General features: G+C 51.2%; 212 protein-coding genes, 2 tRNA genes, 1 other RNA gene and 21 pseudogenes (1 of these 236 running past the window's edge). 106 read left to right on the forward strand and 130 right to left on the reverse strand.

Translation table 11 applies throughout. From position 1 onward, the window contains the following. The first annotated feature begins 504 nt into the window (after window positions 1-504). The 4 genes from mutH to GPJ68_RS20045 all read left to right on the forward strand — a co-directional run bounded on the left by mutH (window position 505) and on the right by GPJ68_RS20045 (window position 3,499). Window positions 505-1,200, forward strand: coding sequence for a DNA mismatch repair endonuclease MutH (mutH, locus tag GPJ68_RS20030; RefSeq protein WP_016157380.1), 696 nt, complete (start codon window positions 505-507; stop codon window positions 1,198-1,200). Between the two features lie 75 nt (window positions 1,201-1,275). Beyond that, a complete protein-coding gene (locus GPJ68_RS20035) occupies window positions 1,276-1,989 on the forward strand; it encodes a TerC family protein (protein ID WP_016154277.1) in 714 nt (237 codons plus the stop codon). A gap of 144 nt (window positions 1,990-2,133) precedes the next feature. Then, the gene (ygdR, locus tag GPJ68_RS20040) at window positions 2,134-2,352 is read left to right on the forward strand and encodes a lipoprotein YgdR (protein ID WP_000758660.1); all 219 of its coding nucleotides are present in this window, start codon (window positions 2,134-2,136) and stop codon (window positions 2,350-2,352) included. 106 nt (window positions 2,353-2,458) lie between these two features. After that, window positions 2,459-3,499 (forward strand): NADP(H)-dependent aldo-keto reductase, encoded by a 1,041-nt coding sequence (locus GPJ68_RS20045; protein WP_046276130.1) that lies wholly within the window; start codon window positions 2,459-2,461, stop codon window positions 3,497-3,499. Window positions 3,500-3,599: 100 nt separating this feature from the next. Here GPJ68_RS20045 and lplT read toward each other — a convergent pair whose 3' ends face one another. Both lplT and aas read right to left on the reverse strand, forming a co-directional pair. Then, window positions 3,600-4,805 (reverse strand): lysophospholipid transporter LplT, encoded by a 1,206-nt coding sequence (gene lplT / locus GPJ68_RS20050; RefSeq protein ID WP_016154279.1) that lies wholly within the window; start codon window positions 4,803-4,805, stop codon window positions 3,600-3,602. Beyond that, window positions 4,798-6,957: a bifunctional acyl-ACP--phospholipid O-acyltransferase/long-chain-fatty-acid--ACP ligase gene (aas, locus tag GPJ68_RS20055; RefSeq protein ID WP_016154280.1), complete on the reverse strand. Its 2,160-nt coding sequence runs from the start codon at window positions 6,955-6,957 to the stop codon at window positions 4,798-4,800. The genes lplT and aas overlap by 8 nt, the downstream gene beginning before the upstream one ends. 598 nt (window positions 6,958-7,555) lie before the next feature. Between aas and galR the strand changes: the two genes are divergently transcribed. Together galR and GPJ68_RS20065 are read left to right on the forward strand one after the other, a co-directional pair. Further along, window positions 7,556-8,584 carry an HTH-type transcriptional regulator GalR gene (gene galR / locus GPJ68_RS20060; protein ID WP_016157382.1) on the forward strand — a complete coding sequence of 343 codons (1,029 nt, stop codon included), beginning with the start codon at window positions 7,556-7,558 and terminating at the stop codon, window positions 8,582-8,584. Between the two features lie 13 nt (window positions 8,585-8,597). After that, window positions 8,598-9,608 carry a LacI family DNA-binding transcriptional regulator gene (locus tag GPJ68_RS20065; RefSeq protein WP_008785715.1) on the forward strand — a complete coding sequence of 337 codons (1,011 nt, stop codon included), beginning with the start codon at window positions 8,598-8,600 and terminating at the stop codon, window positions 9,606-9,608. A 51-nt stretch (window positions 9,609-9,659) separates the two neighbouring features. On the opposite strand, the gene lysA is transcribed toward GPJ68_RS20065, so the two are convergent. Further along, complete coding sequence (lysA, locus tag GPJ68_RS20070) at window positions 9,660-10,916, reverse strand: diaminopimelate decarboxylase (protein ID WP_016157384.1); 1,257 nt, start codon at window positions 10,914-10,916, stop codon at window positions 9,660-9,662. Between the two features lie 118 nt (window positions 10,917-11,034). On the opposite strand from lysA, the gene GPJ68_RS20075 reads away from it, so the two are divergent. Then, window positions 11,035-11,970 carry a LysR family transcriptional regulator gene (locus GPJ68_RS20075; RefSeq protein WP_016154283.1) on the forward strand — a complete coding sequence of 312 codons (936 nt, stop codon included), beginning with the start codon at window positions 11,035-11,037 and terminating at the stop codon, window positions 11,968-11,970. Here GPJ68_RS20075 and GPJ68_RS20080 read toward each other — a convergent pair. Then, on the reverse strand, window positions 11,942-12,649 hold the full coding sequence (locus tag GPJ68_RS20080) for an aspartate/glutamate racemase (protein WP_016154284.1): 708 nt from the start codon (window positions 12,647-12,649) through the stop codon (window positions 11,942-11,944). The genes GPJ68_RS20075 and GPJ68_RS20080 overlap by 29 nt on opposite strands. 137 nt (window positions 12,650-12,786) lie before the next feature. Between GPJ68_RS20080 and GPJ68_RS20085 the strand changes: the two genes are divergently transcribed. Continuing rightward, the gene (locus GPJ68_RS20085) at window positions 12,787-13,113 is read left to right on the forward strand and encodes a cupin domain-containing protein (RefSeq protein WP_019077609.1); all 327 of its coding nucleotides are present in this window, start codon (window positions 12,787-12,789) and stop codon (window positions 13,111-13,113) included. 143 nt (window positions 13,114-13,256) lie between these two features. Here GPJ68_RS20085 and kduD read toward each other — a convergent pair whose 3' ends face one another. From kduD to GPJ68_RS20105, 4 genes are all read right to left on the reverse strand, one after another. Continuing rightward, window positions 13,257-14,018 carry a 2-dehydro-3-deoxy-D-gluconate 5-dehydrogenase KduD gene (gene kduD / locus GPJ68_RS20090; protein ID WP_016154286.1) on the reverse strand — a complete coding sequence of 254 codons (762 nt, stop codon included), beginning with the start codon at window positions 14,016-14,018 and terminating at the stop codon, window positions 13,257-13,259. A gap of 57 nt (window positions 14,019-14,075) precedes the next feature. Next, window positions 14,076-14,912 (reverse strand): 5-dehydro-4-deoxy-D-glucuronate isomerase, encoded by an 837-nt coding sequence (gene kduI, locus GPJ68_RS20095; protein ID WP_172860675.1) that lies wholly within the window; start codon window positions 14,910-14,912, stop codon window positions 14,076-14,078. A 484-nt stretch (window positions 14,913-15,396) separates the two neighbouring features. Further along, a complete protein-coding gene (locus GPJ68_RS20100) occupies window positions 15,397-16,575 on the reverse strand; it encodes an acetyl-CoA C-acetyltransferase (RefSeq protein WP_104651236.1) in 1,179 nt (392 codons plus the stop codon). A 102-nt stretch (window positions 16,576-16,677) separates the two neighbouring features. After that, a complete protein-coding gene (locus GPJ68_RS20105) occupies window positions 16,678-17,562 on the reverse strand; it encodes a LysR family transcriptional regulator (RefSeq protein WP_016154289.1) in 885 nt (294 codons plus the stop codon). A 101-nt stretch (window positions 17,563-17,663) separates the two neighbouring features. On the opposite strand from GPJ68_RS20105, the gene GPJ68_RS20110 reads away from it, so the two are divergent. Next, window positions 17,664-18,119 carry a multidrug/biocide efflux PACE transporter gene (locus GPJ68_RS20110; RefSeq protein WP_104651235.1) on the forward strand — a complete coding sequence of 152 codons (456 nt, stop codon included), beginning with the start codon at window positions 17,664-17,666 and terminating at the stop codon, window positions 18,117-18,119. A 142-nt stretch (window positions 18,120-18,261) separates the two neighbouring features. Continuing rightward, the gene (locus tag GPJ68_RS20115; protein ID WP_029139645.1) at window positions 18,262-19,491 is read left to right on the forward strand and encodes an amino acid permease; all 1,230 of its coding nucleotides are present in this window, start codon (window positions 18,262-18,264) and stop codon (window positions 19,489-19,491) included. A gap of 53 nt (window positions 19,492-19,544) precedes the next feature. Here the strand turns inward: GPJ68_RS20115 and rcnR are convergent, their stop codons facing one another. Next, a complete protein-coding gene (gene rcnR, locus GPJ68_RS20120; RefSeq protein ID WP_003825567.1) occupies window positions 19,545-19,817 on the reverse strand; it encodes a Ni(II)/Co(II)-binding transcriptional repressor RcnR in 273 nt (90 codons plus the stop codon). Window positions 19,818-19,937: 120 nt separating this feature from the next. Here rcnR and GPJ68_RS20125 point away from each other — a divergent pair, with 120 nt between their 5' ends. Then, window positions 19,938-20,825 (forward strand): nickel/cobalt efflux protein RcnA, encoded by an 888-nt coding sequence (locus tag GPJ68_RS20125; RefSeq protein WP_104651234.1) that lies wholly within the window; start codon window positions 19,938-19,940, stop codon window positions 20,823-20,825. Between the two features lie 45 nt (window positions 20,826-20,870). Here the strand turns inward: GPJ68_RS20125 and GPJ68_RS20130 are convergent, their stop codons facing one another. The 8 genes and pseudogenes from GPJ68_RS20130 to GPJ68_RS20165 all read right to left on the reverse strand — a co-directional run bounded on the left by GPJ68_RS20130 (window position 20,871) and on the right by GPJ68_RS20165 (window position 30,223). After that, window positions 20,871-22,253: an amidohydrolase family protein gene (locus GPJ68_RS20130; RefSeq protein ID WP_080859174.1), complete on the reverse strand. Its 1,383-nt coding sequence runs from the start codon at window positions 22,251-22,253 to the stop codon at window positions 20,871-20,873. A 12-nt stretch (window positions 22,254-22,265) separates the two neighbouring features. After that, on the reverse strand, window positions 22,266-23,216 hold the full coding sequence (locus GPJ68_RS20135) for a carbamate kinase family protein (protein ID WP_016154295.1): 951 nt from the start codon (window positions 23,214-23,216) through the stop codon (window positions 22,266-22,268). Window positions 23,217-23,242: 26 nt separating this feature from the next. Continuing rightward, the gene (locus tag GPJ68_RS20140) at window positions 23,243-24,793 is read right to left on the reverse strand and encodes a xanthine permease (RefSeq protein ID WP_104651232.1); all 1,551 of its coding nucleotides are present in this window, start codon (window positions 24,791-24,793) and stop codon (window positions 23,243-23,245) included. Window positions 24,794-24,910: 117 nt separating this feature from the next. Continuing rightward, on the reverse strand, window positions 24,911-26,329 hold the full coding sequence (locus GPJ68_RS20145; RefSeq protein WP_016154297.1) for a DUF1116 domain-containing protein: 1,419 nt from the start codon (window positions 26,327-26,329) through the stop codon (window positions 24,911-24,913). Then, entirely contained in the window at window positions 26,329-27,876 is a 1,548-nt protein-coding gene (gene fdrA / locus GPJ68_RS20150; protein ID WP_016157393.1) for an acyl-CoA synthetase FdrA, read from the reverse strand. Before fdrA ends, GPJ68_RS20145 begins: the two co-directional genes overlap by 1 nt. Continuing rightward, window positions 27,854-28,642 (reverse strand): DUF2877 domain-containing protein, encoded by a 789-nt coding sequence (locus GPJ68_RS20155; RefSeq protein ID WP_104651231.1) that lies wholly within the window; start codon window positions 28,640-28,642, stop codon window positions 27,854-27,856. Before GPJ68_RS20155 ends, fdrA begins: the two co-directional genes overlap by 23 nt. Before the next feature lie 126 nt (window positions 28,643-28,768). Then, window positions 28,769-28,996: pseudogene (locus GPJ68_RS20160) on the reverse strand (ankyrin repeat domain-containing protein); the annotation flags it as partial. Between the two features lie 18 nt (window positions 28,997-29,014). After that, window positions 29,015-30,223 carry an IS4-like element ISVsa5 family transposase gene (locus GPJ68_RS20165; protein WP_001339197.1) on the reverse strand — a complete coding sequence of 403 codons (1,209 nt, stop codon included), beginning with the start codon at window positions 30,221-30,223 and terminating at the stop codon, window positions 29,015-29,017. A gap of 483 nt (window positions 30,224-30,706) precedes the next feature. Here GPJ68_RS20165 and GPJ68_RS20170 point away from each other — a divergent pair, with 483 nt between their 5' ends. Together GPJ68_RS20170 and GPJ68_RS20175 are read left to right on the forward strand one after the other, a co-directional pair. After that, window positions 30,707-30,859, forward strand: coding sequence for a hypothetical protein (locus GPJ68_RS20170; RefSeq protein WP_156123960.1), 153 nt, complete (start codon window positions 30,707-30,709; stop codon window positions 30,857-30,859). Next, window positions 30,831-31,073, forward strand: a pseudogene (locus GPJ68_RS20175) (cytochrome b/b6 domain-containing protein); the annotation flags it as partial. The gene GPJ68_RS20170 and the pseudogene GPJ68_RS20175, both read left to right, overlap by 29 nt. Window positions 31,074-31,305: 232 nt before the next feature. Here GPJ68_RS20175 and GPJ68_RS20180 read toward each other — a convergent pair. Then, a complete protein-coding gene (locus GPJ68_RS20180) occupies window positions 31,306-32,103 on the reverse strand; it encodes a hypothetical protein (RefSeq protein WP_000003883.1) in 798 nt (265 codons plus the stop codon). Window positions 32,104-32,481: 378 nt separating this feature from the next. Between GPJ68_RS20180 and GPJ68_RS20185 the strand changes: the two genes are divergently transcribed. The 8 genes and pseudogenes from GPJ68_RS20185 to arsA (GPJ68_RS20220) form a co-directional block, all read left to right on the forward strand. Next, window positions 32,482-33,063, forward strand: a complete 582-nt coding sequence (locus GPJ68_RS20185; RefSeq protein ID WP_000347296.1) for an inovirus-type Gp2 protein — start codon at window positions 32,482-32,484, stop codon at window positions 33,061-33,063. Between the two features lie 103 nt (window positions 33,064-33,166). After that, entirely contained in the window at window positions 33,167-33,373 is a 207-nt protein-coding gene (locus GPJ68_RS20190; RefSeq protein ID WP_000985661.1) for an AlpA family transcriptional regulator, read from the forward strand. A 102-nt stretch (window positions 33,374-33,475) separates the two neighbouring features. After that, on the forward strand, window positions 33,476-34,051 hold the full coding sequence (locus GPJ68_RS20195; RefSeq protein ID WP_000665320.1) for a hypothetical protein: 576 nt from the start codon (window positions 33,476-33,478) through the stop codon (window positions 34,049-34,051). 185 nt (window positions 34,052-34,236) lie between these two features. After that, complete coding sequence (locus GPJ68_RS20200; RefSeq protein ID WP_000423544.1) at window positions 34,237-34,560, forward strand: helix-turn-helix transcriptional regulator; 324 nt, start codon at window positions 34,237-34,239, stop codon at window positions 34,558-34,560. A gap of 1 nt (window position 34,561) precedes the next feature. After that, window positions 34,562-35,275, forward strand: coding sequence for an arsenical resistance protein ArsH (gene arsH, locus GPJ68_RS20205; protein ID WP_000145398.1), 714 nt, complete (start codon window positions 34,562-34,564; stop codon window positions 35,273-35,275). An 8-nt stretch (window positions 35,276-35,283) separates the two neighbouring features. Next, on the forward strand, window positions 35,284-35,829 hold the full coding sequence (locus tag GPJ68_RS20210) for a sigma-70 family RNA polymerase sigma factor (RefSeq protein WP_001286343.1): 546 nt from the start codon (window positions 35,284-35,286) through the stop codon (window positions 35,827-35,829). Between the two features lie 75 nt (window positions 35,830-35,904). Then, on the forward strand, window positions 35,905-36,267 hold the full coding sequence (locus GPJ68_RS20215) for an arsenic metallochaperone ArsD family protein (RefSeq protein ID WP_000034287.1): 363 nt from the start codon (window positions 35,905-35,907) through the stop codon (window positions 36,265-36,267). Window positions 36,268-36,287: 20 nt separating this feature from the next. Beyond that, window positions 36,288-37,628 (forward strand): annotated as a pseudogene (gene arsA / locus GPJ68_RS20220) (arsenical pump-driving ATPase); the annotation flags it as partial. Between the two features lie 36 nt (window positions 37,629-37,664). On the opposite strand, the pseudogene GPJ68_RS20225 reads toward arsA (GPJ68_RS20220), so the two are convergent. From GPJ68_RS20225 to GPJ68_RS20235, 3 genes and pseudogenes are all read right to left on the reverse strand, one after another. Continuing rightward, window positions 37,665-39,202, reverse strand: a pseudogene (locus GPJ68_RS20225) (IS66-like element ISKpn24 family transposase). Between the two features lie 48 nt (window positions 39,203-39,250). Further along, window positions 39,251-39,598, reverse strand: a complete 348-nt coding sequence (tnpB, locus tag GPJ68_RS20230) for an IS66 family insertion sequence element accessory protein TnpB (RefSeq protein ID WP_021563201.1) — start codon at window positions 39,596-39,598, stop codon at window positions 39,251-39,253. Beyond that, window positions 39,595-39,999: a transposase gene (locus tag GPJ68_RS20235; RefSeq protein ID WP_003031976.1), complete on the reverse strand. Its 405-nt coding sequence runs from the start codon at window positions 39,997-39,999 to the stop codon at window positions 39,595-39,597. Before GPJ68_RS20235 ends, tnpB (GPJ68_RS20230) begins: the two co-directional genes overlap by 4 nt. A gap of 69 nt (window positions 40,000-40,068) precedes the next feature. Between GPJ68_RS20235 and GPJ68_RS20240 the strand changes: the two are divergent. Continuing rightward, window positions 40,069-40,506 (forward strand): annotated as a pseudogene (locus GPJ68_RS20240) (ArsA-related P-loop ATPase); the annotation flags it as partial. Between the two features lie 30 nt (window positions 40,507-40,536). On the opposite strand, the gene arsC reads toward GPJ68_RS20240, so the two are convergent. From arsC to actS, 10 genes are all read right to left on the reverse strand, one after another. After that, entirely contained in the window at window positions 40,537-40,962 is a 426-nt protein-coding gene (gene arsC, locus GPJ68_RS20245) for a glutaredoxin-dependent arsenate reductase (protein WP_000065761.1), read from the reverse strand. Between the two features lie 12 nt (window positions 40,963-40,974). Next, window positions 40,975-42,264 carry an arsenite efflux transporter membrane subunit ArsB gene (arsB, locus tag GPJ68_RS20250; protein ID WP_016538086.1) on the reverse strand — a complete coding sequence of 430 codons (1,290 nt, stop codon included), beginning with the start codon at window positions 42,262-42,264 and terminating at the stop codon, window positions 40,975-40,977. 46 nt (window positions 42,265-42,310) lie between these two features. Next, on the reverse strand, window positions 42,311-44,062 hold the full coding sequence (arsA, locus tag GPJ68_RS20255) for an arsenite efflux transporter ATPase subunit ArsA (RefSeq protein ID WP_016538087.1): 1,752 nt from the start codon (window positions 44,060-44,062) through the stop codon (window positions 42,311-42,313). 17 nt (window positions 44,063-44,079) lie between these two features. Then, window positions 44,080-44,442 carry an arsenite efflux transporter metallochaperone ArsD gene (arsD, locus tag GPJ68_RS20260; protein WP_000855179.1) on the reverse strand — a complete coding sequence of 121 codons (363 nt, stop codon included), beginning with the start codon at window positions 44,440-44,442 and terminating at the stop codon, window positions 44,080-44,082. 47 nt (window positions 44,443-44,489) lie between these two features. Further along, window positions 44,490-44,843 (reverse strand): As(III)-sensing metalloregulatory transcriptional repressor ArsR, encoded by a 354-nt coding sequence (gene arsR / locus GPJ68_RS20265; RefSeq protein WP_001135895.1) that lies wholly within the window; start codon window positions 44,841-44,843, stop codon window positions 44,490-44,492. Between the two features lie 192 nt (window positions 44,844-45,035). Next, window positions 45,036-46,811 (reverse strand): ATP-binding protein, encoded by a 1,776-nt coding sequence (locus GPJ68_RS20270; RefSeq protein ID WP_000022894.1) that lies wholly within the window; start codon window positions 46,809-46,811, stop codon window positions 45,036-45,038. After that, the gene (locus GPJ68_RS20275) at window positions 46,808-47,956 is read right to left on the reverse strand and encodes an SIR2 family protein (RefSeq protein WP_000460992.1); all 1,149 of its coding nucleotides are present in this window, start codon (window positions 47,954-47,956) and stop codon (window positions 46,808-46,810) included. Before GPJ68_RS20275 ends, GPJ68_RS20270 begins: the two co-directional genes overlap by 4 nt. Before the next feature lie 206 nt (window positions 47,957-48,162). Further along, window positions 48,163-49,356 (reverse strand): tyrosine-type recombinase/integrase, encoded by a 1,194-nt coding sequence (locus tag GPJ68_RS20280; protein ID WP_000778549.1) that lies wholly within the window; start codon window positions 49,354-49,356, stop codon window positions 48,163-48,165. A gap of 164 nt (window positions 49,357-49,520) precedes the next feature. Continuing rightward, window positions 49,521-49,594 (reverse strand) — tRNA-Gly (locus GPJ68_RS20285). 79 nt (window positions 49,595-49,673) lie between these two features. Next, complete coding sequence (actS, locus tag GPJ68_RS20290) at window positions 49,674-50,432, reverse strand: amidase activator ActS (protein ID WP_046274955.1); 759 nt, start codon at window positions 50,430-50,432, stop codon at window positions 49,674-49,676. Window positions 50,433-50,598: 166 nt separating this feature from the next. Here actS and idi point away from each other — a divergent pair, with 166 nt between their 5' ends. Continuing rightward, window positions 50,599-51,147 (forward strand): isopentenyl-diphosphate Delta-isomerase, encoded by a 549-nt coding sequence (gene idi / locus GPJ68_RS20295; RefSeq protein ID WP_047357819.1) that lies wholly within the window; start codon window positions 50,599-50,601, stop codon window positions 51,145-51,147. A gap of 85 nt (window positions 51,148-51,232) precedes the next feature. Here idi and lysS read toward each other — a convergent pair whose 3' ends face one another. The 5 genes from lysS to xerD form a co-directional block, all read right to left on the reverse strand. Next, on the reverse strand, window positions 51,233-52,750 hold the full coding sequence (gene lysS / locus GPJ68_RS20300; protein ID WP_005123357.1) for a lysine--tRNA ligase: 1,518 nt from the start codon (window positions 52,748-52,750) through the stop codon (window positions 51,233-51,235). Window positions 52,751-52,759: 9 nt separating this feature from the next. Next, a protein-coding gene (gene prfB / locus GPJ68_RS20305) for a peptide chain release factor 2 (RefSeq protein ID WP_100250065.1) occupies window positions 52,760-53,858 on the reverse strand; the annotation gives its coding sequence in 2 pieces (ribosomal slippage) (window positions 52,760-53,782 and window positions 53,784-53,858; 1,098 coding nt in all). 217 nt (window positions 53,859-54,075) lie between these two features. Then, complete coding sequence (gene recJ / locus GPJ68_RS20310; RefSeq protein WP_016157413.1) at window positions 54,076-55,809, reverse strand: single-stranded-DNA-specific exonuclease RecJ; 1,734 nt, start codon at window positions 55,807-55,809, stop codon at window positions 54,076-54,078. A gap of 5 nt (window positions 55,810-55,814) precedes the next feature. Continuing rightward, the gene (gene dsbC, locus GPJ68_RS20315) at window positions 55,815-56,528 is read right to left on the reverse strand and encodes a bifunctional protein-disulfide isomerase/oxidoreductase DsbC (RefSeq protein WP_047414418.1); all 714 of its coding nucleotides are present in this window, start codon (window positions 56,526-56,528) and stop codon (window positions 55,815-55,817) included. A 23-nt stretch (window positions 56,529-56,551) separates the two neighbouring features. Beyond that, the gene (gene xerD / locus GPJ68_RS20320) at window positions 56,552-57,448 is read right to left on the reverse strand and encodes a site-specific tyrosine recombinase XerD (protein ID WP_016154346.1); all 897 of its coding nucleotides are present in this window, start codon (window positions 57,446-57,448) and stop codon (window positions 56,552-56,554) included. Between the two features lie 113 nt (window positions 57,449-57,561). Between xerD and fldB the strand changes: the two genes are divergently transcribed. Continuing rightward, window positions 57,562-58,083 carry a flavodoxin FldB gene (gene fldB / locus GPJ68_RS20325; RefSeq protein ID WP_016154347.1) on the forward strand — a complete coding sequence of 174 codons (522 nt, stop codon included), beginning with the start codon at window positions 57,562-57,564 and terminating at the stop codon, window positions 58,081-58,083. Window positions 58,084-58,183: 100 nt separating this feature from the next. On the opposite strand, the gene GPJ68_RS20330 is transcribed toward fldB, so the two are convergent. Continuing rightward, window positions 58,184-58,591, reverse strand: a complete 408-nt coding sequence (locus GPJ68_RS20330) for a protein YgfX (protein ID WP_104651977.1) — start codon at window positions 58,589-58,591, stop codon at window positions 58,184-58,186. Continuing rightward, window positions 58,572-58,838 carry an FAD assembly factor SdhE gene (gene sdhE, locus GPJ68_RS20335; RefSeq protein WP_016154349.1) on the reverse strand — a complete coding sequence of 89 codons (267 nt, stop codon included), beginning with the start codon at window positions 58,836-58,838 and terminating at the stop codon, window positions 58,572-58,574. The genes GPJ68_RS20330 and sdhE overlap by 20 nt, the downstream gene beginning before the upstream one ends. Before the next feature lie 257 nt (window positions 58,839-59,095). Here sdhE and ygfZ point away from each other — a divergent pair, with 257 nt between their 5' ends. Further along, window positions 59,096-60,076, forward strand: a complete 981-nt coding sequence (ygfZ, locus tag GPJ68_RS20340; protein WP_094168631.1) for a tRNA-modifying protein YgfZ — start codon at window positions 59,096-59,098, stop codon at window positions 60,074-60,076. A 79-nt stretch (window positions 60,077-60,155) separates the two neighbouring features. Here ygfZ and GPJ68_RS20345 read toward each other — a convergent pair whose 3' ends face one another. Beyond that, entirely contained in the window at window positions 60,156-60,815 is a 660-nt protein-coding gene (locus tag GPJ68_RS20345) for a hemolysin III family protein (RefSeq protein ID WP_016154351.1), read from the reverse strand. Window positions 60,816-60,978: 163 nt separating this feature from the next. Continuing rightward, window positions 60,979-61,290, reverse strand: coding sequence for a N(4)-acetylcytidine aminohydrolase (gene yqfB / locus GPJ68_RS20350; RefSeq protein WP_016154352.1), 312 nt, complete (start codon window positions 61,288-61,290; stop codon window positions 60,979-60,981). A gap of 52 nt (window positions 61,291-61,342) precedes the next feature. Between yqfB and GPJ68_RS20355 the strand changes: the two genes are divergently transcribed. Beyond that, window positions 61,343-62,071, forward strand: coding sequence for a MurR/RpiR family transcriptional regulator (locus GPJ68_RS20355; RefSeq protein WP_003838265.1), 729 nt, complete (start codon window positions 61,343-61,345; stop codon window positions 62,069-62,071). Between the two features lie 121 nt (window positions 62,072-62,192). After that, on the forward strand, window positions 62,193-63,626 hold the full coding sequence (gene bglA, locus GPJ68_RS20360; RefSeq protein ID WP_016154353.1) for a 6-phospho-beta-glucosidase BglA: 1,434 nt from the start codon (window positions 62,193-62,195) through the stop codon (window positions 63,624-63,626). A gap of 94 nt (window positions 63,627-63,720) precedes the next feature. Here bglA and GPJ68_RS20365 read toward each other — a convergent pair whose 3' ends face one another. The 8 genes from GPJ68_RS20365 to GPJ68_RS20400 form a co-directional block, all read right to left on the reverse strand. Next, complete coding sequence (locus GPJ68_RS20365) at window positions 63,721-64,464, reverse strand: SDR family oxidoreductase (protein ID WP_016154354.1); 744 nt, start codon at window positions 64,462-64,464, stop codon at window positions 63,721-63,723. A 61-nt stretch (window positions 64,465-64,525) separates the two neighbouring features. After that, on the reverse strand, window positions 64,526-67,399 hold the full coding sequence (gcvP, locus tag GPJ68_RS20370; protein WP_019077632.1) for an aminomethyl-transferring glycine dehydrogenase: 2,874 nt from the start codon (window positions 67,397-67,399) through the stop codon (window positions 64,526-64,528). A gap of 176 nt (window positions 67,400-67,575) precedes the next feature. Continuing rightward, on the reverse strand, window positions 67,576-67,965 hold the full coding sequence (gene gcvH / locus GPJ68_RS20375; protein ID WP_003026965.1) for a glycine cleavage system protein GcvH: 390 nt from the start codon (window positions 67,963-67,965) through the stop codon (window positions 67,576-67,578). A 25-nt stretch (window positions 67,966-67,990) separates the two neighbouring features. Beyond that, on the reverse strand, window positions 67,991-69,085 hold the full coding sequence (gcvT, locus tag GPJ68_RS20380) for a glycine cleavage system aminomethyltransferase GcvT (RefSeq protein ID WP_016157417.1): 1,095 nt from the start codon (window positions 69,083-69,085) through the stop codon (window positions 67,991-67,993). A 452-nt stretch (window positions 69,086-69,537) separates the two neighbouring features. Further along, on the reverse strand, window positions 69,538-70,740 hold the full coding sequence (gene ubiI / locus GPJ68_RS20385; RefSeq protein WP_016154357.1) for an FAD-dependent 2-octaprenylphenol hydroxylase: 1,203 nt from the start codon (window positions 70,738-70,740) through the stop codon (window positions 69,538-69,540). Between the two features lie 139 nt (window positions 70,741-70,879). Next, window positions 70,880-72,058 (reverse strand): 2-octaprenyl-6-methoxyphenyl hydroxylase, encoded by a 1,179-nt coding sequence (gene ubiH, locus GPJ68_RS20390; RefSeq protein WP_016154358.1) that lies wholly within the window; start codon window positions 72,056-72,058, stop codon window positions 70,880-70,882. Further along, on the reverse strand, window positions 72,055-73,380 hold the full coding sequence (gene pepP / locus GPJ68_RS20395; protein ID WP_047414428.1) for a Xaa-Pro aminopeptidase: 1,326 nt from the start codon (window positions 73,378-73,380) through the stop codon (window positions 72,055-72,057). The genes ubiH and pepP overlap by 4 nt, the downstream gene beginning before the upstream one ends. A gap of 24 nt (window positions 73,381-73,404) precedes the next feature. Further along, window positions 73,405-73,983 (reverse strand): YecA family protein, encoded by a 579-nt coding sequence (locus GPJ68_RS20400; protein ID WP_016157420.1) that lies wholly within the window; start codon window positions 73,981-73,983, stop codon window positions 73,405-73,407. 167 nt (window positions 73,984-74,150) lie between these two features. Between GPJ68_RS20400 and zapA the strand changes: the two genes are divergently transcribed. The 3 genes from zapA to GPJ68_RS20415 all read left to right on the forward strand — a co-directional run bounded on the left by zapA (window position 74,151) and on the right by GPJ68_RS20415 (window position 75,321). Next, complete coding sequence (gene zapA / locus GPJ68_RS20405; RefSeq protein WP_003026980.1) at window positions 74,151-74,480, forward strand: cell division protein ZapA; 330 nt, start codon at window positions 74,151-74,153, stop codon at window positions 74,478-74,480. A 41-nt stretch (window positions 74,481-74,521) separates the two neighbouring features. Beyond that, window positions 74,522-74,705: non-coding RNA, 6S RNA (ssrS, locus tag GPJ68_RS20410), on the forward strand. Between the two features lie 19 nt (window positions 74,706-74,724). After that, window positions 74,725-75,321, forward strand: a complete 597-nt coding sequence (locus GPJ68_RS20415; RefSeq protein WP_104651976.1) for a 5-formyltetrahydrofolate cyclo-ligase — start codon at window positions 74,725-74,727, stop codon at window positions 75,319-75,321. A gap of 382 nt (window positions 75,322-75,703) precedes the next feature. Here GPJ68_RS20415 and serA read toward each other — a convergent pair whose 3' ends face one another. Further along, window positions 75,704-76,936, reverse strand: a complete 1,233-nt coding sequence (gene serA / locus GPJ68_RS20420; RefSeq protein ID WP_016154363.1) for a phosphoglycerate dehydrogenase — start codon at window positions 76,934-76,936, stop codon at window positions 75,704-75,706. A 271-nt stretch (window positions 76,937-77,207) separates the two neighbouring features. Beyond that, a complete protein-coding gene (gene rpiA / locus GPJ68_RS20425) occupies window positions 77,208-77,867 on the reverse strand; it encodes a ribose-5-phosphate isomerase RpiA (protein ID WP_016154364.1) in 660 nt (219 codons plus the stop codon). A 170-nt stretch (window positions 77,868-78,037) separates the two neighbouring features. Here rpiA and argP point away from each other — a divergent pair, with 170 nt between their 5' ends. The 5 genes from argP (at window position 78,038) to GPJ68_RS20450 (ending at window position 84,577) form a co-directional block, all read left to right on the forward strand. Then, on the forward strand, window positions 78,038-78,931 hold the full coding sequence (gene argP, locus GPJ68_RS20430) for a DNA-binding transcriptional regulator ArgP (RefSeq protein ID WP_003825477.1): 894 nt from the start codon (window positions 78,038-78,040) through the stop codon (window positions 78,929-78,931). Window positions 78,932-79,157: 226 nt separating this feature from the next. Beyond that, window positions 79,158-81,302, forward strand: coding sequence for a methylmalonyl-CoA mutase (gene scpA / locus GPJ68_RS20435; RefSeq protein ID WP_104651975.1), 2,145 nt, complete (start codon window positions 79,158-79,160; stop codon window positions 81,300-81,302). Continuing rightward, window positions 81,295-82,290 carry a methylmalonyl Co-A mutase-associated GTPase MeaB gene (gene meaB, locus GPJ68_RS20440; RefSeq protein WP_104651974.1) on the forward strand — a complete coding sequence of 332 codons (996 nt, stop codon included), beginning with the start codon at window positions 81,295-81,297 and terminating at the stop codon, window positions 82,288-82,290. Before scpA ends, meaB begins: the two co-directional genes overlap by 8 nt. A 10-nt stretch (window positions 82,291-82,300) precedes the next feature. Then, on the forward strand, window positions 82,301-83,086 hold the full coding sequence (gene scpB / locus GPJ68_RS20445; RefSeq protein WP_049041966.1) for a methylmalonyl-CoA decarboxylase: 786 nt from the start codon (window positions 82,301-82,303) through the stop codon (window positions 83,084-83,086). A 24-nt stretch (window positions 83,087-83,110) separates the two neighbouring features. After that, window positions 83,111-84,577, forward strand: a complete 1,467-nt coding sequence (locus tag GPJ68_RS20450; RefSeq protein WP_016154368.1) for an acetyl-CoA hydrolase/transferase family protein — start codon at window positions 83,111-83,113, stop codon at window positions 84,575-84,577. On the opposite strand, the gene GPJ68_RS20455 is transcribed toward GPJ68_RS20450, so the two are convergent. The 3 genes and pseudogenes from GPJ68_RS20455 to argO form a co-directional block, all read right to left on the reverse strand. Then, entirely contained in the window at window positions 84,574-85,470 is an 897-nt protein-coding gene (locus tag GPJ68_RS20455; RefSeq protein ID WP_016154369.1) for a LysR family transcriptional regulator, read from the reverse strand. The two genes, GPJ68_RS20450 and GPJ68_RS20455, sit on opposite strands and share 4 nt — an antisense overlap. Before the next feature lie 186 nt (window positions 85,471-85,656). Further along, window positions 85,657-86,379: an oxidative stress defense protein gene (locus GPJ68_RS20460; RefSeq protein WP_029139653.1), complete on the reverse strand. Its 723-nt coding sequence runs from the start codon at window positions 86,377-86,379 to the stop codon at window positions 85,657-85,659. A gap of 93 nt (window positions 86,380-86,472) precedes the next feature. Next, window positions 86,473-87,109, reverse strand: a pseudogene (gene argO / locus GPJ68_RS20465) (arginine exporter ArgO). A 200-nt stretch (window positions 87,110-87,309) separates the two neighbouring features. Here argO and dctP point away from each other — a divergent pair. Further along, window positions 87,310-88,356 (forward strand): TRAP transporter substrate-binding protein DctP, encoded by a 1,047-nt coding sequence (gene dctP / locus GPJ68_RS20470; protein ID WP_049268792.1) that lies wholly within the window; start codon window positions 87,310-87,312, stop codon window positions 88,354-88,356. Between the two features lie 41 nt (window positions 88,357-88,397). Here dctP and GPJ68_RS20475 read toward each other — a convergent pair whose 3' ends face one another. The 11 genes from GPJ68_RS20475 to tkt all read right to left on the reverse strand — a co-directional run bounded on the left by GPJ68_RS20475 (window position 88,398) and on the right by tkt (window position 100,797). Then, a complete protein-coding gene (locus GPJ68_RS20475; protein WP_019077645.1) occupies window positions 88,398-89,258 on the reverse strand; it encodes a small-conductance mechanosensitive channel MscS in 861 nt (286 codons plus the stop codon). Window positions 89,259-89,449: 191 nt separating this feature from the next. Beyond that, entirely contained in the window at window positions 89,450-90,529 is a 1,080-nt protein-coding gene (gene fbaA / locus GPJ68_RS20480; RefSeq protein ID WP_003027029.1) for a class II fructose-bisphosphate aldolase, read from the reverse strand. An 88-nt stretch (window positions 90,530-90,617) separates the two neighbouring features. Continuing rightward, a complete protein-coding gene (gene pgk / locus GPJ68_RS20485; protein ID WP_003027032.1) occupies window positions 90,618-91,781 on the reverse strand; it encodes a phosphoglycerate kinase in 1,164 nt (387 codons plus the stop codon). A 39-nt stretch (window positions 91,782-91,820) separates the two neighbouring features. Further along, entirely contained in the window at window positions 91,821-92,849 is a 1,029-nt protein-coding gene (gene epd, locus GPJ68_RS20490) for an erythrose-4-phosphate dehydrogenase (RefSeq protein WP_016154379.1), read from the reverse strand. Between the two features lie 287 nt (window positions 92,850-93,136). Then, on the reverse strand, window positions 93,137-93,847 hold the full coding sequence (locus GPJ68_RS20495; RefSeq protein WP_104651971.1) for a nucleoside/nucleotide kinase family protein: 711 nt from the start codon (window positions 93,845-93,847) through the stop codon (window positions 93,137-93,139). Further along, window positions 93,844-94,353, reverse strand: a complete 510-nt coding sequence (locus GPJ68_RS20500) for an MltR family transcriptional regulator (RefSeq protein ID WP_016154381.1) — start codon at window positions 94,351-94,353, stop codon at window positions 93,844-93,846. The genes GPJ68_RS20495 and GPJ68_RS20500 overlap by 4 nt, the downstream gene beginning before the upstream one ends. A 15-nt stretch (window positions 94,354-94,368) precedes the next feature. Next, entirely contained in the window at window positions 94,369-95,340 is a 972-nt protein-coding gene (glpX, locus tag GPJ68_RS20505; RefSeq protein WP_104651970.1) for a class II fructose-bisphosphatase, read from the reverse strand. After that, window positions 95,337-96,614 carry a zinc-binding dehydrogenase gene (locus GPJ68_RS20510; protein ID WP_104651969.1) on the reverse strand — a complete coding sequence of 426 codons (1,278 nt, stop codon included), beginning with the start codon at window positions 96,612-96,614 and terminating at the stop codon, window positions 95,337-95,339. Before GPJ68_RS20510 ends, glpX begins: the two co-directional genes overlap by 4 nt. Before the next feature lie 24 nt (window positions 96,615-96,638). Further along, the gene (locus tag GPJ68_RS20515; protein WP_016157435.1) at window positions 96,639-98,018 is read right to left on the reverse strand and encodes a PTS mannitol transporter subunit IICB; all 1,380 of its coding nucleotides are present in this window, start codon (window positions 98,016-98,018) and stop codon (window positions 96,639-96,641) included. A 27-nt stretch (window positions 98,019-98,045) separates the two neighbouring features. Beyond that, a complete protein-coding gene (cmtB, locus tag GPJ68_RS20520) occupies window positions 98,046-98,489 on the reverse strand; it encodes a PTS mannitol transporter subunit IIA (RefSeq protein ID WP_016157436.1) in 444 nt (147 codons plus the stop codon). Window positions 98,490-98,805: 316 nt separating this feature from the next. After that, a complete protein-coding gene (gene tkt / locus GPJ68_RS20525; protein WP_104651968.1) occupies window positions 98,806-100,797 on the reverse strand; it encodes a transketolase in 1,992 nt (663 codons plus the stop codon). A 279-nt stretch (window positions 100,798-101,076) separates the two neighbouring features. Between tkt and GPJ68_RS20530 the strand changes: the two genes are divergently transcribed. Beyond that, complete coding sequence (locus GPJ68_RS20530) at window positions 101,077-101,835, forward strand: M48 family metallopeptidase (protein WP_016154387.1); 759 nt, start codon at window positions 101,077-101,079, stop codon at window positions 101,833-101,835. Between the two features lie 111 nt (window positions 101,836-101,946). Here the strand turns inward: GPJ68_RS20530 and speB are convergent, their stop codons facing one another. From speB to GPJ68_RS25310, 4 genes are all read right to left on the reverse strand, one after another. Beyond that, the gene (gene speB, locus GPJ68_RS20535; RefSeq protein ID WP_016154388.1) at window positions 101,947-102,867 is read right to left on the reverse strand and encodes an agmatinase; all 921 of its coding nucleotides are present in this window, start codon (window positions 102,865-102,867) and stop codon (window positions 101,947-101,949) included. A 142-nt stretch (window positions 102,868-103,009) separates the two neighbouring features. Next, window positions 103,010-104,986, reverse strand: coding sequence for a biosynthetic arginine decarboxylase (gene speA / locus GPJ68_RS20540; protein ID WP_016154389.1), 1,977 nt, complete (start codon window positions 104,984-104,986; stop codon window positions 103,010-103,012). Window positions 104,987-104,994: 8 nt separating this feature from the next. Further along, entirely contained in the window at window positions 104,995-105,126 is a 132-nt protein-coding gene (gene yqgB, locus GPJ68_RS20545; protein WP_049041971.1) for an acid stress response protein YqgB, read from the reverse strand. A 91-nt stretch (window positions 105,127-105,217) separates the two neighbouring features. Then, a complete protein-coding gene (locus GPJ68_RS25310; RefSeq protein WP_269149342.1) occupies window positions 105,218-105,355 on the reverse strand; it encodes a hypothetical protein in 138 nt (45 codons plus the stop codon). A 538-nt stretch (window positions 105,356-105,893) separates the two neighbouring features. On the opposite strand from GPJ68_RS25310, the gene metK reads away from it, so the two are divergent. From metK to ruvX, 8 genes are all read left to right on the forward strand, one after another. Beyond that, the gene (gene metK / locus GPJ68_RS20555) at window positions 105,894-107,048 is read left to right on the forward strand and encodes a methionine adenosyltransferase (RefSeq protein WP_003027071.1); all 1,155 of its coding nucleotides are present in this window, start codon (window positions 105,894-105,896) and stop codon (window positions 107,046-107,048) included. Window positions 107,049-107,445: 397 nt separating this feature from the next. Beyond that, entirely contained in the window at window positions 107,446-108,840 is a 1,395-nt protein-coding gene (galP, locus tag GPJ68_RS20560; RefSeq protein WP_016154390.1) for a galactose/proton symporter, read from the forward strand. Between the two features lie 77 nt (window positions 108,841-108,917). Next, on the forward strand, window positions 108,918-109,415 hold the full coding sequence (locus GPJ68_RS20565; RefSeq protein WP_016157438.1) for a SprT family zinc-dependent metalloprotease: 498 nt from the start codon (window positions 108,918-108,920) through the stop codon (window positions 109,413-109,415). Window positions 109,416-109,509: 94 nt separating this feature from the next. Further along, entirely contained in the window at window positions 109,510-110,217 is a 708-nt protein-coding gene (gene endA, locus GPJ68_RS20570) for a deoxyribonuclease I (RefSeq protein ID WP_019077649.1), read from the forward strand. Between the two features lie 75 nt (window positions 110,218-110,292). Further along, entirely contained in the window at window positions 110,293-111,024 is a 732-nt protein-coding gene (gene rsmE, locus GPJ68_RS20575) for a 16S rRNA (uracil(1498)-N(3))-methyltransferase (RefSeq protein ID WP_016154393.1), read from the forward strand. Between the two features lie 12 nt (window positions 111,025-111,036). Beyond that, entirely contained in the window at window positions 111,037-111,984 is a 948-nt protein-coding gene (gene gshB / locus GPJ68_RS20580; protein WP_016154394.1) for a glutathione synthase, read from the forward strand. A gap of 176 nt (window positions 111,985-112,160) precedes the next feature. Further along, entirely contained in the window at window positions 112,161-112,724 is a 564-nt protein-coding gene (locus tag GPJ68_RS20585) for a YqgE/AlgH family protein (protein ID WP_016154395.1), read from the forward strand. Continuing rightward, the gene (ruvX, locus tag GPJ68_RS20590) at window positions 112,724-113,140 is read left to right on the forward strand and encodes a Holliday junction resolvase RuvX (protein WP_003825428.1); all 417 of its coding nucleotides are present in this window, start codon (window positions 112,724-112,726) and stop codon (window positions 113,138-113,140) included. Before GPJ68_RS20585 ends, ruvX begins: the two co-directional genes overlap by 1 nt. Here ruvX and GPJ68_RS20595 read toward each other — a convergent pair. Next, the gene (locus GPJ68_RS20595) at window positions 113,137-114,117 is read right to left on the reverse strand and encodes a type IV pilus twitching motility protein PilT (protein ID WP_047357838.1); all 981 of its coding nucleotides are present in this window, start codon (window positions 114,115-114,117) and stop codon (window positions 113,137-113,139) included. The genes ruvX and GPJ68_RS20595 overlap by 4 nt on opposite strands. A 17-nt stretch (window positions 114,118-114,134) precedes the next feature. Between GPJ68_RS20595 and GPJ68_RS20600 the strand changes: the two are divergent. Next, window positions 114,135-114,305 (forward strand): annotated as a pseudogene (locus GPJ68_RS20600) (YggS family pyridoxal phosphate enzyme); the annotation flags it as partial. Window positions 114,306-114,310: 5 nt separating this feature from the next. Here the strand turns inward: GPJ68_RS20600 and GPJ68_RS20605 are convergent. The 3 genes and pseudogenes from GPJ68_RS20605 to GPJ68_RS20615 form a co-directional block, all read right to left on the reverse strand. Then, window positions 114,311-114,730 carry a DUF3828 domain-containing protein gene (locus tag GPJ68_RS20605; RefSeq protein ID WP_075847428.1) on the reverse strand — a complete coding sequence of 140 codons (420 nt, stop codon included), beginning with the start codon at window positions 114,728-114,730 and terminating at the stop codon, window positions 114,311-114,313. After that, entirely contained in the window at window positions 114,730-115,167 is a 438-nt protein-coding gene (locus GPJ68_RS20610; protein WP_370461154.1) for a hypothetical protein, read from the reverse strand. The genes GPJ68_RS20605 and GPJ68_RS20610 overlap by 1 nt, the downstream gene beginning before the upstream one ends. 272 nt (window positions 115,168-115,439) lie before the next feature. Continuing rightward, window positions 115,440-115,565 (reverse strand): annotated as a pseudogene (locus tag GPJ68_RS20615) (type IV pili twitching motility protein PilT); the annotation flags it as partial. Between the two features lie 17 nt (window positions 115,566-115,582). Here GPJ68_RS20615 and GPJ68_RS20620 point away from each other — a divergent pair. From GPJ68_RS20620 to hemW, 5 genes are read left to right on the forward strand one after another with little or no spacing between them, the layout of a single operon-like run. Then, window positions 115,583-116,287, forward strand: coding sequence for a YggS family pyridoxal phosphate-dependent enzyme (locus GPJ68_RS20620; protein ID WP_101700213.1), 705 nt, complete (start codon window positions 115,583-115,585; stop codon window positions 116,285-116,287). A gap of 18 nt (window positions 116,288-116,305) precedes the next feature. After that, the gene (locus GPJ68_RS20625; protein ID WP_016154401.1) at window positions 116,306-116,872 is read left to right on the forward strand and encodes a YggT family protein; all 567 of its coding nucleotides are present in this window, start codon (window positions 116,306-116,308) and stop codon (window positions 116,870-116,872) included. After that, window positions 116,869-117,159 carry a DUF167 family protein YggU gene (gene yggU, locus GPJ68_RS20630; protein ID WP_005123286.1) on the forward strand — a complete coding sequence of 97 codons (291 nt, stop codon included), beginning with the start codon at window positions 116,869-116,871 and terminating at the stop codon, window positions 117,157-117,159. Before GPJ68_RS20625 ends, yggU begins: the two co-directional genes overlap by 4 nt. 7 nt (window positions 117,160-117,166) lie before the next feature. Beyond that, window positions 117,167-117,760, forward strand: a complete 594-nt coding sequence (locus tag GPJ68_RS20635; protein ID WP_016154402.1) for an XTP/dITP diphosphatase — start codon at window positions 117,167-117,169, stop codon at window positions 117,758-117,760. Continuing rightward, the gene (gene hemW / locus GPJ68_RS20640; protein WP_104651967.1) at window positions 117,753-118,889 is read left to right on the forward strand and encodes a radical SAM family heme chaperone HemW; all 1,137 of its coding nucleotides are present in this window, start codon (window positions 117,753-117,755) and stop codon (window positions 118,887-118,889) included. Before GPJ68_RS20635 ends, hemW begins: the two co-directional genes overlap by 8 nt. Before the next feature lie 257 nt (window positions 118,890-119,146). Here the strand turns inward: hemW and ansB are convergent, their stop codons facing one another. The 4 genes from ansB to trmB form a co-directional block, all read right to left on the reverse strand. Then, on the reverse strand, window positions 119,147-120,193 hold the full coding sequence (ansB, locus tag GPJ68_RS20650) for an L-asparaginase 2 (RefSeq protein ID WP_016154404.1): 1,047 nt from the start codon (window positions 120,191-120,193) through the stop codon (window positions 119,147-119,149). Window positions 120,194-120,381: 188 nt separating this feature from the next. After that, window positions 120,382-121,101, reverse strand: a complete 720-nt coding sequence (locus GPJ68_RS20655; protein ID WP_016154405.1) for a DUF2884 domain-containing protein — start codon at window positions 121,099-121,101, stop codon at window positions 120,382-120,384. A gap of 49 nt (window positions 121,102-121,150) precedes the next feature. Next, window positions 121,151-121,477 carry a YggL family protein gene (locus GPJ68_RS20660; RefSeq protein WP_016154406.1) on the reverse strand — a complete coding sequence of 109 codons (327 nt, stop codon included), beginning with the start codon at window positions 121,475-121,477 and terminating at the stop codon, window positions 121,151-121,153. After that, window positions 121,477-122,196: a tRNA (guanosine(46)-N7)-methyltransferase TrmB gene (gene trmB, locus GPJ68_RS20665; protein WP_016154407.1), complete on the reverse strand. Its 720-nt coding sequence runs from the start codon at window positions 122,194-122,196 to the stop codon at window positions 121,477-121,479. The genes GPJ68_RS20660 and trmB overlap by 1 nt, the downstream gene beginning before the upstream one ends. 160 nt (window positions 122,197-122,356) lie before the next feature. On the opposite strand from trmB, the gene mutY reads away from it, so the two are divergent. The 4 genes from mutY (at window position 122,357) to GPJ68_RS20685 (ending at window position 126,359) form a co-directional block, all read left to right on the forward strand. Beyond that, complete coding sequence (gene mutY, locus GPJ68_RS20670) at window positions 122,357-123,409, forward strand: A/G-specific adenine glycosylase (protein ID WP_104651979.1); 1,053 nt, start codon at window positions 122,357-122,359, stop codon at window positions 123,407-123,409. Between the two features lie 27 nt (window positions 123,410-123,436). After that, the gene (locus GPJ68_RS20675) at window positions 123,437-123,712 is read left to right on the forward strand and encodes an oxidative damage protection protein (protein WP_016154409.1); all 276 of its coding nucleotides are present in this window, start codon (window positions 123,437-123,439) and stop codon (window positions 123,710-123,712) included. Between the two features lie 94 nt (window positions 123,713-123,806). After that, window positions 123,807-124,892: a membrane-bound lytic murein transglycosylase MltC gene (gene mltC / locus GPJ68_RS20680; RefSeq protein WP_131346839.1), complete on the forward strand. Its 1,086-nt coding sequence runs from the start codon at window positions 123,807-123,809 to the stop codon at window positions 124,890-124,892. A gap of 210 nt (window positions 124,893-125,102) precedes the next feature. Next, window positions 125,103-126,359: a nucleoside permease gene (locus GPJ68_RS20685; RefSeq protein WP_016157449.1), complete on the forward strand. Its 1,257-nt coding sequence runs from the start codon at window positions 125,103-125,105 to the stop codon at window positions 126,357-126,359. 55 nt (window positions 126,360-126,414) lie between these two features. On the opposite strand, the gene GPJ68_RS20690 is transcribed toward GPJ68_RS20685, so the two are convergent. Then, entirely contained in the window at window positions 126,415-128,550 is a 2,136-nt protein-coding gene (locus GPJ68_RS20690) for an ornithine decarboxylase (RefSeq protein ID WP_104651978.1), read from the reverse strand. A gap of 468 nt (window positions 128,551-129,018) precedes the next feature. Here GPJ68_RS20690 and GPJ68_RS20695 point away from each other — a divergent pair, with 468 nt between their 5' ends. The 4 genes from GPJ68_RS20695 (at window position 129,019) to GPJ68_RS20710 (ending at window position 131,692) form a co-directional block, all read left to right on the forward strand. Then, window positions 129,019-129,726, forward strand: a complete 708-nt coding sequence (locus GPJ68_RS20695) for a DUF554 domain-containing protein (RefSeq protein WP_047357842.1) — start codon at window positions 129,019-129,021, stop codon at window positions 129,724-129,726. A gap of 105 nt (window positions 129,727-129,831) precedes the next feature. Beyond that, window positions 129,832-129,907 (forward strand) — tRNA-Phe (locus tag GPJ68_RS20700). 182 nt (window positions 129,908-130,089) lie between these two features. Next, on the forward strand, window positions 130,090-131,391 hold the full coding sequence (locus GPJ68_RS20705) for an integrase arm-type DNA-binding domain-containing protein (protein WP_180836961.1): 1,302 nt from the start codon (window positions 130,090-130,092) through the stop codon (window positions 131,389-131,391). After that, window positions 131,369-131,692 (forward strand): hypothetical protein, encoded by a 324-nt coding sequence (locus GPJ68_RS20710; protein ID WP_016240325.1) that lies wholly within the window; start codon window positions 131,369-131,371, stop codon window positions 131,690-131,692. Before GPJ68_RS20705 ends, GPJ68_RS20710 begins: the two co-directional genes overlap by 23 nt. Before the next feature lie 40 nt (window positions 131,693-131,732). Here GPJ68_RS20710 and GPJ68_RS20715 read toward each other — a convergent pair whose 3' ends face one another. The 3 genes from GPJ68_RS20715 to GPJ68_RS20725 are packed head-to-tail and all read right to left on the reverse strand — an operon-like array spanning window position 131,733 to window position 133,826. Beyond that, a complete protein-coding gene (locus GPJ68_RS20715; RefSeq protein ID WP_049109143.1) occupies window positions 131,733-133,211 on the reverse strand; it encodes a relaxase/mobilization nuclease domain-containing protein in 1,479 nt (492 codons plus the stop codon). Further along, complete coding sequence (gene mobC / locus GPJ68_RS20720; protein WP_064168947.1) at window positions 133,208-133,579, reverse strand: plasmid mobilization relaxosome protein MobC; 372 nt, start codon at window positions 133,577-133,579, stop codon at window positions 133,208-133,210. Before mobC ends, GPJ68_RS20715 begins: the two co-directional genes overlap by 4 nt. Continuing rightward, complete coding sequence (locus GPJ68_RS20725) at window positions 133,566-133,826, reverse strand: hypothetical protein (protein WP_132467411.1); 261 nt, start codon at window positions 133,824-133,826, stop codon at window positions 133,566-133,568. Before GPJ68_RS20725 ends, mobC begins: the two co-directional genes overlap by 14 nt. Window positions 133,827-134,371: 545 nt before the next feature. Between GPJ68_RS20725 and GPJ68_RS20730 the strand changes: the two genes are divergently transcribed. After that, on the forward strand, window positions 134,372-135,076 hold the full coding sequence (locus tag GPJ68_RS20730; protein WP_049109144.1) for a hypothetical protein: 705 nt from the start codon (window positions 134,372-134,374) through the stop codon (window positions 135,074-135,076). Between the two features lie 949 nt (window positions 135,077-136,025). On the opposite strand, the gene GPJ68_RS20735 is transcribed toward GPJ68_RS20730, so the two are convergent. Continuing rightward, on the reverse strand, window positions 136,026-136,229 hold the full coding sequence (locus GPJ68_RS20735; protein WP_016240318.1) for an AlpA family transcriptional regulator: 204 nt from the start codon (window positions 136,227-136,229) through the stop codon (window positions 136,026-136,028). Between the two features lie 562 nt (window positions 136,230-136,791). Between GPJ68_RS20735 and GPJ68_RS20740 the strand changes: the two genes are divergently transcribed. From GPJ68_RS20740 to GPJ68_RS20765, 7 genes and pseudogenes are all read left to right on the forward strand, one after another. Beyond that, window positions 136,792-138,039: an integrase arm-type DNA-binding domain-containing protein gene (locus GPJ68_RS20740; protein WP_047357843.1), complete on the forward strand. Its 1,248-nt coding sequence runs from the start codon at window positions 136,792-136,794 to the stop codon at window positions 138,037-138,039. Window positions 138,040-138,257: 218 nt separating this feature from the next. After that, window positions 138,258-139,319, forward strand: coding sequence for a nucleoid-associated protein (locus tag GPJ68_RS20745; RefSeq protein WP_047357844.1), 1,062 nt, complete (start codon window positions 138,258-138,260; stop codon window positions 139,317-139,319). After that, window positions 139,291-140,784, forward strand: a complete 1,494-nt coding sequence (locus tag GPJ68_RS20750; RefSeq protein WP_048999018.1) for a hypothetical protein — start codon at window positions 139,291-139,293, stop codon at window positions 140,782-140,784. Before GPJ68_RS20745 ends, GPJ68_RS20750 begins: the two co-directional genes overlap by 29 nt. Before the next feature lie 28 nt (window positions 140,785-140,812). Continuing rightward, window positions 140,813-141,478: pseudogene (locus GPJ68_RS20755) on the forward strand (IS3 family transposase); the annotation flags it as partial. Window positions 141,479-141,675: 197 nt separating this feature from the next. After that, on the forward strand, window positions 141,676-141,912 hold the full coding sequence (locus GPJ68_RS25415; RefSeq protein ID WP_080978605.1) for a hypothetical protein: 237 nt from the start codon (window positions 141,676-141,678) through the stop codon (window positions 141,910-141,912). Further along, window positions 141,909-142,256 (forward strand): IS66 family insertion sequence element accessory protein TnpB, encoded by a 348-nt coding sequence (gene tnpB, locus GPJ68_RS20760; RefSeq protein ID WP_047357846.1) that lies wholly within the window; start codon window positions 141,909-141,911, stop codon window positions 142,254-142,256. Before GPJ68_RS25415 ends, tnpB (GPJ68_RS20760) begins: the two co-directional genes overlap by 4 nt. Window positions 142,257-142,305: 49 nt before the next feature. Then, a pseudogene (locus GPJ68_RS20765) lies at window positions 142,306-142,479 on the forward strand (IS66 family transposase); the annotation flags it as partial. 20 nt (window positions 142,480-142,499) lie between these two features. On the opposite strand, the gene GPJ68_RS20770 reads toward GPJ68_RS20765, so the two are convergent. Genes GPJ68_RS20770 through GPJ68_RS20780 form a run of 3 tightly spaced genes read right to left on the reverse strand, consistent with a single transcriptional unit; the run spans window position 142,500 to window position 144,835 of the window. Next, the gene (locus tag GPJ68_RS20770) at window positions 142,500-144,038 is read right to left on the reverse strand and encodes an IS66-like element ISKpn24 family transposase (protein WP_004201219.1); all 1,539 of its coding nucleotides are present in this window, start codon (window positions 144,036-144,038) and stop codon (window positions 142,500-142,502) included. A gap of 48 nt (window positions 144,039-144,086) precedes the next feature. Next, window positions 144,087-144,434, reverse strand: coding sequence for an IS66 family insertion sequence element accessory protein TnpB (tnpB, locus tag GPJ68_RS20775; RefSeq protein ID WP_021563201.1), 348 nt, complete (start codon window positions 144,432-144,434; stop codon window positions 144,087-144,089). Beyond that, on the reverse strand, window positions 144,431-144,835 hold the full coding sequence (locus tag GPJ68_RS20780) for a transposase (protein WP_003031976.1): 405 nt from the start codon (window positions 144,833-144,835) through the stop codon (window positions 144,431-144,433). The genes tnpB (GPJ68_RS20775) and GPJ68_RS20780 overlap by 4 nt, the downstream gene beginning before the upstream one ends. Before the next feature lie 82 nt (window positions 144,836-144,917). Here GPJ68_RS20780 and GPJ68_RS25420 point away from each other — a divergent pair. Beyond that, window positions 144,918-144,986: pseudogene (locus GPJ68_RS25420) on the forward strand (hypothetical protein); the annotation flags it as partial. Here GPJ68_RS25420 and istA read toward each other — a convergent pair. Continuing rightward, a pseudogene (gene istA, locus GPJ68_RS20785) lies at window positions 144,978-145,820 on the reverse strand (IS21 family transposase); the annotation flags it as partial. The pseudogenes GPJ68_RS25420 and istA sit on opposite strands and share 9 nt — an antisense overlap. Window positions 145,821-145,832: 12 nt before the next feature. Here istA and GPJ68_RS20790 point away from each other — a divergent pair. After that, window positions 145,833-145,970: pseudogene (locus GPJ68_RS20790) on the forward strand (IS110 family transposase); the annotation flags it as partial. Between the two features lie 416 nt (window positions 145,971-146,386). Here GPJ68_RS20790 and GPJ68_RS20795 read toward each other — a convergent pair. Beyond that, on the reverse strand, window positions 146,387-152,278 hold the full coding sequence (locus GPJ68_RS20795; RefSeq protein ID WP_047357848.1) for a DUF3320 domain-containing protein: 5,892 nt from the start codon (window positions 152,276-152,278) through the stop codon (window positions 146,387-146,389). An 840-nt stretch (window positions 152,279-153,118) separates the two neighbouring features. Next, window positions 153,119-153,301: pseudogene (locus tag GPJ68_RS20800) on the reverse strand (DUF2534 family protein); the annotation flags it as partial. On the opposite strand from GPJ68_RS20800, the pseudogene GPJ68_RS20805 reads away from it, so the two are divergent. The 4 genes and pseudogenes from GPJ68_RS20805 to GPJ68_RS20820 all read left to right on the forward strand — a co-directional run. After that, window positions 153,272-154,418, forward strand: a pseudogene (locus tag GPJ68_RS20805) (IS66 family transposase); the annotation flags it as partial. The pseudogenes GPJ68_RS20800 and GPJ68_RS20805 overlap by 30 nt on opposite strands. Before the next feature lie 218 nt (window positions 154,419-154,636). Then, entirely contained in the window at window positions 154,637-155,347 is a 711-nt protein-coding gene (locus tag GPJ68_RS20810; RefSeq protein WP_129622261.1) for a flagellar brake protein, read from the forward strand. Between the two features lie 119 nt (window positions 155,348-155,466). Further along, entirely contained in the window at window positions 155,467-156,051 is a 585-nt protein-coding gene (locus GPJ68_RS20815; protein ID WP_048998666.1) for a LuxR C-terminal-related transcriptional regulator, read from the forward strand. A gap of 141 nt (window positions 156,052-156,192) precedes the next feature. Continuing rightward, window positions 156,193-156,909, forward strand: a complete 717-nt coding sequence (locus GPJ68_RS20820; protein WP_048998665.1) for an EAL domain-containing protein — start codon at window positions 156,193-156,195, stop codon at window positions 156,907-156,909. Window positions 156,910-156,970: 61 nt separating this feature from the next. On the opposite strand, the gene GPJ68_RS20825 is transcribed toward GPJ68_RS20820, so the two are convergent. From GPJ68_RS20825 to GPJ68_RS20845, 5 genes are all read right to left on the reverse strand, one after another. Next, complete coding sequence (locus GPJ68_RS20825; protein ID WP_048998670.1) at window positions 156,971-157,621, reverse strand: fimbrial protein; 651 nt, start codon at window positions 157,619-157,621, stop codon at window positions 156,971-156,973. A gap of 14 nt (window positions 157,622-157,635) precedes the next feature. Then, window positions 157,636-158,619, reverse strand: coding sequence for a fimbrial protein (locus GPJ68_RS20830; RefSeq protein WP_180836963.1), 984 nt, complete (start codon window positions 158,617-158,619; stop codon window positions 157,636-157,638). After that, window positions 158,610-161,096, reverse strand: a complete 2,487-nt coding sequence (locus GPJ68_RS20835) for a fimbria/pilus outer membrane usher protein (RefSeq protein ID WP_180836965.1) — start codon at window positions 161,094-161,096, stop codon at window positions 158,610-158,612. The genes GPJ68_RS20830 and GPJ68_RS20835 overlap by 10 nt, the downstream gene beginning before the upstream one ends. Before the next feature lie 11 nt (window positions 161,097-161,107). Next, window positions 161,108-161,809, reverse strand: coding sequence for a molecular chaperone (locus tag GPJ68_RS20840; protein ID WP_047358719.1), 702 nt, complete (start codon window positions 161,807-161,809; stop codon window positions 161,108-161,110). A 95-nt stretch (window positions 161,810-161,904) separates the two neighbouring features. Next, on the reverse strand, window positions 161,905-162,516 hold the full coding sequence (locus tag GPJ68_RS20845) for a fimbrial protein (RefSeq protein ID WP_047358718.1): 612 nt from the start codon (window positions 162,514-162,516) through the stop codon (window positions 161,905-161,907). Between the two features lie 406 nt (window positions 162,517-162,922). Here GPJ68_RS20845 and GPJ68_RS20850 point away from each other — a divergent pair. Continuing rightward, window positions 162,923-163,879, forward strand: a pseudogene (locus GPJ68_RS20850) (IS110 family transposase); the annotation flags it as partial. Window positions 163,880-164,104: 225 nt separating this feature from the next. On the opposite strand, the pseudogene GPJ68_RS20855 reads toward GPJ68_RS20850, so the two are convergent. Next, window positions 164,105-164,221: pseudogene (locus GPJ68_RS20855) on the reverse strand (transposase); the annotation flags it as partial. 256 nt (window positions 164,222-164,477) lie between these two features. Between GPJ68_RS20855 and grpR the strand changes: the two are divergent. Beyond that, a pseudogene (gene grpR / locus GPJ68_RS20860) lies at window positions 164,478-164,783 on the forward strand (propanediol utilization system methionine adenosyltransferase GrpR); the annotation flags it as partial. Here the strand turns inward: grpR and GPJ68_RS25275 are convergent. From GPJ68_RS25275 to GPJ68_RS20870, 3 genes and pseudogenes are all read right to left on the reverse strand, one after another. Beyond that, a pseudogene (locus tag GPJ68_RS25275) lies at window positions 164,747-164,956 on the reverse strand (hypothetical protein); the annotation flags it as partial. The pseudogenes grpR and GPJ68_RS25275 overlap by 37 nt on opposite strands. A gap of 108 nt (window positions 164,957-165,064) precedes the next feature. Next, window positions 165,065-165,271 (reverse strand): AlpA family transcriptional regulator, encoded by a 207-nt coding sequence (locus GPJ68_RS20865; protein WP_047358716.1) that lies wholly within the window; start codon window positions 165,269-165,271, stop codon window positions 165,065-165,067. An 86-nt stretch (window positions 165,272-165,357) separates the two neighbouring features. Next, the gene (locus tag GPJ68_RS20870; protein WP_052951283.1) at window positions 165,358-165,945 is read right to left on the reverse strand and encodes an inovirus-type Gp2 protein; all 588 of its coding nucleotides are present in this window, start codon (window positions 165,943-165,945) and stop codon (window positions 165,358-165,360) included. Window positions 165,946-167,136: 1,191 nt separating this feature from the next. On the opposite strand from GPJ68_RS20870, the gene GPJ68_RS20875 reads away from it, so the two are divergent. From GPJ68_RS20875 to GPJ68_RS20935, 13 genes are all read left to right on the forward strand, one after another. Further along, a complete protein-coding gene (locus tag GPJ68_RS20875) occupies window positions 167,137-168,135 on the forward strand; it encodes a hypothetical protein (protein ID WP_048998125.1) in 999 nt (332 codons plus the stop codon). A gap of 175 nt (window positions 168,136-168,310) precedes the next feature. Further along, window positions 168,311-169,198 (forward strand): GTPase family protein, encoded by an 888-nt coding sequence (locus tag GPJ68_RS20880; RefSeq protein ID WP_047358715.1) that lies wholly within the window; start codon window positions 168,311-168,313, stop codon window positions 169,196-169,198. 205 nt (window positions 169,199-169,403) lie between these two features. Further along, on the forward strand, window positions 169,404-169,805 hold the full coding sequence (locus GPJ68_RS20885; RefSeq protein WP_047358714.1) for a hypothetical protein: 402 nt from the start codon (window positions 169,404-169,406) through the stop codon (window positions 169,803-169,805). A gap of 96 nt (window positions 169,806-169,901) precedes the next feature. Continuing rightward, complete coding sequence (locus tag GPJ68_RS20890; protein WP_047358713.1) at window positions 169,902-170,369, forward strand: hypothetical protein; 468 nt, start codon at window positions 169,902-169,904, stop codon at window positions 170,367-170,369. Window positions 170,370-170,559: 190 nt separating this feature from the next. Next, on the forward strand, window positions 170,560-170,811 hold the full coding sequence (locus GPJ68_RS20895; protein ID WP_047358712.1) for a DUF905 family protein: 252 nt from the start codon (window positions 170,560-170,562) through the stop codon (window positions 170,809-170,811). A 117-nt stretch (window positions 170,812-170,928) separates the two neighbouring features. Further along, window positions 170,929-171,747 carry a DUF932 domain-containing protein gene (locus GPJ68_RS20900; protein WP_047358711.1) on the forward strand — a complete coding sequence of 273 codons (819 nt, stop codon included), beginning with the start codon at window positions 170,929-170,931 and terminating at the stop codon, window positions 171,745-171,747. Between the two features lie 268 nt (window positions 171,748-172,015). Continuing rightward, window positions 172,016-172,489: an antirestriction protein gene (locus tag GPJ68_RS20905; protein WP_047358733.1), complete on the forward strand. Its 474-nt coding sequence runs from the start codon at window positions 172,016-172,018 to the stop codon at window positions 172,487-172,489. Between the two features lie 12 nt (window positions 172,490-172,501). Then, a complete protein-coding gene (gene radC, locus GPJ68_RS20910) occupies window positions 172,502-172,981 on the forward strand; it encodes a DNA repair protein RadC (protein ID WP_047358710.1) in 480 nt (159 codons plus the stop codon). Window positions 172,982-172,994: 13 nt separating this feature from the next. Next, window positions 172,995-173,216, forward strand: coding sequence for a DUF987 domain-containing protein (locus tag GPJ68_RS20915; RefSeq protein ID WP_047358709.1), 222 nt, complete (start codon window positions 172,995-172,997; stop codon window positions 173,214-173,216). A 21-nt stretch (window positions 173,217-173,237) separates the two neighbouring features. After that, entirely contained in the window at window positions 173,238-173,603 is a 366-nt protein-coding gene (locus GPJ68_RS20920) for a type IV toxin-antitoxin system YeeU family antitoxin (protein ID WP_047358708.1), read from the forward strand. 57 nt (window positions 173,604-173,660) lie between these two features. Beyond that, the gene (locus GPJ68_RS20925) at window positions 173,661-174,041 is read left to right on the forward strand and encodes a TA system toxin CbtA family protein (protein WP_047358707.1); all 381 of its coding nucleotides are present in this window, start codon (window positions 173,661-173,663) and stop codon (window positions 174,039-174,041) included. Next, window positions 174,038-174,529: a DUF5983 family protein gene (locus GPJ68_RS20930; protein WP_047358706.1), complete on the forward strand. Its 492-nt coding sequence runs from the start codon at window positions 174,038-174,040 to the stop codon at window positions 174,527-174,529. Before GPJ68_RS20925 ends, GPJ68_RS20930 begins: the two co-directional genes overlap by 4 nt. 321 nt (window positions 174,530-174,850) lie before the next feature. Beyond that, window positions 174,851-175,699, forward strand: a complete 849-nt coding sequence (locus tag GPJ68_RS20935; RefSeq protein WP_047358705.1) for a DUF4942 domain-containing protein — start codon at window positions 174,851-174,853, stop codon at window positions 175,697-175,699. Between the two features lie 709 nt (window positions 175,700-176,408). Here the strand turns inward: GPJ68_RS20935 and GPJ68_RS20940 are convergent. The 3 genes from GPJ68_RS20940 to GPJ68_RS20950 all read right to left on the reverse strand — a co-directional run bounded on the left by GPJ68_RS20940 (window position 176,409) and on the right by GPJ68_RS20950 (window position 179,563). Continuing rightward, complete coding sequence (locus tag GPJ68_RS20940; RefSeq protein WP_016247599.1) at window positions 176,409-177,254, reverse strand: hypothetical protein; 846 nt, start codon at window positions 177,252-177,254, stop codon at window positions 176,409-176,411. Between the two features lie 447 nt (window positions 177,255-177,701). Further along, the gene (locus GPJ68_RS20945; RefSeq protein WP_180836967.1) at window positions 177,702-178,238 is read right to left on the reverse strand and encodes a hypothetical protein; all 537 of its coding nucleotides are present in this window, start codon (window positions 178,236-178,238) and stop codon (window positions 177,702-177,704) included. 101 nt (window positions 178,239-178,339) lie between these two features. After that, window positions 178,340-179,563, reverse strand: coding sequence for a PD-(D/E)XK nuclease family protein (locus GPJ68_RS20950; RefSeq protein ID WP_180836969.1), 1,224 nt, complete (start codon window positions 179,561-179,563; stop codon window positions 178,340-178,342). 963 nt (window positions 179,564-180,526) lie between these two features. Between GPJ68_RS20950 and GPJ68_RS20955 the strand changes: the two genes are divergently transcribed. Then, window positions 180,527-181,723, forward strand: coding sequence for a site-specific integrase (locus tag GPJ68_RS20955; protein WP_180836971.1), 1,197 nt, complete (start codon window positions 180,527-180,529; stop codon window positions 181,721-181,723). A gap of 59 nt (window positions 181,724-181,782) precedes the next feature. On the opposite strand, the gene GPJ68_RS20960 is transcribed toward GPJ68_RS20955, so the two are convergent. The 6 genes and pseudogenes from GPJ68_RS20960 to GPJ68_RS20985 all read right to left on the reverse strand — a co-directional run bounded on the left by GPJ68_RS20960 (window position 181,783) and on the right by GPJ68_RS20985 (window position 189,811). Further along, window positions 181,783-182,502 (reverse strand): hypothetical protein, encoded by a 720-nt coding sequence (locus GPJ68_RS20960; protein WP_180836973.1) that lies wholly within the window; start codon window positions 182,500-182,502, stop codon window positions 181,783-181,785. A gap of 60 nt (window positions 182,503-182,562) precedes the next feature. Then, a protein-coding gene (locus GPJ68_RS20965) for an IS1-like element IS1B family transposase (protein ID WP_235611130.1) occupies window positions 182,563-183,260 on the reverse strand; the annotation gives its coding sequence in 2 pieces (ribosomal slippage) (window positions 182,563-183,011 and window positions 183,011-183,260; 699 coding nt in all). A 39-nt stretch (window positions 183,261-183,299) separates the two neighbouring features. Further along, window positions 183,300-184,472 (reverse strand): annotated as a pseudogene (gene tssC, locus GPJ68_RS20970) (type VI secretion system contractile sheath large subunit); the annotation flags it as partial. Window positions 184,473-184,537: 65 nt separating this feature from the next. Beyond that, complete coding sequence (gene tssB, locus GPJ68_RS20975; RefSeq protein WP_104651872.1) at window positions 184,538-185,035, reverse strand: type VI secretion system contractile sheath small subunit; 498 nt, start codon at window positions 185,033-185,035, stop codon at window positions 184,538-184,540. 471 nt (window positions 185,036-185,506) lie between these two features. Then, the gene (gene gss / locus GPJ68_RS20980; RefSeq protein WP_016154486.1) at window positions 185,507-187,369 is read right to left on the reverse strand and encodes a bifunctional glutathionylspermidine amidase/synthase; all 1,863 of its coding nucleotides are present in this window, start codon (window positions 187,367-187,369) and stop codon (window positions 185,507-185,509) included. A gap of 153 nt (window positions 187,370-187,522) precedes the next feature. After that, window positions 187,523-189,811: an FdhF/YdeP family oxidoreductase gene (locus GPJ68_RS20985; protein ID WP_104651871.1), complete on the reverse strand. Its 2,289-nt coding sequence runs from the start codon at window positions 189,809-189,811 to the stop codon at window positions 187,523-187,525. Between the two features lie 218 nt (window positions 189,812-190,029). On the opposite strand from GPJ68_RS20985, the gene yghU reads away from it, so the two are divergent. After that, complete coding sequence (gene yghU, locus GPJ68_RS20990) at window positions 190,030-190,896, forward strand: glutathione-dependent disulfide-bond oxidoreductase (RefSeq protein WP_016154488.1); 867 nt, start codon at window positions 190,030-190,032, stop codon at window positions 190,894-190,896. Window positions 190,897-190,946: 50 nt separating this feature from the next. Here yghU and hybG read toward each other — a convergent pair whose 3' ends face one another. The 11 genes from hybG to yghX form a co-directional block, all read right to left on the reverse strand. Next, complete coding sequence (gene hybG, locus GPJ68_RS20995; protein ID WP_003024459.1) at window positions 190,947-191,195, reverse strand: hydrogenase maturation factor HybG; 249 nt, start codon at window positions 191,193-191,195, stop codon at window positions 190,947-190,949. Between the two features lie 30 nt (window positions 191,196-191,225). Beyond that, on the reverse strand, window positions 191,226-191,567 hold the full coding sequence (hypA, locus tag GPJ68_RS21000; protein ID WP_016157467.1) for a hydrogenase maturation nickel metallochaperone HypA: 342 nt from the start codon (window positions 191,565-191,567) through the stop codon (window positions 191,226-191,228). Next, window positions 191,560-192,048: a hydrogenase-2 assembly chaperone gene (hybE, locus tag GPJ68_RS21005; RefSeq protein ID WP_049283267.1), complete on the reverse strand. Its 489-nt coding sequence runs from the start codon at window positions 192,046-192,048 to the stop codon at window positions 191,560-191,562. The genes hypA and hybE overlap by 8 nt, the downstream gene beginning before the upstream one ends. Next, complete coding sequence (locus tag GPJ68_RS21010; RefSeq protein ID WP_016157468.1) at window positions 192,041-192,535, reverse strand: HyaD/HybD family hydrogenase maturation endopeptidase; 495 nt, start codon at window positions 192,533-192,535, stop codon at window positions 192,041-192,043. Before GPJ68_RS21010 ends, hybE begins: the two co-directional genes overlap by 8 nt. After that, window positions 192,535-194,238 (reverse strand): hydrogenase 2 large subunit, encoded by a 1,704-nt coding sequence (gene hybC / locus GPJ68_RS21015; protein ID WP_003024476.1) that lies wholly within the window; start codon window positions 194,236-194,238, stop codon window positions 192,535-192,537. The genes GPJ68_RS21010 and hybC overlap by 1 nt, the downstream gene beginning before the upstream one ends. Continuing rightward, the gene (gene hybB / locus GPJ68_RS21020; RefSeq protein ID WP_016154492.1) at window positions 194,235-195,413 is read right to left on the reverse strand and encodes a Ni/Fe-hydrogenase cytochrome b subunit; all 1,179 of its coding nucleotides are present in this window, start codon (window positions 195,411-195,413) and stop codon (window positions 194,235-194,237) included. Before hybB ends, hybC begins: the two co-directional genes overlap by 4 nt. Then, the gene (hybA, locus tag GPJ68_RS21025; protein WP_003828357.1) at window positions 195,403-196,389 is read right to left on the reverse strand and encodes a hydrogenase 2 operon protein HybA; all 987 of its coding nucleotides are present in this window, start codon (window positions 196,387-196,389) and stop codon (window positions 195,403-195,405) included. Before hybA ends, hybB begins: the two co-directional genes overlap by 11 nt. 2 nt (window positions 196,390-196,391) lie before the next feature. Beyond that, window positions 196,392-197,510 carry a hydrogenase 2 small subunit gene (gene hybO, locus GPJ68_RS21030; protein ID WP_016154493.1) on the reverse strand — a complete coding sequence of 373 codons (1,119 nt, stop codon included), beginning with the start codon at window positions 197,508-197,510 and terminating at the stop codon, window positions 196,392-196,394. Window positions 197,511-197,699: 189 nt separating this feature from the next. Further along, on the reverse strand, window positions 197,700-197,987 hold the full coding sequence (locus GPJ68_RS21035; RefSeq protein ID WP_016154494.1) for a DUF2623 family protein: 288 nt from the start codon (window positions 197,985-197,987) through the stop codon (window positions 197,700-197,702). Between the two features lie 85 nt (window positions 197,988-198,072). Then, a complete protein-coding gene (locus tag GPJ68_RS21040) occupies window positions 198,073-199,713 on the reverse strand; it encodes a methyl-accepting chemotaxis protein (protein ID WP_047414033.1) in 1,641 nt (546 codons plus the stop codon). A gap of 214 nt (window positions 199,714-199,927) precedes the next feature. Then, window positions 199,928-200,815 (reverse strand): YghX family hydrolase, encoded by an 888-nt coding sequence (gene yghX, locus GPJ68_RS21045; RefSeq protein ID WP_049268743.1) that lies wholly within the window; start codon window positions 200,813-200,815, stop codon window positions 199,928-199,930. 155 nt (window positions 200,816-200,970) lie between these two features. On the opposite strand from yghX, the gene GPJ68_RS21050 reads away from it, so the two are divergent. Next, complete coding sequence (locus GPJ68_RS21050; protein ID WP_180836975.1) at window positions 200,971-202,011, forward strand: aldo/keto reductase; 1,041 nt, start codon at window positions 200,971-200,973, stop codon at window positions 202,009-202,011. A gap of 68 nt (window positions 202,012-202,079) precedes the next feature. Here the strand turns inward: GPJ68_RS21050 and GPJ68_RS21055 are convergent, their stop codons facing one another. Next, window positions 202,080-202,583, reverse strand: coding sequence for an ESA_00282 family adhesion-associated protein (locus tag GPJ68_RS21055; protein ID WP_016154498.1), 504 nt, complete (start codon window positions 202,581-202,583; stop codon window positions 202,080-202,082). Window positions 202,584-202,687: 104 nt separating this feature from the next. On the opposite strand from GPJ68_RS21055, the gene GPJ68_RS21060 reads away from it, so the two are divergent. Both GPJ68_RS21060 and GPJ68_RS21065 read left to right on the forward strand, forming a co-directional pair. After that, on the forward strand, window positions 202,688-203,092 hold the full coding sequence (locus GPJ68_RS21060; RefSeq protein WP_016154499.1) for a hypothetical protein: 405 nt from the start codon (window positions 202,688-202,690) through the stop codon (window positions 203,090-203,092). Between the two features lies 1 nt (window position 203,093). After that, window positions 203,094-203,501: a hypothetical protein gene (locus tag GPJ68_RS21065; protein WP_016154500.1), complete on the forward strand. Its 408-nt coding sequence runs from the start codon at window positions 203,094-203,096 to the stop codon at window positions 203,499-203,501. Window positions 203,502-203,572: 71 nt separating this feature from the next. Here the strand turns inward: GPJ68_RS21065 and exbD are convergent, their stop codons facing one another. Both exbD and exbB read right to left on the reverse strand, forming a co-directional pair. Further along, the gene (gene exbD / locus GPJ68_RS21070; RefSeq protein ID WP_016154501.1) at window positions 203,573-203,998 is read right to left on the reverse strand and encodes a TonB system transport protein ExbD; all 426 of its coding nucleotides are present in this window, start codon (window positions 203,996-203,998) and stop codon (window positions 203,573-203,575) included. 6 nt (window positions 203,999-204,004) lie between these two features. Then, a complete protein-coding gene (exbB, locus tag GPJ68_RS21075) occupies window positions 204,005-204,739 on the reverse strand; it encodes a tol-pal system-associated acyl-CoA thioesterase (RefSeq protein WP_016154502.1) in 735 nt (244 codons plus the stop codon). Between the two features lie 250 nt (window positions 204,740-204,989). Here exbB and metC point away from each other — a divergent pair, with 250 nt between their 5' ends. Both metC and yghB read left to right on the forward strand, forming a co-directional pair. Further along, the gene (gene metC / locus GPJ68_RS21080) at window positions 204,990-206,177 is read left to right on the forward strand and encodes a cystathionine beta-lyase (protein WP_016157474.1); all 1,188 of its coding nucleotides are present in this window, start codon (window positions 204,990-204,992) and stop codon (window positions 206,175-206,177) included. Between the two features lie 131 nt (window positions 206,178-206,308). Continuing rightward, window positions 206,309-206,968, forward strand: coding sequence for a DedA family general envelope maintenance protein YghB (yghB, locus tag GPJ68_RS21085; RefSeq protein ID WP_016154504.1), 660 nt, complete (start codon window positions 206,309-206,311; stop codon window positions 206,966-206,968). A 77-nt stretch (window positions 206,969-207,045) separates the two neighbouring features. Here the strand turns inward: yghB and GPJ68_RS21090 are convergent, their stop codons facing one another. Further along, entirely contained in the window at window positions 207,046-207,945 is a 900-nt protein-coding gene (locus GPJ68_RS21090; RefSeq protein WP_029139662.1) for an AraC family transcriptional regulator, read from the reverse strand. A gap of 193 nt (window positions 207,946-208,138) precedes the next feature. On the opposite strand from GPJ68_RS21090, the gene yqhD reads away from it, so the two are divergent. From yqhD to GPJ68_RS21105, 3 genes and pseudogenes are all read left to right on the forward strand, one after another. Further along, window positions 208,139-209,302 carry an alcohol dehydrogenase gene (gene yqhD, locus GPJ68_RS21095; protein WP_104651870.1) on the forward strand — a complete coding sequence of 388 codons (1,164 nt, stop codon included), beginning with the start codon at window positions 208,139-208,141 and terminating at the stop codon, window positions 209,300-209,302. Between the two features lie 306 nt (window positions 209,303-209,608). Next, entirely contained in the window at window positions 209,609-210,436 is an 828-nt protein-coding gene (gene dkgA / locus GPJ68_RS21100; RefSeq protein ID WP_016154506.1) for a 2,5-didehydrogluconate reductase DkgA, read from the forward strand. A gap of 48 nt (window positions 210,437-210,484) precedes the next feature. After that, window positions 210,485-210,665: pseudogene (locus GPJ68_RS21105) on the forward strand (hypothetical protein); the annotation flags it as partial. A gap of 85 nt (window positions 210,666-210,750) precedes the next feature. Here GPJ68_RS21105 and GPJ68_RS21110 read toward each other — a convergent pair. Next, on the reverse strand, window positions 210,751-212,922 hold the full coding sequence (locus GPJ68_RS21110; protein ID WP_003024532.1) for a YgiQ family radical SAM protein: 2,172 nt from the start codon (window positions 212,920-212,922) through the stop codon (window positions 210,751-210,753). 199 nt (window positions 212,923-213,121) lie between these two features. Here GPJ68_RS21110 and GPJ68_RS21115 point away from each other — a divergent pair, with 199 nt between their 5' ends. Continuing rightward, window positions 213,122-214,597 (forward strand): TrkH family potassium uptake protein, encoded by a 1,476-nt coding sequence (locus tag GPJ68_RS21115; protein WP_080859500.1) that lies wholly within the window; start codon window positions 213,122-213,124, stop codon window positions 214,595-214,597. A gap of 16 nt (window positions 214,598-214,613) precedes the next feature. Here the strand turns inward: GPJ68_RS21115 and ftsP are convergent, their stop codons facing one another. The 4 genes from ftsP to GPJ68_RS21135 all read right to left on the reverse strand — a co-directional run bounded on the left by ftsP (window position 214,614) and on the right by GPJ68_RS21135 (window position 219,803). Beyond that, a complete protein-coding gene (gene ftsP, locus GPJ68_RS21120; protein WP_016154508.1) occupies window positions 214,614-216,026 on the reverse strand; it encodes a cell division protein FtsP in 1,413 nt (470 codons plus the stop codon). Window positions 216,027-216,097: 71 nt separating this feature from the next. Next, window positions 216,098-216,835 carry a 1-acylglycerol-3-phosphate O-acyltransferase gene (plsC, locus tag GPJ68_RS21125; RefSeq protein ID WP_016154509.1) on the reverse strand — a complete coding sequence of 246 codons (738 nt, stop codon included), beginning with the start codon at window positions 216,833-216,835 and terminating at the stop codon, window positions 216,098-216,100. Between the two features lie 195 nt (window positions 216,836-217,030). Further along, on the reverse strand, window positions 217,031-219,289 hold the full coding sequence (gene parC, locus GPJ68_RS21130; protein ID WP_180836977.1) for a DNA topoisomerase IV subunit A: 2,259 nt from the start codon (window positions 219,287-219,289) through the stop codon (window positions 217,031-217,033). 118 nt (window positions 219,290-219,407) lie between these two features. Continuing rightward, complete coding sequence (locus GPJ68_RS21135; RefSeq protein ID WP_016154511.1) at window positions 219,408-219,803, reverse strand: YgiW/YdeI family stress tolerance OB fold protein; 396 nt, start codon at window positions 219,801-219,803, stop codon at window positions 219,408-219,410. Between the two features lie 152 nt (window positions 219,804-219,955). On the opposite strand from GPJ68_RS21135, the gene qseB reads away from it, so the two are divergent. The 4 genes from qseB (at window position 219,956) to GPJ68_RS21155 (ending at window position 222,997) form a co-directional block, all read left to right on the forward strand. Beyond that, complete coding sequence (gene qseB / locus GPJ68_RS21140) at window positions 219,956-220,615, forward strand: quorum sensing response regulator transcription factor QseB (protein WP_016157480.1); 660 nt, start codon at window positions 219,956-219,958, stop codon at window positions 220,613-220,615. Beyond that, window positions 220,612-221,961 (forward strand): quorum sensing histidine kinase QseC, encoded by a 1,350-nt coding sequence (gene qseC, locus GPJ68_RS21145; protein ID WP_104651868.1) that lies wholly within the window; start codon window positions 220,612-220,614, stop codon window positions 221,959-221,961. The genes qseB and qseC overlap by 4 nt, the downstream gene beginning before the upstream one ends. A gap of 109 nt (window positions 221,962-222,070) precedes the next feature. Next, entirely contained in the window at window positions 222,071-222,652 is a 582-nt protein-coding gene (locus GPJ68_RS21150) for an NAD(P)H-dependent oxidoreductase (protein WP_016157482.1), read from the forward strand. 30 nt (window positions 222,653-222,682) lie between these two features. Further along, window positions 222,683-222,997: a putative quinol monooxygenase gene (locus GPJ68_RS21155; protein WP_016154515.1), complete on the forward strand. Its 315-nt coding sequence runs from the start codon at window positions 222,683-222,685 to the stop codon at window positions 222,995-222,997. A gap of 100 nt (window positions 222,998-223,097) precedes the next feature. On the opposite strand, the gene parE is transcribed toward GPJ68_RS21155, so the two are convergent. Genes parE through nudF form a run of 5 tightly spaced genes read right to left on the reverse strand, consistent with a single transcriptional unit; the run spans window position 223,098 to window position 227,503 of the window. Continuing rightward, complete coding sequence (gene parE, locus GPJ68_RS21160) at window positions 223,098-224,990, reverse strand: DNA topoisomerase IV subunit B (protein WP_003024571.1); 1,893 nt, start codon at window positions 224,988-224,990, stop codon at window positions 223,098-223,100. Window positions 224,991-225,018: 28 nt separating this feature from the next. Then, complete coding sequence (gene yqiA / locus GPJ68_RS21165) at window positions 225,019-225,600, reverse strand: esterase YqiA (protein ID WP_180836978.1); 582 nt, start codon at window positions 225,598-225,600, stop codon at window positions 225,019-225,021. After that, on the reverse strand, window positions 225,600-226,427 hold the full coding sequence (gene cpdA, locus GPJ68_RS21170; RefSeq protein ID WP_016154517.1) for a 3',5'-cyclic-AMP phosphodiesterase: 828 nt from the start codon (window positions 226,425-226,427) through the stop codon (window positions 225,600-225,602). The genes yqiA and cpdA overlap by 1 nt, the downstream gene beginning before the upstream one ends. A gap of 24 nt (window positions 226,428-226,451) precedes the next feature. Beyond that, window positions 226,452-226,874: a DUF1249 family protein gene (locus tag GPJ68_RS21175; RefSeq protein ID WP_016154518.1), complete on the reverse strand. Its 423-nt coding sequence runs from the start codon at window positions 226,872-226,874 to the stop codon at window positions 226,452-226,454. Continuing rightward, on the reverse strand, window positions 226,871-227,503 hold the full coding sequence (gene nudF, locus GPJ68_RS21180; protein ID WP_016154519.1) for an ADP-ribose diphosphatase: 633 nt from the start codon (window positions 227,501-227,503) through the stop codon (window positions 226,871-226,873). Before nudF ends, GPJ68_RS21175 begins: the two co-directional genes overlap by 4 nt. A 199-nt stretch (window positions 227,504-227,702) precedes the next feature. Between nudF and tolC the strand changes: the two genes are divergently transcribed. The 3 genes from tolC to GPJ68_RS21195 all read left to right on the forward strand — a co-directional run. Next, entirely contained in the window at window positions 227,703-229,181 is a 1,479-nt protein-coding gene (gene tolC / locus GPJ68_RS21185) for an outer membrane channel protein TolC (protein ID WP_104651867.1), read from the forward strand. Window positions 229,182-229,328: 147 nt separating this feature from the next. Further along, window positions 229,329-230,006, forward strand: coding sequence for a DUF1190 family protein (locus GPJ68_RS21190; protein ID WP_016154521.1), 678 nt, complete (start codon window positions 229,329-229,331; stop codon window positions 230,004-230,006). Window positions 230,007-230,011: 5 nt separating this feature from the next. Further along, on the forward strand, window positions 230,012-230,686 hold the 5' portion of the coding sequence (locus GPJ68_RS21195) for a glutathionylspermidine synthase family protein (protein WP_104651866.1). 486 nt of this gene lie beyond the right edge of the window; 675 of the gene's 1,161 nt are visible here — the first part of the coding sequence; the start codon lies at window positions 230,012-230,014; the stop codon falls past the right edge of the window.

The following is a 230,686-nucleotide window of genomic DNA, read 5'->3' on the forward strand; positions in this document are numbered from 1 at the left end:
GTTGTGAAGAAGTACGGAATTACTATGGGAAAACCCAGAACAGTCCGAATAAGACATTCGTCACATATCAAAAATAGTCTTCTATATTCATAAAGTTAAAACCGTTCAGCGCAAATAAACCCATAGAAATGTGACGTATATCACGCACACGATCTTCAGGCTGATGAAAGATCGACCAGCGTTGGTTTTATCCACAGATTATGCCAATAAGTTAGGCACAATTTGTGTGAAAATTCGATTTTCGTCGCACGTCAAGGCTGTAAATTGAAACAGTAGTGGGGGTTTTTCACAGTTATCCCATCTTTCTGTGGATAACATGGTGTAAGATCCTGTTCATTGTCAGTGACCAGAATTGGAAAACCCGCTTCGCTGTTGCGCAACTCTGCGTATGTGAATCTAAAAACCAATATAAATCATAGAATTGAATAAAGCATGTGGAAAAAGATAAACTCTGTCCACACGGTATAAAATCTTTGCTCATTTTTTCACCTAAGGGTTAACCCGATGTCAGAACTCCATCCGCTGCTTTCTCCCCCTGAATCTGAAGCCCAGTTGTTGAGCCAGGCACAGCTGCTTTCGGGCTACGCGCTGGGAGAGTTGGCGGCAATGGCGGGACTCGTCGCCCCCAAGGATCTCAAGCGCGATAAAGGCTGGATTGGCGTGCTACTGGAAATCTGGCTCGGCGCCAGTGCGGGCAGCAAACCGGAGCAGGATTTTGCGGCGCTGGGCGTGGAGCTGAAAACAATCCCAGTGGATAGCCTTGGCAGACCGCTGGAAACCACCTTTGTGTGCGTGGCACCGTTAACCGGCAATACCGGCGTTACCTGGGAAACCAGCCATGTGCGACACAAACTTAAACGCGTTCTGTGGATCCCGGTAGAAGGCGAACGCAGCATCCCGCTGGCAGAGCGCCGCGTCGGCTCTCCCCTGCTGTGGAGCCCGAATGAAGAAGAAGACCGGCAATTGCGTCTGGACTGGGAAGAGTTGATGGACATGATAGTGTTAGGCCACGTCGAACGCATCACTGCCCGCCATGGGGAAGTGCTACAGCTGCGTCCTAAAGCCGCCAACGCCCGAGCGCTTACCGAGGCCATTGGCGCCCATGGCGAACCCATCCTGACCCTACCACGCGGTTTTTACTTGAAAAAGAACTTCACGCGCGCATTGCTTGAGCGACATTTCTTGTTCCAGGCGCAATAGGCACCGTCCGGTCTTTCACCCGCCGCGTTACGGGCCTATAATTACCGCTTCTTTTTTTTGGCAGGACTTTGTTCGATGTTATTTGCATGGATAACCGATCCTAACGCCTGGCTTGCGCTCGGTACGCTGACGCTGCTGGAGATCGTTCTTGGGATCGACAATATTATTTTCCTCTCTCTGGTTGTAGCCAAACTCCCGACAGCGCAACGCAATCATGCCCGACGTATTGGGCTTGCGGCGGCGATGATCATGCGTCTGGCACTGCTCGCCTCTATTGCCTGGGTAACGCGTCTGACAAACCCGCTATTCGAAGTGTTTGGCGAGGCAATATCAGCGCGCGACCTGATCCTTCTACTCGGGGGATTGTTCCTGATCTGGAAAGCCAGTAAGGAGATCCACGAATCCATTGAAGGTGAGGAAGAGGGGCTGAAAACCCGCGTTTCCTCTTTTCTGGGCGCGATTGTGCAGATCATGTTGTTAGACATTATCTTCAGCCTGGATTCCGTGATTACTGCGGTAGGCTTGTCCGATCATCTGTTTATCATGATGGCGGCAGTGGTGATTGCCGTGGGTGTGATGATGTTTGCTGCACGCCCGATTGGCGATTTTGTCGATCGCCATCCTTCGGTAAAAATGCTGGCGCTCTCGTTCCTGATTCTGGTCGGTTTCACGCTAATTCTGGAAAGTTTCGACGTCCACGTTCCGAAAGGATATATCTATTTCGCCATGTTCTTCTCTATTGCGGTAGAGACCCTGAACCTGTGGCGTAATAAAAAAAATCCGCTCTGATGAAATCCATCGCTCCCCGCACGGGGAGCGAATGCACGCCACACCTACCTCTTCTCACAGTTTAAGATTTTACTGCTTTCGCCATGCACAACTTCGCGTTATTACTAAACTATTGTCAGATGCAGGCCATGTGAGGATAAGCAGATGAAAAAATGGGCAGTTTTGATTTCCGCCGTAGGACTGGCTTTTGCCGTTTCCGGATGCAGCAGTGATTATGTAATGGCGACAAAAGATGGTCGAATGATCCTGACCGATGGAAAACCAGAAATTGACGATGATACCGGTCTGGTGAGCTATCACGACCAGCAAGGCAATGCGATGCAGATTAATCGCGATGATGTGTCTCAAATCATTGAACGCTGATGGTTGAGGTCAGCAGTGCGCTGGCCTTAACAATTTTACTTCCCTTTTTCTCTTCCCTCAGCCATTTTTATAATCCTTATGTCGTGATTATAAAAAGGAAACGGCTATGCAATATCACCGTATACCCCACAGCTCGCTTGAAGTCAGTACACTGGGGCTGGGCACAATGACGTTTGGTGAACAAAACAGCGAAGCCGACGCACATGCACAGCTCGATTATGCCGTAGAACAAGGCATAAATTTGATCGACGTTGCCGAGATGTATCCGGTACCGCCGCGTCCTGAAACCCAGGGTCTCACCGAAACCTACGTAGGTAACTGGCTCGCCAAACACGGCAGCCGTGAAAAGCTAATCGTTGCTTCTAAGGTCAGTGGACCTTCACGTAACAACGACAGCGGTATTCGACCGAATCAGGCGCTGGACCGTAAAAATATTCGTGAAGCGCTGCACGACAGCCTGAAAAGACTGCAAACCGATTACCTGGATCTGTATCAGGTTCACTGGCCGCAGCGCCCGACCAACTGCTTTGGTAAGTTAGGCTACAGCTGGACGGACTCTGCGCCAGTCGTTTCGCTGCTGGATACGCTGGACGCGCTGGCAGAGTTTCAGCGCGCGGGGAAAATTCGCTACATCGGCGTGTCCAATGAAACCGCGTTTGGCGTGATGCGCTACCTGCACCTGGCGGACAAACACGATCTGCCGCGCATCGCCACCATCCAGAACCCCTACAGCCTGCTGAATCGCAGCTATGAGGTTGGGCTGGCGGAAGTGAGCCAGTATGAAGGCGTTGAACTGCTGGCCTACTCTTGCCTTGGCTTCGGTACATTAACCGGTAAATACCTGAACGGCGCGAAGCCAGCCGGTGCACGCAATACGCTGTTTAGCCGTTTCACGCGTTACAGCGGTGAGCAAACGCAAAAAGCCGTTGCGGCCTATGTGGATATCGCGAAACGCCATAATCTGGATCCTGCGCAAATGGCGCTGGCATTCGTGCGTCGTCAGCCGTTTGTCGCCAGCACCCTGCTGGGAGCCACGACGATGGAGCAGCTAAAAACCAACGTTGAAAGCCTGCATCTGGAGTTGAGCGAAGAAGTACTGGCAGAGATTGAAGCGGTGCATCAGGTGTATACCTATCCTGCACCGTGACGGTTAGTGCCTGATGGCGCTACGCTTATCAGACCTACAAATTGCTGCTCTCTGTAGGCCTGATAAGGCGACGCTGCCATCCGGTACATTCATTGTTCACTCATCTCGTACCAGGCTGGCGGCGCTGCCAAATCCACAGCGCCGCAATCGCCAGCGCAAACAGCGCGCCGAATCCAATACCAATCGCTACCGCCGGGATCCCCACCAGCACTGCCAGTGAGTAAATCCCAAGCATCAGCAGCATCGCGCTGTTTTCGCCCAGGTTTTGCACCGCGATCGCATTACCCGCACCGACGCTTTTCTTGCCCCGCTCCTGCAGCAACGCATTCAGCGGTACCACAAAGAAGCCACCTGACACGCCGATAAGCATCAGCAACGCGTAAGCCGGAAGCAGCGCATGCTGAAGTGAGAAAATCAGCACCACGACGCCAATCAGGATCCCCGCTGGCATACAGCGCGACACGGTTTCCAGCGTCACCAGCTTCGCTGCCGCCCCCGCGCCTACGACAATCCCAATCGCTACCATGGCATTGAGGTAGGTCGGTGTAGCGTTATCGGTGATGCCGAGCGCCACCGGAACCCACAGCACCAGCAGAAAACGCAGCGTGACGCCCGCGCCCCAAAAAAGGCTGGTTCCGACCAACGAAAAACGAGTTTCACCGTTGCGCCACAGCGAAGAGGCGGCGCAGAAGAAACTGCGCGTCATTTTCCCCAGATGCCAGGATTGGCCAGGACGAGCCGCGGCCAGTTTCGGGATGTACAGGTTAGCCACCACGGCGCCAGCATAGGCCAGCGCACAGGCAGAAAGCGCGGCAATCACATGCCAGTCGGCCAGAACGCCACCAGCGACAGAACCGAGCAAAATCGCGGCGATAGTGGAGGCTTCCATCAGGCCGTTGGCTTTCACCAGTTTGTCACCGGTGGTCAATTCACCGAGAATGCCATACTTGGCCGGTGAATACGCGGCCGCGCCAATCCCCACCAGCGTATACCCGAGAAACGGATTAATACCGAAGCAAATACTCGCCGCGCCCAGCAGTTTCAGGGCGTTCGCGAACATCATCACTCTGCCTTTGGCAAAGCTATCCGCCACCTGTCCAACAAATGGCGCAAACAGGATGTAAGCGCCCACAAACACCATTTGCAGGATTGGCTGGCTCCAGTCCGGATAAAATTGTTCCTTCAGCAGCGCCAGCGTGGCGAACAGCAGTGCGTTATCGCCAAACGCCGACAGAAACTGCGCGGCGATGACGGACATCATCCCTTTGGACCAGATTGAAGTGTTAGTGTGCGCTGACTCAATCATGTTGTTTTTCCGGCTCATCGACCCAGCTTTTCAGCGTAACAAAATCCGGCTTACCGCTGCCGAGTAATGGGAGTTGCTTCAGGTGGCGAATATCACGCGGTACGGCAAGTTCAGGCACGCCATGCGCTCGCGCATACTGCTGTAGTTTTTCACGTGTGAGTTCGCTGTCGGTAGTGAACAGCACCAGCGCCTCACCTTTGCTGGCATCGCTCTTGATCGCCGTGGCGTGCATTTTGTCTGCAGATACCGCCAATGCCAGTTGCTCAACCATTTCCAGCGAGACCATCTCTCCGGCAATTTTAGCAAAACGCTTGGCGCGCCCCTGGATCTGTACAAAGCCGTTTTCATCAAAGCGGACGATGTCTCCGGTGTCATACCAGCCGCGCTCAATCTCACCCTGCGCATTTTCTGCCGTCGGCACTTCCAGCACGCCAGGTTTTTCGACGCGCAAATAGCCGCTCATAATATTCGGGCCTTTCAGTTGTAAACGCCCACCGTCCTCAATACCCGGAACAGCCAGCAGTCGGGCATCCATGCCAGGCAAGATGCGCCCTACCGTTCCTGATTTTGCCGCCATCGGCACATTGATCGACACAACCGGCGCACATTCCGTCACGCCATAGCCTTCAAGGACGCGCAGGCCAAATTTCTCCTGCCATAGCTGCTTTGTGCTGTCTTGCAGTTTTTCTGCGCCTGCCACCACATAGCGCAGGCGGTGGAAATCGTACGGATGCGCGAAACGCGCATAGTTACCGAGGAACGTTGAAGTACCAAACAACACGGTGCAGTTCCGGTCGTATACCAGCTCCGGCACAATGCGGTAATGAAGCGGGCTGGGATAAAGAAACACTTCCGCACCGGTCAGTAGCGGCGTGAATAATCCCACCGTCAGGCCAAAGGAGTGGAACAGCGGCAGTGCCGACATAAAGCGGTCATCGGCGGTGAAATCGGCAATTGTTTTAATCTGCTCAACGTTCGCCAGAATACTCTTGTGGCTGTGGACCACGCCTTTCGGATGGCCTTCCGAACCAGACGTAAAGAGGATCACCGCAGCCTCTTCCGGTTGCTGTTTCACCTGCGCCAGATGCGGTGCCAGCAGATGTGAGAAAATCCACAGCTTATCGCTCAACGTCACATCGGCTTTTAAATCTTCCAGATAAACCCAGCGTACCTGGGTGAGCTGTTCCGGTAGATGCCAGAGTTTGCCTTTATCGAGAAACTGTCGGGAAGTGAAGATCGTTTTGATTTCAGACGCAGTAATGGCGCTGGTTAACCCTTTCACGCCCGCCGTGTAGTTCATCATGGCCGGAATGCGTCGACGCGCAATGGCTCCAAAAATGACCGCCGCGCTGATCCCCGCATTTGGCAGCATCAGGCCGATTTTTTCACCTTCGGCGCTGTATTTTTCCAGAATACGGGCCACAAAGAGCGTCTTAGTCAGCAGTTTGCGGTAGCTGTCTGGCGTAAAGTTAACATCTTCAATGCAGTTTTTGCCCGCGCCAAAACGGTATTTTGCCGCCAGCAGCGACTCGTATAGCGTTTCACGCGGGCGTACCGCCATGCGTGCTTCCATCATAATTTGATGCAGCATTTCACCGGCGATTTTGCGGCGATCGCGAGCTCGCGGGGCTTCCGGCATTGGCATTTGGGTCGGCGGTAAAATGTGCAGTTGGATACGCGGGAAGAATCGCTGTTTAACCAGACCTTTCAGGCGGCTGAAGTGGGAAAGCTCTGCCCCCTCAATGCGGACAGGAACGACCGTCGCTCCCGACTTCGCGGCGACAAACCCGGCACCGTCATATATTTTCATCAACGAACCGGTGGTCGAAATGCGTCCTTCGGGAAAAATCACCACCGGACGGCCCTGCTCGACCAGACGGACCAGATGCTTAATCGACATCGGTTTGGTTGGGTCTAACGGCACAAAGTCAATCAGCGGGGTTAGCCAGCGCATATACCATTGCTGGCTGATCGAGGTGTAAACGGCGAAGACGGGACGAATCGGTAAAAATAGCGCCAGCAGGATGCCGTCTATAAATGAGACATGGTTGGGAGTGATTAGAACGCGTTCTCCCTGTAGCGCGCTGACATTGCCCGTGACGCGAACGCGGAAAAGCACGCGAAACAGATTACGAAAAAAGCCAAATAGCATCTCAACTCCCTGTGCCATTAATTATAGAAACATTAATGGTGGGAGAGTATACGAGTTGGGGAATGGGCGCGACAGGTAAACAGGTAAATACAGTCCGAAAAAAAACCTGCGCATCCGCGCAGGTCGGTGCAAGAGACAGGTACGAAGTGCGTACCGAATAATCTCACCAATCAATACCTCTGGGATCTTGATTGTGGTCGTCAGCAGCCAGATACGCCAGTACGAAAACGCAAAGGAATGAACCCAAATGCAACGAGTTGTGTAAATTATCGGTTACTGTTACAGATAGGCTGAAGGCAAAAAAAAACCTGCGCATCTGCGCAGGCTGGTGTAATTCTAGTGATCAACCCGAAAGTTGATTTCACCTATCAATACCTCTGGGATCCCAACTTTAGCAATCCGCTCAGTTCTCCCACCAGCGAACAATCGCAACAGCACATCGCAAAGTGTAAGCAAAAATTAGCATTTTCTATTTTCTGTCTTACTTCGCTCGCGCGCGCTCACATTTGCGAGGTCCTGACGGGCAATCTGCTTGAACAGCCAGCCATTTTCCGTAACACTGACGGAATGTAAGCGTTTACCCACAACAGGTACTATCATGGCGACCATAAAGGATGTAGCCCGACTAGCTGGTGTATCAGTCGCCACCGTTTCTCGAGTGATCAATGATTCCCCCAAAGCCAGCGAAGCATCGCGTCTGGCCGTAACGAGTGCAATGGAATCACTCAGCTACCACCCCAATGCGAATGCGCGTGCACTGGCGCAACAATCCACAGAAACCATCGGCCTGGTCGTTGGTGATGTGTCCGATCCATTCTTTGGGGCAATGGTTAAAGCTGTCGAGCAGGTGGCCTATAACACCGGGAATTTTTTGCTGATTGGCAACGGCTACCATAATGAACAGAAGGAACGTCAGGCGATTGAACAGCTCATTCGCCACCGCTGCGCGGCCCTTGTTGTCCATGCCAAAATCATCCCGGATGCGGATTTGGCTTCATTAATGAAGCAAATCCCCGGCATGGTATTGATTAACCGAATTCTGCCGGGATTCGAACAACGCTGCGTTGCCCTCGATGACCGTTTCGGCGCATGGCTCGCTACCCGACACCTTATTCAACAGGGCCATACGCGCATTGGCTACCTGTGTTCCAATCACAGTATTTCTGATGCGGAAGATCGTCTGCAAGGCTATTACGACGCGCTGGCGGAGAGCAATATACCGGTAAGCGATCGACTGGTGACGTTCGGCGAACCAGATGAAAGCGGCGGTGAACAGGCCATGACCGAGTTACTTGGTCGTGGCAAAAACTTCACTGCGGTAGCCTGCTACAACGACTCAATGGCGGCTGGCGCCATGGGCGTATTGAATGATAACGGCATTGATGTGCCGGGAGAAATCTCGCTGATTGGCTTTGATGATGTGCTGATTTCCCGCTATGTGCGCCCACGTCTGACCACGGTACGCTATCCCATCGTGACGATGGCAACCCAGGCCGCCGAACTGGCGCTCGCGTTGGCGGAGAAGCGACCCGCACCTGAAATTACCCACGTCTTTAACCCAACTCTGGTGCGTCGCCATTCCGTTTCGGCGCTGACAGAGCCGGGGAACTCATCGTCAAACGATTAACCAGGATTGCGTCATGACTACGATGTTGGACGTTTCACGACACGCAGGCGTCTCAAAAGCGACCGTTTCGCGCGTACTAAATGGAACGGGTCAGGTAAAAGAGAGCACGCGCCAGAAAGTGTTCAAGGCCATGCAGGCACTCGATTATCGGCCCAACTTTTTAGCGCGCTCTTTAGCGAATCGCACCAGCAACAGCATTGGCCTGGTAGTTTCCACATTTGATGGATTCTACTTTGGCCGCCTGCTGCAACAGGCCTCGCGCCAGACGGAGTCTCACGGCAAGCAGTTGATCGTCACCGATGGTCACGACACGCCGGAGCGTGAGCAGGAAGCCGTGCAAATGCTGGCCGACAGGCAGTGCGACGCCATTATTCTCTATACCCGCTATATGAGTGAAAAGGCGATTATGTCGCTGATGAACAGCATTGCGATGCCCTTGCTGGTCATCAACCGTGATGTCAGTCAGGCCCGCGATCGCGCGATTTTCTTTGAGCAGGAAGACGCGGCGTATCAGGCGGTCAATTATCTGATCTCGCAGGGGCACAGCGATATTGCTTGTATCACCGTGCCAGGCCATACGCCTACCGGTAAATCCCGCCTGATGGGGTATCGTAAGGCTCTGGAAAAAAACGGTATTCCCTGGGATCCTGATAAGGTTAAATACGGCGACTCCACGATGACGCGAGGCTATGAAGCCTGTCGAGAACTGCTGGAGGAAGGGGTGAAATTCAGCGCCCTGTTCGCCTGTAACGATGACATGGCATTAGGTGCATCAAAAGCGTTACATCAGGCCGGACTGAGGATCCCGACGGACGTCTCGCTGTTTGGTTTTGATGATGCGCCCAGCGCCAAATGGCTGGAACCGGGGTTATCTACCGTTTATCTGCCGATTGATACCATGATAACCACGGCAATTGACCAGGCTATACGTCTGGCCAACGGTGAGAGCGTGGAGCCGATCCCTCCGTTTACCGGCAAACTGGTATTACGTGACTCAGTAACGCTCGGACCGTACTTTAAGTAATATGAAAAAGAGCCAGATGGCGACGCAAGCACCTTATCCGGCCAGCTTTACTCAGATTAATTCCAGCGCTAACAGCTCATCAATGGTCTGGCGACGACGAATCAGTCGCGCCACGCCGTTATCAAACAAGACCTCCGGCAGCAGCGGGCGGCTATTGTAGTTTGACGACATTGACGCTCCGTACGCCCCGGTATCATGCAAAACCAGATAATCACCCGGCGCCACCGCAGGCAACAGACGGGTTTCCACATTTCCGCCTTCCTGCTGGGTAAACACGTCGCCTGATTCGCACAGCGGTCCGGCCACCACGGTCTCTCGTTGAGGAGTTTGTTGCAGAGAACGACCATCCCCCGCCAGCGCGGAGATATGGTGATAGCTACCGTACATGGCCGGGCGCATCAGATCGTTGAAGCCCGCATCGATCAGCACAAAGTGACGGCTGCCCATCTCTTTTACGCTGCGCACCTGCGCCACTAACACGCCGGCTTCCGCGACCAGGAAACGCCCTGGTTCGATCTCCAGTTTGACGGCATGACCCAGATGACGCGCAATACTATCGCGCGCGGCGTTCCACAATCCAAAATAGTGATCGGTGTCGATCGCCTCTTCACCTTCGCGATACGGGATTGATAAACCGCCGCCTGCGGAGATCGCTTCCAGATCCTGACCAAATTCCACCACCTGACGCACCATCGCGCCGCACACCTGCTCCAGATGCGCGTAGTCCACGCCAGAGCCGATATGCATATGAATACCCACCAACTTCAGCTTATAGCGCTGAATTACCTCCAGCGCCGCCGGAAGATCGCTGTACCAGATGCCGTGCTTGCTGTTCTCTCCCCCGGTATTGGTTTTCTGACTGTGTCCATGCCCAAAGCCAGGGTTTACGCGGAGCCAGACGCGATGGCCCGGCGAGAGCTGGCCCAGTTGTTCCAGCATATCGACCGACCCGGCATTTACCGGAATGCTCAATTCATGCACCCGGGCGAGCGTCGCTTCATCAATCATATCGGCGGTAAAGACAATCTCATCTTTGCCCGGTACAAAACCTGCCGCCAGCGCGCGTTCAATTTCGCCAAGCGAGACGGAATCGACCTTCACGCCCTGCTCGCGCATCAGGCGCAAAATATGAATATTCGAACATGCCTTCTGGGCAAAACGCACCACGTCAAACTGACTCAGTTTGGCAATCTGCGCGCGAATAATCTGCGCATCATAGACCCACACCGGGCAGCCGAATTCGGCAGGCAGGCGCAACAGGTTGTCGGCGGTCAGGTCAGTGTCTGTGTTGTTGAGTGGGCGTGGCATGGCGTGCTCCGGTATTGGCTTTTTTATGATTACGCCACAGCTCAAAAAGAATAAAAAATATCGTTTTATCGTGAGTCTATGCAAAAATGATATGGATTAGCTCATTCGAGGATTGCTTATGCCTGCGGTTAACCTGCGTCACATTGAAATTTTTCACGCCATCATGACCGCAGGCAATCTGACGGAGGCCGCGCGCATGCTACATACCTCGCAGCCCACCGTCAGCCGGGAACTGGCCCGATTCGAAAAAGTCCTGGGATTAACGCTGTTTGAACGCACGCGTGGCCGACTGCATCCAACCGTGCAAGGCTTACGTCTGTTTGAAGAGGTACAACGTTCGTGGTACGGCCTGGACAGAATTGTGAGCGCCGCCGAAAGCCTGCGCGAATTTCGTCAAGGTGAATTGTCGATTGTTTGCCTGCCGGTATTTTCGCAGTCCTTTTTACCGCCGCTGCTGCAGCCATTTCTTGCGCGCTATCCGCAGGTCAACATTCAGATAGTGCCGCAGGAGTCACCACTGTTGGAAGAGTGGCTGTCGGCGCAGCGTCACGATCTGGGGTTAACGGAAACGCTGCATACGCCTGCCGGAACGAAACGCACCGAATTGCTGGCGCTGGATGAAGTGTGTGTACTGCCGCAGGGGCATCCGCTGACCGAGAAAGCGGTATTAACGCCGCAGGATTTTCAGGGAGAGAACTATATCAGCCTGTCGCGGACCGACAGTTACCGTCAGCTACTGGACACCCTGTTTAACGAACATCAGGTGAAGCGCCGCATGGTGATTGAAACCCACAGCGCCGCTTCAATTTGTGCAATGGTGCGGGCGGGCGTGGGGATCTCGGTGGTAAACCCACTGACCGCGCTGGATTATGCCAGCAGCGGAGTGGTTATCCGCCGCTTCAGCATTTCGGTACCCTTTACGGTCAGCCTGATCCACCCACTTCATCGCCCTGCCTCGGCGCTAGTCGATGCTTTTACGGCGCATCTGCAAGCTCAACTCCCGAGACTTATCGATCCGCTGGAGGCTATTTTGTATCCACAGACGAAAGCATAAACGCCACCGCATCTTGCGCATGGATTGCCGCGGTGTCGAAAACCGGTAATGGACTTAGCTCGGCTGGAACCAGCAGACCAATCTCGGTACAGCCAAAGATAACCCCTTGAGCGCCCTGTTTAGCCAACTGATCAATTACGCTCAGGTAGTAGTCGCGGGAAGCGTTGCTGAACTCACCGAGGCACAGCTCGTCGAAAATAATCTGGTTTATTTTCTGACGATCATCAGCCTCAGGAATAAGCGTGCTAATACCAAATTCAGTCTGTAGGCGCCCGCGGTAAAAATCCTGCTCCATGGTGTAGCGCGTACCCAGTAGCGCCACGTTGCTCATCTGCTGTTTTTGTATGGCCCGCCCCGTCGCATCGGCAATATGCAGGAACGGCACGTCACAGGCGGTTTCAATCGCCTCAGCAACTTTGTGCATGGTGTTGGTACACAACACAATCCCCTCCGCTCCGGCTTGCTGAAGCCCTGCGGCGGCCTGCGCGAGGATCTCCCCAGCTCGCTGCCAGTCACCGCCAGACTGACAGGCTTCGATCTCGTGAAAATCTACGCTGTGCAACAGAATCTGCGCCGAGTGCAGGCCACCCAGACGCTGTTTTACCCCTTCATTAATGAGTCGATAATAAGGAATGGTGGATTCCCAGCTCATACCGCCTAACAGACCGATCGTTTTCATCATTTCCCCTGATTTGTTGTTATCTCTCCAGTGAACCAAAGATGTGATCAACTTTCCACATCTGTTGGCGTGCATTTCTTTTTTTAATTTTCTGATATAGGTTTAATGAAACATTGTTTTAATTACTGGAAGGCCAGATGTTTATTTTTCATAAAGAGACCACCCTTGAAAATCTGGGCAATGGCGTTACCCGACGCATTCTTGCTCACGACGGTAAAATGATGGCGGTTGAGGTGAACTTCGAGCAAGGCGCGATTGGTCCGATGCACAATCATCCGCATGAGCAGCTGACTTACGTTTTGTCTGGGGAGTTTGAATTTACCATCGGCGAAGAAAAGCATGTCGTTAGGGCAGGCGATACCCTATATAAACAGCCCAACATTATGCATGGCTGCGTCTGTTTAAAACCGGGAACGCTACTCGATACCTTTACGCCCATGCGCGAAGATTTTCTGCCTGCGTAATTTTATCTGTTCGTAATCTGCCTGGCGGCATAATGTTGTTCCAGAGGGAATGAATATGTCGCCTCCGGTGTATTGCTACATTCACCTTATGTTTAACCGACAAAACCTGCCAAAGGGCAGGGTTTGTCAGTTCTGGAAGCGGATTAACGCGCCAGCCAGCCGCCGTCTACCGCAACGGTATAGCCGTTGATATAGTCAGATGCGCTGGATGCCAGGAACACAATCGGCCCCATCAGGTCACTCGGCAGACCCCAACGACCCGCCGGGATACGATCGAGAATTTCTGCGCTACGCTGCTCATCAGCGCGCAGCTGTTGAGTGTTGTTCGTCGCCATGTAACCCGGCGCAATTGCGTTGACGTTGATGTTATGTTTGGCCCACTCGTTCGCCATCAGGCGGGTAACGCCCATTACGCCGCTTTTAGACGCGGTGTAAGACGGCACGCGGATCCCGCCCTGGAAAGAAAGCATAGAAGCGATGTTGATAATTTTGCCGCCGTTACCCTGAGCGATAAAGTGCTTCGCCGCGGCCTGAGACATAAAGAACACGCTCTTAATGTTCAGGTTCATCACGTCGTCCCAGTCTTTTTCACTGAAGTCGATCGCATCGTCACGACGGATAAGACCTGCGTTGTTGACCAGAATATCGATATGACCGAATTCTGCCACTGCGCGCTCCAGCAGCGCCGGAATGCCGTCAATTTGACGCAGGTCGGCGGTCAGACTTAAAAAACGGCGCCCCAGCGCGGTCACGCGTTCGATAGTTTCCGTCGGTTCAACGATGTTGATCCCCACGATATCGCAGCCCGCTTCAGCCAAACCCAACGCCATACCCTGACCCAGGCCAGTGTCACAACCGGTCACAACGGCGACCTTACCTTCAAGAGAGAATGCATTCAAAATCATTGTAAATCCTTAATTTTTTATAATGCCCGCCGCAGCAGGCACGGCTATCGCCCGCAACTAGCGCAGATCTTTGACCGCTACATGGTCCATATCATCAAAGACCTGGTTTTCGCCGACCATGCCCCAAATGAACGTATAAGCTTTTGTGCCAACGCCGGAGTGAATTGACCAGCTCGGCGAAATCACCGCCTGCTCGTTGTGCATCACAATATGACGCGTTTCCTGAGGCTGCCCCATCATGTGGAAGACGCAGGTATCTTCTTCCATATTGAAATAGAAATAGACTTCCATACGACGTTCATGGGTATGACACGGCATGGTGTTCCACAGGTTACCCGGCGCCAGTTCGGTCAGACCCATGCTCAACTGGCAGGTTTCCAGCACATCCGGCACAAAATATTTGTTGATGGTACGACGGTTACTGGTGAGGTCATCGCCCAGCGTCACTGGCGCAACGTCTGCTGGCGTGACTTTTTTGGTGGGATAAGTCGTGTGGGCCGGCGCGCAGTTGTAGTAAAACTTCGCTGGTTTCGCCGTATCAATGCTGGCGAATACCACTTCTTTGGCCCCTTTCCCGACGTACAGCGCGTCACGATGACCAATTTCATAGCACTGGCCGTCAACGGTAATCGTGCCCGGGCCACCGATGTTAATCACACCCAGCTCACGACGCTCGAGGAAGTAGGTTACGCCCAGCTGTTTGCCGACTTCGCCACCCACAGAAACGGTTTTGGCCACTGGCATAATGCCGCCAACAATGATGCGGTCAATGTGGCTGTAGACCATGGTGTATTCATCTGTGACAAACACTTCTTCGACCAAAAACTCATTACGCAGCTCCTGAGTATCCAGGGTTTTCGCATGCGCACTATGGATGCTTTGTCTTACGTCCACATTTACCTCCAGTGATAAATTGACCGTGAATGCTTAAACGAATAGCAAAACGCTGTTCCGTTTTATCTTATGCGCTCATGATATCCCTCCCGGAATGGGTTTTCAATTACAAATAAAACAACGTTTCACTTTTTCTGCATCTTATTATCAAAAGTGTAATTGCGATCACGCTAGCGCATATAAATCGCGGGAATGGTTTCAATAAAATTATTTAAAACAATTAGATAGATAAAAACAAACAAGAGTAGTTCATGAGGGGTAGGGATAAGACATTGAAAATACAGCCAGCCTCACACGCCGTTCACACACCTTTTCTAACAAAGTGCGCTGTTAATCACATGAAATGAAACGCCGTTTTGATACGTTAACAGAGTTTAGAGTGTATGTTTCTGTAACTGGCCTTGCCCTCCTGTTGGAGGGCTTTTTTATAGATGCAGGGGATATACAGCGGGAAAGGCGTTTAAGCAGAGAAAACTTCGGGTGGTTAATCTCGCTCGATAGCGAGCGCCACGCCCTGACCACCGCCGATACATAACGTTGCCAGGCCCTTGTGCGCCCGACGCTTCACCATTTCATGCACCAGTGAAACCAGAATACGGCAACCAGATGCGCCAATCGGATGACCGAGCGCAATGGCTCCGCCGTTCACATTCACCCGCCGTTCATCCCACTCCAGCATTTTTCCAACGGACAATGCCTGTGCGGCAAAGGCTTCGTTGGCCTCGATAAGATCAACATCAGCCAGTTGCCAGCCCACACGCTCAAGGCAACGGCGCGTCGCGTACACCGGCGCAATTCCCATGAGCGCGGGATCGACCCCGACGCTGGCAAAGGCGCGGATGCGGGCCAGCACCGGCAAATTCAGCTCCTGGGCCTTGGCCTCGCTCATCATCATCACCGCAGCGGCGCCATCATTGATGGATGACGCGTTGCCCGCGGTTACTGAACCGAGCCTGTCGAAGGTCGGATCCAGACGCGCCAGCCCTTCTGCGCTGGCATCGGTGCGCGGCTGTTCGTCGGTATCCACCACGAACGATTGCCCATTACGCTGCGTTACCACCGGCACGATTTCATCTTTAAAGCGCCCGGCGTCAATTGCCATCCGCGCCTTGCGCTGCGAATGTAGTGCGTAGGCATCCTGCAGTTCACGGCTGATGCCATATTCCCGCGCCAGATTTTCCGCGGTAACGCCCATATGGTAATCGTTGAAAGCGTCCCACAGGCCGTCATGCACCAGGCTGTCGACCAGTTGACTGTTGCCCAACTGTGCGCCGGTACGGCTATCAGTAAGGACATGCGGCGCACGGCTCATATTCTCTTGTCCGCCCGCAATCACAATGTCGGCTTCGCCGCACTGGATAGCCTGGGTCGCCAGATGCAGCGCTTTCAGACCCGAGCCGCAGACATCGTTAATGGTGATGGCGGAGACGGTATTGGGTAGCCCACCATTGATGGCGGACTGACGCGCCGGATTTTGCCCGGCACCTGCGGTAAGCACCTGTCCGAGGATCACTTCATCCACAGCGTGAACGTCCACGCCCGTGCGCTCCAGTAACGCCCTGACTACCATGCTACCTAATTCAACGGCAGAGTGGCGCGCCAGCGTCCCCTGGAAGCAGCCGATCGGTGTTCGTAACGCCCCGACTATCACAACCTCTTTCATCACCACCTCAGCGCAAAATAACACCGCAATAGTAGATGATTGTTAAAAAGAGTTATCAAGGTTGTTTAAAAACGGTGATTTTTATCACAAAGGAAATTCGTATCATTTATTGGTCATCTGAACGCCACTCTGCTGTAAATGGTCGCGCAGCCAACTTCCCGCCACGCCAGGCGGTGATTTCTTATTCCACAGCAGATCGATAGAGATAGCCTTTGGCCAGCCGGGCAGCATCAATTGGACCAGCGGTTTTTCTGCCGCAAACTCCTCCACCAGCGCACAAGGGAGCGCGCACCAGCCGAATCCCTGCACCGCCATACTCAGCAGCAACAAATAGTTAGGCGCCGACCAGACGGGGCCGCGCGCCACGTTAGTGCCGCTCTCCAGATAGGTATTCAGCCGCAGCTCTCGCCAGGTATGTAGCTGTTCCCACTGCAGTTTTTCTTGAGTCGCCAGTGGATGTGATGCCGCAACGTATAATCCCATCCAGGTTTGCATCGGCAGACGCGTGACGCCCATGTCGGTCGGGTAATCCTCCCGCGCTTCGATCAACCCAACCTGAGCACGTCCTTTTTGCAGCAGATCGATCACGTCTTCATCTTCGCCAATCAGACATTCAAACTCGGTATGGGGAAACTTGTGGTCGAACTGCACCATCAATTCTTCCAGCACATCCGGGTGCAGCGTGTCAGACAAAACGAAGGTCAGACGCGCTTCCGTTTCACCCGACAGCGAAATTGCTGCCTCATCAAGACGTTCGCTGGCCGTCAAAATTGCCTGCACATAGCCCAGCACCCGCTTACCTTCTTCGGTTAGCGTCGGCTGACGTGATGAGCGGTCAAACAGCGCAAAACCGAGATCGGCTTCCAGATGCGCAATGGCCGTGCTGATGGTGGACTGACTTTTACGCAGCCGCCGGGCCGCAGCAGAAAATGAGCCGCAGGAAACGGTCTCCACAAATGCCGTTAACGCTTCAGGAGAGTAACGCATGAACTATCTACTTTATCGATGGATACTATCTTTTAGATATCACATAAAACGATAAAATTGCCACCATTCCGTTATCCGGGCATCAAAGAAGGTTTTAGATTATGCAACACGATACAGTCCAACGCCGCTCGTTACTGGAGCGAATTTTTCATGCCGTCTGCTTTGAAGGCATTGCCACCGCGATCCTCGCACCAACCACCGCATGGTTGATGCAGCGCTCGGTGCTGGAAATGGGCGGACTGACCATTCTTCTCGCCACGACGGCGATGATCTGGAATATCATTTATAACGCCCTGTTTGACCGACTGTGGCCGTCGCACCTGGTAAAACGTACGGCTAAAGTGCGGGCATTCCACGCCTTAGGCTTCGAGAGCGGTTTTATTGTCATCGGGGTGAGCGTCGTGGCGTATGTGCTGAACGTCAGCCTGCTCCAGGCATTCACGCTGGAAATAGGTTTCTTCCTGTTCTTCCTGCCATACACCATGTTCTATAACTGGGCTTATGACACTTTACGCGAGCGCGTTATGAAGCGTCGCCAGCAGCGCGTTACTGCCTGATAATTCAAACAATAGCCGGAATCTTCTCGGTTCCGGCTTTTGATCCATTCACTCGCCCGCTTGTTGACACCTCCCCCAGCCCCTGCCATTTGTGGTAAATTGCGCTTCTTTTTGTTTATTTTATAGTTGATACGTTCAAATAATGTCGAAATTTTGGTCAAAAGAAGAGACTCTCTGGAGCTTCGCACTATATGGGACTGCCGTCGGCGCAGGAACCCTCTTCCTCCCCATACAGCTGGGTTCTGCAGGCGCGGTGGTACTGTTTATCACCGCACTCGTCGCCTGGCCTTTAACCTACTGGCCGCACAAGGCGCTGTGCCAGTTTATCCTGTCCTCAAAAACCTCGGCAGGTGAAGGGATCACTGGTGCAGTTACGCACTACTACGGCAAAAAGATAGGCAGCCTGATCACGACCCTCTATTTTATTGCCTTCTTTGTGGTAGTGCTGATCTACGCCGTGGCGATAACCAATTCACTCACTGAACAACTGGCAAAACATATCGCCATCGATCTGCGTGTTCGTATGCTGGTCAGTCTTGGCGTGGTGCTGGTGCTGAACCTGATTTTTCTGATGGGCCGACAAGCAACCATTCGGGTAATGGGCTTTCTGGTGTTCCCGCTCATCGCGTACTTTTTGTTCCTTTCGCTCTACCTGACCGGAAGCTGGCAGCCAACGCTACTCACCGGCCAGATGTCTTTCGATCAGCACACGCTTCATCAGGTTTGGATATCTATTCCCGTGATGGTTTTCGCTTTTAGCCATACGCCAATTATCTCGACGTTCGCCATCGACCGACGTGAGAAATACGGCGAGCAGGCCATGGGTAAATGCAAAAAAATCATGAAGGTAGCCTACGTCATCATCTGCCTGAGCGTGCTGTTTTTCGTCTTCAGCTGTTTGCTTTCGATTCCGACAAACTATATCGAGGACGCGAAAAATGAAGGGGTGACCATTCTGTCAGCGCTATCGATGATGCCAAACGCACCAGCATGGCTGTCGATTTCTGGGATCATTGTCGCCGTCGTGGCGATGTCAAAATCGTTCCTCGGCACCTACTTTGGCGTGATTGAAGGGGCAACCGAGGTGGTAAAAACATCGTTGCATCAGGTGGGAGTGAAGAAAAGCCGGGCCTTTAACCGCGCCCTGTCCATTATGCTGGTTTCGACCATTACGTTTATCATTTGCTGCATTAACCCTAATGCAATTTCAATGATTTACGCGATTAGCGGGCCGCTGATTGCCATGATTCTGTTTATCATGCCGACATTATCTACCTATCTGATCCCGGCGCTAAAGCCGTACCGTTCAGTGGGAAATCTGATCACCCTGATTGTCGGTCTGCTGTGTGTATCTGTGATGTTTTTTGGCTAGAACGTGTTTTTAACGGCTCATTCATCAGTATGTGGATGAGCCGTTAAACTGACTTATTTGATGTACGAATCGAGTACTTTCAAAACCACATCCAAATCTTCTTCGCGCTTAATTTCATCGCCCTGATGCACAATGTGCTCGGTCAGATGACCTTTAATCACCTCGCGCATTAACCCGTTTACCGCACCGCGGATCGCCGCTATTTGCTGCAATACCGCCGCGCATTCATGCGGTTCATCCAACATGGTTTTCAACGCCGCTACCTGCCCCTGAATCTTACTGGTTCGGGCTTTCAGCTTTTGTTTGTCGCGGATCGTGTGTGACATAGCAATACCTTTTCAACGTCTGGCTGTAGCGACAATACCATCGTCATTCTACTGGGGGGTAGTATTTAATACTGGGGGGGAGTAGAATCTGGCAAAATTAAACAACTAAGAATCATTCTCATGGGTGAGTTTTCTACGCTTCTTCAGCAAGGCAACGCCTGGTTTTTCATTCCCAGCGCGATTCTATTAGGAGTGTTACACGGTCTGGAACCAGGGCATTCCAAGACGATGATGGCGGCCTTTATTATTGCCATTAAGGGAACCATCAAACAGGCGGTGATGCTGGGGCTGGCGGCAACGCTGTCGCATACCGCAGTGGTATGGCTGATTGCGCTCGGCGGGATGTATATCAGCAAAGCGTTTACTGCCCAGGCCGTTGAGCCCTGGCTGCAGTTTGTCTCGGCGATTATTATTCTCGGGACCGCATTCTGGATGTTCTGGCGAACCTGGCAGGGAGAACAGAACTGGCTGACCCAGACACATCATGGCCACGATCATGAGCATCACCATGATCATGATGACCATCACCACCATCATAACCACGGTGAAGCTCACCATCATCATCACGAACATGACCACGATCATAACCATGCTGCGTTAGCAGGGCTGAGCGAGGGTTCGAAAGCGTATCAGGACGCGCACGAGCGGGCACATGCTACCGATATTCAGCGCCGCTTTGCAGGCAAAGAGGTCACCAACGGCCAAATATTATTGTTTGGTCTGACCGGCGGGTTGATCCCCTGCCCTGCCGCCATTACGGTACTGCTGATTTGCATCCAGCTCAAAGCCTTCACGCTGGGTGCCACTATGGTGCTGTGCTTCAGCCTCGGGCTGGCGCTAACGCTGGTAACGGTGGGCGTGGGAGCGGCAATCAGCGTGCAGCAGGCGGCCAAACGCTGGAGCGGATTTAACACACTGGCACGCAAAGCGCCCTATTTTTCCAGCGCGCTTATCGCGATGGTCGGCTTATATATGGGGATTCACGGCTATATGGGGATCGTCGGTTAACGAGCAGAGAGCGCAGCAGCGATTGCCGCTGCGCTTAAAACCAAGCTAGCTTGCGACGTTCCCCCACACCAGTTGGCCTTTATGGAAGGTCGCGGTGCGTGGGGAGATTCGCGCGACCGCTTCCGCTGAGCAGGAGGCATCCACCAGTACAAAGCTGGCTTCATCCTGCGCCTTCGGCCAGACGCGCTCACCTTTATCGTTAAGCGGCAGCACATCGCCGGTGGCGAGGAACAGCGCTCGCGACAGGTTGAGTTCATTGGGACGAATATACAGCTGCGCGTACAGATTCGCCTTCTCCAGCATGTCTCCAAGCCCGTACGGCGACCAGTGGTCAATCACACTGTCGGTCCCGGTAATCACTTCCACGCCTTTGTCACGCAGCTGCTTGAGCGGCATATGCAAGGTTCCGATCGGCACCGTCGAGGCAATGGTAATCTGCTGCGCCGCCATGCGGCTCGCCAGCGCATCCACCTGCTGTTCGTTCAGCGTCGCCAGCGCAAATGCGTGGCTGATGGTCAGTTTGCCCTTCAACTGCGGCGTTTTCTCCACCGTTTCCACCATGTAATTCACCGCCGCAACGCCCGCCGGGCTGGTTTCATGCAGATGGATATCCACGCCTTTATCGTAATCCAGCGCAATCTGGAACATGGTGTCGAGGGATTTTTCCATCGCCCCATCCACGCTGGTTGGGTCCAGACCGCCGACGTAATGCGCCCCCGCCTGCATTGCTTCACGCATCAACGGTTCAGACTTCGATAACAGCAGGCCATGCTGCGGAAACGCCACGATTTCACAGGCAAAACCCGGCTGGCGACGCGCCAGCACCGCCTGCAGATTTTCCAGGTTTTTCAGCCCGGAAACCGGTTCGATATTGCAGTGGCTGCGGGCGATCGAGGTGCCTTTTGATTGCAGCAGATCGATGAGCTTTTCCGCGCGCTCCTGCGTGTAAGGCTGGAGTTCAGGCAGCAGCTTTTGCTCAAGGCGGATCATATCCTGAATGGTGGTGCCAGCCGGGCGATTCAGCGAACGCCAGGGACCGCCGTAAAAGGTTTTATCCAGATGGATGTGCATGTCGCGCATGGCGGGCAGCATCAGCTTTCCACCCGCATCGTAGTGCGGCAGCGTCGCATCCGGATGCTGCTTATTCTCACGCAGTGCAACAATTTTCCCGTCCTGAATTTCAACGGTTTGCAGCGCGGTATGGGTATGCACCACCACCGAGTTTTCGTAATCAAACCCCGCTTCCAGCAGGACGTTATCCAGGTAATAGTGCTTATCGTTAATCGTCATTGTGCTCTTCGCCCCGCAGGTGTTCCCGACAGGATTAGCAGCATACGCGACCGGAGCCACTGCGCCAAACAGCGCGGCAGCGGTCACCATTTTTCCGCTCTGACTTAAAAATTCACGGCGGCTGTTACTTTCCTTCATTCACATTTCCTCTCAGGAATGGACAATATGGGTGCCCGTTTCGCCGCGCAGTGCGGCCGGCAGGCATTCCGGCGTGGTGATGATCACTCGCTTACCGCCACGCGCCAGGAACGCCAGACTGGCAACGATTTTGGGTAACATGCTCCCCGGCGGGAAATGTCCCTCCTGCATGTAACGGGTCATCGTTGCGACATCCACCTTATCCAGCGCCTGCTGGTTGGGTTTGCCAAAATGAATACAGACCTGTTCGACGCCGGTGGTGATCACCAGAATGTCAGCGCGGATCTCCTGCGCCAGCAGAGCCGTGGAGAGATCTTTATCAATCACCGCATCCACGCTCTGATAATCCCCCTGATCGCTACGCACCACCGGGATCCCACCGCCACCCGCGCCAATCACCACAAAGCCTTGCTGGGTCAGCGTTTTGATCGCCTCCGCCTCGACAATACGCTTCGGTTCCGGAGAGGCGACGACCCGGCGGTAGCCGCGTCCCGAATCTTCAACAAAGCGCCAGCCCGGATTGACCCGCTGCAGTTCATCGCGCTGCGCTTCGCTAAAGAACGCGCCGATAGGCTTGGTCGGGTTAGCGAAGCCCGGATCGTTTTTGTCGACCTCCACCTGCGTGACCACCGTAACCGCCTTCTGCTCACCACGCCGCGCCAGGCGGTTGTTCAGCGCCTGTTGGATCAGATAGCCGATCCCGCCCTGCGTATCGGCGACGCAGTTTGCCAGCGGGGTGAGCGGCAACCCTTCACGCTCATGCGCGATTTCCGCACGCCGTAGATCCAGCCCCACCTGCGGCCCGTTTCCGTGCGTCAGCACAATGTTGTAGTCCGATGCCAACATCTCCAGTACCGTGTCCGCCACCGCTTTCACCGCTTCAGCCTGGTGCTCAATCGACTGGCTGGCGTTATCTTTGATAATGCTGTTGCCGCCAATGGCAACGACCACAAGTTCTTTCATAGTGTTATCTTCCGCTTACAGGCGATTCAGGTCGTTTTCGTCGGTTCCTGCTCAGGCGCAGTCACCGCTTCACGGCTATCAAGAACATGCTTGAGGACAAACATGCCGCTCATCATCAGGTAGGCCACAACAAACATCATCGAACTGCCTTCTGCAAAGCCAACCGTCGGAGAGTGGATCACACCAAACAGCGATAACAGCGCGCCAAAAGCTGCGGCAATCGCCCCACGCAGCGGCTTATTCATAATGGCGAAGATAGCGACGCAGCCCCACAGCATACTGGCCAGCGGCGCGCCGCTTCCCAGATGCACCAGCCCATCGTAATAGACACCTTTGCTGTGCAGCAGGTCGCTGCCCAGTTTCCCCGCGGATGTTCCGGCGGCGCCCATCACGCTGTTGACGATGGTCAACGCCCAGTTAGCGATCCACGGGAACAAGCAGATAAAGATAACGGGAACCTCAACTTTGGGCGTCTCTCGCACCACCTGGTTGGCGGTCACCACGCCGATAAACACCAGAATCGGCACTATCGCAGTCATCGGAATAATCGCGAGCATAAACGCCCCCAGTCCAAACAGCGGTACCAGGAACATAGTGATGCCTGAAGCGAGGGTATAACCGATGCTGGCCCCCATCGCTTTCCAGCCCGCATGCCCAACATATACGGTCACCGGGAATGGGTTGCCCAGCATGCAGCCGAGCATGGAGGCAAAACCGTTCGCCATCATGACTTTACGGGTGTTGTACTCATCACCCGCCGCATGCGCACTTTCAATGTTCTCAAGGTCAAAAATGTAGTTCGCCAGACCCAGAGGAACCGCAGAAGCCAGGTACGGCAGCGCGTGCGGCAAACCCTGCAGGAAGCTGTCGACATGGATTTCCGGCGGGTTGAAGCCAAAGGAAGACATAGAAGATTTTATGGCTTCCGGGCTTTGCAAACCGGAGATCCACGCCAACGCTGTACCGGCAATCAGCAGCAGCAAACCGGTGGGGATGCGGACAAAAATCGGCTTCTTACCGAACCAGTTAATGAAGATCAACAACAAGACGATGAAAGAGACGGTCGGCGCTTCAAATGCCTGCAGCATCGGGTTCATCGCCAGCAGCAACAGTCCCAGACCGGACAGACAAGAAAGTAATACCGTACGCGGGATCATCTTGCGGATGGTCTCGCCCAGGAAGGAGCCGCCGACCAGGATCAACGCTTCCACAAAGCACCACACCAGGGCTATCTGGATAGCAAAGTTGGCATCTTTGGTTTGCTGATATACCGGCATTAGCACCAGGAAGGTCACGGTAAAAATTGACGGTGCGCTCGGCCCGGACGGCAGCGCCGTCACGTCTTTACGCCCGGTGTGCTTTGCCATCTGCAGGCCAAACCAGGCGTAGCAGACGCTGGCCACCAGCACCGCCAGACCAAAGGCAGGCGCAATGCGACCATAGACAATTTCGGTAGGGATCCCGACGACAAAAATGAGCAGCCCCATCATTGTCAGCAGGTTAGTCAGGTTGTTGGTCATCAGCCCAAAGTAAGCAGCCCAGTCACCACGTTTCCATTCTAGTTTTATGCTGTTCATGGAATATCCTTAACAGGTTAAGCATCGTTTGCGATCCCGGGGATCGCCCAGCCCTGCAGGTAAGCAACGTTTTTTGCTTCGCTACTGTGGGGCTAACACCGTTAGCCCCGATTGTTGTTATTGGCAGTAGCGGTCGCGCCAGTTGAGGATCGCCTTTTCAAAACAGGCGAACGGCGGATGGACTATTCCGGCGCCGATCATGCCGATCCCCGCATCTTTGTGCGCAATTGCGGTGTTAATCACCGGCAGAATGCCGGTGCTACCCACGCGCGTAATGTCGATAGCGGTCGGTACGCCCATAAAACCAAGTAACGGAATAGTAACGTTGGGATTTTCGCCGAGAGTGATTTCACGCATCTGGCGAGAGAAATCGACCGCCTCTTCAACCGTACCGCCCACCAGCGCCACGATGGCCGGTGCCGTGGCCATGGCAAAACCGCCGATGCCGTAGGTTTCGGTAATTGCGCTATCACCGATATCACGTCCGGAATCTTCGGGCTTATAGCCCGCAAACATTGGGCCAATCACCTGCTGCGCCGGACCGGTAAACCACTGACCCGGTAAGCCGCTGATGCGCAGACCGAATTCAACGCCGTTACGCGCCATCGTCGTAACTACGGTGCTGTATTCGATCCCGTGTGCGGCGTCCATTGCGGCTTTACACATCGCCATCCAGGTCGGTCCGGAGAAGTAATCGCTGCTGAGGACGAACTCGAATACCTCACGCTGCTGCTCAACCGGATAGCCGGTCTGAATAATCCACGGCGTCAGTGCCTGTATCAGTAGCGCCGTCCCGGCGTTGTTGCGGTTATGGCACTCATCGCCCATGTGCAGCGCCTGCGCCAGCATCAGGCGCAGATCGATTTCGCCCGCCAGCTTCATGGCGTCGCGCAGCATCGGTCCCATCACATCGCGCATCCAGTTCAGGCGATCGATAACGCTCTGATCGTTCGCGCCCATGCGCAGGATCTTCGCCATCTGCTCGCTCATATTGGTATATGCGCGGTTGCCGTAGGTTTTGTTCTCGACGATGTGCATAAACATCGACGCCGACGTCACACCCGCCATCGAACCGACACAGTCATGCTCGTGGCACGGTGAGAAAATGATTTCACCCGAGGCGGCCAGGTCGGCGGCTTCATCCAGATCTTTCGCCAGCCCTTCAAACACCAAAGCCCCGGTGACCGCGCCCTTCATTGCGCCGCACATTTTTTCCCAGCAGATGGGCGGTCCGGCGTGCAGGATGGTGTTGCGGGTCATGCCCGGCACGACGTTGATCGCCTGGTCATAGCCAATCAGCACCGGATGCGACTGGATAATGCGTTCCAGCGCCTGCTGGTTAGCGGCAGCGATTTTGTCAGCCAGCGGCGAATCGGCAATTTCGTCCAGTGCGGCCACGACCTGCATGTTGCCCTGGCCCGGCGGCGTCCAGTCGAGCTGGGTCACGGGAACATTCTGCTTTTTCAGGTCATCGCTGAACATCGCGATGCCGACGTTAATCACGTTCAGCGGCTGGTTAAACAGTGTCTGGCTCATCAGGCTTCCTCCCCTTTACAGATAAATTCACGCGCCAGCAATCCGGTATTGGTGCTACTGCTCGCCCAGATCACGCCTGCATCGGTCAGCATCTGGCACTGTTTTTCCAGCGACGGCGTATCGAGATCGGTTCCCAGCACGTAGCCGAGGATCTCAAGCGGACGCCCCTCTGCGGCGGCGATCGCTTTGGCTTCGACGATCGCCTCGATCATCACGCCAACCGGATCTTCATGTGATCCATATCCAAGAACGAAGTCCATAACAATCACGCCGACTTCAGGATCGCGTGCTTCCTGCAACAGACGACTAATGCGGTTGGTTGGATCGATCATCGGGTGCGGTTTACCGTTGGTAAAATCGTCATCTCCGAAATCAAGGAAGGTATGTCCCACGCTGCGGTTGAGATCTGTCAGGCGAAAAGCCGGATCCGGATGAATGTTGCTGTAAACCTCCGCATGTTTTTCCATGGCAGCAAACATCGCCTCATCGCACAGCGTGCCGCCACAGAACAAGCCGCGAATGTACTTTTGCTGCGGGGTCAGGCGGGCGCGGACCTCTTCAATCAGCGGCCAGTTGAGCGGATGCAGATCCAGACTCTCTTTTTTCACGCCAGTCAGCAGTACCGCTTTCAGCGCCGCCTCTTTAGTGCCGCGTGCAAACAGCAGACCGTTTTCATCCGCAGGCGCGGCTTCACGTCCGAGGAAACACACCACGACGGGCTTATGGCAGGCGCGCGCACGTTCCAGCACTTTGCGCGCCACTGTTGGCGCAGGAGGTTTGGAGATAAGCGCGATGATCTCGGTTTGCGGATCGGCCTCCAGCATACCAATCGCGTCAAGCATCATCAGGCCGCCAATCTTTTCGCTCAGATCGCGTCCACCGGTGCCAATCAGTTGGGAAATCCCGCCGCCAAACTCGTGAATGCGTACGCTCAGCTCCTGGCTACCGGTACCGGAGGCGCCAACAATTCCGATGTTGCCGCGACGCACCGCATTGCCAAAACACAGCGCCGCGCCGTTAATAATGGCGGTTCCGCAATCGGGCCCCATCATCAGCAGCCCTTTTTCATGCGCCAGCTGCTTGAGCGCCAGTTCGTCTTCAAGAGAGACGTTGTCAGAGAACAGCATCACGTTGAGGTTATTTTGCAGCGCCTGACGCGCTTCACGCGCGGCAAACAGACCATTGACCGAGATCACCGCCAGGTTGCTGTCAGGAACATGCTTCTTCGCACTGGCAAGCGTGGCATAGCGCGCTTCATGCTGCCCCCCTTGCTCTTTATGCGTAAACAAGTCTTCAATCGCCACCAGCGTCTGATCGTTCGCCGCCTCGCTGGCACCTTTAATGACAATCATCAGGTCGCCACTTTTCGCCTCTTCAAGTTCAGGCGTGAGCAGACCGAGATTCTTCAGTACGCCCTTATTCATTTCTGTCGCCATAGCCACGAACGCCTGCTCAACGCCATCGAGCTTATTTGCGCGTGTAGAGATAGACATCAGTGAGACAGAATCAAAATACGTGTTCTTTTTAACAACTATCCTGATCGACATAATTCCCTCCGGACCTGTGGCTCAGGGCGCAGGCATCCGCCATGCCATACAGCATGTCGCAGCCAGAACTTGAGCCGATATTTTTAATGTCAGTAATATATTGCGTAGAAACGGGTTGTTGCTCAGTAATAATATGGTTCAGCAGCCGTCCGACGCTTTCCCGATAACGTTGATGAAAGGCTTCCTCTAGCGTTATTTTGCTGAGTAGCGTGGTATTATTTCCGGCACGTTGTAAGGCTGCTAAAAAATCATCACGATATTTCCCCAGCGGATGTCCAGGAATAAATAAAATAGTGCTTAAACCCACTAAATAATCATCAGATGAAGGCGTCAAACCAATCCCCAGACCAATTAAATGGCTGACCGCTGTAGAGATATTTTCTCCTGTCTGCAACGCCGCCAGTAATGTTTGCCGGCGACTCAGTAATTGGCGGGTGATTTCCAGATAAAACGGGTTATCACCCTGGTACAGAAATAATGTGTCAGCGCTTCTTAGCTGTTGGCGGATAACCTCTTCCCAGCGCAGCCAGCGGATTGCAGCAAAGCTTATTGCATCAGGCCTCCACTGTGGTATGCGCCACGGCAGACAACCGGAAGTTTCTATCCATTTATCGTTGCCAACGGCTATCCCCGATTCGGTAAAACTGACTCTCTCACCGGGGTGAAACAGCTCTTCACAATGCGTCAGCGCCAGCCGACAGCTGTTAGGCGCGTTATCACAACCTTCACTCAGTAACGTCAGCAACCGCTGCTGTTCAGGTATCAACAGGTTTACCGCGCGGGAAAAAACCTGTTCAACCCGTCCCGTTCCCCGGAAAGCGAGAAACGCGCCGTCTGCGGTTAGCGCCCGTACGCATCGCCGTGATGGCGTAACGATAGTAGCGCTCCTCTGTCAGGCTCCGGCCGCAATCAGCAGCTCGGCAATTTCGTGGTATCCTTTCTCCCGCGCCAGCTCCAGCGGGGTTTTACCGTATTTATCCGTCATGTGCGGGTTTGCGCCATGGTCGAGCAGCAGCTTGACGATTTCCTGCTGTTTCGCGCCGCCGTCATTAAGCACGATGGCTTCCAGTAACGGCGTCCAGCCGACAAAGTTGGTATGATTAACATTGATATCGGTACGCAGCACTGAGAGATCCCCTCATAATTTCCCCAAAGCGTAACCATGTGTGAATAAATTTTGAGCTAGTAGGGTTGCAGCCACGAGTAAGTCTTCCCTTGTTATTGTGTAGCCAGAATGCCGCAAAACTTCCATGCCTAAGCGAACTGTTGAGAGTACGTTTCGATTTCTGACTGTGTTAGCCTGGAAGTGCTTGTCCCAACCTTGTTTCTGAGCATGAACGCCCGCAAGCCAACATGTTAGTTGAAGCATCAGGGCGATTAGCAGCATGATATCAAAACGCTCTGAGCTGCTCGTTCGGCTATGGCGTAGGCCTAGTCCGTAGGCAGGACTTTTCAAGTCTCGGAAGGTTTCTTCAATCTGCATTCGCTTCGAATAGATATTAACAAGTTGTTTGGGTGTTCGAATTTCAACAGGTAAGTTAGTTGCTAGAACCCATGGCTCCTTTGCCGACGCTGAGTAGATTTTAGGTGACGGGTGGTGACAATGAGTCCGTGTCGAGCGCTGATTTTTTCGGCCTTTAGAGCGAGATTTATACAATAGAATTTGGCATGAGATTGGATTGCTTTTAGTCAGCCTCTTATAGCCTAAAGTCTTTGAGTGACTAGATGACATATCATGTAAGTTGCTGATAGGTTTCCAGTTTTCCGCTCCTAGGTCTGCATATTGTACTTTTCCTCTTACTCGACTTAACCAGTACCAACCCAGCTTCTCAACGGATTTATACCATGGCACTTTAAAGCCAGCATCACTGACAATGAGCGGTGTGGTGTTACTCGGTAGAATGCTCGCAAGGTCGGCTAGAAATTGGTCATGAGCTTTCTTTGAACATTGCTCTGAAAGCGGGAACGCTTTCTCATAAAGAGTAACAGAACGACCGTGTAGTGCGACTGAAGCTCGCAATACCATAAGTCGTTTTTGCTCACGAATATCAGACCAGTCAACAAGTACAATGGGCATCGTATTGCCCGAACAGATAAAGCTAGCATGCCAACGGTATACAGCGAGTCGCTCTTTGTGGAGGTGACGATTACCTAACAATCGGTCGATTCGTTTGATGTTATGTTTTGTTCTCGCTTTGGTTGGCAGGTTACGGCCAAGTTCGGTAAGAGTGAGAGTTTTACAGTCAAGTAATGCGTGGCAAGCCAACGTTAAGCTGTTGAGTCGTTTTAAGTGTAATTCGGGGCAGAATTGGTAAAGAGAGTCGTGTAAAATATCGAGTTCGCACATCTTGTTGTCTGATTATTGATTTTTCGCGAAACCATTTGATCATATGACAAGATGTGTATCCACCTTAACTTAATGATTTTTACCAAAATCATTAGGGGATTCATCAGTACTATGTGTTTACTTGCTGTTCTTGTTACGCAGCCCCTTAAACACATTACTTTCAAATATGATTTCCTGCTGGGTTTAAATATGTGTCTTTCTATAGTGCGGCAACCTATTTTTACACCAACTCATGAATTAAATAAGAATCATAAATTAAATGAGAGGTTTAATTCTCTTGCTTAACGCGATGATATTAAATGGAAATTTTAATTTTTGTAATTTATTAAACAGTTAGAATGAGACATGGTAAATACGATCTTCCTTTAGATAATTCTGATAGCACTTTTTCTACTGGGCAGTCTGCAATGTCCGCTTCTCGCTCACAACGGACCTTCAGCTCAGTTAGTTCTAACCGCTTCGTGCTGTGAGTTCAACGGGTCTATGCAACCTGAATACGGGGCACTTGATGGTTATATCGCCCGGCAGGATGACGATATCGACTGGCCGCTGAAGCGCGATAATCCGACAGAAGATCATGGCTATGCAGCATTCATTTCGGAGAAAATTACTGGAGGTCGCTCTGATGGCTATTAACGGTAAGAGCTGGATTTTTCTGGGGCTCACTATTTCTCCTTTTGCTACGCCCGACCCTTTGGTGAAGTCAGTACTGAAAAATATTCACGAAACACTGGGTAATGCCGGATATTTCTTCATTGCTTTCCATGCGGCAGCGGCGTTGCTTCATCACTATGTCCAGAAGGACAACACACTATGTAGAATGCTTCCTGATCACAACAAGCCGATTTAATTTGTGTTTCTGCCGGGGGAGCGTCTTCCCGGCAGCAATATTGCTGCCCTCAACGCTTCGTTATATCCCCTGTAGCCCTGGTTCATGTCAGACAGAATGCCTGCAGCTCAGTACTGTATATTCTTTATCACATTGCTGACTTTCACCTGCACAAGGTAATTCAACCTAGATGAGTCTGAGGTTGCCACGGGATAGATGAAAACGCATGGCATGGCAGGAACAAGAATCAACGTTACTTTTTGTCCTGGTAAACCACTGTGATGTTGTCTGGTTTTCTTAACGTCGGGGCCGTAGCAGGGTCAATCAGGTACACAGGTACTATCACGGCATTTTTCCCACTAAACAGAATTGGCACCCAGCAATGAACACGTGGGTCTCCTGTCGTCTCCGGGATACCACTTGTACCGTATGACATAAGATCAACCACATTAATAAAAAGCGCCTTACCTATATCAAAGAAAAACTCGTTAAAAACCACATCTTTTGCCAGCAAAATTACAGCATCACCTGCTGCCAGTTTTATTGGGGATGAAGAGTGTCCAGAGGTTTCAACATCAGCAAAAATAATCCTTTCGGTATAGATAAAACAGGCATAGCGGGCATCCTGTTCTGATCTTTCCAGGAGCGACTGACAGAACTCTTTGATATGTCGATTTTCGACCCTGCCAACTGCATTATCCCGACGGAGGTGTCGCTTATGTTCGCGAACATGCACCTTGCCATTGACGCTGTCAAAGTCGTACCCTTTTCCAACCTGAAGCTTACTCTCCCAGATCTCCATACAATACTTTTCAGCAGCTACAACATTTCTTCGGCGAGGCAAATCCTGCTGGTAGACACCAGACAGTAGCCGGGCCTTAAGTTCGTCCGCAAGCTGATAATAGCGATTAATATCTTTCAGTACCGGAACGGTGGCATCCAGCAATGTGGAAATAACCTGCGATCGTGAGATCTTCTGTTTTTTGCTGTATTCATCCACAACACGCAGAGTCTCAGAATTGGTTACATTGAAAGTGATTCGTTCTGACATGCCAATCACCTATTAAGCATTTTAGAAAAAGTGCATAACAATTAACCTTAAACACCTTTATTATCAACAAGTTTATTCTATTGCTCTTTCTCTTTAGTTATCAATTCATAGTAACATGCTCTCACGTAAAAATACTGAATATGATGCTGTCAGGACAGCCTGGATACCAGGAGCGAACATTTGGGTTTTTAGTATAATTAAGGTCTTCATGTTTTAAGAACTTCCTCTTCATATCCCCTTCCCCAGTGATCCGCTTACCCCGTCTGTATATCTTCTGTCCCCACAGTACTGCTCAGTAAACAGAAATACTGTGACTTTCCTGCATAAAAATTACATATCACCACCTTCCTTTGTACACACACTACAGAGGATTAAATCATGGACTTTCCCTGGCCCTGGAATCGCAAATACACAATGAACTGGTTCCTGTTGTCGTTACTGAACCACCATCTTGATCAGCTACTGGAACGTTACTCCCGCCTTCAGCCCCTCAGACTCGATGTGTTCTATCAGAATGACACATGGCGTTATAACCATCACGGATGGTACGAGACAGAAAGGGAGGTACGCCAGTTAACAGAACATCTGATGTTAGAGAGCAACATCGTGGGCCACTTCTGGGTACTGGAGTGTACTTCCCGACACAAATGCCATGCCCATATCGTGATGTATCTTGATGGTCACCATAACCAGGCCACCTTTCCGGTGGCTGAACAGGCGGGGGCTGCCTGGCAGAAGATTACACAGGGTGAGGGGTACCACAATCGCTGTGATCCCAAGAAGTGCTACGAAGCCGATATCACCCGCCCCGTCAATTACGATGATGCTGCAGCCATCGACAACCTGCGCTACATCATCAGCTATCTCGCCAAGGAGAAATCAAAATACGGGCAGACTTACTACGGGGCCAACGAGGTACCACCCGCGAGTGGACTGGGCAGACCGCGAGGGCTTCGATAAAACGACGCACTTTTTTACGTCAGTTCCGGTTGTTATGCCGGAGAAGGGTACAGTGATTCATCACACGACTCCGGTACTTACTTAGCTACCGGAGAATCTCACCATGGCAATTAAACCTTCCCTGCTTGAAGATCAGTTCGTTGATATGACTTTCATCACCCGCCTGCTGGGGGTCAGTGATAAGTGGATTTACCGACTCATCAAAGATGGCATATTTCCAAAACCCATCAAACTGGGGCGAAGTTCACGATGGCTACAGAGTGAAGTGGAAGCCTGGCTACAGGCGAGAATCCACGAATCACGCAGCTAAATACCTCTCCTTACATATCACTTTCCTGACAGGCAAACTCTTTATCCTCTCATAGCGGAGGTTTGCGGCTGCCTGTCATTCAGTATCCAGGGATAATCCACCATGAAAGAGACAAAGACGCGATATAACAGTTTGCTGGTCAGCTATCAACGTTGGCTAAACGGGTTCACAAAACTGGCCATCATAAATGGCATGTGTCATCCCAATATTCAGGCCAGCCACCATCTGATGGTGGGCAGTCTGTACTTTCCCGGCGCAGGGCAGATGACTGCAGTGGTACCACAGTGCCTTTACCGACTGATTTACGGAAGTCAGCATCCAGAGCCAGTGTCGGTATTGACTGATATGCAAATCAGCCTTGAGACAAGGCAAAAAACTTTACTGCACCACCCAATGTTGGAAGGGATATTACTGAGTGAATGTATCCGCCTCAAACAACGCCCACTGGCAAATAGGCTGATTAGCCTGTTACACCAATTCAGTTCACCGGAGCATCGCCACAAACTGGTCTGGCTATGTTGGTACGATTTGATGATGGGTGCGACGCTGGAAGACTGGTTGGATAACCTGAAACGTAAGGCACCTGAAGATCTAGGCTTGTGGCTGGTTGGACGGCAGGAGGAAAACATATCCCTCACGCAAATGATGGATGAATATCTGCTATTTACCGGCCACTAATATCAGTTCCGATCTGTGCCTAACCGTTTTACTCCTGGGAAAAAGAGCAGAGCTACTCCCCACTTTTTCTCAATGATGCTCCCCCTTTATCCAAAATGTTCAGGGGCAAGGCCCATTCACTATTGGTATTTATTGGAAGATACGATATTATTCTATAATTCCGGAAATATAGAAATGAGATATAAATGGAGCTTTCGAAAGCAGCAGAAACCCTGAAAGAGCTGGGTCATCCTACGCGCCTAAGCGTATACAGAGAGCTGGTTAAAGCCGGGCATGAAGGGCTACCGGTTGGCGAACTGCAGAAGCGGCTCGAAATCCCAGCGTCTACGTTGAGCCATCATCTTTCCTCGTTGATATCAGTTTCTTTGGTACGCCAGGAACGTCAGGGCAGAACGCTTTTTTGCCACGCTCGATATGAAAACCTTGAGGCTCTGATTGCCTTCCTGACAGAAGAATGCTGCTCAGGGACTAACGACTGCCTCCCCCTGCCCCAGAAGACGGAGAAGTAAAATGACAGGTGATCTTAAGAATGTTGATTCGGGTTTGTTCGACACCTCAATCACAGAGGCAAGATTCGGTGTTCCTGCCGTTCCCCATCCTCCACGTATCCTCATGTTGTACGGCTCTGTGCGCGAACGTTCCTACAGCCGACTGGCAACGGAAGAAGCGGCAAGGTTACTGACCGCCATGGGCGCAGAAGTGCGGATCTTCAATCCTTCTGGCTTGCCTCTTCCTGATGATGCGCCTGACTCGCATCCTAAAGTCATGGAACTGCGCGAGCTGGTTCGTTGGTCCGAAGGGATGGTGTGGTGTTCCCCTGAACGCCATGGTGCGATGACCGGCATCATGAAAGCCCAGATTGATTGGATACCGTTATCAGAAGGCGCTGTTCGCCCTTCGCAGGGTAAGACTCTGGCCGTTATGCAGGTCTGCGGTGGCTCTCAGTCTTTCAATGCCGTAAACCAGATGCGCATTCTTGGCCGCTGGATGCGGATGATCACCATCCCGAATCAGTCCTCTGTGGCAAAAGCCTGGCAGGAATTTGATGAAGATGGACGAATGAAACCGTCGTCTTATTACGACCGGATCGTGGATGTGATGGAAGAACTGGTGAAATTTACTCTGCTGACCCGAGGTAACTCAGCCTATCTCGTTGATCGCTACAGCGAACGAAAAGAGTCTGCAGAAGAACTTTCACGGCGGGTTAATCAGAGCAAAATTTGAGGGCTGGTATGAGTGATGTAACGGCATTCAACAACTGCATGAGCGTGTTCTGGCGGCAACATGAAGCCGAACTCTCTCGCTTTCTGACATCTAAGACAGGTGATAGCGAAAAAGCAGCAGACCTTCTGCAAGAGCTATTCCTGCGTGCCCGCGCTCATTCAGACAGTTTCTGCGAAATGGAGAATCCGCGAGCCTGGCTGTATCGGGCGGCGAGGAATCTGCTGATTGATGAGTACCGCACCACCAGGGAATTCGTTGAGCTGGAAGATGATGCCCCATTCACTGATGCATCCCCTGATGCAATCTCAACGCTGGATATTTGCCTGCCTGAAACATTGCAGGCATTACCTGAAGATGAGCGGTGGTTGATTGAAGAATCCGACCTTAACCGGCGTCCCCAGCAGTCCCTGGCCGATGAACTGGGAATCACGCTTACGGCGTTTAAATCCCGACTACTTCGGGCCAGAAAACACCTGAAAGAGACGATGACAGAACTTTGTCAGATTGAGGCGGATGACACGTCTTCCGTCTGCTGCCACAAAAAAATGAATTAATCGCGCATCTTTTCCCCACCACCTTCGTTTACCTCAGTGTAAAGCCAAATGACTAAACACTGAGGTAAACAGTCCATGTCAAAAATTGAGATCTTTGAAGCAGCAGGCTGCTGTGCAACCAGCAGCGTTGTAGTCAGTGACGAAGCCGTCAAATGGAACGCCAGCGCCGAATGGGCGAAAAAGAATGACGTTGATATACAGCGCTACAGCCTTGCGAAGAACCCGCAGCAGTTCCTGAATTCGCCGGTCATTAAAGAGTTTCTGAACACATCAGGGATGGAGTCTCTCCCTGTCACCTTGCTCGACGGCAAACTCGTGATGGCAGGCAAACTCCCGACTCGTGAAGATATCGCCCGTTGGGCAGGTATTCCGCTTAGTCAGGACTGGAGTGAAGACAGCACGCAACCACGCTGCTGCAGCATTCCACGTATGCCTTAATTCCAGAGGAGCAATCACTGATGAATATGCCATTTTTAAAAGACATTCCCCCGTTCATCTTCTTCACTGGCAAAGGTGGCGTGGGTAAAACATCCCTGGCCTGTGCTACTGCGGTATGGCTGGCCGATCAGGGTAAGAGAACGCTTCTGGTGAGTACCGATCCGGCTTCCAATGTCGGCCAAGTCTTTAGCCAGACTATCGGCCACCGAATCACAGATATCAGTACCGTAGAAAATCTTGCCGCGATGGAAGTTGATCCGATGGCTGCAGCACAGGCATATCGTGACCGAGTACTCGACCCGGTTCGCGGGCTGATGCCAGCCGATGTGGTCAGCAGCATTGAAGAACAGCTCTCCGGTTCATGCACTACGGAAATCGCGGCATTTGATGAGTTTACTGGTCTTCTTACCAACCATGAGTTGCGGGAAAAGTATGACCATATCGTATTTGATACTGCGCCAACCGGTCATACCATCCGTATGCTTGAGTTGCCGGGGGCCTGGAGCGGTTATCTCGAAGCGAACCCTGATGCCGCCGCTAACCTCGGGCCGCTGGTGGGGCTGGAGAAACAACAGCACCAGTACTCAGACGCGGTTAAGGCGCTGTCTGATGCAGCTCTCACGCGCTTGGTTCTGGTTGCCCGAGCCCAAGCTTCAACACTGAAAGAAGTCTCTCATACGCACGATGAGCTTTCTGCTATCGGTTTGCAGCATCAACACCTTGCCATTAATGGCGTGCTGCCGCCGTTTGCGGGTGAAAATGATCCACTGGCGCAAAGTATTCTGGCTCGAGAAGAAAAAGCATTACAGGCAATGCCAGAGAACCTGGCGAACCTTCCCCGCTCGCAGCTGTATCTGAAGCCATTTAATCTGGTCGGTCTGGAAGCGCTGCGTCAGTTATTTACGGAGAACAAAGCCTCGCTGCCGCTCCCTGCTACCACGCTGAATACTTTGGATTTACCGAAACTTGCCTCACTGGTAGATGAACTCAGCCTGACAGGTAAAGGTCTGGTAATGGCAATGGGTAAAGGTGGCGTGGGCAAAACGACTGTTGCAGCTTCGATCGCGGTATCGCTGGCAAAACGCGGTCATAAAGTCCATCTGACGACGTCCGATCCGGCAGCACATCTGTCTTATACGCTGGATGGCTCGCTGCCAAACCTTCAGGTCAGCCGTATCGATCCGAAGGTGGAGACAGAGCGCTATCGCCGCTTTGTGCTGGAAAATCAGGGCAAAGGATTAGACGCTGAGGGACTAGCAGTGCTGGAGGAAGATCTCCGCTCGCCATGTACTGAAGAGATCGCCGTGTTTCAGGCATTCTCGCGGATCATCAAAGAGGCAGACGATCATTTTGTTATTATGTAAGCGTGCAGCGAGAACCGTATTGACGGGGATGTGTTATTCAGTTGGCAGTGCTACGCGCCAGGGGAGTAGTTCGCTGACCCGGTTTATCGGCCAGTCAGCTATAACATCAAGCACATGGCGAAGGTAGCTTTCTGGCTCCACTCCGTTCAGTTTGCATGTCCCGATCAGGCTGTACAGCAGCGCTCCCCGCTCTCCTCCATGATCCGAACCGAAGAACAGGTAGTTTTTGCGGCCCAGGCTGACCATCCGTAGCGCATTCTCAGCTATGTTGTTATCTGCCTCGGCCCAGCCGTCGTCAGTATAGTAAGCCAGCGCCGGCCACTGGTTCAGTACGTACGTGAACGCTTTCGCCAGTTCTGAGTGTCGCGACAGCGTTTTCACCTTTTCACGCAGCCAGCTTTCCAGGGATTTCAGCCGCGGTTTAGCTTTTTGCTGACGTTCTGCAAGGCGTCGCTTCGCCGGCATCCCCCTTATTTCCGCCTCGATGGCATATAACTCACCGATCCGTTTCAGGGCTTCCTCCGTCAGCGCTGACGGGGTGCGAACGTGCACATCGTGGATCTTGCGGCGGGCATGAGCCCAGCAGGCAGCTTCCGTTATCTGTCCATTGCGGTACAGTTCGTTGAACCCGGCGTACGCATCCGCCTGCAGAACACCGCTGAAGCCAGCGAGATGGCTCTGCGGGTGGATACCTTTTCTGTCCGGGCTGTAAGCGAACCACACTGCCGGCGCCAGCTCTGACCCGGCGTTACGGTCGTCACGAACGTACGTCCACAACCGCCCGGTCTTCGTTTTCTTATTACCTGGCAACAGCACCGGGACAGGCGTGTCATCAGCATGGAGCTTACCGTCAGTCAGCACATAGTCCTGAAGCGCCCCTTCCAGCGGTGACAGTAGCCGGAACACGCATCCACCCAGCCCGACAGCAGTGAGCGGCTCAGCTCCACACCCTGGCGGCCGTATATTTCAGACTGGCGGTACAGCGGGGTGTGCTCTGCATACTTTGAACTCAGCACGCGGGCCAGCAGCCCCGGTCCTGCGATACCCCGCTCGATGGGCCGTGAAGGCGCGGGGGCCTGCACGATGGCATCGCACTGAGTACAGGCATGCTTTTCACGTACTGTCCGGATAACCCGGAAGGCGCTGCGCATCAGCTCCAGCTGTTCGGCGGCATCTTCACCCAGGTAACTCAGCGCACCACCACATTCCGGGCAGCATGACGCTGCCGGCAGCAGCCGTTTTTCGTCACGGGGAAGTGATTCAGGGAACGGTTTGCGGGTACGGGTCTGCCGCAGCGGGCGCTGCACGGCCGGGTCATCCACCCGGCCGGTAAGGGTATCGCTTTCTTTCTGCAACTGCTTAAGGTCGGCTTCCATCTTCGCGATACGGCGGGAGACTTTTTCGGAGCGGCTGCCGAAGTTCATCCGGCGCAGCTTATCCAGTTGCGCCTGCAGGTGATCTATTTCGCGTTCACGCTCGTTCAGCTTTTCCAGAAGGGCACGGTTCAGCGCCTCCTGTTCGGCAAGGAGACGTTTCAGTTCATCGATATCGTCAGGAAGTAAGCTGTTCATACCGGGTATATTACCAGGCTCATTCAGCGTCGACCAGGATAAAGAGGCCTACAACATAGTCAGTGACGTAAGCAGTCTTTTAGGCTGCCGCCAGTCGATACCTTCAAGGAGCATCGCCAGCTGTGCCGGTGTGAGGAACACTTTGCCATCCCGGGCTGACGGCCAGGCGAAGCGGCCGCGCTCCAGCCGTTTGGTCAGCAGACACAGTCCATCGCCGGTAGACCAGAGGAGCTTTACCTGACTGCCATTACGCCCACGGAAGATAAAAACGTGACCTGACATCGGATCGTCTTTCAGCATCGTCTGCACCTTTGCCGCCAGGCCGTTGAAGCCGTTTCTCATATCGGTGATGCCAGCGACCAGCCAGATCTTTGTCCCTGATGGTAATGGGATCAACGTTTGAGCTCCCGTATCAGCAGGTTCAGGATATTTTCGCTGATGGCACCATTCAGACGGAGTGATCCGTGCCGGAACGTCACTTCACAGCTGATATTGAGTGATTCAGGTGCCGCAGCAGCTACAGGTTGTGACCGGGGGGAGGTTGCAGGGACAACATCTTCGGCATCAAGTGTTATCGGGAGCAGCTCAGGCACGTTGTTTTCTGTTGTTGAAGGAGGACGTAGTTTTCCTTCGCGCCAGTACTGGCGCCACTTGAACAGCAAATTATCGTTGATCCCATGCTCACGAGCGAGTTGCGCTACGGAGATCTCTGGTCGATGCGAGAGTTCAACCATTTTGATTTTGAACTCAACGGGATAATTAGGGCTTTTTTTACGCACTGCGGTTAATGATTTCATGGATAGCGTCCACCATATTTGGTGTCCATTATCCTCTCAGGAATTTCAGGATCTGCCAGACGGTGCTGAGACGACGCTTACGTTATTATGGACACCGCGCCAACAGGTCACACACTTCTGCTACTGGATGCAACAGGAGCCTATCACCGGGAAATGGTGCGTCAGATGGGGCAAACACATGACCATGTGATGACGCCAATGATGCAATTGCAGGACCCGGAGAAGACAAAGGTTATTATCGTGACGCTTGCCGAAACGACACCGGTACTTGAAGCGGCGAACCTACAGCAGGATTTACGTCGCGCTGGCATCGAGCCATGGGCATGGGTTGTGAATAACAGCCTGGCGGCAGCTGAACCGTCTTCACCTTTCCTGAAGACCAGGGCGAACCGCGAGTTGCCTCTCATCTCTGATGTGGAAGAGCAGTATGCAAAGCGTATTGCATTAACTGCGTTACAGAGCGAAGAGCCGGTAGGTATTGACCTACTGAAAGAAATGGCTAAGTAACCATGAAGGGGGCAAATGCCCCCTTCATTTTTATTTCAGTCTTTTACCTGCATCATTAACGACTTTTTCACCATCTTCTTTGGTGAAAGCCCCTTTCTGAGATTCTGGCAGGATATCCAGAACGACTTCAGAAGGACGGCAAAGTTTAGTTCCCAGTGGCGTCACTACAATCGGACGGTTAATCAGGATCGGATGTTGCAACATAAAATCGATTAGCTGGTCGTCAGTAAATTTATCATCTGCAAGACCCAGTTCCTCATACGGTTCGACGTTCTTACGCAGCAAAGCCCGGACGGAAATGCCCATATCTGCAATGAGTTTGACCAGCTCATCGCGTGAAGGTGGGGTCTCAAGGTAAAGAATAACAGTCGGCTCATTACCGCTGTTGCGGATCATCTCCAGCGTGTTACGCGACGTGCCGCAGGCCGGGTTGTGATAAATAGTGATGTTGCTCATATCAGTATCTCATTACAAAGTGAAAGAGAGACGTAGCGCCAGCGCTGCCAGCGTTACAAACAGCACAGGCAGAGTCATGACGATCCCGGTGCGGAAATAGTATCCCCAGGTGATGGTCATATTCTTCTGTGAAAGGACATGCAGCCAGAGCAGCGTTGCCAGGCTACCAATAGGTGTAATTTTCGGGCCCAGATCGCAGCCAATCACGTTGGCGTAGATCATCGCTTCTTTGATAACGCCTGTTGCAGTGCTGCCATCAATAGAGAGAGCGCCAACCAGCACGGTAGGCATGTTGTTCATGATGGAAGACAGGAAAGCCGTCAGGAAGCCAGTACCAAGCGTCGCAACCCAGAGTCCTTTATCCGCCAGTACGTTCAGCACACCTGAAAGGTATTCGGTTAGCCCAGCGTTGCGCAGACCGTAGACCACCAGGTACATCCCCAATGAGAAGATGACAATCTGCCATGGCGCACCGCGAAGCACTTTGCCAGTGTTAATGGCATGGCCTCGTTTCGCCACCGCAAACAGAATGACAGCTCCTACAGCAGCAATCGCGCTGACCGGGATACCCACCGGCTCAAGGACAAAAAAGCCAACCAGAAGAAGGATCAACACTATCCATCCGGTTCTGAAGGTTGCCAGATCTTTAATAGCTTTTGCAGGTGCTTTCAGGAGAGCCAGGTCGTAAGTCGGCGGAATATCTTTGCGGAAGAACAGATGCAGCATCACCAGCGTGGCGATAATAGCGGCAATATCCACCGGCACCATTACCGACGCATACTCAGTGAAGCCCAGCCCAAAGAAGTCTGCAGAAACGATGTTAACCAGGTTGGACACGATAAGCGGCAGACTGGCCGTATCGGCAATAAACCCGGCGGCCATGACAAATGCCAGCGTAGTACCTTTACTGAAACCTAATGCAAGCAGCATGGCGATGACAATTGGAGTAAGAATCAATGCCGCACCATCGTTGGCAAACAATGCCGCCACCGCTGCACCTAGCAGGACGATATACGTAAAGAGCAAACGGCCACGACCGTTACCCCAGCGTGAAACATGCAATGCCGCCCATTCGAAAAAGCCGGATTCATCGAGCAGCAGGCTGATGATAATCACCGCAATAAAGGTCGCTGTCGCGTTCCAGACGATATTCCACACCACCGGAATATCGCTTACATGCACAACGCCAGATATCAAAGCCAGTCCTGCGCCTAGCATTGCACTCCAGCCGATCCCTAATCCCTTCGGTTGCCAGATAACCAAAACAATGGTCAGGACAAAAATAGCGCCTGCCAGTAACATACATCCTCCTGACAGGGCGGTTCTACCGCCCTGTAAAAACAAAAAATTAACTCGCCAACTCTCTGAGTTTTTCAATACCGGCTGGCTCAGAAGCCAGTACCGGAACGAGCGCTATACGGTTAGCGTGCTGATTCTTAACAGCCTCAATCTGAGGCTGTTCCTGCTGGGCGCGCTGGCAAAGCAACGGAGAACTCGTATCCGCAATGGAAAGGCTGTTATTGATAATCCAGCCCCACGGATGAATCCCCGCACGCTCAAGATCGGACTGCAGGTTTGCCGCTTCCAGTACCGGTGTGGTTTCAGGCAGAGTGACCAGCAGGACTTTGGTGCGTTCCGGGTCCTGAAGCTGCATCATTGGGGTAGTAAAATGACCTTTACTCCCCATTTTTTTGGCAATCTCTCGGTGGTAAGCCCCGGTCGCATCAAGCAGTAATAGCGTATGCCCGGTAGGTGCCGTATCCATGACCACAAACCGTTTGCCTGCTTCACGGATTACGCGTGAGAACGCCTGGAACACCGCAATCTCTTCCGTGCAAGGAGAACGTAAATCCTCTTCGAGCAGCCGTTTCCCTGCCTCATCCAGATCCCTGCCTTTCGTCTCAAGAACATGCTGACGATAGCGTTCAGTTTCATCGTGAGGGTTGATTCGGCTGACCTGCAGATTTTTGTGGCTGCCATTCAACGTTGTACTCAGGTGTGCAGCAGGATCTGAGGTAGTGAGATGCACATCAAAACCCTTATCTGCCAAACTGACGGCGATAGCCGCAGCCATTGTGGTTTTACCCACACCGCCTTTACCCATCAGCATAATCAGACCGTGTTCACTGCGAGCGATATCATCAACCAGGCCAGAGAGCGATAAGTTTTCAGGCGTGTACTGGATGTTCGTTACCGGGAGCGGTAATGCCTCAGAACCGGTATCCAGAAGTCCCTTCAATGCTGAAACACCAACCATATTGACTGGCTGTAGTAATAGGGTATCTGTCGGTAGCCCAGATAAACCGGCAGGAAGATTTGCCAGTGCCTCCTGCTCACGTTGCCATATCGCAGCGGCCAGGGCGTCATGTTCAGCTTCGGCTTTAGGCAGCACACCATTAATCACCAGGTATTGGTTTTTCAGGCCAATTGCGGCGAGTTCTTCATGGGTGCGGGCGACTTCCTGCAGCGTAGATTTTTGCAGTCGCGCAACCAGAACCAGGCGGGTACGTTCAGGATCGGATAACGCCTCTACCGCATGAGCATACTGCTCACGCTGCTTTTCCAGCCCGGCCATTGGGCCAAGACAGGAAGCACCATCCGGGTTACTTTCAATGAAGCTACTCCAGGCACCGGGAAGCTGGAGAAGGCGAATCGTGTGGCCCGTCGGCGCTGTATCAAAAATGATGTGATCGAAGCGGGTCAGCAGGGAAGCGTCTGTCAATAAGCCGGTGAACTCATCAAACGCCGCAATCTCAGTGGTACAGGCTCCTGAAAGCTGCTCGCTGATACTGTTAACAACGTCATCAGGCAAAAGACCTTTGATAGGATCAACGATTCTGGAGCGGTATTGTTTGGCGGCTTCCTGCGGGTCGATTTCCAGAGCGGAAAGTCCAGGAACTGCTGCCACAGGGCGAATGGTATTACCGATAGCCTGATCGAACACCTGACCGACATTGGAGGCTGGGTCAGTACTGACCAGCAAAACCCGCTTACCCTGTTCAGCAAGGCGGATAGCCGTCGCGCAGGAAATAGAAGTTTTTCCTACACCACCCTTGCCGGTAAAAAACAGGTAAGGCGGGATATTCTGTAAGAATTTCATATGTCCTCCTGACATATTCAGCAACAGGAAGTATTACCACCACAGCAGCTGGTGGGAGCTAACCCTACCTTCTCCAGCGGAATACCGAACCAGCGAGCCAGCTCAGCGCGTTTTGGGTATCGCCCTGCCATCACCGTTTCACCGTCCAATAGCAGTAACGGAAGACCTTCTGCTCCAGATGCTTCGAGGAATGCTTTCGCTTTCTCATTCTGAACAAAGCTCATGGGCTGCTGCGCCAGGTTGTAACGTTCAACCTGTACACCACGTCCTTTCAGCCACTGCACATCAGCAGAAAAATCAACCAGAACCTGATCGACATCTGAGCCACATACGCCGGTACTGCAGCACATTGCCGGGTCAAACACCGTTAACGTCTTCATTCTGAATACCTCACATTTGGAAAAACATATATGTTCAGGCAAATTTTTTAGATGCAAACAGCCTTACCGCTACCAGAGCAGTTTGCCGATGCCAGCTTACGGGCGATGGCCTGTACATCGTCCTGTTGGCTTAACCAGGCCTGCTCAATCACCTGAGCAGCCCAGAATGGAATATGCGGGGATAAGCGATAATGAACCCATTTCCCCTGCTTGCGATCCAGCAATAGACCGCTTTCCCGGAGCATTGCCAGATGGCGGGAGATCTTGGGCTGCGACTGATCCAGCGCTGTACAGAGATCGCACACGCACAGCTCTCCCATCTCTCTGAGCAGCAACACGATGCCCAAACGGGTTTCATCGGAGAGGTTTTTGAAGAGTTGTAATGCTGATAATTGTGGCATAAGCCCTCCTGCTATTATCTCGCAGTTTCTCTCTATAACAGTGCAATGTCAAAAAATATATTTGAATTTCCATATATGAAAGAAGCAAAGCTTCTCTCTACGTCTAGTATGGACAGCGAGATAATCTAGAGTAACCTCTTATACTAGGAAGCCCTGAAGACATCCACAGGGCACATTCTGTTAGAGTTAATATTAAGCTGGAGGTAGCGCCCAAAGTTCTTCAAGGTTCACATCGTCGCTGCTGGGTCGATGCTGTTTCAGCAGCGGGTCAATTTTCAATATCATTGGAAGATCAAAAGCGGTTCCAGTGACTACGCAGCAGCCCTTGGCTAGAGTCGGTATGAGAGCCTTAGAACTGGAATCTAACGTGCTAATTGTATTGTCTAATAGCATAAGGTCGCGATCGTTAACCAATCGGTGTATGAAGAAATTGTGAATCTGGGAAACAATAGTAGGTGAAATATCTGCAGGCCGCTGACTAGATAGTGTGAGGTATACGCCATACTTGCGTCCCTCCTTAATTATTTCTTCAAAGAGTTCAAGCCGGTAGTCTTTCCAGATTTCATGCTCACGGGTGGACTGCTCTGACAAAATATTGTGTGCCTCATCAATGATAAGGTGCAGAGTCCGGCTTGGAGGGCTTTTAAGATTCTCTGCATCTTTATGATTTGTGTAGAAATTTTTGGCTACAAGCAGTGGCAAGATCTTTTTTATCTCATTCTTGCATTTCTTTAAAGAGATGACATGTAAGAGATGCGGAGGTTGTGGCACATCAACGATTTCAAGAACATTACGCAGAGCCGATATAGATGATTTGGCCCTAGCTAGCACCGGTTGAATGTGTTCGTATTGGGCATAGCCAAATACAACATCTGAACAGAGTTGGAGGTAGCACCGCAATATTAGTTCGTCGAATTGATCAATTCCATCTAAATTAACACTCTCATCAATAATGGGTTTGATATTCGCGTCAAATCCATTGCCATTTGAATTATAGTACGTGCCGCTGGCATGCTTAAAATACTTATCTTTATTGTAATAAATAATTCCTTTTAAATGTTCTTGAAGCAATTCGCAGTCAATCATGCGTGCAATTTCACGGCTCAAATCCAAAGCATCTGATTTCGCTTCACCTGTACTAAAAACTTTTTCAAAAACCTTTTCTACATACCTTTTGAGTGGCGTAGTTTTAAATTTTTCCTTACCAGATAGAACGCGACGCAGAAATGGCTGTTGTGTGTTCGTAGTTGCCTGAAACAAGAGGCTTAGGGTTTCGACATCCCAAAAATGAGCGCCTTCAATCTTGAATTTGTGCTTTGCTTTTTTAGAGTCCAGCACTGTGATTTGCTTATTCTTAGCTGGTAGTAGCTGATCTTCCGTGTATTCACCATTAAAATCTATGATAACGAACTGGCTCTTGTGCTGTAATGCTTGGAGCCGCTCATTAAAAAGTGTAGTATAAAGTTTAGCTAGCGTATTAGATTTACCACTCCCGGTGTTACCAAATATGCCCAAATGGCTGTTGAATAATCGCATCCATGGGAGGTTGATGGGTACATTCTCCTTGAGCATAGAGCCAATAGAAAAACCTGTTTTACCGTCCGCCCCATAAATTTTCCCTACCATAAGTTCGCTGAGTAGAGATGCCTTGTCTCGGATCATCGGCATGTACTTCACACCTTCAAAAAACTTATCATCTACTATATAACCAATGGGGCGAACATCCACTTTTCGTACATATTGGACCTTCTCGGCATCAGTCTCTAGCCTTTTCTCATCCAAAAATTCACCTTCAACAAGACAGACAATATCTATAAAGCCTCGCTGAATAGATACGTGCTCCCGAAGTGAAATACCTCTGTACTTAACTCCTCCGTAGAAAATAGTCTCATGATTGGAGTCTTCAAAAATTCGAAGGGAGATACGCACTCCACTCACTGCAATAACCTCACCTACGATGATACTCATATCAGATCCTCCTCTTCAGCTTTTAATGGAGGTTCATAAGTGTCTGGCGTGAGTGAGAAAACATATTTATTGAAATTGGTGAAGTCCATATTCATATCTTCAGCGGGCCCAATTACTTGGACGTTTTTCCAAGATTTGAATTCTTCCCGCATGCTATTTGCACTATTGTTGCTATAACAACAAATAAAAGTATGAAGTTGTGGGTTGGAGAGGGAGCGTTGGATAAGTCTGAGAATGTGTTCATCAGCAAACGAAAAGCCAAATGTTATGAGTATAGAATTTGGTTTTTCAAGCTCATAGCTTAATAGCCTGAGCATCTGGTAGTAGTGTTCTTCGAAGACAGTTTCGTAAAACTTCCACTTAGTGGGGTTGACAATAGGTAGCTTATTGTACTCCCCCCAGAAAATATCTATCTGGTCTTGACTGAATGCCAAGGATGGAATGCCTTCAGTTCTGTTGCCATCGACACCAAGAAATTCGGAATATCCATTTAAATTTCCGAGTGTCTCTTCTGTCAAAAGGTTACTAAAATCATTGCGGTAATTGACTTCAATCTTATCACCGCTTTTTGACCAGTAAACCGAACCGTGAAGATGGATAATGTTTAGCTGCGGGATGCCATAGTTGCTTCGTTCAAATACTCCAGTTTGACATTGAAACGTACTGAAGTTTTTGGAATGAAGATGCTTTGTGTGAAATCCGGAGGTACCATCATTCACCACAAAATCATGTGATCCCTTCATGAGAAGGCTGTCAGCTGTATGGGACAGGCATCCATCATAGTTTGTGGTAAAAATATTGATTTTGCGGTTGAGGTCTTTCCTTCTATCCAACAACCCCAAAAGGGTTGTTAAAAAAATCTCATAATTCTTGAGATTTTCTTTTCCTTTATTCGTTGTAACGAAACTTGGATTGAATGTCTGCACTGGAAAAATACATGTGTTGTAGTAGTGCATGAATAACGCGGTTCGCTTCTCTGGCGAGTTTTCAAACTGTGTGGCGAGCGTTTCGATCGTTTCTCGCCGTCCCTCTGCATTCTTGATGGCTAGGGACAGCGTCGGGAACAAGTCTGCTGAAGCGCCTGAGCCAATCAGTATGTTGATGTTCTTATTGTATATATCCAATGGCTGGATCGCCTCAAACATACTTACCTCCCTTATTTAGTTTTGTCTAAAATAGCATCAGTGTATAGGCAGACCAAGTTTTGACTTAGGCAAAAAATTTGTAGCAATAGCCACTATTTCTCTGGTTTTCAACTATTGCAGTTAGCAGCATATATTGAATTACATCCATCCAGACGTCTAGGTACCCAGACGAATGCAATTGCTTTTCGAGACTGCCTTTCAACATTTCAGCTTGTAATAATCCCTTCCTTGCCTAAATTACTAGTAAAATCACCATACCACTGCATCATCGCCCTCCTCCCCTCCAGATATTGAGCATGGTTATACGTTCCACGAATTGAGTTCTTATCGACGTGAGCCAGCTGTAGCTCGATCCAGGCCGAGTTAAATCCCTGCTCATGCAAAATGGTACTCATCGTGTGGCGGAATCCATGCCCTGTAACGCGTCCTGCATAGCCGATGCGCCTTACCAACACAGTCAATGCCATATCACTCATCGGTTTCTTAGGATTATTACGTCCTGGGAACAGCAACTCTCCTGCTCCCGTCATGGGTTTAAGCTGATTAAGCAGGTCAATTGCCTGGCTTGATAACGGAACCAGATGAGGTCGGCGCATTTTCATTCGCTCTGCTGGTACGTTCCAAACCTTCCGCTCAAAATCAAACTCCTGCCACTCCGCTTGCCTCAATTCCCCAGGCCTTACTCCAGTCAAAATAAGTAATTGCATCGCAATCTTAACAATCACACTACCGGCATAGGTGTTCAGAGTCCGAAGAAACTCAGGCAGTTCATCCTGGGTCAAAAAAGCATAGTGCTCTTTCTCATGGGGAGCTACGGCGCTGGCTAGATCGGGAGCTGGATTGTACTCAGCCCTGCCAGTCACAACCGCATACTTCCAGACCTCTCCACAACGCTGGCGAACCTTACGGACCTTCTCAGTTGCTCCTCGAGTTTCTATCTTTGAAAGAACAGCAAGCAACTCCATCGGTTTGATATCTTTGATTGGTCGGTGGCCGATATAAGGAAATACATCCTTCTCAAAGGTTCTCATCATCTCTTCACGATAGGAGACAGACCAGCGATCATAGCGACGCTGATACCACTCCCGAGTGATAGCCTCAAACGAGTTTTCAGCGTCCTGCTTGCGACTGAGCTTCTCCATTTTTCTTTCGAGAGAAGGATCGTTACCAGCTGCTAATGTTCTTTTAGCATCCTCACGCTTGCTTCGTGCTTCAGCTAAAGAAACAGCAGGATAAACACCAAGCGCAAGTACATTTTCCCCTCCAGGCGTACGATACTTCAGACGCCAGTATTTCTTACCGTTGGGGTTAACCAATAAGTAAAGACTCCCACCATCAGCCAATTTGTAGGGCTTCTCTTTCGGCTTTGCAGTTTCAACCTGACGAGCAGTTAACTTCATTGGGGGTACCTCTCAGCATGGGGTACAATTATACCCCCATCCATACCCCCACATTGAGCTTGACCCTGGGGGAGTATTATTGAGTTCAATAGACTAATAGAATGCTATAACTGCTGATTTATCAAGGAAAAATTGAGTTGGGTAGACTTCAGAAGACTTGAGTTTGGAGCGGGCGAAGGGAATCGAACCCTCGTATAGAGCTTGGGAAGCTCTCGTTCTACCATTGAACTACGCCCGCATTGGAGTGCGTAAGGGATTATAAACCTTACGCTCTTCTTGGCAAGGGACTAACTGACTGACTGGCGATTAATTCACCGTCAGCATTTTGGCTTACTGCCCTTTGGTGGCAAATAACGCAGCGGATCGATAGCCGTCGCCCGATAGCGGATCTGGAAATGCAGCCGCACCGTGGTCGCATCCGAGCTGCCCATCGTCGCGATTTTCTGCCCGGCTTTCACGTTTTGACCGTTGTTCACCAACATGGTGTCATTATGCGCATACGCAGTGATGTAGTCCTCACTGTGCTTAATCATAATGAGATTACCGTAGCCCCGTAGCTGATTACCGACATAAACCACCTTCCCGGCTCCGGCGGCATAAATCGGCGTACCGCGCGCAGCTGAGATATCAATGCCTTTATTGCCGCCGTCCGCGGTTGAATAAGGCAGAATCACTTTACCGCTGGCAGGCCACTGCCAGCAGCGCTGTCCTACCGGTGGCCAGGAGGACTGCGGTACGGACGAAGATGGTCTGACCGCCGCCGTTTTGGTTGAGGATTTCGTAGTTGTTTTGCCAGAGCCTGAACTGGTTTTCGCGCCGCCGCTGACCTTCAGCTTTTGCCCCACTTCAATGGTATAGGGCGGTGAAATATTATTCAGGCGTGCAAGCTCTTTTACGCTGGTCCCGGTGGCGCGCGAAATACGGTATAGCGTATCTCCCCGCTTCACGGTATACACGGAGCCGGAATAACTTCCTGTATCAGACGACTTGCTCCCGGAACAGCCTGCTAACAGCAGACCGACACACAGCAGCATCGCGATACTCAGGCCATTTTTCTTCAGGCGTCCTGCACTCAAAACAATACCTCGCAACATTTTCAGACGCTTTATCATAGCAGCCAGAAACCGGATGCCAAATCATATCGCGCAACTAAGCGTCGACTCTGGCATTTCACACCCTCTGTTAATCATTCTGACTTAATAAAGCATATAATGTGAATGCTTAAGATTGATGGTGGACGCTATGCGACAGGAACATGTCATTTTATTGAATGAGCAGGGCCAGCCCTGTGGAACACTGGAAAAGTATGCGGCGCATACCGCCACAACCCCCCTGCACTCTGCTTTCTCATGCTGGATATTTAACGAGCAGGGTCAACTGCTGGTCACCCGCCGTTCGCTGCACAAAAAAGCCTGGCCAGGCGTCTGGACCAACTCTGTCTGCGGTCACCCGCAGTTGGGTGAAAGCACCGAAGCCGCTATTATCCGCCGGGCTTGCTTCGAGCTGGGTGCAGATATCGACTCGCTCAGCCCCGTGTATGCTGATTTTCGTTATTGCGCCACGGACCCGAGTGGAATAGTGGAAAACGAAGTATGCCCGGTTTATGCCGCACATATCGTCAGTGAGCTACAGCTAAACCCAGATGAAGTGATGGATTCCCAGTGGAGCAATCTTGAGGATGTATTGAGCGGGATTGACGCGACGCCGTGGGCTTTTAGCCCGTGGATGGTAATGCAGGTTTCAGATGTTAAGGCGCGGGAGTTACTGCGCAAGTTTGCCAACGGGAATTGATTGCCTGACGGGGCTACGCCCATCAAGCCTACATAACGCATCGTAGGCCTGATAAGGCATCAGCCGCCATCCGGCATTTCACATCTTACTTAACCGGGCGCATTGCCGGGAACAGGATTACGTCGCGGATAGTATGGCTGTTTGTGAACAGCATAACCATACGGTCGATACCAATGCCCAGGCCCGCAGTCGGCGGCAGACCGTGTTCCAGAGCGGTAACATAGTCTTCGTCGTAGAACATCGCTTCGTCGTCACCTGCATCTTTGGCGTTAACCTGATCCTGGAAACGCTGCGCCTGATCTTCTGCATCGTTCAGCTCGCTGAAGCCGTTACCGATTTCACGTCCGCCAATGAAGAATTCGAAGCGATCGGTGATTTCCGGATTTTCATCATTACGACGCGCCAGCGGAGAAACTTCTGCCGGGTACTCGGTAATGAAGGTCGGTTGAATCAGGTGCGCCTCTGCAACTTCTTCAAAGATCTCGGTCACGATACGGCCCAGACCCCAGCTCTTCTCAACTTTGATGCCGATAGATTCCGCAATCGCTTTTGCAGAATCGAAGTTATCCAGATCGGCCATGTTGGTTTCCGGACGGTATTTCTGAATCGCTTCGCGCATCGTCAGTTTTTCGAACGGCTTACCAAAGTCAAAGACTTCTTCGCCGTAAGGCACTTCAGTCGTTCCCAGAACGTTCTGCGCCAGCGTACGGAACAGCGATTCGGTCAGTTCGATCAGATCTTTGTAGTCCGCATAAGCCATGTAGAGTTCCATCATAGTGAACTCTGGATTATGGCGAACAGAGATGCCTTCGTTACGGAAGTTACGGTTAATTTCGAATACGCGTTCGAAGCCGCCAACCACCAGGCGCTTGAGGTACAGTTCCGGTGCGATACGCAGGTACATGTCCAGATCCAGCGCGTTATGATGGGTGATAAACGGACGCGCTGCCGCCCCGCCAGGGATCACCTGCATCATCGGGGTTTCTACTTCCATAAAGCCACGACCAACCATGAACTGACGGATACCAGCCATAATCTGTGAACGCACTTTAAAGGTATTACGGGATTCATCGTTAGAGATGAGGTCCAGGTAGCGTTGACGATAGCGCGCTTCCTGATCCTGCAGACCGTGGAATTTATCCGGCAATGGACGCAACGCTTTCGTCAGCAGACGCAGCTCGGTGCAGTGGATAGACAGCTCACCGGTCTTGGTCTTGAACAACTTACCTTTCGCGCCGAGGATATCGCCCAGATCCCATTTTTTGAACTGCTCGTTGTAGACGCCTTCCGGCAGATCGTCGCGAGCAACGTACAACTGAATGCGGCCGCCAACATCCTGCAGCGTAACGAATGATGCTTTACCCATAATACGGCGGGTCATCATACGGCCAGCAACGGAAACCTCAATGTTCAGCGCTTCCAGCTCTTCGTTTTCTTTCGCGTCGAAGTCAGCATGCAGTTGGTCTGAGGTATGATCGCGACGGAAATCGTTCGGGAAGGGGATCCCCTGCTCGCGCAGGCTCGCCAGCTTCTCACGGCGCGTTTTCAGTTCATTGTTAAGGTCGGCTACCGCGTCAGCGCCCTGTACGTGTTGTTCAGACATGTTGGTTCCTCATAACCCTGCTTTCAAACTTGCTTCGATAAATTGATCCAGGCTGCCATCCAGCACCGCCTGCGTGTTGCGGGTTTCAACCCCGGTACGCAGATCTTTGATGCGGGAGTCATCAAGGACATAAGAACGAATCTGGCTACCCCAGCCGATATCTGATTTAGTATCTTCCATCGCCTGTTTCTCGGCATTCTTCTTCTGCATTTCCAGTTCATAAAGCTTCGCTTTCATCTGCTTCATGGCCTGGTCTTTGTTCTTGTGCTGGGAACGGTCGTTCTGACACTGCGTCACAATCCCGGTCGGGATGTGGGTGATACGCACTGCAGATTCGGTACGGTTAACGTGCTGACCGCCCGCACCAGAAGCGCGGTAAACGTCAATACGCAGGTCCGCCGGGTTGATATCGATATCAATATCATCGTCAACTTCCGGGTAGACAAACGCAGAGCTGAACGACGTATGGCGACGACCGCCGGAGTCGAACGGGCTTTTACGCACCAGGCGATGTACACCGGTTTCGGTACGCAACCAACCGTAAGCATATTCGCCAGCAATTCTGATGGTCACGGATTTAATACCCGCCACTTCACCTTCAGATTCTTCAATAATTTCAGTCTTAAAGCCGCGCGCTTCAGCCCAACGCAGGTACATACGCATCAGCATGCTTGCCCAGTCCTGTGCTTCCGTACCGCCTGAGCCAGCCTGAATATCGAGATAGCAATCTGCGCTATCATATTCACCGGAGAACATACGACGGAATTCCAGTTGGGCCAGCTTATCTTCCAGCGTATCAAGTTCTGCTACGGCTTCGTTAAAGGTTTCTTCGTCGTCGGCTTCTACAGCCAGTTCCAGCAGGCCGGAGACATCTTCCAGGCCCTGGCTCATCTGATCAAGCGTATCAACGATGGCCTCAAGGGAGGAACGCTCTTTACCCAGCGCCTGCGCGCGTTCGGGTTCGTTCCATACGTCCGGCTGTTCCAGCTCGGCGTTTACTTCTTCCAGACGCTCTTTCTTGGCATCATAGTCAAAGATACCCCCTAAGAACGTTAGAGCGCTCCGTGAGGTCCTGAATGCGGTTATTTACCGGATTAATTTCAAACATTGTCTGATTTCTTTTATTGGACTAGTCAAAATGCGGTTATAAGAGCGGGATTGTAACTAATCCACACCCTTTTTTATAGCGAATATACACATCATCCTTCAAGCTGCCTCTTTGTTGGCTGCGCGATTTCTCCCCAGTCACGTACTACTCGTACGCTCATGGAGACTCATCCACTTGCCGCCTCGATGCAGCTTGAATGATTTTGTGTAAAGTGACGCTAAAGTGGCCAGATATTATCGATTATAATCTGCAGGCTGCGGTTGCCGCGAAACTCATTAATATCCAGTTTGTAGGCAAGCTGAACTTCGCGAACACCGTTATCCGGCCAGCAGGTGGTATCAACGTTGAACGCAATACCGTCCAGCAACGGTCCACCACCGACGGGCTCCACCATCACCTTCAGATGACGCTCACCGACCAGACGCTGCTGGAGCAGACGGAAATGCCCGTCAAACAGCGGTTCCGGGAACATTTGTCCCCACGGTCCGGCATCACGCAGCATTTGCGCGACCTCCATGGTCATCTCCGCCGCGCTCAGAGCACCGTCTGACACCACTTCACCCTGCAGTAAGGCGGGGTCCAGCCACTCGGTTACCAGTTCGCCGAAACGCTGCTGGAAACGCTCAAACTGCGCCTCTTCCAGCGACAAACCCGCCGCCATAGCGTGACCGCCAAACTTGAGGATCATACCTGGATGAAGAGTGTCCAGGCGCTCCAGCGCATCGCGCATGTGCAGCCCCTGAATCGAGCGCCCGGAGCCTTTCAGCGTACCGTCACCGGCCGGGGCAAACGCAATTACCGGACGGTGAAAGCGCTCTTTAATACGCGATGCCAGAATCCCCACCACTCCTTGATGCCACTCGGGATGATACATCGCCAGACCGCCCGGTAGCGTATCGCTACTGCGCTCCAGCTTTTCACACAGAGTCAGCGCTTCCGCCTGCATACCCTGCTCGATCTCTTTACGCGTCTGGTTGAGTGCGTCCAGCTCATTGGCCAGCACACGTGCTTCACCAATGTTGTCGCACAGCAACAGCGCCACGCCAACGGACATATCGTCCAGACGCCCCGCTGCATTCAGCCGTGGCCCGAGGGCAAAACCTAAATCACTGGCAGCCAATTTGAGTGGGTCGCGATTGGAAATCTCCAGCAGCGCTTTTATACCAGGGCGGCACTTTCCGGCACGAATACGGCTTAAGCCTTGCCACGTCAGAATACGGTTATTGGCATCCAGCGGGACCACGTCGGCCACCGTGCCAAGCGCAACCAGATCGAGCAAATCCGCCAGGTTCGGCGGCGCAATTCCTCGTTCATCAAACCAGCCTTTGTCACGCAGGAAGGTGCGCAGCGCCAGCATCAGATAGAAGGCCACGCCAACGCCAGCCAGCGATTTAGACGGGAATTCACAATCGTGCAGGTTAGGATTGATGATCGCTTCAGCACCCGGCAGCGTGTCCCCAGGCAGATGGTGATCGGTCACAACGACCGGGATCCCCAGCGTTCTGGCATGTTCAACACCCGCGTGTGACGAGATGCCGTTGTCGACGGTGACAATCAACTGAGCGCCCCGGGCATGGGCCTGATCAACGACTTCCGGGCTTAAGCCATAACCGTCTTCAAAACGATTAGGCACCAGGTAGTCCACGTTACTGCAGCCCAACGCGCGCATCGCCAGAATGCTGAGCGCGGTGCTGGTCGCGCCATCGGCGTCAAAATCGCCGACCACGATGATTCGGGTTCCTTCGCGAAAAGCGTTATAGAGGATTTCAACCGCTTTTTCGACACCGTTCAAATGCTGCCACGGCAGCATGCCTTTCACACTACGCTCAAGCTCCTGCGCGCTGCGCACGCCGCGGCTGGCGTATAAACGGCGCAGCAATGGCGGCAAGTCGGCAGGTAGCTCGGCGGTCTCGTCGGCTTCACGCCGACGAAGTTGTATCTGTTGTTTCACGCGAATTATTTACCGCTGGTTTGTTTTGCATGTGCGTCGAGGAATTCTTTCATCTCTTTCGGGCCCTGATAGCCAGGCACTACATAGCCATTGCTCAGCACAATCGCCGGCGTACCGCTGACGCCAAACTGTACGCCCAGCGCGTAGTGGTTAGCGATGTCCACATTACAGGCCGCAGGCTTCACATCTTTGCCAGCCATGGCGTCGTCAAAGGCTTTGTTTTTGTCCTTCGCACACCAGATAGATTTCATATCCTGCTCGGCCTGACTTTCCAGTCCCTGACGAGGGAAGGCCAGATAGCGTACGGTAATCCCTAACGCATTGTAGTCTTTCATCTCTTCATGCAGCTTGTGGCAGTAGCCACAGGTGATGTCGGTGAAAACGGTGATGACGTGTTTTTCCTGCGGCGCTTTGTAGACGATCATCTCGTTTTCCAGCGCGTTCAAATGCTTCATCAGCAGTTGGTTGGTGACGTTTACCGGGCTTGCACCGCTCACGTCATACATCGGTCCCTGAATAATATGTTTACCGTCTTCGGTAACGTACAACACGCCGCTATTGGTCAGTACAGTTTTCATGCCCGCAACCGGAGCAGACTGAATCTCGGTACTCTGAACCCCCAGCTTCGCTAATGACTGGCGAATCGCCGCATCGTCTGCATGTACCATGCCGGAAAACGCCGTCGCCAGCAGGGTGAACATCATAAAACGTTTTTTCATAACCTATCCTTTCCTGTCAGCACTCACGCTCGCGGGTGATGCTGTTGATGTAGTTGCCGCAAGCGCTCCGTTGCGACATGAGTATAAATCTGCGTTGTCGAGAGGTCGCTATGCCCCAGTAGCATCTGCACCACGCGCAGATCAGCGCCATGGTTGAGCAGATGCGTGGCAAACGCATGCCGCAGGACGTGCGGGGACAGCTTTTCGCTGTCGATTCCAGCCAACACAGCATAGTGTTTGATACGATGCCAGAAGGTTTGACGAGTCATCTGTTGCGCCCGCTGGCTGGGAAACAGCACATCTATTGATACACCGTTGAGCAACCACGGACGCCCATGCTCCAGGTACGTTTCCAGCCAGTACACCGCCTCCTCACCTAACGGGACAAGGCGCTCTTTATTACCTTTACCGATCACCCGAACCACGCCCTGACGCAGGCTGACGTCACTCATCGTCAGCCCCACCAGTTCAGACACGCGCAGGCCTGTGGCATACAATACTTCCAGCATGGCTTTGTCGCGAAGTTCCAGCGGTTGTTCTATCAGCGGCGCCTGCAGAAGTCGTTCGACCTGTGCTTCGCTGAGATCTTTGGGCAGACGCTGCGGAAGTTTAGGTGATGCAAGCGAGGCGCTGGGGTCATCTTCGCGATATTTTTCACGGTACAGATGTTGAAAAAAACGCCGCATTGCACTGAGCAAGCGTGCGGAACTGGTGGCTTTATATCCCCCATCCATCCGCTCAGCCAGCAATGCTTGCAGGTCATCACTCTGCGCGGTCGCAAGCGAGGCGCCGCGGTGATGTAGCCATTCAACAAGCATGGTCAGATCGCGACGATACGCACTTAGCGTGTTTTCCGCCAGATTTCGTTCCAGCCACAGGGCATCAAGAAACTGCTCGATGCGCGCCAGATCCTGTTCCACTCGCGCCCCTTATTTCACTCTCATTTTTGATGCATTATGCCTCATTGTGCCGAGAATGCGGCGATTCTGTTACACTACCCGCAACGCTACAGCAGAATTGAGATGTTTACGTCATGAACATGGGTCTTTTTTACGGTTCCAGCACCTGCTATACCGAAATGGCAGCAGAAAAAATCCGCGATATCCTGGGTCCCGAACTGGTGACACTGCACAACCTCAAAGATGATTCCCCGACCTTAATGGAGCAGTATGACGTGCTCATTTTAGGCATCCCAACCTGGGATTTCGGTGAAATCCAAGAGGACTGGGAAGCGGTCTGGGAGCAACTGGACGACCTCAACCTGGAAGGCAAAATTGTTGCGCTTTACGGTATGGGCGATCAGTTGGGATACGGTGAATGGTTCCTGGATGCGCTGGGTATGCTGCACGATAAACTGGTCACCAAAGGCGTAAAATTTGTTGGTTACTGGCCAACCGAAGGGTATGAATTTACCAGCGATAAGCCCGTCATTGCCGATGGACAGCTGTTTGTTGGCCTGGCGCTGGATGAAACAAACCAGTACGATCTCAGCGATGAACGCATTCAGGCCTGGTGCGAGCAAATCCTTGGTGAAATGGCCGAACACTGGTCCTGATAACCATTTTGCCGGATGTAGGCGTAAACGCCATATCCGGCCTACATGTCGCACCGAACCGTAGACCTTAACGCTGCACGCCATCAGGCATTCATCAGCATTATCCCTGCCTCGCCTGTTGCAGTATTAACCGCCGCAAATCCCGCCACTCCGCGTCATCCATACTGTCTGCCGCCAGCCACAAATGCTGACGTTTTCCGGCATGGGAACGTAAACGCAGCATCATGCCTGTTTTGACCATCCAGGGTGCGCTAGCAATAGTCCACTCTTGCCCTTGCCAGCGCAGACGACCGTCCATCAACAGCCGAATCTCGCCCTGACAGGCATTGATTCGGCGCTGGCTACGGACGCTATCGAACACCACCAGAGAGAGCAGAACCAGCCATAATGGGGTGTAGCTCAATGGCCAGGGCATCAATAAAATAAATACCGCGACCAGCCCATGAATGAGCAGCGAAAGCCATTGCGCGCGCCATGAAACGCGTAAATCAGATTGCCACTGGACCACGTTCCCGATTCCGTGTCTGGATAAGTCGCACCATCTGCTCTAGCTGAGCATCAGCCGGTTTCCCATGATTCATCAACCAGTTAAATAAGTCTGGATCATCACATTCTAGCAGACGGATAAAGATACGTTTTTCTTCGTCACTTAAGCTGTCATATTCATGTTCGAAAAACGGCATGATCGAGATGTCCAGCTCACGCATACCGCGACGGCATGCCCAATGAATACGTGCTTTGTTGTTAATATCCATGTTCTTCTTCCTGTCTCGCGAAAACGAAGTATCCCGCTATTGTAACGTGTTTTTCCCTCATATTTACGGGAATATCAGCAAACGGAAGCGTGCTCGCTAAATAAAACCACATTAAGTCAAAGGATTCAGCATTTTTGGATGTCTCCTCGCAAAGCTTAATATATGGCACAAATAGCCTGTTTAAACCGCTTGCAATGGGCCATAGCTCTTTTACCATTAGTCATTATCACTGCGTTAAGCAAATCAGGACATTAATTATGGCTTTTATATCTTTTCCTCCTCGCCAGCCTTTCGCGTCAACGCGCTTGCCTCTGACGCTAATGACGCTCGATGAATGGGCGCTCGCCACCATCACCGGTGTCGACAGTGAGAAGTATATTCAGGGTCAGGTCACAGCGGATGTCAGCCAGATGACTGAGCATCAGCACGTGTTGGCAGCACATTGTGACGCCAAAGGTAAAATGTGGAGCAACCTGCGTCTGTTCCGCCAGGGTGACGGTTTTGCATGGCTTGAGCGCCGTAGTCTGCGCGATGCGCAGCTCACCGAACTGAAAAAATATGCGGTCTTCTCGAAGGTGGCGATTGCCCCGGACGACGAGCGCGTACTGCTGGGCGTCGCGGGATTCCAGGCGCGTGCTGCGCTGGCCAATCTCTTTAGCGAATTACCAAACAGCGATAAGCAGGCCATTACTGAGGGTTCTTCCACCATATTGTGGTTCGAACATCCCGCTGAGCGTTTCCTGCTGATCGTTGATGTTGCAACGGCGGAAACCCTGGTAGAGAAGCTGCGCGGTGAAGCGGAGTTAAATAACAGCCAACAGTGGCTGGCGCTGGATATCGAAGCAGGTATTCCGGTGATTGATACTGCCAACAGCGCACAGTTTATTCCGCAAGCCACCAATCTGCAGGCTCTGGGCGGGATCAGCTTTAAAAAAGGCTGCTATACCGGTCAGGAAATGGTTGCTCGCGCAAAATTCCGCGGAGCCAACAAACGTGCCATGTGGACGCTGGCAGGTGCGGCCAGTCGGGTACCGGAAGCAGGTGAAGACCTGGAGCTGAAAATGGGTGAGAACTGGCGTCGTACCGGCACCGTACTCGCCGCGGTGCAACTGGCGGATGGACAGGTACTGGTGCAGGTTGTGATGAATAACGACATGGAAGCCGACAGCGTGTTCCGCGTTCGTGACGACGCGAAAACGCTGCATATCGTACCGCTGCCGTATTCGCTGGAAGAGTAAATCGCCGGGTGGTGTCTTTATCTTACCGGGTCACGAGTTTTAAAGACCCGGTAAGCACAGCACCGCTGGGTAATAATAATTACGCCTGCCCCACGTACAGGTAGATCGCCAGGAAATGGCAAACGCTGCCACCCAGCACAAAGCCGTGCCAGATCGCATGGTTGTATGGAATGCGCTTACAGACGTAGAAAATAACGCCCAGCGAATACACCACACCACCAACTGCCAGCAACGTCACACCACCCACCGCCAGCTTAACCGCCAGTTGATACACCACAATCAGCGATAGCCAGCCCATCGCCAGGTAGGTTACCAGCGACAGAACCTTAAACCGGTGCGCAATGGTCAGTTTGAATAAAATACCGAGCAGCGCCAGGCTCCAGATAACAATCATCAGTCCACGTGCCAGCGGCGAATCCAGCCCCACCAGCAGAAATGGCGTGTAGGTCCCGGCAATCAGCAGATAAATCGCGCAGTGGTCGAACTTTTTCAGCCAGACTTTCGCTCTTTGATGGGGGATCGCGTGATATAAAGTTGAGGCGAGGAACAGCAGGATCATGCTGCCGCCATACAGGCTATAGCTGGTTATCGCCATGGCGCTGGCGTTGGTATCCACTGCCTGAACCAGCAACAATACCAGTCCGACAATCCCAAACACCAGCCCGATACCGTGACTGATGCTATTGGCTATTTCCTCTGCCAGCGAATATCCCTGCGCAATTAATGGCTTCTGAACCATATTTTACTCCCGAGAAACGAACACTATCGTGATTGCTCCTCTAGCGTAACTGAGAATGGTTCCAGTGAACACCTGTTAGCTAAAATATTTGCCAACTAAATAACAATCCATAAAAATCATGACATTATATTTTAATATTCAGCTAACAGGCGTACTGTTAAAATCAAAGACATTTAAAATCAATCACATAAAATTGTGTTTGATCCGGGTAAATCTCGGCAATCACGTGTTTAAGTTCTTCTAGCGTCATGTTTTCCTGGCGAGCATGTTTCTCCGTCAGCGTATCCAGCGTGACGGTTGAGGTGCCAACAACCTCAATCGTGCAGAAGTACCCCTCATCTTCGAAGCGCCCAACCCGTAGAATGTCACCGGCTTTGAAGTGTGATTCGGACTCGTCACGAATCGTAATGGTTTTGCGTCCGGCCAGAATGTCATCCTGGAAACGCTGAAAAAAAGTGATGTCATTTGGCTGCATGTTATTATTCCCTGTAGATGAAGTCTGATGAGTGAGTTTTGCCATTGTGAGTATGTTCTCCCACGCTGCCATCGCCAGTCTCAACAATCTTGAGATGCTGGTCTACAACTATGTCATCAAAAACCGTGACAAAGTCATGTACATGACCATTCGCGAACTGGCGGATGCCGTGGGCGTTTCCACTACCACCGTACTGCGCTTTTGCCGCAAGCTTAAGTGTGAAGGTTACTCAGAATTTCGCGTACGCTTCAAATTATATTTAGAGCAGAATGAACCGCAACAGGCTAATTTCGGTGCCAGCGAAATTATCAGCTTCTTTAAAGGCGTCAATAACGACGAGTTCGACAAATTACTCGATCAGGCTGTTGATATTATATTATCTTCCGAGCGTATTATATTCGTCGGGGCGGGAACATCCGGAGCTCTGGCAAAATATGGCGCTCGTTTTTTCTCAAACGTCGGAAAATTCAGTAACCACATCGATGACCCTTATTTCCCGGTAACTAATGATATGGCCAGAAACGCGCTGGCGATCGTACTTTCCGTTTCTGGAGAAACCGAAGAGATCCTACGCTTTGCCAGCCAGTTCAGTCTGCATAACTGTAAGGTTCTGTCGGTCACCAGCCATGAACATTCGCGCCTCGCGAAACTTGCCGACTTTAATCTCTCCTGGCACGTTCCACAGACACGCATTGCCGGGGTATACGATATAACCACGCAGATCCCCGTTATTTATATTCTGGAATCACTCGGTCGCAAGCTGGCGAAAAGAATAGCGTAAAAAAAACAATATGTTTTTTTGATGTAACAAATCACATTAACGCTATTTTGTTATATCGTGACATTTATCTTTCCTTTGTTAGACTCAAAATCAGATTGTATTAATTTGAGACTGAGCGCAGATGAAAAAACTTACCTTACCAAACGATTTTTTATGGGGCGGCGCGGTTGCGGCGCATCAGGTTGAAGGCGGCTGGAATAAAGGTGGCAAAGGGCCCAGCATTTGCGACGTACTGACCGGGGGGGCACACGGCGTTCCGCGAGAAATCACTCAGGACGTCGTGCCAGGTAAGTACTACCCCAACCACGAAGCCGTCGATTTTTACGGTCATTACAAAGAAGACATTAAGCTGTTTGCCGAGATGGGCTTCAAATGCTTCCGTACGTCAATTGCCTGGACCCGTATCTTCCCCAAAGGGGACGAAACCCAGCCAAACGAAGAAGGGCTAAAATTCTACGACGACATGTTTGATGAACTGCTGAAGTACAATATCGAACCGGTCATCACCCTTTCCCACTTCGAAATGCCGCTACACCTGGTTCAACAGTACGGTAGCTGGACCAATCGCAAAGTCGTTGATTTCTTTGTCCGTTTTGCTGAAGTGGTCTTTGAGCGCTACAAGCACAAGGTCAAATACTGGATGACCTTCAACGAAATCAACAACCAGCGTAACTGGCGTGCACCGCTGTTTGGCTATTGCTGCTCCGGCGTGGTGTATACCGAGCATGAAAACCCGGAAGAGACTATGTACCAGGTGCTGCACCACCAGTTCGTGGCCAGCGCTCTGGCGGTGAAAGCCGCACGTCGCATCAACCCTGAAATGAAAGTCGGCTGCATGCTGGCAATGGTCCCGCTATACCCGTACTCCTGTAAGCCTGAAGATGTGATGTTCGCGCAGGAATCGATGCGTGAACGCTATGTATTCACCGACGTTCAACTGCGCGGCTACTATCCATCTTATGTCCTGAACGAGTGGGAGCGCCGCGAATTCAATATTCGAATGGAAGCTGGCGATGAACAAATCCTGCGTGAAGGTACCTGCGACTATCTCGGGTTTAGTTACTACATGACCAACGCGGTAAAAGCGGAAGGCGGTAGCGGCGATGCCATTTCCGGTTTTGAGGGCAGCGTGCCGAACCCGCACGTCAAAGCATCCGACTGGGGCTGGCAGATTGATCCGGTCGGCCTGCGTTACGCCTTATGCGAACTGTACGAGCGTTATCAGAAGCCATTGTTTATCGTTGAAAACGGATTTGGCGCTTACGACAAAGTGGAAGAAGACGGCAGCATCCACGATGACTACCGCATCGACTATCTGCGCGCCCACGTCGAAGAGATGATGAAAGCGGTAACGTATGACGGCGTAGATCTGATGGGCTACACGCCGTGGGGCTGCATCGACTGCGTCTCGTTCACCACCGGCCAGTACAGCAAACGCTACGGTTTTATCTACGTGAACAAACACGACGACGGCACCGGCGATATGTCGCGTTCGCGTAAGAAAAGTTTTGAGTGGTATAAAGCGGTGATTGCCAGCAACGGCGAGAATCTGTAATTTTTTGCCGGATGGCGCTGCGCTTATCCGGTTTACGGGAACTGAACCTGTAGACCAGAGCAGACATTTACGCCGCCATCCGGCAAGCAACGCATTACTTCCCGCCGGCCAGCTCCAAAAAACTGCCCGTGACGTAAGACGCCTTCTCACTCAGCAGCCAGGTTATCGCCTGCGCGACCTCTTCCGGCTGTCCGCCGCGCTGCATAGGCAACATGGATTTCACGCGATCCACCCTTCCCGGCTCGCCGCCTGACGCATGCATTTCCGTGTAGATAAGACCGGGTCTCACGCAGTTCACGCGTATCCCCTGCGCCGCAACCTCCAACGCGAGGCCGGTGGTAAGCGTGTCCACCGCACCTTTTGAGGCTGCATAATCAACGTATTCGAACGGGGCGCCAAGCCGTGACGCCGCCGAAGAGACATTCACAATCGCCCCGCCCTGACCGCCGTGCTTAAACGACATGCGCTTTACCGCTTCCCGACAACACAGAAAATAGCCGGTAACATTAGTCGCCAGGACGCGATTAATACGCTCAGCGGTTAGGCTTTCCACCGTGCTCTGTTCAAACAAAATCCCGGCATTGTTCACCAGCGCAGTCAGCGGCTCGCCCTCGCGGTCAATGGACTCAAACATCGCCCCGACCTGGCTTTCATCGCTGATATCTGCCCGCAGAGCAAACGCCTTTCCTCCCGCAGCGGCGATATTGTTCACCACCTCCGTTGCCGCACGAATATTGTGATGAAAGTTAACGGCGACCGTGTAACCCTCTAGCGCTAACTGCAGCGCGGTTGCCCGACCAATACCACGACTGCCTCCCGTAACCAGTGCTATAGCCATCACTATTCTCCCCAAAAATAAAGGCGCCGAAGCGCCTTTAAAAGATAGCTGAATCAGTCGATTACTGATAATCGCTCAGCGGCACGCAGGAGCAGAACAGGTTACGGTCACCGTAAACGTCATCAAGGCGTTTCACGGTCGGCCAGTATTTGTTCGCTACGCCCGCCGGGAAGACGGCGATTTCGCGGCTGTAACCGTGATTCCACTCCGCGACCAGCTCATTTTGCGTGTGCGGGGAGTTAACCAGCGGGTTATCTGTAAGCGACCATTCACCGGCTTTCACGCGATCGATCTCAGCGCGAATTGCCAGCATCGCATTGATAAAGCGATCCAGTTCCACTTTGCTTTCCGATTCAGTCGGTTCCACCATCAGCGTACCCGCTACCGGGAACGACATGGTCGGCGCATGGAAACCGTAATCGATCAGACGCTTGGCAATATCCAGTTCGCTGATGCCGGTCTCTTCTTTCAGTGGGCGAATGTCGAGAATACATTCATGTGCCACGCGACCATCGCGACCGGTATACAGCACCGGATAGGCATCTTTCAGACGGCTGGCAATGTAGTTAGCGTTAAGGATCGCCACCTGGCTTGCCTGCTTCAGACCTTCTGCGCCCATCATACGGATGTACATCCAGCTGATCGGCAGAATGGATGCGCTACCGAACGGTGCCGCAGAAACCGCGCCCTGACGGGTGAGCATCCCTTCAATCTGTACTACGCTATGACCCGGCACGAACGGCGCCAGATGCGATTTAACACCGATTGGTCCCATACCTGGGCCACCGCCGCCGTGCGGAATGCAGAATGTTTTATGCAGGTTAAGGTGTGAGACATCGGCACCGATAAAGCCCGGTGTGGTGATCCCAACCTGAGCATTCATGTTCGCGCCATCAAGATAAACCTGGCCGCCAAACTGGTGCACAACGTCGCACACTTCACGGATCGTTTCTTCATACACGCCATGAGTAGAGGGATAGGTCACCATGATACAGGAGAGGTTTTCACCCGCCTGCGCCGCTTTTTCACGCAGATCGCCAAGATCGATGTTGCCGTTCTTATCACAGGCGACAACCACTACCTGCATACCCGCCATCTGTGCGGAGGCCGGGTTGGTACCGTGGGCAGAGGCCGGGATCAGACAGATATCGCGATGGCCTTCGTTACGGCTTTCATGATAATGGCGAATCGCCAGCAGACCCGCATACTCGCCCTGCGCGCCGGAGTTCGGCTGCATGCAGACTGCGTCATAACCGGTCAGTTTTACCAGCCATTCGGAAAGCTGGCCGATCATCTGGTGATAACCTTCTGCCTGCTCTGGCGGGCAGAACGGATGCAGTTCAGCGAATTCCGGCCAAGTGATAGGGATCATCTCGGCGGCAGCGTTCAGCTTCATGGTGCAAGACCCCAGCGGGATCATTGCCTGGTTCAGGGCCAGATCTTTGCGCTCCAGCGAGTGCATGTAACGCATCATCTCGGTTTCGCTGTGATAGCGATTAAACACCGGATGGCTAAGGATCGCATCATCACGCAGCATGCTGTCCTGAATGGAACGGCTGTCGAGCGCCACGTCTTTGTCCAGCGTTTCGATGTTCAGACCGTGGCTGTCTCCCAGCAGAACATTGAACAACTGCACCACGTTTTCACGGGTGGTGGTTTCATCAAGCGTAATACCTACCGCGTTATGGATATCGCTACGCAGGTTGATTTCTGCCGCTTCAGCACGCGCCAGTACCGCAGCCTTATCGGCCACTTCAACACACAAAGTGTCAAAGTAGTGCGCATGACGCAGCTTCAATCCTTTCTGTTGCAGACCGGCTGCCAGAATATCGGTCAAACGATGGATGCGATTAGCGATGCGTTTCAGGCCAACCGGGCCATGATAAACGGCATACAGGCTGGCGATGTTGGCCAGCAGAACCTGCGAGGTACAAATGTTGGAGTTCGCTTTCTCGCGGCGGATATGCTGTTCGCGAGTCTGCATCGCCATGCGCAGGGCGGTATTACCCGCTGCATCTTTGGAGACGCCGATAATACGGCCTGGCATGGAGCGTTTGAATTCGTCTTTAGCGGCAAAGAATGCCGCGTGCGGGCCGCCGTAGCCCATCGGTACGCCGAAGCGTTGCGCAGAGCCGAAAACGATATCCGCGCCCTGTTTGCCCGGTGCAGTCAGCAGTACCAGCGCCATAAAGTCGGCAGCGACGCTGACCACTATTTTACGGGATTTCAGCTCAGCCATCAGGGCGCTGTAGTCGTGCACTTCACCGGTGGTGCCAACCTGCTGCAACAGCACGCCGAACACATCCTGATGATCCAATGCTTTTGCCGCGTCATCAACAATGACGTCAAAACCAAAAGTTTGCGCACGAGTACGCACTACGTCCAGTGTTTGCGGATGAACATCAGCCGCCACAAAGAAACGGTTGGCGTTTTTCAGTTTGCTGACGCGTTTGGCCATCGCCATGGCTTCAGCTGCAGCAGTAGCTTCATCCAGCAGAGAAGCGGAAGCCATGTCCAGGCCGGTCAGGTCCAGCGTCACCTGCTGGAAGTTCAGCAGTGCTTCCAGACGGCCCTGGGAGACTTCCGGTTGATACGGGGTGTAGGCGGTGTACCAACCCGGGTTTTCCAGCATGTTACGCAGGATAACCGGTGGCAGCTGCACGGCGGTGTAGCCCATGCCAATGTAGGACGTGAAGCGCTTGTTACGCCCGGCGATGGCTTTTAATTCAGCCAGCGCAGCGTATTCGGTCGCCGCCTCGCCCACCTGTGGCGGGGTTGCGAGCTGAATGTCTTTCGGCACAATCTGGCCGATCAGCGCGTTTAACGACTCGGCGCCAACCGCATTCAGCATCTCTTGCTGCTGCGCGGCGTCCGGTCCGATGTGGCGTTCAATGAAAGCGCCGCTATTTTCAAGCTGGCTTAACGTCTGTGTCATGGGCGATGGTTCCTGAAACGTGCAGTGAATCGTAGGTGTCTCTACTTACCTGAATACGCAAAAAATTCGCGTTGCAGAAAGGCGGCGACGCAGCACATCCCCAGGAGCTTACATCAGTAAGTAACTGAGGTGTGCAAGAAAGCCAACACACCTGCAACGTGAAGAATGAAGCGTATTTATTCGTCTTCTAACAAAGCTTCATATGCAGTCGCATCCAGCAACGATTCAATTTCGCTTTCATCGCTGGCTTTGATTTTGAAGATCCAGCCCCCTGCATACGGCTCGCTGTTGACCAGTTCCGGGGAGTCGCTGAGCGCGTCGTTAACCGCAACAATCTCACCGCCTACTGGCGCATAAATATCGGATGCCGCTTTTACGGATTCCGCAACGGCGCAGTCATCGCCCGCGCTGACGGTTGCGCCAACTTCGGGCAGGTCAACGAAAACCATGTCACCTAACAGCTCCTGAGCATGTTCGGTGATCCCAACGGTGTAAGAGCCGTCAGCTTCTTTGCGCAGCCATTCGTGTTCTTTGCTGTATTTCAGTTCTGCAGGTACGTTGCTCATCAATCAATCTCCAAAAAAGGATGAATTACGCGACGGCTTTGCCGTTACGCACAAAAACAGGTTTAGTCACTTTTACCGGCATTTCGCGGTTACGGATCTGTACGATCGCGTTCTCACCAATACCCGCAGGGACACGCGCCAGCGCGATGCTGTAACCCAGGGTTGGGGAGAATGTCCCGCTGGTGATAATGCCTTCCTGCTGATTGCCGGAAGCATCGGTGAAACGCACCGGCAGTTCATTACGCAGTACGCCTTTCTCGGTCATCACCAGTCCAACCAACTGTTCGTGGCCTTTTTCACGCTGCATTTCCAGCGCTTCCCGACCGATAAAGTCGCGGTCAGTCGGTTCCCACGCGATGGTCCAACCCATGTTGGCCGCCAGCGGAGAAATGCCTTCGTCCATCTCCTGACCGTACAGGTTCATGCCGGCCTCCAGACGCAGCGTGTCGCGCGCGCCAAGACCGCAAGGTTTGACACCTGCTTGTACCAGCGCACGCCAGAAGTCTGCCGCCTTTTCACTCGGCATAGCAATTTCATAGCCTGCTTCGCCGGTATAACCAGTGGTTGCGATAAACAAATCACCCGCCTGAACGCCGAAGAACGGCTTCATGCCTTCTACCGCCTGACGCTGCTCGTCAGTAAACAATGTGGCTGCTTTTTCCTGCGCGTTTGGGCCCTGCACCGCAATCAGCGACAGATCATCTCGAACGGTGATGTCGATGGCGTAAGGTTCAGCGTGTTGGGTAATCCAGGAGAGGTCTTTTTCGCGGGTGGCGGAGTTTACAACGAGGCGGAAGAAATCTTCAGTGAAGTAGTAGACAATCAGGTCATCTATCACGCCGCCCGAAGCGTTGAGCATACCGGAGTAGAGGGCTTTACCCGTCTTCGTTAGCTTCGCGACGTCGTTTGCCAGCAGATAACGCAAGAACTCCCGGGTGCGGCTACCGCGCAGGTCGACGATGGTCATATGTGACACATCAAACATTCCGGCATCGGTGCGAACAGCATGGTGTTCATCAAGCTGAGAACCGTAATGCAGTGGCATCATCCAGCCATGGAAATCTACCATGCGCGCGCCACATAGCGTGTGTTGTTCGTACAAAGGAGTCTGTTGAGCCATCTTTTCCTCGTTGAATAAGCGGGGCTACCAACTCTTTCGCGGTGAAATTTTCGCCACGAAACCCAGCACCGCAGCCGCTCCAGGGGCCACGACGCAAACGTTCTCTTTGTCCTGAACTTACCACCGAAACAGACGCTAAACCATAAGGCAAAATTAACCATCACATTAGCTTATGGCCAAAAACAGCAAAATCACCGACAGAACAAAACCCCATAAATACGGCAAATAATCAGAATAAAAAATAAATAAAAGCTGAAATTAACAGCACCAACCAACATTAAATGTGGAAAAATTGTCAAAAATGGCGTTATGAAAAAAACGTAATATTAAAAAAACTAATGCGAAAAAAGGCGTGGAATTAGATTATTTCAAATGAGAGAAGCACCCCGGCGCGCAGGCCGGGAGTGGAAAGTGTGACAGGTCTCAAACTCTTAAGATTGTCCTTACGGACGCTAGCGTAACCACTCAGGAAGATCGTTCAGTCCCATCGCCTGGCGGATGAGCTGTGGTTTTACGCCTGGCAGGGTATCGGCCAGTTTCAGACCAATATCACGCAGCAGTTTTTTCGCCGGATTCTCGCCTGCAAACAGTTCACGAAAGCCCTGCATACCGGCCAGCATCATCGCTGCGCTGTGCTTACGGCTGCGCTCGTAGCGGCGCAAATAGAGATACTGACCAATATCTTTGCCCTGACGCTGTAGCCGCTTCAGCTCATCGATCAGCTCCGCCGCATCCATAAAGCCAAGGTTAACCCCCTGACCCGCCAGCGGGTGGATGGTATGCGCCGCATCCCCCACCAGCGCCAGACGATGAGCAGCGAATTGACGGGCATAGCGTCCCGTCAGCGGAAACGCCTGACGCTCGCTTTCAAGGCTGCATAGCCCCAGGCGATTATCAAAAGCGATATTCAGCGCCTGATTAAACTCGTCAACGCTTGCCTGCTGCATGCGTTCTGCTTCCTGCGGCGAAAGCGACCAGACGATAGAGCACAGGTGCGGGTCACTGAGCGGCAGGAACGCCAGGATCCCCTCACCGTGAAACGCCTGCCGCGCAACCGCGCCGTGAGCTTCCTGCGTACGGATAGTCGCCACCAGCGCATGATGACGGTAATCCCAGAAAGTGAGCGGAATATCCGCTTTGTTGCGCAGCCAGGAGTTAGCGCCATCGGCGCCGACCACGAGGCGAGCTGTCAGCATTGCGCCATCTTTCAGGGACAGAAATGCCTCATTCTCACCCCAGGCTACCTGCTGTAACTCAGCGGGCGCCATCAGCGTAATGTCCGCTGAACGCTGCGCTTTTTGCCAGAGTGCGTAATGGATCTCTGAGTTTTCAACGATGTGGCCTAAATGGCTGTAGCCCATGCTCTGGTCATCAAACGCAATACGCCCAAAGCTGTCTTTGTCCCAGACTTCCATGCCGTGGTAGCAACAAGCGCGACGGGCAACAATGTCGGACCAGACGCCCAGTCGGCTAAGCAGTTTTTCACTGGCGGCATTAATGGCCGATACGCGAAGCTGGGGAGGTGCATCCGCCGCCAAAGGCTGCGGAACATGTTGTTCTAACACTGCAACGCGCAACCCGCTGCCCTGCAAGCCGCAGGCAACCGCTAGTCCCACCATGCCGCCACCAACAATTGCTACATCAACACTTTGCACTGTTTGCTCCTGAAAATAGGACAATCAAAAACCGTAGGCCGGATAAGGCAAAGCCGCCATCCGGCATTACTTCCGCGACATTGCCTGATGGCGCTGCGCTAATCAGGCCTGCTTTTTTAATTCGGCCTACAGGTTATATCTATCGCGCAACCCAACCGAGGGTCCGCTCCGCCAGCGCATCGCGCGCAGGCGTGAATAATTCCATCGCCATCAGCCCGACATTACGCCCAACGACCAGCGGGGCCCAGCGATTGGCAAACAAATACACCAAATTGTTGGTCACACCAATCGTCGTTTCGCGATCGCGTTCGCGGCGCTGCTGATAGCGTGCCAGCACCGCATAATCACCGATATCTTCCGCGCAGTTTTGCGCCTGCGTCAACGTCTCAGCCAGGCTCATCACGTCGCGCAGACCAAGGTTGAAACCTTGTCCGGCAATGGGATGCAGCGTCTGTGCTGCGTTCCCCACCAGCACAGTACGATGGGTAATGGCTTTTTGCGCCGAGGTTAATGAAAGCGGATAGGCGTTGCGTTTACCGGCCTGGGTAATACGCCCCAACCGCCAGCCAAACGCAGTTTGCAGTTCGCGGCAAAATTGTTCGTCGGACCAGGCCATAATCTCATCACGCCGCTCCAGCGGATGGCACCATACCAGCGAGCAGCGACCATCAGACATCGGTAGCATTGCCAGCGGACCATATTGCGTGAAACGTTCGAACGCTCGCCCGTCATGCGCAACGGAGGTCGTGACGTTGGCAATCACCGCCAGTTGTTCATAGGGTTGTTGCTGCCAGTCAACGCCGCAGGCGGTAGCCAGCGCGGAGCGCGTGCCATCGGCGGCCACCAACAGGCGACCATTAATCATCTCACCATTTTCCAGCGTAACCTCAACGCGTTCCTGCGTGCGTGACACGCTGGCTACACGGTCGGGGCAGTGCAGCGTGATGCCCGGCGCTTTACGCAGCAGCGCAAACAAACGCAGCCCGACATCGTGCAGTTCTACCACCTGGCCCAGCGCCGGAATACGGTATTCCTGCGCATCCAGCGTCACAAATCCGGCATGGCCGCGATCGCTGACGTGAACCGTTTTGATCGCCGTTGCGCAATCGGCAATCGCCTGCCATACGCCAATTCGCGCCAGCTGTTGGCAGGTCCCTGCCGCCAGCGCGATCGCCCGGGCGTCAAACCCTGGATGGCGGTCAGTTTCAGGTTCGCTCGCTTCTATCAGGTGAACAGGCAGAGTCCCGTGGCTGAGCTGAGAAATGGCCAGCGCCAGCGTCGCACCGACCATACCACCGCCAACGATAATCACGCTCATTGCAGTCGCGCCGCAGCCATTAAGGCTTCAATGTCATCCGCTTTCTTCACCACGCTGGCGGTCAGGTTCTCATTGCCGTCCTCGGTGATGAGGATGTCATCTTCAATACGAATGCCGATACCACGATAAGCAGGCGGCACATCGGCGTCCGGTGCGATATACAGCCCCGGTTCGACAGTGAGTACCATTCCTGGCTCGAGAGTACGTGAGCGGTCCTGACCATAAACGCCAACGTCGTGCACATCCAGTCCCAGCCAATGGCTAAGACCATGCATAAAGAATGGGCGATGCGCATTTTCGGTAATCAGTTGGTCGATCTCGCCGTGCAAAATGCCAAGCTTCACCAGACCCGTAATCATGATGCGCACCACTTCGCCGGTGACTTCCTGGATGGACGTCCCCGGGCGATACAGGCGCAGGCTGGTCTCTAATGACTCCAGTACGATGTCGTAGATTTCACGCTGAGCAGGGGAAAATTTGCCGTTTACCGGGAAGGTACGCGTAATGTCGCCCGCATAACCTTTGTATTCACACCCGGCGTCAATTAACACCAGATCGCCATCGCGCATTTCACTTTCATTTTCGGTGTAATGGAGAATACAGCCGTTTTCGCCGCTGCCGACAATCGTGTTATAGGATGGGTAACGCGCGCCATGGCGAGTAAACTCGTGGTGAATCTCCCCTTCCAACTGGTATTCAAACATTCCCGGACGGCATTTTTCCATCGCGCGGGTATGCGCCAGCGCACTGATCTCTCCGGCACGGCGCATGACCGCAATTTCTTCTGGTGATTTGAACAGGCGCATTTCATGCACCATTGGACGCCAGTCGATGATCGCGGCGGGTGCGTGCAGATTTTGTCTGGAGCCTTTACGCAGTTTATCCAACGCCGTGCACACAATCTCGTCTGCCCAGGCATATTCGCCCTGCGCGTGGTACACCGCGTCCAGGCCATTGAGCAACAGGTGCAGCTGTTGGTTGATTTCACTGAAGGCCAGCGCCCGGTCAACGCCGAGTTTTGCCGGTGCGGCATCCTGGCCCAGACGGCGGCCAAACCAGATCTCCGCCGTCAGATCGCGAACCCGATTAAACAAAACGCTGTGGTTATGAGTGTCATCACTTTTAATCAGCACCAGCACGGCTTCCGGTTCGTTAAAACCGGTGAAGTACCAGAAATCACTGCTTTGGCGGTACGGGTATTCACTGTCCGCGCTGCGCGTCGCTTCAGGCGCGGCAAAAATCAGCGCGGCGCTGCCAGGCTGCATTTGTGCCAGTAAAGCCTGGCGACGACGCTGGAATTCTTGCTGAGATATCTCGCTCATCACACTCTCCTTTGCGTTTCGTTCTTAGTGCAGAGTCGGTTTACGGACTTCCGGCGCGGTCGGCTGCTGACGCGTAAACGTGTCATGACACAGCAAGGCGGCTACGCGCACGTATTCGATAATCTCTTCGAGCGACATTTCCAGCTCTTCCTGATCTTCGTCTTCGTCATATCCCAACTGAGCGATATTGCGCAGGTCGTCAATCGCTTCACCGGTTTCACCGGTCACCTTGTCGAGCTTTGGCTGCGTAACGCCAAGGCCCAGCAAAAAGTGGTTTACCCACCCCGCCAGCGCATCGGCACGATCAAACACGCTAACGTCGTCGCCTTCAGGCAGATAAAGCTGAAAAAGGAAACCGTCGTCCTCGAGGGCATCGCTGGTGGCAGAGTGCATTTTCATCAGTGCCTGAGCCAGCTCGTGACCGAAGGCCAAACCTTCGTTCGTCAGGTCGTGCAGCAGCGGCTGCCATGAGCTGTCGTTGTTGCCGCCGCAAATCATCCCGCTGATCAAGCCGTGCATTTCGGCCGGGGTTAATCCAGCCCCTTGTTGGTTCAAAAACTGGCTAACGTCGTTGTAGCCAGGCATTTCGTTCTGTATAGACATAAGCATTCGTCATCAAAGGGAGGAATATTCATGGTATGCTACCACTTTGGACCCTGGTGGACCAGAAAAGGGCTTGTATCTTGATACCAGGGTAGCTATAGTGTCGCCCCTTCGCGGACCCAAGGTCTGGAGACGAAGGCAGCGCAGTCAATCAGCAGGAAGGTGGCATGTCTGCACAACCCGTCGATATCCAAATATTTGGCCGTTCACTGCGAGTGAATTGCCCGCCTGAACAAAGGGATGCGTTGAATCAGGCTGCGGACGATCTTAATCAGCGATTGCAAGATCTGAAAGTTCGCACTAGAGTCACAAATACTGAGCAGTTGGTTTTCATCGCCGCGTTGAACATCAGCTATGAATTAACTCAGGAAAAAGCGAAGACGCGTGAGTACGCGGCGAGCATGGAACAACGTATTCGGATGCTACAACAGACCATCGAACAGGCGTTGCTTGATCAGGGTCGCATAACCGAAAAAACGGGCCAAAACTTTGAATAACACTTTTCGGTTTACTGTGGTAGAGTGACCGTGAAGACAAAATTTCTCTGAGATGTTTGCAAGCGGGCCAGTCCCCTGAGCCGATATTTCATACCACAAGAATGTGGCGCTCCATGGTTGGTGAGCATGCTCGGCCCGTCCGAGAAGCCTTAAAACTGTGACGACGCATTCACCTTGAACCAAGGGTTCAAGGGTTACAGCCTGCGGCGGCATCTCGGAGATTCCCTTCTACCTGGCAACAGCCATGACACTACTTTCTGAACTCCCTTTATCCCGGCAAGAAATTCGTCAACTGATTCGACAGCGTCGTCGCGCGTTGACCTCTGAACAGCAACGACAATACGGTCAGCAAGCCGCGACCCGAATGCTCAGTTTTCCCCCTGTTGTACTCGCGCATACTGTGGCGGTATTTCTCTCGTTCGATGGCGAACTCGATACCCAGCCGCTGATAGATCAACTGTGGCGAGCGGGCAAGCGCGTTTACCTTCCGGTTCTTCATCCCTTCAGTCCCGGTAATTTACTGTTCCTGCACTATCATCCGCGCAGCGACCTGGTGACCAATCGCTTAAAGATCCAGGAACCACGGCTTGATGTACGCGACGTATTGCCACTGTCAAAGCTGGACGTACTGATTACGCCGTTAGTGGCATTTGATGAGGACGGGCAACGCCTGGGCATGGGCGGTGGATTTTACGACCGCACGCTACAAAACTGGCAGCAGCATAAGATCCAACCCGTGGGCTACGCGCATGACTGCCAGGTAGTAGAAAAATTGCCGGTTGAAGAGTGGGATATCCCGCTGCCAGCGGTGGTGACGCCGTCCAAAATCTGGGAGTGGTAGCCGTTTTTTGCCGATTGACAGCGCCGTTTTTTTGACCTAAATTCCTCGGTGAAGGGTGAGGGAGGCGAACCTCCCTCCTGCGTACTCTCTGTTAATATGCTGGCCAAGCGATGATTAACAGGATCAGCAGCATGATGACGTATCTCATCATCGTCCCTTTCCTTTTTAGAGCCCCTGCTTCGGTAGGGGCTTTCCCGTTTCAGCGCTATGCTGCGCCCCTATCGTAAATTCCTTTTATTGCTGTACAACACGCAACGCTGCCTTTAGTTGCCAACTGCGGCAAAGCTCGAAAAACAGAATGTATGCGTTACAGAAAGAGATTTTGAGGCAGGGAAATCAGAGGAAAGATGGGCAGGTCAACCGCCTGCCCATGTAGAGGAAATCAGTACAGCAGACGAGCGCGAATGGTTCCCGGAAGGGCTTTCATCGCCAGCAGCGCTTTCTCCGCCACATCTTCATCCGCTTCAATATCGATAACCACATAGCCTACCTGCGCTGAAGTCTGCAGATACTGCGCGGCAATGTTGACGCCCTGCTCGGCAAAAATCTGGTTAAGTGCCGTCAGTACGCCCGGACGGTTTTCGTGAATGTGCATCAGACGACGACCACCGTGCAGCGGCAGCGAAACTTCCGGGAAGTTTACCGCAGACAGCGTAGACCCGTTGTCGGAATACTTGGTCAGTTTCCCAGCTACTTCCAGACCGATGTTTTCCTGCGCTTCCAGCGTTGAACCACCAATGTGCGGCGTCAGGATCACGTTATCGAAATCACACAGCGGCGAAGTGAAAGGATCGCTGTTAGTTGCCGGTTCGGTTGGGAATACGTCGATTGCAGCCCCCGCCAGATGTTTAGTCGCTAACGCGTCGCACAACGCAGGAATATCAACAACCGTACCGCGTGCGGCGTTAATCAGCAGCGCACCCGGTTTCATCAGCGAAATCTCACGCGCGCCCATCAGGTTTTTGGTGGAGGCATTTTCCGGCACGTGCAGACTGACCACGTCGCTCATATTGAGCAGGTCGGAAAGATGCTGTACCTGCGTGGCATTGCCAAGCGGGAGTTTATTTTCAATATCATAGAAAAAGACATGCATCCCGAGCGATTCCGCCAGAATGCCCAACTGAGTACCAATGTGGCCGTAGCCGATGATCCCCAGTTTTTTACCACGCGCTTCAAAAGAGCCGGTAGCCAGTTTATTCCACACGCCGCGGTGCGCTTTGGCGTTCGCTTCGGGTACGCCACGTAGCAGTAGCAGCAGTTCGCCAATCACCAGCTCAGCAACGGAACGTGTGTTAGAGAATGGTGCGTTAAACACAGGGATCCCGCGCTTTGCCGCTGCACTTAGATCAACCTGGTTGGTGCCAATGCAGAAGCAGCCAATCGCGACCAGTTTCTCTGCGGCGTCAATCACATCTTCAGTCAGATGGGTACGGGATCGCAGGCCAATGAAGTGGGCATCACGGATGGACTCTTTCAGTTGTTCAGTGTCCAGAGCACCTTTGTGAAACTCGATGTTGGTATAACCTGCTGCACGAAGGCTTTCGAGTGCTTTTTGGTGCACGCCTTCAACCAGCAGAAATTTAATCTTATCTTTCTCCAGTGATACCTTTGCCATTTCCCCGACCCTGTCTTTTTTTGTTCAAACTGATGTGTTGTGTGTGGGATTTTCATCCGTCTCTTCAACATATCAAAAAATAATATTGCGGCAATATGAACGTTTGCGTCGCCGTGCTGAAGAAATGTCATTCAACGGGAAATGTCAGAGGAAAATACTGGCGATAACTTTTTCTTTGGAGAGATCGGCAGGACAATATTATAAACGTGACACAAGTCACCAAATTTGCCCTGCCAAAATTTTTTTAACGGGAGAAGACGCTCCCGTCAGATCATTTTACGATAGTTTTCACGCCGTCAGGCGTACCGATCAGCGCGACATCCGCACCACGGTTGGCAAACAGGCCGACGGTTACCACACCTGGAATCGCATTGATGGCATTCTCCAGCGCGATGGCGTCGAGGATCTCCAGACCGTGCACATCGAGGATCACGTTGCCGTTGTCCGTCACGACGCCCTGACGGTATTCAGGACGACCGCCCAGCTTCACCAACTGGCGAGCCACAGCGCTGCGCGCCATTGGGATCACTTCGACCGGCAGCGGGAAGTTACCGAGAATATCGACTTCTTTAGACGCATCCGCGATGCAGATAAATTTCTTCGCCACGGAAGCAATGATTTTTTCACGGGTCAACGCTGCGCCGCCGCCCTTGATCATCTGCATGTGACCGTTGATTTCATCCGCGCCGTCAACGTATACGCCGAGGCTGTCCACTTCGTTAAGATCGAACACGTGGATGCCAAGGCTTTTGAGTTTTTCAGTCGATGCGTCCGAACTGGATACCGCACCTTCAATCTGACCTTTCATTGTGCCCAGCGCATCAATAAAGTGTGCGGCTGTTGAACCTGTACCTACGCCCACAATGGTGCCGGGCTGTACATACTGAAGTGCCGCCCATCCTACTGCTTTTTTCAGTTCATCCTGCGTCATGATCGTTTCGCCTGTGGTGTGAATATGGTGGGAAAATTCACGCGCATTATAGAACATTGTGCAGAAAAATGTCCCCACACCCGCTCGCAAGCGGCGGATTTCGTCTTTACCCAATCAAAAATTGTGTCATAGTGCAGAACAAGCAAAAATTTCAGGAGTGCGTCAAAGCAATGAAACGTCCGGACTACAGAACACTACAAGCACTGGATGCGGTTATTCGTGAACGAGGATTTGAGCGCGCGGCGCAAAAGCTGTGCATCACGCAATCCGCGGTTTCACAGCGCATAAAACAGCTTGAGAATATGTTCGGACAACCGCTGCTGGTGCGCACCGTACCGCCGCGCCCAACGGAACAGGGACAGAAACTACTGGCGCTTCTGCGCCAGGTTGAACTGCTGGAAGATGAGTGGCTGGGCGATGAACAAACCGGCTCGACGCCGCTTCTGCTTTCGCTGGCGGTGAACGCCGACAGTCTGGCGACCTGGTTACTTCCGGCGCTGGCCCCGGTACTGGCTAATTCACCGATTCGACTGAACCTGCAGGTTGAAGATGAAACCCGAACCCAGGAACGTCTACGTCGGGGTGAAGTGGTCGGTGCGGTGAGTATTCAACATCAGGCGCTGCCAAGCTGTCTGGTGGATAAACTGGGCGCGCTGGACTACCTGTTTGTTGGCTCTAAACCTTTCGCCGAGCGTTATTTCCCAAACGGCGTCACCCGTTCCGCCCTGCTGAAAGCCCCGGCGGTCGCGTTTGACCATCTTGATGATATGCACCAGGCGTTCTTGCAACAAAACTTCGACCTGCCGCCGGGCAGCGTACCGTGCCATATCGTTAACTCGTCTGAAGCCTTCGTCCAGTTAGCCCGTCAGGGAACAACCTGCTGCATGATCCCACACTTACAGATTGAGAAAGAGCTGGAAAGCGGTGAGCTTATCGACTTAACGCCAGGCCTGTTCCAGCGTCGGATGCTGTACTGGCACCGTTTTGCACCAGAAAGCCGCATGATGCGCAACGTCACCGACGCGCTGCTGGCCTATGGCCACAACGTACTGCGTCAGGATTAATTCCTCGAACAGAGGCCGGATAGCGGCGTAAAGCCTCATCCGGCCTGCAAGCCTTTCCCCTCATTTCATGCTATTCCCGCCACGTCTTTGAAATACATCACAAAATAAAACACGCCACACGGCAAAAAACGACGTCCTGTTGGCTATTTTTTGCTGGCGACAAGCCAAATGAAAAAGCACACCGTATTCGCAAAGATTCAACTTATTGCGTAATACGGAGCAAAAAATGGCAAACGTGCAGGAGTGGCAAACACTCGCCAATAAAGAACTCAGTCGACGGGAAAAAACCGTTGAGTCGCTGGAAAGACAGACGGCGGAAGGGATTGTCATCAAGCCGCTGTACACCGAAGCGGATCTCGATAATCTGGAAGTCACGGGCACCCTGCCCGGTCTGCCGCCTTACGTGCGTGGCCCGCGCGCCACTATGTATACCGCGCAGCCGTGGACGATTCGCCAATACGCCGGTTTCTCTACCGCCAAAGAGTCCAACGCCTTTTACCGCCGTAACCTCGCCGCTGGGCAAAAAGGGCTTTCCGTTGCCTTTGACCTTGCCACTCATCGTGGCTATGACTCAGACAACCCGCGCGTAGCGGGCGACGTCGGCAAAGCCGGCGTGGCGATCGATACCGTCGAAGATATGAAGGTGCTGTTCGACCAGATCCCGCTGGATAAGATGTCGGTATCAATGACCATGAACGGCGCGGTGCTGCCGGTACTGGCGTTTTATATCGTCGCGGCGCAGGAGCAAGGCGTGACGCCGGAACAGCTCACCGGGACCATTCAGAATGATATTCTGAAAGAGTACTTGTGCCGCAACACCTACATTTATCCGCCAAAACCCTCCATGCGCATTATCGCCGACATCATCGCCTGGTGCTCAGGCAACATGCCGCGCTTTAACACCATCAGCATCAGCGGCTATCACATGGGTGAAGCCGGGGCAAACTGCGTACAGCAGGTGGCGTTTACGCTGGCAGACGGTATTGAATACATCAAGGCCGCGCTTTCCGCCGGACTGAAAATTGATGACTTCGCCCCGCGCCTGTCATTCTTCTTCGGCATCGGCATGGATCTGTTTATGAACGTCGCCATGCTGCGCGCTGCACGGTATCTGTGGAGCGAAGCGGTCAGCAGTTTTGGCGCGACCAACCCGAAATCTCTCGCTCTGCGTACCCACTGCCAGACCTCAGGCTGGAGCCTGACCGAGCAGGACCCGTACAACAACGTGGTACGAACCACCATTGAAGCGCTCGGCGCTACGCTTGGCGGCACCCAGTCTCTGCATACCAACGCTTTTGATGAAGCGCTCGGCCTGCCCACCGATTTCTCCGCCCGTATTGCGCGTAATACGCAGATCATCATTCAGGAAGAATCAGAGATCTGCCGCACCGTCGATCCGCTGGCCGGATCGTATTACGTCGAATCACTCACCGATCAAATCGTGAAGCAGGCGCGCACGATCATCAAGCAGATTGATGAGGCAGGCGGCATGGCGAAGGCGATTGAAGCCGGACTTCCTAAACGGATGATCGAAGAAGCGTCCGCGCGCGAACAGTCGCTGATCGACCAGGGTAAGCGCGTTATCGTCGGGGTGAACAAATACAAGCTGGATAAAGAAGACGACACGTCGGTGCTGGAGATCGACAACGTGAAGGTGCGCAACGAGCAGATTGCCTCACTGCAGCATATCCGCGCCACCCGCGACAATGATGCGGTTAAAACCGCGCTATCCGCGCTGACCCACGCCGCGCAGCAGAATGAAAATCTGCTGGCAGCCGCCGTCAACGCCGCCCGCGTTCGCGCCACGCTCGGTGAAATCTCCGATGCGCTGGAGGCCGCCTTTGACCGTTATCTGGTTCCCAGCCAGTGTGTTACTGGGGTGATTGCGCAAAGCTATCACCAGTCCGACAAATCCGCCGATGAGTTCGATGCCATTGTTGCGCAAACCGAACAGTTCCTCGCAGAAAATGGCCGACGCCCGCGTATTCTGATCGCCAAGATGGGTCAGGACGGCCACGATCGCGGCGCAAAAGTGATCGCCAGCGCCTACTCCGATCTCGGCTTCGATGTCGATCTCAGCCCGATGTTCTCCACACCGGAGGAAATTGCCCGTCTGGCGGTAGAAAACGATGTGCATGTCATTGGCGCATCATCGCTGGCGGCGGGTCATAAGACATTGATCCCGGAGCTGGTCACCGCGCTCAAAGGCTGGGGACGCGAAGACATTTGCGTCGTCGCCGGCGGGGTTATTCCGCCACAGGATTACGCTTTCCTGCACGAGCATGGCGTGGCAGCCATATATGGCCCAGGCACGCCAATGCTCGACAGCGTCCGCGATGTGTTAACCCGTATCAGTCAGCATCATGATTAACGCCGCCACGCTTGAGGATACCGTCCGCCGCTTGCGACTCGGTGAACGGGCTACGCTCGCCCAGGCGATGACGCTGGTCGAAAGCAATCACCCGCGCCACCAGCCGCTGAGTACGCAATTGCTGGACGCGATTATGCCGTTCACCGGTAACGCCCTGCGTCTGGGGATCACCGGCACGCCGGGCGCAGGTAAAAGCACCTTTCTGGAAGCATTCGGCATGCTGTTAATTCGCCGCGGGTTACGGGTAGCGGTGATCGCCGTCGATCCCAGCAGCCCGGTCAGCGGCGGCAGCATTCTGGGTGATAAAACCCGCATGACGGAACTGGCTCGCGCAGAATCTGCGTTTATACGTCCGGTTCCTTCCAGCGGTCATTTAGGCGGCGCCAGCCAGCGCGCCCGCGATTTAATGCTGCTGTGCGAGGCGGCGGGCTTCAACGTGGTGATTGTGGAAACCGTCGGCGTTGGGCAGTCAGAAACCGAAGTCGCAGGCATGGTGGATTGCTTTCTCTCACTGCAAATCGCCGGCGGTGGCGACGATTTGCAGGGCATCAAAAAAGGCCTGATGGAGATGGCGGATCTGGTCGTCATCAACAAGGACGACGGTGATAACCGCACCAGCGTTGCCATCGCCCGCCATATGTACGAATCCGCCCTGCATATTCTGCGCCGCAAATATGACGAGTGGCAGCCGCAGGTTCTGACCTGTAGCGCCCTGGAAAAACGCGGCATTGAGGAGGTTTGGCAGGCGATAACCGACTTTAAAACGTGCCTTACCGCCAGCGGTCGACTGGAAAAAGTCCGCCAGCAGCAGGCGGTGGAATGGCTACACAAGCAGGCTGAAGAAGAAGCCTTGCATCTGCTGTTTGCCCGGGCTGATTTCGACCAGTATTTCCAGCAGACGCTGCTGGCCGTCAAAAACAATGATCTTTCGCCGCGCACCGGCCTGCGGCACATCAGCGCATTTATTCAGCATCATTACTTTCAATAAAGAGAACATTATGTCTTATCAATACGTCAACGTGGTCATCATCCAGAAAGTCGCGGTCATTGAGTTCAATTACGCCCGCAAGCTCAATGCCCTGAGCAAAGTGTTTATTGACGATCTGATGCAGGCGCTGAGCGACCTCAATCGTCCGGACATTCGCTGCATCATTCTGCGCGCCCCGAGCGGGGCCAAAGTGTTCTCTGCCGGGCATGATATTCATGAACTCCCCACCGGACGTCGCGATCCGCTCTCTTATGACGATCCGCTGCGTCAGATAACTCGCATGATCCAAAAATATCCGAAGCCGGTGATCTCCATGGTTGAAGGCAGCGTCTGGGGCGGCGCGTTTGAGATGATCATGAGTTCCGATCTGATCATCGCAGCCAGTACGTCTACCTTCTCCATGACCCCGGTCAACCTCGGCGTGCCCTATAACCTGGTGGGCATCCACAACCTGACCCGCGACGCTGGTTTTCACATCGTTAAGGAGCTGATTTTTACCGCCTCGCCCATCACCGCTCAACGCGCTATGGCGGTCGGGATCCTCAACCATGTCGTTCCAACCGAGGAACTGGAAGATTTCACCCTGCAAATGGCGCATCACATCTCGGAAAAAGCGCCGCTGGCAATCGCCGTCATCAAAGAAGAACTGCGCGTGTTGGGCGAAGCACACACCATGAACTCTGACGAATTCGAGCGCATTCAGGGCATGCGCCGCGCGGTGTATGACAGCGAGGATTATCAGGAAGGGATGAACGCGTTTATGGAAAAACGTAAACCTAATTTTGTTGGCCATTAATCACGTCCGACGAAGGAGACGGCCATGAAACGGATGAGCGCCGAACAGGCGGCAGAAATTATCCAGCACGATGATATGGTGGCGTTCAGCGGCTTTACCCCCGCGGGTTCGCCAAAAGCGTTACCCACCGCAATTGCCCAACGCGCCTGCGAACGGCATCAGGACGGGCAGCCTTTTCAGATCCGCCTGTTGACCGGGGCGTCAATTGGCGCCGCCGCTGATGATGCACTATCCGCGGCGGATGCCGTTTCCTGGCGTGCGCCTTATCAAACCTCATCTGGCCTGCGCGAGAAAATTAACCAGGGCCAGGTGAGGTTTGTCGATCTCCATTTGAGCGAAGTCGCGCAGATGGTTAATTACGGCTTTTTTGGCGATATCGATGTTGCCGTCATTGAAGCTTCCGCCATTGCGCCGGATGGCCGGATTTGGCTTTCCAGCGGTATTGGCAATGCACCCACCTGGCTGCTGCGGGCGAAAAAGGTGATTATCGAGTTGAATCATTACCATAATCCACGCGTGGCTGAGTTTGCCGACATCGTAATACCCGGCGCACCGCCGCGGCGTAACAGCGTGCCCATATTTCATACCATGGATCGCGTGGGCAGTCAGTGCGTGCAGATAGACCCCAGGAAAGTGGTCGCGGTGGTGGATACCGAGCTGCCCGATGCCGGGAATGTGTCGGATAAAACCAATCCGGTCAGCCAACAAATTGCCGATAACGTCGTCACTTTCCTACTGGCAGAAATGGCGCACAAACGCATTCCAGCAGAGTTTCTGCCCTTACAAAGCGGCGTGGGCAATATCAATAACGCGGTAATGGCGAGACTGGGAGAGAATCCGGATATCCCGCCCTTTATGATGTATTCAGAGGTGTTACAGGAATCGGTGGTGCATCTGCTGGAAACGGGCAAGATCACCGGTGCCAGCGCCTCCAGCCTGACCATCTCAGCCCCGTCGCTACAGAAGATTTACGACAACATGGACTTCTTCGCCAGCCGAATTGTGCTGCGCCCGCAGGAGATCTCCAATAACCCGGAAATCATCCGTCGGCTGGGGGTCATTGCACTCAACGTTGGGCTTGAGTTTGATATCTACGGCCATGCCAATTCCACGCACGTTGCGGGCGTGAACCTGATGAACGGTATCGGCGGCAGCGGGGATTTCGAGCGCAACGCCTATCTGTCTATCTTTATGGCGCCGTCGATTGCCAAAGGCGGGAAAATCTCAACCATCGTGCCGATGTGCAGCCATGTCGACCACAGCGAACATAGCGTTAAAGTGATCGTGACCGAACAAGGGATTGCCGATCTGCGTGGGTTATCTCCGATGCAGCGGGCGCACACGATTATCGATAACTGTGCGCATCCCCTTTACCGGGACTACCTGCACCGCTATCTGGAAAAAGCGCCCGGCGGGCATATCCATCACGATCTCAGCCATGCGTTCGATCTGCATCGCAACCTTCTCGAGACAGGATCGATGCTCGGTTAACTTGCCGTACCGTCACGATCTTCAGCAATATGCTGGAGCATGGTGCCGGTATAGCGATGATTTTTCAGCGAATAGAGAAACTCCTGCATATACATGGGGCTGCCGGGCGCGTCGAAATACTTTAGCGTCGACGGATTCACCAGCCGCCAGGCAAAATGAGGGATCACCGTCAAAAACTGCCCGCGCTCCACCGCGCTAATCTTGGCCATAAAGCTGTACGGACGGTAGATAATCGTCGGATTGATCCCACAGGGCCGCATATAAGCATCCAGCATTGCTTCAAAGTTGGCGCGATTCTGGAAGCGCATTTGCAGCCAGGGTAGCTCGCGCAGCAGATCCTGCGGCTGTTTCTCTTCGTAGCGCCGGGAAACGAGAAACCCCAGACGCAGCGGAGACAGTTCGCTGATCGCCAGATTTTCCAACTCCTGTACGCGGGGAGAAACGTGCTGTGGCGAGATAATGAAATCCAGTTTGCGGTCGAACAGATTATCAATCACCCCATTCTCACTGAATTCAACGGCCTGGGCCGTCACGCCGTCATATTTATCGCCAAGGCTAATCAACTGGTCAAAAATAATCGTTGGATAAGTATTATCGATACCGATGACGATTTCCCGCGAGCGACAAGAGGCGTTATGGATTTCGTTATCAATAGCAGAGAGGCGCTGATAGACGGGAAACAGCTTCTGATACAGCTCCTGTCCGGCTTTATTCAGGCTGATGTTGTTATCTTTACGGGTAAACAGCGTATAGCCGATTTGATCTTCCAGTGCAGCAATGCTTTTACCGAAAGGCGATGCGGTCATATGTATTTTTTCTGCCGCTCTGGCGATGTTATTGGTTTGCGCCAGCAGAATGAAATTACGCATCTTTTTCGAGATAAAAATATCCATAGCGTCCCCTTAAAAATCGCTATGGCCTATCCTCATTACCACGAAAAAAAAGACTGAATGTGAGGTCTCATTTTTACAGTTGCTCACAGAAAAAACCGGCTGGAATGTTTTGTCGGCCTGATGAGACGCGTAAGCATCGCCATCAGGCTAAAATCTTGCCGGATGGCGACTTACGCCTTATCAAGACTACTTATTGGTTACTGTAGGCTCAATCTGGAAGACGACATCAACCTGATCGTCAAACTGAATAACCGGCTGTTCGTAGGTTTCCTGAGCGGAGGTTGCAGGCGCTGCATCTGCTTTCATCATCCGTACCATCGGGCTCGGTTGATAATTGGAAACGTGGTAACGCACACTGTAAACGGGACCCAGTTTGCTATTAAAGCCCGCGGCCAGCTGTTCAGCCTGATGAACAGCATCATCAATCGCCGCTTTACGCGCTTTGTCTTTGTAAGCATCCGGCTGGGCAACGCCCAGCGATACCGAACGAATTTCATTCAGACCAGCCTTCAGCGCGCCATCAAGCAGAGCGTTGAGTTTGTCCAACTGACGCAGCGTGACTTCAACGGTGCGCACCGCACGATAGCCTTTGAGAATGCTTTTGCCGTTCTGGTAGTCGTAGTCCGGCTGCGTACGCAAGTTTGCAGCGCTAATGTCTTTCTTCGCTATCTGGTTCTGTTCAAGGAAGGACAGATATTGCGCCACGCGCTCATCGGCCTGCTTCTTCGCGGAAGCCGCATCCTTTGCAGCAACGTTCACTTCAATCGCCAGGGTGGCGATGTCTGGTGTTGCATCTACGCTTGCCGTTCCGGAAGTCACGATGTGCGGTCCATTTGGCAACTCATTTGCCTGTACCGATAGTGCGCTGAATCCGACTAATGCCGCCAGGGCCATTATTTTGAACTTCACGGTCGTTCCTCCATGTTTCATTAATTACCCCAAAACTCAGGGCACATGCAGGCAAGCTTAGCCGATCTCGCTGCGTTGTCCATCAGACAACACTTAGTTGAACAGCGCATGAACGTGCGCAACACCTTCTTTTGCCAGCTGAAAAGCGATAAACCACATCACTAATCCTACCAGCGTATTGATGATGCGCTGTGCTTTCGCAGTTCGCAGACGCGGTGCCAGCCAGGCCGCCAGCAATGCCAGACTGAAGAACCACAGGAACGAAGCGCTGACGGTTCCCAGTGCAAACCCAGCGTTTAGGCTCAACATCCAGTTGTCCCCCCAGACTCCCGAGCACCACAAAGGTATCCAGGTAAACATGTGGGTTGAGCCATGTCACCGCCAGCATAGTGGCTATGATTTTCCAGCGCCCCTGCTTCATCACCTCGGCGCTGGCCAGTTCCAGATTACTGCTCATCGCCGTTTTTAGCGCACCGAATCCGTACCAGAGTAAAAATGCGACCCCGCCCCAGGTGACCAGCGCCATCAGCCATGGCGACTGCATCAGCAAGGCGCTACCGCCGAAGATCCCCGCGCAAATCAGCACTAAATCACTGATAGCGCAGAGTAAAGCGATCATGATGTGATACTGACGACGGATCCCCTGATTCATCACGAAGGCATTTTGTGGACCAAGCGGAAGTATCATGGCTGCACCAAGCGTAAGCCCTTGAAAATAGTAGGATAACATGTAAAACATCTCACATAATTGTCTTGTGGGCAGACTATACTGCGCGGGATTCATTAGAGGAAATGGATAATATTAATCAGTAATTAGCATTATTAATAATACCGCGCACACTCCCCTCCATATTCAGTCTCTGACAATAGCGATTGTGCGTTACCCGAGGTATGCTGAAAGATAAATCTGTCTATACCAAAGGAATGGGTATGAAGCATAACGCGAACATTTTTCTCTTCTGTGCCTCGCTGATAGTTACCAGTTTGTGGCCCACTGTCGCCAGCGCAGACAGAACGCTGCGCTATACCGATCACGAGCCATATGGCAACATGCGTACCCGGCTCATAAAAGAGACTTTTTTTCGCGCGATCGAACAAGAGTCGCTTGGACGTTTGAAAATCGACGCTCACTGGAACGGCGAGCTGTCCACCAGCTATGACGCCTTAAAAACGATCGGCCAGGGCAGCGTGGCGGATATGGGGATCGTGGTCCCTGAGTACACGCCCGAACAACTGCCGCGACACCAGATTTTTAAGAGCTTTCCCCTCGGACCGGGTCGTGGTGAAGCGCAGGTTAACGCCTTTCAGCGGATTTTCCGCGAGTATCGCCAGTTTGGTCGCGAGCTGGAAAACAACAATCTGGTGAATCTTCAGTTTTTCCTCGGCTATCCGGTTGGATTTTTTACGACCAGGCCGAACGTCGATTTGGCACAGCTGAATGCAAGCCAATGGCGGACCGCCAGCTTTTGGCATCAATCATTTTTACGCAACGCAGGCGGCGTGCCGGTCAGCATGCCATGGAATGAAAAAATTACCGATGCGCTTCAGACCGGACAGCTTGACGGCCTGATGGTTAACCTCGACAGCGGAGATGATATCCATGCCCAGCGGGCGGCCCCCTATATTCAGCTCTCCCCTTCGCTCTGGCTCGGACACGTTTATCTTCTGGTGATGAATAAAGACGTCTGGGATAGCCTGGACGTGAAAGATCGCGCAGCCATCAATCGGGCCGCCGCCATGACGCAAAAGCGTATTGGCGCAGTGCAGGACGCAAGCCTGACCGCAATGGCGAAAAAGATGGCAAAAGAGGGTGCACACGTTCATTACCTGACCAACAGCGAGCTGAATGCGTGGCAAGCCGCTACCGGGTATCAGCACGTTCAGGCCGAATGGATTGCCCAACAGGAAAGTAAAGGAATAAACGATGTTGGCGAGCTGATGCAGGGTGTCAGCGCAATTCTTAACAAGACGAGATAAATCAACGCCCGCCTCTCTCTGGCGGGCGTTTTTAGCTGAAGTTACTCGGTGGCGTTCTCTTTCACGCGTTTAAAGTTCACATCCATCTGCGGGTACGGGAAGCTGATACCGTTGGCGTCAAACTCGCGCTTAATACGCTCCAGTACATCCCAGTAGACGCTTTGCAGATCGCTGCTGTTGCTCCAGACACGTACGACGAAATTAATCGAGGAAGCGCCCAGCTCATTCAGGCGTACCGTCATTTCACGGTCTTTTAGGATGCGATCTTCAGACTGGATGATATCAGTGAGGATTTTTTTCACCTGATCGATATCGGAGTCGTAGGCCACGCCGATAATAAATTCGTTACGACGGACCGGCTCGCGAGAGAAGTTAATGATGTTCCCGGCAATGATTTTACCGTTTGGGATCACCACAATCTTACCGTCTACGGTACGCATAGTTGTGGAGAAAATCTGCACGTTAAGCACGGTTCCCGCAACGCCGCCAAGGTCTACATATTCACCCGCGCGGAACGGACGGAACATCACCAGAAGCACGCCTGCGGCGAGGTTGGACAGCGACCCTTGCAGTGCCAGACCGACAGCTAAACCTGCGGCACCGAGAACGGCGATCACGGAGGCAGTTTGCACCCCAACGCGACCCAGCGCGGCAATCAGCGTGAAAGCGATAATACCGTAGCGCACCAGTGCAGAAAGAAAGTCGGCAACGGTGGCATCAATTTTACGCGCCAGCATCAGGCGGTTAACGGTGTTTGATACGATACGCGCCACGATCATACCGATAATGACAATCGCGAGAGCCGCAACGATGTTGACGGCATAGCTCAACAGTAGCTCCTGATTGCGGACCAGCCAGGTGCCCGCACCGTTTATGCTGTCGACAACATTCAAATCTTCCATTCAATATTCCTTTTTTGCTTACCCAAACGGGAGAAATAAAGCCGCCCTAACGGGACTGGCAACCTGACAAGGGTAAACAATAAACTCAGATTTTGCCAAACAGATCACAGAATTCTCTGTCAGCAGCACATTGAAATGGCAATAAAAAAGGCCCGCATTTGCGGGCCTCATGTCACGTTGGACGGCGTAAATTACAGAACGTCAACCGCGTTCAGTTCTTTGAAAGCCTGTTCCAGACGGGTGATCATGGTTGCCTGACCAGCACGCAGCCATACGCGCGGATCGTAGTATTTCTTGTTCGGCTGATCTTCGCCTTTCGGGTTGCCCAACTGACCCTGCAGGTAAGCTTCGTTTGCTTTGTAGTAGTTCAGAACGCCTTCCCAGGTAGCCCATTGGGTATCGGTGTCGATGTTCATTTTCACTACGCCGTAGCTTACGGAGTCTTTGATTTCCTGAGCAGTAGAACCTGAACCACCGTGGAAGACGAAGTTCAGGCTGTTATGCGGCAGGTTATGTTTCTTAGAAACATAGTCCTGAGAGTCGCGCAGGATGGTCGGGGTCAGAACTACGTTACCCGGCTTGTAAACGCCGTGTACGTTACCGAAGGACGCTGCGATGGTGAAACGCGGGCTGATTTTGCTCAGCTCGGTGTATGCGTAGTCAACGTCTTCCGGTTGGGTGTACAGTGCAGAAGCGTCCATGTGGCTGTTGTCCACGCCGTCTTCTTCACCACCGGTGCAACCCAGTTCGATTTCCAGAGTCATGCCCATTTTGGACATGCGCGCCAGGTATTTGGAGCAGATTTCGATGTTCTCTTCCAGAGACTCTTCAGACAGGTCGATCATGTGAGAAGAGAACAGCGGTTTGCCCGTTGCTGCGAAGTGTTTTTCACCCGCGTCCAGCAGACCGTCGATCCACGGCAGCAGTTTCTTCGCGCAGTGGTCAGTGTGCAGGATAACCGGAACACCATAGTGTTCAGCCATCTGGTGAACGTGATGCGCACCAGAGATAGCACCCAGGATTGCAGCGCCCTGAGGAACGTCAGACTTCACGCCTTTACCCGCGATGAAAGAAGCACCACCGTTGGAGAACTGGACGATTACCGGCGCTTTAACTTTTGCAGCGGTTTCCAGAACGGCGTTGATGGAGTCGGTACCAACGCAGTTAACAGCTGGCAGAGCAAAGTTGTTTTCTTTAGCTACCTGGAAAACTTTCTGTACGTCATCACCAGTGATTACGCCTGGTTTTACGAAATCAAAAATTTTAGACATGTTGCGAGTCCTGTATCTTCGGCCTTGGAAAGGGGGCGCGCTCGACAGCGCGCTAATAATTGGGCAGGTTTCCCTGCCCATCAATGTCTTACTTTTTAGCACGCTCTTCGAGCATGGCTACTGCTGGCAGTACTTTGCCTTCCACGAATTCGAGGAATGCGCCGCCGCCAGTAGAGATGTAGGAGATTTTGTCAGCAATGCCGAACAGGTCGATTGCTGCCAGGGTGTCACCGCCGCCTGCGATAGAGAATGCTTCGCTGTCTGCGATAGCATTAGCAACGATTTCAGTACCTTTGCGGAAGTTCGGGAATTCGAACACGCCAACCGGGCCATTCCACAGAATGGTTTTCGCATTCTTCAGGATGTCAGCCAGCTGCTGTGCAGAAGCGTCGCCGATATCCAGGATCTGCTCGTCTTCTTTTACATCGCTAACGGATTTAAGCGTAGCCGGTGCAGTTTCAGAGAATTCAGTCGCTACGCGAACGTCAGTCGGGACCGGAATATCGCAAGTCGTCAGCAGACGCTTAGCTTCATCAACCAGGTCAGCTTCGTACAGGGATTTGCCGACGTTGTGGCCTTGAGCAGCAACGAAGGTGTTCGCGATACCACCACCAACGATCAGCTGGTCAGCGATTTTTGACAGAGAGTCCAGAACGGTCAGTTTGGTAGAAACTTTAGAACCACCAACGATAGCCACCATCGGACGAGCAGGTTCTTTCAGCGCTTTACCCAGCGCATCCAGCTCAGCAGCCAGCAGCGGACCAGCGCAAGCTACGTCGGCGAATTTACCGATACCGTGGGTAGAAGCCTGCGCACGGTGAGCGGTACCGAAAGCGTCCATTACGAATACGTCGCACAGAGCAGCGTATTTTTTGGACAGTGCTTCGTCGTCTTTCTTCTCGCCTTTGTTGAAGCGAACGTTTTCCAGAACAACCAGTTCACCGGCAGCGACTTCAACGCCGTCCAGGTAATCTTTTACCAGGCGAACCGGAGCAGACAGTTTGTCTTTCAGGTAGTTAACAACCGGCAGCAGAGAGAATTCTTCGTTGTACTCGCCTTCGGTAGGACGACCCAGGTGGGAAGTTACCATCACTTTAGCACCCTGTTTCAGGGCCAGTTCGATGGTCGGCAGAGAAGCACGGATACGCGCATCGCTGGTTACTTTCCCTTCTTTAACTGGTACGTTCAGGTCCGCACGGATAAAAACGCGTTTACCAGCCAGATCCAGATCGGTCATCTTAATTACAGACATGGTGAATCCTCTCGTTGATTCATAAAGTTTTGTCGACGCTCAAGCGTCGAGCCTGAAACCAATAGCAGCCATCGCTAACGTTGTGTCGAGCATACGGTTAGCAAAGCCCCATTCATTATCACACCAGACCAGCGTTTTGATCAGGTGAGCGCCACTCACGCGCGTTTGCGTACCATCAACGATGGCGCTGTGCGGGTCGTGGTTAAAATCTACAGAGACCAACGGTAATTCCGTATAGTCAACTATACCATGAAATGCACCTTGTGCTGCTTTTTGCAGCAACTGGTTGACTTCACTGGCTTTTACTGGTTTTTTCACCGTCACGCTTAAGTCGATCGCCGTCACATTTATGGTCGGTACACGCACCGCAATCGCTTCAAAACGATCGTTAAACTGCGGGAAAATTCGCGTGATGCCCGCCGCCAGTTTGGTATCAACCGGAATAATAGACTGGCTGGCCGCTCGCGTGCGACGCAGGTCAGGATGATAGGCATCAATAACCTGCTGATCGTGCATCGCGGAGTGGATCGTGGTGACAGTACCAGACTCAATGCCGTAAGCATCATCCAGCAATTTAATGACGGGTATTATGCAATTCGTGGTGCAGGAGGCGTTGGAAACGATCCGGTGTTCAGCGCGCAGCTGATCCTGATTAACGCCATACACAACGGTTGCGTCGATGTCGTGACTACCAGGATGTGAAAAGAGCACTTTTTTTGCACCAGCAGCAATATGCGCCTCGCCGTGTTCGCGGTTGCCGAAAACCCCCGTACAGTCCAGAACAACGTCGACACTCAGTTCGCGCCAGGGAAGCGCATCGAGCGTTCGCTCATGCAGAATGCGGATCGCGTCATCGCCAACGATGAGCTGGTCACGTTCCTGACGAACATCCCAGGCAAAACGTCCATGGCTGGTGTCATATTTCAACAAATGCGCCATGCCTGCAGCATCCGCCAGTTCGTTGATTGCCACCACGGTGATTTCCGCCCGACGCCCGGATTCATACAAAGCACGAACCACGTTGCGTCCGATGCGACCGAAACCATTAATCGCTACGCGTACGGTCATAGGTCTCCTGCAAGGATTTCTCAGAAACGATGTGGCAGACAGAGTAATGCAGCAAATCGCTCAGGGAAACCTTACCTGTCGCAAACTGCGACTAATTGGTTAATTGTCGAACATTTAATCGACTGAAACGCTTCAGCTAGAATAAGCGAAACGCGGAATAAAAGGAATGATTGTCCAGCCAAAGAAAACAGTTATCTGACGTACATCACATTTTTCCCGCTAAGACCGGGGGAAATTATTCCAGTAAACCGTAATAATCATTACGGCTTAACAGGAATAATTGGCCTTCACGCAATCCGATATTCACCAGATTCCAGCATCTCCAGCGTCAGGTCACCAGGCAGACTCGCTTCCAGTACCCGATGAACATTCGGTCCGTCGGTACGCTCATAAAACGCCTCAGCGTCAGCTTGTGATAGTCCGCCCGCCAGTTTACGACCTACCAGTCGTGTATGGAGCGCGTTGGCAGGAGCACGAATAAACAGCGAGTAATCACAAAACTCAGCTAACGCCCGCCACCTTTCATCATCGCGTAATAACCAGTTTCCTTCCACAATCACAATCGGCGCGGTCACTGTTATGGCCGCTTCTACCGGATCGTGTTTTTGCCGGTCGTACTGTGGCCAGGTGCCCTCCCCCTCCCTTATCAGACGTAGATTCTGTGCAAGCTTATCCACATCAAAGGTTTCCGGCGCACCTTTGTATGCTCGCAGGTTATGAGCATCCAGCCAGGTGTTGTAGTGATGGAAGCCATCCATCGGCAGCGTCTGGATCTCCGGCAGGCCAGGATCCTGACGGGCGAGATATTCCCAGAAGGTGGTCAGCGTCGATTTACCCGTACCAGGCGGTGCGCTGAGAAAAACGATCGTTCGTCGCTGCGGGTGAGTGGCGTGTATTTTTGCCAGCTGTTGTAATAACGGTTTGTGGACGTTCTCTATCTCATCATCACGGTAATGTGCTTCAACCTGTAGCCCATTCACCGTTAGTTTGATTTTCACGGCGTTAATTCCTTTAAAATCGCCGTCACTGCCAGCGTCATTGCCGTCTTGACCATTGCGCTAAAGCGCACTTCGGACCACGCAGCAAAGTCGGCAAATTTCATCGACTCCAGCGCACCGTAGAGCGTTGCGTTGCGGGTGATACTGTTCACGTTGCTGACAAAATCCCAGGTAATGTCATCGGCAAAACCGGGGATATTATCCTGCTCGTTCAGGTACTGATAAAACTGAGAGAAATGGGTGATGTCGGCATAAAGCCATTTATCCATTTTTCCCAACGCATAAATCAGACGTAACGCAACGTCGATATCGTCAAGCGGTCCACTCTGGGCGAGTAACGGCTTCACTGCATATTCCACGATCTCTTCATCGTTATTAACGAACAGCGACGGTAGAAAGCGCTTAATGCCCTGGAGCAAAATGTTATGTGCCGTCGTCATAAACGAGAGTAAATTATTTTGAGCATCCAGTTGCTCAAGCACATCGTCTTCTGTCAGCGTCGTCATTCGTTTCTCGATAAATCACCATGAATGCAGAGAGTCTATTATATTACACGTTCGATCCGCGCCGCCGATCAGTAAAGTTTGCGTGCGCACACCATTCGCAACCTGTTGGATCCCTTTCACAAGATCGCCGCCCGTGACCCCTGTTGCGCTGAAGAGGATCTTATTTCCCCCTACCAGTTCGTCCTGCGCGTAGATCCGGTTGATCTCAACGCCCATTTCCGCGCAGCGCTGATGTTCCTGTGCCGCAATCAGACGATTATCTGCGTTATTTCCTTTCGCTTCACAAAAATCAATCAGTTCAGCCTGCATATCGCCCCCCAGCGCTTTAACCGCACAGGCTGAAATAACCCCTTCAGGCGCGCCGCCAATGGTATACATCAGATCATAAGGATTCTCCTGCATACAGGCCAGCACGCTGGCGGCCACGTCACCATCGGGCAGAGCAAAGACCTTGACGCCAAGCCGTGTCGCCTCGGCAATCGCTGGTTGAAGGCGCGGCTTATCCAGCGTCACCATCCGTAGTCGCTCCAGCGGTTTACCCAACGCCTCTGCCACATTACGCAGATTATCTGCCAACGGCAGCGCCAGATTAATCGCCCCTTTCGCAAACCGATTAACAACCAGTTTTTTCATGTACATATCAGGAGCGTGTAACAAACTGCCGCGAGGGGCAAACGCCATGACGGCCAGCGCATTGCTTTGCCCCATAGCCACCATTCGGGTTCCTTCGATAGGATCAACGGCGATATCTACCTCAGGTCCGGTGCCGGTTCCCACTGCCTCACCAATCCACAGCATCGGGGCTTGATCAATCTCCCCTTCGCCAATAACGATGCGTCCGCGAATGGCAATACTGTTCAATGCTTCCCGCATTGCCGTCACAGCCAGACCATCAATCTTGTTTTTATCGCCGCACCCGGTTTGCGGCCAGGCTGCCAGTGCAGCCTGCTCCGTGATACGAAATAGCGGCCATGCCAGCGACATCATATCCCCGCCTCCCCGATATCAACGCCAAAGTGTGCCAAAAGGTATTTTTCTGCCTTTTCATTCCAGATACCGTGCGTCTCCTTCACCAGTAGCGCCAGTTCTTTGAATAATGGGTCAGTTTTCCCTTTCTCGGCAAAATCAGCAATGGCGGTTAGTGGCATGATAACGCCGTTATATATCAGCTTCTTACCGCCGGGGATCGCCGGTAAATTCAAAACAGTTTCCGGAACTGCATCAAGGCCGCCAATGTGCGTCACCATAAACGACGGTTGCAGTTGGCCAGTTGCACTGAGCGCAATGGCCTCTTTCATATCATCCGTTGAACCACCGGATGTCCCGACAACGTGAGTGCTGTTGTAGTGCACGTTATAAAAATTAAACGGCACTTTGAAGTTACTGTCCGTAGGACCGGCAAAAAAATTCAGGCAACCATCTTCCGCGAGTAAATCATCAGCCATCTCAACAACTGCAGGCACTGCCGCATACACAAAGACATCATCAAAACCTGCGTCATGAGTTAACGCTCGCAGCATCGCTGTCGGAGAATCCATGCCAGTAGTATTCACATAGATGAGCTCAATCCCCTTTTCAGCCGCCAACTCAACGGGCAACAGTTTTTTAGCCTGCGCCAGTCGTGCTTCGTCAATGTCGACCACCACCACGCGCGACGGCTGAATATTCCCGTTAATGGCATAATCTATTGCACCAATACCCATCGGCCCGGCGCAGGCCAGAAGCGCAATGTTCCCCCCTGGCTTAATCCCCATGCGATGCTCATAAACGTAAGGCGTGGTGTGAAAATTCGCGTTATACGCGCCAATAATACAGCACATCGGTTCTGCCAATGAGGCGGCGGCAAAATAAGAGCCGTGGTAAGGCAAAACGCATCCCAGGTTAATCGCCACTTCCGGGATAATCATATATGTCGCATTGCCGCCAAAATATTCATAGCTGTATCCCGCTGAATATCCACTTGGCAATCCCATCGCAGGTTGCAACACAAAACGCTGACCTTTCTTATATTTATCCGTCAGGTTTTTTCCCACCTCAACAATAATACCTGCACATTCATGTCCGGTAATCACCGGATGGTTTTCCAGATCGTCCGGTACGCGTTTATGATCGCTCCCCAATGCTGCTGCTTTCCAGGTGGACAAACAAACGCTATCGGATATTACGCTTACTAACAATTCATTATCTGTAATTGCAGGCAGTTCAAATTCGCGGATACGAATATCCTGCTTGCCATATATGGCAGCAACTTTCGTTTTCATATTCACTCCAAAAATAGAAGAAGGCTAGTTCGCAGTAATGCGTTTAAATAAATCATCCAACAATGGGTCACCAATATAGTTCTTAATCAGCACTAATGGCTTTTCACTCACACGTTTAACACGACCTTCAAGACTGGCATGGGTGACAATAATATCGGCATCTTGCGGAACGTTTTCGATAGCATAATGCGTCACAGTAATATTCAATCCCGCTTTCTCCAGACGCTTACGAAATGTGGTTGCCCCCATAGCACTGGAACCCATTCCTGCATCACAGACAAAAGCGACGCGTTTAATGTTTTTATAAGAGAATTTCCCTTCCTGCTTCATCGCTTTGACGGCTCTGGCTGATTCAGCAAAGTCATCTTCACTTTCTGTTTCAACGTTCTTTTCCATTTTCAGGATGACAGAGGTAATAACAAAAGTAACAACGGTTCCCGCGGTGACTCCTGCAATGGTCGCGAGGAAAGAACCTTTCGGCGTTAATGCCAGATAGGCGAATATAGATCCTGGGCTTGGCCCCGCAACTAACCCACCGTCCAGCAGGTGGAATACCCACGTCCCGGTCATTCCCCCGGCAATCATCGCGATCAGGGTCAGAGGCTTCATCAGCACATACGGGAAATACAGTTCATGAATACCACCGAGGAAGTGGATAATCATGGCGCCTGGCGCAGACTTTTTACTCATCCCTTTGCCAAAGATAGCAAAGCCGAGTAACAAACCTAATCCCGGCCCTGGGTTAGATGCCACCATGAAGAAAATCGATTTTCCCGTTTCAGAAGCTTGCTGCATCCCCAGCGGATAATACACCCCCTGATCAATGGCATTGTTCAGAAAGAGGATTTTTGCCGGCTCATTGATTACGGATAGCAACGGCAGATAGCCCGCATGAACCAACGCTTCAATACACTCCTTCACAAAATTATTGGCAATGAGAACCGCCGGGCCGATAACTTCAAACCCCAGCAAGCATAAGAGCATTCCCGCGATACCAAGAGAGAAATTATTGATAACCATCTCGAAGCCTGCAGGAATGCGTTTTTCCAGCAGACGGTCGATATGCTTAATCACCCAACCGCCAAGCGGCCCCATTACCATTGCGCCAAGGAACATCGGAATATCCGCGCCCACAATAACGCCAATAGAACCAATGCCCCCCATCACCGCACCGCGTTTCCCGCCAACCAGATGTCCCCCAGTGGAGCCAATCATGACGGGCAGTAAATAGGTAATCATCGGACCGACAATTTTGGCGAAATGCTCATTCGGCATCCAACCAGTAGGAATAAATAATGCGGTAATAAAACCCCAGGCAATAAATGCGCCGATGTTAGGAATGACCATTGCAGTCAAAAACCCACCAAAAGCCTGGACTTTGGCACGAGCAGACTTGTTTTCCATAATAATATCCTGAAAGGAAACCGTTAATTATGCTTGAGCGATAATATCCGCCAATTGTTTTTCTGATTTAGCCGCTAACAAAGCGGTTAGTGCTTCCTCTTCACATAATAATTCGCTTAAGGCCTGAATAGCGCCAATGTGTGAATCAGCATTAGCCGCCGACAATCCGATTAATAATCTGATACCTTCATCATCTTCGGCAAATTTCACTTCCTGTTTGAGAAGCGTTAATGACATACCGGTTTTTAACGCGCCACACTCCGGTCGAGCGTGCGGCATGGCGACACCTGGTGCTAAAATATAATAAGGACCATTGTTAATCGTTGAGTCTTTAATGGCCTGAATATAATCTGAATTGACATAATGGTTGGCAAGTAAGGATGACATAGAAAAGTCAATTGCCTCCTGCCAGTTCTTTGCTGAATTTTTTATTGAGATAGATGATTCGGGAAAGTAATCAATCAGCCGCATACATTTTCCTTATTTTATTTTTAGGGTACGAGTTAGCGTTAAAAATAAAATACGCGCACGGCGAAATGAAATCAATCGAGGAGAAAACTACATACAGCGCAGAATTTTTTTTGGCGATGCCTTTAAAAACAACGCATTGAGAAAAGAAATATAAAAATCAACAGCAATAATGTGATTCAAGTTGCAAATATAAAACATCGCTAAATATCATATTTGTGATAAACATCTACATTTTTTGGTTGCACACAACCAAATAAATTTACTTACTTTAAAAAAACGGGCCGCATAAGCGACCCGTTTTCACCTGTAATCAAAATTACAGCAGTTCTTTTGCTTTCGCGACAACGTTGTCGACAGTGAAGCCAAACTCTTCAAACAGCAGCTCAGCCGGTGCAGACTCACCAAAGGTAGTCATACCAACGATAGCGCCGTTCAGGCCCACGTATTTGAACCAGTAGTCTGCGATACCCGCTTCCACTGCAACACGTGCGGAAACAGCTTTCGGCAGTACAGACTCGCGATAAGCGGCATCCTGTTTGTCGAACGCGTCGGTAGACGGCATGGAAACAACGCGCGCTTTAACGCCTTCAGCGGTCAGTTTGTCCCAGGCAGCCACAGCCAGCTCAACTTCAGAACCGGTAGCGATGAAGATCAGTTCCGGCTGACCGGCGCAATCTTTCAGCACGTAACCACCGCGCGCGATGTTCGCCAGCTGCTCTTCGGTACGTTCCTGCTGTGCCAGGTTCTGGCGGGAGAGGATCAGCGCGGTTGGACCGTCCTGACGCTCTACACCGTATTTCCATGCAACGGCAGATTCAACCTGGTCACACGGACGCCAGGTGCTCATGTTCGGGGTCACACGCAGCGAAGCTACCTGCTCTACCGGCTGGTGAGTCGGGCCATCTTCGCCCAGACCGATGGAGTCGTGGGTATAGACCATCACCTGACGCTGTTTCATCAGCGCAGCCATACGCACCGCGTTACGGGCATATTCCACAAACATCAGGAAGGTGGAGGTGTACGGCAGGAAGCCACCGTGCAGGGAGATACCGTTAGCGATAGCGGTCATACCGAATTCACGTACACCGTAATGGATGTAGTTACCGGCAGTATCTTCGTTGATAGCTTTAGAACCAGACCACAGAGTCAGGTTACTTGGTGCCAGGTCAGCGGAGCCACCGAGGAATTCAGGCAGCAGAGGACCAAACGCTTCAATCGCGTTCTGAGACGCTTTACGGCTGGCGATTTTCGCCGGGTTAGCCTGCAGCTTAGCGATGAACTCGTTCGCTTTTGTGTCGAAGTCAGACGGCATTTCACCTTTCATACGACGGGTGAATTCAGCGGCTTCCTGCGGGAAGGCTTTCGCATAAGCAGCGAACTTCTCGTTCCATGCAGCTTCTTTTGCCTGGCCTGCTTCTTTCGCATCCCACTGCGCGTAGATTTCAGACGGAATTTCAAACGGCGCGTATTTCCAGCCCAGCTGTTCGCGGGTCAGTGCGATTTCTGCATCACCCAGCGGTGCGCCGTGAGAGTCGTGGGTACCAGCTTTATTCGGGGAACCGAAACCGATGATGGTTTTGCACATCAGCAGGGACGGTTTGTCGGTCACAGCGCGAGCTTCTTCAACTGCGCGCTTAATCGCGTCAGCATCGTGACCATCAACGCCACGAACCACGTGCCAGCCGTAAGCTTCGAAACGCTTAGCGGTGTCATCGGTGAACCAGCCTTCAACGTGGCCATCGATAGAGATGCCGTTGTCATCGTAGAACGCTACCAGTTTACCCAGCTTCAGCGTACCGGCCAGGGAACATACCTCGTGAGAGATACCTTCCATCATGCAGCCGTCGCCCATGAAAGCATAGGTAAAGTGGTCAACGATGTCGTGACCAGGACGGTTAAACTGCGCCGCCAGCGTTTTTTCGGCGATAGCCATACCCACAGCATTCGCAATGCCCTGACCCAGAGGACCGGTAGTGGTTTCAACACCCGCGGTGTAACCCACTTCCGGGTGACCCGGCGTTTTGGAATGCAGCTGACGGAAGTTCTGCAGCTCGGACATCGGCAGATCGTAGCCGGTGAGGTGCAGCAGGCTGTAAATCAGCATGGAGCCGTGGCCGTTGGACAGCACGAAGCGGTCACGGTCAGCCCAGGACGGGTTAGTCGGGTTGTGGTTCAGGAAATCACGCCACAGGACTTCGGCAATGTCAGCCATACCCATCGGGGCACCCGGGTGACCGGATTTGGCTTTCTGTACTGCGTCCATGCTCAGCGCACGAATAGCATTGGCAAGCTCTTTACGTGAGGACATTTTGACTCCAGATCGGATAATGAAGGCTGAGCCCTTAACGACTTGACGACAGCGCGTTTTGGGCTACGCCGGAAAAAAGTGCCAACAATGTAACCCAAGCCGCGTGTCATGTACATGGAGCATCCTTTTACCGCTTCAGAAATCTCTGGATCATGCGCGCAAGTTGCGCAATCTTCTCGCCCGCTGAATGTTCTTTTCTTTATACTAAGGCCGAGCGTCGGTTTACCTGCAAACGACGCATTTTTTAGAAAAATCCTGACTTTGTGCGGAAGAGAAAAAATGAAAATTCGCGCTTTACTGCTTGCTACGAGCATGGCGGCGGCATTGACCGGCTGCCAGAACATGGACTCAAACGGACTGCTTTCTTCTGGCGCAGAGGCTTTTCAGGCCTATAGTCTGAGCGATACTCAGGTAAAAGCGCTGAGCGATCAGGCCTGTAAAGATATGGACAGCAAGGCTACTATCGCCCCTGCCAGCAGCGAGTATGCAACGCGTCTTGGCAAAATCGCCGCCGCGCTTGGCGACAACATTAATGGCCAGCCGGTGAACTACAAAGTCTATATGGCGAAAGATGTGAATGCCTTTGCCATGGCGAACGGTTGTATCCGCGTGTACAGCGGCCTGATGGATATGATGACCGATAACGAAGTCGAAGCGGTGATCGGCCACGAAATGGGCCACGTCGCGCTGGGTCATGTGAAAAAAGGCATGCAGGTCGCGCTGGGCACTAACGCCGTACGTGCAGCAGCGGCTTCCGCTGGCGGCATTGTCGGCAGCCTGTCGCAGTCGCAATTGGGCGATCTTGGCGAGAAACTGGTGAACTCGCAGTTCTCCCAGCGTCAGGAATCCGAAGCAGATGATTACTCGTATGATTTGTTGCGCAAACGTGGGATCAATCCGGCAGGACTGGCCACCAGCTTTGAGAAACTGGCTAAACTGGAAGCAGGACGCCAAAGCTCAATGTTTGACGATCACCCGGCATCTGCAGAACGTGCGCAACACATTCGCGATCGCATGAGCGCAGACGGGATAAAATAATCCTCGAACAGTGCCGGATGGCGGCGTGAGCGCCTTATCCGGCCTACAAATTCAGCAATAATGTAGGCCGGACTAGCGTCAGCGACATCCGGCAAAATAGTCCGAAACCCGTTATTCGCCTTTCTTCGCCGCCTGGATATACAGCATTTCCAGTGCCAGCGTAGCCGCCGCCAGCGCGGTGATCTCTGACTGATCGTAGGCCGGAGCTACTTCCACCACATCCATCCCGACGATATTCAGATCTTTCAGACCACGTACCAGCTTGATCGCGCGATCGGAAGTCAGACCGCCGATCACGGGCGTACCGGTTCCTGGAGCAAACGCCGGATCGAGGCAGTCGATATCAAAGGTCAGATACACCGGCATATCACCAACAATCTGCTTAACCTGGGCGATGATGTCATCTACGCCGCGATCGTTCACCTGGCAAGCATCCAGCACGGTAAAGCCGTTATCTTTGTCGAACTCTGTACGAATACCGATCTGCACAGAGTGATTCGGATCGATCAGACCTTCATTCGGCGCAGTGTAGAACATGGTACCGTGGTCGAATTCACAGCCGTTAGCGTAGGTGTCGGTGTGGGCATCAAAGTGCACCAGCGCCATTTTACCAAAGTGTTTAGCGTGCGCGCGCAGGAGCGGCAGCGTGACGAAGTGATCACCGCCGAAAGAGAGCATGCGCTTACCGGCAGAAAGCAACTTCTCAGCATGCGCCTGCAGTTTTTCACTCATTTCACGGGCATCACCGAACGCATAAACCAGATCGCCGCAGTCCACCACGTTCAGGCGCTCGCGCATATCGAAGTCCCACGGGAAGCGATTGTGTTCCCACGCCAGGTTAGTGGAAACCTGACGGATCGCAGCCGGACCATGACGACCGCCCGCGCGGCCAGACGTTGCCATATCAAACGGTACGCCGGTGATCACCCAATCGGCGTCGCTGTCGTACGGCATGAAGTTCATCGGCAGACGCAAAAAACCAAAGGCGTTAGAAACCAGGGAGTTGTCGTATTGATGACCTAAGGTGCTCATGTACTGACCTCTTTTAAAATCGGTGAAAAAAAATCCCCTCCGCGTCGTTAAGCCCGACGAGGAAGGGATTGATTTACGTGACTACTTGTATAGGCGAATTATCGCCGTTAATTTGCTCAGGTTCAAGCGAACCCCAACAGCATTACTCGTCTTCGAGATAGGTATATCCGTACAGTCCTGCCTCAAACTCTTCGAGGAACTGCTGCTGCAACTCGGTATCCAGATCGGTGTTTTTCACCTGGTCACGGAACTGAGTTAGCAGGGTGTTCGGATCCAACTGCACGTATTGCAGCATATCCGCCACGGTATCCCCTTCGTCAGACAGCTCAACTTCCACGCTGCCGTCAGGGAAGACGAACACGTCAACCGCTTCGGTATCACCGAACAGGTTGTGCATGTTGCCAAGGATCTCCTGGTACGCCCCCACCATAAAGAAGCCCAGCATCGGCGGGTTCTCAGGGTCGTATTCCGGCATCGGCATGGTGGTCGCAATGCCGTCACCATCAACATAGTGGTCGATAGCGCCATCAGAGTCACAAGTGATATCCAGCAGCACCGCACGGCGCTCAGGAGCCTTGTTCAGCCCTTCCAGCGGCATCACCGGGAACAGCTGATCGATCCCCCACGCATCCGGCATCGACTGGAACAGCGAGAAGTTGACGTAAATCTTATCCGCCATACGCTCCTGCAACTCGTCGATAATCGGACGGTGCGCGCGGTTGCTCGGGTCGAGTTGTTTTTGCACATCGTGACACATGTTCAGATAGAGCTGTTCTGCCCACGCGCGTTCCTGCAGGCTAAAGGTGCCTGAAGAGTACCCAACGTGAATATCGTGCAGATCCATCTGGCTGTCGTGCAGCCATTCACGCAGCGAACGACGGGTTCCCGGCTCATGCATCTCTTGCCAGGTTTCCCACATGCTTTGCAGGGCACGCGGCGCATCGTCAGCCGGAGGCGTTGCTTCGGTATGCTCGCTACGCTCAACGCCGATAATGTTAGACACCAGCACGGTATGATGCGCGGTAACAGCGCGACCGGATTCGGTAATTACCGTCGGGTGCGGCAGACCGTGCTCTTCACAGGCGTCGCCAATGGCCCAGATGATGTTGTTCGCGTATTCGTTCAGGCCGTAGTTTACGGAGCAGTCAGACTGCGAACGGGTACCTTCGTAGTCCACGCCCAGGCCACCGCCCACGTCGAAGCACTGGATATTTACGCCAAGCTTGTGCAGCTCAACGTAGAAACGCGCCGACTCACGTACGCCAGTGGCAATATCACGAATGTTCGCCATCTGTGAGCCGAGGTGGAAGTGCAGCAACTGAATACTGTCCAGACGACCGCGCTCGCGCAGCATTTCTACCAGTTGCAGCACCTGGTTTGCCGCCAGGCCGAATTTCGATTTCTCTCCGCCGGAGGACTGCCATTTGCCGGACCCTTGCGACGCCAGACGCGCACGCACGCCCAGACGCGGAACAACATTCAGTCGTTCAGCTTCATCCAGCACGATAGCGATTTCAGACATCTTCTCGATGACCAGATAGATCTTATGGCCCATCTTTTCGCCAATTAGCGCCAGGCGGATGTATTCGCGGTCTTTATAGCCGTTACACACGATCACGCTGCGGGTCATTCCGGCATGAGCCAGAACGGCCATCAGTTCAGCTTTAGAACCGGCTTCCAGCCCCAGCGGTTCGCCGGAGTGGATCAGCGATTCAATCACGCGACGGTGCTGGTTAACCTTGATCGGGTAAACGAGGAAATAGTCACCGTTGTAGCCGTAAGACTCACGGGCGCGCTTAAACGCGGCGTTAATCGAACGCAGACGGTGTTGCAGGATCTGCGGGAAGCAGAACAATGCAGGCAAACGCTGGCCCTGCGCTTCACGGGCTTTCACCAACTCAGCAAGGTCAACGCGCGCTTCTGGTACGTCGGGATCCGGGCACACGCTGATGTGGCCCAGTTCATTGACGTCATAGTAGTTATTACCCCACCAGGCAATATTGTAAGTACGCAGCATCTTGCTGGCTTCCTGGGAACTCATTGCAACCTCCTGCATGGAGCGTAGTACACCGTGTTCGCCTGCTGACGAAGGCGAACCCAAAGAAATGTCGTCAGACATAGCGAACCTCAAATTTTATTAACAAGTGTAAAACAGTTGACTACTATCGCAATCCGAAGACGCGATAACAACCCAAATACAGGCAGAATTTCCAGCAGATAGTGCTGACGCTCCGACTGTGCGACCGGTTTCTTTTTCATATCAATGTAAACACGTAACCGAACTTAATGCTGACGGTTCGGCGAAACCACGAGAAAACTCTTGTTTACCAAGAGCGCCCTTGTTCAGTTCTTAGTGACCGTTGCCGGCCCTGGAGTCCTGAGAAGCGCCGAGATGGGTATAACATCGGCAGGTATGCAAGATGCAGATTGCGGGGGACATATGTACACCAGAACGGTGCGACAGATTCAGCAGAATACAACGGTTCATTATCTCGTATCACCTCCACGGTTGCTCCTGACGGAACGAACCCACAAGCCAAAGCTAAAGTTTTAACCCGGCTGGAAGTGGCAACACGATGAAAACGTCGTGTGCTTTTTTGTCTATCCTCAATAAATCGAGTTGCGGGAAGGCGGCAACGCAGTGAATCCCCGGGCGCTTACAGGAGTAAGTGACTGGGCGAGTATTGCCAACGCACATGCAACTTGAAGTATGACGGATATGAGCCGCGCGCCGCGTTTTATACCGACAACAGTACGAAAAAGCAAAAGATAAATACGCGCATTGCCAGCACCGTCAGGAAAAATTTCCAGTTACATTTTCAGTACAATGCGAGCTCAATCAAAAAAAGCTGGAAATCAGGCGCAGAACCGACTTAAAATAGCCGTCCAGATGTTAATCCATCTATACCGATTAACACTCAGACTGCCAGTGTCCGTCATCTGCAGACTCATGGTAGAATCTTCTACACATGGCTATTCCACTCGACAGTTTGAGCTAACTACATTCTCCTTAGGTGAAATTAAATATGGCAAAACACCTTTTTACGTCCGAGTCCGTATCAGAAGGGCATCCTGACAAAATCGCTGACCAAATCTCTGATGCCGTGCTGGATGCAATCCTGGAGCAGGATCCGAAAGCACGCGTTGCCTGCGAAACCTACGTCAAAACCGGCATGGTTTTAGTTGGCGGTGAGATCACCACCAGCGCATGGGTTGATATCGAAGAGATCACCCGTAACACGGTTCGCGAAATTGGCTATGTGCATTCCGACATGGGCTTTGATGCCAACTCTTGTGCGGTACTGAGCGCGATTGGTAAACAGTCTCCGGACATCAACCAGGGTGTTGACCGTGCGGATCCGCTGGAACAGGGCGCAGGCGACCAGGGTCTGATGTTTGGTTATGCAACCAACGAAACCGACGTGCTGATGCCAGCCCCGATTACCTATGCTCACCGTCTGGTGCAGCGTCAGGCTGAAGTGCGTAAAAACGGCACCTTATCCTGGCTGCGCCCGGATGCAAAAAGCCAGGTAACCTTCCAGTATGACGACGGTAAAATCGTCGGTATTGATGCGGTTGTTCTGTCGACTCAGCACTCTGAAGATATCGATCAGAAATCGCTGCAAGAAGCCGTTATGGAAGAGATCATCAAGCCGGTACTGCCGACTGAATGGCTGACAGCTTCAACCAAGTTCTTCATCAACCCAACCGGTCGTTTCGTTATCGGTGGTCCAATGGGTGACTGCGGTCTGACGGGTCGTAAAATCATCGTTGATACCTACGGCGGCATGGCCCGTCACGGCGGCGGCGCATTTTCTGGTAAGGATCCGTCTAAAGTTGACCGTTCCGCAGCTTATGCAGCCCGCTACGTAGCGAAAAACATCGTTGCCGCTGGCCTGGCTGACCGTTGTGAGATTCAGGTTTCCTACGCAATCGGCGTGGCTGAACCGACCTCTATCATGGTGGAAACGTTCGGTACTGAAAAAGTGCCTTCAGAACAGCTGACCCTGCTGGTGCGTGAGTTCTTCGACCTGCGCCCGTATGGCCTGATTCAGATGCTGGATCTGCTGCACCCGATTTACAAAGAAACCGCCGCTTACGGTCACTTTGGTCGCGAACATTTCCCATGGGAAAAAACCGACAAAGCCGCCCTGCTGCGTGAAGCTGCCGGTCTGAAGTAATTCCCCGACGGCTCAATGCTTATGAAGACCAGCCTCATGCTGGTCTTTTTTATGTCATTTGCTCTCCCATCCCCCATCGCTATAACCACGCTAATTTCATTTGCTTCAATAACAAATGAAAGCGATTACATAGCACAGTATTTCTATCTACCCTGAATTCACATCTCTTCGTTACCAGCATTGCATCACTGTTACATCACATTTCAGCATTGTCTTAAAATCAGCCAATCAACTTTATTCTATAATAATAAATAATGTTAACTTTCAACTCATTAAACAATAATCCACATGAATGCCAGTGTAACCGATTACACCAATGTGATGTGATTCGCATTTTTTTACCCCGTACTCACCTACCCTTAACATCAACAAAACTAGCTACCCAACGGAGGGCATCATGCCTGACAATAAAAAAACGGGGCATTCCAACAAAGCCATGACATTTTTTGTCTGCTTCCTGGCAGCCCTGGCTGGATTACTTTTTGGCTTGGATATCGGTGTTATTGCCGGTGCTTTACCATTCATCACCGACGAGTTCCAAATTACCCCACACACTCAGGAATGGGTGGTGAGTTCCATGATGTTTGGTGCGGCAGTGGGCGCCGTCGGCAGCGGTTGGCTCTCCTTTAAGCTGGGGCGTAAAAAAAGCCTGATGATCGGCGCAATCCTGTTTGTTGCCGGTTCGCTGTTCTCCGCCGCAGCGCCAAACGTTGAAGTGCTGCTGGTTTCCCGCGTGCTGCTCGGCCTGGCAGTCGGGGTTGCGTCTTATACCGCACCGTTGTACTTGTCCGAAATCGCCCCGGAAAAAATTCGCGGCAGCATGATTTCTATGTATCAGTTAATGATCACCATCGGTATTTTAGGTGCGTATCTTTCCGATACGGCATTTAGCTACAGCGGCGCATGGCGCTGGATGCTGGGCGTGATCATCATCCCTGCCCTGTTACTGCTGGTTGGCGTCATCTTCCTGCCGGACAGCCCGCGTTGGTTTGCGGCTAAACGTCGTTTTGTCGATGCCGAACGCGTTCTGTTGCGTCTGCGTGACACCAGCGCTGAAGCCAAACGCGAGCTGGATGAAATTCGTGAAAGCCTGCAAGTGAAGCAGAGCGGCTGGGCGTTGTTTAAAGAAAACAGCAACTTCCGCCGCGCGGTTTTCCTTGGCGTCCTGTTACAGGTGATGCAGCAGTTCACCGGGATGAACGTCATTATGTATTACGCGCCAAAAATCTTTGAGCTGGCGGGTTACACCAACACCACCGAACAGATGTGGGGGACCGTTATTGTCGGTCTGACCAACGTGCTGGCAACCTTTATCGCCATTGGCCTGGTTGACCGCTGGGGCCGTAAACCTACGCTGATCCTCGGCTTTATCGTCATGGCCGTCGGTATGGGCGTGCTGGGTACAATGATGCACGTGGGTATTCACTCGCCAGCCGCACAATACTTCGCAGTGCTGATGCTGCTAATGTTTATCGTTGGCTTTGCGATGAGTGCCGGTCCGCTGATTTGGGTACTGTGCTCTGAAATCCAGCCGCTGAAAGGCCGCGATTTCGGCATCACCTGCTCTACCGCAACTAACTGGATTGCCAACATGATTGTCGGCGCAACCTTCCTGACGATGCTGAACTCGCTGGGCAGCGCCAACACCTTCTGGGTCTACGGTGGCCTGAACGTACTGTTCATCTTCCTGACCCTGTGGCTGATCCCTGAAACTAAAAACGTCTCTCTGGAACACATTGAACGTAACCTGATGAAAGGTCGTAAACTGCGCGAAATTGGCGCACACGACTAACCTCGTTAGGCTTCCTCCCCCGTGGGAGGGAGCCTTCCTCTTGCAGTCCCTTCCCTGTCGCACTATCCTCTGGCGTTATGAAAACCTCCCGTCTCCCGATCGCCATCCAGCAAGCCGTTATGCGCAGCCTGCGGGAAAAACTCGCTCAGGCCAATCTCAAGCTCGAACGCCAATACCCGGAACCAAAGCTGGTTTACCAACAGCGCGGAACCGCCGCGGGTACCGCGTGGCTACAAACCTACGAAATTCGTCTTAACCCAGTTTTGCTGATGGAGAATGTTGACGCGTTCGTTAACGAAGTGGTGCCCCATGAACTGGCGCATCTACTGGTGTGGAAACACTTTGGCCGCGTACCGCCGCACGGGAAAGAGTGGAAATGGATGATGGAGAGCGTGCTGGGCGTACCGGCCCGGCGCACGCATCAGTTTGAGCTGCAATCCGTGCAGCGTAAGACCTTTACATACCGCTGTAAGTGTCAGGAGCACCAACTGACCGTCCGCCGCCATAACCGCGTTGTACGCGGCGAAGCCACCTACCGCTGCGTTCACTGCGGTGAACCGCTGGTTGCAGAATAATCTTCAGAATTATCAGGAACTTTTCTGATCTAACTGATTGCATACAGGAATGACTTTCGCTACGTTGCGGGCTCGTTTTGACACGGAGTTCGTGATGTACCGTAATCTTTCTTTTGCTGCGGCCCTGTTAGCCGCTGCGTTTTCAGGCTCGGTTTTAGCCGAAGGCATCAACAGTTTTTCTCAGGCAAAAGCAGCGGGCGTTAAAGTTAACGCCGATGCGCCAGGCGATTTCTATTGCGGATGTAAAATTAATTGGCAAGGAAAAAAAGGGGTCGTTGACCTCGAATCCTGCGGCTATAAAGTGCGAAAAAATGAAAACCGCGCCAGTCGAATTGAATGGGAACACGTTGTCCCCGCCTGGCAATTTGGTCATCAGCGCCAGTGCTGGCAGGACGGAGGGCGTAAAAACTGCGCTAAAGATCCGGTCTATCGCAAAATGGAAAGCGATATGCATAACCTGCAGCCCGCGGTGGGTGAGGTCAATGGCGATCGCGCAAACTTTATGTACAGCCAGTGGAACGGTGGCGAAGGCCAATATGGACAATGCACCATGAAGGTTGACTTCAAAGAGAAAGTTGCCGAGCCACCAGCCCGCGCCCGTGGCGCCATCGCGCGTACCTATTTTTACATGCGCGACCAATACAACCTGACGCTCTCCCGCCAGCAAACTCAGCTTTTTAATGCCTGGAATAAGCAGTATCCGGTCACCGATTGGGAGTGTGAGCGCGACGAACGCATTGCGAAGGTTCAGGGGAACCATAACCCCTATGTGCAACACGCTTGCCAGGCGCAAAAGAGCTAACCTACACTAGCAGCAATATTTTTTAACCATGCCCTGGCCTTTTGCAGCCCAGGGCCATGACGCGGATGTTTAACTATGCGCATTCCTCGCATTTATCACCCTGAGCCACTCACTTCCGGCAGCCAAATTTCACTGTGTGAAGATGCAGCCAACCATATCGGCCGCGTGCTGCGTATGGGACCAGGCCAGGCGCTACAGCTGTTTGATGGCAGCAATCAGGTATTCGACGCCGAAATCACCCACGCCAGTAAGAAAAGCGTGGACGTGAAGGTGCTTAACGCTGAACTCGACGATCGAGAATCGCCGCTGCACATCCACCTGGGCCAGGTGATGTCGCGGGGTGAAAAAATGGAATTTACTATCCAAAAATCGATTGAACTGGGTGTAAGCCTCATTACGCCACTTTTTTCTGAGCGCTGCGGCGTTAAACTGGACAGCGAACGCCTGAACAAGAAGCTCCAGCAGTGGCAGAAAATCGCCATTGCCGCCTGCGAACAGTGCGGTCGTAATCGGGTGCCTGAAATTCGCCCGGCGATGGATCTGGAAGCGTGGTGCGCCGAACAGGATGAAGGTCTGAAACTGAACCTGCATCCCCGCGCCAGCGCCAGCATCAATACGCTGCCGCTCCCGGTGGAACGCATCCGCTTGCTGATTGGCCCCGAAGGTGGGCTGTCGGCAGATGAAATTGCCATGACCGCACGATATCAATTTACTGATATTCTGTTAGGACCTCGCGTTCTGCGTACTGAGACAACTGCGCTCACCGCCATCACCGCGCTACAGGTGCGTTTTGGCGATCTGGGCTAACGGAGAAGAACAATGATCAAGCTCGGCATCGTGATGGATCCCATCGCAAGCATCAACATCAAGAAAGATTCCAGCTTCGCTATGCTGCTGGAAGCGCAACGTCGCGGTTACGAAATTCATTATATGGAAATGGCCGATCTCTATCTGATCAACGGTGAAGCCCGCGCCCGTACGCGTACCCTGAGCGTAGAGCAGAACTACGACAAATGGTATGAGTTCAATAGCGAGCAGGATCTCCCGCTGGCAGATCTGGACGTCATTCTGATGCGTAAGGATCCGCCGTTTGATACCGAGTTCATCTACGCAACCTATATTCTGGAACGTGCAGAGGAGAAAGGGACGCTAATCGTCAACAAACCGCAGAGCCTGCGCGATTGTAACGAGAAGCTGTTCACCGCATGGTTTGCCGACCTGACGCCGGAAACGCTGGTCACGCGTAACAAAGCGCAGCTGAAAGCCTTCTGGCAAAAACACAGCGACATCATTCTCAAACCGCTGGACGGCATGGGCGGTGCATCTATTTTCCGCGTGAAGGAAGGCGATCCGAACCTTGGCGTCATTGCCGAAACACTGACCGAGCACGGTACCCGTTATTGCATGGCGCAGAACTATCTGCCGGCAATTAAAGACGGCGATAAACGCGTGCTGGTGGTCGATGGCGAACCCGTTCCGTACTGCCTGGCGCGTATTCCACAAGGCGGCGAAACCCGTGGCAACCTGGCAGCCGGCGGTCGTGGCGAGCCGCGTCCATTAACCGACAGCGACTGGGAAATTGCACGTCGCATTGGGCCAACGCTGAAAGCAAAAGGTTTGATTTTTGTCGGTCTGGATATCATTGGCGACCGTCTGACGGAAATTAACGTCACCAGCCCAACCTGTATTCGTGAAATTGAAGCGGAGTTCCCGGTTTCGATTACCGGTATGCTGATGGACGCCATCGAGGCACGTTTGCAGAAATAAATAAGTTGCCGGATGGCGATGCCTTCGCGTCTTATCCGGCCTACATTCGCACCCCGTAGGCCGGATAAGGCAAAGCCGCCATCCGGCAAAGCTATCTTCAGAGGGTGACATCTTCGCGCTTTGCCCACATACTGGGCTCTGTTGCTTTTTTGAACCAGGAAACAGAACCTCTGACAATGAATTTACAGCATCACTTTCTAATTGCCATGCCTGCTCTCCAGGATCCGATTTTCCGCCGTTCCGTGGTGTATATCTGTGAACACAATGAGAACGGAGCAATGGGGATTATCGTCAATAAGCCTCTGGAAAACTTACAAATTGAAGGGATTCTGGAAAAGCTGAAGATTACTCCAGAAGCACGCGATCCTGCCATTCGTCTGGACAAACCGGTGATGCTCGGCGGCCCGCTGGCGGAAGACCGTGGATTTATTCTACACACCCCGCCGTCACGCTTTGCCTCCAGTATTCGCATTTCAGATAACACTATCATCACGACCTCCCGCGATGTACTTGAAACCCTGGGTACACAGGAGCAGCCATCCGAAGTGCTGGTTGCGCTGGGCTATTCATCATGGGAAAAAGGTCAACTGGAACAAGAGCTACTGGATAACGCCTGGCTCACTGCTCCCGCAGACCTCAACATCTTATTTAAAACGCCGATTGCCGACCGCTGGCGCGATGCGGCGAAGCTTATCGGGATTGATATTCAGACCATGCCTGGCGTGGCGGGACACGCCTGATGAGCGGAACATTACTCTCTTTTGATTTTGGTACGAAAAGTATCGGCGTCGCGGTTGGTCAACGCATTACCGGTACGGCGAGACCCTTGCCCGCCATCAAAGCACAGGACGGTACGCCAGACTGGAGTTTGATTGAACGCCTGCTAAAAGAGTGGCAACCGGACGAAATCATTGTCGGCCTGCCGCTCAACATGGATGGCACCGAACAACCCCTTACTGCGCGCGCGCGCAAATTCGCTAACCGCATTCACGGTCGCTTTGGCGTAACCGTAACGCTGCACGATGAACGTTTGAGCACCGTCGAAGCCCGCTCAGGCCTGTTTGAGCAAGGCGGATACCGGGCGTTGAATAAAGGCAAAGTAGATTCCGCTTCTGCCGTTATTATCCTTGAAAGCTATTTCGAGCAGGGCTACTAAAGTCGCCCCTGCGCCTGGCGCTGCTGCTGACTTTGTGCAAACGTCTGCATACCTGTCTGCTGCCCGGTTTGAATCACACCGGGTAGCTGATGCGTTTTCCCTTCGCGGATCAAATTGCCCACGGCGGGCGTGTTGACGAGCAGTTCGAATAGCGCCACGCGTCCTCCCTGCTTATCTTCCTCCAGCTTTTGCGAAAGTACCGCCCGCAGGCTGTCTGCCAGCTGGTTACGCACCGGATCTTTCTCCTGAGCGGGAAAGGTGTCCACCAGCCGCGCGATGGCCTGCGCCGCCCCTCGCGTATGTAAGGTTGCCAACACCAGATGCCCGGTCTCCGCTGCCGTTAAGGCCAAACGAATAGTTTCCACGTCGCGCAGCTCGCCCAGCAAAATGACGTCGGGATCTTCGCGTAACGCGCCGCGCAAACCGGCAGCAAAAGAAGCGCAGTGTACGCCCACCTCCCGCTGTTGAATAAGACAACGCTGGCTGGTGTAGCGATATTCAATCGGATCTTCCAGCGTCAGAATATGCCCCGCAATATGTTGATTAAGGTACTCCACCATCGCCGCCAGGGTGGTTGATTTACCGCTGCCGGTGGCTCCAGTGACCAGAACTAATCCATTTTCACCGTGCAGCAGTTCAGGTATGGCCTCCGGAGTCTGAAGATCGTCTAAACGAGGACATTCAAGCGGTAGCAATCTTAGCGCCAGCGAGGTGCCCTGCTGATGAGCAAATGCGCTGGCGCGTAGACGCCGGGAGTCCGCCAGCGTAAGGGCAAAATCAATCTGCCCCTGTTCCCGCCACTGTACCTGTTGTTGCTCACTGAGCCAGCACATCAGCAGATTCTCCACGTCAGGGGGAGTAAATGGTGCTATTTCGACTTTTCCACCTATGCGCCAGCGCGCAGGCCATGCATTGCACAGGTGTAGATCCGACACGTTATGCTTTACACTAAGGGCCACTATTTCTTCCATATTCATATGAACATCCTCGGAAAATGAACGATATCGCGCATAACCTGGCACATGTCCGGGACAAAATCTCAGCCGCCGCGACGCGTTGCGGGCGGTCTTCAGAAGAAGTTATGTTGCTTGCAGTTAGCAAAACCAAACCTGCGAGCGCCATCGAAGAAGCCATCGTCGCAGGATTATTTTCAATTGGTGAAAACAACGACTAATAGCGAGTAGTCACGCTCTTGATTTTCCATACACCTTTTTCTTCTACCATGCAGTCAATAACTTTTTGAGATGACTCACCTGTTCCAAATGTCAAATAGACATTGGTACAAATAGGATCAGCTATAATTAGATCAATACTAATATGCTTACTCCAGTCTTCATCGGCAAAATCCTGAACTTTTAGAAAATAATCCTCTTCAAGCTCATTGCTTCTATAAGCTTGCTTTAATTTATTCAATGTATCAATAATAACATAAGGCTCTAATGCCGTCGGATCATCTGCAACTGGGAAGATATTATGAGCAATCTGCTTGATATACCAGGCATTGAATTTTAATGCCTGAGTATCAGCAGGTATTATTCCTGCCATAGCAAACGATGAGACTAGAAAAGTAAATAATATCAATCGTTTCATCAGTTATGCCTATAGAGTTTATACGAGGGCTGATTTTTACGATAACCAGGTCCGGGATACACGCCATGTTCCTGTTTGAAATCTGACCACCAGTAATGTCCATCAAAAATCGCCATGTGCCCTGCTGTATTTCCTCCAGTATATGGTTGAATTATAGCAACATCACCTTTAATAGGATTGCCATATACTTCACGAAAACCAGCCAATACTAAATATTTCCCCATATTTTTAGCATTATCATGATGCAAGGATACGCCTCCATGTTCGATTGCTGCTGTTACTGCCCTGGCACAATAACCTGTAGCGTGCGCATGAGCATTATTCCTAACAAAATTTATAGCGGCTTCTTTATTCCACATTTGCAAAATCTCATTTATAAACGAAGAGTATGAAATATCACAAAGCGAACCATCACCTTGAACATTAAATGCTTCCAATTCTATTTATTGACATCACAAATATGCCCGCAAGCTGTATTTCCGATGTGTATTTCCGCTTAATAACAAATGAGGTTATAATATTTACCTTACCAAATATCTAATTTTTTGCTTTATTAGAAATAAATATCATCCCAAATTTTATAACTGTAGAATATTTACACTGGGGCAAACTGGAGCTGAATAAAACGAATTGAAATCCTGTCAGTTAAATCTGTTTACGTCCTCCTACAGACTCACATTTTTATACTCAGCCTATCTGCAGCCTTACCAGGCGTAGTAAATGGTGCGGTTTCGACTTTTCCACCTATGCGCCAGCGCGCAGGCCATGCATTGCACAGGTGTAGATCCGACACGTTATGCTTTACACTAAGGGCCACTATTTCTTCCATATTCATATGAACATCCTCGGAAAATGAACGATATCGCGCATAACCTGGCACATGTCCGGGACAAAATCTCAGCCGCCGCGACGCGTTGCGGGCGGTCTTCAGAAGAAGTTATATTGCTTGCAGTCAGCAAAACCAAACCTGCGAGCGCCATCGAAGAAGCCATGACCGCAGGGCAGCGTGCCTTCGGTGAAAACTATGTCCAGGAAGGGGTGGATAAGATCCGCTACTTTCAGGAAAAAGGCGTTAACGATCTGCAGTGGCACTTTATCGGCCCGCTGCAGTCGAACAAAAGTCGTCTGGTAGCTGAACATTTTGACTGGTGCCATACGATTGATCGTCTGCGTATCGCTGCCCGTCTGAGCGAACAGCGCCCTGCGGAACTGCCGCCGCTCAATGTGTTGATTCAGATTAATATCAGCGATGAGAACAGTAAGTCAGGTATTCCGCTTGCAGAGCTTGACGCACTGGCCGCTGAAGTCGCCGCGCTGCCACGCATTACCCTGCGTGGTTTGATGGCGATTCCGGCGCCAGAGTCAGATTATGTAAGGCAGTTTGAAGTTGCACAGCAAATGGCGGTAGCATTTGCCGGGTTGAAAACACGCTACCCAAGTATCGACACGCTCTCACTGGGGATGTCTGATGATATGGATGCCGCCATTGCGGCGGGTAGCACGATGGTGCGCATCGGCACTGCCATTTTTGGTGCTCGTGATTACACTAAAAAATAAGGAAAACTAAGGAACACCATGAATACGTTGACCTTCCTGCTCTCAACGGTAATTGAGCTGTATACCATGGCGCTGCTGCTGCGCGTGTGGATGCAATGGTCTCGCTGCGATTTCTACAACCCGTTCTCGCAGTTTATTGTGAAAATCACTCAGCCCATTATTGGGCCGTTACGCCGTATCATTCCCCCGATGGGGCCAATTGACAGCGCATCGGCATTAGTTGCGCTCGTTCTGAGCTTTATCAAGGCCATCGTGCTGTTTAAGGTGGTTACGTTCCAGCCGATCATCTGGATCGCCGCCGTGCTGATTGTCCTGAAGACTATCGGACTGCTGATCTTCTGGGTTCTGCTGGTGATGGCGATTATGAGCTGGGTCAGCCAGGGCCGCAGCCCTGTGGAGTACGTGCTGATTCAACTGGCGGATCCGCTGCTGCGTCCTATTCGTCGCTTACTTCCAGGCATGGGCGGGATCGATTTCTCGCCAATGATCCTGGTTCTGCTGCTGTATGTCATTAATATGGGCATCGCAGAAGTATTACAGGCGACAGGTAACATGCTGCTGCCGGGGCTGTGGATGGCGCTATGAGTGCCGTTACCCCCTGCGATGACGGTCTGGTTTTACGGCTCTACATTCAGCCTAAAGCCAGCCGTGACAGTATTGTAGGTTTACATGGCGACGAACTAAAAGTCGCCATTACCGCCCCACCGGTTGATGGGCAAGCCAATAGCCATCTGGTGAAGTTTCTCGGCAAACAGTTCCGCGTGGCAAAAAGCCAGGTCGTCATTGAGAAGGGCGAGCTTGGTCGTCACAAACAGGTTAAAATCATTCATCCGCAACAGATCCCGCCCGAAATTGCGGCGCTAACTGATTAGGTATCCCATGCAAAAAGTTGTCCTCGCGACCGGCAACGCCGGTAAAGTGCGTGAACTCGCCTCCCTTCTAAGTGATTTCGGTCTTGATGTTGTTGCTCAAACGGATCTGGGTGTTGATTCTGCAGAAGAGACCGGGCTAACGTTTATTGAGAACGCCATTCTGAAGGCACGTCATGCCGCGCAAATTACCGGTTTACCCGCCATTGCTGATGACTCCGGTCTGGCGGTAAATGCCCTTGGCGGCGCGCCGGGCATCTATTCAGCCCGCTATTCCGGCGAAGATGCAACCGATCAGCAGAACCTGGAAAAACTGCTCCACACCCTGCAGGATGTTCCTGATGACAAGCGCCAGGCACAATTCCACTGCGTGCTGGTGTATATGCGCCATGCAGACGATCCAACACCTGTGGTTTGCCACGGACGCTGGCCGGGCGTTATTGCCCGTGAACCTGCCGGAAACGGTGGTTTTGGCTACGACCCAATCTTCTTTGTACCCTCTGAAGGGAAAACCGCCGCCGAACTGACCCGCGAAGAAAAGAGCGCGATTTCTCACCGCGGACAAGCGCTGAAGCTGCTGCTGGATGCCCTGCGTAATGGTTAAGCTTCCGCCGTTAAGTCTTTACATACACATCCCGTGGTGCGTGCAGAAATGCCCGTACTGCGACTTCAACTCGCATGCGCTTAAAGGCGAAGTCCCTCATGACGACTATGTGCAGCATCTGCTGAGCGATCTGGATTCTGAGGTGGCCCACGCCCAGGGCCGTGAGGTAAAGACGATTTTTATCGGTGGTGGTACGCCGAGCCTGCTTTCTGGCCCGGCAATGCAAACGCTGCTCGACGGCGTGCGCGCACGGCTGAATCTCGCCGCAGATGCAGAAATCACGATGGAGGCGAATCCCGGTACGGTGGAAGCCGATCGCTTTGTGGATTATCAACGTGCTGGCGTAAACCGTATCTCCATTGGTGTACAGAGCTTTAGCTCCGCCAAACTCGAACGTCTGGGACGTATTCACGGACCGGAAGAAGCCAAACGTGCAGCGCACCTGGCGAGCGGTCTGGGACTACGCAGCTTTAACCTCGACCTGATGCACGGTTTACCGGATCAGACGCTGGAAGAGGCGCTGAGCGATTTACAGCAGGCCATCGCGCTCAACCCGCCGCATCTTTCCTGGTATCAGTTGACCATCGAGCCGAATACGCTGTTCGGGTCCCGACCACCGGTATTACCGGACGACGACGCGCTGTGGGATATTTTTGAGCAAGGCCACCAGTTGCTTACCGCCGCGGGGTATCAGCAGTACGAAACCTCAGCCTACGCCAGACCGGGTTATCAGTGTCAGCACAACCTAAATTACTGGCGTTTTGGCGACTACTTAGGCATTGGTTGCGGCGCGCACGGCAAAGTCACTTTCCCAGACGGTCGCATCCTGCGCACTACCAAAACGCGACATCCGCGCGGATACATGCAAGGACGTTATCTGGAAAGCCAGCGAGATGTCGCCGAGGCCGATAAGCCGTTTGAGTTCTTTATGAACCGTTTCCGGCTGCTGGAAGCCGCGCCTCGCGCGGAGTTCACGCAATATACCGGGCTTACCGAAGACGTTATTCGTCGACAGATCGATGAGGCCATTGCCCAGAGCTATCTGAGTGAATGCGATGAATACTGGCAGATTACCCAACACGGTAAGCTATTTTTGAATTCTCTGCTGGAGCTGTTTCTGGCGGAGTGATGCTCGATGCGCCCACGGCCACATTATTGACAGGAGTGTCTTTAGTGGCCAGCATGGCGGAAAACTTTACAGGATGGCCTTTCGTCCAGGTCTTTCAAAAAATGTACAATCCCCGACCATTCCCACTAAGGTGTATAAATATGCAAAATAACGATCGGCAATCATCATAACCACAAAAATGATGAGCGAATTAATCGTTACGCATATTCAGGAGATTTTGAGAAAACGCCCCAGTCGAATGACCGGGGCCGGAGTGATTAATACTGATTAAACATTTCCTGGATCTGCTTAGGATCCTTGGTTTGGGTCAGAGCCAGTTGCAGCAGAACACGCGCTTTTTGCGGGTTCAGAGAGCCTGAAGCCACAAATCCGTATTTCGCATCATCAACTTCAGCATCCTGGGTGGTAGCGCCCGTTGGTACACGGGATGAACGCACCACAACGGTACCTTTATGCGCGGCAGTGGCCAGCGTATCGAAAATGGTTTTATACAGATTACCGTTACCTACACCCGCACTGACGATCCCGGCGTAACCCGCGTCTACCAATGCTTTAGCTGGCAGATCGGAGGCGTTAGCGTAGTTGTAAACAATCCCAACTTTCGGCAGCTCGGTCAGCTTAGATACATCGAACGGCGTGGATGTGGTGTGTTTTCGCGCAGGCGTACGCTGGTAGTCGATTTTACCGTTATGGATATAACCCAGCGGACCATAGTTAACGGATTTGAAAGTAGCGACATCCGTAGTGTTAGTTTTGGTCACGTCGCGACCATCCATAACGGTGTCGTTCATGACCACCAGCACACCACGGTTGGCAGAGGCTTTGTCTGCGGCGGTTACCACGGCGTTATACAGGTTGAACGGGCCATCAGCGCTCATACCCGTAGACGGACGCATTGCGCCGACCAGCACCACCGGCTTGTTGCACTTGACGGTGAGATCGAGGAAATAGGCGGTTTCTTCCATGGTATCCGTACCATGTGTTACCACGAAGCCGTCAGTTTTATCACACTCGGTATTAATCTTTTTCGCCAGCGTTAACCAGACTTCGTCATTCATATCCTGGGAGCCGATGTTTACCACCTGCTCGCCTTTCACAACGGCGATATCTTTCAACTGAGGTACGGCATCAACCAAATTTTCTACGCCGACTTTGCCTGCCGTGTAGTTAGATTTTGTTGCGGAGTCACCACCGCCAGCAATCGTCCCGCCGGTAGCTAAAATAGTGATGTTTGGCAGTGCAAGCGCCGCGCCGCTGAAACCCATAACCAGTGCGGCAAGTGCCGTTCTCTTGAAAAACTCCATGTTATTTCTCCAGTTACTTGAATTTGCAGCATTATGTCTATCTTACAGATGAATAATGTGACGCCATCCAATTAACCAGATTTATATCTGCATCAAATTGTTATTCTTAGAGATGGATATCAAAAAAACAGAAAAATACAAAATAAAACGGCACAGAATGTTTCTGTGCCGTTAAAAAGAGGTGAAGATTATTTCAGATTGCTAACCAGCGTCTTACGATCATTTTCCAGCGTCACGACGCGGGCGCAGACATCTTTGCCAAACTGCTGGAAGTCTTGTTCCTGATTCTTCCATTCGTTCTGAATTGAGGTTTGCAAACCTCCGAGGCTTCCGAGCACGCCCTGCAGCGGATTACCACCGCCTTTGAGCACGGCTTTCGCCCCCATCTCATTGATGCTGTCCTGCAAAATACCGCCCATCGCCTGATTGACCAGCTGTTGTCCATCCGCGCGAACCTGATCAATCGCCTTATAATGGAAGGTCAGGCCGTCAGTGCGATGCTCAATAATGCGGTTCATCTGCTCTTTCAATTGCGCATCCAGCTTAGTTAAGCGGCCACGCATGTTGCTGCTTTCGCCGACCTCTTTGGCGATGATTTTATCCAGCGCCACGCGACCTTTCTCCACGCGCGCTCTGGCACCTTCATCAATCCACGGCAGGCTGCTACGCAACGCCGCCTGATAATCTTTGGCCTGTTCACGCTGTGCGGCGTTCAGGTTGTACTGTTTACCGTTAAAGGTGACATCACCGGCCTGGGTAATGACCAGGTTGCCGTTCTCACCCTTCACCTGTACCGTTTGTGGACTCAAAATCACATCGTCACGCGGGGTGACGCTGCACTGATAATCAGCATGTGCGGCCATCGCCGTGAACGTTAGGACTGCCGCCAGCAGCGTTTTGCGCATCATATCTTTCCCTCAATACAAATTGGGCCGGCATTTGCCGACCCTTTGCTACTTAGTCCCACCAAATATCGAAAAGTTCGCTGGTGCGCACTTCTTCGAGTTTGTGCTCTTCCAGCCACTTACGCACGATAGCCTGATGTTCTTCTGTGCATTTGCCGATTTCCTGCAGACAGATCAGACCTTCCCAGGCCAGATAGCCGCTGCCGTCAAAGGCCAGCTTGTTCGGTTCGATAACTTCATTGATAAAATCATCAACGATTTGATCGACCTGCTCTCCAGATGTACCTTCCGGGAAACGCCATGCAACCGAAAATCCTACTTCCTGGAATTCGTCGATGTGCATTTTTTTACGCAGACGACGGCTACGGTTCTTTGCCATTATTTCACCCTCTCGAACATTAAGTCCCATACGCCGTGGCCAAGACGATGACCACGTTGTTCAAATTTGGTTACCGGGCGCGATTCCGGGCGCGGTACGTAATCGTTACTCTCTGACTGGTTTTTATACCCGTCAATCGATGACATCACTTCAAGCATGTGCTCCGCATAGGCTTCCCAGTCGGTTGCCATGTGGAACACGCCGCCCAGCTTCAGCTTGCTTAAGATATGCTCAGCAAACGGTACCTGAACGATACGGCGTTTATTATGACGTGCTTTATGCCACGGGTCAGGGAAAAACAGCTGAACCATAGATAAAGAATTGTCAGGAATCATTTTATGCAGGACTTCGACGGCATCATGGCACATGACACGCAGGTTCTCGACGCCCTCTTCATGAGCTGAAGCCAGACACGCGCCAACGCCCGGTGAGTGAACCTCAATGCCGAGGAAATTTTGCTCCGGACGCGCTTTCGCCATCGCTACCAGCGAAGCCCCCATACCAAAACCAATTTCAAGCGTGACTGGCGCATCGCGACCAAACAGCGCAGCGAAATCCACAGGTTCTTCGCTGAACTCAACGCCCATCACCGGCCAGTAGTTTTCCAGCGCGTGTTCCTGCCCTTTCGTCAGTCGCCCCTGGCGACGAACAAAACTACGAATCCGGCGCAGCGGGCGGCCGTTTTCATCAAATTCCGGTGAAATGACGTCGTTCTTCATAAAAGTTTAGTCTGCTGTGTTTGAGTTCTGAAAACGGGCATTATCCAAAGTTAGTTGCCGGATGCAAGTAAAGGAAGAAAGTGAGCAGCGGAAAGTTCCGGTTTACACCCCGTTGCCGCTGTGCTGCAATCTTGCCCCCGGCAATAATGAAACGGTAATCATGCAAGCGTCTCAATTCTCGGCTCAGGTTTTGAGCTGGTACGACAAATACGGGCGGAAAACGCTGCCCTGGCAAATTGATAAGACGCCTTACAAAGTATGGCTCTCTGAGGTGATGCTGCAACAAACTCAGGTTGCGACCGTTATCCCCTACTTTGAGCGCTTTATGGCGCGCTTCCCAACGGTAACGGATTTAGCCCATGCGCCGCTGGATGAAGTCCTGCATTTATGGACCGGGCTGGGCTATTACGCCCGAGCGCGTAATCTGCATAAAGCCGCGCAACAGGTTGTGACGCAGCACGGCGGCTCATTCCCGCAAACCTTTGATGAAGTGGCAGCCCTGCCAGGCGTCGGACGTTCAACTGCAGGCGCGATCCTTTCGCTCTCCCTGGGTCAGCATTTTCCGATTCTTGACGGTAACGTCAAACGAGTGCTGGCTCGCTGTTATGCTGTAAACGGCTGGCCGGGTAAAAAAGAGGTCGAAAAGAAACTGTGGGAGTTGAGCGAGCAGGTTACGCCAGCCCATGGGGTTGAGCGGTTTAATCAGGCGATGATGGATTTAGGCGCCATGGTCTGTACGCGCTCAAAACCCAAATGTTCCCTGTGTCCGTTGGAAAATGGCTGTGTGGCGAGCGCCGATGCAAGCTGGGCGCTGTACCCAGGTAAAAAGCCCAAACAGACATTACCAGAACGGACGGGCTATTTTTTACTGATGCAGCATGAAAACGAGGTGTTGCTCACGCAGCGACCACCCAGCGGCTTATGGGGTGGCTTATACTGTTTTCCGCAGTTTGATGATGAGGATGGGCTACGCGACTGGCTGGCGCAACGGCAAATTAACGCAGATAATCTGACCCAACTTAATGCGTTTCGCCATACCTTTAGCCATTTCCACTTAGATATTGTGCCTATGTGGCTTCCCGTGTCCTCATTCACCTCATGCATGGATGAAGGCAACGCGCTCTGGTATAACTTAGCGCAACCGCCGTCGGTCGGACTGGCGGCCCCCGTGGAGCGTTTGTTACAGCAATTACGTGCCGGCACACAGGTTTAACGTACCGGTCGATAAAGAGGATTTTTTATGAGCAGAACGATTTTTTGCACTTTCCTGCAACGCGAAGCAGAAGGACAGGATTTTCAGCTGTACCCGGGCGATCTGGGAAAACGCATCTATAACGAGATTTCTAAAGAAGCATGGGCGCAATGGCAGCATAAACAAACCATGCTGATTAACGAGAAGAAACTCAATATGATGAACGTTGAACACCGTAAGTTACTGGAACAGGAGATGATTAACTTCCTGTTTGAAGGTAAGGATGTGCATATTGAAGGCTATACGCCTGAAGAAAAAAAATAAGCATCGCTTGCTGGCAATCTCGTAGGCCGGATAGGGTGCTTGCACTGCCATCCGGCAAAACGATACAACAACAAACACAACACGCACTCCCGGAATGATGAAAAAATTTCTCGCGCTTGCCGTTATCGCGCCGTTGCTCATCTCCTGTTCCAGTTCGACCAAAAAAGGCGATTCCTATAACGAAGCCTGGGTCAAGGATACCAACGGTTTTGATATTCTGATGGGGCAATTTGCCCATAACATTGAGAATCTGTGGGGATTTAAGGAAGTGCTGATTGCGGGTCCGAAGGACTACGTAAAGTATACCGATCAGTATCAAACCCGCAGCCATATCAATTTTGATGACGGTACGATAACCGTCGAGACCATTGCCGGGACAGATCCCGCCGGACATCTGCGTCGAGCGATTATCAAGACGTTGCTGATGGGTGATGATCCGGGTTCTATCGACCTCTATTCCGATGTCGACGACATTAAGATTTCCAAAGAGCCGTTCCTGTACGGGCAGGTAGTCGATAATACCGGCCAGCCTATTCGTTGGGAGGGACGTGCAACCAACTTTGCCAACTACCTGCTACAAACGCGACTGAAAAAGCGCAGCAATGGCTTGCGTATCATCTATAGCGTGACGATCAATCTGGTCCCGAACCACCTTGATAAGCGCGCGCATAAATACGTCGGCATGGTACGTCAGGCTTCACGTAAGTATGGCGTCGACGAGTCACTGATTCTGGCCATCATGCAAACCGAATCCTCGTTTAACCCGTATGCGGTCAGCCATGCCGATGCGCTGGGACTCATGCAGGTGGTACAACACAGCGCCGGAAAAGATGTGTTCCGTTCCCAGGGGCGCTCAGGCACGCCAAGCCGTAGCTTCTTGTTTGACCCGGCCAGCAACATTGATACCGGTACTGCCTATCTGGCAATGCTGAATAATGTCTATTTGGGCGGCATTGATAATCCGACCTCGCGTCGCTATGCGGTGATCACCGCGTATAACGGCGGCGCGGGCAGCGTGCTGCGCGTGTTCTCGAACGATAAAATTCAGGCCGCAAACATCATTAACAGCATGTCCCCTGGGGACGTTTATCAAACGCTGACCACCCGACACCCATCTGCTGAATCACGCCGATATCTTTACAAGGTCAATTCCGCACAAAAATCATATCGTCGCCGCTAATGTATCCCTCTCTTGCCCCCTAAAACGGGGGTCTGAAGGGGGAAAAACGTTAACTCCATCACTCTTTTGCTTTGCAATCCGAAATTGTTTGCAAATATTTGTCACAGGTAACAAAAAAAGAGTGCCTCTCGTTGATAGAATCACATCATATAGCCACGGCAAATGTGCCTTTTAAAACATTCATCCGCATTACGGTGTGAGGAAATTAACATGAATCTTAAGCTGCAGCTGAAAGTTCTCTCGTTTCTGCAGTTCTGCTTATGGGGTAGTTGGCTCACTACCCTCGGCTCCTATATGTTTGTCACCCTTAAATTTGATGGTGCATCCATTGGCGCGGTGTACAGCTCGCTGGGGATCGCCGCCGTGTTTATGCCTACGCTGTTAGGGATCGTGGCTGACAAATGGATCAGTGCGAAATGGGTGTACACCATTTGTCACCTGGTCGGCGCAGCAACGCTGTTCGCCGCAGCCGAAGTCACCACGCCAGGCGCCATGTTCTTTGTGATCTTGCTTAACTCCCTGGCCTATATGCCAACGTTGGGGTTAATCAACACCATCTCTTACTATCGCCTGCAATCAGCCGGGATGGATATTGTTACAGACTTCCCGCCAATCCGTATCTGGGGCACCATCGGCTTTATTCTGGCGATGTGGGCGGTAAGCTTCTCCGGCTTTGAACTGAGCCATATGCAGCTGTATATCGGCGCGACGCTGTCCGTCGTATTGGCGCTGTTCACCCTGACGCTGCCGCATATCCCGGTCGCCAATCAGCAGAAAAACCAGAGCTGGTCTTCCATGCTGGGCCTGGATGCCTTCGCGCTGTTTAAAAACAAGCGAATGGCGATTTTCTTCATCTTCTCTATGATGCTGGGCGCAGAGCTGCAAATTACCAATATGTTCGGTAATACCTTCCTGCACAGCTTCGATAACAATCCGCTGTTCTCCGGCAGCTTCATCGTTGAACACGCGTCAGTGATGATGTCGATTTCGCAGATCTCCGAGACGCTGTTTATCCTGACCATCCCGTTCTTCTTAAGCCGTTACGGTATTAAGAACGTGATGCTTATCAGTATTGTGGCGTGGATGCTGCGCTTCGGCCTGTTTGCTTACGGCGATCCAACACCGTTTGGTACCGTGCTGCTGGTTCTGTCGATGATTGTTTACGGCTGCGCCTTCGACTTCTTCAACATCTCTGGCTCCGTGTTTGTAGAGAAAGAAGTTCGCCCTGAAATCCGCGCCAGCGCGCAAGGCATGTTCCTGATGATGACCAACGGCTTCGGTTGTATTCTGGGCGGTCTGGTGAGCGGTAAAGTAGTTGAACACTATACGCTGAACGGTATTACCGATTGGCAGACCGTGTGGCTGATCTTCGCAGGTTACTCGCTGGTTCTGGCTTTTGCCTTCGTTGCGCTGTTTAAATACAAACACGTACGCGTTCCGGCAGGCGCCCAGACTATCGCGCACTAATCTTTATTGATTAAATAGGGTCACCTGATGGTGGCCCTATTTTGGTCATATGACCTTACTTCAGAACATATCCATACAGACGTTTAATACCGTCTGCATCCGTTTCACTGTAAACCCCTTGCAGCTCCGGCGAGAAGCCCGGCAGCAGGTTTATGCCCTCTTCCAATGCCAGGAAGTAACGTTGCACCGCCCCGCCCCATACTTCGCCCGGTACCACGCACAGTACGCCCGGAGGATAAGGCAGCGCGCCTTCTGCCGCAATGCGACCAGCGGCATCACAAATACGCACCAGTTCAACATCACCGCGGATAAAGGCGCTGTTAGCATCCTGCGGGTTCATCGCCACTGCAGGTAAACTCTCCTGACGGAACATCACTTTTTGCAGATCTTTCACATCAAAGCTGACGTACAGTGAGTGCATCTCCTGACACAGTTCACGCAGCGTGTAATCCCGGTAACGTACCGGATACTTGTTGAAGACGGTGGGCAGCACGTTTGCCAGCGGCGTATCGTCCTCAATATGCTGTTCAAACTGCGCCAGCATCGCGACCAGTTGCGCCAGTTTCTCAGCGCTTTCTGCCGGGGTCAGCAGGAACAGAATCGAGTTAAGGTCGCATTTCTCCGGCACGATACCGTTTTCACGCAGATAATGCGCCAAAATCGTCGCCGGAATACCAAACTCAGTATATTGCCCGGTTTGCGCATCAATGCCCGGAGTGGTTAACAGCAGTTTGCAGGGATCGACAAAATACTGGTCGCGTGCATATCCAAAAAAACCATGCCATTTAGCACCAGGTTCAAAGCTAAAGAAGCGACGCTCGCTGGCAATCACCTGTGTCGGATAGCTTTCCCACGGTTTGCCATCCACTACCGGAGGAATAAACGGTTGAAGCAGCTTACAGCGGGTAATAATCGCTTTGCGGGCCTCGATCCCCAGCGTCACACATTCCGCCCATAGCCGACGGCCGCTCTCGCCTTCATGGATTTTGGCGTTAACGTCCAGCGCCGCAAACAACGGGTAAAACGGGCTGGTGGAAGCATGCAGCATAAACGCATTGTTCAGACGCTTATGCGGGCAGAAGCGCGCCTGGCCGCGAATATGGTTATCCTTTTTATGGATCTGCGAGGTTTGCGAGAATCCGGCCTGCTGTTTGTGTACCGACTGAGTGACAAAGATCCCCGGATCGTTAGCATTGAGCTCCAGCAACAGCGGCGACCCATCGGCCATCATCGGGATAAATTGCTCGTAACCGACCCATGCGGAATCAAACAGGATGTAATCGCACAGGTGACCGATCTTGTCGATCACCTGCCGGGCGTTGTAGATCGTACCGTCATAGGTACCCAACTGAATGATCGCCAGACGGAACGGGCGCGGTTGATCAGCCTTTTGCGGCGCAACTTCTCGAAGTTGCTGGCGCAGATACTCCTCATCAAAGCAGTGCTCATCAATGCCGCCAATAAAGCCAAACGGATTACGCGCCGCTTCCAGATAAACCGGCGTAGCACCCGCCTGGATCAGCGCCCCGTGGTGGTTCGATTTATGATTATTGCGGTCAAACAGCACCAGATCGCCGCGCGTCAGCAGCGCATTGGTGACCACTTTATTGGCCGCAGAGGTCCCATTCAGCACAAAGTAGGTTTTATCCGCGTGGAAAACTTTCGCGGCAAATTTCTGCGCATGTTTCGCTGATCCTTCATGAATCAACAGATCGCCAAGCTTAACGTCAGCGTTGCACATATCCGCGCGAAACAGATTCTCACCAAAGAACTCATAGAAATGTCGGCCCGCAGGATGCTTCTTAAAAAACTCACCGTGTTGGTGTCCCGGGCAGGCAAACGTGCTGTTCCCCATTTCGACGTACTGGGTAAGCGTGTCATAGAACGGCGGCAGCAGCTCTTCCTCATACTGACAGGCAGCAGATTCCAGCTCCAGCCAGTCCTGAGCCTGACCGCGAATTACCGCATTAACGCCCGCAGGCACATCAACATCAGACTCTGCGAACAGAAACACAGGTAGATGAAAACCGGTGCGTTTCAGCAAAGCCAGGATCCCACTGCGGCTGTCCGCAACGGTAATGACGACTGCCGCAACGTCAGTAAAATCAGTACTGTCCAGCGACACCACCTGACGATGGCTGGACAGACGAGAAACCAGTTCACTACTGGCGGCAATTTTCATTGATTTCATAAGCGCAATAACCCGTTTCGGGAAAATCAAAAGTCCCGGACAACGCCGCATGGCTTTGCCCACGAAATGACAGGTCAAACTGGTTACCAGCCCCGACCGCCAGACATCAGTAAAAGCAGATAGCCTCTGATTTTACTGTTATCCTGCAGTGAGCGTGCGCTGCCCTCACCGCATGGTGCGAGCGTAAAGATAAGTCGCGGGAAGGGGCAAACGTCGCGCAAAAAGGCGATGTTGAAGGCGATGTAGGGGGGGTAATATCATCCCAGGCAGCCCCATTCAGACAGGAGAAAATTCGCGCAATCATGGCACCTTTCACTTACAGGCGCAAGATAAAATCCTGTGCGAAAACCTTACAGATAAGCAAGTATTTCGTCTGAAAGTTGCGGCATAATAATGCAATCTGAAACATAATTTCACCCAGCTAATTGCCTTTAGTATCAAGACGATGATGGGTAAGCAGGAGCAAATGTGGTAATCGGACCCTTTATTAATGCCAGCGCTATTTTATTTGGTGGCATTCTCGGCGCGCTGCTCAGCCAGCATATACCAGAACGCATTCGGGTCTCCATGACCTCTATTTTCGGGCTGGCCTCGTTAGGGATTGGTATCTTGCTGGTTATCAAATGCGCCAATCTACCGGTGATGGTTCTGGCAACGCTCGTCGGCGCGTTAATTGGCGAGTTTTGTCATCTGGAAAAAGGGATCAATGCTGCGGTAGCCAAAGCGCAGCAGCTTTTCACCCGCTCGGACGCCAACGTAACGCACGAATCCTTTATTCAAAGCTATGTGGCTATCATTGTGCTGTTTTGCGCCAGCGGTACCGGGATCTTCGGTGCGATACATGAAGGGATGACAGGCGACCCGAATATTTTAATCGCCAAGTCATTTTTGGATTTCTTCACGGCCATCATTTTTGCCTGCTCATTAGGAATCGCGGTATCCGCCATTTGCATGCCGATGCTGGCAATCCAGTTAACGCTTGCCACCTGTGCAGCACTGATTTTACCCCTGACGACGCCAGCTATGATGGCCGATTTCAGCGCCGTAGGCGGTCTATTGCTGCTGGCAACCGGTTTGCGTATTTGCGGCATCAAGATGTTTGCGGTTGTGAATATGCTTCCTGCCCTGCTGCTGGCAATGCCGCTTTCCGCCGCCTGGACGGCATTTTTTGCCTGAGAATGCGTGCATTAGCAGCAATGTGGTGATAGATTGTGCAGTCTGCATTGATTTGAAGAAATTTCGTTGACGAAGCGAAGCGAATCGGGTTTAATGCGCCTCGTTGCCCGGATAGCTCAGTCGGTAGAGCAGGGGATTGAAAATCCCCGTGTCCTTGGTTCGATTCCGAGTCCGGGCACCACTCATTTAGAAACGGACGTCTACTGACGTCCGTTTTGCTTTATAAAGTCAACAAGTTATCCCCTTCCAGTTGTCTACTACTGTCCGTTAAAATCTACTGGCAGCTCCCTCTATTTGTTGGTAAAAATGTTGGTAATCTCAGTTCGATGGGATTTTTACCAACATTTGCACAGGAGGCTTGTTATGCGCTTAACTGATATTGCTGTAAAAAACGCCAAGCCTTCCGACAAGCCAACTAAAATTTCTGATGGCAAAGGGCTGTATCTGCTCGTTCATCCTAACGGCTCGAAGTATTGGCAAGCGGCTTATCGCTATGATGGTAAGCAAAAAGTCTTCTCAATTGGCACCTACCCTTCTGTTTCGCTCTCAGAAGCTCGTACAAGCCTCTTAGCGATGAAATCTCTGTTAGCCAGTGGTATCGACCCACTTCAACAGAAAAAAGCTGTAAAGGCCGAAGAGCGAGGAGATTTTACGTTTGAAGCCGTAGCTCGTGATTGGCACAAAAAAATGTCTGTTAGTGAGCGGTGGATACCTCAGCATAGTGAGCGTATTTTAAACAGTCTTATTAATCATCTTTTCCCTGCTATCGGCTCAAAAGATATTACCAAGTTGACTACGCGCGATCTGTTGCTACCTCTGCGTAAAATTGAGGGCAAGGGCCAACACGAAACCGCTTCACGTTTAAAACAGCGTATTACCGCTATTATGCGTTATGCTGTCCAAGAAGATATGATTACCCATAATCCCGCTAATGAACTTGGCGGCACGTTAATCACACCTAAAAGAACGCATTATCCAGCGCTTGAACTTGAGCAGATACCTGATCTTTTAAGTCGTATAGATGCGTATAAAGGCCGTAGGCTCACTGTATTAGCTTTAAAACTCACTTTATTAGTTTTCATTCGGTCGAGTGAACTACGCTTCGCTCGCTGGCCTGAAATAGATTTTAAAAATGCCTTATGGGTTATTCCGCCAGAAAGAGACGAGATCGAGAACGTTAGATTTTCTGAAAGAGGATCTAAAATGCGCATACCTCATTATGTACCGTTAAGTCATCAGGCCATTGAAATATTAAAAGAGCTAAAAGATATTAGCTATGATATTAGCAATGGTGAGGGTTTGATATTTATCGGTTGTCATGATTATCGTAAACCTATGAGCGAGAATACCGTTAATAAAGCATTGCGACTTATGGGCTATGACACTCAAACTCAAATTTGTGGGCATGGTTTCCGCACAATGGCCTGTAGTTCTCTTGTTGAGTCAGGTATATGGACTGAAGACGCAATTGAAAGACAAATGAGTCATAAAGAGCAAAACAATGTTCGTGCTGCTTATACTCATAAAGCAAAACATATTACGCAGCGTCGTTTGATGATACAATGGTGGGCTGATTATTTGGACGCAAACAAAGAAAGACATATTATGCCGTTTGACTTCGCTAAATGTTATAGGGGGATTTATGGATACTGTGATTTTCAATAACAATGAAGATGCGTACAAAAAGTGGTTAAACGATAATCCAGAAGGATACGTTGTTAACCTGTTAGAGAAAGCCAAAGGTACGGCAAGTAAATCTGACATAAATAGCACATGCCTCCACCATGTGAACTGTTTCGCTATAAATCCTTTAGTGTCAGATAAAGAAAAAACTGGATTTACAACAGGCCAGTATCAAAAAATATGTTCTGTATCAGAGGAGTCTGCTTATAACAAAGCTAAAGAACTTACAGGACTAACGACCATTAAACGCTGTTCTTTTTGTTTTAAGCATGTAGATATATAACAATTTAATACTAAAAAATAAAAGAGGTTTCAAGCCTCTTTTATTTTGGTTTAAAGGTTGGATATTTGACACTCTGTTCTGCTTCCTGCTGTTGTAGTTTTAATGTTTCTTTTTTTAAGTTTGATTTCAATTTGGATTTAAATCTATTTTCATAATCAAACATATATAATGGTTTTTTCTTTATTTCTTCTTTAATCACTTTTTCTTTATTTTTGGGCTGAATAACAGGTTTTCTAATATTTAACCTTTCTCTTATCTCTTCGATCTTAGTTGCTCTACTATTGAAACTGCGACGGCCTTTGAGTCTAAAGTTATTCGTGGCTGTTGTGGCTGTTTCTGCATGATCAAGTATCCTACTGATAGAACCGCTGCTAAGTTTAGAACTCCTACTATTGAAGCCACCTTGATTATAAGTTTTGATTGGTTCTTTATTGTATTGTTTTTTAACTCTGTTGAGTACTTGTGCAGCTTTTTGTGTTGTTCTTCTAACTTTTGGGCCTGTTGGTCTATTATATTTTTCGCTGAGTTTAAAGCTGTTGTGGTTGCTTCTAACGAGTTGTTTACCCTCGTAAGTGTCTGTTGTGTCTGGTTTAATGCTGTACTGACCGACTCCGATAATATCATCATCGTTTCTGATAATGGTTCTACCGTCATTGATATTTGGTTCAATAGGTGATCGTCCAATACTATTTTCGTCATCTGTTTTTCTTGCTGCGAATCTTCTAATGAGTTCATCATCTCTATTTTTGTCATATTTCACCTTGCCTTTAATAGTGTTCCAACTGTATTTTTTACCTAACTGTGAGCCTTTAAAATAAATATTTTTTTCATTATTTTTGATACCAAACGACACTCCGGCGACGTTGCCAGTGCTTGCAACGTTGAAGGCCGGATCGATGCCTACAGCCTGCAGTCTGTCTATGAATGTCTCAAGGTCTGGTTTTCCTACCATAGCCGCCTGTAATGCGTTCTGTAGAACGATACGAGCTGGTTTCTCACCTTTGCGTAGGGCTTGCTCGATCTCGTTCTTGGTTGGTGCTGATACCTCTGATTTTTGCCCTTTGAGACTTTGTGTAATGGTTAAGCCGTGCTTTATCTCCAAACGTTCACAAGCTGCTATTGTGTTAAATGCTGAGTGCTGACCATGCCATACGGAACCGTCTAAACCAATCCTATTGGCTACAATATGGATATGTTCTTTATCTGTATCGTTATGACGCACACAAATATATTGATGCTTTTCTATATCAATATTCATTTCTTTCAAATAGTCTTTTGCTATCTCCTGCCATTGTTCATCTGTTAAATGTTCATTTTTTGGAAGAGATAAAAACGCATGAAAAACAGGTTTTTTTATATCTTGTCTAAAGCTGCTTACAGTTTTAAACTCATCAGTTAAATCACTAACATTATTATAATCACTTGCCATGTTGCTACATATGAAATCGTGATCATCTTTTAATATATACTCAACTCTATTTTTAAATGATCTCCCTGTTTTAGCTACGTTTCCTTTCATACAGTATAAACCTCACAAGCCTTTAATATTCTTTTCATAAGTTGCTTTATAGCAAAGTTAGCTTCTGCGGCTACAGATTGTTTAAAGTCTTCGTTGGTATTTAGTTTTTTAGCAATCTGATTTATATTATTACCTTGATGCTGTATTTCCTTAAACAAGGATTGTTCAAAATCCGGCATTTTTCTTTTAACAATAGGTTCAGAGTTTAAAATCTCTTTTCTAATGTAATGGCCTCTTTCAAGGCCGGAGGCTTCCACAAGTTCTTTTAAATAGTCAAACTCTGCTTTGTTTACTCTAAACTGTATAGATATATCTCTACGTTCTGCGTGATTTAAACCCTTGCGGCCTCTTTTTCTATCTGTATCCATATTTACCACCTCCATAAACATAATCTTTCATTGCTTTGATATAATCTTCATCTTTTTGTTCTTTCAAAGCATCAATAAGATCTTGAGTTTTATTTTCTTTAATATAGCGATAAGCTACAAAATAACATAAATCTTGTTCATCTTTATTTGCTTCAAGAAATGCTGTATTTTCTTCATTTGGGTCTATATAATAAAAATATCTTGCTAATAGTTCTAGCAAGGACTGATCTATATCATTCTCATTCATTTTAAACACTCCTATATATATTTATAAAAACTACCGGATTTTACCGCCTCCCCTTTGATAAGGGGAATAGGCGGAAGGGTAGATATTTTTCAACCCTACGAGCAAAGCGAGATAGGGCCAATCGAAGATTGGGGTATAATACCGGCTACGGGATTACACCTTGCCTCAGTTTCCGAAAAGCTAAAAATAAAGCTGAACTCAACTTATATTTAAATAAATAACCGATAATAAGATCTAGTCAATAGCGGCTACATAAATAAATACACTTCACGCCGAATAAAAAGCAAATAAAAGATAGGGCAAATAATATACTGTCTATTGGTAGCTGTGCGTAATAGGTAGCTTTGCGTAAAAAATGCCGCTGCTTTTGATCGGCGGCGACAGAAAAGTAGAAAACTTGTTTTTCTGCTTTTGCTGGCGTCCATGCATTACAAACAACAATAAAATCAATAAAATAAAAACAACAAACCAATTGCCGAATTAAAGATTTCAATAAAAACTCCAATATGCTATTTTATAAACATCAATACCTTAAAGGATCTATGATGAAAATAAATAAATTTACCTTAGCCATTTTATTTACATTATCCACACAATCTATAGCATGGGCTGATAATATTAATCATGGTTTAGATGAATACGGTAAAAAAGTATCGACGACTTCCGAAAAGGGAGCAATAAAATATATTAAATCATATCGAACAACTGAAAAACCATTAAATGCGTATAGAATGGATTTTGATACCTCTGAAAAAAATCTTTTGAGCGTGCCAAATGCTGCTCATGATAAAACAGCTAAATTGCAAAACTTAGCAATAACTAAAGCATGGGAAGTTAAATTTTGTCAGCCAGATCTGATTAACTTCATGTTAAAAAATAATATTGATATGGTCAGCGGTGCTCTAATAAGTAAAGGTGATATACAACGAATGGCAGTTTGCTTTAAAAGTATGCAATTACCTGAATCAGTATCAGATAAAAGCGATAAAGATATTGTTATAGGCTCATGGTATGACGACGTTGGTTCGCCTGAATTTTTGGATGCAACATTTACAATAACAAAAACATCACAAGGATATTTTTTAAAACGATTAAATGGTGATGGTAGTAGTGGGACCTATAAAATAACAAAACTTGATAATAAATATAAAAAGAACAATGATAAGTTCGGTTCTTATTATATAATAGATACTGAAGGATTAAAGATTTATGACAAGGATGGGTATATAAGAACAGCAAGGAAAAAATAATATCTTTAGTTTATATTTATTGGTGCCTGATAAAATGGCACCTTACTATTTTATATTTCCCGCTCTAGTTTTCCATTCCATTTTTATTTATTTTTTGTACTAGTAGTACTAGAATTTTATCAGCTTAGGTTCTGGGGTTTTAGATGGCGACTTTCAGTCGTAGTAGTTTTCCGTCAGGAAAACTTAGTTTTTCTTTAAGCATTCCCCCCCTACCCCCCACGCCAAAAATGGAAAGATAGAAGATGCTCATTGCGTCTTGAAAATATTCAGAACGTTTCCATTCTGATACTTCCCCCACGACCCACGCAAACAATACCATTGTTATTTTAAAACACTTCTCGTTTTACTAAAGAAGCTATACTAATGTTCTAAAAAACTTTAGGTATTGCGATTCAGGTTGGCAGCTACGTATCACCCGGCACTGCCACAATAACATAAGAACCGCCAATCACTTGAGGAACCTTCATTCTTATACCTGATACAGCAGGTTTTAACGTTATTGCTTTTGAGGATTAAAAAGGGTTCTGGAAATGGTATTTAAAAGACTTGTAAAAAGTTGGGATTTAGATTTGACAAATATAAGTTGATTAGATAATACTTTATTTATATTTGTAATCACGTTCTCGTATAACTGATTACAAGACTTAAAAAAGTCAGCGAAAACTTTTTTAGTCCTTAAAAAGTCAGATTTAATATCTGGCTTTTTTTGTATCTTTATTCTTTATAGATCTCTATATATTACCTGTCAATATAGAATGAAAAATATTTTAAACATCATGATCAATTAGATAAAAGAAAACAAAAAAGGCTGGATTTTATCCGGCCTTTACTCGAAGTATTTAATATTTTCCATATATAGCCTTAAAACGCTCTGTATGCGATTTTAGACGTTTTACACTATAAATAGTGTAATCATATTCAAGATAACAAATAGTAAGTGAGAGTGTTTTTACGCAGCCTGATTACGTGAATAAAAAATCTTTTCATCAATCCACGCATCGATTTCACTTTCAATAAATGCGATAGATCGTTCACCTGTTTTTACGGGAGCCGGGAAACTATTATTTTTAATCAGTCGATAAATCCAAGCTCTGCAAAATCCTGTGCGATCGATTACCTCAGAGATACGGATTAGTTTTGTTTTTTCTTTCATATATTTTTCCTTTTGTTATTTGATGGAATGTATTATTCGAATATCGCTTATGACGATCAACACCTATTTTTGGCATTTTCATGGCTTTTAGAGTGGAAACGGAGATAAAAGAAGATAACTTAATTAAAAACAATTAGTTATCATTTTTAGCAAAAAGTGCTTTTTTATTTGACAACACGATGTTTACACTATCTAAAAACCGATGTTTACTGATGTCTACTAACGAATAATAGCGTAACTTATTGATTTAAATTGACAACACCTATGATTTGTTGGTAAATATACGTTGGTAAAAAACACTACATACTTATTTTTATTCGATAAAACATAGGATTGTATACATGTTCGATTCCGAGTCCGGGCACCAAATTCATATCAACGGACCTCCACGGAGGTCCGTTTTTGCATTCTAAGCCCGCCAAAAGCAACACTTCTACAATCCCTTAACTCCACCCAGCTCAATCAACTTCAACCCGCATCAAGTCCCTTGCGAGGGTATAACTGAGGGTATAGTCTGATTCGATAAAATTTATACCCTTTTTACTATCAGGAGATACCGCCAATGGCGCTCACTGACGCTAAAATCCGTGCAGCTAAACCGGATGATAAACCTTATAAACTTGCCGACAGCGGCAACATGTTTTTGCTTGTTCACCCTAACGGCTCGCGCTACTGGCGGCTCCGATACCGATTTCTGGGCAAAGAGAAAACACTTGCTCTGGGCGTCTATCCTGAAGTCTCGTTATCAGAAGCAAGGGAAAAACGCGATACTGCGAGGAAGCTGATAGCTGAGGGAACTGACCCTTGCGAACAGAAACGGATCAAAAAATCTGTACCCGAAACAGCTCAGACATTTGAAGGCATCGCAAGACAGTGGCATAAGAGCAATAAAAAATGGTCGGATTCTCATAGCGAGAAAATACTGAAAAGCCTGGAGACACATGTGTTTCCCTTTATTGGCTCACGTGACATTACCACCCTCAGGACTCCCGATTTACTTGTTCCCGTTAAAGCAGCCGAAGCTAAAGAGATTTATGAGATTGCAGCCCGCCTTCAGCAGCGTATCACTGCAATCATGCGCTATGCTGCTCAGTCAGGCATTATCAGTTATAACCCTGCCGTAGATATGGCTGGTGCTTTAACGACGGTGAAACGCCAGCATCGCCCTGCCCTCGCCTTAAATCGTATTTCAGAGCTACTTGAACGGCTGGATGCCTACAGAGGACAACCTCTCACCCGACTGGCAACTAAACTTACCCTGCTTATCTTCATCCGTTCCAGTGAGCTTCGCTTTGCCAGGTGGTCTGAGATCGACTTCAGGAAAGCCATGTGGACCATTCCTCCAGAGCGGAAACCGATTGAAGGGGTGAAGTATTCCTATCGTGGCTCAAAAATGCGGACAGAGCATCTGGTGCCACTCTCGACTCAGGCGCTGGAGATTCTGAAAGAGATCCACACCATCAGCGGGGAATATGAGCTGATTTTCACTGGCGATCACAATCCGTGGAAACCCATGAGTGAAAATACGGTGAATAACGCGTTACGCCTGATGGGGTACGATACAAAGGTCGATGTCTGTGGCCACGGCTTCCGGGCAATGGCCTGTAGTTCGTTGATTGAGTCAGGGTTATGGTCGAGAGATGCTGTTGAACGCCAGATGAGCCATCAGGAACGTAATGGCGTACGTGCAGCTTACATTCATAAAGCGGAGTTTCTGGATGAACGCAGGCTCATGCTGCAGTGGTGGGGGGATTTTCTGGATGCAAACCATGAAAAGCCGGTCTCACCTTTCGATTACGCCAGACAATAATTATAATCTTTTCTCCCGGCAGAAATGCCGGGAGAATGTTTCCTTATTTTATTTTTTTCCCTGTATACCTTTATTCACAGAGGTATTGGAGGCTCACTAACACCTGACCCTGAGCTGAAATATTTTACGCAGGGACAGTGGATTACCTATACTACCCAGGTTAAAGCCTGCCACAGCAATTAATGATAAAATAAGACACGAAATAACGGGATGCCACTATGAGCTTTTTAACGGATGAAGAAATTAATGCACTGACAATAAAACGAATGATTTTCCATGTCGTTGGCGGGGAACTGGAGATCCCCGTGCTGCTCAGTGAAATATCACCGCCTGAACACGTCGATTTTTTTCTGGAGCGGATTAAATCTGCATTAAGCGGTAACATGTTCCGGTTTACGGAATTGTCCAATACAGAGCGTATTCTGCGCCTCATCAGGAACCATGCCGATACCAACACCAGTAGTTTCACCGAACAGTCCACCTTTCTTGCAAACGATTTTCAGTCTCACCATCACACCAAGAATGCCAGTATGGGGGTATTCTTTCTTTTTGAGCTTCGCACCCTCAACGATGAAAAACTGTTTGCTCTCATTAAATATGATAATGAAGATGTGGTGCGTTACGTGCTGGATGAAGAAGGAAACGAGTTTCAGGTCCCCAGACTCGAACGTTTCCGCGAAAGTTTCGTCAAGAAAGCGGAAGCCATGCAGAAAATTGCTCTGGTCCGCCTGACGGCAGATGCTCAGGGTGGACAGGTTGTCGTACGGGATCGCAGCAAACGAACCAATATCTCCGTTTATTTTGAGCGTTTTTTGCAGGTACAACGAGTCAACAGTACAACCGACCTCAGCAACAAACTGGTTGCCGCGCTTAAGGATGTCTTCAAAAAGCACCGCGACCTGCTGCCGGACGACATCAGACGCAGTGGTGTTAACAAGATTTATGAAACGTTACATCACGGGGCACAGGATTTTAATACCGATGAGCCGCTTTCCCTGCTGAACCAGATTTTTGGACCAATGGAAGAAGATCATCCACTGGTCAAATCCTTCACCCGAAAAATAAAAGACCTGGGCATTTCAGGTGAATCTTTCCGGATCGTCCCTGAGAACATCCCTAAGCCACGGAAAAGAAAACTGGAAACACTGGAAGATGTTATCGTTATCTACGATGAGGATAATGCCCCGGATATCGAAACGATGGAAGACGGGCGAAAACGTATAGTGATTGTGACTGCTGGGCTGGTGACAGATGACATCGATACTGGAAAAAATCGGTAAGGCAATTGACTGCTCACGCCGCGCATCTGATCTGGTGATCACGGAAGATCAGCAAACAACCACCCGGAAACTGTTCATTTCCGGAACCATGGATAATGACACCCTTCAGTTATGGGGAGATGTGATAGATACTGATGCTGAAAACCTTAGGATCACCTTTGTTGATGAAAGTCGGGATGATATCCACCCTGCGCAGGGTGTCCCCGGTCAGAAACACTTTATCACCATAATCAGCGATGAGATCCCCGGGATCCTGCGACTCTTCACCCTGGAAGGGTGGCGCACGTTTTTACTCCAGGATCCTAGGCTTCGTCAGTATCACCGTATCTACGCCCTGTTTGTCAATGAATCGTTTGAAACACAACAGTGGAAGGTTGTGCCATGGAAACAGATGCAGCCGGAAGAGAGCGAAACCAACGCCCCCACCCGGACAGTCTCCGCCACAAAAAGTATTATCAGGTGTTTTTCAACCGACTTTCTTCCTCCGGATACCATCACCCCCTGGATCCTGATATCCGGCGATAAAATGACCGACGAACCCATGAAGCTCTGGGCGTCGCTCGCCTGCCGGGAGTTGTTGAAGTGTTTCGCCAATGAGCTTTTTTCCGCTGAAATAAAAAAAGTCGGATTGTCCGGAAAACCGCCACGGAAAATCTCTTTCGGGGAAGAACATGAGACTCTGTCCGCCTTTGACGTCATTCAGGAAACGGCAAAATGGATTTTTCTGGAAGGGGACGAAATTGAGCTTAAACATACCTTTCTGTCCAGCGAACTGGCCAGAGAATGGCCGGAGGGTGTCACATTCTGTGAAGGCATTGTGTACCGGCTCCCCCCTGCGCTGGAGTCAGCCAGGCTGCTCTACAAGGCCCATATCCGGACGGGGGGAAAAGACACCCTGAAATCGCTGGGCGATTTGCGAAAAAACCTGACAGAGGATACCCAAAAAATTCTGCAGCAGTCGCGAGACCTGTCTTCCGCGTTGTGGAAAGATATGGCCCTGGTTATCAGCACGCTGGTTCTTCGCTACAGTCTGGAGGCTCTGAAGGCAAGTGGTCCGCAAAAAGTGTATGCCCTGGCATTTTGTGCACTGGCCCTGTATATCGCCATCTCATACGGGGTGTCGGTCTATATCAACAGGCATTCCCTTTTACTGCTGGGAAAAAACAGAACCACCTGGAGAAATAAGTTATATGGTTTTCTGGATGAACAGGATTACCAGGAGCTGGCAGGTCTTCCTGTTAATGCCGCAATGCAGTCATATCACCGGGTTGAGCGACTAACGTCGATCATAGTACTTATTCTGGTCACACTATTACTCACGGCAGCAGCGAGTGAATTCTGGTCGATCAGTATGCTCTTTCAGTCTGGCTACACCTGGGTTATGAGTGGGCTACAGTTTCTGACTCCTTCGTGGGTCCAATGCGGACCGAACGGGGTTCTTGTGTATCCTTCAGGGCTGAAATGAAGCAATCAGAGATCATACTCAGCCCTGATATCGAAGGATCAGACTGGCATGCCGTAACGAGGGGGTATTACTTAACGGTAAAACTGTCAGAAAATTAATGAAAGAGCTGGGGATTAGCAGTCTGATCCGCATAAAAAAATACCGATCATACAGAGGGTCAGAAGGTAGAACCTGCGATAACATCCTGAAGCGACAGTTTGATGCAGAGCGACCAAACGAGAAGTGGGTAACAGATGTCACTGAATTTAAAGTAAATGGTCGGAAGCTTTATTTATCACCGATAATGGATCTTTATAATGGTGAAATTATCGCTTACAACCTTGCTGCCCATCCATTGCCATCGATGGTGAATACTATGCTCACCGACGCTATGAAACTGTTGGCTAAAGCTGAACGACCACTCCTGCATAGCGATCAAGGTTGGCAATATCAGATGCCGCGATGGCAGCAATGGCTAATGAGCAATGGTATAACCCAGAGCATGTCACGTAAGGGAAATTGCCTTGATAATGCCGCAATAGAGAGCTTCTTCGGGACGTTGAAAGCTGAATGCTATTACCTTAATGAGTACAAAAGCGTGGAAGAGTTAAAACGAGACATCACCAGCTATATTGATTATTACAACAATCTGAGAATAAAAGAAAAACTTGGAGGCCTTAGTACGGTAGAATACCGACTAAGGCAAGCTGCATAGGGTTGTCCAAGATCTGGGGCGCAGACCAATAAGTAGTGGGAACCAAAGTGTCAGATATGCAGAAAAATGTAACTCCCGGCAGACGTAAAGGCTGCCCTAATTATTCTCCGGAGTTTAAGCAGCAGCTCGTTGCCGCCTCCTGCTAACCCGGGATATCCATCTCAAAACTGGCGCTTGAAAATGGCATTAACGCTAATCTGTTGTTCAAATGGCACCAGCAGTGGCGAGAGGGAAAGCTGCTATTACCTTCCTCAGAGCGTCCTCAGCTACTTCCTGTGGCTCTCGATGCCACCGCCGTACAGCCAGAACAGCCCGCTGAGAACTCAGAGCTCAGCATCAGCTGTGAAGTGAGCTTCCGGCACGGGACGCTCCGCCTCAATGGCTCTGTCAGCGCAAAACTTCTGACTCTGCTGATACAGGAACTGAAGCGATGATCCCGTTACCTTCCGGGACCAAAATCTGGCTGCTTGCCGGTATCATCGATATGCGTAATAGCTTCAACGGCCTCACCGCAAAGGTGCAGACAGCGCTCAAAGATGATCCGATGTCCGGCCACGTATTCATCTTCCGGGGCCTTAGCGGCAGTCAGGTCAAACTGCTGTGGTCAACCGGCGACGGGCTGTGCCTGCTGACCAAACGGCTGGAGCGCGGCCGCTTCGCCTGGCCGTCGGCCCGCGATGGCAAAGTGTTCCTGACGCCGGCACAACTGGCGATGCTCCTCGAGGGCATCGACTGGCGACAGCCTAAAAGGCTGCTGACATCCCTGACCATGCTGTAGTCCTCTTTATCCTGGTTGTTGCTGTATAAGCCTGGTAAAATACGGGCTTATGAACGACACCTCTTCTGACGACATCCTTCAGCTGAAACAGCGCCTTGCCGAACAGGAAGCGCTGAACCAGGCCCTGCTGGAAAAACTGGCCTCCCGTGAACGCGAAATAGACTATCTGCAGGCGCAACTGGACAAGCTCCGCCGGATGAACTTCGGTAAGCGTGCAGCGAGAACCGTATTGACGGGGATGTGTTATTCAGTTGGCAGTGCTACGCGCCAGGGGAGTAGTTCGCTGACCCGGTTTATCGGCCAGTCAGCTATAACATCAAGCACATGGCGAAGGTAGCTTTCTGGCTCCACTCCGTTCAGTTTGCATGTCCCGATCAGGCTGTACAGCAGCGCTCCCCGCTCTCCTCCATGATCCGAACCGAAGAACAGGTAGTTTTTGCGGCCCAGGCTGACCATCCGTAGCGCATTCTCAGCTATGTTGTTATCTGCCTCGGCCCAGCCGTCGTCAGTATAGTAAGCCAGCGCCGGCCACTGGTTCAGTACGTACGTGAACGCTTTCGCCAGTTCTGAGTGTCGCGACAGCGTTTTCACCTTTTCACGCAGCCAGCTTTCCAGGGATTTCAGCCGCGGTTTAGCTTTTTGCTGACGTTCTGCAAGGCGTCGCTTCGCCGGCATCCCCCTTATTTCCGCCTCGATGGCATATAACTCACCGATCCGTTTCAGGGCTTCCTCCGTCAGCGCTGACGGGGTGCGAACGTGCACATCGTGGATCTTGCGGCGGGCATGAGCCCAGCAGGCAGCTTCCGTTATCTGTCCATTGCGGTACAGTTCGTTGAACCCGGCGTACGCATCCGCCTGCAGAACACCGCTGAAGCCAGCGAGATGGCTCTGCGGGTGGATACCTTTTCTGTCCGGGCTGTAAGCGAACCACACTGCCGGCGCCAGCTCTGACCCGGCGTTACGGTCGTCACGAACGTACGTCCACAACCGCCCGGTCTTCGTTTTCTTATTACCTGGCAACAGCACCGGGACAGGCGTGTCATCAGCATGGAGCTTACCGTCAGTCAGCACATAGTCCTGAAGCGCCCCTTCCAGCGGTGACAGTAGCCGGCAACACGCATCCACCCAGCCCGACAGCAGTGAGCGGCTCAGCTCCACACCCTGGCGGCCGTATATTTCAGACTGGCGGTACAGCGGGGTGTGCTCTGCATACTTTGAACTCAGCACGCGGGCCAGCAGCCCCGGTCCTGCGATACCCCGCTCGATGGGCCGTGAAGGCGCGGGGGCCTGCACGATGGCATCGCACTGAGTACAGGCATGCTTTTCACGTACTGTCCGGATAACCCGGAAGGCGCTGCGCATCAGCTCCAGCTGTTCGGCGGCATCTTCACCCAGGTAACTCAGCGCACCACCACATTCCGGGCAGCATGACGCTGCCGGCAGCAGCCGTTTTTCGTCACGGGGAAGTGATTCAGGGAACGGTTTGCGGGTACGGGTCTGCCGCAGCGGGCGCTGCACGGCCGGGTCATCCACCCGGCCGGTAAGGGTATCGCTTTCTTTCTGCAACTGCTTAAGGTCGGCTTCCATCTTCGCGATACGGCGGGAGACTTTTTCGGAGCGGCTGCCGAAGTTCATCCGGCGCAGCTTATCCAGTTGCGCCTGCAGGTGATCTATTTCGCGTTCACGCTCGTTCAGCTTTTCCAGAAGGGCACGGTTCAGCGCCTCCTGTTCGGCAAGGAGACGTTTCAGTTCATCGATATCGTCAGGAAGTAAGCTGTTCATACCGGGTATATTACCAGGCTCATTCAGCGTCGACCAGGATAAAGAGGCCTACAACATAGTCAGTGACGTAAGCAGTCTTTTAGGCTGCCGCCAGTCGATACCTTCAAGGAGCATCGCCAGCTGTGCCGGTGTGAGGAACACTTTGCCATCCCGGGCTGACGGCCAGGCGAAGCGGCCGCGCTCCAGCCGTTTGGTCAGCAGACACAGTCCATCGCCGGTAGACCAGAGGAGCTTTACCTGACTGCCATTACGCCCACGGAAGATAAAAACGTGACCTGACATCGGATCGTCTTTCAGCATCGTCTGCACCTTTGCCGCCAGGCCGTTGAAGCCGTTTCTCATATCGGTGATGCCAGCGACCAGCCAGATCTTTGTCCCTGATGGTAATGGGATCAACGTTTGAGCTCCCGTATCAGCAGGTTCAGGATATTTTCGCTGATGGCACCATTCAGACGGAGTGATCCGTGCCGGAACGTCACTTCACAGCTGATATTGAGTGATTCAGGTGCCGCAGCAGCTACAGGTTGTGACCGGGGGGAGGTTGCAGGGACAACATCTTCGGCATCAAGTGTTATCGGGAGCAGCTCAGGCACGTTGTTTTCTGTTGTTGAAGGAGGACGTAGTTTTCCTTCGCGCCAGTACTGGCGCCACTTGAACAGCAAATTATCGTTGATCCCATGCTCACGAGCGAGTTGCGCTACGGAGATCTCTGGTCGATGCGAGAGTTCAACCATTTTGATTTTGAACTCAACGGGATAATTAGGGCTTTTTTTACGCACTGCGGTTAATGATTTCATGGATAGCGTCCACCATATTTGGTGTCCATTATCCTCTCAGGAATTTCAGGATCTGCCAGACGGTGCTGAGACGACGCTTACGAACTTCGGCAGTCGTTCCGAAAAGGTCTCCCGCCGTATCGCGCAGATGGAAGCTGACCTGAACAAAGTAATAATGCTGCTCAGATTCAACGTGGTAATCGATATTCACTTTCGCTTTTTTAATATGCAGGTAGCGCCATGGATGTACCGGCAGAGGGCGAAGCGCGGCCTGATCCAATCTTGCGAAGGCTTCCCTGCGATTGCCGGGAATCTTTTTGAAGGGGTGCGCATTGAGGCTGGCAACCAGCGTACGGATACAGTGGTTCAGCTCCGACAGCGAGAAGAAGACCTGGTGACGTAACCGGGCCAGGAACCAGCGTTCGACGATTTGCACGCCTACCTCCGCTTTGGGTTTGTCTCTGGGCTTTCGGGGACGGGCGGGTATCACTGCAACCTGATAATGCTCAGCCAGTTGCTGGTAGGATGGATTCAGCTCGGGATCGTAACGGCAGGCCTTGTTTACCGCGCTTTTCAGATTATCCGGTACCAGTATTTCGGGTACTCCACCAAAGAACTCCAGCATCCTGACATGGCTGAGAAGCCAGTCCTGCAGTGACTGCGTCCAGGTGGCTTCAGCGAAGGTATAATTTGAGGCCCCCAGAACGGCTACGAAGATCTGTGCCTGGCGGCATTCGCCAGTTTCCGGCGAGATGACAGTAATCGTTGGCCCGCAGTAGTCGATAAAGCATTTTTCCCCGGCGATATGCTGCTGGCGCATGGAGCGCTTCTGCAACTGGCACCATGCCTGATAGCAGTAGCAGAACTGTGAGTAGCTGTATGCCCTGACAGGTACCCGCTGACAGTATTCCTCCCATAACAGATGACGGGTGACGCCTTTTTTACGCAGCTCCATGTGGATTTCAGCCCAGTCAGGATCCCCCAGTTCGCCAGGACGGCTGTCGGACTCCGGATACAGCAGACTGGCAAGCCTGCCGATTGGGTCAGGGAGTTACTGTGTAAGAAAAGTAACTTTGTCGTGACCTGCGCTCTCGCAAACAAGCTGGCTAGAATAGCCTTGGCACTTACGGCACGACAGCAAACTTACGAAACATAACGAGAATAACACTTTTAAACAATCACTTATCTGGTTTTGCGAATACTGATTATTGATGATACAAACGGCCCACCGGCCTGTAAAACGGAAAGGCTCGATGAAGCCGTATAATTTCTGGAGGTTCATCAGGCGCGGAACTCATCGAGGCGTGGAAAAAAAATTCCACTCTGATGCCGAATAGATTCAAGCAAACCAACTTATTGTCAAAATCGGTGTTGCAAAAACGGGAGTGACCATAGATTCGTTTTCCAGACGTCCTCCTTGATTACGCCCAACTGGTCGATGTTGGTGATGCAGAAAACCACGATAAGAGGTGTCAGAAATCGACTCTAATACATTCGGTCTCAAGATGATCGAATAAGACTCTATATTTCAGACTGTTAGTCTCTAAAAGAGGTTTTCCACACGGTTGACCTTCAAACAACATCAAGTACTGATTCAATCCTTTTTTTTGCCTGACTAGTCAGGCGTTTAATGCCAAGCGAGCGGGTCATTTCCTGTATCTTATTGTCACCTTCAATACTCAGCGCCAGTGCGCGTAATTCCTCACTGGGGATCGCGTCAACCTGACGAATGTCGTTATCCGTGGCTGGCAAACGAAACACATTCCAGTCAGCACGTTGCGCTGCGGACAGCCAGACGAAGTCTTCACCTGAGTGATCGGTTGCAAGGTGATAGTGTTGATCCACAATTTCCATTACGCGTTCACGTATCAGTCTGCCGGCGCGAGTGAAGCCGTGTATACGTGCGATGCGTTGCACAAGCGTTGTATCCAGGACTGGTGATTCACTTGTCACCACCGCTTCAATGAGGGTTTTAAGTGTCTCATCATATTCAGCGATATAGAATTGTTCTGCATCTGTCCTGTCGCACCATTCCTGAAGATCGTTAACGACATACTTACCGACATTCACTGGCTTGTCGTTATTCTGAGAAGCTAAAGATGCATACTTCAGCCCAGTGTTACCATCATCTTCGCTTACTTTGGCAGTAAGCGGGATGACAGGGGTTACTGACGCGGATATTTCCGCATCATTAGCGACAGGTGTAGTTTCAGAAACCAGTATGTCATCACTGACATCATTGGTTACGGGAGCGATGACTGGCGTAATCTGCTTTTGTTTTTCTGCTTCAGCAATCAGTGCGGCTTCCGCTGCTCTGGAGTCCTCCAGCAGGCGACTTATTGCTGCATCCAGCCTGTCGAGTGCGCCTTCTTTATCAATCCACCATTCTGTTGACCAGAGGCGCAGTAATTTCCAGCCCAGGCCCTGCAGGATGGAGCTCCGGACTTTATCGCGATCGCGTGCTGTTGCTGCGCTATGGTAAGTGGCGCCGTCACATTCAACACCGACAAGATAGTCGCCAGGCTTATCCGGATGAACGATCCCCAAATCAATACGGAAACGGGATACGCCAATTTGCGGGACAACATGCCAGCCTTTTCTTCTCAGGCCATTTGCCACTGCCTCTTCAAACGGTGAGTCATAACCGCCTACAGACCCACGTACTGCCTGGGCAAGAGCTACAGGGCCGCGCTGGGCAAACTCAATAAAGTGTTTGAGGTCAGCAACCGCGCGGGCGTTGGTCCGATTAAGGTCGATAAAGGAAGGATCGAACGAGCTGAAGACCATCATTTCCTGCCGCGCACGTGTGACGGCAACATTCAGTCGGCGCCAGCCTCCCTCGCGATTAAGCGGTCCAAAATTCATCGACATTGTATTTGCGCCCGGTTCAGTCGGGCCGTACCCGATGCAGAGTATGATCAAATCGCGTTCATCCCCCTGAACCGTTTCGAGGTTTTTAACCACAACAGGTTCTTCCAGTTCAGACTGGAAGAAGGGTTCAATTTCAGGGTGTTGCTGTCTGGCACGGTCCAGCAGATCGCTGACTAGCTTTTGCTGTTCGGTATTCAGCGTGATAATGCCTATCGATCTGCCTGATGCAACGAACTCTTTATCAGTCAGTCGCTTCACCGTTTCAGCGACGATCGCTTCTGCCTCGGCCTGATTATGACGTCCTTTCCCTTTAGAGTAGACGCCTGCAACCTTGCACCACTGGACAGCACTTTGCTTTGTTTCCGAAGCGGGGAACGTAATCAGGCTACTGTCATAGTAGCGATGGTTGGAGAAGGTAATCAGGCTTTCATGACGGCTCCGGTAATGCCAGCTCAGGCTGTGGTTATACAGGCCGGCAGCAAGACACTCATCCAGAATGCTTTCCATATCTTCTTCAGTATCATCGTCAGTGTCATTGGCTGCACGATTAAAAAAGCTGGTAGGCGGCATTTGGCGGGGATCGCCAGCGATTACCACCTGTTTGCCACGCGCCATGGTGCCGATAGCATCCCACGGGGCAATCTGCGATGCTTCATCGAAAATCACAAGGTCAAACAAGTCCTGGTCCGAGGGCAGGAACTGGGCGACTGAAAGCGGACTCATAAGCATGCAGGGGGCAAGTTTGGCCATGGCATCTCCCATTTCTGCTGCCATCTGACGTACCGGTTTATGACGACGGGATTTCTGTAGTTCATGTTTAAGCAGAGCAAAACCACCCTGCTTGCTGACCTCATTTTTTGCAGGAATGACGCCACATAAACGGGCACGGATGTAGCGTACTGCCAGTTTGGACAGACGATCGGTTTGCGTACGGTAAGCCTCAATATCACTCATGTGCTCAGCCGGCACAAAATTGTGCAGCAGCGGCTCTGAATCGATCATCCACGATGCAAACCAGCGGCAATAGGCAGTTTCAAAAATCTCTGCCGCGCTGATGTCTCCTGAGTCAAGATGGACCAGCGCGTTGATCACTGGTTGCAGGCCATGTGAAATCGCTTCCTCACGCACACGGCTCCAGTCACTCCAGGCTTTAAGAGCGGACTGATGTTGCAGGATATTGAGTGCGCAGTCACGCAGTGCCGGGAGCGATGGTTTATCCTCAGATGGTTTTATCAGATTGCAGAAGCTAACCTGTGCATCATTGAAATCGGCGATCGCTGTGCGCAGTTTCCGGGTTAGTGCGGAGATAACGCCCTGCGAACCGAGAAGGTCATTGGCATCAACAATCAGGTTTTTTACCGCAGTGCGGATCTCGGCCAACTGCTGTGGCGAAGAAGCGAAACCACCAAGCGAATTGCGGATAGATTCGGCAAGTTGCAGGGTGGTCTGCAACTGTGCAACGTTGGTATCCAGTCCAACCCATCCCGGCAGAGATACAGTAGCAGAGTTAAGCTCGGTCAGACGTTGCAGCAATGTCTGCAGAGTTTCAGCAATGGGGAGATCAACGGATAAGTCGGGGGCTGACGTTAGCGAGTGTTGTCGGATAACTTCACCAATGACTTTCTTGCGGGCACTGGTCGCAAAGAACCAGAATTTTTTGTCAGCGACGTCAAGTGCGTTTCTGATCTGTGGGACATTAACGTGCTGCCAACTGTTACAAGGGTAGGTAACTGACAGATTAGCCTTTGTCGCTTCAATCTCTTTCAGGAGGTGAACGGCTTTATTCGCTGACTCTATACGGCTTGCGGCATCCGGTGCGAACATGAAACTCAGATCAATGCCGTAAGCTTCCGACAATAATTCACAGAATGAAGTTAACTGCGACAGTCTCTCCGGCTCGGTAGAGAGCAGAGTAACTCCCGTCGCCTTCAGTAACGCCTCGGTCGCGTCTTCAAGGTGATCGATGGTTGCAGGCAATGAGTTTGCTGCAGCAATGAGAGAGGACTGCCATCCATTGGTCCAGTCAGCCTGCGCGATGAGTTCAAAATGATCGCCGTGCTGTTTCCATGCATCACGGTTCAGCTCCAGACGTTTTACTATCTCTCTGAACTGTGTCATCTCTGCAGAAGAATGCAAAGTCGATGCAGGCCAGCTAAAGTGCGGCGTGGCGCTACTTGCATCCCTGATAACTGTGCCCATTGCCTGATGGAGTGTTAAGCCATTGGGCCAGCGCCGATGGAGCAAACGGACAACCTCATTGAGTTTGTCACGCAGGTGCTGCACCTTGGCCGCTTCTTCCTTCCACTCCTCGGTGGTTAGTAGATCACGCGCATCCCATGCCCGCTCGAGCTGTTTCAGAAAATCCATCTTGGACGTTTTGCTCGAGTGCAGTTCCAGACAAAATTCACCGAGTCCCTGGGCCTCAAGCCTACGATAGACCACATCCAGCGCCGCTTTCTTTTCAGCGACAAAAAGTACGCGCCTGCCTAGCGCAAGGTTATGCGCGATCATATTGGCTATGGTTTGCGACTTACCGGTACCGGGTGGGCCATCCAGAACAAAATCCCTGCCTTTTGCAGAGGCTACAACAGCGGCGATTTGCGAGGAATCTGCAGGCAACGGCAAGAAAAGATCCTGCGTATTGATGTTGTCATCGAGTTCATGAGCGTTGATGACTTCTCCGCTCTTATCCAGAACGGCATTTTCCTGGCCGCGTTCGATAAGATACTTTACCAGCGCACTTTGCATCAGCTGAGGTGCCCGGTCGATGAGATCTTTCCACATCAGATATTTGGCAAAAGAGAATGTGCCAATCACGACATCGCGGGTGACTTCGAAACCGGGTATGTCGCGTACAGCACGCCGTACCATATTCCAGATACCATCCACATCAACACCACTTTCATCGGTGGGTAGATCACCATCGAGGCCGTTGATTGTCAGAGCAAAGTCATTATGCAGCAGCTCAAGCAGTGTAAGGTTGAAGCGGGGCTCTTCTTCCAGCAAACGCATGGTCACGCCCGAAAGTGCACTTTTACGGTCAAGTTGAATCGGCAGCAGTATCAGTGGAGCAGAGTAACTTTTGGGGTCATCAGCAGATTTTTTCCATTTAAGGAAGCCAACAGCGAGGAAAAGAGTGTTGGCACCACCTTCCTCGAGATCACTTTTCGATTTTCGATAGAGGTCGATCAGGGATGACTCGAGGCGGTATTTTTCCATTGAGGAGACGACTTCACCGCGTTCCAGCGCAATCTGAGCGTATTCTTCCTGCAGGTTCTCATTTGTGAGCTGCTGATAAAGTTCGGCATCGCGGCCGCCGCTTTCGAGATCAGGGAGCGGGACAATGCGAATGCGTTTGCCTTCAGCCAGTTTATCTTCAAGATGGCCCGGATTCGCACAGATCAAACGAATGCCTTTAGCGCTTTCAGACAGGTGTAACAGGCGGTTACGGGTGGTTAAGTCCAGAAGTTTTCGTTGCCACTGTACCAGCCGCCCCCCGGCTTCTTTTTCGCCAGTTGTCTCGATATCAATATCAACATCAGGGATATAGGGGGCTTCCTCAAACCCATGCAAAATAACCTCGCAGGCATCCGACTGGTCTTCAAGGCGAGTGCCCCCCAGAGCCAGTGGCCGAATTTTCTGCATACGCGCGCGACGGGAATCAATGGCTGCGTGAAAAACATCCTCGTTAAGATGCTTTAACGCTTCATCAGATGCCTGAGTAAATGAAGGCGGGTGAGCTCTGGTCGCGAGAGTTGTCTCAAATACGACCATTTCTTTCAGGTCGACACGTTTGCGCACCGCAGAGACGTCATCTGTCACTAGCTGCGAAAATTCCTGCGGTTGTAACCAGACACCAGCAAACGCATGACCTTCACTGAGCATTAGCAGTGAATTCAGACCAATCTGTTCCAGTGCTGAAGCAAATAATAATGTTGTATCCAGACAGGTCGCGACTTTTCCTTCCAGAATGGCTCCTGGAGTGCGAATTTTCTGGCCATTGCGTTCAAAACTGGCTGGGGGAAGGGCATAACTGATATTGAGGTTGCAAACAGCAGTCCAGAGAGCTGAGGCAATTTCCCAGACACGAGTTCTCGACTTGCTTTCATAACCATTAAGAGCGTCATCCTTGCCTGCACGGCGAAGGACATCAGAGGTTGCCTTGAGTACACGATCCACAGCCGGATCATTAGGAATAATAAATGAAGGGAGCAATTCAATCATTGCACTGCCGCCCCATTCATTTTTCGCCAGTGCCTCAAGCGGGTAATGGGTAATGAAGAGTTCTTCCTCACCCTGGCGCAAACTTAGCGTGACTTCGCAGAGTACGCTTTCAGTCAGTTCGGCTAGCCATTCAGCATTAAGTTTGATATCCCGATCTCTGATATCAAGTGAAGTACCGGGAAGCAGGCGATCGATATTCCATTTTTTTTCTTCGAGCACAGCTGGCACGGTCCTCAGATGCAGTGTCAGATCCTGAAATGTCTCTTCGGACTCATTATGCAAGATAAGCTCACGTAACAGCGGAACTGCATTTTGGTGTGATGTGAACCCCAGCTTGTGCGCGATACTCACCTGCGCTTTAATACCCATGAAACTAATTCTCCTTAAGAGGAAATCAATCAAATATGCACAGTATTGCTGACGACAGGAGATGCCTTGAACAGGCAGAAAGCATCAGCAATTTGATTGCTCTGACGACGAGTATAAGAACTGGCGCGCAAGTTCAGGATGCATCATTCGCGGATTAGGTTAGGGGGCGAAAGGCAGTGATTGTAAAATCTATGCACGCGTCCTCTACCGTCAAGAGGTCGTCACTAAGAAGCATCTTAGTATTTCGCTAACATAAAGTATAAAGAGAACCTGATCTATAGATTAGGTCAGCCCAGTAATCTGAGGTAGGATAGCAATTTCATAAAATTTTATCTCAATGATAAATATAAGTTTTTACCCCCTCCCCCTCGATTCAACTGTAATAATGAACAACAAAAAAATCAAGAAAAGGTGATATTCGATATAATATTTTAAAAAATGGATTGATAACAATTGAATATATCCCTTTATTTGTTCCCTGTTATTTAACAAGCCACGATTTTAGTCATGTCTTTGTCAAACAGTGAACTCACAGCTCTTAGCAGACCACACGCCTCTTCAAGCGGTCCGCTACGTGCCATAAACGGACATTCAATCCTTCAATGTAATAACTTAGGATTAAATATCCTTTAGATTGATGTAGCACGACGGGACAAACTAAAGTGAAATTTGACTTAAATGGCGCATCCGATCAACTATTTTTAGCCACTATTACAATACGCGCAGAACGTGCGTCGTTTCATGAAAAAGGGGGCTGGCAATGTGTTGCCATTTGACAGTGCCAGCGCAAACAGTACTGGCACATACAGGTGAAAGCCTTTGAAAGGCTCGGCTAAGACGTTATGAAATTAGAGTCCTGCTAACCCTTCTCATCCCTGGACCCAGGAAATAAAAGCCAAACGGGAGAGAGCCTATAACGGTGAACAGAAGACTATAGATGGCAACCCATGCTCCCTGAATAATGAACAAGGATATGTCCCGGGTTTCCATTGGCAGATTGTACTGGTCTTCAACGCCCTGAAAGTGATCCGCACGGTCAGAGTGAAAAAAGCCTGCGTCAGATGCGACTGTATCGTTGAAGCCCCTGCGCCATCACGTCCCATCGACCGGGGTATCGCCGGACCGGGTCTGCTGGCCCGCGTGTTAACGAGCAAGTACTGTGAACATACGCCACTGTATCGCCAGACTGAAATCCTGGTCCGTCAGGGTGTGGATCTCAGCCGGGCGCTGCTCTCCAACTGGGTGGATGCCTGCTGCCGGTTAATGGCCCCGCTGGATGAAGCCCTTTACCACTACGTGATGGACTGCCGCAAACTACACACTGACGACACACCTGTTCCGGTGCTGGCATCGGGCAGAAAGAAGACGAAAACCGGGCGGTTCTGGACGTATGTTCGCGATGACCGGAGCGCTGGCTCGTCAGATCCGCCAGCGGCGTGGTTCGCCTTCTCGCCAGACAGGCAGGGGAAACATCCTCAGCAGCATCTTCGCCACTATCATGGTGTGCTGCAGGCGGACGCCTTCGCAGGTTATGATCGGTTGTTCAGTCCGGAACGTGAAGGAGGGCCGCTGACAGAAGCCGCATGCTGGGCCCACGCGCGCAGAAAAATCCATGACGTCTATATAAATAAGCACGCAAACAGCGACAGCAGAAGAGGCCCTGAAACGTATCGGTGAGCTGTACGCGATAGAAGAAGAAATACGCGGCCTCACGGCATCTCAGCGGCTGGCAGCCAGGCGGTCCCGAAGTAAGCCGCTGCTGACATCGCTGCATGACTGGTTGGTGGAAAAAAGCACGACACTGTCAAAAAAATCCCGGCTGGGCGAGGCGTTCGTTTATGCCCTGAACCAGTGGGATGCGCTGTGCTACTACTGCGATGACGGCCTTGCAGAACCTGATAACAATGCAGCGCAGCGGGCGTTACGGGCAGTATGTCTGGGTAAAAAGAACTATATCTTCTTCGGCAGCGATCATGGTGGTGAACGTGGAGCCCTGCTATATGGGCTGATCGGAACATGTCGGCTCAATGGTATCGATCCGGAAACCTACCTTCGCTACATCCTGAGTGTACTGCCGGAGTGGCCGTCGAACAAAGTGGCTGAACTTCTGCCCTGGAACGTAGATCTCACCAATAAATAGCCGTCAATACGGCGCTCGCTGAACGCTTACATATTAAAAGATTATTCATTCCAAATACCAATAAAGAAAGTTCGACAGTGTCAACCATCAATCAATAGATTTACCCTATTTTTTTACATTAAACAATAGGCTGTAATGGCGTTTTTTTTAAGAAAAATACGATTCAAACATGGGATAATAAATTAAAATTCTGGCTATTTTTGGATTAGGGAGTCAATATGTCTGAAGGAGTTTCTAAAAATTCCAGATATGAAATCATTGCAATTCTGAGAGATGAACTCAGGATTCAATCTAAATTGTACTTCTATTGTAATAATATAAAACACCAGTCGACACTAAAAAAAATAGAAGGAAATTTTTTCTATATAAAACCATCCACCTCTCATCCTGGCCTTCCTAAAGAGAGCATTTTTTATTTTATCATCCACAGCCCATTAGGAAAAATAGAATTCACAACCAACAATCGAATCACTGCCAAAAACAATTCAAACAATCTTCTATGCTTCATTATCCCTGAATCATTATCAATACTACAACGAAGGACATCACCAAGAATTAACGTTAGGTACGAAAGCCAGTTTTATTGCTCTGGAAGATACAGAAGTGGCACTATTTATAAATATCACTTGAATGATATATCTGAAGGTGGTTGCTCGTTTATATCCCTGGAACCTTTGCATAGTTTTATTAGGAATGGAAATAAACTTGAAAATTCAGAGTTAAATCTTGGGGAGTACGGACAAATCCTTGTTAATTTAAAGATAAAGCATATATCCGAGAAAAATAATCACAAACAATGTGATACAACAAGCTTCAGAGTATCTTGCATGTTTTATTACGAAAGTGAACAAAAAAAAGAGGAGATAGAAAAAATAATTGTCAAATTGATAATTGATAGAAAAATAAAAAACAGGCGAACCCTAGTTTAATTTACCTGATGAAATACAATTTCAATAAAAAACAACCACTTTAACCTAAAACACTATTAATTCAATAGCACACAAGACATTTTTTATGATAACGATAGTCAACAGGAAAATTTAACACATTGAAAAACACATTACTTTATACTGACGACAATATCATCGGACACTCGATCCATGATTATATGATTGATAACAAAAAAAACATCACCACTCTTAACTTCCAGGATATTGTTAAGGGGACCAGCGCGCCATCAACCACTACCATTATTGTCAACACTATCCATAAGGATATCTCTGCAGCCACAACGGTCGCATTGCTTAACACCCTGCGCAAGCGTCTTACGCACTGTGCTTTGCTGGTTTTAATTGTAAAAAGTGACCTCTCCAGACTGTTCAGGGAGCTGCTTGATATCGATCATTTATTGATTTTGACTGAAAAATCTTCTTTATCAGATTTCTCAGCCATCATCAACAGACCTTTGACCGCCGATGGCTGTCAGGGATTATGTACCCGGCGTAAGCTAACCGCCAGGGAACTTCAGGTTCTGGAGCTAATCATTGCCTGTAACAACAATAAAAGAATCGCATTACTCCTCGATATTGATCACAAAACGGTACACAGCCATAAAGTACATATTATGAAGAAACTGGGGATGAATAACTCACGGATAATGAATAAAAGGATAGTCAATATGTATCGGTGCTAAAGCCAAAAATATGTGGGTGACCAATCAAAAGCCGATAATTCATTGGTAATCTGCCTTTAATAATCATTCCCATCGACATAAACCTCACCTATAATAAAGTTATCTTCTCTTTACCTCCGACCTGATTTTTGACGAGAGATAATGAACGCGACTCTGTTTTCCAATCATAATTTATCACGTAGCGATATATCCGTTCGTTATGTCTTTCAAAAGATGTTTTCCCCAAAAAATACGCTCGTCGCCGTAGAGTGCCTGAGTCGTTTCGATAGCCTGTCTATCTCTCCAGAAAACTTCTTCCGCTATGCCAATACGGGATTGCGCGAGAGCATATTCATGGAGCAGCTGGCGCTTATTGAAAAACATAAACAGTGGTTTAATAAAAACGGCATCTCTGCAACAATCAATATTGATGACCATATACTCAACATATTGCTAAGACCAGAGATTAAAAACCTCGTTGATCACATTGGCTGCGTTCACTTTGAGGTAACAGAAAACTCGAATAAATTATTGAACAATGCTCTTGCAACCTGGAGCGATCCGCAAAGTACGACGCTCTGGCTCGATGATTTTGGCTCAGGTAATGCGGGTATTAGCGCGATTCGAGGCTACCATTTTGATTATGTCAAAATCGATAAAGACTTCTTCTGGCATTTAATGCAAAAAGATTCTGGCCGACCATTGATGGACGCGCTGATCACCTTTCTTTCCCGTAACCACCATAATGTGATTATTGAAGGCGTAGAAAGTGAAGCGCACAAGAAATGGTTACAGGGCATGGAATGGTTTGCTATTCAGGGACACTACTGGAAGGAAGTCAGTATTGAACAACTGGTCAAAGAAGATATCAAGGTTTAAAAAAATGCCGGAGCATTCCGGCATCAATATTAACATTCGCGCAATAAAGTCAATCAATCACTCAATTATAAACTAACTCCCAGGTCGCCCAGCTGGTCAACGGACCGCTGGTCGCTTTTTCCGGCGCTGGCGTAACGTAGCCAATGTAATAAGTAAATATCCCGCCATCCACCGCCTTTTCGACCAGAGGCACCCGGTTTTGCTGCGGGTCAGCCGGGACAATTTTATTGCTCTTGTCCAGCGTATTATTGTCGTTAGTCGACAGGGCCAGGAAAATATGGCTGGCCCCGTCCGCGCGCGTATTAGCCAGATAACCGGCGTTTTCATTACTGACGGAATTGACCATAAACCCATCAATCCAGCGTACGCTCACCATCCGAACTTCATCTTTATCCGCCGCGCCGCCATCATGGCGAAGCTGGCAGTTTGAGAGTTCCAGCGTGAAAGGCTGTGGTTTCATAAATGCCCCCGCCCCGCGATCGTGTACTTCTGCCAGGCTGACCGGCGCCAGCCAGACGCTTCCACTCCCTGCATTATTGCCGCCGTTAAGCGCCACGCTACAGGAGATGTCGGTCACTCGTCCGGCAAAATCAACCCGCCCACGATCGTAATTCGTCTCGAATCCCCACGCCGAGGAGGCAATAAGCGTCCCGCTCATCAAGGCCAACTGAATGAGTCGTGTGCTATTTTTATACTTTGCTGAATCACTCATACCCGCCTCCCGCATTAATCGTACGTCAGGTTAAAGATCATGTGCGACTCCACTTCACCGGTACTGGTAGTCGGCGCATATTGATAGAAGCGCGCATGGAGAGGCAGGGTGATAAAGCGGGTTTCCTGCGTGCGCAAGCTCCCGATGCTGTATTTTTTGTTAAATTCCAGCGGCGTGCCTTCTCTCAAAACCTGAATACCAATGCCTTTCGCCAGCGAGGTTCCTGCTTTTTCGTTCAGCAACGCCCCGCGAGTCAAGGCCGTCCCCGTCGCCAACGTGCCGGAGAAAGAAGTCTGAATATTGGCGTACCCCGACTCGCTTAACCCGCCGCTGCACTGTAGCTCAATATTAAAATCCTTACCCCCGGCGGTGGTTCCCACGCCGTTGAGATCGCTGCGCTTGATGGTACCGACATCAACGTTCATATTTTTGCCGCTCAGGATGGTACACGAGGGTGAAACCACGGTTATCGCATTGGCGCTCAGGAGCGTCACCAGGATCGGGTTATTACCGTTCTCCCAGTCATAAGAGGTATATTTACCCGCCGCCAGGGTGCCGCTGCCGGTTACCGCTGCGGTCTTTATGATTTCCAGCGTAAAACGCGACCCTTCAAGCGAAAAATTACCGCCTCCTGTCGTAAACGACCCCGGATAGATAATATTGACCGTTGAACCGCCGCGGCTAAAACGCATACCAATACCCGGCACATTGGTAGAATAAACTTTATTTCCCAGGTCGGTGACGCCTGAAGCCACAATGCTAGCTTTAAAAACGGTGGTACCGGTGCATCGATAGTTAATGCTGGAACCTGCGGGCATGGTCCAGTTTTGTGTGGCAATGACCGCTCCTACGGGTAAGTCGGGGTTTACAACCACCCTGCCCATTGCCATATCCAATTGCACGGTTGGTGCGGGGCCGCGCGTACAGGCAGCCCATGCCGACGTTGTCCCCAGCGCCATTAAGCCAATAAAAAGCGTCAGTTTTTTACTTAGCGACATAGCGTTTCCTTTGTTTTTGCCTGACTTAAATCCACCGAACACTGTCCGCCGCTCCACTTAACCGTCGCCTTCGGCACGCTGGCATCGCTGATAAACATCATGCTGCCCTGGCCCACCACGCCTATCTCTTTCCCGGACGGGTCGAATATCGTGGCGGCAAACGGTAACGGTAGGCCGTTAGTCTGGCGCGCCTGTACCGTGATGTTGTTCTGCACCGTGGTATCGAAGGAAACCTTAACCACGCTGCCTTCCCACGGCACCACCTGCGCCACGGTACGATCAAAGGCGACATCGTCGTTGCTGCCCTTCGGGTCAATTTCAACGGAGTTAATCCGGTAAGGCCGCAGATACGGCAGGATGGCGTAGCCATTGCTGTCAATACGGGTTCCCGGCGAGCCGGGCAACATCGCGCCAGCGGCGTCTTTCGCTTCGATCAACGCCATGGTAGTGCCGGTTTCCGGCGAGAACACCACGCCGTGGCGATGGGCAATCAGCGTTCCGCTGGCACCGATACCGCTCTGGCGATATCCTTCGCCTTGGCTATAGCTGCCGTTCAGCGTGGTCCACGGAGTACGGTAGCTGCCGTTCAGCGCCACATCATGCTGACCACCGGTAGACGTGGTTGTCGACACGCCGTAGTTGAGGTTGTTTTCGCTATCCAGCGAACCGTTGACGCCAATTTGTGAACTAGCGAAGCGTGAATTATTAAACGAGGTATTTGACGTCAGGTTAGCGGTACGGTTTTCACCGAACCACAGCGGGTAGCTGAAGTTGAGCGAAACCCGATCGTCGCGACGGTGGCCAGAACTATCCGGGGTATAGACACGCTGAGCGCTCACTGACCACGAGAGCCGGCCGTACATATTGTTGTAACTAAACTGGTACTGCTTCTCGGTTCCGGAACGGTTCCAGTAATCCGCCACCCGGCCGCTCAGATAAAAACCGCCCCAGCCGTCCGGCAGATTTTGGTTAACGGTAAAGGTCATACCGTTTTTTTGCCGCCAGACGGTGTAATTACTGTTGTGGTTTTTTTCCTGATCAACCGCATACAGCGCGTCGTTCAGATTGTAATAGCCTTTGGTGGAGTAACGATACGCCGCCAGCACGATACTGGTCTGGGTTTCGGTAAACATGCGGTTAAAGGTGGCGCGATAGCTTTGACCATGCTCGTCAAGGGTATCGCTCTTCAACCGTGAATGAGTAACGTCGAATGACAGCGCGCCGATGCCGGTGTTCATCCCGGTTCCCAGCAGGAACGCCTGGTAGTCATCAAAACCAGTGACGCCGGTATAGCCGGTAAACAGGTTATTTAAACCGTGCTGCCAGGTTCCCTGGTAGAGCATCGGCTTATTACGCAGCGAACTGTCGTCGACTTTACCGGCAGAGAGCGCATAGCGGGTCATCCCTGGACGCAGTAATTGCGCCACCGAGGCGTAAGGCACGCTAAACACTTCAACTGTACCATCGGCTTCTTTAACCGAAACTTCCAGGTCGCTACCGTAGCCGGAAAGGTAAACATCCTGCAGGGTAAACGGCCCCGGCGGCACCGTGGTCTGATAGATAATATTGCTGCCCTGACGAACCGTTACCAGGGCGTTGCTTTGCGCTACGCCACGAATTTCCGGGGCGTAGGAGCGCATGCCGTCCGGGAACATATTGTCATCGGTCGCCAGGTTTACCCCGCGCAGGCCAATGGTGTCGAAGAATTCGCCGTTGGTAAAAATCTGCCCGCCGCTGACTATCGAGTTAATCTGCGGAATGGGCCGCTGCAGGTAAGTTTGGTTGCTGTTCCAGTGGGCTTTTCCCTGCTGCTGCTGCCAGTTCAGGTTACCGATATGCCTGAGCAGCCAGCCGTCCCACGACAGGCCCGCGTTAATACCCAGATAAGCACTGCTGTTATCAGAACCGTTGGACGACGAGCTGTGGCTGTTCCAGGCGTTTGCCATCCAGCCTAAATTCAGCGCCGCAACGCCTTTATCCCAGAACTCCGGGCTGACAAAGTTTTTAAGACGCTGATCTTCGTAGATTTGTGGTACGGATATATCCAGTCGCAGGGAGGACTGGATCAGAGTGTCTTTAACATTTTCTTCGTTGCGCCACTCTTGCAGGCGTCCGCAGAAGCCCTCTTTCTCGCTGAGCTGCGGGTTGAATTTTTCAGGCGAGATCCCGTATTGCATCAGCATCGCTTTGGTATAGCAGACGCCCATTTTGCCATCTTTACCGGCGGTGATTTTCAGGTCGTAGCGCCCTTTCCATTCGCCGTTGGTATACACATCAAGTGAATAGACGCCCTCGCTGATAGCGCTGGTAGAAAAGCGCGACAGATCGACCTTTTCGCGACTGCCGACGATAAACCCATCGTTAAACTGATAGACCGTTCCCGGGTTTTCCTCTCCGCTGGAAAATGGCGGAAAGCAGCACAGCGCAACCGCAATGGCCGTGCTTAATCTTCCCGGGCAGATTGACCTCTGCTTCATGATCGTTTCCCTTATTTGACGGCAACTTTCACTGCGACATCTGCGCCATAGTCATTAATGTTGTTAACGGTCAGGGTCTCGCCTTTGCTCACTGCGGAAGAAAGGGCGATGGTCTGGCTGGACTGCGGGGCAAACATCACCGTTTTGCTGTTCAGCGCTTTGCCGCCGTCGCGGGAGATACGGCTGACGGTGACATAAAATGGCGTCGGATTACTGACGGACAAATTGTTGCCGTTTGCAGAAAGGACTAATTTTTCTGCCGCCGCATCGCGGTTGCCTAATCCATTGGGACGATAGATAAATTTAAAGCGCGAACGGATCGCCAGTTGCAGAATATTCTGCCCTTCGTTTTTCTGACTGGCTTCAACCGGCGGTATTTCCAGAAGGTTTAGCCACCAGAGCGTCTCTTTATCTTTAGCGAGTCCCGCATTACTGCCGAGCTTAATACGCAGGGTCTGGCCGCTTTTCGCGTCTACGCGGGAAATAGGTGGGGTAATAATAAATGGAGTCGTAATAGTATCCGGCGTTGCGTCAGCATTACCGTTATCCAGCCAGGCTTGCGCCAGCGCCGGACGGTCGGCGGTGTTGGAGAGCTGCACCGTTATTTCTTTTTCATTTCCTGGATAAATAAAGCGGGTGCCGTTAACAATAATATTATTGGCATGGGCCACAAAACTAAAAATGAAACAGAAAAAAAGGGCAATACGCTTCATGCTGACCTCAGAATAAAAAATAAGCGGCAGCAGCGGCCGCTTTATTATTGTTTTATGCCGCCCCGGCGCGAGGCGGCTTTATCTCTCAGTCGATATTACTGGTAGGTAATTTCGTAAGTCGCGTAGCTATTAACCACACCGGCGGTAACAGTTTCCGGTTTGCTGGTTACATAACCAACGTAGTAAGTGAAGCGAGCGCCATTTGCTACGGCATTCGTATCAACTTTGGCTTTAGGTTGCGCGGAGCTGCCGTTCGGGATGATTTTATTGGTCAGTGCGGTGTCGGTGTCGGTGGACAGAACCAGCTGGATATCCTGCGCGCCAGCTGCTTCGGTGTTCGCCAGGTAGCCCTGTTGTTTGCTGGTTGCGCCAGCCAGCAGGTTACCACCGGTCCAGTTCACACCCAGTTTGCTCACATCATCCTGTGCAGTTTTATCAGCAGCCTGGCAGTCAGAAACGTCGATAGTGAACGATTTTGGTTTCAGGTAGGTATCTGCAGCAGCCGCTTTAACTTCCGTTAAAGTCACCGGAGCCAGATAAACGTCAGCATTGCTGCCCTGGCCGTTTACGGAAACAGTACAAGAGACATCGGTAACTTTACCGAAGAAATTAACCTGACCGCCGCCTACATTGGTATCAGCAGCATTTGCCGCAGCCATACCAAAAAACGCAGTCGCTATTGCAGCAGAGAGAAGAACCTTTTTCATTGCCATTTCCTTGTCAGAGTGAATTAAGTATCAATGAGCAAACAGTTAATTCGCACAAAAATCAGAAGCGATATGCGATGCCAACTTGTACGACTGTTAATAGAAACTTCGACTGACCGGAAGCCGCAATATTTAAAGCGTCAGGAACGGATTCTATAAAAGAATTCGTCGATGCTGTCGGCGTCAAAGAATGCTATTTCGGGATTAAATATACATTCTTTTACAACTTGATTGAGACTGTTTCATGGATTAGCACCTATTAATAAACAAAAAAACAATCAGCAATTCCAATCAAAGACATGTTGACTTTTGTCAAACACAACATGAAACAAAGTAATCCATTGATCTTTAGAGGTTATAATTACAATGCGCCAATGGCTATAATTTTAATGATGTTTAAAATCACAATGGCATGGGTAAGTCAGTTTATTCAAAGCGTACTGGTCGAAAAGAATTACTTCAGGCGGTGGCAAATATTCCTGCATGTCTGATTGGGATCGAAGCGTCCACCGGGGCATTTTACTAGCAGCGTGAGTTTGAAAAACTGGGTCATAACGTAAAAGTCATCAGCCCCCAATATGTAAAACCTTTTGTCCGTGGGCAAAAAAATGACGGTAACGATGCGCAGGCGATAGCTGTGGCTCTGATGCAACCTACGATGCAGTTTGTTCCACCGAAAAGCCCTGAACAGCAGGATATTCAGGCTCTGCACCGTGCAAGACAGCGTATTGTCAATCATCGTACTGCGACAGTCTGTCAAATCCGGGGACTGCTGCTTGATCGGGGAATAACAATCGGCGCGGCAGTCTCAAGAGTTCGTCGTGCTGTTCCGCTTATCCTTGAAGATGCTGAAAATGGTCTTAGCGTTAGAATGCGCAGGACGATTGCCGAACTCTATGATCTCTTTAACGATCTCGAGCGTCGGATCCATTTTTTTGATAAGGAAATTGAAACAGTATTCAGGCAATCAGAAGCTTGTCAGCGTATCGCCAAAGTTAAAGGCATTGGCCCTAAAACGGCCACGGCCGTTGTTGCTGCTACTGGCAAAGGAACTGAATTTAAGAATGGCCGCCACTTTGCTGCATGGCTGGGTCTGGTTCCACGCCAGCATTCGAGTGGCGACAGGCAGGTGCTGATGAATATGACGAAAAAAGGCGACAAGCATCTGCGAACACTTTTTATTCATGGTGCCCGCTCTGTCGTCAGGGTTGCCACGAATAACAATGATAGTCATATGAATCAGTGGGTTAACCAGTTAAAGGAACGGCGCGGATTTAATAAAACGACCGTGGCGGTCGCTAACAAAAACGCGAGAATAATCTGGTCGATGCTGAGAAATGAGACCGAGTATCAGGTAGTGTGAAATTAATCCCCTACCAGCAAAAGTTGCAGCGTACTGAGAAATGGTGACAGGTTGCACCTGCACAATCGGAACCTGACTATTATATTGGCCTCAGAGACCGTTCAGTTGTCGAGGCGATTGTGTGCGGATTACCCATTTGGGCACAGATTTTCCTGATGCCGGATAGATGTAAGCAACAACTCAAAACCAGATTCAGTACTTGCAAAACGGAGGTAGTCCATAGATGTAGTAGGTGGCTTCAGAGATACCGGCCTCCCGGCAGACATCTTTAACGGTTCGTCCGGCTTCAACCGATTTAATTACAGCAATGATCTGATGCTCAGTAAAACGGGCTTTACGCATAGCGATCTCCTTTGTTGTCAGCGTGATATCCACCGGAGCGTGAACGGCGTATTTAAAGGCGATGAAACGCACTGGACCAATCAGATGATTGATCCAGCTGCCTTGCTGCTGCCGCGCATACCGCGTAGCAGGCCATCATCCGCTCGGGCACTTGTTCACCTGATGCACTTTCTGCGCATTGGCCTCAGTGTGATGCATCTTCTCCGCTGCGACATGCCCACAGGCAGTGGCATCAACGCCATCCTTTATGACATTACCCACTCTACCTTCACGTTGGCTTACGCCGCAAACCCGCTTTCTGGTGAATCCGGCAGGCAGTTTTGTGATTGGCGGGCCGGTGGGCGACTGCGGCCTAACGGGCCGTAAAATTATTGTCGATACCTACGGCGGTGCAGCCTGCCACGGCGGCGGCGCGTTTTCCGGTAAAGACCCGTCGAAGGTTGATCGTTCCGCAGCCTACGCTGCTCGCTATGTGGCGAAAAACATCGTTGCCGCCGGGCTTGCCTCACGCTGTAAAGTCCAGTTGGGATGGGCCATCGGCCTGCCCCGCCCGGTTTCCGTCAGATCTTCCCATGTGTGTTCAAACCACGGACGGTTGGAACCCCATTCCGGATGGAATATCAGAGCGCTGCCGCAGAGGTGACAGGAGTAGTGATCGTAAGGGGAAAGCTGTGCAGTGGTCGAACCAGTGAGACGTCGATTGCCATCGAGAGCAATAAACGATTTTGCGTACATAGTATTGGTCCTTTGCTGGATTACGCGCAGGGCTAAACCATCCCAGAAAGGGCAGCAGTGCAGGTCATACGATTAAATCAGGTGGGAGATGTGGTTGCGTTTAATCACTCACTGGCGGGACTTTGCAATGCGTTGCTGTAGCCAGGCTTCCACTTCGCTTTCAAGCCAGCGAGAGCTTCTGCCCAGCTTAATGGGTTTAGGAAATTCACCGTCTTGTATCAATTTGTAGAACCATTTATCCGTCAAGCCCGTGAGCTGGGTGATAAACGCCATATCGACAAACTTATCGTTAAGCAGGCTGGTGGGTGTGGTCATCGTTTGTTCTCCGTTGGTGGTAAGGGAGAAGAAGTCAGGTATGGTGAACGCAGACTTCTTCAAACAATGACGCACTGACGTAATTTTTAACCGATACTTCTGATTCGGGGCCTTCCTCCCCATCCTCTGAGCTTTATCTCACTCAGCCAGAATACAGGGTCTTCACAGTCTTCTTTTTGCTCTTGCTTAGCCAGATAGCTAAGAATAAACGCCAGGTCCTGATAGCCTTCACTGTCTGAGTGGTGCAGGCATCTGGCACCGTTAACTTTGTGGTAAACCTTCTTCTGGCAGTTCTCAAATATCCCCTCACCATCCGTAATGCTTCGCCACTCTTCAGCAATCACCCGCGCAGAGCAGTAACAGTTCCGCTTACGTTGTCCATCAAGATAAAACATGGCGTGAAAGTGCAGGCCATGCCGATAAGTGAACTCCATCACCCACACATAACCAATAACAACACCCGCACTCATAACTCTTTCTGCCAGCCGGTACATGTCCATATCCCAGCGATCCCGATAACGATCAGCATAACGGCGACTGGTCGTCTTATAAGCGAAATCCATACGTAGAGGAATAATGTCAGAGTAACGGTCGCGCATACGTTCCATATGATCCGTCAGATCATGAAACAATTCATCGTTAAGGGTATAAGTCTCATTAATTCGATAAGTCATGTTATTTCTCTCCTGTGGTTAACACTGGATAAGAGAGATATATCAAATTGTAATGACTCAAATGCTCAGTTCAAAAAATATGTACCCGCGTTTACTGAATGACGAGTAACGAGAGATGATTAAGAATGATGCGATACTGAAAACACTGTCATGATATAATTCAGTTGTGAAAGGAACTTATTCTGAGAGAATATTAAGTGCATCACCGGGCAGGGTGTATTACTTGATGGAGGAGAATAATTTGTTGTTTAATGTTATGGAGAGTTATCGTACTGACTTAAAATAGTGTATTTCTTTCAAATATATCTGAGATGGATTGTTTTATCAAACGTAAATAATTGACTTCCTTAAGTAACAATAATAATACCTAAATTAGTACAAAAATGTGACAACCAACAATACTCAAAACACACGTTCTAAATAACATATTAAACTTTCCATTACCATCATCAACTCTCGTAACGAACCAGTGCGAAGAAGATAGTATCCCGGAAGGAAAAGCATCCTGACAAAAATACTCCTTATGAAAAAAGGCTAAAAACAACATACAAACCAGCAGGCAATAAATAACCAAGTTATCATTTTTCAGAACACTCGAAAAACGTAAATATATTTACGAATATTTTTTCAGACCTACAACCGAAATGCACATACCGGACAATCAGACACACTCCCCTCTAACCGGATTCATTCACTACTCAGGGGGTAGCAGACTCAGGGAACACCTTCACATTCCAGCCTAAAAGATCTCCGCTATTATTTTTATTTATCACAAACAAAATATAGAAGCGCTATCTGTTATCGTATTGTTCCTCTCACAACGGCTTACCCTGACAGCGTATCTGTAACACATTCTGTCCGGTTTGATGCCGGTCTCTGAAAACAGGGCGTTCCTCCGTACGTCCACCGCTTACATATCCACTGTATATCGTTACTTCCCCCTACTCAGTTCCACGGACACTGACTACTTGCCAGTAATGAAGAACAGATCAACCTGATCCAATCAGCGAAATTAGCAACAACCACATCATAGCAGCACATTATAATCAGTTAGTTACAATATCAATTGTAAATAAAAAACCACAAAAAAAGATTATAATACCGCTGCATTTACAGTAAAAAAGAGTACAATCTGGACTAAATTTCCCAGGCTAAGGTATCACCTGTCAGCCACAAAAAGGAGAACGAGGTATGACGATATGGGATGATTTCCGGGTGTTTGAGTTGCGCAGGGAGGATCGGTTTTATGAAAAACCCGAACATACATGGGGTGACATTAGCAGGAAATATCTGTTCACCGCTTTCAGGAATAACAAGCCACCTTACGGTATGTATGATCTGCTGGATAAGTTGTACCGTATCCAGTACACCAGTGGGGAACGAGACTTCCGGCGTCCCAACATGAATAACAGAAATCAGAAAATCATCCTTAGCGAAAGGATCCCTTCTGAAAACAAAAAAGAACTAATACGAGCAATTACTGAAAAAGAATATACTCAGACTTACCTCAGCAATCATTATCTTTCAATGGTGAAACAATATCGCCAGATTGAAATGATTACATTTTCTTTTTATCTTCCCGATAATGATAACAAGATTATCCGTGCAGAGAATACATTCACCAGGTCTCTGATGGAACTCAGACAACGCTTTACCTCTTTAAAAAAACAAATAATGTCAGACCCGTTATATAAATCAGTTCGGGGTTATTCACGACTAATCCTGATGACTGTTGGGCATCAGCCATTTTATCTTGTTAACTTCTTTTTCATCAAACATCCTGACGCCTATGCCAGTGCCTATATTTCGTCAGATATTTATAATAAATGGGCAAACACAGGGGTACCGGAACGGCAGGAATATCCCATGGTTATTTGTTACAAGTTTTCAGATGGTCCGCGATTAAAAAATAAACGTAACGATCCGTTACGCTTCCATAATGCCACACAGGTAGTGGATGTTGGGCAAGAAATTAAAATTTTAGATTTAATCAATGATGAACACAGAAATACCATCTGTCATAACCGAAAAGGATACCTCACTTTTTTCCGTCTTCAGTCCCAAATATATAATAGCATTCCTGGAGTGAGAACCAGAACCAGTTCCAATAATTTCACTTACCTCAACACAGAAGAACGTAAGAAAAGGAAAAATAAAAAAGCAAAAATCCAGATACGCAAGTCCGTATAAACAGATGTAATCAATACGCCTAAATGCAGATAAGATGTAATATCTCGACCCGACGGCACAGGTATTTTATATTTTAAAAAAATATCAGATATATATCACACCAATGAATTCCTTCCCGTTTACTTCAGTCAGGCCGTCCCCACCGGATGGCCTTTTTTATTATGCCGAGGCTTATATGAAACATCCTTCGGGCTATGCCCTTATCCGTCGCCATCTGCGACGCTATCCCCGCGCCCTGCGTCAGCATCTTCTCCAGGAACTCAACCAACTCGTCACATACGAACCCGTGATTGGCATTATGGGCAAAACCGGCGTCGGAAAATCCTCGTTGTGTAATGCGCTGTTCCGTAGCGAAGTCTGTGCGGTGAATGCCGTGGAAGCCTGCACCCGGCAGCCACAACGTGTGCGCCTGCGCTTCGGCAGTCATTACCTGACACTGGTGGATTTGCCCGGTGTGGGGGAGAGTATTAGCCGCGACGATGAATACCGTGAGCTGTACCGCGAACTCATGCCGCAACTCGATATGGTGCTGTGGGTGCTGAAGGCCGATGACCGGGCGTTTTCGGTGGAAGAGCATTTTTATCAGGGGGTATTCACACAATACAGCGGACCGCTACCACCGGTGTTGTGGGTCCTCAACCAGGTGGATAAAACCGAACCGGCTGAACAGTGGAACTGGCTGTCGGCACAGCCTTCAGTATCACAGAGTGAGCATATTACGCAGAAGCGCCAGGCCGTCGCCCGTCAGATGGGAACAGCAGAGACGGATATTCTTCCGGTGTCAGTCAGGGGACGGTACCACCTTCCCCGTCTGGTGGAGGCGATGATTACCCGTCTCCCAAAGCAGGCCCGCAGCCCGCTGGTGCCTCACCTGCAGAGCGGGTACCACACCCCCGGCATTATCAGTACCGCCCGCAACAGCTTTGGCGATGCCGTGGTGGAAGTGATTGACGCGGTCATCGACCTGGCCCCGTTGCCGCAGGCTGCACGTTATGCACTTCAGACCGTCACACACACCGTGGCCCGTGCTGCCCGAACCGTCTGGTCCTTCTTCTTTGGCTGACTTCCACATCGATAAGCCTGTCTTCCGTTTCGATAAATAATCTGGCTCTGTCACGATCGATTTTGTCGATCGACCCGATCGGTTTTATTCATCATTCATGATGAATTTCCGGTTATAGAATCCCTCAGGGATACTGTATTCAGCCATTTACTGATTAAAAATCAATGCGATGAATCGCAGGAATGCCTTCATCCGGAGAAAAGTAATGAAAAGGTTTTTTATGGCGCTGACCGCCAGTCTGTTGTTCACCTCACTTCCCTCCCTGGCCGGCAGCGATATGCCCGTTAAAGTGGAGGTCAGCCATGCCGGTCATGAATGCTATGGCTGCGTCTATGTCACCGTGACAGCAAAAACCGACACCGTTATGATAAAGAAAATCGATGTTAACCGGGGAAAATGCCCGATGCTGACACACCGAAAAATAGCCTACAGGGGCCGGAACGTGGATGGCTGGTGGCCCACAGATAAACCGTTCACACCCCGCAAAATGACCTTCGCTGACAGTGTCTTCTGGAAATTTGGTCACACGCTCGACTTTGGTAAAGCCTGCAATTTTGTTGAGGCCAGGGTGTTCACCGACCAGGGCACATTCACCGTCAGCCAGTGATATGGCCAGTATCACTTATCCGCCCTCTTTCTTAACGCGTCTCACCGCCTTCAGGAGAGACCCGTATCGTCTTAACCATCACCCTCAGGGAATACCATGAAAAAGAAAATACTGCTTTCCACTCTTCTGATATCTGCCCTGACTCCGGCAGTGTCACAGGCCTTTGGTAACCGTGATATCTGGGCCAGCGGCTGGGGTCAGGGGATGTCTGAGTTTGTGATTCTGGGGAAAGGACAGTCGCAGCTTTACCTGACCTGCGAAGACACCGGCTCACGAGCGGCCACCATGACCTTCACCGACGCAAACGGTCATCAGGTCAGGATGGATAACGGCCAGTCGCTGGACATGAAAATTGACGATGAGGAGCCTGTCAGCGTCAGTGACAGCGAGTCACATGTGGGCTCAGACAACGTGGCATGGGCATGGGATAAACTGCGCACCGGTAAGCGGGTCATTGTGTCCGGGGAGGGCGTAAAGGCAGCCGTGTTTACGCTTAACGGTGCGGGGAAGGTCCTTCCCGCGTTCGGGGACAGCGGCTGTCTGCCGAAATATGCCCTGCCGTAATAAAGGCCGGTAACGCCTTTTTTCTGAATTCATTCACGCTCACGACAACAGGAACCTCAGTCCATGACGGATATCCCGGCTCAGGCAGAACAAACCCGCCAGCCCTGACCACTGCACCAGTATTTCACACCGCCGACGCCCTGCTCACCTGAGCGGGGTGTTTTCTTTTATTTCTCATCAGGGATCAGATATGCAGAATACTGATAATGCGTCGCTGCCACCCGGCCCCTTCACCCGGGCACAGGCGGAAGCCATGGTCGCACGCTACCTCAACGTCACTGTCGAAGACGACCAGGGCACCCATTTTCGGCTGGTCATACGCGACTGCAGCGAAATGCTGATATGGCGGGACTGGAATTTTGCCCCGCAGGCCGGAGAGATGCTGAACCGCTGTCTCATCAGCGACGGTATCCCTGTGTCACCGCAGCCACTGAGCCACTGAGTGGCGAAGTTCTGCTCATTTTTTTCAACAGAACACAGTCCCCCACAGGCCATGCACCTTCCGGAGCATGGCCTTTCTGCTTTTATGCCCTTTAACCTGATATCAGAGGTATTAACCATGCGCTTAGCCAGCCGTTTTGGTGCGGCCAGTCTCGTACGCCGCGACCGCCCACTGACCCGCGACGAACTGTCCCATTACGTCCCCAGCGTATTCAGTGAAGAAAAGCACGAATCACGCTCAGAACGTTATACGTATATCCCGACCATCACACTGCTTGATAATCTGCAGCGGGAAGGCTTCCAGCCGTTCTTTGCCTGCCAGACCCGCGTTCGCGACCTGAATAAACGCGACCACACAAAGCACATGCTGCGTCTGCGGCGTGAGGGGCAAATCACCGGCAAACAGGTCCCCGAAATCATTCTCCTGAACAGCCACGACGGCTCCAGCTCATACCAGATGCTGCCGGGCCTGTTTCGCTTTGTCTGCCAGAACGGACTTGTCTGTGGCGAAACCTTTGGTGAGGTTCGCGTACCGCACAAGGGCAATGTGGTGGAGAAAGTCATTGAAGGGGCTTATGAGGTGCTGGGGATATTTGACCGGGTGGAGGAGAAGCGGGATGCCATGCAGTCACTGCTACTTCCTCCGCCGGCACAACAGGCGTTTGCCAGAGCCGCCCTGACGTACCGCTTTGGGGAAGAGCACCAGCCGGTGACGGAAGCACAGATTCTGTCTGCGCGACGCTGGCAGGATGAAAGCTCCGACCTGTGGACCACCTACCAGCGTATCCAGGAAAACCTGATTAAAGGCGGCCTGCCGGGCAGAACAACGAAAGGTAAACGGGCCCACACCCGTGCGGTTAACGGCATTGACGGCGACGTGAAGCTCAACCGCGCCCTGTGGGTAATGGCGGAAAGCCTGCTCGGGAGCCTGAAGTAATGCAGTGTATTCCCGGCGGCGTGATTCAGGTTTAGCCACATCCGTTCTCCCTGATCAGTGAGCAAGGCTGCCGCTCCATCTCTGATGCCGACCTGTCCGCCTGGTGCTCTCACCTTCTTTATCGTCCCGGTGAACTCAGCATGTGCAGCGTAAGTATCCCTGAGGGGCACTGGCCCTCACGCTGTGACGAGAATGGCTACGCACAGTCCTGTCCGTCACTTCGTTTCAACAACCCACCTGAAAATACAAAGGAAATCAAATGAACAACATGCTCACCCTGGACGACAATACCGTCGACTCAGCATCCCCGGAACAACAGCACGCAGTCGCAATTGTCTGCACACCTGTACCGGATGAACAGCGCATTGCCTTCTGGCCGCAGCACTTTGGCAGCATTCCACAATGGATAATCCTTGAACCGGCTGTTTTTGCGTGGATGGAGCGTTTCTGTGAGCACTACAGCGGGGGCATCTGGAATTTTTATACGCTGGCCAACGGCGGGGCATATATGGCCCCGGACGCTGACGAAGGCGACGATGAGAAATGGACGCTGTTTAACCCCATGAACGGCAACGGCGCGGAGATGAGCGCTGAAGCCGCCGGGGTTGCGGTCTGTCTCATCGCCTACAGCCACCACGCCTGTCGCACGGAATGCGATGCCATGACCGGACACTATTACCGCCTGCGCGATTACGCGATTAACCACGCTGAATGCAACGCCATTATGCGCATCATTGACTGAGAGAGCTCTGGTATGGAACAACAGTTACCACTATTTGCCGCCTCATTAACGTCATCAGAACAACACACTATCCGGGAAGCCTTAACCCTGCTGGAGTGCCAGCTACGTGAACCCGGCACGTCATTTACCTCCAGCCATGCCGTTCGTGACTGGCTGCGTCTGCAGCTTGCCACACTTGACCGCGAAGCTTTCACCGTCCTGTGGCTTAACAACCAGAATCGACTGATAGCCCACGACACACTGTTCCTGGGGACGATCAACACTGTCACCGTTCACCCGCGTGAGGTCGTTAAATCCGGCCTGAAAAATAACGCTGCCGCAGCCATTCTTGCGCATAACCACCCGTCGGGGGAGGCTGAACCCAGTAAAGCCGACAGGCTGATTACGGAACGTCTGAAACAGGCTCTGGAACTGGTTGACATTCGCCTGCGGGACCATCTGATCATCGGCGGGATGGATATTGTCTCCTTTGCTGAACGCGGCTGGCTCTAAGGAGTAAACAGCGATGAAAATAATCAGCAAACGTCAGGCAATGGCAATATACCGTCAACACCCGCAGTCCCGGTTGTTTCGCTTCTGTACAGGGAAATACGAGTGGTCCGGCAGTATCTGCCACTATGCCGGCCGGGAGGTGCAGGATATCAGTGGTGTGCTGGCTGTATTCGCTGAACGCCGCCAGGACCGTAACGGCCCGTATGTCGTTTTGCGTAGCGTCACGCTCAATTAACCTTAATTAAGGAGCACTAAATTGTCGAATCAACTACCTCCAGTAAACCATGATGTCTCTGAGCCCTGGTGGGGGCTGAAACCGGGCATCACTCCGTGTTTTGGCGCACGACTGGTACAGGAAGGCAACCGCCTGCATTATCTGGCTGATCGGGCCAGTATCGCCGGTGTGTTCAGCGATGCGGATTTACGCCATCTCGATCAGGCATTTCCGGCACTGCTCAAACAGCTGGAATTAATGCTGGTTTCCGGTGAGCTCAATCCCCGCCATCAGCACTGTGTCACGTTATATGCAAAAGGGCTGACCTGTGAAGCAGATTCCCTCGGATCACATGGCTACATTTATACAGCAATGTATCCGACACCAGACAACAGCATAACCCGGTAATCCCACCCCATAATCCCTCATTCTTTTTAACCCGACTTCATTCAGGAACATTTCATTATGCAGACCTTATCCGCCATCCCGACGCGGAAGGCACCGTCACACCCGACGCCCGTTGAAATCTGGCAGCAACTTCTTACGTATCTGTTAAAAAGACATTACGGCCTTTCGCTTAGCGACACGCAATTTTCCGATGAGAAGATTATTACGCAATATATTGACGCCGGTATCTCACTGTCAGATGCACTCAATTTTCTCGTTGAAAAATCTGAACTGGTGCGGATTGATCGTCCCGGTTTCTCCATTAAGCATCAGTCCCCTTTTATCGGGGTGATTGATATTCTCCGGGCCAGACGGGCAACGGGTTTGATGCAACGTAACGGGTATAAAAGGATCACTCTTCTCATCGCTGGAAATGCAGCTCAGGAGCAACATTCATGAAACTATCCCTGACGGCAGAAGCCGATGCTATCAATATACTGGCCCTCAACATGGGTCGTATCATCGTGGATATCGATGGCATTGAACTGAACGACATTATTAACGCGATCTGCGACAACGGATATTCACTTCGTATTGCTGATACCCCCGGAAAGCGGGTTGTTGAAGATCCATTACTACCCGCCGCCCACCTTACCGGTATCCATTGCAGTACCGCGCATATCACCGAAGCCGACAACACCCTGCTGTACAAACAGTCGCATCAGCATGAAGACTTTAGCGAGTCAGAATGGATCCATTTTTCGGGCACCGGCTATCTGCTCCGTCTGAGCGCGTGGTCATTTCCGGTGTTGCGGCTAAAACGCCTCGGTTTGTCGAAAGCCTGTCGTCGTCTGGTGGTAGCACTTATGCGTCGTTACTCCGTCAGCATTATTCATCCTGATGCCTGTGGCGAAGTGCTGCCAGGTTTTCCCACATTTGACTGGTAACCCAACATCAATCACCACAAAAATATCTATTTCCAGAGTTAACCACTGAAATCGCTCTCGATAGTCTGACTGGCTGGCTGGCTGGCTGCAGGACAATATCGATAGCGGTACGAGGATCATCTTCGACAACGACGAAGGCAACACCGGCTCAGCAAAGTTGTTGCCCTGGATTGAACAGGCGCTCAAAGATGTTCGGGATCTCCGCCATCTGCAGCTTCTGCAACAGGCCAGAACAGATTAGCCCCCGAGCCAGACTTATCACACGCACATAAGCGCCAGTCCTGACCGACTGACGTTTTATTTTATAAAAGGAAAGAAACGATGCCAGACCTCACTCTCACCGAACCCGAAATATTAACCGACCATACCGATGTGATTTGCTCGACCAGCATTGAACGCATCGTCACCGGACGTAATGCCGCGCTGGCGCAGATCGAAGAGCTAATGCAACAACTCGACGATATTTCAACCCTGACCCGCAGTATCGGTGGCAAAACCGCGCTGGACTGGGCTATGAAGCAGGACTTTCGCTGTGGCTGCTGGCTGATGGAAAAAAGAGAAACAGCGATGAAAGCCATTACCCGTAATCTCGATCGTGGTATATGGCGCGATTTAATGAAAAAGTCAGGGATGCTTTCCATCATGGACGCTCAGGCGCGTGATCAGTGGTACAGAAACCTTGAGGGAGAGAACATTCCTGCAGTCAGCGAAGCCAACATTCTGAGCACTTTTGAGCAACTGCATCTGAATAAAGGTGATGTGTTTGAGCGGGGTGTCATTAACGTCTTCAAAGGGTTGAGCTGGGATTTTAAGACGAACAGCCCCTGTAAATTTGGAGGGAAAATCATCGTCAGTGGACTAGTCAAATGTGACCGGTGGGGATTTGGGCTTCTCTGGGGCAGGCAACACGATCGGTTAGCTGACCTTGAGCGGATGCTGATGCTTCTGGACGGAAAACCGGTTCCCGACAACCGTGCCGACGTCACCCGTCGTCTCGCCGATCATATCCATGAAAACAGGCACAGCAATCGTTACGAGGATGAGATGTTTGCAATCAAATACTTTCAGAAGGGAACTGCTCATATCACCTTTAAGCGGCAAGAACTGGTCGATAAGCTGAATGACATCATCGCCCGTCACTACCCTGGAATGCTGGCATCCGGACAGTAATCAGGGGCCTGCGCATATGTGAAATGTCAGTACCAGTGCAGTGTTAAACAAACCCCTTGCCAGGTTCGCCTGCTTATGGACAAAATGATACTGGCGTTCCTGGTGCTTTTCTTCTGGTGGTTTGTTACTGGATTCTGTAACGTACCAGGAGCGTCACCAAACAAAGGACCATCATAAAGTATCAACACATCAGCCTGAGGCGAGTATCCCCCTTATCGTCACCGATTCGGGTTTCGGATTCATACCAATCGGGAATGAGGGTACAAATGAGGGTATAAATATAATCAAATCAAAAATTTTGATTGCAAATCATAAAAATAAAACAAAACATCGATTCCGAGTCCGGCACCACTTATTTAAAGAAACCAGCCTACGGGCTGGTTTTTTGCTTTCTGAGGTTCCGGTAGATTTCTGGTCGTACTGACCGCAGATGTTACCCCCTGCTTCTGCGATCCAGCATGAGCATTTCCCTCTAGCTACTCCTGCCCCTCCGGTCACAGTGTCAGTATCTACTGGTTCTCAAACTGTCAATAAACACTATTTCCACCTTGTATGCCTATCTGGTGGATTCATCACAGTATGGCAGCATCCGGTCGTTGTCCGGTCAGTGGAAGGAAAGCATCATCCGTTCCCTTCAGATAAGGGCATAATTGCATTTGATCTGGCCCCCCCTTCAACATTTCTGTTGGCTCTATTCCTGATGCAGATTTCAATTTGATTTGTCCCTATGTTTCTCTGGTCCATCAAACAGATCAACTAAAAAGGCATGAAACTCTGGGTCATCACCATCCTTAAGTGTGCTCTCCGGCGATAAGAATGGTGCCCGGCACCAACGAACCTCATCTTCATAATGCAAAGGATGAGGAAATTTCGGTGCCCCTTTTTTAAAGGTAGTTAGCAGTTCATCGACGCCTAGTTTCGTGCCAACAAGAGCCATGCAGTCATCACAATGCTTGCCAGTACTAACAACCTTCATCCTCGTCGCACCATTAAGCTGCGCTTGGCAAATTTGAGAGTATGCCCGCGCAAGCTCCATTACCAAGTGCATAGCCTGGTTGGTGTCGCAGATACTCATCAGAACATCTTTTGCTTCACCATGTTTAAAAGAATATGGCTGAGTAAACTCATAGAGCGATTCCCAGATTTCGCGACATTGCGAATCCTTTGAATGAGGATTTGGCAGCCAATCAAACCTTGAGAAAGCTGGCACTATATCGCTTAGGAAGTCTTCCTTGGTGAGGATATAGCGAGCGGGTTGAATAAACTCAGTTTTAAGTAGTTCACCCGCAGCAGCCTTGTTTAAATTGATGTCAATTTTCTGCTGAATGTCACTAGTGACCTTTGACCATTGTTTAGGTGTAGGTTCGTCACCTAAGGGTAAATAACGTTGAATGCTCCATTCTGCCGACAGATAGTGATCTTCTGCAGTGAACTCTTCTGCAGACTTATTTTCTAGATAAGCTTTCTTTTCTTCAAGCTCAGAAGTGGACCAACGTCGAAACCCCATTTGCACTTCCAAACCAAGAATCTTTTTGATTCTATTGAAAATCCCCATTGCTGCTCACTCGATTAAATTCATATGTTGCTGGCTGACTGGACACGAAAAATAATATTACCCACCTACATTGGGCACAATTCTAAACGAGGTTCTGGTCTTCAAACTGTTCCTGGCTGGTGTGAAAAACACTACCGCGCCGGCTGGCTTGCTCAACCCCTCACAATCCCGGAAAGGTTTCCCGGCCTTGTTCACTGTTCTCAATAAAATCGGTTATGAGTACTCTCAACCAACTGACCCCAACTGGTATAGTCAAAAGTGACAGGACTACAGTTATTCAATTACTGATTAGACTATGGCAAGATTTCCATGACACGATAGCCCCCAATCAACAGTATCGTTCAATTTGGCTTCCGTTTAAGAAGGTTCGCCACTTTATAGAAACCGCCTGCCAATTCTCCGAAAGTAAGCATGGATTGGTAAAAATGTAGCTATATTGGGGGGTATTTAGCCCGCCATCTGGATAAATATTTCAACTGGCACCCCCATCAGGAACGCACCAGCCAGATAGCGCTGCTCAGACAGGTCAGCGAGAACCTGTTCTTTGCTGCTGCGGAATATCTCAGGGCAGTCTGGTAATAGCGACTCAACACCACAAGTCGCCGCAACTGCACAGCAATCGAGCAATCGCGGCAAGGCATCATCATAGGTAATGTCGGCATCATCCCCCCAGTAATCGTCCTTTTTCATAATATATGCTTTCATCTGGTGGGGATCGCTATTCCACGGCAGGACGGCATAGGCCGGATTTCTACCCTCGAAGATCTGCACCAGTTCGCTGATCTTGGCATTCACCAAATACGCGCTTTGGTGCGCCGTTATGTCATGTTTTGCCTGCTGAATTCGCGCATGCCATGCCACACGCTGCAAACCATCCAACAACTCGTTCACGACCGGAATACTGTTTAGCCAAATCTTCCCGTCGCTCTCAGCATCAATCAACTGCTGCATACCTAGCGGAATGCTGTCTTCGATATTATCCATATTCCCTCTCACAGATTTTACTTACCACATTAAGTCGTGATCACGTCTTGTCCTCATTGGCTATCTACCACTGCAGGCGTTTGCTGCAGACGATCAGATAATTAACGCAATAAACCCATATCCAGCGTTTCATGAACGGCCAGAATCGCTTCACGGGTAGCTGCAAAAATACTGTCTGCATCACGCTCACGGAGCTTCGCCCAAACCGCGCCATCATTACCCCAGTCTCGAGGAATACGATTTTTCCCTTGCAGATCGAAACCCCTGCTCCACCATGACCAGTATTCGCTGGATTTACCCTGCGTGTGTGGAAATATCTCTGACATGGCAGCAGCTATTTTTGCAGATTGACCTTCAACCAGACTCACTCCCGAAATGCCAAAAAATAAACCATAATAACCTGAATATTCAAACTCCCAGCACAAAGAGTAATTACCATTCGGGCTTAATGGGATATAAAAATTAGCCCCACGTTTCGATAGGTCCCCATCCGAGGTTTCAATAGAATAAGGATGATTAATGAAACTGGCATTTAAATCAGAAATAAACTCTTTGAATAAATCGTTGCGAACCTCATTCATCTGGTTAAAAATCATAAATGCCGATTCTATAGAGTAGCTATCCTTGCGGATGATTTCTGACAACTCACGACTATTATCCATTATGAACTCACCATTAATTGACTGGTTGATATATTTAATCAATGATTCAACAAATATTTTGACCGCACCTGCCCGAACATGCAATAAACATTCGTTCAGCCATTTGACGACTTCATGCCAGGATATCGTTAGGATATGTTGCTTCAGTGCTTCCGGAGTATTGCCAGGAAGAGTCCACTCTCCCGGATCCTGATTGCATAAATAAATTAACTTCCATGGTCTTTCACATTTGTTCAGCCATAATGCATAATCCCGTAACTGATTTTCCTGATCTGCTGCCCATGGCTTATTTTCGATAGCAATAAAACCCTCTGAAGATGTCATCAACAGGTCTATCTTTCTTCTGTTTTCAATAGTGACTTCATAATCAACCCTGACTTTATGATGGCTACCTCCGGTGGTTATAGGGCTATCGTGCCCACTCTTTTCAATGAGGGAGAGAAATCCCTTTAGAAACAGTGATGACTGACCATGAGTTTCATCAGGAGAAAGCAAAAATCGTAGATAGCGTGAAAGGGCCAGTTCGTCATTCTTCAGCCAGTCCATGAGGCTGAAATCAGGTGCCAGCTCGGCCTGATAGCGTAATTTAGCCAGAGTCGTCACTTCATTCCATCGTGCAACACTATCCAGAAGCGCTGCAGCATGCTGCTGTATGGCATTCATTGTCTAACCCTTTTGGCAAATGATGCTCACCACACTAACGCTGTTCACGGTATGAGCAAGTGCAAACTAGAAAAGATCTGATCAGCATCAACATAGAACCTTTCCCCCGTCCCTTTCCCGCAATATCCCCGTAGTTTTCCCGTCACAGAGATCCACACATCCCTTGCATACCAGCACTTTGCTCCAAATTTCCCGTTTCCCCGTTCGATTTTCAATGGGTGGTACTGAGAATTTACCGCCGAACACAGCACTTATCTTTACCCTATCATCTGGTTGCTTTCAAAAAGTGAAAGTAAATCCGTCCTAAATAAACACCATAAGCTAATTGTTAATAACAGACTACACTGAGAGAGCATTCTTTTCATATTGAACCCTGACTAAACTTGATAGTTTATTAAATGTGATTAGTATTATTGAAGCAGGTAAATGTGGAAATTTATCATTGATTAAATCATCTTAAAGAAATTTAATTGATCATAAAAAATCACAGTTCATAACTAAATCATACTCGCATCGCTCAAACATTAATGCCCATTGGAAAAATGAAACCACATACAAATTCATTTATATATTATTCATATAGGTTGTTTATTATCTAATAAGTTTACCCTCTTCACTGAAGAATCAATAGTAAACAGTACACCATTGCATTTTATTCAGTGCCCGCCCCAGTGCATTATAACGGGGAAACGGGAAATACTTTGCCAGGCCGTTATGACACAACGCTTTTTCACCTCCCGTTTTCAGAAATTCCACCGGGTAAGTTGCGGGAAGACCAGAGACAGACCGGAGAATTCTGGCGCTAACATTCACTCCATCAATAACCGTCATTGCCAAATCATAGTCATACTGCCTTTTTTGCCCCAACGCGCATTACACACTGAGGCACGGGACTCTTCCCTCCCTGCCTCACTTTCTGACCTCACTAACGTATTAATCACCCCTGCATAAGGAGACTTCTGCATGTCCACACCACGCCGTTTTAAGTTCACTCACCGCCTCATTGATGGTCTGCCTCCTAATGAATCCGATGCCCCTTCCCGTGAAGCCGAGTATAGCGATACCGAAATCAGCGGGCTCAAGTGTCTGGTAGGCAAAGGAGAAGGCAAGAAGAAGTTTCTCCTGCGCTATCTCTGGCAGGGCCGCAAACGCGCCATCAGTATTGGTCACTGGCCGGAGATTGACGTTACGACAGCCCGAAAGATTGCCACTGAGATGAAATGCCAGATAGCCACCGGCACTGACCCGCGTTACGAGCGGGACAAATGCCGGGCCATTCCTACCCTTCAGGAAGCTTTCAGCCAGTATTATTTCCCGTGGGCAAAGTTGCATAAAAAGAGCTGGAATAAGGATGAACAGCGCTTTCGTGACCACATTGCCCCGGTGATGGGAAATCTGCTGCTTAATGAAATCACGCCCCGTCACGTCACCCACCTTCAGTCTTCGTTGTGCGAAACCTGCCAGCCCGCCACCAATAACCGTGTCATTGCCCTGCTGAAGGCCCTCCTCAGATGGTCACTACGTCATGAGATGGTGATGGTGAACCCGGCGGCAAACATCCCACTTCTGCGTGAAAATAACGCCCGCCAGCGTTATTTCTCGGAAACGGAAATCCGGCGCATATTCGAGGCCGCCAGTGAAGACAACAGCCGTGTAGTCGGGATTTATATTCGTTTACTACTGCTGACCGGATTGCGGCGTGACGAGCTGAGGCTGGCAAAATGGGTACATTACAACAGGCAAGAGGGAACGCTGTGGCTACCGGAAACCAAGAACGGCTCAGGGCGACTGGTTCATCTCAACAACTGGGCGGTAAAGCTGATTGATGAGCTGCCCCGCTTCGGCGGCAATGTATGGATGTTTGGCGGCAAAATTCCGGGCAAACCGGTCTGCAATGTCACTAAAGCCTTTAGGCGCATTATCCGACGGGCAGGCATCTACGATGAGGAGGTCTGTATTCACACATGCCGCCATTCAGTCGCAGCATTAATCGTTTCACGTGGAGGCACCTTATATGACGTCCAGGCCCAACTCGGACACCGCAGCATTCAGTCATCACAGCGTTATGCTCATCTGCATCCGCAGCGGCTGAAAGCGACCGGCCAGTTGATAGAGCAACATATTGGTAATGCACTGGCATTTTCCGGGCCATCTGATTAATCAACAGACATGAGAAAGGCCGCCTGTGCTGGCGGCCTGTGGAATCAATGACTAAGAATTCAGAAACTGGCTTTGGCAAATTCAGCGGATAAGCAGTACCCGGTCACGTTCACTTTTTGTATGGTCCGGCGTGTCGTCAGGCGATCGCCTTCCGGGCGTGTCAGATAACCTTCTTCGTCAATTAAGCGGGCCAGTTTTTTCGCAGACAAGCCCCAGTTCATGCCAAGTTTCTCAAGTGTGTCCGGCAGTATTAAATAGCTCCCGTCATTTAGAATATACCCGGCAGTATCGGTTTTACGGGACGCAAAACAGGGCATTTTCGCATCAATAAATTTTGACCGGTTCACTGCAATGAAGTTCTGAACGGTAATCAGGACGTTCTGCTTACGGCCCGCATCAGAACGATAGTTCTGCAACCAGCGGTTAAAAGCTACATAAACAACATCAGCGATCTCTTCTTTTTCCCATGGCAGGATTTGCCACTCTGATGCCAGAGCGCCCGCAAGATAAAGGATTGCAAAACGCTGGAGAGCTCTGCACTCAACAGAATTAAGGGTGATCAGGCCTGCATGTAAACGTCGTTTCATCTCATCAAGCATGACATCCAGGTCTGCTTTCAGAAAATCAGAGGTCGCTTTCCAGTCAAAATATTTACCCTCTTCATCGGCAAAGCCCGTCAGACAACGAATGAATTCATAACCAGCACGACCATGGCAGGTCAGCAGGCTAGTTTTTATCTCACCAATGCGCTGTCGGGCAGCATCAATATCTTCATTCACGCCACGGGAATCCTCTGCCGTGACAGGAATAGACAAGGCGCGATGGGTAATGACTCCAACTTATTGATAGTGTTTTATGTTCAGATAATGCCCGATGACTTTGTCATGCAGCTCCACCGATTTTGAGAACGACAGCGACTTCCGTCCCAGCCGTGCCAGGTGCTGCCTCAGATTCAGGTTATGCCGCTCAATTCGCTGCGTATATCGCTTGCTGATTACGTGCAGCTTTCCCTTCAGGCGGGATTCATACAGCGGCCAGCCATCCGTCATCCATATCACCACGTCAAAGGGTGACAGCAGGCTCATAAGACGCCCCAGCGTCGCCATAGTGCGTTCACCGAATACGTGCGCAACAACCGTCTTCCGGAGCCTGTCATACGCGTAAAACAGCCAGCGCTGGCGCGATTTATCCCCGACGTATCCCCACTGTTCGTCCATTTCCGCGCAGACGATGACGTCACTGCCCGGCTGTATGCGCGAGGTTACCGACTGCGGCCTGAGTTTTTTAAATGGCGGAAAATCGTGTTGAGGCCAACGCCCATAATGCGGGCGGTTGCCCGGCATCCAACGCCATTCATGGCCATATCAATGATTTTCTGGTGCGTACCGGGTTGAGAAGCGGTGTAAGTGAACTGCAGTTGCCATGTTTTACGGCAGTGAGAGCAGAGATAGCGCTGATGTCCGGCAGTGCTTTTGCCGTTACGCACCACCCCGTCAGTAGCTGAACAGGAGGGACAGCTGATAGAAACAGAAGCCACTGGAGCACCTCAAAAACACCATCATACACTAAATCAGTAAGTTGGCAGCATCACCGGTTTTTGAGCCGAGTTAGCAGAAAAGAAGCAGGCGTAATCACGGTTCTTATAATAAGAAAGCGGAATAAAGCCGAGGTTGGCGAATTCAAACTCCCGGGTTTCCGGAATCATCACCTCAGACGGGATCTTCACCTGATTACCTGTCCCCAGATCGTACAGATGGATAGGCAAGTCTTTAACCGCACCACCCGCCTGTGGTCCACGGATCTGGACGCACCAGCCATTCTTGATAAAACTTTTCACCATGTTCACAGCGAAAGAGAAAGAGGCGCTGGTCCACAGATATTTTTCATGATCCGGGCCCTTAACTTCTTCAACATAGTTAAAACTACGTACCGGCACGGTATCAGGACCATACGGCAGGCGACCCAGTACACGCGGCATAGTTAGTCCGATATAGCGTGAATCGTCGCTATCACGGAATGCTTTCCACTTGATGTATTCAGCTCGTTCGAAATAATCATTGATATCTTTTATGGCCGCGACTTCTTCCATATTTTCCTTCAGGAAGAATTTCGGCCCAACGGAACCAATGAACGGCATATGACAGGCAGCCGACACACCCGAAATATTGCGCAGCAGTGCAATATCCTGTGGGCTGTTATCAAATTCGTATGCTGAAATCATTGCCGCAATGGGTTCGCCGCCTGGCTGATCATATTCTTCAATATAAACATGGCGATATAACCCACTTTGGATAAGTTCCGGCGCGTCGTCAAAATCATCACGCAGCGCGTCCTTGCTGATATCCATCATTTCTACACGGACATTTTGGCGAAAATCGATACCGGTGATCATCGAGTGCACACCACGCCAGAGCGATTCTTGTTTTTGAAATTCAGCATGGTGCATAACTTCATTAACCTGGTCGCTAATCTGCTTGTCCAGACGAGCAATCTGCTCATCGAGCAGCGTTTTATCCAGGCGTTCTACTGGCTGCGCAGCATCCGCCAGACAAGAGACCAGAACCTGAATAGCGGCGGTCACGCGTTCAGCCGGAGCGGCATCAGAAAGCGCTTCATCGCTCTGCCATGCATCTACATTTTTTAATGTCGAAACCGGGGAAAGATTAATTTTGTCAAAGAGGGATTGATAAACGCTGCGTTCACTGGTCGTGGTGGTCGCGACTGAAGAGGTATGTTCCTGAACAGACATCAACATATTCCTTTTATGATCCTTTACTATTCCTGCCAATTAAGCGGAGGAAACCCTGTATAACGTTAAATCTCTTCTGGCATCATGGTTGCCAGTTCATCACGCAGTTCCTGACTCAGGTCTGGATTTTTGAGGATGATTTCCAGCTCGCGACGAAAAGCAGCGTTATCGAGTAAGTTAGATTTCAGGTCGCGCAGTAAGTTACGCATAGCCAACAGAACGCGTAATTGTGGGATATTTCGTGCAACCTGCTCAGGTTCAAAATCGCGGATATTTTTAAAGGTAAGGTTAATATCGTCAGTTCTGTCTTCACCAGCTAACGTATTTTTAACACTCATATTTACTACTGGTGCGAACTTAGCTAACACATCATTGAAATTATTTTTATTAATATCAACCTTTTCGCGCTCGGATAATGGTCGTTGTTCTCTACCATTACTGAAATCACCTACAGCCAAAAGTTTTAACGGCAATTCAACCTTTTTCTGAACGCCTCCGGTATGTAAATCTAACTTAATATTAACACGTGCCGTCGGCACTTCATTCTGAAAACTGTCACCCATACGTCCCTCTCAGACCGGCGGTTCCTGCCGATATTTTACATTTCCTAACGGAGCATTTTCCAATCGCTCAACGTGTTTCTTACATCGTCATTTCTGCGGGCAGTCAACAACAACTGTTAATGACAATTAACGATTATAATTAGTATGCTAACGTAATCCGACATATTACCTGAGATAAAATATGATCAATATCACTAATACACCAAATAATACATTAGTATTATTCATCTAAAAACAAAATCAAGAAAGTATATTATCTAATACAAACGGAGGAAATTAATTAACGTTGAAAACATTCATAAAAAGAATGTTTTTGAGCTATAAAATATTAATTAAAGTAATAATTACCATTATATCTATATTCCATGTAACTTATTTAAATATATAATCAGCGTCAATTTAACTACAAACAGAAAAAAGCCGGAGATATACTCCGGCTTTTCGCATTTCAATCAAGAACACGCAAAAATATTACTCTTCCTTCACCACAATCAGCGGCTCGATATCGCTCTCTTTTTTAATCACCAGCGACTCATCGCCGCGCAGGCAGGTCCCCCCATAGTTACCGCCTACGGTGAAGGTACAAACCTGAATATATTTACCGGCAATTTTTGGCAGACACCAAAGCTGCTGATAAATGTTCTTCTGCTCGGCAAACTTTCCGCTGGTTTTATCCAGTAACTCTTCCTGATGGCTCACCAGATCGATGTTGCTGCCACAACGTCCTGCAATAGGTTTCACTGCATAACCGGTTTGCGCCAGCTCTTCATTAACAGTGAAATCAGTATCAAGCAGATAGCGGTGGTGTGGGAACAGTTGCCACAGGATCGGCAGAATCGCTTTATTACCAGGGATCACCGTCCACAGAGGTTCAAAGACCAGCACTTCCGGGCGCAACAACACGTCGATTAAACGCACTTCCTGATTCGTATGCCCGGTACGAATTGGTACCGCAGCGTACTCCGTTTCACTGACCTCTCGCACCTGCTCAATTGCGGTTTCCCACGCCCAGGTTTTCCAGACGCAGTTCACCAGACGACCGTCCCCGTCAATCAGCTGACCAGCGTCATCCCAACGTAGCTCATCGAGGCCACGCAGAATTTTACTGTCAAACCCGGCCTGACGTAGCGCCTGCTGCATAAACTGAGCGTGGTAGTTTTCCTCTATATCTTTATCCTGCATGATGTGGACAAAAGGACGCGCGCGGCTGTGCTTCCAGGCCCCCGCCAGTTCGTTGATTAATCCTTCAGCTGGGTTGTGTCCCTGTCCTGTATAGCCCTGCTCGGCCCATCTTTCGAGGATCAAACCGGCTTCGGTATGGCACGATGCGGAATCGGCGTTGTACTCATACACCTTCAGTCCGCGTTCATCCATACAGAAATCCATACGTCCCGTAATCATATGATGCCGACGACGCTGCCAGGAAAGGCGCAGACGCGGCCAGAGGATTTTCGGGATATCGAACAGCGCCAGCAGGTTGTCATCTTTCAGCACTTTGTCGGTCGCGTGCAGATACATCAGGTGCAGCTCGTTGGTGGCTTTGATCAGCTCCTGCTCTGCACTCTCGGTAATGGTGAAGTACTGATGCGGATCCTGATTAATAACGTGGCCGTTCGCCAGCACGTAGGCTTTCTGCAGCGGATCCTGTTCATCAAGCCATTTACCGTCAAACTGACCATTATCTTCCAGTCGCGCGCCGCCAATTTTCAGCGAGTCATTGGCGATCTCCGGCTGCGGCAGGCTGTCACGCGTATCATCGGTCTGGATCATCCAGCCAAGGATGGTGGTGTCGTCAAAGGTATCACGCAGGGTGTAACAACCGTTTTCAACCACCATCTCCAGTTCGCGGGTCCACTGCTGTCCGGGAGGCAACGGCGTATGGAGCACGTTCTGTTCGGCAATACGGATTTTGTTTTCCAGCAACTGGGTGACGACCGCCACATGGCCGGTATCGTTAAACTCACCGCCTTTTTGCCAGATAAGCAGAGCACCGGCTACCGGCGCGCGGGGTGAACCATTCGGAAATGCCTGTAACGGCAGGATATTGTCATTCACCACTTCGCGCAGAAAGCGTAAGGAAAAGATCTCCCAGGCCATGCCTACATCGGTGAAGACCACGCCATAATTAAGGAAGAGAAAGCGGCGTGCGAACTCTACGCACTGCCATTTGTGGCCCATGTATTCGTCGTCGATATAGCTGCGAAATGCCGCATCATCGTCGTAGTCCCGTGGGTCGAGGGAGCTGTAATCTGAAGAGTAGATTGCTACGCCGCCTGGGGCGTAGCCCAATAATGTCCCGAATGGGGCATCCTGACTGGTCGTTCCTTTGCTCATGCACCTTACCTCAAAACAATACAGCCTGAGCAGGTTGGCGTGAATTTTTCGCTCTGATTGCCTGCTCTGCGACACTAACCGGACAGAGGTCAACATCATCATACACCTCAACGCAGCGGCTGGCGCTCAGAGGCGAAAAATTCACAGCAGGAACTACGCTTTTGTCAGGGTGACCGGTACGCTTTTATACGCCGGAGTCAAACTTTGTGTGTCCACCGCATCCAGCGAAAGCAGGACATTCGCTTCTGGCAGATAAGCGCCTATTGAGCCCACCGCCATGTTGTAAATCACCACCGTCAAACCGCACATAATGCGATCCGCACAGGGCTGGCCGCGGTCGTCCAGCGCCTGAACGTTGACCACATCTCCCTGGTTCAGACCGCGAGTCGCCGCTTCTTCAGCGCTTAAAAACACCACATCCCGACGACCGGTAATGCCACGGTAGCGATCGTTCATACCATAAATAGTGGTGTTGTATTGATCGTGGCTGCGCAGCGTCGCCAGAACCAGTGCATCGGCAGGCTGATTTTCTCGCTCTACCGCCCGCTGATGGCTGACGATAAAATTGGCTTTACCATTCGCCGTACGCCATTCACGGCGCGAAGCGGGCGTATCCATACGAAATCCGCCCGGCTCGGCAATACGGGCATTGTAATCGTGGAACGCCGGGATCACGGCTTCAATGGCGTCACGGATCAGCGCGTAGTCCCCGGTTAACGCTTCCCAGTTGATCGGCGAAAGCGGCAGAGTGGCGTGTGCCATGCCCGCCACAATCGCGGGTTCCGATTTTAACCAGCGGGAAGCTGGCTTCAGCGCGCCGCAGGAAGCGTGGACCATCGACATCGAGTCTTCGACGGTCACCGACTGGATCCCCGTCGCCTGAATGTCGCGCTCCGTTCGACCTAATGCAGGCAGCAGATAATTATGCTTTGCCAGCAGCAAATGCGATCTGTTCAGCTTGGTCGCAACATGGACCTGCAGATCCAAATTTTTCATCGCCGCAAAGGTACGCTGCGGCTGCGGCATCGCCACCGCCAGATTGCCACCCATGCAAATGAGCGCTTTTGCCTCTCCCCGTTCGATGGCCCGAATACTCTCCACGCTGGAGCGGCCATGTTTACGCGGCACACGGATAGAAAAATGCGTCTCAAGGCGTTGCAGGAAGTCTTCGGATGCCGCTTCGTTGATCCCCACGGAACGGTCGCCCTGCACGTTAGAATGACCGCGCAACGGGCAGATCCCCGCCCCCGGCTTACCCATATTGCCTTTCAGCAGCAGCAGGTTTACCAGTTGCTGGACGTTCTCAGTACCGTTTTTATGCTGGGTGATGCCCAGACCATAACAAATAATAGTGGCACGAGATTTACTGTAGCTGTGTGCCAGGTCCTCCATCTGACTGCGCGTCAGGCCCGAGTCCTGTTCCAGCTCCGCCCAGTTATGCTGACGTAAGTCATCATACAGCGCTGCATATCCAGCAGTATGCTCATCGATAAACGCATGATCGAGTGTCGGTTGCTGATCCAGTAAGATCCGCGCTTCATCCATTTCGATCAGCGCCTTCATGATGCCTTTGAGCAGCGAGGCGTCACCGCCCATTTTTACCTGGTAGTAGTCGTTGCTCAGCTGCGTCGACTGGCCGGTGAACATCTCTTTCGGGCTTTGCGGGAAACTAAAGCGCTCAAGCCCCCTTTCGTTCAGCGGATTGATAGAGATTATTTTAGCCCCGCGTTTGGCAACGTCGCGTAAGGTGGTCAGCATACGTGGATGATTAGTGCCAGGGTTATGCCCGATACAAATCACCAGATCGCAATGGTCAAAATCGTCAAGTTCAACGGTCCCTTTTCCAAGGCCAATGGCCGGCGTTAGCCCTGCGCTGGTCGGTCCGTGGCACATGTTTGAGCAATCAGGAAAGTTGCTGCTGCCATATTCTCGGGCAAATAGCTGATACAGGAACGCCGCTTCATTTGACGTTCTGCCGGAGGTGTAAAACTCAACCTGCTGGGGTGAATCATAGCTGCGCAGACGCTCGCCGATCTCCTGGAAGGCGATATCCCAATCCACCGCCTGCCAGGTATCTGATGCTGCATCGTATTTCATCGGATGCGTCAAACGACCGATATTTTCCAGCTCATAATCGCTGTAGTGCCAGAGTGTGGAAACCGGGTGACGGCTGAAAAATTCCGGTGACGCTTTTTTACTGGTTGTCTCCCAGGAGACCGCCTTAACGCCATTTTCGCACAGCTCCATTGGCGCACGGTGCCCTGGGTCCGGCCACGCACAGCCCGGACAGTCGAACCCTTTCACCTGGTTCATTTTGAACATCGCGATAATGTCGCGGGCGACAGCCTTTTGCGAAAACACCGAAGCAGTGACGGCTTTTACCGCGCCCCACCCACCCGCCGGGCCCTGATAACCGCTTACTCCTGGAACACCATTTTTCATTATTACTGCTTATTCACCGCCAATTTTTAATGGTGAATACGGTAGCAATTTCCGTCCAACATTGATTTCCTCTTCATGGAGTACGGAGCGAGTACAATGAACGGGTTAGATTTATCTTCCCCTTTCAGCACAAAGCGACATAAAGTCCCAATCTGTTAAATTGAGTTCTACCTAACTGCTACACTGCATCAACACAACCACTCAGAAGGCAGGTCAATATGTCAGACAATACCTATCAGCCCGCGAAAGTCTGGACGTGGGAAAAATCGAACGGGGGCGCATTCGCCAATATCAACCGCCCGGTTTCCGGAGCCACCCACGAGAAAACGCTGCCGGTTGGCAAACATCCGCTGCAGCTCTATTCGCTGGGTACGCCAAACGGGCAGAAAGTGACGATCATGCTGGAGGAGTTGCTGGCGCAGGGGGTGAAGGGCGCGGAATACGATGCCTGGATTATCCGCATTGGCGATGGCGATCAGTTTTCCAGCGGCTTTGTTGAGGTGAATCCGAACTCGAAGATCCCGGCGCTACGCGATCACTCGCAAAACCCACCGGTTCGCGTATTCGAATCTGGCGCAATCCTGCTCTATCTGGCGGAAAAATATGGTTATTTCCTGCCGCAGGATTTGGCAAAACGCACCGAAACGCTGAACTGGTTGTTCTGGTTACAAGGCGCAGCACCGTTCCTCGGCGGAGGCTTTGGCCACTTCTATAACTATGCTCCGGTTAAAATTGAGTACGCTATCAATCGCTTCACCATGGAAGCCAAACGCTTACTCGACGTGCTGGATAAGCAATTGGCGCAACATCAGTTTGTGGCCGGAGATGAATACACCATTGCCGATATGGCGGTCTGGCCATGGTTTGGCAATGTGGTTCTGGGCAACGTCTACGACGCAGCAGAGTTCCTTGACGCAGGAAGCTACAAGCACGTACAACGCTGGGCAAAAGAGATTGCAGCGCGTCCGGCGGTTAAGCGTGGTCGTATTGTAAACCGCACTAACGGACCGCTGAACGAGCAGCTTCATGAACGCCATGACGCCAGCGACTTCGATACCCAAACCGAAGATAAGCGCCAGAACTAAAATAAATTGCCGGATGGCAACCGCTATCCGGCAATTTCATTCAGGATTTGTCACGCGCTGGTGACGTCGTACTCCATGCGGCGAAGTGCGTCTAACGTGGCTTTAGCTTCATCTTCATCAATGATGCTCATGGCGAACCCTACGTGCACCAGCACCCATTGCCCGACCAGCTCAGCTGTATCACCTTCACAAATCAGGGCAATATTGACATCACGTTTGATGCCGCACACTTCAACCTGCGCAAGCTGGTGAATATCTTCACCAACGGCCAGAACCTGACCAGGGACTCCAATACACATATCTGACTCCGCCCCATAGCAACCTATGGGTTATTCGACTTCAATACTTTTCACTTTCAGTGAATCGCCAGCATCAACCCGCAGGCGATCGCCCTGACATTGTGGACACTGCGCATCATGCTGGGTGATTTCCACAACCTGACTGCAATCCCAGCACCATGCCTGGGCTGGCTTGTAATCAATATGCAGCTCACAACCCTGAGCCAGCGTCCCCTGACAGACGATGTCGAAACTGAAACGAACGGCGCTCTCTTCAACGCAGGAGAGCGCCCCGATTTCCAGCCAAACACCGGTTACACGTTTGACACCGTGCTGCTCTGCCTGCTGTTGAACAATCTCAACCGCGCTCTGACAAAGGGACAGCTCATGCATTTTCGCAGTTCCGACGACCCAGCAGCAACGCGCGGCGATTAAGCTGCGGCGCATTCGGATCGCTAACCGGCAGCGATAACAGCATTCGCGCGCAATCGTCAGTCAGACGCATGCCTTCTTGCGCCGACATACTGTGCGAAAGCGGCGACATCAGTGAGCAGGAAAGGTATTGCGATACGCCCTCCAGTTCACCAACGGTAAAGGTCATCTCGCCATACGGCAGACGCAGTCCGATTTTTTCGCTGACTTTACGCACCGGCCAGATCTGGTCCGGTCCGGGGAAAATCAGTGCGCTGAGCATCCAGGGCGTGATAACACACCCCGTCCACTGTCCTTCAAACAGCGTAAATTCAGAGATATATACCGGCATGTTCGGATGCAGGAAAGAGAGATCGTGCATTGAACGCCGGGCAACCTCTTCAAACGCTGCCTGAATTTGCATCTTCGGGGCCGTCTGAAAACCGACAAACTCCTCAGACATGAGCCGCCTCCCGCGGGATCGCTTCAACACCTGATTCGCGAAGCGCGGCAAGAACCTGCTCAAGCGCAGGTTCAATCATCGCTTCAACCGTTGGCGTTAGTCCGATATGCGGCTCCAGCGATTCCGGAATAACACCGACTAACGTCAGCTTTTTCGGAAACTCGCCGGTGAAACGCAGGGCCGACAATACGTCGGCCAGACCAAGCTGGTGCGGTGAGATTTTGTTGGTAAACAGCGCCGGGATCTCTTCATCCCGCAGGACCATCATCGTTCCTGGCGTGTTTTTCTTCGACACAATGGCGTCAGCAATGATCAGATGATCTCTGTTCGCCATATCACCGAGAAGCTCCATCCCAGCCGTACCACCGTCCAGAACATCAACAAAGTCTGGCAGGACGTACCGTTGTTCTAATGCTTCAACGATACGTACCCCGATGGCTTCGTCGGTCAGCAAAATATTGCCGACCCCTAAGACTAATATCCGCATTACAGAACCTTAACTGAGACCACTTCGTTCCCATCAACGTCCACCACATGCACCGCACATGACATACAAGGGTCGAAGGAGTGAATGGTACGAACCACTTCCAGCGGTTTGTTTGGATCGGCAATCGGCGTACCTACCAGCGAGCGCTCATACGGTCCCACTTCATCATTAAAGTTACGTGGGCCAGAGTTCCAGGTTGACGGTACAACCGCCTGGTAGTTGCTGATAATGCCATCTTTGATCACCATCCAGTGAGACAGCATACCGCGCGGCGCTTCGAGGAAACCGACACCTTTAAATTCACCCGTTGCCGGGATATCCGGTTTCACGAAGGTGGTGTGGTCGCCTTTGCCGATGTTCACAATCAGCGCATTGTACTGATCCTGCAGAACGTTCTGCAGTTCACAGCAGTGAACGGTACGGCCAATAATACGGCCCAACGTAGAGTGCAGCTGTGACACTTCGATAGTTTTACCGGTCAGCTTGGTGTAAATCGCGATGATTTCATTCAGCTTGGCATGGGTAGACTCGCGTTTGGCCGCCAGTTTACACAGCATGTTGGCCAACGGCCCCACTTCAACCGTTTTACCGTAGAAGGTCGGTGCTTTAACCCAGGAGTACTTGCCATCATCTGACCAACCGGTGTAATCAGGAACCGTTGTGCCTTCCCACGGAGCCTGCGGCGCTTCGTCTTTGTACCAGGCGTGTTTCGCACTCTCCTGAATCCCTTTGATCAGGTACTCATCGGAGTGAGAGGTGATCGGACGATAGGTCGACAGATCTTCATTGGTGATGTAACCACCCGGGAACAGGAAGCTGCCGTTTTTACCGTCAGTCGGGAATTCCGGTGCGCTCAGATAGTTAACCGCACCTTGACCACGTTCCAGCCACTCAGGGTAGAACGCAGCAATCACCGCGGTATCAACCTTGTAAACCTGCTCAACGAAGTCGCTCAGCTTATCGATAAAGGACTTGATATACATCAGGCGCTCAAGGTTCAGCACGCCAAGGCCGTCGAGGTTAATTGGGTTAGCAACCCCGCCTACCGCCAGGTTCTGAATGTGCGGCGTTTTACCGCCCAACAGCGCCACAACACGGTTAGCATCACGCTGGCATTCCAGCGCCTGCAGGTAGTGAGCGACCGCAATCAGGTTCACTTCTGGCGGCAGCTGCATCGCCGGGTGACCCCAGCAACCGTTGGCAAAAATGCCTAACTGACCGCTGGCAACAAGGTCTTTGATCTTGTTCTGAACCTTAGTGAACTCTTCTGCGCTGTTCAGGTGCCAGGAGGACACGCCGTTCAGCATGGCAGACGCTTTCGCTGGATCTGCTTTCAGTGCAGAGGTGATATCCACCCAGTCCAGCGCAGAGAGCTGATAGAAGTGAACAATGTGGTCATGCGTGGTGTGCGCGGCCAGAATGATGTTACGGATATACTGTGCGTTCACCGGAACATCAATATTCAGCGCGCTTTCTGCTGCACGAACGGAAGAGATAGCGTGAGTGGTAGTACAAACGCCACAGATACGCTGCACAATCATCCAGGCATCGCGCGGATCGCGGTTTTTCACGATCTCTTCCATGCCGCGCCACATGGTACCGGAAGCCCATGCTTTAGATACCACGCCATTTTCGATTTCGCAGTCGATGCGTAAATGACCCTCAATACGGGTTACCGGATCAATAGTAATTCTCTGGCTCATGCTTTGCTCGCCTCATGACGATTTTGATCGTTTTGTTTTAAAGGAGGAAGTATCGGCAGTAGACGAATGAGTACGATGTATGCACAAATCTCAATAGCCACAAAACCAATAGAAATCAACAGTTCTTCCCAGGTCGGGAAGTAGTGGTAGCCACCACCAGGATTGAACGCCACCAGCGAATAGGACAGACGCCATGTCGCACAACCCAGCAATGCGCTCAGCGCAGACAGATACAGCATACGCGAGTCGTTACGCAGCTTAGTGACGCGCAGCACCACCAGCGGGAAGACCATCAGCACGACTTCAATCCAGAACATCAGGGAGTAAAGATCGCCTGAGAACGCATAGGACAGTTTGTCGCGATAGATCAGTTCGCCAAAGCGCAGAACCACGAAAATCGCCAACAGCACGCTGATGGTATTCGTCAGCTTGATGAACAAACTTTTCTCGTCCGGACCATTACCTTTCAGCCCGGCTTGTACCAACGAGCCTTCGAAGATGACGATCGAGAAGCCCATAATAAAAGCGGTTAATACGGAGAAAAGCGGCAACATTTCATAAGCTTGCCATAGCGGATGCACCTTATAGCCCGCAGAAATCATCAATGAACCCATTGAAGACTGGTGCATAGTTGGCAGCAGCGCGCCAAGGGCAATGATAAAGAACATCACTTTATTCAAACGTTTGAGAGAGACTTTCCACCCCAGACGTTCAAACAGAGCCGGAGCAAATTCCAGCGCCATGATGCCGATATAGATGGTCATACAGACCGCCGTTTCGAACAGTACCGAGTTCACGTTGAAGTGGCCCGGAATGTAGAAATACGGCAGGTTCCAGTAACGACCGACGTCAATGGTGATCGACAGACCACCCAGCGAGTAGCCAAACAGGCTCGCCAGCAGCGCCGGACGTACCAGTGGATGGTATTGTCCTCTGTTGAAAACATACACCGCCCACGCCAGCGCCCAGCCACCACATGCGAAGCCGGTACCAATCAGCAGGTCAAACGCGATCCATACACCCCATGGGAAACCGCCGTTCAGATCGGAGACTGAGCCCAATCCGAAGACCAGACGTTTCACGATCAGGAGCATACACAGGACGATAAGCGGCCCAAAAATAATGACCGGTTTGCTGATTATTTTTCCGCCCAGCGGTTTAGGATCATGACTCATGATCGTCTCCTCCATCGTGATGGTCGTTTTTCGTGTTACGACGAACCAGCACGGTTAAGCCCGCCAGCGCAGCCAGGGGTAATATCATGCCCTTGTACAAGGAATGTTGAACATGTTCGGAACGCGCACCGGTTGAAAGATCATCCAGTTTCGGCAGATCCAAATCCTCGTAAGGAACGCCCGTCAGTACCATAACCTGTGTACCACCACCCTCTTTCTCGCCGTACAGATGGGGGTAATACTTCGGTACCGTATGCAGATAGGTATCGCCTGCTTTCACCGTCTGACGCGGATAGTGGTATTCGCTGCCAGGCTTCAGCGCGAGACGTTTTTTCGCCTCAGCCATCAGCTCTTCACGCGTCCCAAAAATCACCGCACCGGCAGGGCACACTTCAACACAACCCGGTAAACCGCCTTTGTCCAGACGCTCAACACCTTTCTGGTTACACAGTTCACATTTGTGAAGCGCACCAAACGGGTTGTTGTAGTCATACTTAGGCACATTGTACGGGCAGGCGACCATGCAGTAACGACAGCCCGTGCAAACATCTTTGTCATAGTGGACGATGCCGGTTTTCGGATCCTTCTTCAGCGCGGAGACCGGGCAAACGGAGACACAGTTCGGATCGACACAGTGCATGCACTGCTTCTTAATGTATGCGTAGCCGTTTTCTTCCTGGTCTTTGTTGACGCCTGTTCCGCTACGCCACACCTGGATGATGTTATTGGTATACGGTGACAGTTTGTCGTTGTTCGACCAGGTCTGCTCGCCTTCCGGATTACGCGCCGGGAAGTTGATATCCTGACACTTGGTGACACAGGCCTGGCAGCCTACGCACAGCGTCGAGTCATAGAGCATCCCAAGAGAACCAGGGATCGGCGGACGGTTTTCTGCAGCCGCATGGCTGATGGACGGCGCAGCGCCCAACAGCAATGCCCCGCTGGAGGCTGCTTTAATAAAGTTACGTCTGTTCACGGTTATTCTCCCCGTGAGTCAGCGTTATCTTTCTTCTGCTGACGCCCCAGTTCACGAACCGCCATCACGCTGACACCGGCAACCAGTCCTACTACGCCACCAAGCAGCCCAATCGCCCCGGCAGAAATATTGCCGCCTTCTTTCATATTGACGTCAGGTTTCTCGGAACGCGGTGTTTGGTTTTCCACATGAGCAAGCTGGTGAATACCTTTATGGAAACCGACACCTTCTTCGTTACAGCCGTAGCAAGGGTGACCGATAGCCACCGGCCACACGCCGCCAACATCGCAGAATTGCAGCGTTGAGCAGTTGCCGTAGGTTTCTGGTCCTTTACAGCCCAGATGGTAGAGGCACCAGCCTTCACGGTGACCTTCATCGCCAAACTCTTTAGCAAAACGACCTGCATCGAAGTGCGGGCGACGTTCGCAGTGTTCGTGAATCAAACGACCATAGGCAAATGTCGGACGGTTTTTGGTATCCAGCTTCGGCGGCTTACCGTAAGTGATGATATGCGCGACCGTTGCAAGGAAGTTGTGCGGGTTCGGAGGACAGCCGGGGATGTTGATGATGGTTTTGCCTGGCAGAACTTCCTGCAAGCCGACGGCCCCCGTTGGGTTAACGCCAGCAGCAGCAACACCACCCCAAGCGGCACAAGAGCCGATGGCAATGATAGCGGCAGCGCCTTCTGCGGCCCGGCGGATGTGATCTACGATCGGCTCACCGGCAACCATGCAGTAAATACCATTGTCTTTCAGTGGGATAGAACCATCTACAACCAAAACATATTGCCCTTTGTACTTCTCCAGAGCGTTATGTTTATTCTCTTCGACCTGGTGGCCGAAAGCCGCAGAGAGTACCTCATGGTATTCCAGAGAGATTGTCTCCAGAACGAGGTTTTCCACTGTAGGGTGTGTCGCGCGAAGTAGCGATTCAGTACAACCCGTACACTCCTGCGCACCAATCCAGATAACCGGTGGACGCTGAGGACGAGAAACTGATTCGGCCATTTCTGCGGCGGCTTTGCTACTGAGCCCCATGGTAGCGGCCAGTGCTGCACAAAGCTTCATGAAATCACGGCGATTGATGCCGTTCGAATTGATGAGAGAGTTATCTCCAGTCATTTTATAGTTATTCCGTTGCGAAGACCTGGCTTTTATTTTGCACCTTTCGCATGTTGCATATTGCGATCGGCGCGCCATTTACCACACTTTTTATATGGTTATGTGCATTATAATACTTCGGCGGAGCAACAAAACGAAGGCGTAGGTCAATAGTGTAATTAATTAAAGCAAGATAATACCCCTTTCGGATCAAGCTTCGAGACGATAGCCAGCCATGAAAAAACGAATTGTTGTACTGGACTGGTTCTCTTTAAAGAAATCCATAACCATCTCTTTATCCAGCCCATAGCGACGCGTGAGGATCCCCGCTTCCCACGCGCTGAGCTGTCGATCGCCCGTTTTTTCAAACATTCGATGAGAAAATCCCAGCACAAAACCGCGTTTATAATCAGCACAAAAATTGGCCGCCGTGCGTGCGCTATCCGCACTTGACGCGTTTAATCCGGCCATCAAGCCTTTTCCAAAATGGTTGTCCATGCATAACCTCCAATCGCTATATAATAAATTATATAGCGATTTTTTAAGCAAAGACCAGAGGTATCACGTACTTTTTTATGTCCGCTTAAAAGGACACCCATTCATCCTTTTTAGCGGCTGCAGACGTTTTGCTGTCTGCTGAAGGGGAAGCGGTACTGGCGGCGGCGTACTGCACATCGTTTGCTGAAAGGCGGAACTGTTGTACCGAGCGTTGCAGCTCTTCCGTTTGCCGTTCAAGCGCCACAGCTGCGGCGGAAACTTGCTCTACCAGCGCGGCGTTCTGTTGCGTTACGCTGTCCATCTGCGTGATCGCCACGCTCACCTGCGAAATGCCCTTATTCTGTTCTTCTGAGGCAGAAGCAATTTGCTTCATGATAACGGTCACTTCGGTGGCTCCGCGCAGAATCGCCTCCATGGTTAATCCCGTCTCTTTAACCAGTCGAGCGCCCTGATCGACGCGACGCGACGATTCGCCAATCAGCGTCTCAATCTCTTTCGCCGCCCCGGCGCTACGGCTGGCAAGGTTACGCACCTCACCGGCAACAACGGCAAAACCACGCCCCTGCTCACCTGCTCTGGCAGCTTCAACTGCCGCGTTCAGCGCCAGAATATTGGTCTGGAAGGCAATGCTATTAATAACCGACGTAATTTCCGCGATCTGTTTAGAGCTGGCGGCAATGCCGTCCATCGTCTCAACCACTTCTGAAACCAGGCTGCTCCCTTTACCTGCCGTCTCTGTCGCCGTATCGGCAAGCTGGCTGGCTTCACGCGCGTTTTCGGCGTTCAGTTTTACCGTTGCGGTCAGTTGCTCCATGCTGGCAGCGGTCTCTTCCAGCGCCGCAGCCTGCTCCTCAGTACGCGATGAGAGATCGTTATTGCCGGTGGAAATTTCCGTAGCCCCTCGCCAGATGTTGTCACTACCTGAGCGAATTGTACTGACGGCTTCGCGCAGGCTGTCCTGCATCGCGCACAATAACGGCACCAGTTGGCCCACGCAGTTACGGCCAAAATCTTCGATTGGATGGCTGAGATCGCCCTGAGCAATCTGCTGGAACTGCTGGCGGATACGTCCCAGGGGTTTCACCATCATGGCGACGAGGTAACGATCTGTGAAGAACAGGAGAGCAATACCGAGGATCACGGCGGTAATAATTAGCGTCCGGATGATAGACGTTTTGCCATCGACCATGACACGCGTGGTATCAAGCCGCTCACCTGCCGTGGCGTTAAAACGTTCGGCACTGGCGCCAAATTCACGGCTTAGCGCTGGCGTAACGGTGCTGGCATGCTCCGCAAAGGCCGTAAGCGTGCCCTGCTGCGCCAGTTGCATTTGCGGAATCACCCCGTTATCCAGCAGCGCCTGCCACTTCGTCAGTACCGCCGCGGCAACGTCCGGATCCATAGGCCCCGGAGACAACGTTTTCATCTCCTGGAGTTTTTTGCTCATATTCTCCAGGGACTGCTGCGCTGGTGCAAAATCAGGCGTTCCGCCGCTCATTTTGACATCCATGGCGCGACTTAAGCGCGTTACGAAGCGAAAATACTGATCGTTCCCCTGACTGAGGACCGTCATCTGATGGACAAGATGACGGTCAATATCATTGCCTTCAGATATTTTTGATAAAGAATGAAGACTGAATAAACCCACGCCCGACCAGAGCAGGCAAAAAAGTCCCAGTATTGCCAACATGACAATACGAATAGTGAAGTTTTTCAGCAAACGCATAATAATTTCCTTGCCGTTGATGAGGAATTCGCCATCAGGCGATACTTATCCTTGTTATCGGCAGGCAACAGAGAAGATATAATGCATTCTTTATTTTTTTACTTTCTTAAGTGCATCCAATATTATTTACACTATATCAACATGAATGCTAATGAAATTAGCTAGCATTATTATTCAGATAATTAACCTGAAGCATTAAATAATCCCTTGTTTTCTATCGTAAATATTTGTTAAACCATGCAAGAGTACGCTCCCAGGCCAAATCAGCGGCAGCATTATCATAACGCGGTGTGGAGTCATTATGAAAACCATGATTAACGCCGGGATAGATATATGCCTCATAGACTTTCTTATTGGCTTTGAGCGCCGCTTCATAGGCGGGCCATCCCTCATTAATTCGGGTATCTAATTGCGCATAGTGCAGTAATAAAGGCGCTTTTATTTTAGGGACATCTGATGCAGGAACCTGACGCCCATAAAAAGGCACTGCGCAGGCCAGTTCAGGAAAAGCAACGGCTGCGGCATTCGATACGCCGCCACCGTAGCAAAATCCGGTGATACCCACCTTTCCCGTCGCGCCTGAATAACGCTGCATAAATTCAATGGCGGCAAAAAAGTCGTTCATCAGCTTTACCGGGTCAACCTGCTGCTGCAACTCCCGACCTTTATCATCATTGCCAGGATAGCCCCCTACTGAACTTAAGCCATCAGGCGCGAGCGCAATATAGCCCGCCTTTGCCACCCGCCGTGCCACATCCTCAATATACGGATTCAGCCCACGATTCTCATGCACCACCACTACCGCCGGAACTTTCCCCGTCGCTTTCGCAGGTTTGACCAGATACCCACGCACATCACCATGCCCTTCAGGTGAAGGGTAAGTCATGTATTCCGCCAGGATATCAGGATCGGTGAACTCCACCTGCGTTGCGAGGGCATAATTGGGTTTCAACACATTGAATAATGCCAGCGCCGTCATACCACCGACTGCATATTTCGCAGCAAGATTGAGAAACTCGCGTTTCGTTATTTTGCCATGAGCGTAATAGTCATAGTAGTCGAGCAATTCTTGCGGAAAGTCTTTGGCAGTTAGACGCGACATGGCAGCACTCCGGATCGATGTTTTTTTAAGCAAAGCACAGTGGTCTGTTTTTGCCCAGTTTTTCATTCCAGTGTGACCTGGTGAACGGGATATTCATCATGAACCCGCTAGAATAGAAACGTTGTTTCGAAATTCACCTGCACTAAGGAGATCTCATGGACTGGTTTGCCAATCCTGAACGTTACGAGCAGATGCTCTATCGCTACTGCGGGCGCAGCGGTTTACGTTTACCCGCACTATCGCTGGGTTTGTGGCACAGTTTTGGGCACGCTCAGGCGCTGGATTCACAGCGCGCTCTGCTGCGTAAAGCATTTGATTTAGGCATCACGCATTTTGATTTAGCCAATAACTACGGGCCGCCTCCGGGCAGCGCAGAAGAGAATTTTGGCCGATTATTGCGCGAGGATTTTGCACACTATCGTGATGAACTGATCATCTCCACCAAGGCAGGCTATGACATGTGGCCAGGGCCATACGGTTCTGGCGGTTCGCGCAAATACCTGCTCGCCAGCCTCGACCAGAGCCTGAAACGCATGGGCCTCGACTATGTCGATATCTTCTACTCGCACCGCGTTGACGAAAATACGCCAATGGAAGAGACCGCCTCAGCGCTGGCCCATGCGGTGCAAAGCGGTAAAGCGCTGTATGTCGGCATCTCATCCTATTCTCCGGAGCGTACGCAGAAAATGGCCGAGCTGATGCGGGAATGGAAAATTCCGCTGCTGATCCACCAGCCTTCTTACAACCTGCTTAACCGTTGGGTAGACAGCAGCGGTCTGCTGGATACGCTGGAATCCAACGGCATGGGCTGCATCGCATTTACGCCGCTGGCCCAGGGGCTGCTGACGGGGAAATACCTCAACGGCATTCCGGAAGGTTCACGCATGCAGCGTGAAGGGAAAAAAGTTCGTGGGCTGACGGAAAATATGCTGACGGAAGAAAACCTTAACAGCCTGCGTTTGCTCAATGAGATGGCGCAACAGCGCGGACAGTCGATGGCGCAAATGGCCTTAAGCTGGCTGCTGAAAGACAACCGGGTGACGTCGGTATTAATTGGCGCCAGCCGACCGGAGCAACTGGAGGAGAACGTTCAGGCGTTGGCTAACCTGACGTTCAGCGCCGAAGAACTGGCGCAGATCGATAAGCATGTCGCGGATGGTAAACTGAACCTGTGGCAGGCCTCATCTGACAAATAGCCGTTTGTAACTCTGTGCCGGGAAGCAGTGTTAGCCTCCACGGCACGTAACAGGGCCAGCCAATCCCTTCACACCTCTTCCGCTTTGATCTCTGGACGTTGAAATTCCGGCCACACCAGCGCGACAAGCGCAGGATAAGCCTCCAGACTGAACTCCCTGAAGCACTGGCGTAAGTTAAGCACATCCAGATCGGCATGCGGGACTTTCTCACCGCTCAGACAGCGCTTTTTTATATTGTCGTAATATTTATACACCGCAGAGTTGAGATCGCTACAACGCCGCTGTGCATCAAATAGCCCTGGCGTCTCATTTAGCTCCACCATTGTCATCCGCTTGATCGTTGAGTGGATAAAATCGATATATTCGTGATTAACGCGCCAATACCATACTGGGGTAATCGAATTCATCAGTACCGAAAAATGATCTTCCCCCTCTTCTTTACTCAGCATTTCCGGCTGGTTTTCAGAGTGCCCATTTTCTGCATATCGGTTTTTATTTGCACTGCGCATCAACAAAAGTACCCCGCAGGTAAGCAATAGCAGGGTAATAACAGAATAAAATATACTGTTCATATACTGGCTCCATTTTTTTTGATTTTAAAATTACGCCATGCTATTGTCAACGCAGCCTGGTTTATTTAGAACAACATATCATTGGCATCAAAGGATATTTCAACATGCTTCCCGAGCATCTTGTTCCCTCGCGTTTTCACTTATCCAGCTCATCTACTAATACCAGTTCCACAGATAATAGTGAAAATTTGACTCAGGGAAAGAGAACATTAAGCGATTACGAACCCGATATTTTGATTAGCTCTACCGCTAACGGCCAGGCGCGCAATATGTTATTTGAAGAGTGCGATCGCCATTTAAAAGAGCGCCTGTTTCGTGCCGCAAAAATTGAGTCCTTCACTCGCCTGCTCAATTCACTACAAGCGGAAGGCGACATTAACGCTCAAGAATTAAGTAAAATTTTATCGACAAAAACAGCCAGCGTAAATGAACAGGGCAATAAAATTTGGCTTAATTTAATTACGCGTGAGACCAGCGATCCTATTTTTTATTCTCTGGAAGAGAAATAAAATGAAAGATGTTGAGGATAATAATGTTTATTTGGCTTTAGATGACCATAAAAGCGATGAGTTTGTCTTAAAGCAAAATTTGGCCGTATTGATTGCCAATAAAAATGCGACGTTGGAAAGCGTTGCCCAGGAGATGGTCTCTATTCCCGCCGCGCTGGTGCGGATGAAATGGCAAAATCGTCGCGAAATTTATGCGCTGCAGGCTAAAGAAGAGATCTATGGCGCCGCGATTGAAGCCATTATGGAGCAGCAACCAGAACTACGGGACAAAATCATGGCCCGGCTGGAGAGCACATACCAGCATATACTCAAGCGAGAAACAGCCACCTTACGCCTGACGCGTAAACTGTCTGAAGGGAACTACGAACCCACCAGGATAACGGCAGTCGCACTGGATGAGGACAGATAAGGGCGTGTGGGGAGAGTTAAATCAGGAGAGGAAGGCCGGGTAAGGCAACAACCATTACCCGGCAATCAGGATTACTTCGCTTTCACGGTCTCTTCACCGACCAGACCAATCTTCAGGAAACCCGCCTGATGCAGCGTATCCATAACTTTCATCATGGTTTCATAATCGACGGTTTTATCCGCACGGAAGAAAATCGTGGTGTCTTTCTTCCCATCGGTCAGCGTATTTAATTCGCTAATCATGGTGTCATCCGTCACCTGATTGTTGCCAATAAACATACTCTTATCGGCTTTAACAGACAGGTAAACCGGTTTTTCCGGACGCGGCTGCGGCGTGCTGGTGGAAGCCGGGAGATTCACCTTCACATCCACCGTTGCCAACGGTGCGGCCACCATAAAGATGATCAATAAAACCAACATAACATCGATAAACGGCGTCACGTTGATTTCATGCATTTCACCGTTATCGTCCAGGTTTTCATTAAAGCTCATTGCCATGGAACATTATCCTACACGTAATTTCTGCGCAGCACGTACCGGATGGGCAGAAGCGCTAGCGTTCAGGTCCAGATCGCGACTTTGCAGCAACAGTACCTGTGCCGCGACATCGCCCAGCATCGCTTTATAGCTGCCAATCTGACGTGCGAAAATGTTGTAGATAACGACCGCAGGAATTGCCGCGACCAGACCGATCGCCGTCGCTAACAGTGCTTCTGCGATACCCGGCGCAACAACGGCCAGGTTGGTCGTTTGGGTTTGTGCAATCCCGATGAAGCTATTCATGATGCCCCATACGGTACCGAACAGACCCACAAATGGAGAGATAGCCCCGATGGTGGCCAGGTAGCCGTTACCACGTCCCATATGACGACCTACCGCCGCCACACGACGCTCCAGACGGAAGCCGGTACGCTCTTTAATACCTTCGTTGTCGTCGCTGCCTTCTGACAATTCCAGTTCGTTCTGCGCTTCGTAAATCAACTGTGCGCCCAGGCTTTTGCCATCAAATCCTGCAGCAATCTCATTTGCCTGGTCTAAAGAGCGGGCGTCCGCCAGCAGTTGCTGTTCACGCTTAAGGCGGCGTTTCTGAGTAAAGAACTCAAGGCTCTTACTAAAGAAGATAGCCCAGGTGACCACTGATGCCAAAATCAGCCCAATCATCACGCACTTAACCACGATATCGGCGTGCTGATACATACCCCAGACGGAAAGATCCGTCTGCATCAAATTATTACCCACTCTGTATCTCCAGGACGCAAATCACAAAATCTGAGCGTAATGATATCAAAACGACGTCGAATTGATAGTCGTTCTCATTACTATTTACATATTGCCGCACCTTTGGTTTCTTTTCCTTGCGCTTACGCAGTAAAAAAGTCACCAGAAGCATTTTGAGATTATTTTCTACTGTATGACCGTTCTGCAGGATGCGTCATCTTTGATTCATGGTAGTTTAGACATCCAGACGTATAAAAACAGGTAAGACGACATGGCAGATAAGCAACTTGAAACCAAACTCGTTCACGCAGGACGCAGTAAAAAGTACACGCTGGGCGCGGTAAATAGCGTGATCCAGCGAGCTTCTTCGCTAGTGTTTGACACCGTAGAGGCCAAAAAGCAGGCTACGCACAACCGTGCTAACGGTGCGCTTTTCTATGGACGTCGCGGAACCTTGACGCATTTTTCCCTGCAGGAGGCAATGTGTGAACTGGAAGGCGGCGCGGGTTGCGCGTTGTTCCCCTGCGGCGCGGCGGCCGTTGCCAACACCATCCTAGCCTTTGTGGAACAAGGGGATCATGTGCTGATGACCAACACCGCCTATGAACCCAGCCAGGATTTCTGCACCAAAATTCTCGGCAAACTCGGCGTGTCCACCGGATGGTTCGATCCGCTGGTTGGTGCCGATATTGTGAAGCACATACAGCCGAACACTAAAGTCGTATTTCTGGAATCTCCCGGCTCTGTCACCATGGAAGTACATGATGTCCCTGCTATTGTTGCCGCCGTCAGAAGCGTCGCGCCGGATGCGATCATCATAATTGATAACACCTGGGCTGCCGGGGTGCTGTTCAAAGCACTGGATTTTGGCATCGACATTTCTATTCAGGCTGGTACCAAATATCTGATTGGCCATTCCGACGCCATGGTCGGCACTGCGGTAGCTAATGCCCGTTGCTGGGATCAACTGCGCGAAAATGCCTATCTGATGGGGCAAATGCTGGACGCCGATACCGCCTATATGACCAGCCGCGGACTGCGTACGCTAAGCGTTCGCCTGCGCCAACATCATGAAAGCAGCTTAAAGGTCGCCGAGTGGCTGGCCAGCCATCCGCAGGTCGCCCGCGTGAACCACCCCGCGCTGCCCGGCAGTAAAGGCCACGAATTCTGGAAGCGTGATTTCACCGGCAGCAGCGGACTGTTCTCATTTGTATTGAATAAGAAACTAAATCATGAAGAGCTGGCCGCGTATCTGGACCACTTCAGTCTGTTCAGCATGGCCTACTCCTGGGGCGGATTTGAGTCGCTGATTCTCGCTAATCAGCCGGAACACATTGCGGCAATCCGTCCGCAAGGCGAGGTGGACTTCAGTGGAACGCTCATCCGTTTGCATATCGGTTTAGAGAATGTTGACGATCTGATTGCCGATTTGGCCGCAGGATTTGCCCGAATCGAGTAAAATTGCCATAGATGGACATATATGCAGACACTTCTGGTGGAAAAGTCTGCAATTGTTGCGTCCGGGATCAAGGCATCCCGGACAATTCAGGAGTACAATCCACACATAAACGCTGTTCCACAGGAAAGTCCATGGTAGTCATTCAAGATATTGTCTCCGCGCTTTGGCAACACGATTTTGCCGCGTTGGCGGATCCGCACGTTGTGAGCGTGGTGTACTTCGTAATGTTCGCCACACTGTTTTTAGAAAATGGCCTGCTGCCTGCCTCCTTTTTACCCGGAGACAGCCTGTTATTGCTGGCAGGGGCGCTGATCGCTCAGGACGTGATGAGTTTTATACCTACCATAGCTATTCTGACTGCCGCAGCCAGTCTGGGCTGCTGGCTGAGCTACATTCAGGGACGCTGGCTGGGCAACACGCGGACGGTAAAAGGCTGGCTGGCGCAATTACCTGATAAATATCATCAGCGCGCTACCTGCATGTTTGACCAACACGGGCTGATGGCACTGCTGGCTGGGCGTTTCCTGGCATTCGTTCGTACCTTGCTGCCAACAATGGCGGGAATTTCGGGTCTGCCAAACCGTCGGTTCCAGTTTTTTAACTGGCTGAGCGGTCTGCTGTGGGTCACCGTCGTCACCGGCTTTGGCTATGCGCTGAGCATGATCCCGTTCGTCAAACGCCATGAAGATCAGGTGATGACCTTTTTAATGATCCTGCCGATTGCCCTGTTAACCGCGGGTCTGTTGGGAACCCTGTTTGTCGTGATTAAAAAAAAATACTGTAGCGCCTGAGTATTAACCGTAGGCCGGGGTTCCCCCGGCATTTTCGCCTGATGACGTTTCGCTTATCAGGCCAGCGCTGAGCAAGTTTAACTCCCCTGCATCATTCGAATTCTGGCCGCATCCTCCCCCGGCGTTACGCCAAAGAAACGTTTGAATTCCCGACTGAATTGCGATGCGCTCTCATAGCCGACGCGCATGGCAGCCGCACTGGCCTTCATCCCGTCGTGGATCATCATCATCCGTGCTTTATGCAGACGATAACTCTTCAGGTATTGCAGCGGCGACGTGCTGGTCACCGCTTTAAAATTATGATGAAACGCCGACACGCTCATGTTCGCTTCTGCCGCCAGCTGTTCGACATTGAGATTTTCGGTGTATTTGGTTTCAATGCGCTTTAGCACCCGGCTTATCAAACTGAAATGCGTCTGGCGGCTAACCAGCGCCAGTAATGCGCCGCCGCGCGGCCCGGTCAGCACATGGTAGAGGATCTCGCGAATAATCTGTTTCCCCAGAATACGCGCATCCAGCGGTCGCTCCATCACATCCAGCAGGCGCTCAGCGGCGCACAGTATTTCGTCAGAAAGCGTCGCGGAGTTGATCCCGCTGGCCGCCATGGCGGGCTGGAACAGCTCATCTTCCCCAATGTCCATCAACAGCTCCTGCAATTGCAGAATATCGACATTCAGGTAGATACCGGCCAGGGGAACCTCCGGCGTTGCATACGTTTCACATTCAAAGGGTAGCGGTACGGTTAGCAACAGGTATTCGTTGGCGTCATAACGAAATACACGTTCATTGATATAACCAATTTTATGTCCCGAAAAGAGAAATATGATTCCTGGCTGATACATTACCGGTGTACGCGCTGCCGGCTCAGTGCCGTGCAGCAGGCGGACATCTGGCAGCAGTTCGCTGAGTTTATTTTCATTGTTTTTCAGCTGCTTAATTTTATCTGTCAGCAGGAGGCAGATCTCATCACGGTTCATAGAGCACCATTTCATCATCGGTTTGCAACCCTGACATAATGCGCAGATTTATCCGTTTTCTCCAGCAGTCTGTAGAAATGGGCAAGACATCGGCAGAAATGAGCATTGAGAGCAGCGCGGCTGACGACCACAATGTTCATCATCCGGCAGACACTCTCCTGCCCTCTTTTTTACCCACATAAGGGAACGAGCAATGAACAACTTTAATCTCCATACCCCAACCCGCATTCTGTTTGGTAAAGGTGCGATTGCTGAGCTGCGCGATCAAATCCCTCAGGATGCTCGCGTATTGGTTACCTATGGCGGCGGTAGCGTGAAAAAAACCGGTGTCCTGGCACAGGTTCAGGATGCGCTGAAAGGCCTGGACGTGCTGGAGTTTGGCGGTATTGAGCCGAACCCGTCTTATGAAACGCTGATGAACGCGGTAAAAATCGTGCGTGATGAGAAAGTGACGTTCCTGCTGGCGGTAGGCGGCGGTTCGGTGCTGGATGGCACCAAATTCATCGCGGCAGCGGCACAATACGTTGACGGCATCGATCCATGGCGCATTCTGGAAACCCACGGCAACGACGTAACAAGCGCTATCCCGATGGGCTCCGTATTAACCCTGCCAGCAACCGGCTCTGAATCTAACTCCGGCGCGGTCATTTCGCGTAAAACCACCGGCGATAAGCTGGCCTTTATGACCCCATTTGTGCAGCCGGTATTTGCCGTGCTGGATCCGGTTTACACCTATACCCTGCCGCCGCGTCAAGTTGCGAACGGCGTCGTAGATGCCTTCGTACATACCGTTGAGCAGTATGTGACTTATCCGGTTGACGGGAAAATTCAGGATCGCTTTGCTGAAGGTATTCTGCTTACGCTGGTAGAAGAAGGCCCGAAAGCATTGCAGGAGCCGGAAAATTACAACGTGCGTGCGAACGTTATGTGGGCGGCAACCCAGGCGCTGAACGGCCTGATTGGCGCAGGCGTACCGCAGGACTGGGCAACGCATATGCTGGGCCACGAACTGACCGCAATGCACGGTCTGGATCATGCTCAAACATTGGCTATCGTTCTACCAGCGCTGTGGAATGAAAAACGCGATACCAAACGTGCCAAACTGTTGCAATACGCAGAGCGTATCTGGAATATCACTGAAGGTTCCGATGACCAACGCATCGACGCCGCTATTGCCGCAACCCGCGCTTTCTTCGAACAAATGGGCGTACCGACTCGTCTGTCTGACTACGGCCTGGACGGTAGCTCCATCCCAGCGCTACTGGAAAAACTGCAAGCGCACGGCGGTACAAAACTGGGCGAACATCAGGACATTACGCTCGAGGTCAGCCGTCGGATTTACGAAGCTGCCCGCTAAGGTTTTTTCACCTCCGCCTTTCATTTTTGGGTATTTATATTCTAAATATTTCGAGTTGCATAAAGGCGGCAAAGGAGAGAATCCCCAGGAGCTTACATAAGTCAGTGACTGGGGGTGAAACGACAAACCTGCCGGGAGCAGATTTGAACGCTGCTTGCAGCGGACCTGAAAGGGCGAGGCTCATGGATGGGCCGCGTAATAAAGCCAACGCATATGCAGCTTGAAGTATGACGAGGATAGGCCAGACTTAAGTCACACCTAACTTACCGGGGCTTGCCTCGGTAAACTCAATTCAGGGGAGGAATTATGACCGGTCCAACCATTATTAAACTACAGGATGGTAACGTCATGCCGCAGCTGGGCCTGGGGGTCTGGAAGGCAAGTAACGAAGAGGTCATCACCGCCATTCATAAAGCGCTGGAAGTGGGGTATCGCTCAATTGATACCGCTGCAGCGTACAAAAACGAAGAAGGTGTCGGCAAAGCAATACGCGATGCGGGCGTACCGCGGGAAGAGTTATTCATCACCACCAAGCTGTGGAATGATGACCAGAAACGCCCTCGGGAAGCCTTGCTCGAAAGCATGGAGAAACTCCAGCTCGATTACCTCGATCTTTATCTGATGCACTGGCCAGTGCCGGCGATCGACCACTACGTTGAAGCGTGGGAAAGCATGATCGATCTGCAAAAAGAAGGGCTGATTAAGAGCATCGGCGTGTGTAACTTTCAGATCAATCATCTCCAGCGACTGATGGATGAAACCGGCGTACCACCGGTGATTAACCAGATAGAACTTCATCCGCTTATGCAACAGCGCCAACTGCACGCCTGGAACGCAACGCATAAAATCCAGACCGAATCCTGGAGCCCACTGGCGCAGGGCGGCAAAGACGTCTTTGATCAAAAGATCATTCGCGATCTCGCAGAGAAATATGGCAAATCACCGGCGCAGATTGTCATCCGCTGGCATCTGGATAGCGGCCTGGTGGTTATTCCGAAATCAGTCACCCCTGCGCGTATCGCAGAAAACTTTAACGTCTGGGACTTCCGCCTGGATAAAGATGAATTAGGCGAAATCGCAAAGCTCGATCAGGGCAAACGTCTGGGACCAGACCCGGACCAGTTCGGCGGTTAACCCCTTCTCTCCTGCCCGACCTCTCGTCGGGCCTTTACTGATTTGAATTTCGGCGTAGACCACGTGCACAGCTAATTGAGTCCCATGCGATCTGCCCCACTGGAAGCCGATTGAATCGCAGCAGAACCAATTTTTCGAGCAATATGAAGGATATCTGTTGTCACACGATCATGAACGGGCGGATGATGCAAAACTGGCCGCATTAGCGGCCAGAATTCGTGAGGCATAATTACTGAGCACTTCTGCCAGATGGCACCTTATCCGGCCGACGGTCTTTCAGGCCCGGTAAACATTTCACTCCCGGGCAAGACAGATTAGCGCCCTGCTACTTTCCCACGTTTTTTGTTCGCGGCAGGCGTCTGGCGCTGATGCGCCACAGGCGTGTGCTTGGTCAACGCCGGACGGGTATGACGGTTCTGGCGACGCGCTTCGCGCATCTCTTCCAGCGTAGGCGCCGGAACCAGACATTCGCGACGACCACCGATCAGATGCTTTTTCCCCATATCTTCCAGCGCCTGGCGGATTAACGGCCAGTTGGCTGGGTCGTGGTAACGCAGCAGCGCTTTATGCAGACGACGCTGTTTATCACCTTTCGGCACCACCACGTCTTCACTCTTGTAACCAATTTTACCCAGCGGGTTTTTCCCGGTGTAATACATGGTTGTGGAGTTCGCCAATGGTGATGGATAGAAGTTCTGCACCTGATCCAGACGGAAACGACGTTGCTTCAGCCACAGCGCCAGATTCACCATATCCTCGTCACGCGTCCCAGGATGCGCAGAAATAAAGTACGGGATCAGGTACTGCTCTTTACCGGCCTGTTTAGAGTAGGTGTCGAACAATTCCTTAAAGCGATCGTAGCTGCCCATCCCCGGCTTCATCATCTTCGACAGCGGGCCTTCTTCAGTATGCTCTGGCGCAATCTTCAGATAGCCGCCCACGTGGTGGGTCGCCAGCTCTTTGATATAGCGCGGATCTTCAACCGCGATGTCATAGCGCACACCTGAAGCGATAAGGATCTTTTTAATGCCTTTCAAATCACGCGCACGGCGATAGAGGTTAATCGTCGGCTCGTGGTTGGTATCCATATGCGGACAGATATCCGGGTAGACGCATGACAAACGACGGCAGGTTTGCTCCGCACGCGGTGACTTACAGCGCAGCATATACATGTTCGCCGTTGGGCCGCCGAGATCGGAAATCACGCCGGTAAAGCCCGGAACGGTGTCGCGAATAGCTTCGATTTCATTGATGATCGAATCTTCAGAGCGGCTCTGGATAATGCGGCCTTCATGCTCGGTGATCGAACAGAACGAGCAGCCGCCAAAACAGCCACGCATAATGTTGATCGAGAAACGGATCATCTCATAGGCCGGAATGCGGCTGTCGCCATACGCCGGATGCGGCACGCGCTTGTACGGCAGCGCAAAGACGCTGTCCATTTCTTCGGTAGAGAGCGGAATGGCTGGCGGGTTGATCCAGATGTAGCGATCGCCATGCTTTTGCATCAGCGCACGCGCACAGCCTGGGTTGGTTTCGTGGTGCAGGATGCGCGACGCATGTGCATACAGCACTTTATCGCCCTTCACTTTTTCGAAGGACGGCAGCAGCACGTAGGTTTTTTCCCACGGTTTCGGGCGCGGCGGCTGTACGGTTACCGCTTTCGCTTCCTGCTTTTTCGGGGCGACAGGTTTGTTGTCGGCACACGGCAGATCCTCGCCGTATGGATGCGGGATCGGGTCAATTTTGCCCGGCGTGTCGAGACGCGTGGAATCCACCCCACTCCAGCCCGGCAGCGCTTCTTTAACCATAATCGCGGTGTTACGCACGTCGCGGATCTGATCGATAGTTTCACCCATCGCCAGACGATGCGCCACTTCCACCAGCGGACGTTCGCCGTTACCGAACATCAGCATGTCGGCTTTTGAATCCACCAGCACGGAGCGACGAACGGTATCAGACCAGTAGTCGTAGTGCGCGGTACGGCGCAGGCTGGCCTCAATACCGCCGAGAATAACCGGCACATCTTTCCATGCTTCCTTACAGCGCTGGGTATAGACCAGCGTCGCGCGGTCCGGGCGTTTGCCCGCCACGTTGTCTGGCGTATAAGCATCGTCATGGCGCAGTCGGCGATCGGCGGTATAACGGTTGATCATCGAATCCATGTTGCCCGCGGTTACACCAAAGAACAGGTTCGGTTTACCCAAACGCATAAAATCGTCTTTGTTGTTCCACTCCGGCTGGGCGATAATCCCAACACGAAAGCCCTGCGCTTCCAGCATACGGCCGCAAATTGCCATGCCAAAGCTGGGATGATCGACGTATGCATCGCCGGTAACCAGAATGATGTCGCAGCTATCCCAGCCAAGTTGGTCCATTTCGTCGCGTGACATCGGCAAAAATGGTGCCGGGCCAAAACAGGCAGCCCAGTACTGCGGCCAGGAGAAAAGGTCTCTGTCCGGCTGGATCAGGGATATTGCGCTCATAGTGCTTCCAAAAATGGTAAAAAAATAATCAAAGGCCGGGGATTATACGCTGTATGTCGGCAAGAAATGAAGTGGAGTCTGAGTCAGACAAGTAGAAAGTGATTTAAATTGTTAAATTTTACGACGCCCATTTTTATCATTCATAATTAACACCATGCCGGCCAGCTGAGATAACTCTTTTTCGGCGGGGGATTTTTCATTGCGACTCAACGATTCACTGCATATTTCCCAGTTACGGGTAGTTGTTCACCTGTGCGGATTTCTGGTTCTTCTCTACAGCTTCTCCATGCTGCCGCCGATGACCATTGCTCTGTTAAATAAAGAGCGGAGCTTTTTCGCTTTTTTCAGCACATTTATGACGTTCTTTACCCTCGGCGGTGGAGCGTGGCTGGCAACCAAACATGCAGGAATTCAACTACGAACCCGGGATGGCTTTGTCATCATCGTCCTGTTCTGGCTGCTGTTTTCGTTTATCAGCGCCATGCCGATGTGGATGGACGATGGCTTAAATCTCTCCTTTGCCGATGCCCTGTTCGAAGGGGTTTCCGGGATAACCACCACTGGCGCTACGGTGATTGACGACGTCAGCGCCTTGCCGAAATCGTATCTGTACTATCGGGCTCAGCTCAATTTTATTGGCGGTCTGGGGGTTATTGTCCTTGCCGTAGCGGTATTACCCCTGCTGGGTATTGGTGGTATGAAGCTGTATCAGTCTGAAATGCCAGGTCCCTTTAAAGAAGAACGCCTCACGCCAAGGCTTGCTGATACCGCACGTACGCTGTGGCTGACCTACGTCATTCTCGGCCTTATTTGTACTCTGGCCTACTGGGTTGCCGGGATGTCGTTTTTCGATGCCTTATGCCACGGGCTGTCGACGGTCTCTCTCGGCGGATTTTCCACCCGTAGCGAGAGCATCGGCTTTTATAACAGCCACGCTATTGAGTTAGTCGCCGGACTGTTTTCACTGCTGTCTGCGTTTAACTTCACCCTCTGGTACGTAGCTATTGTGAAACGTACCTTTAAGCCCTTTCGTCGTAATGCCGAGCTGCGTTTCTTTCTGCTTATTGCGCTGGTTGTCACCTTGATCGCCACCTGGCAGGTCTGGCGGGCGGGTATGTACGGGATAACGGACAGCCTGGTGCATGCCTTTTTTCTGGCCAGTTCGATGCTGACAGATAATGGCCTGTCGACGGCGGATTATGCGCAGTGGCCTTCGCACACGATATTCATGCTGCTCAGCGCCAGTTTCTTCGGCGGTTGTATCGGCTCGACCTGCGGGGGGATTAAAGTGCTGCGTTTTTTGATTATGTTCAAGCAATGCCGTCAGGAGTTACACCAGCTCGCGCATCCTCGCGCCCTGCTGAATATCAAAGTGGGCAATAACGTGGTAAGCGACCGAGTAGTGCGTTCGGTATGGAGCTTTTTCTTTCTCTACGTTTTATTTACCAGCTTTTTTATCTGGGCGCTCAATCTGATGGGCTACGATCTCTTCTCCTCTTTCGCCACCGTTGCCGCCTGCATCAATAACATGGGGCTGGGATTTGGCATCACCGCAACGACGTTTGGCACCTTAAACGAGGAGGCAAAACTTCTGATGTGCGCGGCCATGATCATGGGGCGTCTGGAGATTTACCCCATTCTGATCCTGTTCTCGCGCATGTTCTGGCGGGCGTAACGGAAACTCCGGCGCATTACGGCGCCGGGTTCACCAACATCTGTCCGATCGAACCACGATCCGCCATTTCCAGCGTCTGACTGTTAAAGTAGAACGGGAAATGAGCCCAGGAAGGTTGTCCATAGTAGACCAGTAATTCAACCTGGCCGTCGACCCAGACGGTATCTTTCCAGCCCCGGTCTTCCGGGAACGGCATTGCGCCATTCACATTACGGATCAGGAACGAGACGCCTTCGATATGGAAAGACTGAGGCATATCCGCTCGTACCGTCCAGCGCTCCCAGGAGCCCTGCTGAGCGGTAATATCCATGCGGTTGACGTCCCACAGCTGACCGTTGATGCCGGGATCGTCATCCAGACTGATATCACGGCTGCGAATCGGTGAACCACTGAGGATTTCCGTTGGCAGCAGGCGCATTGGCAGACTGTCGGTCACCAGCGGCAGGAGGCCGGTCGGGCGCAGCGTCAATACCAGCGTGGAGATGAGAATACTGGAAGGCTCAAAGAATCCGCGGATCCTGTCGACAATGCTGGCCGCCTCACCACAGGTGATAGAGACCTCATTTCCGTTAGTCATATCCACCAGGATCTCACGGCGCTCGCCAGGTGCCAGCGAGAGCTGCTTCACCGAAACGGGCGCAGGTAAAAAGCCCTGATCGCTGGAAATCACATGCAGCGCGCGGCCATCGCTCATTTGCAACTGGTAACGACGCGAGTTTGAAGCGTTCAGCAAACGCAAACGCACCCAGCCGCGAGAGACTTCGACATATGGGCTTTGCGCCCCGTTGACCAGCAGGGTATCACCGACAAAACCACCGCTGCCGGGTTCGCTATATTCCGGCGTACCAAAGTTGTCCAGACGCTTGTCCTGGATAATGATCGGAAAATCATCCACGCCGTAGTGGTTGGGAATAGACAGTGATTTACTCACTTCATCTTCAATCAGCCACATTCCGGCAAGACCGTTATAAACCTGCTGGGCAGTACGATTTGGCGTATTGGCGTGATACCACAGCGTAGCGGCATTCTGACGAATCGGCAGCACTGGTGCCCAGTCTGCATTAGGGGACATCATGCGCGCCGGGCCGCCCATCAGCGGGCCTGGCACCTGTAATCCAGCGACAGTCATCGAGACATTTTCAGTCAGACGGTTGCTGTAGATAAGTTTGACGTCATCCCCTTTCCAGACGCGGATCGTCGGTCCCAGGTAGCGACCGTTAATCCCCCAGACAGGTGCGCGCGTGCCTTGCGTGAAGGACCAGTGGGCGCGTTGCAGCGTCATAAATAACGGCTGCCCCCGACGGGACTCCAGCAGCGGAGGTACGGGTAACGGTTGTTGCTGACCGGCAGCATTAGCCTTCAGCGGAACAGCACCTGCACACAGTGCGATCCCCGATGCCTGAATGAACTGACGCCGACTGAATGACATATAAACTCCATGAAAAACTGGCGATTAACACGCAGGAAATCTTTTCCTGTAACAAACCCGAATTGCGCGGATTAAACCTTACCGGCGGCTTCCCGCTCAGCAACTTCTTTATCGAGTTCTGCGATTTTTTGTTCCATCAGCGTACGGCAATGCGCTGCCAGTTCACGAACCTGATCTTTCCCAAAATGGCTAATATCTACCGGTGGCAACATCTCTACAATCGCCAGACCATTATTGAGTCGGTTGAGTTTTATCTTGTTCGAGGTAGTTGAAACGCACACCGGAATAACCGGGACACCCGCCGCAATCGCCGCATGAAACGCGCCGGTTTTAAACGGCAGCAGACCGCGACCACGGCTGCGCGTTCCTTCCGGGAACATCCAGATAGAAATACGACGTTTTTTGAAATGATTCACCACCGCCGCAATGGTGCTGTGCGCTTTGGTACGGTTGTTTCTGTCAATCAGCAGGTTGCCGGTTAACCAGTACAGCAGCCCGAAGAATGGGATCCACAACAGGCTTTTTTTACCTACCGTCACCGTCGGCGGCTGAACGATATTCGCAGCGGTAACCATGTCATAGTTGTTCTGATGATTACAAATATAGATAGCATTACCATAGTTCTGCGCGTCTGCCGGCATACGGCACTCAACCTTCAGGCCATAAAGGGGAGCCAGGCGGCCAAACATATGACCGAACGTTGCGACGTGTTTTGGATTTCGTGGGCTGAACAAACAGTATATGCAACCGAAAATACAGACCAGAACGCAGTAAATAACAGTAATGATTAAACGAAAAATATATAGCATAACAACCTCTGAGGCCTAAGAGCCTGGCATTTTACGTCACCTGATTCATCACGCAGTATCAGGTTAGGGCTTTGTTAAGGGCGGCTCTCTGGAAAAGCGTATTGTTAATCGCAACGCACGAATAAACAACGGTTTCACGGGAATTTTTAACCTTGGCTCTCCCCGGGCTAAAACAGGGAGAGCCGGACGGTAGCGTTATTCTTCGCTGTCGCCGTGACTGGCGCGTCGAGGCGAGTCAATGTCAATGCGATCGATACGCTGCAGACCACGCATTAGCGTACCGCGACGGCCACGCTCGCCGGTCACTTTCTGCAACTCTTCAGGACGCAGTTTAATTTTGCGCTTACCAACGTGGATAGTCAGCGTGCTTTGTGGCGGCAGCACGTAGAGCTGCGCCAGGCCATCTTCACCTTTCGCCGCTTCCGCTGAAGGGATATTGATAATCTTGTTCCCTTTGCCTTTTGACAATTGCGGTAAATCGCTTACCGGGAACATCAACATGCGACCAGCTTGGGTGATTGCCAGCAGCATATCGGTTTCATCTTCAATCACAACCGGCGGCATAACGCGCGCATTTTCTGGCAGCGTAATCAATGCCTTACCCGCACGATTACGAGCTACCAGGTCGTTAAAGGTGCAGACAAAACCGTAACCCGCATCGGATGCCATCAGCAGTTTCTGATCGTCGCCTTCCATCAGCATGTGCTCAACCGTCGCGCCCGGCGGCAGCGTGAGCTTCCCGGTCAGCGGTTCACCCTGTCCACGCGCCGACGGCAGCGTAATCGGGTCGATGGCGTAGCTGCGTCCGGTCGAGTCCACGAACACCACCGGCTGGTTGCTCTTACCCTTCACCGCAGACTTAAAGCTGTCGCCCGCTTTATAGCTTAATCCCGGCGCATCAATGTCATGGCCTTTCGCACTACGCACCCAACCACTCTGGGACAGCACAATGGTCACTGGCTCTGACGGCAGCATGTCGTGCTCGCTCATCGCCTTCGCTTCTTCACGTTCCTGCAGCGGAGAGCGGCGTTCGTCGCCATAGGCCTCGGCATCAGCCTGCAGCTCTTTCTTCAGCAGGTTGCTCATTTTACGCTCGGAAGCCAGAATGCCTTGCAGCTGATCGCGCTCTTTCGCCAGCTCATCCTGCTCGCCGCGGATTTTCATCTCTTCGAGTTTGGCAAGGTGGCGCAATTTCAGCTCAAGAATGGCTTCAGCCTGGGTTTCAGAAATGCCAAACCGCGACATCAGCTCGGGCTTAGGTTCATCCTCATGACGAATAATTTCGATCACTTCGTCAATGTTGAGGAACGCCACCAGCAAACCTTCAAGGATATGCAGGCGTTTAAGCACTTTTTCCAGACGATAGTTCAGGCGACGACGTACGGTATCGCGGCGAAACGCCAGCCATTCGGTGAGGATCTCCAGCAGATTTTTCACCGCCGGACGACCATCAAGACCGATCATATTCAGATTGATGCGGTAGCTTTTTTCCAGATCGGTGGTGGCAAACAGGTGGTTCATCACCTGCTCCATATCCACACGATTGGAGCGCGGGACAATCACCAGACGGGTCGGGTTTTCGTGATCCGATTCGTCGCGCAGGTCGTCTACCATCGGCAGCTTTTTATTGCGCATTTGAGCGGCGATCTGCTCCAGCACTTTTGCCCCGGAAACCTGATGCGGCAGTGCGGAAATCACCACCGCGCCGTCTTCTTTCGTCCATACCGCGCGCATACGTACGGAGCCACGTCCGTTTTCGTAAATCTTACGAATCTCCGACCGCGAGGTAATGATCTCCGCTTCGGTCGGGTAATCCGGCCCCTGCACGATGTCCAGCAACTGATCCAGCGTCGTTTTCGGTTGCTCAATCAGGGTAATCGCCGCTTTCGCCACTTCACGCAGGTTGTGTGGCGGAATGTCCGTCGCCATACCAACGGCAATACCGGTCGTGCCGTTCAACAGAATATTTGGCAGACGCGCAGGCAGCATCTTCGGCTCCTGCATGGTGCCGTCGAAGTTTGGCACCCAGTCCGACGTTCCCTGGCCAAGTTCACCCAGCAGAACTTCCGCATATTTAGACAGGCGGGATTCGGTATAACGCATCGCCGCGAAGGATTTCGGATCGTCCGGCGCCCCCCAGTTCCCCTGCCCGTCGACCAACGGATAACGGTAAGAGAACGGCTGCGCCATCAGTACCATCGCTTCATAACAAGCGATGTCGCCGTGTGGGTGGTATTTACCCAGTACGTCACCGACGGTACGGGCGGATTTTTTAAATTTGGCGCTGGCATTCAGCCCCAGTTCGGACATCGCGTACACGATGCGACGCTGAACGGGTTTCAAACCATCGCCAATAAACGGCAACGCCCTGTCCATGATGACGTACATGGAGTAGTTCAGATAGGCGGTTTCCGTGAATTCATGCAGCGCCAGGCGCTCTGCCATATCGCTCATTAATCGTGGTTCCTCAACTTTGTACCCCTCTATTGAAGGGCAATATTGCCGCAGATACTACCCTATCTGGCGTGTTGAGTCACAAAGAAAAGGGCCACGAGTGCGGCCCTGATGGGGATTATTTGGCAACTTTGGTAATCTGTTTCACGTCGATTTCAACGGAGTTCCAGTCTTTATCCACTTCACCCTGGATTTCAACCACATCCTGCGGTGTGACGGTTACGCCGTTCCAGCGCTTGTGGTCGATATCCACATTCACCGTGCCGGTCGCATCTTTAAACACATACAGGTCGTCGGAAATACGCTCAACGATGTTCCCGCGCAGGGTAACCCAAGTGTCATCACGCAGTGATTTGGCGCTTTCTACCGTCGCGCTGCTACCATTCGGGCCGACAAATCCGCCATTTTGGCTTTGCGTGGTGGTTGTCGGTCCAGAGAAACCGCCCTGCTGCGCTGCCAGAACAGGTGCGGAACACAGTGCCATTACAGCAACCATTGCAGCTAATTTTTTCATCGTCATGTCTCCCTTTCATTTTGGTTTACGACTATTAAATAAGTTAATCCTTAACAAGTTCTTAAGGCAAAAAAAGATACTTTTTTTGCTGTACAGAGGCTGTAGTCACAAGGTTTACTGACGCTAATGAGAGCGGCTGCAGGGAAGAACATATGCGTATTTTACTGATCGAAGATGACACGTTGATCGGCGACGGCCTGAAAACAGGTCTGAGTAAAATGGGTTTCAGCATCGACTGGTTTACCGAGGGTCGCCAGGGGAAAGAAGCGCTCTACAGCGCCCCTTATGATGCGGTGATCCTCGACCTGACGCTGCCAGGCATCGACGGACGGGAGATCTTGCGCGAATGGCGAGCCAACGGGAAGCAGGAGCCAGTGCTGATTCTGACCGCTCGCGACGCGCTGGCGGAACGCGTTGAGGGTCTGCGTCTCGGCGCGGATGACTATCTGTGCAAACCCTTTGCGCTGATCGAAGTTGCCGCCAGGCTGGAGGCGCTGGTGCGCCGTGCCAGCGGCCAGGCGAGCAACATATTGCGCCATGGCCATGTGACGCTCGATCCCGGCGCGCTGGTTGCCACGGCGGCAGATGAGCCTTTGTCTCTCAAACCCAAAGAGTTCGCTCTACTGGAACTGCTGATGCGCAATAAGGGTCGCGTCCTGCCCCGCAAACTGATTGAAGAAAAACTGTATACCTGGGACGAAAACGTCTCCAGCAATGCGATTGAGGTACACGTCCATCACTTACGCCGTAAGCTCGGCAGCGACTTTATCCGTACCGTGCATGGCATTGGCTACACCCTGGGTGACGCATGAAACTCACACAACGCCTCAGCCTGCGCGTCAGGCTAACGCTTATTTTTCTGATTCTGGCATCAGCAACCTGGGCCGTTTCCAGCTTTGTAGCCTGGAAGCAGACCACCGACAATGTCGATGAGCTGTTTGATACCCAACTGATGCTGTTCGCCAAGCGGCTCAGTACGCTGGATATCAGCGACGTCACCACCTCAAGCAATATGGCTCGCACGCCGAAGAAGCTCAAGCACGGCCATATTGATGACGACGCGCTGACGTTTGCCATCTTCACCATCGACGGAAAAATGGTATTGCACGATGGCGACAACGGCCAGGACATTCCCTACAGCTACACCCGCGAAGGCTTTACCGATGGCCAACTCAAGGGGGACAACGACGCATGGCGTTTTCTGTGGCTGAATTCCGCTGACGGCAAATACCGCATTGTGGTAGGCCAGGAGTGGGAGTATCGAGAGGATATGGCGCTGTCGATCGTCACCGCCCAGTTAACACCGTGGTTGATTGCGCTGCCGCTGATGTTGCTAATCCTGGTGGTCATGATTAGCCGTGAACTCAGGCCGCTGAAAAAACTGGCGCAGGCTCTGCGCTGGCGCTCACCGGAATCGGAGGAGCCGCTCGACCCGAAAGGTGTGCCAAGCGAAGTACGCCCGTTGGTTGAATCGCTCAATCAGTTGTTTACCCGCACCCATTCCATGATGGTCCGCGAACGGCGCTTCACTTCTGATGCTGCCCACGAGCTGCGCAGCCCGTTGACCGCGCTGAAAGTACAAACTGAAGTGGTGCAACTGTCAGACGACGACCCGCAAACGCGGGAAAAAGCGCTGGTACAGCTGCATGCGGGAATTGAACGCGCCACCCGACTGGTCGATCAGTTACTGACACTTTCACGCCTCGACTCCCTCGACAATCTTCAGGATGTGGCGGAAATCTCGCTGGAGGAGCTTTTGCAATCCGCGGTGATGGATATCTACCATTCGGCCCAGCAGGCGCACATCGACGTGCGTTTGCAGATTAACGCGCATAACATCATGCGCACAGGACAGCCGCTGTTACTGAGCCTGATGGTACGAAATCTGCTGGATAATGCGATCCGCTACAGCCCGCGGGGTAGCATTGTGGAAGTGACGCTCAACGCCCGTAATTTTAGCGTCAAGGATAATGGTCCTGGCGTTGCGCCAGAGGTCCTGACGCACATCGGGGAACGCTTTTATCGTCCACCGGGGCAAAGCGTGACCGGCAGCGGTCTTGGCCTATCGATTGTCCGCCGTATCGCAATATTGCATGGAATGTCAGCCTCGTTTGGCAACGCTCCGCAAGGTGGCTTTGAAGCGAAGGTCAGTTGGTAATTGCGTTATTATTGCTCAAATAGCAAAAGACTTTGCACATTTTGCTAATTTCACCGCGTCGCTGGTAGGGGTAAAATCGTCTTCAAACGTATTTCCCTGAGGACACAAAATGAGCAACATTCTGATTATCAATGGTGCGAAAAAATTCGCCCACTCCAACGGTCAGTTAAACGACACCCTGACCGAGGTCGCGGATGGCCTTCTGCGCGACCTCGGGCATGATGTTAAAATCGTGCGCGCCGACAGCGACTATGACATTCCTGATGAAGTACAGAACTTCGTCTGGGCCGATGTGGTTATCTGGCAAATGCCTGGCTGGTGGATGGGTGCGCCGTGGACCGTGAAAAAATACATTGATGACGTGTTTACCGAAGGTCACGGTACGCTGTACGCCAGCGATGGTCGCACGCGTTCAGATGCGTCTAAAAAATACGGCTCCGGTGGGCTGATTCAGGGCAAAAAATACATGCTGTCACTGACCTGGAACGCACCGATGGAAGCTTTCACTGAAAAAGATCAGTTCTTCCATGGCGTTGGCGTTGATGGCGTTTATCTCCCGTTCCATAAAGCAAACCAGTTCCTGGGAATGGAAGCGCTGCCGACCTTTATCACCAATGACGTGATTAAAATGCCGGACGTCCCGCGTTATATCGCAGAATATCGCAAGCATCTGAGCGAAATTTTTGGTTAACTGGTAACCTGGAATTAGAAGGAGTTAACCATGCTTACCGTTATTGCAGAAATCCGTACACGTCCAGGTCAACATCACCGCCAGGCGGTACTGGATCAATTCGCTAAAATCGTTCCAACCGTATTGAAAGAAGAAGGCTGCCACGGCTACGCGCCGATGGTCGATCATGCTGCTGGCGTCAGTTTTCAGACCACAGCCCCGGACTCAATCGTGATGGTTGAACAGTGGGAAAGCATTGCGCATCTTGAAGCGCATTTGCAGACACCGCATATGAAAGCCTATAGCGAAGCCGTGAAAGGCGACGTGCTGGACATGAGTATTCGTATTCTGGAGTCTGGCATTTAAGATTGTCGATTTGCCGGATAACGCCATAAACAGACGTATCCGGCTTATATTGCAATCCTCAGGCCTGGTAAGCCCAGCGCCACCAGGCATTCACAGTCAATTACCCTTCGAGATCCGCCAGGTCGCCTTTCTCCTGCAACCAGTTACGGCGATCTTCAGAACGCTTCTTGGCCAGCAGCATATCCATCATTGCGTTGGTACGCTGATCGTCTTCGTCATCGATGATGAGCTGCACCAGGCGGCGGGTGTTCGGATCCAGCGTGGTTTCACGCAGCTGCATCGGGTTCATTTCACCCAGACCTTTAAAGCGCTGCACGTTCGGCTTGCCTTTCTTGCGTTTTAACTGCTCCAGCACGCCCGCTTTCTCTTCTTCCGTCAGCGCGTAATACACCTCTTTACCGAGGTCGATACGGTATAACGGCGGCAGCGCCACATAGACGTGACCGTGTTTCACCAGCGTACGGAAGTGTTTCACAAACAGCGCGCACAGCAGCGTGGCGATGTGCAAACCATCGGAATCCGCATCCGCCAGAATACAGATCTTACCGTAGCGCAGCTGGCTCAGATCATCACTGTCCGGATCGATGCCGATCGCCACCGAAATATCGTGAACTTCCTGCGAGGCCAACACTTCATCGGAAGAGACTTCCCAGGTGTTGAGGATCTTACCTTTCAGCGGCATGATCGCCTGATATTCACGATCGCGCGCCTGTTTAGCCGATCCGCCCGCCGAGTCACCTTCGACGAGGAACAGTTCGGTGCGATTAAGATCCTGTGCGGTACAGTCCGCCAGTTTACCCGGCAACGCCGGACCGCTGGTCAACTTTTTACGCACCACTTTTTTCGCGGCCCGCAGACGACGCTGGGCGCTGGAAATCGCCATCTCAGCCAGCAGTTCGGCTGATTGCACGTTCTGGTTCAGCCACAGGCTGAAAGCATCTTTCACCACGCCAGAGACGAATGCCGCGCACTGCCGCGAAGAGAGGCGCTCTTTGGTTTGTCCGGCAAACTGCGGATCCTGCATTTTTACCGACAGCACGTAAGCACAGCGATCCCAGATATCTTCCGCCGACAGCTTCACACCGCGCGGCAGAATATTGCGGTATTCACAGAACTCGCGCATTGCATCCAGCAGACCCTGACGCAGGCCGTTAACGTGCGTACCGCCCTGCATGGTTGGGATCAGGTTCACATAGCTTTCAGTCAGCAGCTCGCCGCCTTCCGGCAGCCAGAGCAGCGCCCAGTCCACGGTTTCTGTTTCACCGCTGAAATTACCGATAAACGGTTTTTCCGGCAGCGTCGGCAGGCCATTCACCGCTTCGCTCAGATAGTCATTCAGGCCATCCTGGTAGCACCAGCGCTGTTCACTGTTATTGACCTCATCCTTAAAGGTGATCTCAACGCCTGGGCACAGCACCGCTTTGGCTTTCAGTACGTGCGTTAAGCGCGAAACGGAAAAACGCGGGCTGTCAAAGAAGCTTTCATCTGGCCAGAAGTGCACGCTGGTTCCGGTATTGCGTTTACCGCAGGTACCGACAACCTGTAAATCTTGCACCTTATCGCCGTTCTCAAACGCGATGTTGTACACCTGCCCGTCGCGGCGCACGTTCACTTCCACACGCTTCGACAGGGCGTTGACCACGGAGATCCCCACCCCATGTAAACCACCAGAGAACTGATAGTTTTTGTTGGAGAACTTACCGCCTGCGTGCAGACGACAGAGGATCAGCTCTACCGCCGGAACGCCCTCTTCAGGGTGAATGTCTACCGGCATGCCGCGGCCATCATCAATAACTTCCAGAGACTGGTCGGCATGTAAAATCACGTCCACGCGTTTTGCGTGGCCCGCCAGTGCTTCATCCACACTGTTATCAATCACTTCCTGTCCAAGATGGTTCGGACGGGTTGTATCGGTGTACATCCCCGGGCGACGGCGTACCGGCTCAAGCCCAGTGAGTACCTCAATGGCATCAGCGTTATAAGTTTGCGTCATGGTTTAAATAAGCAATTCGAATTGATCGTCAGAAACTGTGCAGTCCAAGGAAATCGACAATCGGGTTGAAATAATCTTCGAAGCCCGTGAATGCGTGGTTTCCGCCCTCAATAACTGTCTGGCGGCAGGAGGCGTAATACGCCACCGCCTGGCGGTAGTCCAACACTTCATCGCCCGTTTGTTGAAGCAGCCAGATCAAATCCGGCGCTTCCAGCGGGTCAATCTGCATGACTTTAAGATCGTAAATATGGCGTGACTCTAGCACATATTGCTGCCCCGTGTAGGGGTTCTCGTTTTGACCGAGATAGTCGACCAGCAGTTCATAAGGTCGGACAGCAGGGTTCACCACCACCGCGGGCAGCATAAAACATTGCGACAGCCAGGTGGCGTAATAGCCTCCTAGCGAGGAACCGACAATTCCCAGCAACTCTCCGCCATGTTCGAGAATGATCGATTCCAGCATCTCTGCGGCCTGGGCCGGATACGGTGGCAACTGGGGTACGATCATCTCAACGTGCGGATGATGCTCCGCCAGCCAGTTTTTCAGCAAACATGCCTTCGCCGAACGAGGAGAACTATTAAATCCGTGAAGATAAAGAAGCGTAGACATCAGTAGCCTTCTGAAGCGGTATCAGGGTGGAACCGATTACCCTGCAGACGGCGTACCTGAGTCTGCAACGTCCCGTCAGCAAAAAGCTCCAGCGTCCGCCAGCCGGGGCTGATGGTATCTAACGTGAAGTTGGAACAGTGTGGCTTAAACTGCACACAGGTCGACGGCGTCGCCAGCAGGCGGCGTCCGTTCCAGTCCAAATCCAGTTCCTGATGAATATGCCCGCACAACAAATACTTGGCACGAGGATAATTCACCAGCACGTTATCCAGCTCTGCGGCATTACGCAGGCTATGCTGATCGAGCCAGCTACAGCCTGCTGGCAGAGGATGATGATGCAGAAGCAGCAAAGTATTGCGCTCAGGCGCATCGGCAAGTTTACGTTCCAGCCATTCGAGCTGAAATTCGCTTAATTCACCGTGGGGAACGCCGAATACCTGGCTGTCCAGCAACAGGATTTGCCACTGTTCACCAATAAAGACGCGTTTAGCGGGTGAGATCCCCGCGTCCTGTAGCGCGCTGTACATTGCCGGCTGAAAATCGTGATTGCCCGGTAGCCAAACGCAGGGCGCACGAAAGCTTGCGATGCCCTCAGCAAAATGCTGATAGGCCGCAGCGGATTGGTCCTGCGCCAAATCACCAGTCGCGACGATCAGATCGTATTCAGGCGACTCTGCATGTATTGCATCCAGTACGGATTGATAGCTGTCCCAGGTGTTTACACCCAGCAGCGTTTCATGCTTTTCGGCAAACAGGTGAGTGTCTGTAATTTGTAAGATCCTGACTCTGGCCTCACCAGCCAAAGGAAGGGTTAACAGGCTTTCCAAATGGTGTCCTTAGGTTTCACGACGCTAATAAACCGGAATCGCCATCGCTCCATGTGCTAAACAGTACCGTAACCAGTCGGCCAGAAACTGATTAATTTGATGCTTTTCGTCGCGTTGATGCAACTTTTTATTTGGATAATCATACCGCGCTTTGAAGCGAAAGATCTGCTGACTCGAACACACTTCAGCCACCCTCGCGTCATGATACAGGCGGACTGTCAATGACGGCAGGCTCCAGTAAGTGACCGCGGGTGCCGTTTGTTCGATCGCGACAAGCGTAGTGTATCGGGTCGATTCAACGATCGTTAACCGATATTGTGCGTTTGCGACCTGATAGCTCACTGTTTCATCGGCTGCGTCATTACGCGGCAGCAGACGGCGCAATTGCGAATAGTTGGTTTCGCACAGGCGCATCATTTCAGGGAAGTCAGGTGTGTAACGCTTCATTTTTTCCACTCAGTTTTTAACTCTTGATAGTGCAGCTGTAACCATTGCAAGGCGATGACAGAAGCCGCGTTGTCGATTTTCCCCTCTTCAACCCATTGATAAGCCTGCTCCCGGCTCACCACATGAACACGAATATCTTCGTTTTCATCAGCCAGACCGTGGATCCCGCTCGCGGTCGTGGCGTCCACTTCGCCAACTAAAATAGACAGGCGCTCACTGGTGCCGCCAGGGCTTGCCAGATAGCTCAGAACGGGCTTGGTACGTTTAACTTCCAGCCCGGCCTCTTCCATCGCTTCACGACGAGCCACATCCTCAACGGTTTCGCCCTCTTCAATCATTCCAGCCACCATTTCCAGGAGCCACGGGCTTTCGCTGGTATCAAACGCCGCGATACGGATCTGCTCGACCAGAACAACTTCGTCCCGCTCAGGGTCAAAGGGTAGCAAGACTGCCGCGTGTCCGCGCTCAAAAATTTCGCGCTTTACCTCACCGCTCATACCACCGTTAAACAGGCGATGGCGGAACCGATAAAGATCCAGTGAAAAAAAACCGCGGTATAGCGTTTCTCGTGCAATAATTTCTACATCATTTTTAGTGAAAGTCATTGGCAAGTTGTCTGGTTTACGCATTGTGCTGTCCTGAAACCAATAGTGATTAAAATGTGAATTTCAAGGTCGTTTGACTGATGTTTGAACGCCCTTGTGTTAAATTGATGCAAATTAACGCCGTATGGCACGTAACGCCAACTTTTTGAAGTGGCGGATTCTGCTAGAATCAGCAAATATTTTTACAATTTGATCAGCGCTAAATACTGCTTCACAACAAGGAATGCAAATGAAGAAATTGCTCCCCATCCTTATCGGCCTGAGCCTGTCGGGGTTCACTACTTTGAGCCAGGCAGAAAACCTGATGCAGGTTTATCAGCAAGCACGCCTGAGCAACCCGGAATTGCGTAAATCCGCCGCCGATCGCGATGCTGCATTCGAAAAAATTAACGAAGCGCGTAGCCCATTACTGCCGCAACTAGGTTTAGGTGCCGATTACACCTACAGCAATGGCTACCGTGATGCAAATGGCGTCAACTCCAACGCAACCAGCGCGTCATTACAATTGACTCAGACGCTGTTCGACATGTCTAAATGGCGTGCCCTGACGCTGCAAGAAAAAGCAGCAGGCATCCAGGACGTAACGTATCAGACCGATCAGCAAACGCTGATCCTGAATACCGCTACCGCTTATTTTAACGTACTGAACGCGATTGACGTGCTGTCTTACACTCAGGCACAGAAAGATGCGGTCTATCGTCAGTTAGATCAGACCACACAGCGTTTTAACGTGGGCCTGGTCGCCATCACTGACGTACAGAACGCCCGTTCACAATACGATACTGTACTGGCGAACGAAGTTACCGCGCGTAACAATCTCGACAACGCGGTAGAACAGCTGCGCCAGGTGACCGGTAACTACTACCCGGAACTGGCTTCGCTGAACGTTGATGGCTTTAAAACCAACAAACCGCAGGCGGTGAACGCGCTGCTGAAAGAAGCAGAAAACCGCAACCTCTCATTATTGCAGGCGCGTTTGAGCCAGGATCTGGCGCGTGAACAGATTCGTCTGGCGCAGGATGGTCACTTGCCGACGCTGGGTTTGACCGCCTCTACCGGCGTTTCTGACACCTCCTACAACGGGTCGAAAACCAACACCTCCCAGTATGACGACAGCAACATGGGCCAGAACAAAATCGGTCTGAACTTCTCGCTGCCGCTGTACCAGGGCGGGATGGTTAACTCGCAGGTGAAACAAGCACAGTACAACTTTGTTGGCGCGAGCGAACAACTGGAAAGCGCGCACCGCAGCGTGGTGCAAACCGTGCGTTCTTCGTTCAACAACATTAATGCTTCTATCAGTAGCATTAACGCGTACAAACAAGCGGTTGTCTCTGCCCAAAGCTCTTTAGATGCGATGGAAGCAGGCTATTCCGTAGGTACCCGTACCATCGTGGATGTGTTGGATGCCACCACCACGCTGTACAACGCCAAGCAGCAACTGGCGAATGCGCGTTATACCTATCTTATCAACCAGCTTAACGTCAAATCTGCGCTCGGTACGCTGAACGAGCAGGATCTGGTGGCGCTGAATAATACGCTGGGTAAACCGATCCCGACTTCTCCGGATAATGTAGCGCCGCAAAATCCGCAGCAAGATGCCGCTGTGAATGACTTTAACAGCAATGGCAATATGCCTGCGGCTCAACCAACGGCTGCACGTTCAGCCAGCAGCAACGGTAACAACCCGTTCCGTAACTGATGCTGATGACGGGGCTTCGGCCCCGTCTGAACGTAAGGCAACGTAAAGATCCGCCCCTTCTTCCGCATTCTCGTCTCTTCCCGCTTCAATTTCGACCAGTCATCCTCTATTCTGAGCAGAGTTACCACTGGGTCCTGGAAGACATAAATGAAACGGACAAAATCTATACATCACGCCTCGTTCCGCAAAAGCTGGAGCGCGCGCCACCTGACTCCTGTCGCTCTGGCAGTTACCGCTGTTTTTATGCTCGCGGGCTGTGAAAAGAGTGACGAAACGGTTTCGCTTTATCAGAACGCGGACGACTGCTCTGCAGCTAATCCGGGTAAAAGCGCCGAATGTACCACCGCGTTTAACAATGCGCTGAAAGAAGCTGAACGCACCGCGCCAAAATACGCCACTCGCGAAGACTGTATCGCTGAATTCGGCGAAGGCCAGTGCCAACAGGCACCTGCACAAGCGGGCATGGCGCCGACCGGTGAAGGCCAGGCTCAGGCGCAGAATCAAAGCAGCGGCAGCTTCTGGATGCCGCTGATGGCAGGCTATATGATGGGCCGCATGATGGGTGGCGGTATGGGCGCTCAGCAGCCGCTGTTCAGCTCGAAAAATCCGGCCAGCCCGGCATACGGCAAATATACGGATGCTGGCGGCAAAAACTACGGCGCCGCAACGCCGGGTCGCACCATGACCGTACCGAAAACCGCCATGGCGCCGAAACCGGCTACCACCTCTACCGTAACCCGCGGCGGATTTGGCGAATCTGTGGCTAAACAGAGCACCATGCAGCGTAGCGCAAGCGGTACTACCACTCGTTCAATGGGCGGCTGATCGTCATGGAAAGAGTCAGTATTGTTGAGCGCCCGGACTGGCGCGATAAAGCCACCGAATACGGTTTCAACTTTCACACTATGTACGGCGAGCCGTACTGGTGTGAGGATGCGTATTATAAGCTCACGCTTGCTCAGGTCGAAAAGCTGGAAGATGTCACCGCAGAGCTGCATCAAATGTGCCTCAAAGTGGTGGAAAGGGTCATCGCCAGCGATGAGCTGATGACCAAGTTTCGCATTCCGAAGCATACCTGGGGCTTTGTCCGCCAGTCCTGGCAGACACAGCAACCGTCGCTCTATTCGCGTCTCGATCTGGCGTGGGACGGTACGGGCGAGCCTAAGCTGTTAGAAAACAACGCCGATACGCCAACCTCACTGTACGAAGCTGCGTTTTTCCAGTGGATCTGGCTGGAAGACCAACTCAATGCAGGCAACCTGCCGGAAGGCAGCGATCAATTCAACAGTCTGCAGGAAAAGCTGATCGAGCGTTTCGCCGAGCTGCGTGAGCAGTATGGTTTTCAGTTGCTACATCTGACCTGTTGTCGCGATACGGTGGAAGACCGCGGAACGATCCAGTATCTGCAGGATTGCGCTGCCGAAGCTGAAATCGCCACTGAATTCCTCTATGTCGAAGATATTGGTCTTGGTGAAAAAGGTCAGTTCACGGATATGCAGGATCAG

Source organism: Citrobacter sp. 172116965, from assembly GCF_013458095.1.
GTDB lineage: Bacteria > Pseudomonadota > Gammaproteobacteria > Enterobacterales > Enterobacteriaceae > Citrobacter > Citrobacter braakii.

Excerpts from the sequence above, each read along its gene's own strand:
- rsmE (WP_016154393.1), top strand. The coding sequence starts at position 110,293 with ATGCGCATTCCTCGCATTTATCACCCTGAGCCACTCACTTCCGGCAGC.
- GPJ68_RS20705 (WP_180836961.1), top strand. The coding sequence starts at position 130,090 with ATGCGCTTAACTGATATTGCTGTAAAAAACGCCAAGCCTTCCGACAAG.
- GPJ68_RS21135 (WP_016154511.1), bottom strand. The coding sequence starts at position 219,803 with ATGAAAAAATTAGCTGCAATGGTTGCTGTAATGGCACTGTGTTCCGCA.
- ubiH (WP_016154358.1), bottom strand. The coding sequence starts at position 72,058 with ATGAGCGTGATTATCGTTGGCGGTGGTATGGTCGGTGCGACGCTGGCG.
- GPJ68_RS20065 (WP_008785715.1), top strand. The coding sequence starts at position 8,598 with ATGACTACGATGTTGGACGTTTCACGACACGCAGGCGTCTCAAAAGCG.
- GPJ68_RS20475 (WP_019077645.1), bottom strand. The coding sequence starts at position 89,258 with ATGGAAGATTTGAATGTTGTCGACAGCATAAACGGTGCGGGCACCTGG.
- GPJ68_RS20275 (WP_000460992.1), bottom strand. The coding sequence starts at position 47,956 with ATGTTTGAGGCGATCCAGCCATTGGATATATACAATAAGAACATCAAC.
- kduD (WP_016154286.1), bottom strand. The coding sequence starts at position 14,018 with ATGATTTTGAATGCATTCTCTCTTGAAGGTAAGGTCGCCGTTGTGACC.
- mltC (WP_131346839.1), top strand. The coding sequence starts at position 123,807 with ATGATGAAAAAATTTCTCGCGCTTGCCGTTATCGCGCCGTTGCTCATC.
- lplT (WP_016154279.1), bottom strand. The coding sequence starts at position 4,805 with ATGATTGAGTCAGCGCACACTAACACTTCAATCTGGTCCAAAGGGATG.
- GPJ68_RS21035 (WP_016154494.1), bottom strand. The coding sequence starts at position 197,987 with ATGGACAACCATTTTGGAAAAGGCTTGATGGCCGGATTAAACGCGTCA.
- sdhE (WP_016154349.1), bottom strand. The coding sequence starts at position 58,838 with ATGGATATTAACAACAAAGCACGTATTCATTGGGCATGCCGTCGCGGT.
- GPJ68_RS20045 (WP_046276130.1), top strand. The coding sequence starts at position 2,459 with ATGCAATATCACCGTATACCCCACAGCTCGCTTGAAGTCAGTACACTG.
- tssB (WP_104651872.1), bottom strand. The coding sequence starts at position 185,035 with ATGGGTGACAGTTTTCAGAATGAAGTGCCGACGGCACGTGTTAATATT.
- GPJ68_RS21190 (WP_016154521.1), top strand. The coding sequence starts at position 229,329 with ATGAAACGGACAAAATCTATACATCACGCCTCGTTCCGCAAAAGCTGG.
- GPJ68_RS20935 (WP_047358705.1), top strand. The coding sequence starts at position 174,851 with ATGCCAGACCTCACTCTCACCGAACCCGAAATATTAACCGACCATACC.
- dctP (WP_049268792.1), top strand. The coding sequence starts at position 87,310 with ATGAAGCATAACGCGAACATTTTTCTCTTCTGTGCCTCGCTGATAGTT.
- GPJ68_RS20940 (WP_016247599.1), bottom strand. The coding sequence starts at position 177,254 with ATGGGGATTTTCAATAGAATCAAAAAGATTCTTGGTTTGGAAGTGCAA.
- GPJ68_RS20035 (WP_016154277.1), top strand. The coding sequence starts at position 1,276 with ATGTTATTTGCATGGATAACCGATCCTAACGCCTGGCTTGCGCTCGGT.
- GPJ68_RS21060 (WP_016154499.1), top strand. The coding sequence starts at position 202,688 with ATGCTTCCCGAGCATCTTGTTCCCTCGCGTTTTCACTTATCCAGCTCA.
- GPJ68_RS20620 (WP_101700213.1), top strand. The coding sequence starts at position 115,583 with ATGAACGATATCGCGCATAACCTGGCACATGTCCGGGACAAAATCTCA.
- GPJ68_RS20530 (WP_016154387.1), top strand. The coding sequence starts at position 101,077 with ATGAAAATTCGCGCTTTACTGCTTGCTACGAGCATGGCGGCGGCATTG.
- GPJ68_RS21175 (WP_016154518.1), bottom strand. The coding sequence starts at position 226,874 with ATGAAGCGTTACACACCTGACTTCCCTGAAATGATGCGCCTGTGCGAA.
- meaB (WP_104651974.1), top strand. The coding sequence starts at position 81,295 with ATGATTAACGCCGCCACGCTTGAGGATACCGTCCGCCGCTTGCGACTC.
- GPJ68_RS21150 (WP_016157482.1), top strand. The coding sequence starts at position 222,071 with ATGAGCAACATTCTGATTATCAATGGTGCGAAAAAATTCGCCCACTCC.
- metC (WP_016157474.1), top strand. The coding sequence starts at position 204,990 with ATGGCAGATAAGCAACTTGAAACCAAACTCGTTCACGCAGGACGCAGT.
- GPJ68_RS20655 (WP_016154405.1), bottom strand. The coding sequence starts at position 121,101 with ATGATGCGCAAAACGCTGCTGGCGGCAGTCCTAACGTTCACGGCGATG.
- GPJ68_RS20355 (WP_003838265.1), top strand. The coding sequence starts at position 61,343 with ATGTTCTCCCACGCTGCCATCGCCAGTCTCAACAATCTTGAGATGCTG.
- fldB (WP_016154347.1), top strand. The coding sequence starts at position 57,562 with ATGAACATGGGTCTTTTTTACGGTTCCAGCACCTGCTATACCGAAATG.
- GPJ68_RS20770 (WP_004201219.1), bottom strand. The coding sequence starts at position 144,038 with ATGAACAGCTTACTTCCTGACGATATCGATGAACTGAAACGTCTCCTT.
- GPJ68_RS20180 (WP_000003883.1), bottom strand. The coding sequence starts at position 32,103 with ATGTCAGAACGAATCACTTTCAATGTAACCAATTCTGAGACTCTGCGT.
- GPJ68_RS20510 (WP_104651969.1), bottom strand. The coding sequence starts at position 96,614 with ATGAAAACGAAAGTTGCTGCCATATATGGCAAGCAGGATATTCGTATC.
- GPJ68_RS20820 (WP_048998665.1), top strand. The coding sequence starts at position 156,193 with ATGAACGCGACTCTGTTTTCCAATCATAATTTATCACGTAGCGATATA.
- GPJ68_RS20235 (WP_003031976.1), bottom strand. The coding sequence starts at position 39,999 with ATGAAATCATTAACCGCAGTGCGTAAAAAAAGCCCTAATTATCCCGTT.
- GPJ68_RS20210 (WP_001286343.1), top strand. The coding sequence starts at position 35,284 with ATGAGTGATGTAACGGCATTCAACAACTGCATGAGCGTGTTCTGGCGG.
- tkt (WP_104651968.1), bottom strand. The coding sequence starts at position 100,797 with ATGTCCTCACGTAAAGAGCTTGCCAATGCTATTCGTGCGCTGAGCATG.
- GPJ68_RS20825 (WP_048998670.1), bottom strand. The coding sequence starts at position 157,621 with ATGAGTGATTCAGCAAAGTATAAAAATAGCACACGACTCATTCAGTTG.
- galR (WP_016157382.1), top strand. The coding sequence starts at position 7,556 with ATGGCGACCATAAAGGATGTAGCCCGACTAGCTGGTGTATCAGTCGCC.
- ansB (WP_016154404.1), bottom strand. The coding sequence starts at position 120,193 with ATGGAGTTTTTCAAGAGAACGGCACTTGCCGCACTGGTTATGGGTTTC.
- GPJ68_RS20565 (WP_016157438.1), top strand. The coding sequence starts at position 108,918 with ATGAAAACCTCCCGTCTCCCGATCGCCATCCAGCAAGCCGTTATGCGC.
- gcvT (WP_016157417.1), bottom strand. The coding sequence starts at position 69,085 with ATGGCTCAACAGACTCCTTTGTACGAACAACACACGCTATGTGGCGCG.
- mobC (WP_064168947.1), bottom strand. The coding sequence starts at position 133,579 with ATGGATACAGATAGAAAAAGAGGCCGCAAGGGTTTAAATCACGCAGAA.
- GPJ68_RS20125 (WP_104651234.1), top strand. The coding sequence starts at position 19,938 with ATGGGTGAGTTTTCTACGCTTCTTCAGCAAGGCAACGCCTGGTTTTTC.
- hybB (WP_016154492.1), bottom strand. The coding sequence starts at position 195,413 with ATGAGTCATGATCCTAAACCGCTGGGCGGAAAAATAATCAGCAAACCG.
- GPJ68_RS20365 (WP_016154354.1), bottom strand. The coding sequence starts at position 64,464 with ATGGCTATAGCACTGGTTACGGGAGGCAGTCGTGGTATTGGTCGGGCA.
- GPJ68_RS20900 (WP_047358711.1), top strand. The coding sequence starts at position 170,929 with ATGCGCTTAGCCAGCCGTTTTGGTGCGGCCAGTCTCGTACGCCGCGAC.
- GPJ68_RS20280 (WP_000778549.1), bottom strand. The coding sequence starts at position 49,356 with ATGAAGTTAACTGCTCGTCAGGTTGAAACTGCAAAGCCGAAAGAGAAG.
- yqhD (WP_104651870.1), top strand. The coding sequence starts at position 208,139 with ATGAACAACTTTAATCTCCATACCCCAACCCGCATTCTGTTTGGTAAA.
- galP (WP_016154390.1), top strand. The coding sequence starts at position 107,446 with ATGCCTGACAATAAAAAAACGGGGCATTCCAACAAAGCCATGACATTT.
- GPJ68_RS20215 (WP_000034287.1), top strand. The coding sequence starts at position 35,905 with ATGTCAAAAATTGAGATCTTTGAAGCAGCAGGCTGCTGTGCAACCAGC.
- GPJ68_RS20585 (WP_016154395.1), top strand. The coding sequence starts at position 112,161 with ATGAATTTACAGCATCACTTTCTAATTGCCATGCCTGCTCTCCAGGAT.
- ruvX (WP_003825428.1), top strand. The coding sequence starts at position 112,724 with ATGAGCGGAACATTACTCTCTTTTGATTTTGGTACGAAAAGTATCGGC.
- GPJ68_RS20140 (WP_104651232.1), bottom strand. The coding sequence starts at position 24,793 with ATGAACAGCATAAAACTAGAATGGAAACGTGGTGACTGGGCTGCTTAC.
- GPJ68_RS20985 (WP_104651871.1), bottom strand. The coding sequence starts at position 189,811 with ATGAAAAATGGTGTTCCAGGAGTAAGCGGTTATCAGGGCCCGGCGGGT.
- GPJ68_RS20870 (WP_052951283.1), bottom strand. The coding sequence starts at position 165,945 with ATGACTTATCGAATTAATGAGACTTATACCCTTAACGATGAATTGTTT.
- GPJ68_RS20890 (WP_047358713.1), top strand. The coding sequence starts at position 169,902 with ATGAAAAAGAAAATACTGCTTTCCACTCTTCTGATATCTGCCCTGACT.
- radC (WP_047358710.1), top strand. The coding sequence starts at position 172,502 with ATGGAACAACAGTTACCACTATTTGCCGCCTCATTAACGTCATCAGAA.
- parC (WP_180836977.1), bottom strand. The coding sequence starts at position 219,289 with ATGAGCGATATGGCAGAGCGCCTGGCGCTGCATGAATTCACGGAAACC.
- GPJ68_RS20840 (WP_047358719.1), bottom strand. The coding sequence starts at position 161,809 with ATGAAGCGTATTGCCCTTTTTTTCTGTTTCATTTTTAGTTTTGTGGCC.
- GPJ68_RS20085 (WP_019077609.1), top strand. The coding sequence starts at position 12,787 with ATGTTTATTTTTCATAAAGAGACCACCCTTGAAAATCTGGGCAATGGC.
- GPJ68_RS20450 (WP_016154368.1), top strand. The coding sequence starts at position 83,111 with ATGAAACGGATGAGCGCCGAACAGGCGGCAGAAATTATCCAGCACGAT.
- gss (WP_016154486.1), bottom strand. The coding sequence starts at position 187,369 with ATGAGCAAAGGAACGACCAGTCAGGATGCCCCATTCGGGACATTATTG.
- qseB (WP_016157480.1), top strand. The coding sequence starts at position 219,956 with ATGCGTATTTTACTGATCGAAGATGACACGTTGATCGGCGACGGCCTG.
- dsbC (WP_047414418.1), bottom strand. The coding sequence starts at position 56,528 with ATGAAAAAACGTTTTATGATGTTCACCCTGCTGGCGACGGCGTTTTCC.
- GPJ68_RS20685 (WP_016157449.1), top strand. The coding sequence starts at position 125,103 with ATGAATCTTAAGCTGCAGCTGAAAGTTCTCTCGTTTCTGCAGTTCTGC.
- GPJ68_RS20605 (WP_075847428.1), bottom strand. The coding sequence starts at position 114,730 with ATGAAACGATTGATATTATTTACTTTTCTAGTCTCATCGTTTGCTATG.
- tnpB (WP_047357846.1), top strand. The coding sequence starts at position 141,909 with ATGATCCCGTTACCTTCCGGGACCAAAATCTGGCTGCTTGCCGGTATC.
- GPJ68_RS20170 (WP_156123960.1), top strand. The coding sequence starts at position 30,707 with ATGCAACCTGAATACGGGGCACTTGATGGTTATATCGCCCGGCAGGAT.
- GPJ68_RS20710 (WP_016240325.1), top strand. The coding sequence starts at position 131,369 with ATGGATACTGTGATTTTCAATAACAATGAAGATGCGTACAAAAAGTGG.
- arsB (WP_016538086.1), bottom strand. The coding sequence starts at position 42,264 with ATGTTACTGGCAGGCGCTATTTTTGTCCTGACCATTGTTTTGGTTATC.
- GPJ68_RS20345 (WP_016154351.1), bottom strand. The coding sequence starts at position 60,815 with ATGGTTCAGAAGCCATTAATTGCGCAGGGATATTCGCTGGCAGAGGAA.
- pepP (WP_047414428.1), bottom strand. The coding sequence starts at position 73,380 with ATGAGCGAGATATCTCAGCAAGAATTCCAGCGTCGTCGCCAGGCTTTA.
- mutH (WP_016157380.1), top strand. The coding sequence starts at position 505 with ATGTCAGAACTCCATCCGCTGCTTTCTCCCCCTGAATCTGAAGCCCAG.
- tolC (WP_104651867.1), top strand. The coding sequence starts at position 227,703 with ATGCAAATGAAGAAATTGCTCCCCATCCTTATCGGCCTGAGCCTGTCG.
- arsH (WP_000145398.1), top strand. The coding sequence starts at position 34,562 with ATGACAGGTGATCTTAAGAATGTTGATTCGGGTTTGTTCGACACCTCA.
- cmtB (WP_016157436.1), bottom strand. The coding sequence starts at position 98,489 with ATGCGGCTGATTGATTACTTTCCCGAATCATCTATCTCAATAAAAAAT.
- GPJ68_RS20885 (WP_047358714.1), top strand. The coding sequence starts at position 169,404 with ATGAAAAGGTTTTTTATGGCGCTGACCGCCAGTCTGTTGTTCACCTCA.
- GPJ68_RS20130 (WP_080859174.1), bottom strand. The coding sequence starts at position 22,253 with ATGAAGGAAAGTAACAGCCGCCGTGAATTTTTAAGTCAGAGCGGAAAA.
- GPJ68_RS20950 (WP_180836969.1), bottom strand. The coding sequence starts at position 179,563 with ATGAATGCCATACAGCAGCATGCTGCAGCGCTTCTGGATAGTGTTGCA.
- yqiA (WP_180836978.1), bottom strand. The coding sequence starts at position 225,600 with ATGTCTACGCTTCTTTATCTTCACGGATTTAATAGTTCTCCTCGTTCG.
- yqfB (WP_016154352.1), bottom strand. The coding sequence starts at position 61,290 with ATGCAGCCAAATGACATCACTTTTTTTCAGCGTTTCCAGGATGACATT.
- GPJ68_RS20780 (WP_003031976.1), bottom strand. The coding sequence starts at position 144,835 with ATGAAATCATTAACCGCAGTGCGTAAAAAAAGCCCTAATTATCCCGTT.
- GPJ68_RS20895 (WP_047358712.1), top strand. The coding sequence starts at position 170,560 with ATGCAGAATACTGATAATGCGTCGCTGCCACCCGGCCCCTTCACCCGG.
- GPJ68_RS20925 (WP_047358707.1), top strand. The coding sequence starts at position 173,661 with ATGCAGACCTTATCCGCCATCCCGACGCGGAAGGCACCGTCACACCCG.
- GPJ68_RS20955 (WP_180836971.1), top strand. The coding sequence starts at position 180,527 with ATGTCCACACCACGCCGTTTTAAGTTCACTCACCGCCTCATTGATGGT.
- GPJ68_RS20415 (WP_104651976.1), top strand. The coding sequence starts at position 74,725 with ATGACACTACTTTCTGAACTCCCTTTATCCCGGCAAGAAATTCGTCAA.
- GPJ68_RS20625 (WP_016154401.1), top strand. The coding sequence starts at position 116,306 with ATGAATACGTTGACCTTCCTGCTCTCAACGGTAATTGAGCTGTATACC.
- plsC (WP_016154509.1), bottom strand. The coding sequence starts at position 216,835 with ATGCTATATATTTTTCGTTTAATCATTACTGTTATTTACTGCGTTCTG.
- GPJ68_RS20515 (WP_016157435.1), bottom strand. The coding sequence starts at position 98,018 with ATGGAAAACAAGTCTGCTCGTGCCAAAGTCCAGGCTTTTGGTGGGTTT.
- yggU (WP_005123286.1), top strand. The coding sequence starts at position 116,869 with ATGAGTGCCGTTACCCCCTGCGATGACGGTCTGGTTTTACGGCTCTAC.
- GPJ68_RS21040 (WP_047414033.1), bottom strand. The coding sequence starts at position 199,713 with ATGCGTTTGCTGAAAAACTTCACTATTCGTATTGTCATGTTGGCAATA.
- GPJ68_RS20595 (WP_047357838.1), bottom strand. The coding sequence starts at position 114,117 with ATGAATATGGAAGAAATAGTGGCCCTTAGTGTAAAGCATAACGTGTCG.
- GPJ68_RS20115 (WP_029139645.1), top strand. The coding sequence starts at position 18,262 with ATGTCGAAATTTTGGTCAAAAGAAGAGACTCTCTGGAGCTTCGCACTA.
- GPJ68_RS20080 (WP_016154284.1), bottom strand. The coding sequence starts at position 12,649 with ATGAAAACGATCGGTCTGTTAGGCGGTATGAGCTGGGAATCCACCATT.
- hybO (WP_016154493.1), bottom strand. The coding sequence starts at position 197,510 with ATGACTGGAGATAACTCTCTCATCAATTCGAACGGCATCAATCGCCGT.
- GPJ68_RS20730 (WP_049109144.1), top strand. The coding sequence starts at position 134,372 with ATGAAAATAAATAAATTTACCTTAGCCATTTTATTTACATTATCCACA.
- hybC (WP_003024476.1), bottom strand. The coding sequence starts at position 194,238 with ATGAGCCAGAGAATTACTATTGATCCGGTAACCCGTATTGAGGGTCAT.
- glpX (WP_104651970.1), bottom strand. The coding sequence starts at position 95,340 with ATGATGTCGCTGGCATGGCCGCTATTTCGTATCACGGAGCAGGCTGCA.
- lysS (WP_005123357.1), bottom strand. The coding sequence starts at position 52,750 with ATGTCTGAACAACACGTACAGGGCGCTGACGCGGTAGCCGACCTTAAC.
- arsC (WP_000065761.1), bottom strand. The coding sequence starts at position 40,962 with ATGAGCAACATCACTATTTATCACAACCCGGCCTGCGGCACGTCGCGT.
- GPJ68_RS20105 (WP_016154289.1), bottom strand. The coding sequence starts at position 17,562 with ATGCGTTACTCTCCTGAAGCGTTAACGGCATTTGTGGAGACCGTTTCC.
- GPJ68_RS20270 (WP_000022894.1), bottom strand. The coding sequence starts at position 46,811 with ATGAGTATCATCGTAGGTGAGGTTATTGCAGTGAGTGGAGTGCGTATC.
- ygdR (WP_000758660.1), top strand. The coding sequence starts at position 2,134 with ATGAAAAAATGGGCAGTTTTGATTTCCGCCGTAGGACTGGCTTTTGCC.
- GPJ68_RS20795 (WP_047357848.1), bottom strand. The coding sequence starts at position 152,278 with ATGGGTATTAAAGCGCAGGTGAGTATCGCGCACAAGCTGGGGTTCACA.
- scpB (WP_049041966.1), top strand. The coding sequence starts at position 82,301 with ATGTCTTATCAATACGTCAACGTGGTCATCATCCAGAAAGTCGCGGTC.
- rpiA (WP_016154364.1), bottom strand. The coding sequence starts at position 77,867 with ATGACGCAGGATGAACTGAAAAAAGCAGTAGGATGGGCGGCACTTCAG.
- dkgA (WP_016154506.1), top strand. The coding sequence starts at position 209,609 with ATGACCGGTCCAACCATTATTAAACTACAGGATGGTAACGTCATGCCG.
- hybG (WP_003024459.1), bottom strand. The coding sequence starts at position 191,195 with ATGTGTATTGGAGTCCCTGGTCAGGTTCTGGCCGTTGGTGAAGATATT.
- GPJ68_RS25310 (WP_269149342.1), bottom strand. The coding sequence starts at position 105,355 with ATGAACCGTTGTATTCTGCTGAATCTGTCGCACCGTTCTGGTGTACAT.
- GPJ68_RS20715 (WP_049109143.1), bottom strand. The coding sequence starts at position 133,211 with ATGAAAGGAAACGTAGCTAAAACAGGGAGATCATTTAAAAATAGAGTT.
- idi (WP_047357819.1), top strand. The coding sequence starts at position 50,599 with ATGCGACAGGAACATGTCATTTTATTGAATGAGCAGGGCCAGCCCTGT.
- GPJ68_RS20930 (WP_047358706.1), top strand. The coding sequence starts at position 174,038 with ATGAAACTATCCCTGACGGCAGAAGCCGATGCTATCAATATACTGGCC.
- GPJ68_RS20880 (WP_047358715.1), top strand. The coding sequence starts at position 168,311 with ATGAAACATCCTTCGGGCTATGCCCTTATCCGTCGCCATCTGCGACGC.
- argP (WP_003825477.1), top strand. The coding sequence starts at position 78,038 with ATGAAACGTCCGGACTACAGAACACTACAAGCACTGGATGCGGTTATT.
- arsR (WP_001135895.1), bottom strand. The coding sequence starts at position 44,843 with ATGCCACAATTATCAGCATTACAACTCTTCAAAAACCTCTCCGATGAA.
- speB (WP_016154388.1), bottom strand. The coding sequence starts at position 102,867 with ATGAGCACCTTAGGTCATCAATACGACAACTCCCTGGTTTCTAACGCC.
- parE (WP_003024571.1), bottom strand. The coding sequence starts at position 224,990 with ATGACGCAAACTTATAACGCTGATGCCATTGAGGTACTCACTGGGCTT.
- ftsP (WP_016154508.1), bottom strand. The coding sequence starts at position 216,026 with ATGTCATTCAGTCGGCGTCAGTTCATTCAGGCATCGGGGATCGCACTG.
- trmB (WP_016154407.1), bottom strand. The coding sequence starts at position 122,196 with ATGAAGAACGACGTCATTTCACCGGAATTTGATGAAAACGGCCGCCCG.
- arsD (WP_000855179.1), bottom strand. The coding sequence starts at position 44,442 with ATGAAGACGTTAACGGTGTTTGACCCGGCAATGTGCTGCAGTACCGGC.
- gcvP (WP_019077632.1), bottom strand. The coding sequence starts at position 67,399 with ATGACACAGACGTTAAGCCAGCTTGAAAATAGCGGCGCTTTCATTGAA.
- GPJ68_RS20660 (WP_016154406.1), bottom strand. The coding sequence starts at position 121,477 with ATGGCAAAGAACCGTAGCCGTCGTCTGCGTAAAAAAATGCACATCGAC.
- GPJ68_RS20185 (WP_000347296.1), top strand. The coding sequence starts at position 32,482 with ATGGACTTTCCCTGGCCCTGGAATCGCAAATACACAATGAACTGGTTC.
- qseC (WP_104651868.1), top strand. The coding sequence starts at position 220,612 with ATGAAACTCACACAACGCCTCAGCCTGCGCGTCAGGCTAACGCTTATT.
- arsA (WP_016538087.1), bottom strand. The coding sequence starts at position 44,062 with ATGAAATTCTTACAGAATATCCCGCCTTACCTGTTTTTTACCGGCAAG.
- GPJ68_RS20915 (WP_047358709.1), top strand. The coding sequence starts at position 172,995 with ATGAAAATAATCAGCAAACGTCAGGCAATGGCAATATACCGTCAACAC.
- GPJ68_RS20075 (WP_016154283.1), top strand. The coding sequence starts at position 11,035 with ATGCCTGCGGTTAACCTGCGTCACATTGAAATTTTTCACGCCATCATG.
- endA (WP_019077649.1), top strand. The coding sequence starts at position 109,510 with ATGTACCGTAATCTTTCTTTTGCTGCGGCCCTGTTAGCCGCTGCGTTT.
- GPJ68_RS20200 (WP_000423544.1), top strand. The coding sequence starts at position 34,237 with ATGGAGCTTTCGAAAGCAGCAGAAACCCTGAAAGAGCTGGGTCATCCT.
- aas (WP_016154280.1), bottom strand. The coding sequence starts at position 6,957 with ATGCTATTTGGCTTTTTTCGTAATCTGTTTCGCGTGCTTTTCCGCGTT.
- lysA (WP_016157384.1), bottom strand. The coding sequence starts at position 10,916 with ATGCCACGCCCACTCAACAACACAGACACTGACCTGACCGCCGACAAC.
- bglA (WP_016154353.1), top strand. The coding sequence starts at position 62,193 with ATGAAAAAACTTACCTTACCAAACGATTTTTTATGGGGCGGCGCGGTT.
- nudF (WP_016154519.1), bottom strand. The coding sequence starts at position 227,503 with ATGCGTAAACCAGACAACTTGCCAATGACTTTCACTAAAAATGATGTA.
- fbaA (WP_003027029.1), bottom strand. The coding sequence starts at position 90,529 with ATGTCTAAAATTTTTGATTTCGTAAAACCAGGCGTAATCACTGGTGAT.
- GPJ68_RS20810 (WP_129622261.1), top strand. The coding sequence starts at position 154,637 with ATGTCTGAAGGAGTTTCTAAAAATTCCAGATATGAAATCATTGCAATT.
- yghU (WP_016154488.1), top strand. The coding sequence starts at position 190,030 with ATGTCAGACAATACCTATCAGCCCGCGAAAGTCTGGACGTGGGAAAAA.
- GPJ68_RS20865 (WP_047358716.1), bottom strand. The coding sequence starts at position 165,271 with ATGACCACACCCACCAGCCTGCTTAACGATAAGTTTGTCGATATGGCG.
- GPJ68_RS20945 (WP_180836967.1), bottom strand. The coding sequence starts at position 178,238 with ATGGATAATATCGAAGACAGCATTCCGCTAGGTATGCAGCAGTTGATT.
- epd (WP_016154379.1), bottom strand. The coding sequence starts at position 92,849 with ATGACCGTACGCGTAGCGATTAATGGTTTCGGTCGCATCGGACGCAAC.
- GPJ68_RS20195 (WP_000665320.1), top strand. The coding sequence starts at position 33,476 with ATGAAAGAGACAAAGACGCGATATAACAGTTTGCTGGTCAGCTATCAA.
- GPJ68_RS20145 (WP_016154297.1), bottom strand. The coding sequence starts at position 26,329 with ATGAGCCAGACACTGTTTAACCAGCCGCTGAACGTGATTAACGTCGGC.
- serA (WP_016154363.1), bottom strand. The coding sequence starts at position 76,936 with ATGGCAAAGGTATCACTGGAGAAAGATAAGATTAAATTTCTGCTGGTT.
- GPJ68_RS20725 (WP_132467411.1), bottom strand. The coding sequence starts at position 133,826 with ATGAATGAGAATGATATAGATCAGTCCTTGCTAGAACTATTAGCAAGA.
- yghX (WP_049268743.1), bottom strand. The coding sequence starts at position 200,815 with ATGTCGCGTCTAACTGCCAAAGACTTTCCGCAAGAATTGCTCGACTAC.
- GPJ68_RS21010 (WP_016157468.1), bottom strand. The coding sequence starts at position 192,535 with ATGCGGATATTAGTCTTAGGGGTCGGCAATATTTTGCTGACCGACGAA.
- yqgB (WP_049041971.1), bottom strand. The coding sequence starts at position 105,126 with ATGAAAAAGAAACCGGTCGCACAGTCGGAGCGTCAGCACTATCTGCTG.
- hemW (WP_104651967.1), top strand. The coding sequence starts at position 117,753 with ATGGTTAAGCTTCCGCCGTTAAGTCTTTACATACACATCCCGTGGTGC.
- GPJ68_RS21065 (WP_016154500.1), top strand. The coding sequence starts at position 203,094 with ATGAAAGATGTTGAGGATAATAATGTTTATTTGGCTTTAGATGACCAT.
- GPJ68_RS21090 (WP_029139662.1), bottom strand. The coding sequence starts at position 207,945 with ATGAACCGTGATGAGATCTGCCTCCTGCTGACAGATAAAATTAAGCAG.
- hypA (WP_016157467.1), bottom strand. The coding sequence starts at position 191,567 with ATGCATGAGCTGTCCCTTTGTCAGAGCGCGGTTGAGATTGTTCAACAG.
- GPJ68_RS20845 (WP_047358718.1), bottom strand. The coding sequence starts at position 162,516 with ATGAAAAAGGTTCTTCTCTCTGCTGCAATAGCGACTGCGTTTTTTGGT.
- hybE (WP_049283267.1), bottom strand. The coding sequence starts at position 192,048 with ATGTCTGAGGAGTTTGTCGGTTTTCAGACGGCCCCGAAGATGCAAATT.
- speA (WP_016154389.1), bottom strand. The coding sequence starts at position 104,986 with ATGTCTGACGACATTTCTTTGGGTTCGCCTTCGTCAGCAGGCGAACAC.
- gshB (WP_016154394.1), top strand. The coding sequence starts at position 111,037 with ATGATCAAGCTCGGCATCGTGATGGATCCCATCGCAAGCATCAACATC.
- metK (WP_003027071.1), top strand. The coding sequence starts at position 105,894 with ATGGCAAAACACCTTTTTACGTCCGAGTCCGTATCAGAAGGGCATCCT.
- GPJ68_RS20135 (WP_016154295.1), bottom strand. The coding sequence starts at position 23,216 with ATGAAAGAACTTGTGGTCGTTGCCATTGGCGGCAACAGCATTATCAAA.
- GPJ68_RS20190 (WP_000985661.1), top strand. The coding sequence starts at position 33,167 with ATGGCAATTAAACCTTCCCTGCTTGAAGATCAGTTCGTTGATATGACT.
- GPJ68_RS20875 (WP_048998125.1), top strand. The coding sequence starts at position 167,137 with ATGACGATATGGGATGATTTCCGGGTGTTTGAGTTGCGCAGGGAGGAT.
- GPJ68_RS20740 (WP_047357843.1), top strand. The coding sequence starts at position 136,792 with ATGGCGCTCACTGACGCTAAAATCCGTGCAGCTAAACCGGATGATAAA.
- GPJ68_RS20830 (WP_180836963.1), bottom strand. The coding sequence starts at position 158,619 with ATGTCGCTAAGTAAAAAACTGACGCTTTTTATTGGCTTAATGGCGCTG.
- GPJ68_RS21155 (WP_016154515.1), top strand. The coding sequence starts at position 222,683 with ATGCTTACCGTTATTGCAGAAATCCGTACACGTCCAGGTCAACATCAC.
- yghB (WP_016154504.1), top strand. The coding sequence starts at position 206,309 with ATGGTAGTCATTCAAGATATTGTCTCCGCGCTTTGGCAACACGATTTT.
- GPJ68_RS20835 (WP_180836965.1), bottom strand. The coding sequence starts at position 161,096 with ATGAAGCAGAGGTCAATCTGCCCGGGAAGATTAAGCACGGCCATTGCG.
- fdrA (WP_016157393.1), bottom strand. The coding sequence starts at position 27,876 with ATGTCGATCAGGATAGTTGTTAAAAAGAACACGTATTTTGATTCTGTC.
- GPJ68_RS20635 (WP_016154402.1), top strand. The coding sequence starts at position 117,167 with ATGCAAAAAGTTGTCCTCGCGACCGGCAACGCCGGTAAAGTGCGTGAA.
- rcnR (WP_003825567.1), bottom strand. The coding sequence starts at position 19,817 with ATGTCACACACGATCCGCGACAAACAAAAGCTGAAAGCCCGAACCAGT.
- GPJ68_RS20690 (WP_104651978.1), bottom strand. The coding sequence starts at position 128,550 with ATGAAATCAATGAAAATTGCCGCCAGTAGTGAACTGGTTTCTCGTCTG.
- GPJ68_RS20675 (WP_016154409.1), top strand. The coding sequence starts at position 123,437 with ATGAGCAGAACGATTTTTTGCACTTTCCTGCAACGCGAAGCAGAAGGA.
- GPJ68_RS20735 (WP_016240318.1), bottom strand. The coding sequence starts at position 136,229 with ATGAAAGAAAAAACAAAACTAATCCGTATCTCTGAGGTAATCGATCGC.
- pgk (WP_003027032.1), bottom strand. The coding sequence starts at position 91,781 with ATGTCTGTAATTAAGATGACCGATCTGGATCTGGCTGGTAAACGCGTT.
- zapA (WP_003026980.1), top strand. The coding sequence starts at position 74,151 with ATGTCTGCACAACCCGTCGATATCCAAATATTTGGCCGTTCACTGCGA.
- gcvH (WP_003026965.1), bottom strand. The coding sequence starts at position 67,965 with ATGAGCAACGTACCTGCAGAACTGAAATACAGCAAAGAACACGAATGG.
- ygfZ (WP_094168631.1), top strand. The coding sequence starts at position 59,096 with ATGGCTTTTATATCTTTTCCTCCTCGCCAGCCTTTCGCGTCAACGCGC.
- GPJ68_RS20750 (WP_048999018.1), top strand. The coding sequence starts at position 139,291 with ATGACATCGATACTGGAAAAAATCGGTAAGGCAATTGACTGCTCACGC.
- GPJ68_RS20400 (WP_016157420.1), bottom strand. The coding sequence starts at position 73,983 with ATGTCTATACAGAACGAAATGCCTGGCTACAACGACGTTAGCCAGTTT.
- GPJ68_RS21110 (WP_003024532.1), bottom strand. The coding sequence starts at position 212,922 with ATGAGCGCAATATCCCTGATCCAGCCGGACAGAGACCTTTTCTCCTGG.
- exbD (WP_016154501.1), bottom strand. The coding sequence starts at position 203,998 with ATGGCAATGAGCTTTAATGAAAACCTGGACGATAACGGTGAAATGCAT.
- GPJ68_RS20110 (WP_104651235.1), top strand. The coding sequence starts at position 17,664 with ATGCAACACGATACAGTCCAACGCCGCTCGTTACTGGAGCGAATTTTT.
- mutY (WP_104651979.1), top strand. The coding sequence starts at position 122,357 with ATGCAAGCGTCTCAATTCTCGGCTCAGGTTTTGAGCTGGTACGACAAA.
- GPJ68_RS20745 (WP_047357844.1), top strand. The coding sequence starts at position 138,258 with ATGAGCTTTTTAACGGATGAAGAAATTAATGCACTGACAATAAAACGA.
- GPJ68_RS20100 (WP_104651236.1), bottom strand. The coding sequence starts at position 16,575 with ATGAAAGAGGTTGTGATAGTCGGGGCGTTACGAACACCGATCGGCTGC.
- GPJ68_RS21050 (WP_180836975.1), top strand. The coding sequence starts at position 200,971 with ATGGACTGGTTTGCCAATCCTGAACGTTACGAGCAGATGCTCTATCGC.
- scpA (WP_104651975.1), top strand. The coding sequence starts at position 79,158 with ATGGCAAACGTGCAGGAGTGGCAAACACTCGCCAATAAAGAACTCAGT.
- GPJ68_RS20455 (WP_016154369.1), bottom strand. The coding sequence starts at position 85,470 with ATGGATATTTTTATCTCGAAAAAGATGCGTAATTTCATTCTGCTGGCG.
- GPJ68_RS20500 (WP_016154381.1), bottom strand. The coding sequence starts at position 94,353 with ATGACGACGCTGACAGAAGACGATGTGCTTGAGCAACTGGATGCTCAA.
- GPJ68_RS20905 (WP_047358733.1), top strand. The coding sequence starts at position 172,016 with ATGCTCACCCTGGACGACAATACCGTCGACTCAGCATCCCCGGAACAA.
- GPJ68_RS20165 (WP_001339197.1), bottom strand. The coding sequence starts at position 30,223 with ATGTGCGAACTCGATATTTTACACGACTCTCTTTACCAATTCTGCCCC.
- GPJ68_RS21055 (WP_016154498.1), bottom strand. The coding sequence starts at position 202,583 with ATGAACAGTATATTTTATTCTGTTATTACCCTGCTATTGCTTACCTGC.